Raw genomic sequence first — 226,970 nt, 5'->3', positions numbered from 1 at the left:
TGGCCGCAGTCTTAGCCCAGTCGGAGATGGGAGGAAGCCGCGGCAGCTTCTGGCTCGAGCACGAGCACCGTCATCGCCTCATTGATCCACCACCATTCGCGGCCGGGTGCAGCTTCGCCGCGCAAGGTCGCGAGCAACTGCTGGTAGCGCAGCGAGCGCTCATGATGGCGGCGATACTGGTCGAGATGCCAGGCGCGGAAGGCTTCGTCCGGCTCGCGCTGCATCGCCTTGGCCGAGGCGTCCAGCCAGTTGCCGGCGATGGTGCGGCCTCTGTCCGAGTCCGGAGCCTGGCCTGCGTCCATCGCCTCGCGAACGTCCGCAAAGATGCGCTCGGCGGCGGCGTGATAGGCGGCAGGGTCGAAATCGGGCGTCCACATCGCGGCGGCATCGGCCTTGGCCTGGGCAATGACCGCTTCGTCGCTCAACATCGCCCTGAGCTCGGCGAAGGCATCGATCTGTTCAGGCGTCGGATCATCGGGAAGTTCGGGCGCGCCGGCTGCGATCGCCTTCTGCCGCCATTCCGGGTTCATCCTGTCGCCGGTGACCTCATCATAGAAGCGTTCGGTCAAAGCGCGCATGTCGGCATTGGACAGGCTGGTCATGGTCCATAGTCTCCGGATGTCGTCGGCGGTGGGTTCGGGATTGCGCAGGGCGGCGCGCAGGGTCGCGGCGATCCGGCGCTTGCCGGCGATCTCGGCCTCGAGCGCCGAGAGGCGCAGCGCCAGCAATTCGGCGAGCGACCCCTTGCGGGCGAGGATGCCCCGGACCGCCGTGAGACTCGTACCCATGGCCCGGAGCGCCTGGATCAGGTCGAGCCGCGCCGCGTCGGCGTTCGAATAGACGCGGTAGTTCGCCATGGTGCGGGTCGCCGGCGGCAGCAATCCCTCGTCGGAATAGAAGCGGATGCGCCGGACGGGCACTGCGCAGAGACGAGCGAGCTCGCCGATGGTGTAGCGTTGGTCGTTCGCGGTCATGGGATCGTCGTAGCGTCTCCATCTGGTGGAGGGTCAAGCGGCAGCGAAATCAGTCGAATGCAGGCCATCGCGGCAAGGCTGGCGAAACCCTGCCGGGCGAAAGCTGTGTGCCCAGCACCCGCCGTCAAAGCGGCGTTAGCCAGTTGCCGCCATTGTCCTGCGCGTGCACGCCCCACGCCACGACCCGATCTCCAGGCATGCCGAGCCGGCGGGCGATCCGCCGAGCGGCGGGACGATGGCGCGTCGCCTCGACGGTCTCGGCTTCGAGCCGGTACTGGAACGCGAGTATCGGCAGCATATGCGCGCCGACCAGCACCGCAGCACCCTGGTCTGCCTGATCACGGCGCTCGGCATCTGGCTGACCTTCATCGGGCTCGACCTGACACGCCTCGACAATCTCGTCGCGATCGGCAGCCGCGACAGCTTCGTCGAACTCGCGATCGTGCTGAGGCTGGGGACGCTCGCCGTGATCCTGCGCCTGGTCTGGATCGTCCGCCGCAACCGCCAGGCCCATGCCTATCACCACCTCACCATGCTGGCGCTGGCGCTGATCGGCGTGACCTGCGCCTTCATCGCCAACATGTACAAGCTGCGCGGCCTGCCGCAGGCGGACATCGCGCAACTCGTGATCATCGCCGCCGTGTTCCTGCCGGTCGGGCTGACCTTCCTGCAGAGCCTCGGCATCGCCCTGCTGATCGCGGTGTTCACCACCGGGCTCGGCTTGCTGATGCTCGAACCGGCGCAACTGGCCGAGCATGGGCGGCTGTCGATCCTGCTGTTCTTCGCCGTTTTCGTCAGTGCCGTCGGTGCCTGGCTGCGCGAGAGGGCCGAGCGCGACCAGTTCCTGCTGCGCCGCATGCTGCACAGCCGGGCAATGTCCGATGCGCTCACCGGCATCGCCAACCGGCGCGGCTTCGAGGAGCATGTCGCGATGGCACTGCTGCAGGCGCGGCGCGAGCGGTCGCCGGTCGTCTTCGCTGTGCTCGATGTCGACCACTTCAAGCGCTATAACGACCGTTATGGCCACCAGGCCGGCGACATCGCGCTCGCCCTGATCGCCCGCGCCATCGACAGCAAACTGCGCCCGCCGATGGACATGGTCGGGCGGCTCGGCGGCGAGGAGTTCGGCCTGCTGCTCTACGACACCGCGCCGCAGAAGGCGCAGGAGCGGCTGGAGCGGGTCGCACAGGCGATCGCCGAGCTCCGGATCGAGCACGCGGCATCGCCGACGGCGCAATACATCACCGTCAGCATGGGGGCGGTCGGTTTCGACGGGCAGGAGACGGCGGTCGATCTCTACCGGCGCGCCGATGCGGCGCTCTATGCCGGCAAGGCCTCGGGCCGGAACCGAGTCGAGCTGGGCAAGGGCGGCGAACGCCTCGCAGGGTAGCCTGTTGCGCTGCCGAGCTGCTATGCGGCGTCCGTCCTGACGCGATGAGAGATTTGCCATGTCCGCACCCGTTTCCATCGGCCTGATCGGCGCCGGTATCATGGGCGAGCGCATGCTGCGCGCGATCCTGGCGCAATCACCCGAGCTGGTGCGTGCCGCCGGGATCTGGGACCCGTCCAGCGAGGCGACGGCGCGGATCGGTAGCGAGCTGCCGCAGGTCGCGCAGAAGCCCGATGCGGCGTCCGTCATCGCGGAGAGCGACTGCGTCTACATCGCCTCGCCGCCGGCCTCCCATCTCGGCCATGCCCGGGCCGCGCTCGCGGCCGGCAAGAGCGTGTTCTGCGAGAAGCCGCTCGCGATCGACGTTGCCGACTCCCGTGCCTTCGTCGCCGAGGCAGGCGGGCGCGGGGCGGTCAACTTCCCCTTCGCCTCCTCGCCCGCGGTCGCGCAATTGCAGGACTGGGTGGGCGGCGTCGGAAGCAATCGGCGGATCGCGATCGAGGTCGCCTTCGCGAGCTGGCCGCGCTCCTGGCAGGCCGATGCGGCCGGCTGGCTCGACCGGCGCGAGCAGGGCGGCTTCACCCGCGAGGTCGTCTCGCATTTCCTCTTCCTCAGCCGCCGACTGGGCGGGGTGCTTCACGGCCTGCAGGCGAGCGCCTCCTTTCCGGAGGCGGGCAAGTCTGAACGCCGGATCGAGGCGCGCCTGATGGCGGGCGACATCCCGGTGACGTTGACCGGCAGCGTCGGCACGACGCCAAAGGACGACCACAACATCTGGATGTTGGAAGGCGAGGGCGGCGCGATCCGGCTCTGCGACTGGTCGCTGGCCGAGCAGCGCCAGCCGGACGGCTCCTGGCAGCGGGCTCCGGACGCGCTGACGCAGCTCGAGGCGCGTCCGATCGCATTGAAGCGGCAGATCGAGGGTGTGGCGAAGCTGGCGCGCGGCGAGCCGCATCAGCTGGCGGCGCTGGAAGAAGCGCTGAATGTCCAGGAGATCGTCGAGGCGATCCTGGCAAGCTGACGCCTTCATTGAGGCGACATGGCCGGAGGTCTATGATCGGCGGGCTCAGGAGGCCTGCCGATGCGCCATGCCTTCCTCACCGACGCCCAGATCGACGCCCGCGCCCTGGCGCATCGGCGTGGGCTCGGCTTCCGCGACGACGAGGCCGTCGAGGTCGCGGTGCTGCTGGCCAGGCTCAAGGCGCGCTATCCGGAGTTCTCCCATGAGCGCGTACCCGACGGCTCTCTCGGCGAGGCCGAGGCACAATGGGATTCACAAGCCAGGCGGCTGCTGATTCCGGATGCGGTGTTCCAGGCCGCCGAACGCGGCGAGGGCAGGGCGCTGATGACGGTTGCGCACGAGGTCGGCCACGCCCTGCTCGGCCATGAGGGCAATCTGAACCGGGGGCCGGCCGGCGGTCGGGCCGAGCGGGTCTCAGCCAGGCTGCGCTCGATGGAGTATCAGGCGCGGCGTTATGCGGCCGCCTTCCTGATTCCGGACACGCCGGCGGTGCGCCGGCTCGACGCGACCGCGTTGAGCGAGCGCTACCGGGTCAGCATGAGCGCCGCGATCGTGCGCCATAGCGAGCTGAGATCCGGTGAGAGCGCACGGGCCCTGTCTTCGCGGCAAGGCTCACTCGACCTCTGAGCCGCTTGCGGTCGGCGCGCCCGCAGGGCATGGCTCGGGCAACGTGACTGCTATCGAGGACGCCATGACCATCGCCGCTACCGGCCTGCCGCCGGCGCCGAAGCCCGCTCAACGCGCGCAGGGCGTCTCGCCCTTCATCGTCATGGATGTGATGAATGCCGCCGAGGCGATCGAGCGGCGCGGCGGCTCGGTCGTGCACATGGAGGTCGGGCAGCCTTCGGCGGCGACGCCGGCCAGCATCCGGGCTGCCGCGGCAAGGGCGCTGGAGGATGGCCGGATCGGCTATACCCAGGCGCTCGGCATCGGCTCGCTCCGGGCCCGGATCGCGCGGCACTATCGCGATACCTACGGCGTCGAGGTGCCGGCCGAGCGCGTCGTGGTGACGACCGGTTCGTCCGGCGGCTTCATCCTTTCCTTCCTCGCCTGCTTCGAGCCGGGTGCGCGCATCGCGATCACCGCGCCGGGCTATCCGGCCTATCGCAACATCCTGATCGCGCTCGGGCTCGAGCCGGTCGCGATCCCGGTCGGGCCGGAGACGCGCTATGCGCTGACACCGGAGCTGATCGCCAAAGCACATGCCGAAAAGCCGCTCGCCGGCGTGCTGACGATGAGCCCGGCCAACCCGACCGGCGTGGTGATGACGCCCGAGGCGATCGCTGCGGTGGCCGCCGAGTGCCGGCGGCTCGGGCTCTGGTACATCTCCGACGAAATCTATCACGGCCTGACCTATGAGCGGCCGGCGACGACGGCGCTTGCCGCCGATCCCGACGCGATCATCGTCAACTCCTTCTCCAAATATTACTGCATGACCGGTTGGCGTGTCGGCTGGCTGGTGGTGCCGGAGCGGCTGGTACGGGTGATCGAGCGGCTGCAGCAGAATTTCTCGATCTCGGTGCCGATGCTGAGCCAGGTCGCCGGCGAGGCGGCCTTTGACGCCAGCGAGGAATGCGAGGCGATCAAGGCCGGCTATGCACAGAACCGCGCCTATCTGCTGAAGGCGTTGCCGGAGATCGGGCTGGGCGATTTCCTGCCGGTCGACGGCGCTTTCTACATCTATCTCGACATCGGCAGATATTCGAACGATTCCATGAGTTTCTGCCGCGACGCTCTCGAGAATGCCGGCGTCGCGATCACGCCGGGGCTCGATTTCGACGAGGGGCGGGGGGCGCGCACGGTCAGGCTCTCCTTCGCCGGTTCGCTGGCCGAATGCGAGGAGGCGGTGGCGCGGCTCGGGCGTTGGCTCAAGGCGCGCTGAAGCGAGCGCTTGCCAAAGGCGACGTGGCGGACTCAATCTCATCCGGCTGGGGGCAGGACATGGTCGCAATGCGGAACTGGCTGAAGGCCATGGCGTGGTGCGGGGCGGCGCTGCTGGCTGGCGTCGTCGCAGGCCCGGTCGCGGCGCAGCACGCCAAAACGGACGCCGCGCCCGTTCTGACGCTGCGTGGCGACGAGACGCCCGAGACGGTGCGCAAGCTTGTCGATGCCCTGTCGGCCGGTGGACGCAAGGTCGAGATCAGGATCGCCGGCAAGGATGAGATCAAATCCCCGGTCGCGCCGGCTGCTGCGGCAACGGGCCTCGGTGCTGCGCCGCCAGCCAGTGCTCCTGCGGCAGACGAGACTCCAGCCGAAGCATTCCTGGACCACTTCGTCGATGGAGTGTCGACCGGTCTTGGGGCGGTGCCGCGCCTTACTCAACTGCCGGAGGCCTGGCGTCTCGCCTGGGCGCAGAACCGCAATGGCGCGAGCGGAGTTCCTGCCGGTTGGCGGCTCGCCATGGGCCTTATGCTCGCGCTCGCCGTCGCCGGGCTGTTCCGGCTCGCGACGGCAGGCTGGTTCGCGCGCCGGCTGCGGCCGGAGGGACCAGAATTCACGCCGCGCCTGATCGCTTCCTCCTTCGGTTTCTTGCAGGACTTGATGACGCTAGGGCTTTGCCTTGGTGTGCTGCACGCGGTTCGCACGATGTGGCTGCCGGAGACCGACCTTGCTCATATGGTGCTGCGCACGATCGCCAACGGCATCGCGATCGGCGCAGGGCACCTGATCCTCGGGCGTTTCCTGCTCTCGCCAGGGGCGCCGGAGCGCCGGATCATGCCGCTGCCGCGGGCCGAGCGGGCTTTCAACTTCCTGGCCTTCTACGGCATCGTCATGCCGATCGTGCTCACTGCGACCGTCTCGATCCAGCATGCCGCCGGCCCCGGAGCTGTCGTCGGGCTGTTCGCGCTGGTCGGGGTCGCTACGACCTTGTTCAAGGCCTGGTGGTTCATCGATGCGCGGCACGACCTGGCGGCGCTCATCCTTGGTTCGGCCCACGCGCCTGGGCCAGCGCGCCGCGCGATCGCCCTGACGACGGGCTGGCTCTATGCTGCGCTCGCCGTTCTGATCTGGATGGTCGGGAATGCAGCCTCGATGATGGAGGGTGGGGAACGCTGGGCGGCCGCCGCTGCGTTGACGCAATTCATCATCGTGCTGGCGCCGATCCTGGCGGTCGGAATCACCAGCCTGATGGCCTGCCGGCAGGCGCATGCGGCGGCTATGGGCGAGACGGCGCCGCTCTCGCTCGCGGTCGGTCATGCGCTGCGGGCCGCAGCCGGCGGCGCGATCTGGGCCGGCGGCTTCTATCTGCTGGCGCGGCTCTGGGCCGGCTTCCTCTTCGGCGTCAGCTCGGACCAGTTCGCGGTGCTGATGCGTCAGGCCGGCGGCGTCGCGATCCTCGCCTTCGGCGGCTGGGTGATCGTTGTCTTCCTGCGCAGCTTCTTCGACGCCTATACGCCGAAGCCCTCGATCAGCCTGCCGGGCGACGAGGATGCGGTTCCGCACGACCACGTGCCCTCACGGCTCGCAACCGTGCTGCCGGTGCTGCGCGGCGTGGTTCTCACCGCGGCCATCGGCCTGACCGCGCTGGTGCTGCTGTCGCGCCTCGGCGTCGATATCGGGCCGCTGCTCGCCGGCTTCGGCATCCTCGGCCTCGCCGTGTCCTTCGGCTCGCAGGCCTTGGTGCGCGACATCGTCTCGGGCTTCTTCTTCATGCTCGAGGACGCCTTCCGCGTCGGCGAATATGTCGATACCGGCCGGCTCAAGGGCACGGTCGAGAAGATCTCGCTGCGCTCGATGCAATTGCGGCACCAGAGCGGGCAGGTCCACACCGTGCCCTTCGGCCAGGTACAGTCGCTGACCAATGCCAGCCGCGATTGGGCGACGGTGAAGTTCAACGTCCGCCTCGACCACTCCGCGGACATCGAGAAGGCGCGCAAGACGATCAAGAAGATCGGCCTCGCCCTACTGGAGGATCCCGAATACGGGCCGCATTTCATCTCCCAACTCAAGATGCAGGGCGTCGCCGACATCACCGATGCGGCCATCGTGATCAGGCTGAAGTTCACCGCCAAGCCGAACCAGGCCTCGATGCTGCAGCGCGAGGCGCTGAAGCGGGTCTATCGCGGCTTGATCGAGGCCGAGGTGCCGTTCGCCTCCAACGCGGTCACCGTGAAAGAAGGAGGCGGCAAGAGCGCTGCCGCGGCGATCGCGACCGTGCCGCCGCCGACGCCGTTCGCGCCGGCCGCCGAGTGAGGCGACGCATGCGCGGTGTCGCGCGATCGGGATATGTGGCGCTGTCCCTGGCGGCGATCATGGCCGCGGGCACCGCAATGGTGCAGGCGCAGTCGGGCGATGAGCTGATCGCAAGCTATCCCGCGCTCAACAGTACCTGTCGTGGCGGGTCTGGAGATGATCCTCGCACGCAAAAAGCCTGCGCTGAGCGGGATCGTGTCGTCGCCGGATTGCAGCAGGCCGGCTATTGCTATGGTCGCCGCGGACAGATCGGCGCGCAGATGAGCTGGCATCGCTGCGGGGCGGACTCGCTACGATAGGGCGCTGCTCGGCTACTGTCCGAATTCCAGAATAAGGAAGAAGCCGAAGCCGACCAGGGCCAGAAGTGCGCCCATGCCGGCGGCGAGGTGGGCGGCCGAGAGCTGACCCTGCCATTCATGGCGCCGATCGGCGCGCTCGGCGTCATGTTCGCGGCCATGCTTGCCGAACTGGCTGGCATAGAGGTCGGGCGTCATCTGCGGGCCGACAGGCAGATTGCCCTCGAGCTCGTAGCGCACCGCGACGAAAAGGGTGAACAGGCCGATGAGGCCGACGCCGAGCCAGCCGATTGCCTGCTGGGCGAGGACGGCCAAGCCGATCAGGCCGGCGCAGGCGAGGGCCGCGATCACGAAACGTTCGGGGCTTCGCGGTGGCCGCATATCCTCTCCGCCTAAGAAAAAGGCCGCCGCGATCGCTCGCGACGGCCCGGATGTTTACTTGCGTCCGGCCAGCTTGTTCCACCAGCCGCCGCGCTTCGGCCGATCCGGATCCGGCGGCGTCAGCACGACCGCGACCGGCTCCTCGACGACCCGTGGAGCAGGCGCCTCTTCAACCACCGGTTCGGGCGCCGGAGCGACAACGGCTTCAGGCGCTGCCGGCTCGGGAGCAGGCGCGACCTCAGCCGGGGTGGCGGCGACGCCGTCCTCGGTGATCGGCACGACCTTCTTGCGCGAGCGGCTGCGCTTGGGCTTTTCCGCCGGTTCGGCGACGCTCTCCGCCGCGCTCTCCACTGCCTTGGCAGCTTCCTTCGCAGCTTTCTTGGGGGCTTCGACGGTTTCAGACTCTACCTCTGCCTCTGCCTTCTTGGCACGGCCGCGGCGCGCCCGCTTCGGCTTGGCATCGGCCTCCGGTTCCGCAGCAGGCGCTTCGGTCACGGCCGGAGTTGCGTCCTCGGCGACAACCGCGACAGGAGCCGAAGCAGTGTTCTCGTCCTCGCCGGAGTCGTCTTCATCGCTTTCGGTCTGGTCGTCGCCCTCGGCAGCACCCTGCTGGTCCTGCCCGTCACGCTCGCCACCACGCCGGCGCCGCCGGCGCCGGCGCCGGCGCCGGCCGTCGCGACTCTCCTGGCTTTCGCCCTCGGCAGCGGCGCGCGGCTCAGCCGCGGTCTCACTTTCGGCCCCGCTTTCAATCTCGGCCTCGGCCTCAACCTCGACTTCGACGATGTCCTCGTCCTCGGGCTCGTCGATGATCGCTTCGGCGCGCATGCTGGAGACCGGCACGACGCGGTTCTCGTTGCCGACGAACTCGCCGCGCTCGACCTCGAAATAGCGAGTGCCGAGCAGGGCCGCATCAGCCGAGATGGTGATCGCGATGTTGAAGCGCTCTTCCAGGTCGCGCAGATGGGCGCGCTTCTGGTTGAGCACGTAGAGCGCGACCTCGGGCCGGGTGCGGACCTCGAGATTATGCGAGGCGCTCTTGATCAGCGCCTCTTCGAGGGCGCGCAGTATCTGCAGCGCGATCGACGGCGTCGAGCGGACGAGGCCGGCGCCGGCGCAGTGCGGGCACGGCACCGAGGAGCTCTCCAGCACGCCGGTGCGGATGCGCTGGCGCGACATCTCGAGCAAGCCGAAGGCGGAGATGCGGCCGACCTGGATGCGGGCCCGGTCGTTCTTCAGGCACTCCTTCAGCTTCTTCTCGACCGCGCGGTTGTTGCGGTTCTCCTCCATGTCGATGAAATCGATCACGATGAGGCCGGCAAGGTCGCGCAGGCGCAACTGGCGCGAGATTTCCTCGGCCGCTTCGAGATTGGTCTTGAGGGCGGTGTCCTCGATGTTGTGCTCGCGGGTCGAGCGCCCGGAGTTGATGTCGATCGCGACCAGCGCCTCGGTCTGGTTGATGACGATGTAGCCGCCCGACTTCAGGGTCACCGTGTTCGAGAACATCGCGTCGAGCTGGCTCTCGACGCCGAAGGCGGCGAAGAGCGGGGTCTGCTCGCGATAGGGCTTCACGCTCTTGGCATGGCTCGGCATGAGCATGCGCATGAAGTCCTTGGCCTCGCGATAGGCGCTCTCGCCGGCGACGTGAACCTCGTCGATGTCCTTGTTGTAGAGGTCGCGGATCGAGCGCTTGACGAGGTTGCCCTCCTCATAGACCAGAGCCGGAGCGACCGAGCCGAGCGTCAATTCGCGCACGCTCTCCCACATCCGCATCAGATATTCGTAGTCGCGCCTGATCTCCGGCTTGGTGCGGGACGCGCCGGCGGTGCGCAGGATAATGCCCATCCCCTCCGGCACCTCCAGTTCCTGGGCGATCTCCTTGAGGCGCTTGCGGTCCTCGGCATTGGTGATCTTGCGCGAGATGCCGCCGCCCTTGCCGGTGTTCGGCATCAGCACGGAATAGCGGCCGGCGAGCGAAAGGTAGGTGGTGAGGGCGGCGCCCTTGTTGCCGCGCTCTTCCTTGACGACCTGAACCAGGATGATCTGGCGGCGCTTGATCACCTCCTGGATCTTGTACTGGCGGCGCAGGTTGCGCGGGCGCTCAGGCATGTCGTCGAGGGCGTCGCCGCCGCCGAGATGCTCTGGCTCTTCCTGGGCTTCGTCGCCGCCGTTCTCCTCGGCGTCCTCGTCGTCCTGCGACGGGCGGCGTGCTTCAGCCGCGTCGTCGCCGTCCTCGGAGGCGGGCGCCTCGGCGGTGGTTTCGAAGGTCAGCGGCGCGGAATTCTCGGCCGCGTCCTCGTTGGCGGATTCGGCGATCTCGGGCGCGAAGCTCTCGCCGAAGGCGGGGGCGCCTTCGTTGACCATGGCCGCTTCCTTGCCGTTGGTCTCGACCAGGTCGCCGGGCTGGGCGGCGCCGGCCTCGACCTCGGCGCTGACGGTCTCGCCGCTTTCGGCAGAGCGCTTGGGCCGGTTGTCACGATCGCGGCGGCCGCGGCGGCCACGGCGCTCGCGCTTCTCCTCGTCGCGTTCTTCCTCGCGCTCGGCGCGCGCTTCCTCGGCGAGCAGGGCCTGCCGGTCGGCGACCGGGATCTGGTAGTAGTCGGGATGGATCTCGGAGAAGGCGAGGAAGCCATGGCGGTTGCCGCCATATTCGACGAACGCGGCCTGGAGCGAAGGCTCCACCCGCGTCACCTTCGCCAGATAGATATTGCCGCGGAGCGGCTTGCGGCTGGCTGATTCGAAATCAAACTCTTCGATACGCGAGCCACGGGACACCACGACCCGGGTCTCTTCCGGGTGGGTGGCGTCGATGAGCATCTTGTTGGCCATGGGACAATTCCATTGGCGCGGCGGCCTTGGCAATCCGCCGGGCTGCGGACGTCAATCCGCGGCCGCGGGCAGGGGCACCGCGCGTTTGCCGGCTGAAGCCGGCCTGTTGCAGGGAGAGGAGTTCGGTCTGGGACGGACGACGGAAGCGGGCGGCGGAGCGGGCAATCAGCCCGTCGCCACCTGAGAGGTTTCGACGAAACACCGAAAAGGAGAACGGCGTCGTTTGCTCCGACATCTTACCTTTGACCTGCAGCGCGCCTCGAACGGGGCGCACCGCGTTGACACGCTCGTGGACAAGAAGACCGGCGCCGATTGCTGCCTGGCGCAAGCCCGTCCGCGGACGATTCCGTTGCTGGCTGCCTTCGCGCCGGCACGGATCGGGATGATCCGGTCGTTCGGCCAGTTCGCAGGGCGTCAGCGGGCCAGGGACCCGGTTTGCGCGCTGCGGTAGCCTTCGCGATGCAACCGTCTCCATTACAGACAGGCGATGCATTTTTGCAAGCGCGTTAACGGTGGGTGATCGGGCCGGCGCGGTTTCCGCTGCCGGCCGGCCATGGTAACGGGTTGTCAACGATTGGCGGCGCTATGGTTAAGGCTTGTTAAGCGTCGAACCAGCGAATCGAGGAGCTTCCTCCTGCTTCACCGGCTTCGCCTCTCCGCAAAGGGCGTCCCGCACCGCATCGCCATGCCGGCCTTGCGGCTTTTCGCATATGCGGTACTGCTCCTGTCATCGCTCTCTCTTGCACCCGCGAATTCGCCGGCACGTTCAGCCAGCGATCTTCCTGTTGGCACCGATGCGCGGCTCGAGGTCCATGGCGAGAATGTCCGGCTGACCATGGCGCTGTCCCGGCCGGTGAGCGCGAGCGCCACGGTCATGGCAGGGCCCGATCGCGTCATCGTCGAACTGCCCTCGATCAATTTCCAGGTCGAGCCGAAACAGGGGCGCAAGTCCGCAGGCTTCGTCTCCGGCTTCCGCTACGGCCTGTTCATGGCCGACCGATCCCGCATCATCCTCGATCTCGCCCAGCCGGCTACGGTGGCGAGCGTATCGGTCAAGCCGGTGCGCGGCGGCTTCGGCGAGCTGGTCGTCGAGCTGAAGCGGACGAGCCGCGAGGAGTTTGCCGCGCTCGCCCGCGAGGCGACGGCGAAGACGCAGCTGCCGAGCATCCCGGTCGAGCGCAAGGCCGAGGGCGATTCGCGCCGGATCGTGGTGATCGATCCCGGCCATGGCGGTATCGACCCCGGCACCCAGGTTGCGGCGATCGCCGAGAAGGCGGTGGTCCTCGCCTTCGGGCTGAAGCTGAAGGAACAGCTCGAGGCGCAGGGACGCTACCGGGTGATCATGACCCGCTCGGACGACACCTTCATCTCGCTGAACGACCGTGTCCGTATCGCACGCGGCGTCGAGGCCAGCCTCTTCATCTCGATCCACGCCGATTCGCTGGCGCAGGCTCAGGATGTGCGCGGTGCCACCGTCTACACCGGCTCGGAGCGCGCCAGCGATGCCGAGGCGGCGCGGCTGGCGGCCAAGGAAAACCAGGCCGATGCCGTCGCGGGCCTCGATTCGAGCGAGGACGTGCATGATGTCGCGGGCATCCTGATGGATCTTGCCAAGCGCGAGACCCGCAGCTTCTCGACGATCTTCGCGCGAAACCTGGTCGAAAGGCTCGGCGGCTCGGTGAAGATGCACAAGGTGCCGTTGCGTTCGGCAGGTTTTCGCGTATTGACCGCGCCTGACGTGCCGTCGGTGCTGATCGAGCTCGGCTACATGTCGAGCCCGAAGGATGCCGAGCTCCTGAATTCCGAGGGCTGGCGCACGCAGGCTTCCGCGGCCGTTCAGCAGGCGGTCGACCAGTATTTCGAGCGCCTGCAGGTGTCGGGCAAGGCTGCGCAAAGCAAGCCTTGACTGTTCGACGGTCGAAGATGGCGATTTGTGGTCGCAAAGCCACGGTTCCGCCATTTCTGCCGTGATATAGAAATGAGTTGAAGATCAGCCGGGCAGGTCGCTACGCCAAAGGGGGAGGGCGCCGATACTGCCGCTAGCCAGGGTCAAAATTCTCGATGCGGTTCATACTGCGCCTTTTCGGATGGGCGTTCGCCGTCGGTACGATCCTGTTTGTGATCGGCGTCGCGGGCGCGGCCGGCGTGATCTGGCACTACTCCAAGGACCTGCCCGATTCGGCGCAGTTGCGGAATTACGAGCCGCCGGTGATGAGTCGCGTCCACGCCGGCGACGGCAGCCTGATCGCCGAATTCGCTAGGGAACGGCGGCTCTATCTGCCGATCCAGGCGGTGCCGAAGCTGATCATCGACGCCTTCCTCTCGGCCGAGGACAAGAATTTCTATAAGCATTTCGGCGTCGACCCCGAGGGCCTGGCCCGCGCCGCGGTCTCGAATTTCCGCAATCGCGGTTCCGGCCGCCGGCCGCAGGGCGCCTCGACCATCACCCAGCAGGTGGCGAAGAACTTCCTGGTCGGCTCCGAGCAGAGCCTCGAGCGCAAGATTCGCGAGGCGCTGATCGCGCTGCGAATCGAGTCGACCTATTCGAAGGACAAGATCCTCGAGCTCTACCTCAACGAGATCTATCTCGGCGCGCCGGCTCCGGGACAGGGCAGTTACGGCGTCGCCGCCGCGGCGCTGAACTATTTCGGCAAGTCGGTGCACGAGCTCAACGCGCAGGAGGCGGCCTATCTCGCCGCCCTGCCTAAGGCGCCGACCGACCTGCACCCGTTCCGCAACCGCGAGCGCGCGATCGAGCGCCGCAACTACGTGCTCGACCGCATGGCCGAGAACGGCTTCCTCAAGCGGCCCGATGCCGATGCTGCGAAGAAGCAGCCGCTCGGCGTCAACCCGCGCACGGTCTCGCCGAACCAGATCGCCGCCGGCTATTTCGCCGAGGAAATCCGGCGCGAGTTGCAGGACCGCTATGGCGAGAAGAAGCTGCTCGAAGGCGGCCTCTCGGTGCGCGCCACGGTCGATCCCAAGATGCAGCTGATGGCGCGCAAGGCGCTGGTCGACGGTCTCGTGCGCTTCGACGAGGCGCGCGGCTGGCGTGGCCCGATCCAGAAGATCGACGCTGCGAGCCGCGAATGGGGCCTCGCCATCGCCGAGCTGCCGGTGCTCGGCGACGTCAAGCCCTGGCGCCTGGCTGTCGTGCTCGACGCCAGCGGCGACAGTGCTCGCCTCGGCCTCCAGCCGGTCCGCGAAGCCTCCGGCCAGCTCCGTCCGGAGCGCGAGACGGTGACGCTCGGGCCGGACGGCATCCGCTGGACGCGGCGCACCCGCGTCTCGCAGGCGGTCTCGGCTGGCGACGTGGTCTATGTCGAGCCGATCGATGGCAAGCCGGGCCAGGTGCGCCTGCGCCAGATGCCCGAGGTCAACGGCGCGATCACCGTGATGGACCCGTTCTCGGGCCGCGTGCTCGCCATGGTCGGCGGCTTCTCGCATGACCAGTCCGAGTTCAACCGCGCGACGCAGGCGCTGCGCCAGCCGGGCTCGTCCTTCAAGCCCTTCGTCTACGCGACCGCGCTCGACAACGGTTACACCCCGTCCAGCATCGTGCTCGACGCGCCGATCGAGGTCGACCAGGGCGGTGGTCTCGGCATGTGGACGCCGAGCAATTACGACGGCAAGTTTACCGGCCCGCGCACGCTGCGCTACGGCATCCAGTTCTCGAAGAACCTGATGACGGTGCGTCTCGCCAAGGATGTCGGGATGCCGCTGATCGCGGAATATGCCCGCCGCTTCGGCATCTATGACGACATGCTGCCGGTGCTCTCGATGTCGCTCGGCGCCGGCGAGACGACGGTCATGCGCATGACTGCGGCCTATTCGATGCTGGCGAACGGCGGCAAGCGCATCCGGCCGACGCTGATCGACCGCATCCAGGACCGCTGGGGCGCGACGATCTTCAAGCACGACCAGCGCACCTGCGAAGGCTGCGAGGCCGAGAAGTGGAGCAACCAGCGTGAGCCGCGCCTGATCGACAATCGCGAGCAGGTCCTCGATCCGCTGACCGCCTACCAGATGGTCTCGATGCTCGAAGGCGTCGTCAATGCCGGCACCGCGACGGTGGTCAAGTCGGTCGGCAAGCCGCTCGCCGGCAAGACCGGCACGACCAACGACGCCAAGGACGTCTGGTTCGTCGGCTTCTCGCCGGACCTCGCCGTCGGCGTCTATATGGGCTTCGACAAGCCGAAGTCGCTTGGCAACTCGGCGACCGCCGGCCAGTACGCCGCACCGATCTTCCGCGACTTCATGACCGTCGCGCTGAAGGACAAGCCGGCGACGCCGTTCCGCGTGCCACCCGGCATCAAGCTGATCCGCGTCGATCCCCGTACCGGCATGCGTGCCGGCGGCGAAGGCGGCATCCTCGAAGCGTTCAAGCCGGGCACGGCGCCGCCGGACAGCTATTCGGTGATCGGCGCTTCCGACGGCACTGGCGGGGCGGTGAGCGTTGCGCCGGCTGGCGGTCGTTCGGTCGGCTCCGGTACGGGCGGTCTCTACTAGAGACCGCTTCTTCCAGTGTGGAGCGCGAGCGCCGAAGGCGATTCCCACGCTTGCGCTTCGGTTTTCGAGAACGGTTTCGGCGACAGGTGGAACCCCTTGTCGCCTGCGGGCTGTGACCAATGAAGGCGTATGTAGCGCTGCTGCGCGCGGTCAATGTCGGGGGCACCGGGAAGCTCCCGATGAACGAGCTGACGGCGATGTGCCAGGACGCGGGCCTGCAAAAGGTCCGAACCTATATTGCCAGCGGCAATGTCGTGTTTTCCAGCGACGCGGACGAAGCTCAGATCAAGGCGAGCCTCGAGGCCAGGCTGCAGGCCTATGCCGGAAAGCCCGTGGGCGTGCTGATCCGGTCCGCGGATGAGATCGCCGGGGTGCTCGCTCGCAATCCGTTCTCGGACAAGCCGGGCAATCGGACGGTCGCGTTGTTCGTCGATGGTCCGATTCCTGCCGACGCGTTGGCTGACGCGCGCGGCGTCCAGGACGAATTGATGCGGCTGGGGCAGCGCGAGATCTACGTCTTTTACGGCGATGGAATGGCTCACTCGCGCCTGCGCATACCGGCAGGCGATGCCGGCACGGCGCGCAACATGAACACCGTCGCCAAGCTCGCCGAGATGGCCAAGGCGCTCTGACCGCGACTGCCGGCGAGGCTATGGCCGCCGTTTACACCCGGTCCTTTCACCCCTATCTGAACAATTCCGTTCGGCGTGCCCGATCGAAACCCATCAGGAAAGCCTAGCCCGCACCATGCGACCCGAAATCCAGACGCAACTCGACAACGCCAAGCAGTCGATCGGACTGCTGAGGAGGCATCTTTGACTGGGATGTCGCACAACGACGCCTGGCGGAGCTGAACGCGCTTTCCGAAGGCCCCGATTTCTGGAACGACGCCGAAGCCGCGCAGAAGCTGATGCGCGAACGCACCCAGCTCGAGACGCAGATCGAGGGCATCACGCGGCTCGAGCGTGAGGTCGACGATGCGCTGACCCTGATCGAGCTCGGCGAGATGGAAGAAGATGCGGCCACCATCGCCGAGGGCGAAGCTGCGATCAAGACGGTCGAGGTTGAGGCCGGCCGGCTGCAGGTCGAATCGCTGCTCTCCGGCGAAGCCGATATGCTCGACACCTATGTCGAGATCCATCCCGGCGCCGGTGGTACCGAGAGCCAGGACTGGGCCGAGATGCTGCTGCGCATGTATCGGCGCTGGGGCGAGCGGCGGAAGTTCAAGGTCGACATGCTGGAATATCAGGATGGCGACCAGGCCGGCATCAAATCGGCGACACTGCAGTTCAAGGGCCACAATGCCTATGGCTGGCTGAAGACGGAATCGGGTGTGCATCGACTGGTGCGCATCTCGCCGTTTGATTCGAATGCTCGTCGACAGACGTCCTTTGCGTCGGTCTGGGTTTACCCAGTCGTCGACGATCGCATCGTCATCGACGTCAAGGAATCCGACTGCCGCATCGACACCTACCGGGCCCAGGGCGCCGGCGGCCAGCACATCAACACCACCGATTCGGCGGTGCGCATCACCCATATCCCGACCGGTATCGTGGCTGCCTGCCAGCAGGAGCGTTCGCAGCACAAGAACCGGGCCAAGGCCTGGGACATGCTGCGCGCCCGCCTCTACGAGGCCGAGCTGAAGAAGCGCGAGGAGAAGGCCAACGCGGAGCAGGCCTCCAAGACCGATATCGGCTGGGGCCACCAGATCCGCTCTTATGTGCTGCAGCCCTATCAGCTGGTGAAGGACCTGCGCACGGGCGTTACCTCGACGGCGCCCTCCGACGTGCTCGATGGCGAGCTCGACCCGTTCATGGAAGCGTCGCTGGCCCAGCGCGTCTACGGCACGACCGTCGAAGTCGAGGATATCGACTGAGAGCGGGCTCACTCCGACTGGCTTATCGAATCAAAACAACCAGTTGCAGCTGAATGCTGCAACTGGTTGTGAGGATTTGCGCTCGTTGGTCGCGGGTCGTTAGAGCTGCCCGGCCAGCTTGTCGCCGGCACGCAGGAAACGATTCGGATCGGCAGGCTCGCCGTCGATGCGGGTCTCGTAGTGCAGATGCGGGCCTGTCGAGCGGCCGGTGGAGCCGACGCGGCCGACCAACGTGCCGGCCGTCACGATCTGCCCCTCGCTCACCAGGATCGCCGACATGTGGGCATAGCGGGTGGTGATGCCGCTGGCATGCTCGATCTCGACCATATTGCCGTAGCCGCCGGAATACTCGGCCGTCACGACCTTGCCCGGGCCGGTCGCGCGCACCGGCGAGCCGTGCTCGGCACGCAGGTCCATGCCCGTGTGCAGGGCCGCGCCGCGCGTGAAGGGATCAGCGCGATAGCCGTAATTGGAGCTCAGCTCGAGTTCTCCCGCGAGCGGCCGGCGCAGCGGCAGCTGCTCGACGAGGCCGCGCAGGCGGAAGACGGTCGCGATACGCGGCTGCAGTGAACTTAGGGTCGCCTCGAAGGGCCCCGCCGAGGGATCGAGATTGACCGGGACCAGGGGGCCGCCGACGCCCTTCGGGACCTGGGCGGCCACGGTGAGCTTGTCGGTGTCGAGGCGGGTTTCGGCAAGAGCGCTGCGCAACGTCTTCTGGGTATCGCCGAGATTCCTGTCGAGTTCGCGCAGAGCCGCGAGTTGCGTGGCCGAGCTGCGCTCGATCGACTGGTCGAGCTGGGTCAGGGCCTCGGCGACGCGCTTGGCCGGCGCGACCGGTGCCTCGGCCTCGCCCGACTGCCAGGGCGCCGGGCGGTCGTCGGCACCGCGCAGAGGCAGGGTCTCCGGTGCCGGGGTCGGCTTGCCGGAGGCAAAGGGCGCGAAGCTGGTGACGCCGGAGGCGCGGACCGGTTCCTCGGGCTTGATCATGCGCTGGCGCAGCGGGTTCTTGGCGGCTTGCGACACGCCGATACCGGCCGATTGCAGGCTTTCGGCGACAGCGTTGACCAGGGATTGCCGCGATTCGAGCTCGGCCTGGCGCGTGGCGATCTCGCCGACGCGGGCCTCGACGCCGTCCTGGTCGAGCAAAGCGCGGCTGGCGAGCCGGTCGACATCGGCGCGCAGGGCGGCGATCCGATCCTCATAGGCGTATTGGCGGGAGGTCTCGCGGCTGATCAACCGCGCGGCGAGGTCGTCCTTGCGCAGGATGTACCAGCTCGTCGCGCCGCTCCAGGCAGTGGTCAGCGCCAGGAGGCTGAGACCGAGCAAGGCGGTCGAGCGGCGAACGGTGAAGCTGCGGCGGGCAAGAATGCCAGTCACGGCAAGCTCGTGGCCGGCGGCCTGAGCACGGGAATCCAAGGAGGTCATACGCAAAACCGGAAGTGACGCTGCGATAGGATGATTAGACCTCGTTAGGGTTAACCAATCGCAAATCTCAGCGGGTTTTGCGGGTATCCGAGCCCTGGCCTCAGATTTCGCGGGCGGCTGCGAGCACGGCCTCGGCATGACCCTTGACCCGGACCTTGGCCCAGACGCGGACGATCCTGCCGGCCTCGTCGATCAGGAAGGTGCTGCGTTCCACGCCCATATAGTGGCGGCCATACATCTGCTTCTCGACCCACAGGCCGTAAGCCTCGATCGCCTTGCGCTCCTCGTCCGAGACCAGCGTCAGCTGCAGGCCGTATTTCTGCTTGAACTTGTCATGGCGCTTCACCGAATCCGGCGAGATGCCGATGACCGACGTGCCGGCCGCGGCGAAATCGTCGCGCAAGGCATCGAAGGAGAGCGCCTCGTTGGTGCAGCTCGTCGTGTCGTCCTGCGGATAGGCATAGAGCACGACCTTGCGGCCGCGCAGGCCGGAGAGCGTGAGCGAGCCGCCGCCATCTGTCGGCAAGGTGAAGTCGGGGGCCGGTACGCCTTCGTTCAACGCCATCTTCGCCTTCCTTTGGTCGCGATCACATGCAAGGGCCGGGTAAGCCGCAGGCAATAAGCCGGCTCCGACCACAGACCAGAACCGACCGGGGACGAATCAGCTAGCTTGCCGCTGCTGTACCGCTCCCCGGATCAGGCGCATCATGCGGATGCTGCGGCGGCCCGGCTGCCGAAGCCACCGCATCGATCCGCATGATTCGAGCAGCAAGACAAGAAGCGATTCCGTTTGACCGAGACCAGCAAGATCGCCGCGGCTTCTGCAGCCGGCGCGGCTTCCGACACGGAGTGCCAGGAGGTGGTCGCCGTGGCCAAGCGCGCCTGGCGCGGCATCGTCACCATCGCGCTCACGGTCTGCGTCGCCGTCGTCATGCTGGGTTTCGCCGCGGCCGCCCTGCTGGTCAGCGGCTTCATTCCGCTCTCAGGGCTTGAGGGCCGCATCTCCACCGCCATTGAGGAACGGCTCGGGCCGAACTGGAAAGTCACGGCCGAGCATGCCCAGCTCGACCGCGTCGATGGCCGCTCGCGCCTTCGGGTTCGCGAAGTCTCGTTCAAGCATGCCGGTGGGGCTTCGTTCCGGGCGCCGGAGGCGGTGCTGGGCTATGACCCGATGGCGCTGCTGCGCGGCGATATCCGCCTGGTCTCGCTCGACTTGCGCGGCGTCAACATCCGGCTCGGCGTCAGGCAGGACGGCTTGTTGCTGCTGGAACAGGATGTTCAGCCGGAGCAGGCTCCGAAAACGCCGGTCGCGGGCGATCCCGTCGACTGGGACGCCTTTGCCGGGGCGATGAACGCGATCGGCGCGCTGGTCTCGAATGATGGCCTCCTCGGCTCGCTCGAGGTCGCCGGCATCGGCGGAGCACGGGTGACGCTGATCGACCCGGCCGGGCGGCAGCGCTCCGGCCTGGAGGATGTCGACATCCGGCTGGAGCGCTTCGGCGACGGGCAGGCGCGGCTGTCGATGAAAGGGCGCATCGGGCCGCGCTGGAAGGAGCTGGCGATCGATCTGGCTAGTGCGCCGGACGGTACGCGCAGCGCTACGATCGACATCCATCGCTTCGAGCCGGCAGAGGCGGTGGCGCTGGCCTTTGGCAACGCCATGGTTGCGCTCGATGGCCTGGCGCTCAGCGGCAAGATCTCGCTGACCCAGACCGGCGGCGGCGAACGCAGGATCGCCGCGGGGCTCTCCGTCGCGCCGGGGGTGGTCAAGCTTCACAATGCGGGGCTCGACCCGATCGAGGTCCAGGGCGCCAAGCTCGACTTCACCAGCGATGACGGTCTCAAGACGGTCAAGGTCACGACCGCCCAGCTCCAGGCCGGCGAGACTAGGCTCGCCGGAAGCGGAGAGGCGCGCAACGAGGGGGGCATCTGGCGGCTGGCGCTCGACGGTGCGGGGCAGGTGGCCGGTATCGGCAAGGATGCGGCGGTGGTCCTCTCGAGCTTGCGCACGCAGCTCGAGGTCGACCCCGGCGCGGGCGAGGTCAGGATGGGCCAGCTCTCGTTCAAGGGGCCGCTGATCAACGCCGAAGGCTCCGGCATGGCGCGCCGGCGCGACGACAAGAATTCGCATCGCTTCCAGATCAGGGCGGTCGATACCGACATGCGGGCGGCGCTCGCGGTCTGGCCGGCCGTGACCTCGCCCGGACTGCATGCAGCCCTGGTCGAGATGGTGAAGAGCGGGCGTGTCGAGGAGATCGACGTCAAGCTGGCGATGTCACCGGAGGCGAACGCCCGGCTGGCGGACGGCAAAGGCATGGATGACGACGCCGTCGCCGTGAGCCTGAAGGCCTCGCAGGTCAGTTTCCTGCCGAATCCCGGCTTGCCTCTCCTCACCGATGCCCGCGTCGTCGGCTCGACGACAGGCCGCACCGTCGACCTTGTCATTTCGCAGGCCACGGCCGAGGTCGGCGAGGGCCGCAAGCTCCAGCTCGGCGAAGGCACCTTCGCCATGTCCGACACCTGGGCGGACCGGCCGCAGGCGCGGATCGGCTTCAAGTCGACGGGCTCAGCCGACGCGCTGGTCGCGCTCCTCAATTTCCCGTCGCTGCGCGAATTCTCGCCGCTCAAGATCGAGCCCGGGGCGTTGCGCGGCGCGATCGATCTGACCAACCAGCTCTCACTGCCGCTGGTCAACGATCTGACGTTCAATGACGTCCTGATTCGCAGCACTGGCATGCTCTCGAACGTCGCCTCCGACAATCTGCTCGGTGGCGAAAAGCTGGAGGGCGCCAATCTGGCGCTGACCTACGACCGCGGCCAGCTCGCGATCAAGGGCGAAGGCAGGGTCGGCGGCGACAAGGCGCCGATCGAGCTCAGGCAGAATGCGAAGGGGCAGGGCGAGGCGACCGTCTCGCTCAATCTCGACAATGCTGCGCTGAAGCGGCGTGGCCTCGGCCCTGAGACCGGCGTCAGCGGGTCGATGCAGGTCAAGGTCGTGAAACCGCTCGGCAAGGTCCCGGAGGCGCCGCCGCGCGTCGAGGTCGACCTGACCAAGGCGACGATCGACACGGGCGTGCCCGGCGTCGGCAAGCCTGCCGGCCGGGCCGGCAAGGCAGTCTTCACCTATGTTGTCGACGATGACGGTCCGGATCTGGAGGATCTGACGATCGAGAGCGCGCCGCTGCTGGCGAAGGGGCGGATCTCGCTGACCAGGCAGAACGCGTTCGAGAGCGCGAGCTTCTCGCAATTGCGCCTGTCGCCGGGCGACAACCTGACCAAGGTCGAGATCGGCCGCGATGGCGGCGTGACCAAGCTCTCGGTGCGGGGGGCGGTGCTCGATGCCCGGCCTTTCATCCGCGATCTGTTCGATGCGCCTGCCGCCTCCGCCAGGAGCGGCGCTCGCGGCGGCCAGAACGCCGCGTCCGGAGCTGATTTCGACCTCGACCTCGACGTGCCGATCCTGACCGGCTTCAACAGCGAGGCGCTCGGCAATTCACAGCTCAAGCTCTCGCGCCGCAACGGCGCCGTTCGTTCGATCGCCTATCAGGGCCGGATCGGCAAGGCGGACCTTTCGATCAAGCAGGCCAGGCAAGGCGAGGGCCCGGGGTCGATCGTGGTGCAGTCGGAGAATGGCGGCGCCACCTTGCGCTTCCTCGACCTCTATCGCCGCGCCTATGGCGGCGATCTGGTGCTGCAGATCGGAGCCGGCGAGGGGCGCCAGCCGGGCGAACTGCTCCTGCGCAGTTTCACGGTGCGGGACGAGCCGGCCTTGCGCCGCGTCGTCGGCCCGCCGGGCTCCCAGGCGCCGGGCGCGCTCGACAGCACCGGCGCGCCAGCCCCGCGCGTCGATGCGAGCGATGTCGCCTTCACCAAATTGCGCGCCGAGTTCGTGCGCAGCGCCAGCCGGATCGACATCAATGATGCAGTGCTCTGGGGCCAACAGGTCGGCTTCACCATCCAGGGCAATGTCGACTATGGCCGCGACCGCGTCGATATCGGCGGCACCTTCGTGCCGGGCTATGCCTTCAACAACGCCTTCGCCCAGGTGCCGGTGGTCGGCATGATCCTCGGTGGTGGGCAATATGGTGGGCTGTTCGCGGTGAACTTCCGCGTCTCGGGCTCTGCCAGCCAGCCGACCATGACGGTGAACCCGCTCTCGGCGATCGCGCCCGGCATCCTGCGCCGCTTCGTCGACCCGCTTGGCGGCGGACCGGTGGGGCAAGGGCGGCCGGGTACCAATGTGCCGGCGCCCGGCACGGCGGAACGCTGAGCGCGCCAACAGGGCGCGGGTTCTTGGCGTGTTGACCTAAGGGAATGCTCGGCTAGAGTCTCGCTGCTCCACCCGGAACGAGCGAGGTCGATGTGCCCGGGCCACCACTTGAGATCAAATTCGCCGTCGGGGCCGGAAACTCGCCCAACAAGGAGGAGGATGTCGACAAGATCATCATCCTGTTGCGCGAGGTCAAGGACTGGTCCGGCGGCAGCCCTGACGCCGACCGGTCGAACTTCAAGGACAGGATCCGAACGTTCCAGCGCGTCGCACGCGTGGGCGGCGGCGACGGTATCGTAAGTCCCGGCCTGACGCGGCCTACGCTCAAGGCGCTCAATTCCTATGCGGGCCGCCTGACCGAGCCCGATCCTTCGCGGCCTTATCCCGTCAGTGCCGCGATCAGGGCCACCTTCACGGTGGCGCCGGCCTGCAACTACTCGCAAGGCGACAATCGCTGGGGCGACCAGACACTGAACGGGACGGCCGACGAGATCCGGGCCAAGGGGTGCGCGCTGACGGCTTGCGCCACGATGATCGCCTCGAAGAACATCAGGTTCACCCCACCGCATCTCGACACGGTCAAGACTGTCCTGGCGAGCAAGAATCCCGGTTACCCTCTCGACCCGGCGATCGTCACGCCGGCCACGCTCGAAGCCTGGATGTCGCACGAGGCGCAAGGCTACGCGCATCGCAGCAAGCAGCGCTCTGACCTAGACTTCGGGCTCCTGACCGGCGCATTCGGCAAGCGTGTCTGGCTCTACCGGCAGTACAAGGGCGCGGAAACCAGCTTTGGCGAGGTCAGCCGCTGGCTGAAGTCGGGCGCCGGCATCGTCGCCCACATCACCAATGAAGGGACCGTCAATCACTGGGTGGTTCTGACCGGCTACGACGATACCAATATCTTCAGCGTCGCCGACAGGAGCTGCGGGACGACGCTGGTGTATTACGACCAGCTCGACCGGTTCAATCGCTACCATTTCAGCTGAGGCGCGGCGGCAAGCGGGGCGCCGAGCCGCGCGCCTGCCTCAAACCGGCCGCAGCAGGACGTGCTTCTTCTTGCCGAAGGAGAGCTTGACCGCGCCGTCGACCAGATCGGCCGGCGTCAGCGTCGCGCGCTCGTCGGAGACTTGGGCGTCGTTGACGCGCAGGCCGCCGGCCTTGATCTGGCGGCGAGCCTCGCCGGTCGAGGGCACGAGGCCGGCGCTGACGAAGGCGCTGAGCACGCCGAGGCCGGCCTTGAGCTCGGCAACAGGCACTTCGATACTCGGCAGGTCCTGGGCGGCTCCGCCTTCCTCGAAGGTCTTGCGGGCGGTCTCGGCGGCGGCTTCCGCCGCCTCGCGGCCATGCAGCAGCGCGGTGGCCTCGGTCGCGAGCACCTTCTTGGCCTCGTTGATCTCCGAGCCGCCGAGTGCGGCGAGCTTCGCGATCTCCGCCAGCGACAGGCGGGTGAACACCTTGAGGAAGCGGCCGACATCGGCGTCCTCGGTGTTGCGGAAATACTGCCAGAACTCATAGGGGCTGAAGAGGTCGCCATTGAGCCAGACGGCGCCGCTGGCGGTCTTGCCCATCTTGGCGCCCGAAGCGGTGGTCAGCAGCGGCGTCGTCAGCGCGAAAAGCTGCTTGCCCTCCATGCGGTGCGAGAGGTCGACGCCGTTGATGATGTTGCCCCACTGGTCGGAGCCGCCCATCTGCAGGCGGCAATCATAGCGGCGGCTGAGCTCGACGAAGTCGTAGCCCTGCATGATCATGTAGTTGAATTCGAGGAAGGAGAGCGACTGCTCGCGATCGAGCCGCAGCTTCACCGAGTCGAAGGAGAGCATGCGGTTGACCGAGAAGTGCCGGCCGACATCGCGCAGGAACTCGACATAGTTGAGCTTGAGCAGCCAGTCGGCGTTGTTCACCATCAGCGCATCGTTCGGGCCGTCGCCATAGCGCAGGATGCGCGAGTAGACCTTCTTGATGCTCTCGATATTGGCGTTGATCTCCTCGATCGAGAGGAGCTTGCGCTGGTCGTCGCGGAAGGAGGGATCGCCGACCATTGAGGTGCCGCCACCCATCAGCGTGATCGGCCGATGCCCGGTCTCCTGGAACCAGTAGAGCATGGTGACCGAGATCAGGTTGCCGATATGCAGGCTGGTCGCGGTCGCGTCATAGCCGACATAGGCCGTCTGCGGCCCCTGCCGGCAGAGCTTGTCCAGCTCCTCCGGGTTGGAGATCTGGTGGATGAGGCCGCGCTCGTCGAGCACGCGCAGGAAATCGGACTTGAAGGCGGTCATGACAGGGCTCGATGGTTCGACGGTTTTCGCGTCATGGCCGGGCTTGTCCCGACCATCCACGTCTTCCTTCACCAAGCGTGGTGTTCAAGACGTGGACGCTCGCCACAAGGGCGAGCATGACGGCGTTGGCACTCAGGCCTTTTCCTGCTCGCTCTTGATGATCTCGGGCCCGACCTTGCGGTCGAGATAGGCGCTGACCTGCTCCATCAGCTGGTCGACGCGGCCGTCGAAGAAGTGGTTGGCGCCCTCGACCACCGCGTGCTCGATCTGGATGCCCTTCTGGGTCTTGACCTTCTCGATCACCGCCATGACCTCCTTGACCGGCGCGACGCGATCTTCCGAGCCGTGGACGAACAGGCCGGAGGATGGGCAGGGGGCGAGGAAGGAGAAATCGTAGCGGTTCGCCATCGCCGCGATCGACATGAAGCCTTCGATCTCGGGGCGGCGCATCAGGAGCTGCATGCCGATCCAGGCGCCGAAGGAGACGCCGGTGATCCAGCAGCTCTTGGCCTCGGGGTTCAGGGCCTGCATCCAGTCGAGCGCGGCTGCGGCATCCGAGAGCTCGCCGGCGCCGTGGTCGAACTGGCCCTGGCTGCGGCCGACCCCGCGGAAGTTGAAGCGCAGGGCCGAGAAGCCGCGATTCACGAAGGTGTAGAACAGGTTGTAGACGATCTGGTTGTTCATCGTCCCGCCGAATTGCGGGTGCGGATGCAGGATGATCGCCAGCGGCGCGCCGCGCTTCTTGGCGGGCTGGTAGCGGCCCTCGATCCGGCCGGCCGGTCCGTTGAAAATCACCTCTGGCATCACATCTCGCCTTTTGTCGGGCGAGGCACGCGGGCGGCCGGCTGAAAAGCGGCTTTGCTGCCACTGAAAAGCCTGCTCACCCTTGACGGCCCCGCCGCTCGCGCCCTACATGAAGCGCTTAGAATGGTTCTAACAGCCGTGAACAAAACTGGAACATGCGAGCGGGAGCCGCTTGCAGTTCCGGTCCATCGCGGCTCGGACGGGCGGCTATAGCACGGTGCAGGGGTGCGATTTCAAGCATTTCGTGCCGCGTCTTCGGGCAAGCCCTCCAAAGCGGAGCATTAGCGCAGGTGTTCGCGACGACCCGCAGCTATCTCGACCACAACGCCACGACGCCGGTTCGCCCGGCCGTGGCGGAGGCGATGCTGCGGGCTTTGCAGATGCCGGGCAACCCGTCCTCCGTCCATAACGAGGGCCGCGCGGCCCGCGGCGCGATCGAGCAGGCCCGCGAGCGGGTCGCGGCGCTTTGCGGCGCCAAGGCGAGCAATATCGTCTTCACCAGCGGCGGCACCGAGGCCAATGCGACGATCCTGTCGCCCGGCCTCAGCGATTGCAGCGGCGCGCGCGATTGCGTGCGGGCGCCGGTGACGCTGCTGCTGCACAGCGCCAGCGAGCATCCTTGCGTGCGCGATGGCCATCGTTTCCCGGCCGGTCAGGCCGAGGCGATCCCGGTCGATGGCGAAGGCCTCATCGATCTCGGCTGGCTGGGTGAGCGGCTGTCGCGCTTTGCGGCGGAGCGGCCGGATGAGCGCGCGCTGGTCTCGGCCCATCTCGCCAACAACGAGACGGGCGTTCTGCAGCCGATCGCCGAGATCGTCGCCATCGCCAGGCGTTATGGCGCGCTCGTACACTCCGACGCGGTCCAGGCCGCTGGCAAGACCGCGATCGATATCAATAGCTTGGGCGTCGATGCTCTGACGCTGTCCGCCCATAAGATCGGTGGCCCCAAGGGCGTCGGCGCGATCGTCTTCCGGACCGGAGCGCTTGAACTCATCGACAAGCCCCTGCGCGGCGGCGGCCAGGAGCGCGGCTGGCGTGCCGGCACCGAGAACCTGCCGGGCATCGTCGGCTTCGGCGTCGCAGCGAAAGAGGCGAGCAAGGCGCTTGCTGCGGAGGCGATCCGCTTGGCTGAGCTGCGTGATCAGCTGGAGGCCCGGCTTATCGCGCTCGCGCCCGATACCGCGGTCTTCGGCGCCAAGGCTCCGCGCCTGCCCAACACGTCCGCCTTCGCAACGCCCGGCATCAAGGCCGAAACGGCGCTGATCATGCTCGATCTTTCCGGCGTTGCCCTGTCCTCGGGATCGGCCTGTTCCTCCGGCAAGGTCAGGCGCTCGCACGTGCTGACAGCCATGGGTGTCGACCCTGTCATGAGCGAAGGGGCCTTGCGCGCCTCGCTGGGATGGACCACCTGCGAGGCGGACATCGACCAATTCATCGCGGCCTATGCCAAGGCGCTGGCCGCGAACCCGAACCGGAAGGTTCAGGCAGCCGCCTGAGGCCTTGCGCAAAACCAAGACCGAACCGGCGGGCCTTGAACCCGCGACAGGAGTTTAGAGATGGCAGCGGTCCAGGAGACCATCGATCAGGTCAAGTCGATCGACGTGACCGAGTACAAATACGGCTTCGTCACTGAGATCGAGGTCGACAAGCCGGCCAAGGGCCTGACCGAGGACACGGTCCGCTACATCTCGGCCCGCAAGGACGAGCCGGAATGGATGCTGGAATGGCGGCTCGACGCCTTCCGCCGCTGGAAGACCATGACCGAGCCGACCTGGTCGCGCGTCAACTACCCGCCGATCAACTACCAGGACATCTACTACTACGCCGCGCCGAAGAAGGGCGCCGACCCGAAGTCGCTCGACGAGGTCGATCCGGCGATCCTGGAGACCTACAAGAAGCTCGGCATCCCGCTGCGCGAGCAGGAAATCCTGGCCGGCGTCGCGCCGGAGAACCGCGTCGCGGTCGACGCCGTGTTCGACTCGGTCTCGGTCGTCACGACCTTCAAGAAGGAGCTGGCGCAGGCCGGCGTGATCTTCTGCTCGATCTCGGATGCGATCAAGGAGCATCCCGAGCTGGTGAAGAAGTACCTCGCCACCGTGGTGCCGGTGACCGACAACTACTTCGCCACGCTGAACTGCGCGGTCTTCACCGACGGCTCCTTCGTCTACATCCCCAAGGGCGTGCGCTGCCCGATGGAGCTGTCGACCTATTTCCGCATCAACGAGCAGAATACCGGCCAGTTCGAGCGCACGCTGATCATCGCCGATGAGGGCTCCTATGTCAGCTATCTCGAAGGCTGCACGGCGCCCAAGCGCGACGAGAACCAGCTGCATGCGGCGGTGGTCGAGCTGATCGCGCTCGACGATGCCGAGATCAAGTACTCGACCGTGCAGAACTGGTATCCGGGCGACGCCGAGGGCAAGGGCGGCATCTACAACTTCGTGACCAAGCGCGGCGACTGCCGTGGCAAGAACTCGAAGATCTCGTGGACGCAGGTCGAGACCGGTTCGGCGATCACCTGGAAGTACCCGTCCTGCATCCTGCGCGGCGACGGCTCGCGCGGCGAGTTCTACTCGATCGCGGTGTCGAACGGCGCCCAGCAGGTCGATAGCGGCACCAAGATGCTGCATCTCGGCAAGAACACGACCTCGAAGATCATCGCCAAGGGCATCGCAGCCGGAAAGTCCGACTCGACCTATCGCGGCATGGTCTCGGCCCACCGCAAGGCGACGGGCGCGCGCAACTTCACCAATTGCGACTCGCTGCTGATCGGCGACCAGTGCGGTGCCCACACGATCCCTTACATCGAGGCGAAGACCGCGACCGCGATTTTCGAGCACGAGGCAACCACGTCGAAGATCGGCGAGGACCAGATGTTCTACTGCCAGCAGCGCGGCCTCTCCGAGGAGGAGGCGGTGGCGCTGATCGTCAACGGCTTCGTCAAGGAGGTGCTGCAGCAGCTCCCGATGGAGTTCGCCGTCGAGGCGCAGAAGCTGATCACGATCTCGCTCGAGGGGAGCGTGGGGTGAGGCTTGGCCTTTCCGCCGGCTTTGCAACGGCTTTGGTCATCTGTGGGATGACCACGGGTTCGCGACCGGCGGCGGCCATCACTTCGCTGGCTTGCACTTTCACTTCGGGAGTTGGCTTAGACGTTGATGCCGTTCGCGTTCTTGCGACGCCTGCTAGGAAAGCGCCGGAAACACGACGGTTCCAGTTTTCTGGTCTGGCAGGATCGGAGTTGGGCGCTTTTCGTAATGTAGAGAATGGTTTTGAAGGAGATATCTCCATTTTCCGTGGCCCTTCGAAGATTGATATCGTCGAGCGGGCCGATGGATCGGACAATGGGTTCTTCGTGACCATTTTTCTAAAGGAAAAAGTCAAAGGCAAACTTGTTGCTGTGCTGTCACAACACAGCTTTGCCGAAGGAATCGATTTTTATCGTCCTGAACAACAGATTGGGACGTGTGAATAAGGAAGTTATGATGCTCGAAATTCGCAATCTGGTCGTCAAGATCGCCGACGAGGACAAGCAGATCCTCAACGGCCTCAACCTCACCGTGAACGCCGGCGAGGTCGCCGCGATCATGGGGCCGAACGGCTCCGGCAAGTCGACGCTGTCCTACGTCATCGCCGGCAAGGAGGACTATGAGGTTCTCGACGGCGAGATCCTGCTCAACGGCGAGAACCTCTTGGAGATGGAGGCCGATGCCCGCGCCGCCGCCGGCATCTTCCTCGCCTTCCAGTATCCGCTGGAAATCCCCGGCGTCGCCACCATGACCTTCCTCAAGGCGGCGATGAATGCGCAGCGCAAGGCCCGCGGCGAGGCCGAGCTGCTGACGCCCGACTTCATCAAGCAGGTCAACGGCGCCGCTGACAAGCTCGGCATCAACCGGGACATGCTGCGCCGGCCGCTCAATGTCGGCTTCTCCGGTGGCGAGAAGAAGCGCATGGAGATCCTGCAGATGGCGCTGCTGTCGCCGTCCATGTGCATTCTCGACGAGACCGATTCCGGCCTCGACATCGACGCGCTGCGTATCGTCGCCGATGGCGTCAACGCGCTCCGCGCCCAGAACCGCGGCTTCCTGGTCATCACCCACTATCAGCGCCTGCTCGACCATATCGTGCCCGACACCGTGCACGTGATGTCAAAGGGCAGGATCGTCAGGACCGGCGGCAAAGAGCTGGCGCTCGAGCTCGAGAAGAGCGGCTATGCCTCCTATGGCGAGGCTGCGTGATGGCGATCATCACCCCGCTCAAGACCGCGGCGGAGCAGCAGCTCGCCGAGCAGTTCGCCAATGTCAAGGCCGAGCTGCCGGGCGCCGGCGCGATGCGCAAGGTGCGTGAGGATGCCTTCGCCGGCTTCGAGGCCAAGGGCCTGCCGCATCGCCGGCTCGAATCCTGGCGCTATACCGATCTGCGCGCGCTCTGGCGCGAGGCGAAGCCGCTGGCGCGCCGCCCGACCCGGCCGCAGGCGATCGCCGACCGGCTGGCGCTGCAGACCATCGCCGGCCGGCGCTTCGTCACCATCGACGGCGTGTTCAGCGCTGCCGATTCCGATCTGCAGGGGCTGCCCGTCGGCATCACGGCGCGCAGCCTGGCCGAGGCGCTGACCGAGAGCCCGGACGAGATCGCCGCGGCCTTCGCTGTGCCGGAGGTGGCCCGCGACGACGGCGCGCTGATGCTCAACGCCGCCTTCGCCCAGGACGGCGTGGTGATCGAAATTGCTGACGGCACCGAGCTCGACCAGCCGATCGTTCTGCTGGCGCTCGGCACCGGTGCGAGCGAGGCCTCGATCGTCTCGCGCTCGCTGGTCAAGATCGGCGCCGGCGCCAAGGTCACCGTGGTCGAGCTGCAGGAGAGCGTCGGCGCGGCGCCGGTGCAGATCAACCACGCCACTTCCTTCGTCATCGGCGAGGGCGCGCAGGTCGAGCATGTGCGCATGGTCTCGCGCCAGCGCGCGGAGACCGTTCAGGTGCAGTCGCTGCTGGTCGAGCTCGGCGGCCATGCCACCTTCGATTCCGTCGCGGTCGCCGTGAACTGCGGCGTACTGCGCCAGCAGAGCTTCCTGCGCTATGGCGGCGAGCACAGCCGCGCGGCGCTGCGCGGCATCAACCTCTTGCGCAAGCAGGAGCACTCCGACGTCACGCTGGTGATGGACCATGCGGCGGCCCATGGCGAGAGCCGCGAGCTGTTCAAGAGCATCATCGAGGGCGAGGGCACAGGCGTTTTCCAGGGCAAGGTCATCGTCCACCAGCATTCGCAGAAGGTCGATGGCAGCATGAAGAGCCATGCGCTGCTGTTGAATGACGGCGCGACCATGTTCAACAAGCCGGAGCTCGAGATCTTCGCCGACGACGTGGTCTGCGGCCATGGCGCGACCGTGGCGCAGATCGACGCCGAGCAGCTCTTCTACCTGATGGCGCGCGGCCTGCCGCGGCCGCAGGCCGAGGCGCTGGTGCTCGCCGCCTTCGTCGGCGAAGTCTCCGACATGGTCGGCGACGAGGGCGTTCGCGAGATCATCGGCCGCGAGATCGATTGCTGGCTCGGCCAGCGCGAAGGTGCACCCAAGCCCGGAGTTGCCTGATGCCTTACGTCAACCTGCAGATCACCAAGGGCGCGACGCGCGAGCAGAAGGCCGAGATCGTCAAGGAGTTCACGCAGACGCTCGTCCGTGTGCTCGGCAAGAACCCGCAGAGCACCCATATCGTGATCCAGGAGATCGAGCGCGAGGATTGGGGACACGCCGGCACGCTCGTCGCCGACCGGCCCGCCCAGCCTTCCGGAAAGGCCTGAGATGAACGCGATCGCGAAGCCCTACGACGTCGAGACGATCCGCAAGGACTTCGCGATCCTCTCGCGCCAGGTTTACGGCAAGCCGCTGGTCTATCTCGACAACGCCGCCTCGGCCCAGAAGCCGGAAGCGGTGATCGGGGCGATGACGCGGCTGATGCGCGAGGACTACGCCAATGTCCATCGCGGCCTGCATTACCTCGCCAACGCCTCGACCGAGGCCTATGAGGCGGCGCGCGAGAGCGCCCGGCGCTTCCTCAATGCCGCGCATATCGAGGAGGTCCTGTTCACCCGCTCCTCGACCGGGGCGTTGAACACCGTCGCCTCCTCGCTCGGGCAGTACCTCAAGATCCAGGAAGGCGATGAGATCATTCTCTCGATCCTGGAGCACCATTCCAATATCGTGCCCTGGCACTACTGGCGCGAGCGCCACGGCGCCGTGATCAAATGGGCGCCGGTCGACGAGGACGGCAATTTCCTCATCGAGGAATTCGAGAAGCTGATCACGCCGCGCACCAAGGTGGTGTCGCTGACGCATATGTCGAACGCGATCGGTACCATCGTCCCGATCGCCGAGGTCGCCAGGATCTGCCAGGCCTATCGCATCCCGCTGGTCGTCGACGGTTCGCAGGGTGCGGTGCACCTGCCGGTCGACGTGCAGGCGCTCGGCTGCGACTTCTACGCCTTCACCGGCCACAAGACCTATGGGCCGACCGGTTCGGGTATCCTCTGGGGCAAGCGTGAATGGCTGCAGAAGCTGCCGCCCTATGAAGGCGGCGGCGAGATGATCGCGACCGTCAGCGAGGACGCGATCACCTATAACGATCCGCCGCACCGCTTCGAGGCCGGCACGCCGGCAATCGTCGAGGCGGTTGGCCTCGGCGCGGCGCTCGACTACATGATGGCGCTGGGACGCGAGAACATCGCGGCGCATGAGGCCAGGCTCAACGCCTATGCGATGGAGCGGCTCGGGCAGATGAACTCGATCCGCATCTTCGGCAAGGCGAAGGAGAAGGGCGCGATCATCGCCTTCGAGCTTGCCGGCGCGCATGCCCATGACGTCGCCACGGTGATCGACCGGGCCGGCGTCGCGGTCAGGGCCGGCACGCATTGCGCCATGCCGCTGCTCGCGCGCTATGGCGTGACCTCGACCTGCCGTGCGTCCTTCGGCCTCTACAATACGCTGGAGGAAGTCGATATATTGGTGGAAGCCCTGCGCAAGGCGGAAGAGCTGTTCTCATGATGCTCCGCCGGGCTGCCAAGCCAGCCTTGCGCCGAATGGAAGTTTTGCGATGAACGAGACCGTTGCCGAAGAGTTCAAGCCGAACGCACCGACCATGGGCGCGAGCTCCGGCCTGCCGCCGGAGGAGATCGACAGGCTGACCGACGACATCGTCGCGGCGCTGAAGACCGTCTACGACCCGGAGATCCCGTCCGACATCTACGAGCTCGGCCTGATCTACCGCGTCGACATCGCCGACGACCGGCAGGTGGCGATCGACATGACGCTGACCGCGCCGGGGTGCCCGGTGGCGGGCGAAATGCCGGGCTGGGTCGAGAATGCGGTCGGTGCCGTGCCGGGCGTCTCGGGCGTGACCGTCAACATGACCTTTGACCCGCCCTGGGATCAATCGCGCATGTCGGACGAGGCTCGGGTCGCGCTCGACATGTGGTGAGCGCGGGAGCCCCACCATCCTCGCAAGACAGAAAGGCCGCTGCGATGCAGCGGCCTTTTTCGTTGCCGTGATGTCCGTCAGAAGCCGAAGTTGAAGCCGGCCTTGACGATGTCGCCGGCGGTGCGGATCCGCATGGCCGCGTACTGATCGGGCGCCAGCCCGGTATAATCCTGCAGCAGCAGGCGCTTCTGGCCGAGCTCGTAATGGGTGTAGTCGAGCCGGATCGTCATGCCGGGAGCGATCGCGTATTCGACGCCGCCACCCACCGCCCAGCCGCCGATGAGGCCCGAGCGCGAGCCGCTGACGGCCGAGGTGGCCCGGGTGTTGTCGGGCGTGATCGAGCCCTTCTGCTCGACGAGGCCATAGGCATAGCCACCTGAGCCGTAGATCAGGAAATTGCCGAGAACGATGCCGGCGCGCACCCGTACCGTGCCGAGCATCGAGAGCTCGTTGCTGGCACGGGTGGTGAACTGGGTGCCGGGGTTGGCGGAGACGCTCTTGCTACCGCCAAGGCGGGTGGCGGAGAGGTCGGTCTCGGCGCCGATCACGACAGCGCCGATCTGGTAGTTGAAGCCGAACTGGGCGCCGCCGACGGCGTTGTTCCCCTCCGGCGCCAGGCTGCGCGGCACAGCGGATGGGTCGATCGCCCAGGAGGCGGTGGTTGGCGTGCCCGCGACCGCGGTGCTCGATGAGTTCGTCGACGTGTTGGTGGTCGTCGAGGTCGTGTTGGTCGTCGACGTCACGGTCGTCGTGACGGGATCCGAACCGACGATGGTCGTAGACGTGCTCGTCGTCGTGGTCGTGGTGTTCGCGACATTGGTCGTGGTGTTGGTCGCAGTGTTCGTGTTCGTGGTCGTCGGGGTGACCATGGGAGTGCCATAGGGCCCCTGGACGCTCGTGCTGCTGGCCTGCCGGCCTCCGCCGAGCGAGCCGCCGACATAGAAGCCGCTCCAGCGCGGCTGCGTCGGGAGAATGACGGGAAGGGGCGGTGCATAAACGTCCGATGCGGGCTGGACGGCGCGCGGCTGTCGCGGCGCGCCGGGCCGGCTGGGCGAAGGCGAGCGCGGCGTATAGTCGGCGCGGCGCACGCGTGGCTGCAGAGCCGGGCAGATCGGGCAGGTCTGGGCGACCTGGACGCGGTTGCGGCTCGGGGCGCTCGCGGCCAGGCGCAGCGCCTCGTTCTCATGCTGCGAGCCGGGATAGAGGCGGGCGAAGAGCTTGAGCGATTCGGCGTCGCCGGCGAGCACGGTCTCGGCCCAGGCAGTCTCCTCGGTCCGCTGCGCCAGGATGCGATGCAGCCTCAAGGCGCTCTGGTCGTCCGGGTTGATGGCGAGGGCGCTGCGGTAGATGTCGCGCCGATCCCAGGCGATGGCGGTGCGGTAGGCATCCGCAAGCGACATGGCGCGCAGCGCCGCTGCCGTCGGGCGAGCCGCGAGCGGAATGGCGCCGGCAACTGCGGGAGTGCCTGCCGGCTGTGCCGGGGCGGCGCTGGCCGGGCGCTGGAAGAAGGCGACATCGGTGATCAGCGAGGAGGTGTCCCAGGGGATTTGGGTGCCGCTGGTGGCGTCGTAGACGGCCAGGCGGATGCGGCGGAAGACCTGCTCGATCGGCAGCCCCGGCTCGCGCGCCTCGCGCAGGAAGGCGGTGGTGAACGGGCTGTTGGGGCCGGTGCCGTCGGCCGCGGTCGAGCCCGGCGAGGTCGCGAAGGCGACGAAGGTGCCGCTGCTGGAATCGATGCGGGCGAGGCCCGCTTCGCTGCGAATGCCTTCGTTGGCGCCGTCGACCATCTGCAGCGCCAGCCCGCGCGACAATTCACGCCCGGCGAAGGGGTTGTTGCGGCAGGCGTCGAGGATCGCGATCTTCGATCTGGCGCCGGCGGCGTCGAGCTTGCGCAGGATTTCGGTCAGCGAGAGCGACTGGTTCGGGATGTTCGCCGAGGTTTCGACGCGGACATCCGTCGGCAGGATGTAGTTGGCGCCGTCGAGCTGCACGGCGTGGCCGGCATAGTAGACGAGGGTGGTCGCGCCGGCGCCGCTCTGCTTCACCTTCTCGACGAAGACATCGAGTGCGCTGCGCAGGCCGGCAAGCGAGAGGTCGGTCGCGGCGGTGACGTCGAAGCCGGCCTCCTGCAGCATGGCGCGCGTCGCATTGGCGTCGCCGAGGGCATTCGGCAGCTTGGCGATGTTCTGGTAGGCGCCATTGCCCATGACGAAGGCGAAGCGCCGTTGCTGCGCGACGGCAGGCGATATGGCGAGAGCGAGGGCGCCTGCGATGGCGGCGAGCGCCAACAGGATGCAGATGGGTAGCCGCAGGCCGGTCCGCATGGCGCCTCCTCGGCGGCCTGGCCCGAAGCTTGGCCGCTGCTGATTCGTCTCTTACGCTTACCCTTAGCAAGGCAGAGATTAGCGGCGACGCGGCCATGAAGAGAACAACAAATTGCCGCCTGGCGGCCTTCGTTCCGCATCTGTGTGCAAATTGCCACCTGGCTCAACGCTCGGCCCGCTGCGCCGCGCGGGGTCAGGGCTCGCGGAGGACGCGGAAACCGTTGGTGTAGAAGCGCACATCGCTCTCGTATTTGAAGCGAGCCGCTGAGCGCAGATAGCGCGGATCGTTGTTGAAGGAGCCGCCGCGCAGCACGCGTTCGCGGCAGCCGGCGGGCGCGTAGGCGCTGCCGTCGCGGGGAGCGGCGCGATAATTCTCACTCCAGCAGTCGGCGACCCATTCGGCGGCGTTCCCGGCCATGTCGCGCAGGCCGAAGCGGTTCGGCGGGAATTGGCCGACCTCGCTCGCCTGGCGGCGTGGCTGCGCATTGCAGCCGAGGCAGTTGGCCATCTCCTTGTCGACCGAATTGCCCCAGGGATAGCTGGCCGTCGTGCCGGCCCGGGCGGCGTATTCCCATTCCGCCTCGGTCGGCAGCCGGTATTTGCGCCCGGTCTTGTAGGACAGCCAGACGAGATAGGCGTTGGCGTCGTTCCAGTGGATGTCGGTGACCGGGCGCTTGCCGCGGCCGAGATTGCGGTCGCTCGGACGATGGCTGCAGCCGCCCTCGGCGACGCAAGTATCCCACTGCGCGAAGGTGACCTCGTCGGTGCCGAGATAGAATGGCCGCGCGATGGTGACGGCGTGTATCGGCTTCTCGAACTCGAACATCTCGTTCGAGCCCATCTCGAAACTGCCGGCCGGGATCAGGGAGAGTTCGGGGCAGTCATCGCAATCGCGCATGGTCCGGGCTTGCGTAGAAGCTGCAGGAGCCGGCACCGGCGATGGCGCGGGCGGCTGCGTCGCTGCCGTCCGCTGGGCCCTGAGAGACTGCTCGCGGGTGCGGGCGAGCCCGGCGAAGCGGCCGTTCGGATAGGCTTCGAGATAGGCGCGGTACTCGTCCGGATTCCGGCTGTCCTTGATGGTCTCCCAGAAGGAGAGCTCGTAGGGGCCGAGCTGGTCGGATTGTGGTCCGGGAGGCGGCGGCGCGGTGGTAATGGCGCGGGTGGTGTTGAGGGCGGTCGCGACCGGCCGGCCGGTCGGTGTGACGACGAGCCCGGCCGGAGGCATCGAGGACAACCAGAGCTGCTGCGAGCGCCGTGTTGCGCGGCTGACAGCGTCGCGCGTGCGGGTCAGAGCCGCCGTCATGTCGAGCCCTGGCGTGCGGATCGCCTTCAGCCATTCGTCGATCGCCGGATCGGCGCGACCTTGCGTCTCGGGCACGGTCTTTCCCGGCGCCACCGGTGCCATGATCGCGATCGTCTCGATCTGCTCGATGGGGGCGAGCCCTTTGCCGCCGCCGAGCCCGGCCTGCCAGGGATTGTCGCGCGCCGCGTCGAGCACGACTACAGCGCTGGCCGGCCGGCTGACGATCAGCGCATCGAGAAGCTGGTCGAGGTCGATGGCGTCGCGCGCGACCTCGGCCGGGCCGCGCGGCGCGGCGTCGACCGGGACGAGGAAGTTGCGGCCGCGCGACTGCACGGCGTGCCCAGAATAGAAGACGACGATCTGGGCGCCGCGCGTGAGCTTGCCGCGGAAGGTCGCGATCGCGCTGTCCAGCGCGGGACGATCGGCATTCTCGATGCTGACGAGGTCGAACTCGCCCTGGCGCAGCACATCGGCGACGGCGCGGGCATCGACGGCGGCGTTGGCCAAGGGCGCCGCGCGATAGGCGGCATTGCCGACGACCAAGGCGATGCGCGACGGCTGGCCGTTGCCGCCCTGGGCGAGAGCCGGGGCGAACGGCGCGAGCAGGGCCAGCACGGCGACGGCGAGGCACCGATACCAGGACATGGCGTTCATCCTTCGCTGCGGCCTTTCGCTTGGCGATGCGGCCGCGCCGCATCGATCCCTCATCTGACGTAGACTGTGATCTTCTGAGACATAACCGGCGGCCGATGGGGCGTGTGCGTGTGATCGCCGAGCAGCAATTGCAGCGTATGCGTCCCCTTCGGGAGCGTAACCACCACCTCGGTCTGGCCGTTGCCGAGATGGATGTTGTTGTAGTCCGAAGGGATCGGCTGGTCCGGCGGGCCAGGATCGGTGTCGATCAGCAGGTGGTGGTGGCCGGTGCCGGGCTTGTCGATGCCGGCCGGGGCGACGCCCATCTCCTTCAGCCCGATCCGCACAGTGAAGCGCTCAGGTACGCGCAGGCCGTCGAGCGGATAATGGAAATAGACCATGGCGTTGCGCGGCGCCGGCTGACGCGGGGGCGCGGTTTGGGCGCAGAGCGGCGCGGACATCGGCGCCAGCGCTGCGAGCAGCAGGAGCAGTCTCGCGGTCTTGGCGCGATGGCGAGAGGCGAGAAGGCAGGTACCAGCCGTCATCGGCGCGCCCTCCGCCTGGCGGGAGCGCCGATATAGACGGTGATGCGCTCGGACATGATCGGCGGATCGTGGGGCACGTGCTGGTCGTCGCCGAGGATGAGCTGCAGCGTGTGCTCACCCGGCGGCAGCGTGATCTTGCGTTCGGTCTGGCCGTTGCCGAGATGGATATGGTTGAGATCGGCGGGGATCGCAGCGTCGAGCGGCGGCGTCGGCACGTCGATCAGGAGATGGTGGTGGCCGGTGTTGGGCCTGACGATCCCGGCCGGCGCGACGCCCATGTTGCGCAGGCCGAAACGGATGGTCGAGGTCGCGAAGATGCGTGTGCCGTCGCGCGGATAGATGAAATAGACTGCGGCGTCGTTGGGCGCCGGGGTCCGACCGGAGGCGGCGCGGGCAGGTGGGGGCGCAGCCGGGGCCGCTACGGACGCTTGTTGCACCCGCACCCTGATCTTCTGCGACATCACCGGCGGATCGTGCGGGACGTGCTCATGGTCGGCGAAGAGGAGCTGGAGCGTGTGCTCACCGGGCGGCAAGGTGAGCTCGGTTTCCGTCTGGCCGCGGCCGAAATGCAGGTGGTTGAAATCGCTGGGGATCTCGCGGTCGAGCGGCGGCAGGTCGGTGTCGATGAGGAGATGGTGATGGCCGGCATTGTCCTGCCTGGTGCCGGCAGGGACGAGTGCGATGTTCTCCTGGCCGAAGCGGACGAGCGAGCGCGGCGGGATCACGGCGCCGTCCTGCAAGCCGACGAAGAAGACCTTGGCGTTGGGCGCCGCGGCCGTTCGCGGCTTCTCCTCCGGTGCGGCCATGACCTCGACGGTGATTTTCTCCGACAGCACCGGCGGATCGTGCGGGACATGGTCGTGGTCGGCAAAGAGAAGCTGCAGCGTGTGGCGGCCGGGCGAGAGCAGGATCTCGGCCTCGCTCTGGCCGCCGCCGAAATGCAGATGGTTGAAATCGCTCGGGATCGGCTGCCCGAGCGGCGGCAATTCGGTGTCGATCAGCAGATGATGGTGGCCGGTATTGCGGCGTGCCGTGCCGGCGGGCGCGATCTCCATGCCTGATATGGCGAAGCGGATCGTCGCTTTGCCGGGAATGCGGGCATTGTTCTGCAGGTCGATGAAGGAGAGCTTCGCGCTGGCGGGGGCGGGGCTGCGCGCCCGGGCGCGCTCCTGTGTGACGCCCACGGAGATGGTCGCGGCGAAAACGGCCGTAACCCCGACAATGAGCTTAAGTCGAAGTCCCCGCATCGGCGCTCTTCCTCGCGGCGCGTGACCGCCGTAAAGTTAGCAGCGGGTTGGGTGGGGAGCAAGCAAACCGCCTGTCATGACAGGCGGATAAATCTGGATTTTCACGGTCACTTTCTTTAGGGTGACGCAGGGAATGGTGCCATGATCGTAGCCGTCAGATTTTGTGCACTGATCGCTCTTCTTGCGCAGCTCGTCGTCGTGCCGGCGCTGGCACAGACGCAGGAACGCCGCGTCGCCCTGGTGATCGGCAATTCCGCCTACAAGAACGCTCCCGCTTTGCCCAACACGCCGAACGATGCGCGCGACACCGCCGAGGCGCTGCGCAAGGTCGGTTTCGAGGTGGTCGATGGCATCGATCTCGACAAGCGGGGCATGGACGCAGCTGTCTCGCGCTTCGCCCGCCTCGCGCAGGATGCCGACGCGGTGATGTTCTACTATGCCGGCCACGGCTTCCAGTTCAACGGCGAGAACTTCCTGGTCCCGGTCGAAGCCAAGATCGATGACGAGGTCTCGGTCCAGTACGAGACTGTCAAGCTGAGCGAAGTCACCACGGCGCTGGGCTTCGCCAAGGGCGTCAAGATCATGGTGCTCGACGCTTGCCGCAACAATCCTTTCCTCGCCCAGCTCTCGAAGAAGTCGACGACGCGCAGCATGTCGGTCGGCTCCGGCCTCGCACCGATCGTGAAGGCGCAGGGCATGGTGACCGCCTATGCGACGCAGGCCAACGACGTCGCCGCCGACGGTGCCGGCCGCAACAGCCCGTTCACGGCGGCGCTGGTGCAGGAGATCCAGCAGCCCGGCCTCGAGATCGCCACTATGTTCCGCCGCGTCCAGAAGGCGGTCTACGATTCCACCGGTGGCAAGCAGACGCCGGAACTCTCGCTCTCGCTGCTCGGCGATTTCTACCTCAATCGCGAGGAGACCGACGCCGACATCTGGAAGCGCCTGCGCAGCAGCGACAACGTTGCCGAGATCAAGGCCTTCATCCAGCGCTTCCCGACCAGCTTCTTCGCCGTCGACGCCAAGACGAGGCTCGATCTGATCGAGCGCCGTGGCCTTGCGACGGGAGAGCGCGAGAAGCTCGAGCAGGAATTCGCCGCGAAGGAGAAGGCCTTGCTGGACCGCGTGCAGCAGGCCGAGAAGGACCGCGTCAAGGCGGCGACCGATCTTGCTGGCCGCGATGCCGGCAAGACCGCCGACACCGAGCGCGCCGTGCCGAAGCCGGGCGAGGTGACGTCGGCGAAGCCGACCGATGCGAATGAGCGCGAGCGCCTCGCCAAGGAACTGGCCAAGAAGGAGCAGGAGCTCGCCGCGCTCGAAGCCGAGAAGGCCAAGCTCTCGCAGGAGCGCGAGGAGCGCGAGAAGGCGGTGGCGACGCGGATGAATTCCGGCGGCGTGACCGAATTGCCGCCCCCGCAGAAGCCGCTGCTGCCGGCGGTTCCCACCACGCGTCCACAGCGGCAGGAGCCGCGTGAGGTCCAGCAGCCGCGCGTCGTGCTCGATCGCAAGTCGACCGGCATCCTGACCGGCGGCGTCGAGGCCGCCCCGGAGCCTCGCAGCAACAAGCGTCGGCCGGGCGTTGGCGGGACGGTGGACTGCACCGATGCGCTGATGCGGGCCCAGCTCGGCGATGGCGGCAGCGTCCCGAAGAACTGCCGCTGACACAGTTGCGAAGCGGCCTTCACCGCCGGCGAAGGCCAGACATCGCCTCGGACATGATGCAATTGGGGGCTTCGATGCGTCGTTCTCCGCTCGCCTGCATGGTCTTGCTGGGGCTGCTGGCTTCGCCAGCCCTGGCTCAGACGCAGCCGGCCCCGAGCCCGGCCCCGGCTGCAGCCCCGACGCCGATCCCGTTTCCACAGGCGCTGGAGCGGGCCGCCAACGACCTGTTCTCCAAGGCGCAGATCGAGGGAGAACGCATCACGCTGGTGATCGACCCGTTGATCGACGGCATCTCCGGGGCGCAATCGACCTCGACACGCTCGATGCAGCAGAGCCTGATCGAGCTGGTCGGCAAATCCTATCCGCGCTTCCAGGTGCAGCCGTTCTCGGCCGAGGCGCTGGCGCGCAATCCAGCGGTACTGGTCGGGACCTTCACTGCGGTCAACAATGCCGGGGACGCGAAGGGCGCGCGCGACGCCTATCGGATCTGCCTGACGCTGCTGGACATGAAGTCGAAACGGGTGGTGTCGAAGGGCGTTGCCCGGGCGAAGCCGGATGGCATCGACGCCACACCGACGACCTATTACCGGGACTCGCCGATGTGGTCGAAGGATCCGGCAACCGACGTTTACATCAAGACCTGCCAGGGCACGAAGCTCGGCGACGCGATCGATCCGCTCTATGCCGAACGCCTCAATGTCGCGGCGCTGATCAATGACGGCATCCTCGAATACGAGGCGCGGCATTATCGCGAGGCGCTCGCCTTCTACCGGACGGCGCGGGTGCTGCCGGGCGGCGACCAGCACCGTGTCCGCATCGGCGCCTATCTCGCCAGCAGCAAGCTCGGACGCAAGGACGATGCGGTCGAAGCCTTCGGCGACCTCGTCGACAGCGGCCTTTCCGACAACCAGCTGATGGTCAAGCTGCTGTTCCAGCCGGGCTCGACGCAGTTCATCGCCAATCCGCAGATCACCGAGCCCTATCCGATGTGGCTGAGCCAGATCGCGACCCGCGCCCAGCAGAAGGGCGCCTGCATCGAGATCGTCGGCCACACCTCACGCACCGGTCTGCCGCAGGTCAACGAGCGGCTCTCGGTGCTGCGGGCGCAATATGTGATGGACCTGCTCCAGGCCGGGGCGCCCGACAGCCGTGGCCGGATGATCGCGAGCGGGCGCGGCTACAACGAGAACCTGGTCGGCACCGGCAAGGACGATGCCAGCGACGCGCTCGACCGCCGGGTCGAGTTCAAGGTGATCGGCTGCTGAGCGCGCCTAAAAACCTGCAACGATACGAATGGGATAGACGGAATTCCTCGATGAACGACATGGCCACGAGAGACTTGGCGACGAACCCTTACGACGCAGTCGCCTATCCCGGGCACGCCTTCTCGCAGACCCATCCGGCGCATCTGGCGACGATCGCGCATATCCACGGCATGACCCCGGCGCCGACCGCGACGATGCGGGTGCTGGAACTCGGCTGCGGCAGTGGCGGCAACCTGATCCCGATGGCGCTGCAATGCCCGGGAGCGCAGCTCGTCGGCATTGATCTGAGCGGCCGGGCGATCGCGCGCGCCAAGGCGGAAGCGGCCGAGCTGGGGCTGAGCAATGTCAGCTTCGAGCAGCGCGACATCATGGCGGTGACCACGGGGCTCGGCCAGTTCGACTACATCATCGTCCATGGCGTCTATTCCTGGGTGCCGCAGCCGGTGCGCGAGCGGATCCTGGCGCTCTTCGGCGAGCTGCTGGCGCCCCAGGGCATCGCCTATGTCAGCTACAACGCCCTGCCGGGCTGCCGGCTGCGCGACCTTGCCCGCGATGTCATGCTGTTCGAGACGCGCGAGATCGACGATCCCCTCGAGAAGGTCAGGGTGGCGCGGGCGGCGATCAAGCGTTTCGCCGAGGCGACCGATGCCGAGACCTTCTACGGCGTCGCGCTGCGCGAGCGGGCCAAGCAGATCGAGGATATCCCGGACAATGTCCTCTACCATGACGATCTCAACCCCGGTGCGCGCGCCTTCGCGCTGCACGAGGTGCTGGCCGCAGCCGAGCCGCATGGGCTGCAGTTCCTCTCCGAGACCTCCTTCCCGAACAATTTCGGCGGCGCGCGGGGCCCGGCCCAGCAGGTGCTGAACGCGATCCCGATCTCCGAGCCGCTCCGGCAAGAGCAGGCGCTAGACCTGCTGATCGGCCGCTGCTTCCGCCAGACCTTGCTTTGCCGTGCCGATGTCGCGCTGCATCGCGGCCTCGCCGGCTTCAGCTTCGCGCCGTATCATCTTGCCGCCAATGTCCAGGAAGAGGAGGGCAAGGTCGACGAGAAGCGGCCGGGGGCGGCGAGCTTCCTGTTCGCGGACGGCGTTCGTCTCGCCGTCGACCTGCCGGCGGCCAAGGCGGCGTTGCGGGCGCTCGGGCGGACGTGGCCGGGTAATATCCGCTATGACGAGCTGGTCGCCCTGGCGCTGCAGGAGGCCGGGGGCGGTTCCGATCGCGAGCGCGAGATCGAGCGCCTGAACGAGGCGCTCACCGCGATCTACCGGGCCGGCCTGATCGAGATCGGCCTGGAGCCGCATCGGCTGGCGACGCGGATCAGCGAGCGGCCGGTCGCAAGCCTCCTGGCGCGGCGCCAGGCACTGGCGAGCCACGAAGTCACCGATCTGCGCCATCGGGCCGTTGCGCTCGACGGTGTGGTGGTGCGCAAATTCGTCAGCCTGCTCGACGGCACGCGCACCCCGGCGATGCTGCTCGACGCGCTCAACGCTTTCCTGAGCGAAGCGCATAAGTCGGGGCGCGGCGGCCCGGCCCTGCCGAAGGAGGCGACGGCGGCGGAGGTCGACATGCATTTGAGGGATGTCGCGCGGCTGGCTCTGCTGGCAGGTTGAGAGCAAGGCTTGTCGAGGCCGCGCCGGCTGCGTATGGCGGGGCACGGCAGCAGCGGTAGCGAAGGATGGGGCAGCGCTTCAAGCAGTTTCAGGCCGCATTCCAGGAGGATGCCTGCCTTGAAACCATCATGCGGGCGCGGCGGGGCGGCACCACGCTGGCCTGCTCGGCCTGCGGCAAGACCGCGGCCTTCGCGCCGCGGGTGAAGCTGCGCGCCTATGCCTGCCCGCATTGCAATTTCCTGGTCTCGCCCTGCCAGGGCACGCCGCTGGAGAGCCGGCGCATCTCGCTGCAGCTCTGGTTCTTCGCGCTCAAGGCGTTGACCGAGCAGGGCGCGCGCAGCGCGGCCACGACGCTGGAGCGCGATGCGGATGTCCCGGCTCAGCAGGCGCGGCGGATGATCGCCGAATTGCAGGAGACAGCCAGCAAGGATGGCAAGCCGCCGGACTGGCTGGTGCTGGCGCAAAAGGCGGTGGCCGGCGGCGCCAGCGCCACAAATGTCGCCGCCGGCGTGCCCTTCGCGGTTGCGGATGGCGGTTCGCGGCTGCGGCTCGTCTCCCTGATCGGCGGCGGCGCGCTTGTACTGGCGATCGCCGGCGGTGTCGCCGTTGCGACGCTGAAGCCCGGTTCCACCGAGGTGACCGGCGGCTTCGAGCCGATCGAGAGCGTCGAGGCGCCAGCGCTGAAGGCGCCGACCCGGCCATCGCTGATCCTGTCCTCGGTCGAGGGCGATCTCGAGGCTGCCAGGCAGGCGACGCAGTTCGCGCTGAACGCCGATCCCTCGCTCGCAGCGATCAAGGAGCAGGTTGGGACTGAGATGTCGAACCAGCCGGCGCTGCCGATTCCTGTGATGCCGCCCTCGAACATCATCCTGGTGCCGCCGACCTTGCCGGGCAAGCTGGGTGCTCCGGCCGCGGCGCCGCGCAGCCAGCTGCCACAGGCGCCGATCAACTATACCGGCGACCCCAACCAGATCCTGACCTTCGGGCCGATCAAGATTCGCCGGCATCTGGTCGAGATGATCGTCAGGGCAGGGCGCGTCGTCGGCGCCGACCCGACCCTGCTGATGGCGGTCGCCGACAAGGAATCCTCGTTCGCGACGGAGGTGAAGGCGAAGACCTCCTCGGCGACCGGGCTCTACCAATTCATCGAGCAGACCTGGTTCGGCGTGATCTTCGAATTCGGCCGCAAGCATGGGCTCGTCGCCGAGGCGGCGCTGATTTCTCGCAGTGGCCGGCAGTTCGTCATCGCCGACGCCAATGAGCGCCAGCGCATCCTCGACCTCAGGCGCGAGCCCTATCTCTCGGCCCTGCTGGCGGGCGAGATGCTGAAGCGCGATACGCTCAGGCTGGAAAAGGCGATGGGGCGCCATCTCACCGGCGGCGAGATCTACCTGATCCATTTCCTTGGGCCGGATGCGGCGCAGACCTTCATCGAGACGATGGAGGAGACGCCCGGTGCGAGCGCGGCAGCCCTGCTGCCGAAGCCGGCCGAAGCCAACCGGCCGATCTTCTACGCCCAGGCCGGTGGCGAGACCAAGACGCTCTCGGTCTCCGAGGTGCACAAGAAGTTCGACGAGATGATCAAGGTCAGGCTCGACCGCTACAAGGTGGTGCGCGGCGGGCCGGCTGCCGCTCCGGCGCGGCAGCAACAGAAGTAGAGTTCTGGAAGCGAATACCGGCCAGGTCCGGCCAAAGCGATCGCGGGCAGCGAATTTGCCGCGATGGCGGCGATGGCCCATGATCGACCTATCCTAGAGGCGAGGAGACGACGATGGCGAAGAACCGGTTCGAGCAGGTCGATGAGCCGCAACCCGACGCCATCACGCTGAGCCTTGGCCAGCGGGACGGCAAGACGTTCGCTCGCATCGCCTGCCCGGCAGAGCTGGCGGCAGGCCATCTCACCAATGATTTCGTCAGCGACGAGCTCGAACCGGTCGAGGGCTTTCGCTCGGCGGTGCGCCTGGCCAACGAGATCAAGGCACCGATCGTCGTCGAGGACACAGAAGGTCTCTGGCAGGACGACTGGGGCGAGCTCTACCGCGAGGATTGATGGCTCGCGTCATGCTCGGGTCTGCGCTTCGCTTCGCCCGAGAATGACGCCTCCGACAATCACTCGATCCGGAAATACTTGATGCCGACGCCGACCTTGCCGCCGGCGCGGGCGAGGTCCTGGTGCAGGCCGGGGAAGATGTCGCCGGCCGGGGCCGGGTTCGGGCCCGACAGTGCCGGCAGCGGCGCCTGGCTCACCAGCGCGAGCACGGTCTGCGGCCGCACGGGCGCGCCTGAAGCCGCCGTCGATTCAAGCTTGAGGTTGAAGCTCGCCTTGCCGCCTTCGCGACGGGTGTAGTTGGCGAGATTGTAGACCAGCCCGTCATCGCCGATCAGCAGGATATCGAGATTCTTGCCCGGGTCGCTTTCGACCGTGCCGGACAGCGTGTCGCCGCTCCTCATGGTGAAGGCGCCGATCTGCATGACCGGGCTGCGGTCAATGCCGCGGCCGAGCTGGCGCAGGAAGTCGACCATCGGGCACTGCGCTGTGGTGACGGTGCGCAGGCTGATCTGCGCCTCGTAGCCCTGCGCCTTCTTGAAAGCGGCATCGAAGCCGACGAAGGGCTCGGCCGTGCTGCCGAAGCCTTCGATCGTGGTGCGCTTGTCGGCGATCGCCGTCGGCCACAGGAAGAAGCAGGCGCCACCGTCATAGTCGGCGACATAGCGCGCCGTCCGCTCGGCGGCAGTGCGCGGCTCGGGCTCCGGAGCCGTTGAGGCTGGCGGCGGAGCGACCGGCGTCGATTTCGGGCCGGTCGTCGAGGTTGAGGTGGCCGGCGGCAGTGTCGGCGCCGGCTTCAATTCCGGTGTCGCGGGCGCAGGAGATTGCGAAGACGCAGATGGCTGCGGCGGCGCAACTGGCCCGGGAGGCGTAGGCGATTGCAGCGCGGGCGGCTCGCTCTGGCTTGCCGGCTGCGGGGAGGGCGCCGGGTTCGCCGGTGGAGGCGGAGTCGCGGGCGTGAGTTCCGGCACCGGGGTGCTCGACCCAGCGCTGGGCGAGGCTGGCGGGCGCTCGTCGCTCAAGGCGGGCGGCGGGCTGTTCATCGCCTGCTGGACCGGAGTGCTACCGCCCAGCATTTTCCAGGCGAAGAATCCGCCCCCGGCAAGCAGCGCGAGCGCGGCAACGCCGGCGACCCGCGGCCAGGGAAAGGCGCGTCCACCGCCACCGGCAGAGTTCGCACCGCCTTTCGCCTGCCAGGAGGCGACCTCGGCCATGTCGGCCGGGCGGTCCTTCGGATCGGGCGCCAGCATGCGCACCAGCAGCGGGCGGATGCGCTTGTCGATGGTGGCGAGATCGGGAACGCGGCGGCGCTTCTCCAGGATCTGCATCTGCGTGCCGCCCATATCGAGCGGGCGGCCGCCGAGCGCCTCGGCCAGCACCAGGCCGAGGCTGTAGATGTCCGACTTGCCGGTGACCTCGGCGCCGTAGAGGCCGAGCTGTTCGGGCGAGACATAATTGAATTTGCCGGCAAAGCCGGAGCCGATCACCGTCTTCTCGGCCAGCTTCGACTTGGCGATGCCGAAATCGATGATCTTGGCACGCGTGACCTGGCCGCCGGGCAGGATGATGTTGTCGGGCGAGACGTCGCGATGGGTGATCCCCAGCATATGGGCGGCATGCAGGCCGGACGCGATGCGCCGGCGCAGCAGGTCGACCTCCTCGAAGGGCAGCGGGCCCTGCTTCAACAGGTCGGAGAGCGACTTGCCGTCGACGAACTCCATGGCGAGATAGGTCGCCTGCGTCGCCGGGTCGACGGTGAAGACGTAATAGCGGACGATCGCCTCGTTGTAGAGGTTGTGCAGCGCCGACGCCTCGTTGCGGAACAGGGCGATGACGTTGGCGTCCTGCGCCATGTCGGAGCGCACGATCTTGATCGCGACGGCATCGCCGGTCTGGATGGCGCGGCCTTGATAGACCTCGCCCATGCCGCCGGTGGCGATCAGGCGCTCGATCTCGTAGATGCCGTTCAGCCGCACGCCAGGCGCCAGGCCCGTGCGCGGCATGAAGACGGTGCGGTCGGAATCGCTCATGGCGCATCGCTCCTGCGCTGGCGCATGTTCGGCACCCAGCGCGTCTTCTCGGTCCCGCCGTCGTGATGATAGCGCACCACGATCACGGTGACATTGTCGGTGGCGCCGCGCTCCAGCGTCAGCGCCAGCAGGGCATTGCAGGCGGCCTGGGCGCCGGTCGTCACCGTCGCGCGCAGGATCTCCTCGTCGCGGACATGGTCGGTGAGCCCGTCCGAACAGAGCACGAAGACGTCGCCACCTTCGAGCTCGCCATGGTCGATATCGAGCTCGGGCCGTTCATGCACGCCGATGGCGCGAGTGATGACATGGCGCCGCGGCCAGGTCCGTGCTTCCTCGATGGTGAGCAGGCCGCGCTCGATCATGTCCTGGGCTTCGGTATGGTCGCGGGTGACTTGGGTGATCTGCCCGCTGCGGACGAGATAGACCCGGCTGTCGCCACACCAGACGCAGGCGAAATGGCGGTCATGGGCGAGCAGCACGGCGAGCGTCGCGCCCATTGTGGCGCCGTCATGCTCACGGATTTTGCGGCGCAGCTCCGCATTGGCCTCGACCACGCCGCGTTCGAGCCGGTCGAGCAGCTCGGCGGCGGAGCCGGCCGCGCCGATGGCCGACAGGCTGGCCGCCACGGTGGCGCTCGCCATGGCGCCGTTCTGATGGCCGCCCATGCCGTCGGCGACGGCCCAGAGCCCGTGTTCGGGCCGGACTACCAGGTTGTCTTCGTTATGGCTGCGCACACGCCCGGCGTGGCTGACCGCGCCCGTCTCGAAACTGGAGCCGGTGCGGTGCTCGTTCATGCTGTCGATCCTGCGCCGAGGAAGGCGTCGAAGCGTCCGGTCAGGAGACCGGTATAGAGATAGGGGCTGGGCAGGCCATGGCCGACCAGAGCGAGCGGCTCGAAATCGTCGCCGCCGATGGTCCAGAGATAGCTGGCATGGGCATAGGCGCGGATATGGTCCTCAACGCGCAGCGCCGAAAGCCTGGACGGGAAGGTCGCGGAATCGAGCGCGCTGACGATGGTGCCGTCGGAGAGGCGCACCATGTCGGCGGGCGGGGCGGCCTTGAGATCGTCATTGGGCAAAGCGAGCCCACCCAGCGCATGCGCGACGGCCTCGAAGCTCGCCTCGGGTTCGAGCGCGCGCAGGAGGAAGTCCTCGGCCTGGGCGAACCAGGCGTCCTGCGGGTCGAGCTCGGGCGGCGGGATCGCGGCGCCGGGGCCGGCGAGGGCGAAGACGGTCAGCGGAAAATAGCGGCCGATACCGTCGACCGATGGCATGAAGGCGCCGGCGACAGTGGTGCCGCAGAAGGCGCTGCCGAACCAGAAGCGCCAGATCGGCGCGTTGAGGAAAGCATCCTGCCAGCCGCCGCCGAGCTCGACCCGGCTGGCGGTGAGCCCGCCCTGGAGCCAGCGCTCATAAGCCGAGAGAAAGGCCGTCGGCGCATTCAGCGCGATGAAATCCCGCTTGCCCGGAAGCTTCCCGAACAGCCCACACGCCATCTCAAATCCCCGCCGGACAACGGATTTCGCGCAGCGCAGGCAGCACCAGCGGGTTCTTCAGCGAGCCGACGCCGAACTGGTAGCCGATCTGACGGCCGCCGGCCGCGAGCGTGAAGACGACATTGTCGCCCTGGCGCAGGACCGAGCCGGCATCGAGCAGGCGGAAGAAGGACCAGACGCCGGCGCGGTCGAACATCTTCACCTCGGTCGGCGCCGCCGGCGTCGGGCTGTTGGAGAAGAAGCCGCCGCCGAAGATGCCGCCGGCATTGTTGTTGGCGGCGGCTGCGCCGATCGTCAGCGTGATCGAGGTCTTGGCGAGGCCACCGCCCGGCCACATCACTGGCGTCGGGGTGTTGACGCCCTGCTGACTCGCCACGGTGAAGCCGTTGATCTCGAGCTTGGCGCCGGAGGCGTCGGACGAAAGGGTGGTCGGCACTACCACCATCTGGAAGTTCGGCAGGTTGCCGCCGGTCGGGAAGAAGGCCTCGCGGATGTCGCTGGCGCGCTGGAACTCACGCAACGTCGTCGGCGAGAGCGCGCGGGCGACGCGGCTGTCCTGGCGCCAGCTCCAGTTCTGGCCGGACTTGTCGATATAGGGGTCGAGCCGCTCCTTCATGAACTTGTCCATCGCACCCGTGCCCGGCGCGAAGAGCTGGGCGAAATCGGCGAGGCCGATCTCGCTCGTGCTGCCCTTGGCGAAGGGATAGCGATTGGCCAGCAGGCTGGAACAGCGGCCGGTGACCTCGCTGGCCAGCGCCTGACGCAGCAGCGAGACGGTCGCGCCGGTGGCGTCGCCCTCGAAATCGTTCACGGCGGCGACGATCATCGCGTCGAATGGCGCCGGATAGCGCGAGGAGTTACCGCGCAGCGAGGCGATCAGCGGCACCAGCGCGGCATTGGCCGCGGCGGCCTGCGCCGGGGTGGTCGCGGCCATTGCGAGGTTCTGGTTGATTTCGGCGAAGATCTGCAGCGCCTGATCGACCGGCCGCTTGCCGCCATCGCCCTCGACCAGGACGTGGAAGGCCTTGAACTGCGCCTCGATATTGGCGCCGAGCGCCTCGCCGCCGCCACCGCCGGCAATGACGCGATCGACACCGGGTGCGCTGAGCGGCAGGCTGGTGCCGAGGCGGTTCAGCGAGTAATTGGCGCGCTCCTCCAGGGTCTTGGCTGCCTTGTCGGCGACTTGCCCTGCCATCTTCTCGGCGGCCTGCGCCGCTGCGGGGCGCTTTGCTGCCCGTTCCTTGGTCAGCTGCGTCTCGTCGCGGATCGATTCCAGCAATTGCTTGAAGGGCGAGGTCGGCGCAGAGATCGCCGAAAGCGCGATGTATTTCGGCTTGTCGGCGTTGAGCGGCCGCAGCTTCAGCCGGCGCAGTGCCTTCTGCCAAGACGCGGTGAAGTCACGGGCATAGAGCTTGAGCAGGTCCTGGAACAGGCTGGCATATTGCGAGGTGATCGCCGCCTGGTCGGCATTGTCGCCGAGGACCCAGCGCTCCTTCTCTATGCGCTCGCCGATATCGCCGAGCCGGTCGACGAAGGCACCCTGGAAGCCGTCATAGGTGTAGAAATACGGCACCCGGATTGAGTCGAGGTCCTCGCCTGAGACGCCTTCGAAGACCAGCCGTGCATCGGAGCCGCCGCGGGTCGCCGCGACCCAGTCGCGACTGGCGTTGCGCCCTTGCGTGCGCAGCAGTTCGTAGGCGCGCTCAGCGATGCTGAGCCGGCGCAGGGTGCGCTGGCTGCTCTCGATCAATGGCTGATTGAGCTTGACCACCGGCTCGCCGCCGTCGTCGAGGTCGAGCAGGGCGACGAGATGCTCCTCCAGCGCCTCGCGGCCCTTGGCGTTGGCGGCACCCGGGAAGAGGTTCTCGGCCCAGTCCTGCCGCATCCAGGCGAGCACGAGGTCGCGGTCGAGCGGGGCGCGGCCGCCGACCATCAGGTAGACCTTGAGCGCCTCGTAGATGAAGCCGGGATTGTTGACGTTGGCCTCGAGCTGCTCCTCGAGCCGGAAGATGATGCGCGAGCGCAGCAGCCGCTCCAGCGCCTGATGATAGCTCTCCTGCGTCGCCGATTGCAGGCGCTCGCGCTGGCTGAGGCCGAAGGTGGCGGCGACCGGGGTCGGCTCGTCCTTGTCGGCATAGCCGGCCGGCATGTGGCGCAGCTTGTGCAGCAGCGGCAGGATGCGGCTGAAATTGCGGTCGGAGAGGGTGGTCTCCTGCAGCACCGGGGCGGCGCTGGAGCGATAATCGGCGAGGCCGTAATTGGTCTGGTTGATCAGGTCGCTGTTGCGGGCATAGCTCGTCCACCACATGCCGCCGAGCGCCAGCGAGAGCAGCGCGATCGCGCTGAAGCCGGCGATGCGCAACAGGGTCGAGCGGCGCGCGGCACGCAAATCGGTCGAGACCCAGCCGGATTCGCCGATGATCACCTTCTGGATCAGGTCGGTCAGGAAGAAGCTCTTGCCGCGGCCGGAATAGGCGCCGGAATCGGCGTGGTCGCTGCCGAAATTGCGCGAGAGCGCGCCGATCAGCTGGTCGATCGGCGTGCCTTCCTGGGTGCCGGAGGTGAAGTAGAAGCCGCGCAAGGTCGCGCTCGACTGGTAGCGCGTCGGCTCGAAGACGCGGCCGAGGAAGTCGATGATAACAGGCTTCAGCGTCGCCATCTGGCTCGGCAGGCCGAAGAGCTTGGCGCGCGAGGTCGGGTTGTGCTCGTCCTGCAGCCGGTCGGAGAGCCGCTCGTTCAGGCGCTCGATCAGCGCGTCGAACTCCGGCGGCACGTCGCCGATCATGTTGCGGGTCTTGTCGACGGTCTGGAAGGTGTGGCCCCAGACCATGCGCCGCTGCGGCTCAGAGAGTGCGGCGAAGAACTCGTTGAAGCCGGCGATCAGATCGGCCTTGGTGAAGACTGCATAGACCGGAAAGTCGACCTTGAGCCGCTCGTTGAGCTCGAGCAGGCGGGCGCGGATCGCGTCGGCATGGGCGATGATCTCCTCTTGCGAGGAGGTCAGGAGGTCCTCGACGCTGATCGCGACGATGACGCCGTTGATCGGCTGGCGCGGCCGGTTGGTCTTGAGCAAATCGAGGAAGGCGAGCCAGCTCGTGCGCTCGGCCTTCGTATCGGTGTCCTGCGTGGTGTAGCGCCCGGCGGTGTCGATCAGCACCGCGTCCTCGGCGAACCACCAGTCGCAATAACGGGTGCCGCCGGTACCGGCCACCGCGGCCGGCGTCTGGCCGCCGCGGGCGAGCGGGAATTTCAGCCCGGAATTGACCAGCGCCGTGGTCTTGCCGGCGCCCGGCGGGCCGATGATGACATACCAGGGTAGGTCGTAGAGATAATCGCCGCCATCCTTGCCGCGGGTGCGCCTGAGCGTCGCCAGCGCATCGCGCATGGAGGCGGAGAGCGCGGCGCCGTCACCGGTCTGGACTTCCTCCTTGGCCATCGCGTCGGAGAGCGCGGCGACGGCCTTGCGCCGCTTGATCACGATCCACACGCTCCAGCCGAGCGCGCCGAGCATCAGGACGAGCGCGATCGGCAGCCTGACCCAGAACGATTCGAACGGGCGGACCTCGCCGAAGGCGACGAAGGGGCCGCCGAACCAGATCAGCAGCGCCAGCGCCAGTGCGCCGACGAAGATGGCTGCGATTCTGAGCCATGTTGCGAGATTCATCGTCTACCCGTCTCCTGCATCGTCACCCGGTCCTAGCTGTTGCGCTGGATCAGGATCTCGACGCGTCGGTTCTTCGCCTTGCCGGCCGCGGTCGCGTTGGTGTCGATCGGCACGTCGGGCCCCTTGCCGTCGGTGCTGATGCGGTCCGCCTGCTTCAATTTGGTCTTCAGGAGGTCGCCGACCGCCACGGCGCGCGCCTTCGACAATTCGAGGTTGTTGGGGAAGCGGGCGGTGCGGATCGGGTCGGAATCGGAGTGGCCGACGACCTTGATCGCACCGCCTTCGTCGTTGAGCACCGCGGAGATGCGCTCGATCAGCGGGCGGAATTCGTCGCGCACCACGGCCTGGCCGGGCTCGAACAAGGTGATGCCCATCAGGCGCACGATGATCAGGTTCGGCGTCACCTGGCAGGTTATCGGCGGCTGCACGGTCGCGCAGACCTTGGGCTGCTGCGCCGGCGGTGGTTGTGGCAGCGGCGGCGGCGGCCGGGCGGCGACCCTGCGGAGGATCTCGATGTCGCCCTTGGGGTGCACTGTGAGCAGGGCGCTGGCCGAAGCCTCGGCATTGCCGCCGAGCAAAGCACGGAAGATGAAATAGAGGCCGAGCACGGCGACCGCCGCGACGGCGGCGATCGACCAGACCGGGATCTTGAAGCCGGCAAGCCGAGCGGTCAGGGCCTGGCCCTGCCAGCGCGGCGACAATTCCGGATCGGGCTGCTTCACCCGCCGCAGCGTCTCGAACAGGCCACGCTGGATCATCTGCAGGTTGGCGGCGCCGCCGGCCGAGGTGCGGTGCACGCCTTCAAAGCCGAGCGACAGACAGACATGCATCAGTTCGAGCAGGTCGTAATTGACTGAGGGATCCTTCCTGGCGCGCTCCAGCTCCTCGAAGAAGCGCACGCCGCCGGTGCGCTCGCCGAAGAAGCGCGAGAGCATGCTGTACTGCGTCCAGACATGGCGGTCCTCGCCTGGGATATTCTGGACGATGTCGTCGGCGAAGGCGCAGATGATGTACTTGGCGGTGCGCGTCTGCTCAGCGGTGAAGCCGGCCGCCCTGACCTCATGGTCGAAGGCCTCGATCGTCTCGCCGACCTGGCCGATCATCTGCGTCGCCGGCGCTCTGGAGATATTGGCACGCAGGCGCCCGAGCAGGAGCAGGAGCGGGCCGGCTGCCTTCAGCAGCGGATTGGTATTCGGCGTGAGCATCTGCTCGCGCTTGGGCAGGGCCTGCGGCACATAACCCTGCGGTGGAGGCGGCGGCACGCTTGGTCGCTGCTGCGGCTGCGACAGCCATTCCTCGCCGCCGGGCACGCCCGGTGAGGGCGCCGACTGCGGGTATTGCGGCGCGCCGGACGGTGCATAGGGCGAGGGCTGCGGCGGATAGCCGGCGGGCGGAGGCGCATAGGGCGCGTTCGGGGGCGGGTAGGGCTGCCCCTGGGGCGGATAGCCTGGACCTGCATCCTGCGCCGGGCGTGAGGGCTGCGGCACGCGCCGTCCGGCCGGGTTCGGCCGGATGAAGGTCCGGTCCGAACGGCCGAACGGATCGGAGCCGTCGTTGCTCATCGCCTGCCCTCGAGCACGGCCCAGAGCTCCATTTCGAGATCGGGCCAGTCACCGGAGAAATGCATGCCGATCGAGCTCGCCGTGCTGAATTCCGGCCAGAGCGGCGAGGTGCGGTCGAGATAGAAATAGACGTGGTCGGTGAGCGCGCGAATCTGGGGCGGCGGTGTCGGCAGGTGGACGAGATTGATGCCCGGCAGATGGGCATGGACGATCTCGTTCATCTTGGTGTTGGGACCGATCTTGAACAGATGCGGGAACTGCGACTGGATCTCGGTGAGGGGTCGGCGCGCCGCCACCTCCAGGATCAGCGTCGCATTGCGCATCAAGGCGCGGTCGCGGATCGTCGACATGAAGGCATTCTGCGCCCGCTCGACGATCTCCAGCCGGATGGCGCGGCGGCCGAGCTGGGCCGAGAGGAAGTCCTGGATGTCGCGCACAACCGGGGTGAAGCAGCCCTCCAGGTCGTCATGGTCATAGGCCGGATAGTCTCGGGCGCGGCGCTCGGCGGTGGTGAAGGTGGCGAGCTCGCCGGCGATGGAGAGCAGCGTGATGAACAGGCGCTCGGGATGGACGAAACGCGAGCCGCGCAGGTGCTTCAGCACCGGGATGTGCCGGTTGAGCAATTGCAGGATGAAGTAGTCGGCGCTCTGCAGGCCGCCGCCGGCGGTCGGGTCTGCGGCGTAGCGGGCAAGCTCTTCAAGCTTGTTGTCGATCCAGCCGATGACGCGGTCCATCCAGCCGTCGACCACCGGATGGGCCGAGCAGAGCAGCACCGGCGGGGCGAACTTCTCGTCGAACAGGATGGCGCGGTCGCGCACTTCGAGGATGCGCCCGAGCGCGAGGCCGACATAGCCGGGCTTGCTCGTCTTGCGCAGCTCCAGGCCGAAGCGCGGATGGGCGATGTCGATCTCCTCGTCGACGCGCAGCGAGGCGGTCGAATCGATCAGCATCTCGGTCGCCGGATAGAAGCGGCTGGCCGAGCCGTTGAGGCTGTCCTCGACTTCGCGGGTGTTGGAGGCGGCGAGCGGCAGCGACAGCCAGGCGATCTGGCCGGCGGCGTTCTCCGGCACCTCGATGGCTGGCGGCAAAGGCGAGTTGTCAGGCATGGCGAAGGGCGTGCCGTCCGGCATCACGCCGACGGCGCGCCGGAGCCCGATGCGGCTCTGCTGTGCCAGGTCGCGGTCGATCTCGAGCACCGAGAATCCCCACGGATAAGGCGTGACGTGCCGGACGCGATTCTCCAGCAGATTTTCGAGATAACGATCGTTCTGCTGCAGGTGATGCGGCCGCAGGAACAAGCCTTCGGACCAGACGACCTTACTGTACCACGACATCCAGTTCTCGCTATCTCAAGGCCTATCCAGGACACTATACGGCTCGTTCCCGAGCGTCACCATTGCAATGTCATCGGTGCCTCGACCATTGCCGGATTCAGAGCGCATTTCGCCGGGGCGCTGCGAAACGATCGCAAGTGCGCGCAGATGGATGTAGCGTGAGGCGCAGCCGACCGGCCGTCGCCTATTGGGGCAGCAGGATGAACCAGAACCAGGCGCCAGACTACGATCGTAGCGGTCGGTTCCCGATCGACGAGGATGGCTGGCAGATCGTCGATCTCAACCGGATGCTCTATCCGGGCGGCCCGCATGCCCTGCGGGTTCATGCACCGGGGCTTCCGGCATTCCATTTCGGCTGGCGGTTTTCGACAAGCAGGCCGGCTCCGAACGACAACCGCATCGTCGCTTCGCATATCGGCGCCAAGCTCGGCGGATCGCCATTGCCGCCGGTGAACTTCACCCCGACCATGCTCGTGCGGATCCAGGAACGCTTGCGCATCTACGCCATGCTCCATCCGCTGCCGCTGTTTGGAGAAAGGATCAGCGGCGTCGATTTCGTCGCCGAGGATCCGATGGTCGAGATCTTCTGACATGGCCAAGCTCAGCCCAGCGGATGCGATTGCGCAGATCAAGCCGGGAGCGACCCTGGACGAGCTGCGCGCCTTGGCGCGTCAGGTCTCGGCCGCGCCCGCAGGCCCCGATGTCATCCTCTATTCCGCCGTCTCGGATGCGGCGAAGCGGGCCTGCCAGGCTGGCACAGGCTACGCGCTGATCGACGATACCGAGCGCGCCTCCTTCCTGTCGGATGGCGATTTCTTGCTCGCGGTCGCGCGTGCGGCTGGAATCACCGAACCCAATCCGAAGCGCGCGGTCGAGAATCTGATGCAGGGGGGGCGTCTGCCGGACGGGCATCCCGACAAGGCGGCGGCGATCGTCGGCAACGCGGCCATGTTCGGTGTCGAGAGCGATGCGGCGGCGTTGCAGAGCTCGTTCTGGGGCGAGGCTTCGCGCGAATTCGCCGAAGGCGCGTCCGGGCATGTCGTCCTGCTGCTGGGGCGTCCTGTCCAGAAGGTGTTCTGGGCCGTTGAGCTCCCGGCGCTCCAGGCTGCCTGTGCGGCCGGCAAGCTGCCCGGTTCGACGATCAACGGGATCCCGATCGCATCTTTGCCACCCAATCCGAACGTGGCGCTCAGCACGCTTTGGCCCTCCGCCGAGGCGCGTGCAAAAGTCTTCACGCCGCCGGCGCCTCCCTCCGCATCCACGCCGGGCGGAGGTGGTGGAGGAGGTGGGGGAGGCGGAGCCGGCCGCCCTGCTGCCCGCGTCCTCGACCCCGTCATCCACCCGCTGCCCGGCGTGCTGCAGCCAGGCCCGGGGAGCTTCAACGTGATCATCGGCAACAAGCTCGCCTGGCGCGGCGTTCCGGCTGGTGCCGCTGCGGCGATCCAGTCGGCCAAAGCAACCTCCGACGCGGCAATCCAAGTGGCCGAAGCGGCGACGCTGGCCGCCGCAGGCACACCCGGCGCACCGGCGGCGAAGGTGGCCGAGGAGACCGCGAAGGCGACGGCCGCGGCCAGCATGGGCTCGACGATCACGAGCGCCGCCGGCGGAGCCGACATCCATATCTGCGCGACACCACTGCCGATCCCGCCGCATGGGCCGGGCGTGGTGATCGACGGCTCGCAGACCGTGCTGGTCAACGGCCTGCCGCTTTGCCGCATGGGCGACACGATCATCGAGGCGGTCGGGCCGCCGAACAAGATCGCCATGGGCGAGCCGACCGTGCTGATCGGCGGCTGAGATGGGGCGTCGCCGTTCTCCCGACCGGGCCGTGGCAGCCGAGGAGCGCTTCCGCCTGCTGCGGGTCCAGCGCTTCTCCTCCGACACTGAGAAGGCGCTCTGGCACGGGCGCTCACGCAACACCCGCGTCGCCAAGGTACTCGTCTACATGGCGGCGATCCGGATGCCGGACCGGCCGGGACTGCCGCTGACGGCCAATCCGAACGTGACCTGCAAGGGCGCGGAGCAGCAGTTCTTCAGCGCGTCCGGCGAGAACCAGGCGGCGCATCTGCTGCCGGGGCAGATCCTGATCGACAACACCTATCCCTGGCTCTTCCTGCAGGGTGAGCCGGCACGGCTGCTGCAGAACGAGTTCGCCTATGTCGATCCGATCCACGCCAACTACAACGCGGCCGATCGGCTAGCCGAGCGCAACGGCATGGTCGACGCCTTCGCCTCCGCCTGCCGCGCCGTGCTGACCGGCACGGGCGAGCCTGAGCGCGATGTCTCCAACGCCTATCATCGTGCCTGGGTGCCGGGCGCGCTCGCAGCGATCGCTGCTGCCGAGAACGAATTGCGCACCGAGCCGCTGCCGCCGCCACTGGTCTACGGCACAGGCCCCGAGGACTACGGCATGATCCTCAACCTCGAAGAGCGCAGCCAGGCGATGAACGACGAGGAGATCTGGGACAGTTTCGAGCAGCTCAGCATGCTCGACTACTATCGCGCCGCCTTCGACGAGACGCCGCGCGAGATCGAGCCGCGCTCCGTCATCGCGGCACTGAATGCGCTGGTGAATTGAGGGCGGCGCTGCGTTGCCTCATGGCGCCATGCGGCGCTTTGCCGGCGGTGCAGTGGCGACGATCAGCCCGGCTGCGACGATCACCGCGATCCCGGCCCAGGTCATCGGCGAGGGGAGGTCGCCGAACAAGGCAAAGCCGAGCGCGGTCGCGCCGATCAGTTCGAGATAGACCAAGGGCGAGAGCGTCGCGACCGGCGCCAGGCGGAAGGCGCTGATCGTCATCAGGTGGCCGAGCGTCGAGACCAGGCCCATCAGCAAGATCAGTAGCAGCCCGTTGCGTGTCGGCGTCGTCCATTGCAGCAGCGCGAAGGGCGTCAGCATCGCGACGCCGAGGACGAGCTGGATCGTCAGCGTCGCGACCGGCGGCCGGTCCTGTGCCGTGAGGCGGGTCAGCACCAGGTAGCCGGCCATGCAGCCGCCGGAGGCGAGCGCGATCAGCGTATCGGCGCTGGTCTGCGCGCCGGGGCGCACGACGAGGATGGCCCCGACGAAGCCGAGGAGGACGGCGATCAGCTTTCGCCGGTCGAGCCGCTCGCGCAGGAGGATCGCGGCCAGCAGCGTCGCTGCGATCGGGGCGATGAAATAGGCGCCGAGGGCATCGGCCAGCGGAATGCGCGCGATCGCCGCGAAATAGAGCGCCATCGCCGCGACGAGGAAACCGGCCCGCAGGATCTGCGACAGCCAGTGCCGGCTCGACCATGCCGGCGTGGGCGACGGACGCTGCCCGCGCTGGACCATGGCGACCGGGAGGATGAAGCCGAGCGCAGCGACATAGCGTGCCCAGGTGAGGAAGACCGGCGCGTGGACGCCGCTGAGATATTTCGCGATCGCGTCGGCGATCGGAACGATCAGCATCGCCGCGGCCATGAGCACGACGCCGAGCGTCTCGCTGCGCAGTTTGTGGTGCGCCTGATCGGGGGAAGAGGGCATGGCGCCGACCCTATCTGATTCCGCCCGAGACAGCGTTGGCGTTAACGTTTCCACAGCCTCGGTAAATCCGGGTTAACTGTCCGGCGCGTCTCCCAGCGTCAGCTGACCTTGCGATATTGACGTGAACAAAGAGGGAATTAAACTGAACATATAGAGAACATAGGAGATCGAGCATGGTTGTTGCCCGCAAGCTGATGGCCGGGGCCGTGGAGTTCCTGGCACTCGCTCTCTTCGTCGGAATGATCTGGGTCTGGGCTGCGCTCGCCTCGGGACCGCATGTCTGAGCGGCCCTTTGGGACCGACACCGAAAGCCGTGCCCGGAGGTGTCCACAGCCTCGCAAACGGATCGGCTCGACCGGGGAGGGGTGGCGCGCAATAACCGATTCCGAGCATGCTCTTGGGATCAAGAATCGGCGCAGCTCCTCTCACTCGGTCCATCGGCTGAGCGGGTGACGCGCCGGAGGGCGCGATGACCGACCGTAAAGACGATACACAGGTTCAGGGCGAGGTCGGCTTCGTCCACCTCCATGTCCACTCGAGCTATTCGCTGCTCGAAGGCGCGATCCAGGTCGGTGCGCTCGCCAAGCTCGCCGCCGGCGACGGCCAGCCGGCCATGGCGCTGACCGACACGAACAACCTGTTCGGCGCGCTCGAATTCTCGGAAAAGCTGGCGAGCTCCGGCATCCAGCCGATTGCAGGCGTGCAGCTCTCGGTCGATTTCGCCGATGAGGATACCGGCGGGCGCAAGCCGGTGCAGAGCGTGACGCCGCATGTCGTCCTGCTCGCGACCAGCGAAGCCGGCTATGGCAATCTGATGAAGCTGGTGACGGAAGCCTGTCTCGCCGCCGCCGGTGGCAGCCCGGTCGCGAGCGTCGAGCATCTGTCCGCCTATCATGCCGATATCATCGCCCTGACGGGCGGGGCGGGCGGGCCGCTCGATCTCGCCTTGCGCGCCGGCCAGCCGGCTCAAGCGCAGGCACGGCTGCAGCGCCTCACGGCGATCTTCGGCGACCGGCTCTATNGGGCGGGCGGGCCGCTCGATCTCGCCTTGCGCGCCGGCCAGCCGGCTCAAGCGCAGGCACGGCTGCAGCGCCTCACGGCGATCTTCGGCGACCGGCTCTATGTCGAGATCCAGCGACATGAGCGCGAGGACGGGCCGGCGGTCGAGGCCGGTTTGCTCCGGCTCGCCTATGACAACGACCTGCCGATCGTCGCGACCAACGAGCCCTTCTTCGGCAAGCCGGCCGATTTCGAGGCGCATGACGCGCTGCTCGCAGTGGCGGCGGGCCGGCTGCTCTCCGATGGCGAGCGCCGGCGTGTGTCGCCGGCGCATTTCTTCGCCAGCCGGGCGGAGATGAAACGCCGCTTCGCCGATCTGCCGGAGGCACTGGCCTCGACGGTCGAGATCGCCCGGCGTTGCTCCTGGCGCGTTGGCACGCGCAAGCCGATCCTGCCGCGCTTCGGCGAGGAGGGGCGCGATGAAGCGGATGAGCTGGAGAGCCAGGCGAAGGCGGGGCTAGAGGCGCGGCTGGCCAAGCATGGACCAGCGGCGGGCTTCACGGTCGACGATTACGAAAAGCGGCTTGCCTTCGAGCTCTCGATCATCACCCGGATGAAATTTCCGGGCTATTTTCTCATCGTTGCCGACTTCATCAAATGGGCCAAGGATCATGATATCCCGGTCGGCCCGGGCCGCGGCTCGGGCGCGGGTTCGCTCGTCGCCTATGCCCTGACCATCACCGACGTCGACCCGCTGCGCTTCGGCCTGCTGTTCGAGCGCTTCCTCAATCCCGACCGCGTCTCGATGCCGGACTTCGACATCGACTTCTGCCAGTACCGGCGTGAAGAGGTGATCGAATACGTCAAGCATCGCTATGGCGAGGAGCGCGTCGCTCAGATCATCACCTTCGGCACCTTGCAGGCGCGCGGCGTGCTGCGCGACGTCGGCCGCGTGCTGGAGATGCCCTATGGCCAGGTCGACAAGCTGACCAAGCTGGTGCCGCAGAATCCGGCCAAGCCCATCACGCTGCCGGAAGCGATTGCAGGCGAGCCGAAGCTGCAGGAGGCGGCGGCAGAGGAGCCGGTCGTCGGGCGCCTGCTCGAAATCGCCCAGAAGCTCGAAGGCCTGCACCGCCACGCCTCGACCCACGCCGCCGGCGTCGTCATCGGCGACAGGCCGCTGGAGCAGCTCGTCGCGCTCTCGGTCGATCCGCGCACCGGCATGCGCGTCACCCAGTTCAACATGAAATGGGTCGAGCAGGCCGGGCTGGTGAAGTTCGACTTCCTCGGCCTGAAGACGCTGACGACGCTGACCATCGCGGTGCAGCTCATCGCCCAGCGCGGCATCGCGGTCGACCTGGCGCAATTGCCCTTCGACGACCCGAAGACCTACGAGATGCTGGCCCGCGGCGAGACGGTCGGCGTGTTCCAGGTGGAATCGGTCGGCATGCGCAAGGCGCTGGTCGAAATGAAGGCCGACCGGATCGAGGATCTGATCGCTCTGGTGGCGCTCTATCGCCCCGGGCCGATGGACAACATCCCGACCTATTGCCGCCGCAAGCTCGGGCTGGAGGAGCCGACCTATCTCCATCCCGGCATGGAGCCATTCCTGTCCGAGACGCATGGCATCATCGTCTACCAGGAACAGGTGATGCAGGTGGCGCAGGCGCTGTCGGGCTATTCGCTCGGCGAAGCCGACCTTTTGCGCCGCGCCATGGGCAAGAAGATCAAGGCCGAGATGGACGCCCAGCGCGACCGTTTCGTGAAGGGCGCGATCGACGCCGGCCTGAAGAAGGACCTGGCCTCCGAGATCTTCGACCTGCTGGCGAAGTTCGCCGACTACGGCTTCAACAAGAGCCACGCGGCGGCCTATGCCGTCGTCGCCTTCCAGACCGCCTATCTGAAGGCGAACTTTCCCGTAGAGTTCCTCGCTGCGTCGATGACGCTCGACATCGGCAATACCGACAAGCTCTCGGAATTCCGGCGCGACGCGGAGCGTCTCGGCATCAAGGTCGAGCGGCCCTCGATCAACCGCTCCGGCGTCGATTTCGACGTTGCCGACGGGGCGATCCGCTATGCGCTCGGCGCCATCAAGGGCGTCGGCCGCGCCGCGGTCGAATCGATCGTTGCGGCGCGAGCCAAGGAAGGCCCGTTCCGCGACCTTGCCGATCTCGCCCGCCGAATCGATACGCGCCTGGTCAACCGCCGCACGATCGAGGCGCTGATCTCGGCCGGCACGCTCGACGAGATCGAGCCCGAACGGGCCAAAGCGATGGTTGCGGTCGACGGCATGCTGGCGCTGTCGAACCGCATTCGCGACGAGGCAGCGGCCGGGCAGCTCGACATGCTCGGCAGCGGCGGGAGCGCCGAAGCCTTCCGGATCCCGCCCTTCGAGCCCTGGGCTCCGGCGGAGCGGCTGAAGCGCGAGCACGAGGCGGTCGGCTTCTTCCTCTCCGGCCACCCGCTCGACGAATACGAGCATGTGCTCAAGCGCCTGCGGGTGCAGAGCTATGCCGATTTCGCCCGCGCTGTCCGCGCCAGCGGCACCTCGATCGCCAAGGTCGCCGCCTCCGTCATCGACCGGTCGGAGCGGAGGACCAAGTCCGGCAACAAGATGGGCATCGTCCAGCTCTCCGATCCGACCGGGCAGTTCGAGGCGATCCTGTTCTCGGAAGGGCTGCAGCGTTACCGCGACTTACTGGAGCCGGGTGCTGCACTGGTGATCAGGCTCTCGGCCGTGCTCGACGGCGAAGAGGTCAGGCCGCGCATCGAGGATGTCGAGCGGCTCGACGATCTCGCCGGCCGGCAGAAGCAGGACCTCTGCATCTTCCTGCGCGACGACAAGGCTCTGTCCTCGATCGCCGAGCGGGTGAAGCCGCGCGACGGCGTGCGCTCCGACGGCAAGATCTCGCTGGTGATGATCCTCGACGACGGCGCCCAGGAGATCGAGATCGAATTGCCGGGGCGCTATCCGGTCAACCAGCAGCTCGCCAATGCCGTGCGCGCCGCGCCGGGGGTGGTGAACGTCGAACTGCGCTGACGGGCCTCGCCAGCGCAGAGCCTTGCGCGGACGGCGGCCAAGGCATCAGAGTGCCCCGCAGATAACGACAGTCTCCGGGGGGACGATGAAGCAATACGTCGCGCGCATTCCGATGAGCCTTGCCGTGCCCGAGGCGATGCACTGGGCGATCAAGGACGTGCTCGAAGGCGAGTACGAATGCGGCTTCGACGGTGTCGGCCTCGACATCCTCGACATCGGTGCGAATGTCGGCTCCTTCGCGCTCTGGGCGAGCGCGCGCTGGCCGGGCAGCACCGTGACCTCCTATGAGCCGCATCCCGGCACCTACGAGCTCCTGAGGCGCAACACCGATCGGCGCCGCGACATCGTCACGGTCAATGCGGCGCTCTTCCCCGGCGGCCAGAAGACCGCGACTTTCCTCAGCCGTTTCGCCGGCGACGGCGAGTCCGGCCTCGCCTCCTATGCCGGCGATACCTTCGTCGCCGGGGCCATGGTCGAGCGCTATGAGGTTGCGGTCGTCGATCCGGCGAGCCTGCCCTCGGCCGACATCGTCAAGATCGATATCGAGGGCGGCGAGGGCGACGTGCTCGACCATCTCGATCTGTCGAAGACCTCGCTGGTGCTGCTCGAATACCAGAATCGCAAGAATCGCCTGCAATTGGAGGCGCGTCTTGAAGCCGATTTCGAGCTGATCGATACGGTCGAGCACATCTGGGATCCGTTGCTCGAGCAGCGCTGCTACCGCCCCGATCTCGCCGGCGACGTCTATGGCCGCATGTTCGCCGCCCGCAAGGGCATCACCCGGATGACGCGGACCGCCGTCTAGAGCATTTCCGCGTTTCTCCGAATCGCGAAAAAATACTCTAGCTCTTTGTTTTATCGCATTTTCTTCACGCGAACCGGTGCCCACTTCGCTCGAAAATACTCTAGTAAGGGCAAGCCCGTGATCGATACCAGGACCGCGCTGATCGTCGTCGACGTCCAGAACGATTTCTGTCCCGGCGGCAGTCTGGCGGTCGCCGGTGGCGACGAGATCGTTCCGCTCGTCAACGAGCTCGGCAAGCGCTTCGCTACGATCGTGCTGACACAGGACTGGCACCCGGCGGGGCATTCCTCGTTCGCGTCGAGCCATCCCGGCAAGGCGCCTTTCGAGACGATCGCCATGCCCTATGGCACGCAGGTGCTTTGGCCGGATCATTGCGTGCAGGGCAGCGCGGGCGCGGCCTTTCATCCGGGGCTCGACCTTGCCATGGCGCAGGCGGTCATCCGCAAGGGCCATCGCCGCGAGGTCGACAGCTATTCCGGCTTCGTCGAGGCCGACCGCACCACGCCGACCGGGCTCGGCGGCTATCTCAGGGAGCGCGGCATCGCCCGTGTCGCGGTGGTCGGCCTCGCCACCGATTTCTGCGTCAACTGGACGGCGCAGGATGCCGCGCGCCAGGGCTTCGAGACGTTCGTTGTCGAGGAGGCCTGCCGCGCCATCGATCTCAACGGCTCGCTCGATCGCGCCTGGGCGGAGATGACGGCGCTCGGCGTGAGGCGGGCGCGGCTTGCCGAGCTGAACGGCTGAGCCATGTCGCGTTCCGAGCGCCTGCTCGACCTCGTCCAGGTGCTGCGCCGGCATCGCCGGCCGGTCAGCGGCCGCAAGCTCGCCGAGGAGACCGGTGTCAGCATCCGCACGCTCTATCGCGACATCGCGACCTTGCAGGGGCAGGGCGCGCCGATCGAGGGCGAGCCCGGGCTCGGCTATGTGCTGAAGCCCGGCTTCATGCTGCCGCCCCTGATGTTCGACGAGGACGAGATCGAGGCGCTGGTGCTCGGCTCGCGCTGGGTCGCGGGGCGGGCCGATGACCGTCTCGCCGGCGCGGCACGCAACGCCATGGCCAAGATCGTCGCGGTGCTGCCGGCCGATCTGCGAGACAAGGCCGATGCCTCGGCGCTGCTCGTCGGTCCCGGCGCCAGGATCGCTGCCGCATCCGGGGTCGATCTTGGCCTGGTCCGCAAGGCGATCCGCTCGGAACGCAAGCTGGAGTTGACCTATCAGGACGGCAAGGCGGCGGCGACGCAACGCCTGATCTGGCCGTTCGCGCTCGGCTTCTTCGACCATGTCCGCGTCGTCGTCGCCTGGTGCGAGCTGCGCAACGACTTCCGGCATTTCCGCGCCGACCGCATCGCGCAGGCCGAATTGGTCGACATCCGCTATCCGCGCCGGCGCCAGGCGCTGCTCAAGCAATGGCGCGAGCGCGAGGGAATTCCCTCACCGGCTTGAGATACACTGCCGGAAACTGGCAGCATCTGCAGCGATCATGCGCGGGTTCCCAAAACCGGAGACGACCCCGATGCTCGATGCCAATTTCATCATCCTCTATGTCGACAGCCCTGAGGCCAGCGCCCGCTTCTATGCCGACCTGATCGGCTCGGAGGCGCTGGAGGCCTCTCCGACCTTCGCCATGTTCGCGCTGCCGTCAGGGGCGAAGCTCGGCCTGTGGTCGCGCCATACCGTCGAGCCGGGCGCGCAAGCCGCCGGAGGCGGCGGCGAGATCGCCATGGTGGTCGGCAGCGGCGAGGCTGTCGATGCGACCCATGCCGACTGGCAGCGGCGCGGCCTTGCGATCCTGCAGGCGCCGACCGATCTCGATTTCGGCCGAACCTTCGTCGCGAGCGATCCGGACGGCCATCGGCTGCGCGTCTTCCACCCGTTCGGGAGGTAGGACGCTCACCGCGCCAGGGCGCGAATCTGCACCTGGACCCGGTCGCGGCCGAGGCGCTTCGAGCGGTAGAGCGCTTCGTCCGCTTGCTCCAGCAACGCTTCCAGCTCGTCGCTCGCTGCATCTCCCTCGGCGACGCCGATGCTGAGCGTCGGCTGGAGGGTGACGCTGTCCCAGTCGGTGAGGGCGCGTCCGAAGGCGGCCCGGATCCGGTTGGCGACGCGCACCGCGTCCTTGGCGCTCATATGCGGGAGGAGGGCGACAAACTCGTCGCCGCCGTGGCGCGCCAGGATGTCGCTGGCGCGCAGCTCGCTGCGGGCCGCCCCGGCGAAGAGCTGCAGGATGCGGTCGCCGGCGGCATGGCCATGCGTGTCGTTCAGGCTCTTGAAGTGATCGATGTCGATCAGGAGCAGGGTCAGCCGGCCGGGGCGCTTGCCGGCATCCGCCGCGATCTGGGCCATGGCGCGCTCCAGGCCGCTGCGGTTCATCGCGCCGGTGAGGGGATCGTGCTGAGCGATCGTGACCAGCCTGTTGCGGCTGCGCTCGGCGGCGAGCAGCAGCAGCGCACCGCTCCTGAGGAGCACGAAGGCGGTGCCGGTCGCCGCGAACCACGGATCAGCGTTGTCGGCAGGAAACAATTCGGCGCCGAGCTGTCCGGTCATTGCGAGCCAGGCGCGCAATGCGAACAACAGCACTGTTGGTGCGAACAGAGCCGCGAGGATGGCTCCTGAGACCAGCCGCTCACGTCGCCACAAGAGGAGACCTTCCCGGACGAGAAGCGTATCGCAGGCCATGACCAGGACGGAGACGAGGACAACCCGCCTGACGAAGCCGTCAGGCTCGTTCCACAGGGCGAGCGGGATGGCCGCAGCCGCGATCGCCAAGGCGTAGAGAGGCAGGCGCGCGGGCCGTCCGCCAAAACTCCTCACTCCGTACAGGACGAGCAGATAGCCAATCCAGCTGACGGTATTGGCGAGCGGGATCGAGATGAGGTCGGGGATGATGTCCCGCAACCCGACACCGATCAAGCCGAGGCCGATGAGCAGATTGCTCAACCCCCACCAGAGCGGCCAACGCTCGAAGCGGCCGGTTGCGTAGGCGGCAAGCTGTACGAAGCCGAGAATCAAGGCGGTGATGGCTCCCGCCAGGTAGATTGTCCTCAGATCGAGCAACACATCCCGCCAGTTCAAGTCGACTCGCCAATCCTCCTAGCCGATCGGCGTGAACGTTTTGCCAATGCGATGCCGGGCATTCGCGCGAGGCGGCGTCCCGGCGGGCCCCTGGTCAGGCCGCGGCGATCACCTCGATCTCGACGAGCCAGTCTTCCCTTAGCGTCTGCGCTACGATTGCAGTGGTCGGGATCGCGCGGCCACCGAGCGCGGCGAGGCGGGCGTTCTGATTGGCCTCGACGAAGCCGGGGTCGCGCAGATAGCTGGTCAGGCGCACGATGTTGTCGACGCTCATATCCGCCGAAGCGAGGATCGCGCGCAGATTGTTCCAGATCAGCGCGAGCTGCTCGTCGAGGGTCGCGCCGGGCTCACCGGCTTCGTCGAGCCCCATCGTGCCGCTGACGAAGAGCAGGCGCTGTGGTGCGACAACCTCCATGGCGTGGGCGTAGTCCGAAGTGGCCGGGTAAACGCCGCGGCTCGGATTATGGGCGATCATCTGCATGGTTTCCTCCTCGCAGACGTTCGGCAGCACATCGTCTGGCGCGAGAAGTTATGGCTGGATGGAGGGCGGGCCGAAGCGGAAAACCGAAGGCCGGGCGAAATACAGATGGCATTCCGCCAGTGTCGACAGGGCGGCGGGCAGGTGGGGCTTTGGGCGAAACGTCATCAGGCTTTCACAAGGGAGGCGCGCTTTCGCAGCGCGTCCGGGTCGGCTTGCCGTATCCCGCGGAAGGCCACTCCGGCGCTGTGAAAGTTGAGCGTGCATCTGCGGGTGCTTTCAACTTGAGAGAGATTATCATGCTGTTTTCCTTCAAACGTTTCAGTGCTTTTGCCGTGCTCGCCGCACTGTCCAGTGGCCAGGCTTTCGCCCAGAACCCCGCGGATCAGCTCGCCGCCGCCTATCAGGCCGGCCGCAACCAGCTCGGCGTCATCAGCTACTGCGCCGAGAAGGGGCATGTCGGAGCGGACGTCGTCGAGATCCAGACCAAGGTGCTGGCCCTGATCCCGTTGCCGGCCGACAAGAGCGCAGGCGATGCCGCCGAGGCGCTCGGCAAGAAGGGCACGCTCTCGGTGATGGGCGTGGCCCAGGATATCGAGGCGGTTTCGAAGGCGCAGGGCAGCACGGCCGCAGCCTTCTGCAAGCAGCTCGGCGACGCCGTGAAACTGGCAGCCTCCTCGCTGCCGAAGTAAGTGCCGTTGAGGCCGCTCCTGCCAGAATTTGGCAGGGCGCGGCTTGACCTCAACCGTACTCGAGGTCGCATAGACCCGGCTCCTGCATCTGCATCGAAGGAGCCGGGCATGTCCCAAACGCCAGTCGTCAACATCAGCGTCATCACGCCGAAGCCCGAGTGCTTCGCTGAGTTCATGGAGCTGCAACTCGCCCAGCACCATGCCGTCCGCGGCAAGGTCGAGGGCTTGATCGGCGGGCGATTGTTCCGCTCGCGCGAGGATCGCGATGTCGTCCTGGTGACGATGTTCGAATCCGAGGAGGCGGCGCTGCGCTTTGCCCGTGACGAGCGTTTCACCAGCCATATGGCACGCGTTCGTCCCTTGCTGGAACGCGCCGTGCCGGGAGCCTATGGCGTCGCCTACGAGGTCGGCTCGCTCTGACGAGCCGACTGCAAGCCTTGCATTCCGGCGCCATGGCGTGTAAGGCGCGCCTTATCCCACATGGGGAGCATCACCTCGACACCGAGGCGTTCCGGTGACTGGTCAGCTTATGGCCGGCTCATTCGCTCCCCAGAGGCTCAACCGGAAGGACAAGAATACCATGGCTCTGCCCGATTTCTCCATGCGTCAGCTGCTCGAGGCCGGCGCCCATTTCGGCCACCAGTCGCACCGCTGGAACCCGAAGATGTCGCCGTTCATCTACGGGACCCGCAACAACATTCACATCCTCGACCTGTCGCAGTCGGTGCCGATGCTCTCGCGCGCCCTGCAGGCGGTCAGCGACACCGTCGCTCGCGGCGGCCGCGTTCTCTTCGTCGGCACCAAGCGCCAGGCGCAGGACGCCATCGCCGATGCCGCCAAGCGCTCGGCCCAGTACTATGTCAACTCCCGCTGGCTCGGCGGCATGCTGACCAACTGGAAGACCATCTCGGCCTCGATCCAGCGCCTGCGCAAGGTCGACGAGCTGCTCTCCGGCGGCGGCTCTGGCCTGACCAAGAAGGAGCGCCTGATGCTGGCGCGCGAGCGCGACAAGCTCGAGAAGGCGCTCGGCGGCATCAAGGACATGGGCGGCACGCCCGACATGATCTTCGTGATCGACACCAACAAGGAAGCGCTCGCGATCAAGGAGGCCCAGCGCCTCGGCATCCCGGTTGCGGCCATCATCGACTCCAACAGCGATCCGGACGGCATCACCTTCCCGGTCCCGGCCAATGACGACGCCGGCCGCGCCATCCAGCTCTATTGCGACCTCGTCGCCCGCTCGGCCATCGACGGCATCTCGCGCGCTTCGGGCGACCATGGCATCGACCTCGGCGCCGCCGAGGCCCCGATCGTCGAGCCGGCGATTGACGAGCCGGTGGCTGTCGAAGGCCAGGCTCAGGCCTTCGAGCTGCTGACCGGGCCGCGCGGCGCGCCGGACGACTTCATGAAGCTCTCGGGCATGGGCCCGGAGATCGTGCAGAAGCTCAACGATGGCGGTATCTTCCACTTCTGGCAGCTCGCTGCCATGAGCCCGGCGGATGTCACCAAGGTCGATCACGACCTCAAGCTCGCCGGCCGCATCGAGAGCCAGGGCTGGGTCGCCCAGGCGCGCGATCTCGCCGACGCCTGATTGTTCGAGACTGCGGCGCGTCATCGGCGCGTCGCACTTCGATACCTGATTGAAGCTCAAGCAGCGCCGACGCCGGAAACGGAGCGTCGGCGTTTGCCGATCGAGGCTTCGCTTTTTCGACGATGCGGCGCGCCACCGGGCGAAGGCCGCAAGACAGCAAGGACGACGCAAATGGCTGCGATCACCGCCGGCATGGTGAAGGAACTCCGCGACAAGACCGGCGCGGGCATGATGGACTGCAAGACCGCGCTCTCGGCCACCGACGGCAACATGGAAGCCGCCATCGACTGGCTGCGCGCCAAGGGCTTGTCCAAGGCCGCCAAGAAGGCCGGCCGCGTCGCCGCCGAGGGCCTCGTCGCCGTCGCCGTGCGCGGCCATAGCGGTGTCGTGGTCGAGGTCAACTCCGAGACCGACTTCGTCGCCCGCAACCTCGAATTCCAGGCTCTGGCCCGCACCATCGCTGATGTCTCGCTCGAGCGCGGCGGCGACGTCGAGGCGCTGGCCGCCCATCACTATCCGGGCGGCGGCACCGTCGCCGACGCGATCGCCAATGCGATCGCCACGATCGGCGAGAACATGACGCTGCGCCGCGTCGCGCAGGTCTCGGTCTCGGCTGGCGTGATCGGCTCCTATGTCCACGGCGCGGTCGCCGACGGGCTCGGCAAGATCGGCGTCATCGTCGGCCTGGAGACCAGCGGCAAGGGTGACGAGCTCGCCGCGATGGGCCGCCAGATCGCCATGCACATCGCCGCGACCAACCCGGTCGCGCTCGACCTTGCTTCGGTCGACCCGGCCGTGCTGGAGCGCGAGAAGGCGATCCTGGCCGAGAAGAACGCCGGCAAGCCCGAGCACGTGCTCGCCAAGATCGTCGAGAGCGGCCTGAAGAGCTACGCCAAGGAGTACTGCCTGCTCGAGCAGGCCTATATCCACGACGGCTCGAAGTCGGTCGCCCAGGTGCTGAAGGAGGCCGAAGGCAAGGTCGGCGGTCCGCTCAAGCTCACCGGCTTCGCCCGCTTCGCGCTCGGCGAGGGCATCGAGAAGGAAGAGACCGATTTTGCGGCCGAGGTTGCGGCTGCCGGCGGTACCACGGGCTGACAAGCTCGTTGATAGCGTTGAGAAAGGCCGCGCCTCGCGCGGCCTTTTTTGTAAGAAGAAGCTGTGGTCGATTCGGCCTGTTTCAGTTGCGAACCAAGGAGAGCCCCGATGAGACCTAAACGCGTTCTCGTGAAGCTCTCCGGCGAAGCCCTTGCCGGACCTCAAGGAAACGGCCTCGACGGCGCAACGCTCACTGCGCTCGCCGCCGACATCGCCCATGCCTCGCGCGAGGGTGTCGAGATCGGCATCGTGGTCGGCGGCGGCAATTTCTTCCGCGGCGTCCAGGGGCTCACCAAGGGGCTCGACCGCACCAGCGCAGACTCGATCGGCATGCTGGGCACGGTGATGAACGCGCTCGCGCTCGAACATGCGATCGAGAGCGCCGGCGCTCCGGCGCGCGCCATGTCGGCGGTACCGATGCCCTCGCTCTGCGAGAGCTATGCCCGCAAGCGGGCGCTCGACCATCTCACCAATGGCAAGGTCGTCATTCTCGGCGGCGGCACCGGCAACCCCTATTTCACGACCGACACCGGCGCGGCCTTGCGCGCGGCCGAGCTCGATTGCAGCCATCTCCTCAAGGCGACGCAGGTCGACGGCGTCTATTCGGCCGATCCGAAGAAGGATCCGAGCGCGACCCGCTACGACACGCTGACCCATGAGGACGCGATCAAGCGCGACCTCAAGGTGATGGACACCGCCGCCTTCGCATTGGCGCGCGACGCGGCGCTCACCATCGTCGTCTTCTCGATTGCCGAGCCCGGCATGCTCGCGGCCGTGTTGCGCGGCGAGGGCAGGGCGACCTACGTCACCCCCTGACAATCAATAGTTCGGCCAGTTACCGGGCGTCATGATCTCGAGCAGATGGCCGTCTGGATCGCGGAAATAGAGGCTTGTCCCGCCGCGATTCCAGCGCATGCGGCCCTCGATCTCGACGCCGTGCTGCCCGAGCCGCTCCTCCCATAAGGCGAGATCGTCGGCGTCGACGGCAAAGCAGATGTGCAGCGGTCCATGGCCGTCATGCGGCGGGATGCTGCCGCGTTCCGACATTTGCGTCTCGACCGAGGCGCCGCGCAGGAAAAGCAACAGGACGTTCTGGCCGCCGATGTCGTAGGCGAAGAGCGTTCGGGTCCTGAGCATGGACGAGAGCCCCAGCGTTCCCTCATAGAACGCGGCGGCGCGGTCGAGATCGTCGACATAGAGCGCGGTTTCGACGATGCGGTTCAGCCGGGGCATGGGATTCCTCCTCGCGGGGCCGGGGCCGTTCGTGCGGCCCTGAGCTTGAGCTAGGATGTGCTCCTGGCCTTGGCCAGAACTCAGGCGATCCTGCCGGCCATGCAAAAAGCCGGGGAGTTCCGATTCTGCTTGCGGACCAGTCGAGGAAAATGCTGTTGACGCATAAATCCTTGACCCTGCGGCGGCTGCTCGCCATGGTCGCGCGCATTTCCGGTGTTGCGTTTGCCGGGTTTCGACAAGGTTTTGAAGACGATGGCCCAAACCACTTTCGATCTCGCCGATCTCAATCGCCGCATGGACGGCGGCGTGCAGAAGTTCAAGAGCGACCTGGCTTCGCTTCGCACCGGCCGCGCCTCGGCCAATGTGCTCGATCCGATCACGGTCGAGGCCTATGGCGCGCGCACGCCGCTGAGCCAGCTCGCCACCGTCAGCGTGCCGGAGCCGCGCCTGCTCTCGGTCCAGGTCTGGGATCGCAGCATGGTCCAGGCGGTGGAGAAGGCGATCCGCGAATCCGACCTCGGCCTCAATCCCCAGACCGAGGGGCAGGTGCTGCGCATCCGCATCCCCGAGCTCAACGAGCAGCGCCGCAAGGAGATGGTCAAGGTCGCGCACAAATATGCCGAGGACGCCAAGGTGGCGGTCCGGCATGTGCGCCGCGACGGCATGGACCTGATCAAGAAGCTGGAGAAGGACGGGCACATGCCCAAGGACGACGTCACCAAGCAGACCGACCTCGTCCAGAAGGCGACCGACAAGCATATCGGCGAGATCGACCAGGCGCTCGCTGCCAAGGAAAAGGAAATCCTGCACGTCTAAAGTGCGTGGCAGGGCGCCGTCTTGTATCATCGGTGCATGAACGTTCGGCCCAGAAGAGGCATTCGATGTCAGACGGCGCGCGCCCGGCAGTTCCCGCCCATGTCGCCATCATCATGGACGGCAATGGCCGCTGGGCGCAGATGCGCAGCCTGCCGCGGCAGGAAGGGCATCGGCGCGGGCTCGAAGCGTTGCGTCGCACCGTGCGCAATGCCGCCGATCTCGGCATCCGCGTCCTGACGCTCTATTCGTTCTCGACCGAGAACTGGCGCCGGCCGATCACAGAGGTCTCCTTCCTGATGGGGCTGCTGCGCCGCTTCGTCGAGAACGACCTCACCGAGCTGAAGCAGGCCGGCGTGTGCGTGCGGATCATCGGCAACCGCGAGAATCTCCCGCCCGACCTGCGCGCGCTCGTTGAGCGGGCCGAGACGATGACGGCGGGCAATACCGGTCTCACCCTGGTCGTCGCCTTCAACTACGGCTCGCGCGACGAGATCACACGCGTGGCGCGGCGCCTGGCGCAGGAGGCGGTGGCCGGCCGACTCGCGCCCGAAGCGATCGACGAGGCGTTGCTCTCGTCGCATTTCGACACTGGCGCGCTCCCGGATCCGGATCTGGTGATCCGGACCTCGGGCGAGACCCGTATCTCGAACTTCCTGCTCTGGCAGGCGGCCTATGCCGAGTTCATCTTCACGCCGGTGCTCTGGCCGGATTTCGACCGCAAGGCGCTCGAGGATGCGCTGGCCGAGTTCCATCGCCGCGAGCGCCGCTATGGTGGCATCGGCCAACCGGCCGAAGCCAAGATGGGGGTCGCGTGAATGCGGCCGGCGCCGGCGCGGGCGCATCCGAACTTCGCCTGCGGGTCATATCGGCGCTCGTGCTCGCCGTGGTCATCCTTGGTGTCACCTTGTTCGGTGGCTGGCCCTTCCGCCTGATCTGGACCGCCGTTGCCGGCGTCGTTGCCTATGAATGGCTGACCATGGTCAGCCGCAGGAATGCGGTTGCGGCTGGAATTGGCGTCGGATTGGCCGGGCTCGCGTTCGGCTTTCTGCCCTTGAGCGGCGCGGCGCTCGCGGGCGTGTCGGCCCTTGCGGGATTGGTCGCCGCGATCGCGACGACACAGACCGGCAACCAGCGCCTGCTCGAAGTCTGCGGCGTCGCCTATGCGCTCTGCTTCGCGCTGGTGACGCCGGCGCTGCGCGAGACGCCCGAGCTCGGGCTCGCTTTGATCATCTGGACCTTCGCGGTGGTCTGGCTCACCGATATCGCCGCCTATTTCACCGGGCGCGCCCTGGGCGGGCCGAAGCTGCTGCCGCGCGTCAGCCCGAAGAAGACTTGGTCGGGCGCGCTCGGCGGCGCCCTGGCCGGGACCCTGTGCGCTACGGCGGTCTGGGCCTGGTTCTTCCCGGGGCTGCCATCGGGCCTCTGGCCGGTGCTCGTCGTCTCGCTCGCCGCCTCCGCCGCGAGCCAGGCCGGCGATCTGTTCGAATCGTCGATCAAGCGGCGCTTCGGCACCAAGGATTCGAGCCGCCTCATTCCCGGCCATGGCGGCTTCCTCGACCGGCTCGACGGCTACTGGGCCGTGCTGGTCTTCGCCGGCCTGCTGCTTTATCTGGCGCGCCTGGGACACTGAGCACCAGATGCCTCGCACAGTCACCATATTGGGGGCCACCGGCTCCATCGGCCGCTCGACGCGCGCCGTAATCGCCGAGAATCCGGAGCGGCTGCGGATCGCTGCGCTGGTCGCCGGCCGGGATGCCGCCGGGCTGGCGCGGATCGCCCGCGAGACCGGTGCGAGCTTCGCCGCGATCGCGGATGAAGGGCAGGGCGCCGAGCTCGCCGCAGCGCTGGCCGGCAGCGGCATCCGCCATGGCGCTGGCCGGGAGGCGGTGCTCGAGGCGGTTTCGCTCGATAGCGATATCGTGGTCAGCGCCATCTCGGGGGCGGCCGGGCTGGAGGCGACCTTTGCGGCGCTGACGCCAGGCCGGGTCGTCGCGCTCGCCAACAAGGAGAGCCTGGTCTGCGCCGGTGCCGCGGTGATGGCGCGGGCAAGCGCCGTCGGCGCCCGCATGCTGCCACTCGATTCCGAGCACAACGCCCTGTTCCAGGTGCTGGGGGCCGAGCCGATCTCGGCGGTCCGCACGATGACACTGACGGCCTCGGGCGGGCCGTTCCGGACCTGGCCGGCCGACAGGATCGCCGCCGCCACGCCGGAACAGGCGCTCGCCCATCCGAACTATGCGATGGGCGCCAAGATCACGATCGATTCGGCCAGCATGATGAACAAGGGGCTGGAGCTGATCGAGGCCTCCTTCCTGTTCGGACTCGGCGCCGACCAGCTCGACGTGCTGGTCCATCCGCAGCAGATCGTGCACGGGCTCGTCACCTTCCGCGACGGCTCGGTCAGCGCCGGCATGGCCGTGCCGGACATGCGCGTCGCGGCCGCCCATTGCCTCGGGGTCGATGGCAGGCTCGATGCGCCGCAAAGCCGTTTCCTCGATCTGGTCGCGGCCGGCCCGCTCGCTTTCGAGCGTCCCGATCTCGTCCGCTTCCCGGCATTGCGCCTCGCCATTGCGGCCCTTGCCGAAGGGGGCGCCATGCCGGCCGTGCTGAACGCCGCCAACGAGATCGCCGTCGAGGCCTTCCTCGATCGACGCATCGCTTTTCCTGCGATTCCGGCCCTGGTCGAGGCCGTCTGCGAGCAGATGGCGGGTGCCTTCCTGTCGCCGCCTTCCGATGTCACGGAGGCGCTCGCCGTTGACCACGATGCGAGAAACCGGACCCGCTCGCTCTTGTCCGGGGGCCGCTTCACTGTCACTTAGTGGCGGAAACCCGGAGAGTTTTATGGATATCGTCGGATCGGTCTGGCACGCGGCGAGCTTTCTGCTGGGCTATCTGCTGCCGTTCCTGTTCGTCCTCACCCTCGTCGTGTTCGTGCACGAGCTCGGCCATTTCCTGGTCGGGCGCTGGTGCGGCGTCGATGTGAAGACCTTCTCGATCGGATTCGGCCGCGAACTGTTCGGTTTCAACGACCGGCACGGCACGCGCTGGCGCTTCGCGATGATCCCGCTCGGCGGCTACGTCAAATTCTCGGGCGATGCCGACGCTGCCAGCTCGGCCGATGGCGCTGCGCTCGCCGGCATGAGCCGCGAGGAGCGCGAGCGTACCTTCCCGGCCCAGTCGATCGGGGAGCGGGCGGCAATCGTCGCCGCGGGGCCGATCGCCAATTTCCTGCTCGCCATCCTGATCTTCGGCGGGACGGCCTACTTCGTCGGCAAGCCGGTGCTGGCGCCGCGCGTCGATGCGGTTACGGTCGGCGGAGCCGCGGCGCGCGCCGGCCTTCAGTCGGGCGATCTGATCCAGCTGGTCGATGGCCGCGAGGTGAAGAGCTTCGCCGACCTGCAGCGGGCGATCTCGATTCGCCCGGGCGAGACCTTTCCGGTGACGGTCGAGCGGGGCGGCGCCCCGGTCGTCCTCTCGGTGACGCCCGATCTGGTCGAGACCTCCTCGCCGCTGGGCAAGCAGCGGCTCGGGATCATCGGGGTCCAGGCCTCGGCAAAGCCCGAGGATTGGACGACGCAGCATTTCAGCCTCGGCCAATCCGTGCTGCTCGGCATGAGCGAGACCTGGTTCGTGGTCGAGCGGACCTATGACTACATCGCCAAGCTGATCAAGGGGAAGGAATCGACCGACCAATTGTCGGGGCCGATCCGTATCGCCCAGGTCTCGGGCATGGTCGCCTCCAGCGGCGGGCTCCTGGCGCTGATCAACCTGGCGGCGCTGCTTTCGGTCTCGATCGGGCTGATGAACCTGTTCCCGGTGCCGATGCTCGATGGCGGGCACCTGCTGTTCTATGCGATCGAGGCGCTGCGGGGGAAACCCCTGAGCGAGCGCGCGCAGGAGCTCGGATTCCGGCTCGGTCTCGGGCTCGTGCTGATGCTCATGCTGTTCGTGACCTGGAACGATCTCGTCCACGTCCGCTCATTGCTGTGAACCCCTGTCAGCCTCGTGCAAACCAGCTTGCACGGGGCTGACGCGATCGGCGGCCAAGGCCGCCTGCACCGATGGATTGTGGCTTTTTATGGCCTGTTTTCGCGTACCGGGCCGGTTTTTCGGCTGGCGCGCGTGACCTACCAGCAACGACCCCCGCAAAAATCTTTTGTTAACGACAATGGCGGTTTGCACCCTGCGGGAAACTTTGTAGAAGCGTTTGGTCTTCAATGTCACCGAGCCTCGCCCGTAGCGGGGTTCCCCGTTCGCGGGGGGGTGACCCAAAGAATGGAATAGGCGACCCGATGACGTCGACGCTTCAGAGCCGGTCCTTGCGCATGCGGCTCTCTCGATCAGTCGGACTTGCGGCCGTCATGGTGGCCGTCAGCGGCGGCGTGGTGTTCGCGCAGTCCGTGATTGTCCAAGGCAACCGTCGTGTCGATGCGGAGACGATCCGCTCCTATGCGACAGGTCAGGGATCGAACAACCCGCAGGAGATTCGCCAGAGTCTCATGGCGACGGGCCTGTTCTCCAACGTTCAGGTCAGCCGCCGCGGGGCGCAGACCGTCGTCTCCGTGCAGGAGAACGACACGATCAATCGCGTCGCCTTCGAGGGTAACCGTCGCCTGAAGGGCGAGGTACTGCTCGGTCAGGTCCAGTCCAAGGCGCGTGGTCCGCTGAGCCAGCAGCTCATCGATGCGGACGTCGAGCGCCTCAAGGAAGTCTATCGCCGCGCCGGGTATGGCCTCGCCACGATCAGCGGCCGCATCCAGCCGCTGCCGAACGGCCGCTCGGACGTGGTCTTCACCATCTCGGAAAGCGGCAAGACCGGCATCAAGTCGATCAACTTCAGCGGCAACGGCGTCTACTCGTCGTCGCGCCTGCGTGGCTTGATGACCTCGACCGAGTCGAACTTCCTGAGCTGGATCAAGACCTCCGACGTCTATGATCCCGACCGGATCAATTCCGATCTCGAGTTGATTCGCCGCTATTACCTGAAGAACGGCTATGCCGACTTCCGCATCGTTTCGAGCGATGCGCGCTTCGACGATGCGGCTGGCGGCTGGGTCGTCGATGTCGCCCTCGATGAAGGCCCGCAATACAAGATCGGCAATGTCGCGGTCGATTCCCGTCTGCGCGACGTCGATCCGGCTGCGCTGCAGTCGCTGGTCAACACCTCTGCCGGCGACACCTACAATGCCGAGGCCGTCGAGCGCTCGCTGGTCACCTTGACCACCGAGGTGGCCAAGCGCGGCTATGCCTTCGCGCAGGTCCGCCCGCGCGGCGAGCGTGACGCGGCCGGCCAGCAGATCGGCATCACCTATGTCGTCGAGGAAGGCCCGCGGGTCTATGTCGAGCGCATCAACGTGCGCGGCAACACCCGGACCCGTGACTATGTCGTTCGCCGCGAGCTCGATCTCGGTGAAGGCGACGCCTACAACAAGGTCTTCGTTGACCGCGCCGAGCGTCGCCTGAACAATCTCGGCTTCTTCAACAAGGTCCGCATCACCAACGAGCCGGGCAGCGCGCCCGACCGCGTGGTCGTCAACATCGACGTCGAGGACAAGGCGACCGGCTCGTTCTCGATCGCCGGCGGCTACTCGACCTCGGACGGCATCATCGGCGAAGTCTCGCTCTCGGAGTCGAACTTCCTCGGTCGCGGCCAGTTCGTCCGTATCGCCGGCACGATGGGCCAGCGCACCCAAGGCATCGACTTCTCGTTCACCGAGCCGTATTTCCTCGGCCATCGGATCGCGGCGGGCTTCGATCTCTTCTCGAAGTTCAATGACAATACCAATATCGGCTATTTCGAGAGCCGCGTGACCGGCGGCCAGGTCCGCTTCTCCTTCCCGATCACGGAGGAGTTCTCGATCACGCCGCGCTATTCGATCTACACGACCGAGATCAAGATCCCGAACACTGCTGCGAAGCCGTATAACGACTGCTCCCGGCCGCTCGACGGGATCACTCCGGGGTTTGGCTCTTCCTCGGCTGCCTCGCAGACCTTCAACTGCTTGACGAACGGCGAAGCGACGGTCGCGGTCAAGGAGGCTCAGGGCACGACCCTGACCTCGCTGGTCGGCCTGAACTTCAACTACAACTCGCTCGACAATTACCAGAACCCGCGCAACGGCTTCGTCGCCGAGATCAAGCCGGAGTTCGCGGGCGTCGGTGGCGACTCGAAGTTCCTGCGCGTCAGCGCGGATGCCCGTTACTACAAGGAGTTCCTCGAGGACTTCGTTGGTATCGCTCGCATTCAGGGCGGCCACGTCCAGGCGACCAGCGGCGATCTGCGCATGATCGACCACTACTTCCTCGGACCGACGCTGGTGCGTGGCTTCGCGCCGTCCGGTATTGGCCCGCGCGACGTCTCGAACGACCCGACCGCGAACGCACTCGGCGGCACCACCTATTTCGGTGGCTCGCTCGAAGTGCAGTTCCCGATCTTCGGTCTGCCGCGCGATCTCGGCCTGAAGGGCGCAATCTTTGCCGATGCCGGTACGCTGTTCAACTATGACGGTGGCTCGAAGAGCATTACCAACGGAAGCTTCTTGGGCTGCCCGGCTGGTTCGGAGGGGCGTCAGTTCAACGTCAACGTGGGCTCCTCCACCTACCAGAACAACGTTGCTTGCGTGCGTGACAAGAACGTCATCCGCTCCTCGATCGGCGTGAGCTTGCTCTGGCAGTCACCGCTCGGCCCGATCCGCTTCGACTATGCCTATGCCCTGTCGAAGGATGATGGTCAGATCGGAACCGATCCGCGCACTGGCATCACTGCCAAGTACGGCGGCGACCGTACGCAGGCCTTCCGTTTCTCGGGCGGCGCCCGCTTCTGACCGGCGGGGCGCTCCCGCGCCCTGCAACGGATAATTTATGGCAGATCCCAATTTCTTTCCGATCGCGACCTCGCTGTCCTTCAGCGAGGTCGCTTCCTTGTCGGGTGTCGCCTTGCCCGAAGGCGTCGATCCCGAGCGCCGGATCGAGGGCATCGCGCCACTCGAAACAGCGGGTGGCAGCGATGCCGCCTATATGGACAACCCGAAATATGTCGTGGCGCTGACCGGGACGGCGGCCGGACTTTGCTTCGTCTCCCAGCGTTTCGCCGAGCGCGTGCCGGCTGGTACCGTCGCCCTGGTCACGCCGACGCCCTACCATGTCTTCGCCAAGCTGCTGTCGACCTTCCATCCGCAGGCGCTGCGGCCGGGCTCGATGTTCGGCTCGGCCGGTGTTGCTCCCGGCGCCTTCGTGCATGCGACGGCACGGCTTGAGGCCGATGTCACGGTCGATCCCGGCGCGGTGATCGGCCCGGGCGCGGAGATCGGCGCCGGCACGGTGATCGGCCCGAGCGCCGTCATCGGCCCACAGGTCCGGATCGGGCGGCAATGCTCGGTCGGCGCAGGCTCGACGCTGCAGGCGGCCTTGATCGGCAACCGCGTCATCATCCATCCGGGCGCACGGATCGGCCAGGACGGCTTCGGCTTCGCCATGAGCCCGAAAGGGCACGTGAAGGTGCCGCAGGTCGGCCGCGTCATCATTCAGGACGATGTCGAGATCGGCGCCAACACGACGATCGACCGCGGCGCCAGCCGCGACACGGTGATCGGCGAGGGCAGCAAGATCGATAACCTCGTGCAGATCGGCCATAACTGCGTGGTCGGGCGCCATTGCGTGATCTGCGCCCAGGTCGGCATGGCCGGGTCCAGCACGCTCGAGGATTTCGCCGTGCTCGGCGGGCAGGTCGGGCTGGCTGGCCACCTGACCATCGGCATGGGCGCGCAGATCGCGGCGCAGAGCGGTGTTGCCGGGGACGTTCCGCGCGGGGCGCGTTATGGCGGCTATCCGGCGCAGCCGGCATTGAGCTGGGCGCGCGAGGCTGCCTTGCTCAAGCAACTCGTGGCCAAGCGCGGCAAAGGGCCGAGCGGCGGCGAAAACGCTTGATCTCACGCCGACTTCCGGCAAAAGCAGCTTTGTATGACAGGTGACGTGCTTCGGCGCGGGGCGCAGGGCGTTCGAGGAGAAACGACACGATGACGGATGCGACCAAAGCGCTCGGCGTGGCCGATATCCAGAAGATCATGGCCTGCATCCCGCATCGCTATCCGTTCCTGCTGGTCGACAAGGTCGTCGAGATCGACGGGGACGCGTCCGGCGTCGGCATCAAGAACGTCACTTTCAACGAGCCGCAGTTCACCGGGCATTTCCCCGGCCGCCCGGTCTTCCCCGGCGTGCTGATGATCGAGGCGATGGCGCAGACGGCGGGCGTGCTTGTGGTCAGCGCGCGTGGCAGTGACGATCTTGCGGTCACCACCGTGCTGTTCACGACGATCGACAAGGCGAAGTTCCGCAAGCCCGTCATTCCGGGCGACACGCTGCGCTTCCACCTGACCAAGCTGGCGCACAAGCGCAACATCTGGTTCTACCGTGGCGAAGCCAGGGTCGACGGCGTACTCGTCGCCGAGGCCGAGTTGTCGGCCATGGTCGTGTGAGCCGGGGGACCGCGATGCACGCTCCCGCTTCCGACCAGCCGCAGGAATCCGCCATGAGCACCTCGATCCATCCGATGGCGATCGTCGACCCGTCCGCCAAGCTCGGCGCGGGCGTCAAGATCGGCCCGTTCTGCACGGTCGGTCCCGATGTCGCCCTTGGTGACGGCGTCGAGCTGATCAGCCATGTCGTCGTTACCGGGCGCACGACGATCGGACCGCGCACGAAGATCTATCCCTTTGCCTCGATCGGCCACCCGCCGCAGGATCTGAAGTACAAGGGCGAGCAGTCGACGCTGACGATCGGCGCCGATTGCGTGATCCGCGAAGGCGTGACCATGAATCCGGGCACCGAGGGCGGCGGCATGAAGACCGTCGTCGGCGATCGCGGCCTGTTCCTGGCCAACTCGCATGTCGGTCATGACAGCGTGATCGGCAACAACGTCATCTTCTCGAACAACGTCATGTGCGCCGGGCACGTCACGGTCGGCGATTTCGTCATCGTCAGCGGTGGCACCGGGCTGCAGCAGTTCGTTCGGATCGGCGATCATGCCTTCATCGGCGGCGGCTCGGGTGTCCTGCTCGACGTCATCCCGTTCGGGATGGTGCGCGACAATCCGGCCCATCTCGCCGGGCTCAATCTTGTCGGCCTCAAGCGCCGTGGCTTCTCGCGCGAGCAGATCCACGAGCTTCGCCGGGCGTATCGCCTGCTCTTCGCCGACGAAGGCACGCTCTCGGAGCGGGTCGAAGACGTCGCTGCCGAGTTCGCCGAGCATCCGCTGATCCACGAGATCCTCGACTTCATCCGCGCCGGTGGCGATCGGGGCATTTCCGTGCCGCGCGACGTGAACGCGCCCGAGCGGTGAGCACAAAGGCGGCCGATGCGGCAGGGCGGCCGCAGGGGCGGCGTATCGCTGTCCTGGCCGGCCGTGGTGACTATCCGGTGCGGGTTGCGGGCGCGGCCGTGGCGCAGGGCGCCAGCGTCTATGTCGCCGTGCTCACCGGCGCGGGCGATCCGGCCGACTATGCCGCCTACGATGCCAGGGAATACCGCCTGGGTCAGCTCGGGCGCTTTCTCGACGAGATCAAGCGTCGCCAGATTGACGAGATTGTCATGGTCGGCGCCCTGCCGCGGCCGAGCTTCGGCTCGCTGGCCCCGGAATTGTCGACCCTGAAATACCTGCCGCATTTCGCCCGCGCCTTCCAGGGCGGCGATGACCATCTGCTGCGCGGCGTCGTCTCCTTCTTCGAGGGCCAGGGGCTGCGTGTCGTCGGGCCGGCCGATCTCGCGCCCGATCTCGTTGCGCCGGTTGGAGCGCTCGGGCGCCACAAGCCATCTGCCGTCGCGCGCGAGGCGATTGCGACCGGCTTCAACTTGCTCGCTATGCTCTCGCCCTTCGACATCGGGCAGGCAGCGATCGTCGCCGACCACCGCGTCGTCGCGGTCGAAGCGGCGGAAGGCACTGACGCGATGATCGAGCGCGTCGCCGGCCTGGTCCAGGCTGGGCGCCTCAAGCCCAGCAAGGGCGACGGCGTGCTGATCAAGGCGCCCAAGCTCGGCCAAGACCTCAGGGTCGATATGCCGGCGATCGGCCCGGACACCGTGGCGCGTGTCGCCGCCGCAGGCCTTGCCGGCATCGCGGTCAAGGCTGGTAGCGTTCTGATCGGCGATCGTGAGCGCTTGGCGACGCTGGCGGATGCCTCGGGCCTGTTCATCGAGGGCGTGGCGTGACGCGCCCGTTCAGGCTGTTCATCGTGGCCGGCGAAGCCTCAGGCGACGCGCTCGGGGCCCGCTTCGTCGCGCGGCTGCGCGACGTGCTGGGCGAACGCTCGCTCGAGCTTTCGGGCGTCGGCGGCGAGGCCCTGATCGCGGAGGGGCTGCATAGCGCCTTTCCGCAGGAAGACATCGCCGTGATGGGCTTTGGCCCGGTGGTGGCACGCCTGCCGCTGCTGTTGCGCCGGATGTCGGACGCGGCGCGAGCAGCTGCCGCCTTCAAGCCCGATCTCCTGCTCACCATCGATGCGCCCGATTTCAGCCTGCGCGTCGCGAGGAAGGTCAGGCGGCTCGCCCCGGCCGTGCCGATCGCGCACTGGGTCTGCCCGAGCGTCTGGGCCTGGCGGCAGGGCCGGGCCAAGCGGATGAAGCCGCATGTCGACCGGATCCTGGCGCTCTTGCCGTTCGAGCCGGCCGCGCTCAAGCGGCTAGGTGGACCGGAAACCGTTTATGTCGGCCATCCCTTGATCGAGCGGTTGCAAGAGTATCGCCCGGGACCGGACGAGGCCACGCGCCGCGACGACCTGGAGGCTCCGACCATCCTGGTCCTGCCAGGCAGCCGGCGTTCGGAGATCAGGCATTTGCTGCCGCCCTTCGGCGAAGCGGTCGCTTTGGTCGCCGAGCAGTTGCCGCGGGCCCGCTTCGTGCTGCCCGCCGTACCGCGTCTGGTCGAGGCGATCACGCAGATCACCGCCGATTGGCACATCAAGCCGGAGATCGTGACGGGCGAGGCGGCCAAGCTCGCGGTCTTTCGTGAGGCGAGAGCCGCCTTGGCCGCCTCCGGCACGGTGACGCTCGAACTGGCATTGGCGCAGGTACCGACGGTCGCGGCCTATCGCGGTGCAGCCTGGGAGGCCGTGCTGGCGCGGCGACTGATCAAGCTGCCGAGCGTGATCCTGCCGAATCTGATCATCGGCGAGAGCGTGGTGCCGGAATTCATCCAGGATGAGGCTTCGCCGCAGGCCCTGGCCGGAGCGCTTCTCGCCGCAACAGCCGATGGCCCGGCCCGGCAGCGCCAGCTCGCTGGTTTCGCGACGGTCGAGCAGACCATGCGCAGCGCGGGCCCAAGCCCGGCGGCGAACGCCGTCAGTGCGGCGCTCGCCCTTGTTCGTGAGCCGACAGGCGGCTAACTGCCGATTACTCGACCACCGCGCCAGACGCCTTGGCGATCGGCGCCCATTTCGCTAGCTCGGCCTTCACGTGCTCGCCGAGCGCCTCCGGCGTCGAGCCGACGATCACCGCACTGACGTCCTCCAGGCGCTGCTTCACATTGGCGTCCTTGAGCGAGTCGTTGGCGGCGGCGTTGAGCTTGTCGACCACCGGGCGCGGCATGTTGGCCGGGCCGAACAGCGCGTTCCAGGTATAGGTCTCGTAGCCGGCGAGCCCGCTCTCGGCGATGGTCGGCAGGTCGGGGAAGGACGAGACGCGCTCCTTGGTGGTGACGCCGATGGCGCGCAATTGGCCGCTGCGGATGAATTGCGCCGAGGAGGGCAGGTTGTCGAACATGATCGGCACAGCGCCGGAGACGACGTCGTTCAGCGCCGGGCCGGCACCGCGATAGGGCACATGGTTCATGCTGACGGCGCCGAGCGACTTGAACAGCTCGCCGGAGAGGTGCAGCGGCGTGCCGACGCCCGAGGAGGCGTAGGAGTACTTACCCGGATTGTCCTTCAGCAGCTTCAGCACCTCCGGCACGGTCTTGGCCGGGAAGCTCGGATGCACGACCATGACGTTGGGCACCACCGCGAGCAGCGAGATCGGCGTGAAATCCTTGACCGCGTCGAAGGTGACGGTCTTCAAGATCGCCGGGTTCAACGCATGGGTCGAGATCGTCCCGAGCAGCAGGGTATAGCCGTCGGGTGTGGCACGAGCCACCGCGGTCGAGCCGATATTGCCGCCGGCGCCGGCGCGGTTGTCGATCACAATCGACTGGCCGAGCAGTTCGCCCATCTTCTGGCCGACAAGGCGCGCGACGATGTCGGTCGAGCCGCCGGCGGCGAAGGGCACGATCAGCGAGATCGGCCGCGTCGGGAACGGGGCTTGGGCGAAGGCGGCGCCGGCGAGAGGCAGGGCCGATGCGCCGGCCATGAAGCCGCGGCGGCTGAGACCTTCGGTTTTCGACATGGGCGAGGACACTCCTTTGTGGGTCGGCGACTGTAGCGCGCTGCGCGCAACCATCATCTGCATTGGATGCATCAATCACTGGAAACAATGAAGGCCGCGACGGGGTTCCGTCGCGGCCCTTGTTATTCCAGCGCGGCGCTTTTCAGCGACGGCCGATCGGCGTGTAATCGCGCTTGGGCGAACCGGTGTAGAGCTGGCGCGGGCGGCCGATGCGCTGGGACGGATCCTCGATCATCTCCTTCCACTGCGCGATCCAGCCGACGGTGCGCGCGAGCGCGAACAGCACGGTGAACATCGAGGTCGGGAAGCCCATCGCCTTGAGGGTGATGCCCGAATAGAAATCGATGTTCGGATAGAGCTTCTTCTCGACGAAGTACTCGTCGTGCAGGGCGATACGCTCGAGCTCCATGGCGACGTCGAGCAGCGGGTCGTCCTTGACGCCGAGCTCGGCCAGGACCTCATGCGTCGTCTTCTGCATGATCTTGGCGCGCGGGTCGTAGTTCTTGTAGACCCGGTGACCGAAGCCCATCAGGCGGAACGGATCGTTCTTGTCCTTGGCCTTGGCGATGTATTTCGGGATGTTGTCGACGCTGCCGATCTCCTCGAGCATCTTCAGCGCCGCCTCGTTGGCGCCGCCATGCGCCGGGCCCCACAGGCAAGCGACGCCGGCGGCGATGCAAGCGAAGGGATTCGCGCCGGAAGAGCCGGCGAGCCGGACCGTCGAGGTCGAAGCGTTCTGCTCATGGTCAGCGTGCAAGGTGAAGATGCGGTCCATCGCGCGCGAGAGAACCGGATTGACCTTGTAGTCCTCGGCCGGCACGGCGAAGCACATGCGCAGGAAGTTCGAGGTGTAGTCCAGCGAGTTGAGCGGGTACACAAAGGGCTGGCCGATCGTGTACTTGTAGGCCATCGCCGCCAGCGTCGGCATCTTCGCGATCATCCGCATCGAAGCGATCATACGCTGCTGCGGATCGGAGATGTCGGTCGAGTCGTGATAGAAAGCCGACATGGCGCCGACCGAGGCGACCATCACGGCCATCGGGTGCGCATCGCGGCGGAAGCCCTGGAAGAAGCGGGCCATCTGCTCGTGCACCATGGTGTGGCGCGTGACGCGATAGTCGAAGTCGGCCTTCTGCGCCGCCGTCGGCAGCTCGCCGTAAAGCAGGAGATAGCAGGTCTCGAGGAAGTCGCCGTGCTCGGCAAGCTGCTCGATCGGGTATCCGCGATGGAGCAGGACGCCCTCGTCGCCATCGATATAGGTGATCTGCGACTCGCAACTGGCGGTCGACGTGAAGCCGGGGTCGTAGGTGAACATCCCGGTCTGGCCGTAGAGCTTGCTGATATCGATGACCGACGGCCCGATCGAACCCGCTTTGACCGGCATGTCGACGGTCTTGCCTTCGACAGCCAACTGGCTGGTATTTCCGCTCATGGGTCCGATCCTTTCAGGCTCGTTCTTCAGTCATGTGCCCGGTCGAACGGGGGGCACCGGCTGCGTGTCGCGTTCCGGCGTCATCCGAACGGCCCACGATGACGGCTCCATGACGGGAATGTCGGGACGTCCGGGCGGGCAGGGTTCATCGAACTGATTTTGAAGCATTTTTTATGCCGGACCGGCAGCGGGAGCAGCCGATCCGCAGCGCGTTGCTAGACCAATTCCGCGAGGGGTTCAACCGAGCGGTCATTAGCCTTTCTGACGCGTCAGGCCGCGTCGGCGAGGCGCGCCAGCACCTCGTCGCGGCCGAGCACCGCCATCACGTCGAACAGGCCGGGCGAAGTGGTCTTGCCGGTCAGCGCCGCGCGCAGGGGCTGCGCCACCTGGCCGAGCTTGACGCCGCTCTCCTCGGCGAAATCGCGGATCGCGCTCTCCAGCGGCGGCGGCGCCCAATCCGATACCGCCGAGAGCTTTTCTGCCAGTTTCGGCATACGCTGGCGCGCAGCCTCGTCGAGCAAGGCGGCCGCCTTGGGCTCGAGCGCCAGCGGGCGCTGGGCGTAGAGATAGGAAGCGCTGTCGATCAGCTCGATCAGCGTCTTGGCGCGTTCCTTCAGGCCGGGCATGGCCGCCATCAGCTTGGCCTCCAGCTCGGGAGACGGCTCTGTGCCGATGCCGCGCGGCGGGCCGATTTCCGACCAGATCGCCTTCAGCGCCGTCATCAATTCGTGATCAGCGGACTCGCGCATATAGAGGCCGTTGAGGTTCTCGAGCTTGGCGTAGTCGAAGCGGGCCGGCGAGCGGCCGATCGAGGACAGGTTGAACAGCGAGATCATCTCTTCGGGAGAGAAGATCTCCTGGTCACCATGGCTCCAGCCGAGGCGCAGCAGGTAGTTGCGCAATGCGATCGGCAGATAACCCATCGAGCGATAGGCCTCGATGCCGAGCGCGCCATGCCGCTTCGACAGCTTGGCGCCGTCCGCCCCGTGGATCAGCGGGATATGCGACATGCTCGGCACGGTCCAGCCGAGCGCCTGGTAGATCTGCGTCTGGCGGGCGGCATTGGTCAGGTGGTCCGAACCGCGAATGATGTGGGTGACACCCATGTCGTGATCATCGACGACCACGGCGAGCATATAGGTCGGGTTGCCGTCCGAGCGCAGCAGCACGAGATCGTCGAGATTCTCGTTCTGCCAGGTGACGCGGCCCTGGACCTCGTCCTCGACCACGGTCTCACCGGTCTGCTCGGCCTTGAGGCGGATCACCGGCTTGACGCCTTCGGGCGCGGTCGCCGGGTCGCGGTCGCGCCAGCGTCCGTCATAACGCCACTGCTTGCCCTCGGCGCGCGCCGCTTCGCGCTCCGCGTCGAGTTCCTGCGGCGTCGCATAGCAGTAATAGGCCTTGCCGGCGGCGAGCATCTGCTCGGCGACCTCGCGATGGCGGGCGGCGCGCTGGAACTGGTAGACCGTCTGCCCGTCCCAATCGAGGCCGAGCCAGGCGAGGCCGTCGAGGATCGCGGCGATGGCGCCCTCTGTCGAGCGTTCGCGGTCGGTATCCTCGATGCGCAGCAGCATCTTGCCGCCATGACGGCGGGCATAGAGCCAGTTGAACAGCGCAGTTCGGGCGCCGCCAATGTGCAGGAATCCGGTAGGCGACGGCGCGAAGCGCGTGACGACCGTGTCACTCATGAAGGGAGGCTCCGGCGGAACGGGTAAGCGTGAGGCGAGGGCGATTGGGATACGGGCCTCGGCCGGGGCTGACATCCGGCGCCGCCGCTGTAACATGGCTTGCCGGCTGCCGTTAAGAGCCTCCTGCGGGGAGGGGGCACGATCATCGCGCGGCCGCGACGGGGGACTGATGCTCTCCTACGGGCCAGAACAGCGCCGTAGCAGGGTGGACGTGCTGGCTCTGCCTGCGCGCTTGCGACGCGTCGCCCATTTTTCCCAGCCACTATCTGCTGTCCTGCCCGATTGGGGCGGCCGCTTCCGTAGAGCACTCGAAACCGAGGTGGAGCGCCGCCGCCTGTTCAACTGGCTGCCGGTCTGCATGGGCGCCGGTGTGCTGTTCTACTTCCTGGCCGATCGCGAGCCGGGGCTGGCCGCGCCCCTGGCCGGGCTGGTGCTGTCTGCGTTCGCCGCGTTGCTGATGCGCCGGCGCCGCGCCGTCATGGCGGTCTGTATCGCGATCGCGGCAGCCTTTGCCGGCTTTGCGGCCGCGACCTGGCGGACGGCAAACATCGCGGCGCCGGCGCTCGCCCGCAATCATGTCGGCAAGCTCACCGGATTCGTCGAGGCACTGGAACAGCGCGAGAAGGGCGTGCGCATCGTCATCCAGGTCACGGACCTGCCGGGCGTCGATCCCGGGCAGCGGCCTCGGCGGGTGCGCGTCACCACGCCGGTGACGACGCTGAAGCCCGGCGACCATATCAGCGCGACCGCTCGCCTGTTGCCGCCGCCAGGCCCGGCGCGCCCCGGCGGCTACGACTTTGCCCGCGATGCCTTCTTCCAGGGTGTCGGCGCCGTCGGCAACATCGCCGGCAAGATCGCGCTCACACCGGCCCCGATCCCGATGCCGCGCCGGCTCGCCCTGGCGGTCGCGATCGACCAGGCCCGCAACGCGCTGACCGAGCGCATCGCGACCAGCGGCGGCGGGCAGGCGGGAGCGATGGCGGCGGCCCTCGTCACCGGCAAGCGCGGGCTGATCAGCGAGGCGACCAACAACGACCTGCGCGCCGCCGGCATCTACCACATCGTCTCGATCTCCGGCCTGCATATGGTGCTCGCTGCCGGCACGATCTTCTGGCTGGTGCGGGCCTTGCTCGCGCTGTCGCAGACGGCGGCGCTGCACTGGCCGGTGAAGAAGCTCGCGGCGCTCGCCGCCATGCTCGGCGCCACCGCCTATTGCATTTTCTCCGGCGCCGATGTCGCGACCGAGCGCTCGCTGATCATGACGCTGGTCATGCTGGGGGCGATCCTGGTCGACAGGCCGGCACTCTCCATGCGCAACCTCGCTCTGTCCGCGATCATCGTGCTGCTGCGCGAGCCGGAGGCGCTACTCGGGCCGAGCTTCCAGATGTCTTTCGGTGCGGTCGCGGCGCTGATCGCTTTTGCCGAGCGCTGGCAGGAGCGGGTGCCCGATGCCGCGGCCGCCGCATGGCCCTGGCCCCTGCGGCCGCTCTGGCTCTCGGCCGTCGGCATTCTGACGACCACCATGGTCGCGACCGCGGCGACGGCGCCTTATGGCGTCTACCATTTCCAGACCTTCAACCCGTTCGGCCTGCTCGGCAATGCGCTGGCGCTGCCCTTCGTCTCGCTGATCGTGATGCCCGCCGCGGTCTTCGGCGTGCTCGCCTATCCGTTCGGGCTCGACTGGCCGGCCTGGGCGCTGATGGGCTGGGCCTCCGGCTATGTGCTCCAGCTTGCCCATTGGGTCGCCGGCATCGACCGCTCGACCGTAGTGCTGCCTGCTTTCGGCTCGACCGCCCTGATCCTGTTCTCGCTGTCGCTGCTCTGGCTGACCTTGTGGACGACGGCGCTGCGCTTCCTTGCCGCGCTGCCCTTGGTCGGCGGGCTGGCGCTGGCCTCGGCTCCGTCACGGCCCGACATCCTGATCGAGCGTGACGGCTCGGGCGTGCTGGTGCGGGGGCAGGAGGGGAAGATGGTGCTGGCCGGCAAGCCGAGCCGCTTCGTGCTGACGCAATGGCTGCATGCCGACGGCGATTCGCGCGCGCCTGACGATGCGGCGCTGCGCAATGGCGCCGCTTGCGATGCGCGCGGCTGCATCATCCGCCTGCCGGACGGGCGCAGCGTCGCCTATACGCGCGACCGCATTGCCTTGGTCGAAGACTGCCAGCGCGCCGACCTCGTGGTGACGTCACTTTATTGGACAGCCCCTTGCGCTGCCCGCCTGATCGACCGCAGCGCGCTCATCCGCGACGGCGCCACCGCCTATCACGCGGCTGGTGGCGGCTGGCGCGCCTATACGGCCGACGAGGTCACGCGCCTGCGTCCATGGACCCGGGCGCGACCGGAACCGAGGCCAGCGCCCGAATCAACACCTGCTCCGGCAACTGCCGCAGCAGCTGCGGAGTCGGCACAGGATGCCGAGGCGCTTCAGTAGCGCCGCATCAGGTTGACGAGCCGGCCCTGGATCTTGACCCGGTCGGGCCCGAGCACGCGCGTCTCGTAGGCGGGGTTGGCGGCCTCGAGCGCGATCGAGGAGCCGCGCTTGCGCAGCCGCTTCAGCGTCGCTTCCTCGTCGTCGATCAGGGCGACGATGATGTCGCCAGTATTGGCGGTGTCCTGCTTGCGGATCACGACGGTGTCGCCGTCGAGGATGCCGGCTTCGATCATCGAATCGCCGCGGACTTCGAGGGCGTAATGCTCGCCGCCGCCGAGCATGTCGGCCGGCATCGTAACGCTATGGCTGCGATCCTGTATCGCCGAGATCGGCGTGCCGGCAGCGATGCGGCCCATGACGGGAATGGAAACCGTCGAACGCCCGTTCTCTTCAGCAGCCGGGCGCGGCTTTGCCAGAGTGGCTGCCGGGGCGGGGGCAGGCGGGGTCTGGCCAAGGCCGCCCTGGACAATGGAGGGGCTGAAGCGGCCGCGCTGCGCCTGCGGTCCGCCGATGCCGTCCGGCATCTTGATGACTTCGAGGGCGCGGGCCCGGTTCGGAAGCCGGCGAATGAAGCCGCGCTCCTCCAGCGCCATGATCAGGCGATGAATGCCCGACTTGGAGCGCAGGTCGAGCGCATCCTTCATCTCGTCGAAGGAGGGCGGCACGCCGGATTCGCGCAGGCGCTCATGGATGAAGCGAAGCAGTTCGAACTGTTTGCGTGTCAGCATGGTCGCGCCGCTCGCCTCTCGGGCTAGAATCGAAACAAAGCACGAACACCATAGCTGTTCGCTTTGTGTTCCGCAAGGGATTGCCCGAGCAGAACGCATGCTTCCAGAGCGTTGTCATCCCGGGCGACCGAATGGGAGACCCGGGATCCATTCCGGAGCCTTTCCGAATGAGGTTCCGGAATGGATCCCGGATCGGCGCCGCTGACGCGGCTTGTCCGGAATGACAAGGTGTGAGGATTGGAACTCTGGCTAGCGCAACCGGATGATCCGGCAGGGATCGCCCGCTTTGGCCGCTTCGGCAAAGGCCGGGCGGATCACCAGGGCTTCGGCGCGCGACAGGTTCGCCAGCATCGAGGAATCCTGCTTGGCGAAGGGCCTGACCCGCCGCTCGCCATCGATGGTCTCGACAGTGGCGCGCAGATAGTCCTGGCGCTCGTCATTGGCCGGCAGATCGACGGCGAGGATGGCGGCTTCGCTGCGATCGCGCTCGGGCTCGGCGATGCCGAGCAGGGCTTCGACCAGCGGCATCGCGAAGAGATGGCCGCAGACGATCGAGGAGACCGGGTTTCCGGGCAGGCCGAGCGCGACCATCGGTCCGAGCCGGCCCATCATCATCGGCTTGCCCGGGCGCATCGCGATCTTCCAGAAGCCGAGTTCCATGCCCTGAGCCTTCAGCGCCGCCTGGACGAGATCGTGCTCGCCAACCGAGGCGCCGCCCAGCGTGATCAGCACGTCGGCGGACGCCTTGCGTGCCGCGTCGATCTTGTTGGCGAGGTCGGGATGGTTGTCGCGGGCGATGCCGAGGTCGAGCGCCGTGCCGCCGGCCTGCTCGATCAGCGCGGCGAGCGCGAAGCTGTTGGAGGCGACGATCTGGTCGGGACCGACCGGCTCGCCGGGCAGGACGAGCTCGTCGCCGGTAGCGAGGATCGCGACCAGCGGCTTGCGGCGGACGGACAGGGTTGGATGCCCCGCAGCGGCGGCGAGGCCGAGCGCAGCGCTGTCGAGCCGGCGGCCGGCCTTCAGCAGGATCTCGCCGGTCTCGAAATCGAGCCCGGCCGGGCGGATGAACTGGCCTTTGTTCGCCGGACTGGTGACGCGGATGACCGGGCTGCCGACGCCTTCGGCATGCTCCTGGATCAGGATCGCGTCAGCGCCATCGGGGATGGGCGCGCCGGTGAATATGCGCACCGTCTCGCCCGGGCCGACCGGGCTGGGAAAGCCACGGCCGGCGGCGGATTCACCGATGACCTTGAGCTCCTTGCCCGGCTCGAGATCGGCGGCGCGGGCGGCATAGCCGTCCATGGCCGAATTGGCGAAGGGCGGTTGGGTTCTGAGCGCGGCGACATCCCCGGCCAGCACGCGGCCGGCGCAGTGTGCCAGCGGCAGCGTCTCGGCCTTAGTCGGACCGGGCACGCTGTCGAGCAGCGCCTTGAGCGCGACCGGGACGGGGGTGAGGCTCATGCCTATGGTCCTGCGATCTCGTAGGTTCCGGACTTGCCACCGGATTTATGCACGAGTCGGATACCTTCGATATGCATGGCGCGATCGACCGCCTTCACCATGTCGTAGACAGTGAGGCAGGCGACGCTGACGGCGGTCAGCGCTTCCATCTCGACACCGGTCTTGCCGGTGAGCTTGACCTCGGCGCGCACGCGTACGCCCGGCAGGCCCTCGTCGATCGTGAGGTCAACGGAAATCTTGCTCAAGAGCAGCGGATGGCAGAGCGGAATCAGCTCATGGGCGCGTTTGGCGGCCATGATGCCGGCGAGGCGGGCAGTGCCGAGCACATCGCCTTTCTTGGCCTCGCCATCGCGGACGATGGCGAGTGTTTCCTGCTGCATCACCACATGGCCTTCGGCGACGGCGACCCGGACAGTCTCGGCCTTGTCGCCGACATCGACCATATGGGCTTCGCCCTTCTGGTCGAGATGGGTCAGGCGGCTCACGCTGCCGCCTCGGTGGCCTTGCCTGTCAGAAGCTCGCGCGTTGCAGCCGCCACGTCCGCCTGCCGCATCAGGCTCTCGCCGACGAGGAAGGTGTCGACGCCGCAAGCCTGCAGGCGGGCGATGTCAGCATGCGTGAAGATGCCACTTTCGCCGACCAGCAGGCGGTCCTTCGGCACGCGCGGCGCCAGGCGCTCGGTGACGGCGAGGTTGAGCTCGAAGCTGCGCAGGTCGCGGTTGTTGATGCCGACCAGCCTGGTGTCGAGCTTGAGCGCGCGCTCAAGTTCGGCTTCGTCATGGACCTCGGCGAGCGCGGCCATGCCGAGCGCCTTGGCGGTAGCGTTGAGCTCGCGCGCGGCCGTGTCATCGAGCGAGGCCATGATGATCAGGATACAGTCGGCGCCCCAGCTCCTGGCTTCGAAGACCTGATAGGGCTCGAACATGAAGTCCTTGCGCAGGCCGGGCAGGCCGGAAGCGGCGCGCGCCTCGCCGAGATATTCCGGCCGGCCCTGGAAGGAGGGCGTGTCGGTCAGCACCGAGAGGCAGGCGGCGCCGCCTTCGGCATAGGCCCTGGCCAGTGCGGGCGGGTCGAAATCGGCGCGGATCAGGCCCTTGGACGGCGAGGCCTTCTTGATTTCGGCGATCAAAGCCGGGCCGCCGGCGCGGTGCTTGGCTTCGAGCGCACCGATGAAGTCACGCGGCGCGGGCATAGCCGCGGCGCGCTTCTCGATCTCGGCCTGGGGCACCGCGGCGCGGGCAGCCGCGATCTCCTCGCGCTTATAGGCCTCGATCCGCCTGAGGATATCGGACATGGGCAGCCTCACGCATTGGAGCTAGCGACCAGGGTCGCGAGCGCCGCCTTGGCCTTGCCATTGTCCAGCACCGCATAGGCTTGCGCCAGCCCCTCGCCGAGCGTGGCGGCCTTGCCGGCGACGGCGAGCGCCGCGGCGGCATTGAAGGCGGCGATGTCACGGAAAGCGCTTTTCGCCCCACCGAGCACGTCCTGCAGCGCCTGCGCATTCTGCGCCGGCTCGCCGCCGCGCAGGTCCTCAGGCTTGGCGCGGGCGATGCCGACATCTTCGGGCGCGATGTTGAAGCTCTTGATCCTGCCATCCTTCAGCGCGACGACGCGGGTCGGGCCGGTTGTGGTGATCTCGTCGAGCCCGTCGGAGCCGTGCACGGCCCAGACCGTCGTCGAGCCCAACGATTGCAGCACCTTGACCATCGGCTCCAGCCAGGTCTCGGAGAAGGCGCCGATCAATTGCCGCTTGACGCCGGCCGGGTTCGAGAGCGGGCCGACGAGGTTGAAGATGGTGCGGGTGCCGAGCTCGGTGCGCACCGGCGCGACATGGCGCATCGAGGCGTGGTGGGTCGGCGCGAACATGAAGCCGACGCCGGCTTCGGCGATGCAGCGCTCGGTGCCGGCCGGTTCCAGCCCGACCTTGACGCCGAGCGCGGTCAGCACGTCGGCGGCGCCGGAGCGCGAGGACGCCGCGCGGTTGCCGTGCTTGGCCACCGGCACGCCGCAGGCCGCGACGATGATCGAAGCCAGCGTCGAGACATTGTAGGAACCGGAGGCATCGCCGCCCGTGCCGACAATGTCGATCGCGTCGGCCGGGGCCTCGACGGTGAGCATGCGGGCGCGCATGGCGGTGACGGCGCCGGCGATCTCCTCGGTGGTCTCGCCGCGCACGCGCAGCGCCATCAGGAAGGCGGCGGCCTGCGCGTTCGTCACCTCGCCGGAGAGCATCGATTCGAAGGCGTCTCTAGCCTCCTCGCGTGACAGCGAGGCGCCGGTCGCGACCTTGGCGATGAAGGGTTTGAAGTCGTCCATGGGAACTCGATCGATCAGGCTGTCGCGGAAAGGGCGGCTTTGGCGTTCTGGCGCGACCATCGCTCGGCGAGATCGAGGAAATTGCGCAGGATCGTCGCGCCATGCTCCGAGGCGATGCTCTCGGGATGGAACTGCACGCCGTGGACCGGCAGGTCGCGATGCGACAGCGCCATGATCATGCCGTCGCCGGATTCGGCTTCGATCGAGAGCTCAGTCGGGCAAGTCTCGCGCCGGACGACCAGCGAATGATAGCGCGTCGCTTCGAGCGGGCCGTTGATGCCGTGGAACAGGCCGCGGGCCCGGTGCGTGATGGTCGAGACCTTGCCGTGCATCGGTAAAGGCGCGCGCACGACCTCGCCGCCGAAGACCTGGCCGATCGCCTGCAGGCCGAGGCAGACGCCGAAGATCGGCTTCCGGTCGGCGCCCCGGCGGACGAGGTCGAGGCAGATGCCAGCTTCGTTCGGGGTGCAGGGGCCGGGCGAGAGCACGATCGCATCGTGGTCGCCGGCGAGGGCGTCATCGACGGAGAGCGTATCGTTGCGGCGCACGTCGACCTGCGCACCGAGCCCGCCGATCAGGTGGACCAGGTTCCAGGTGAAGCTGTCGTAATTGTCGATCAGCAGGATGCGCATCGTCTTGGGGCCGTCCCAACCCAGTTTCTTAGGGCTTGCACATGCCCCCGAACCCGCGTGCCGGTCAAGCATGAGGGCGCGGAGCTGGTCGCTCCGCACCCTCGAAAGATTGTCGTCGGTATCGACGAACGGGGTTACTTCACCCGGCGGTAATGCGCCGTCATGAACTGGACCCATTCGCCATTCTCGCCCTTTGTCTGCGAAGACAGGATGTGATGGTCCGGGCTCTTGATCTCGAGGATGTCCTGGTAGGCCGTGATCTTGCCGGGCTTGGTGAAGTCGGGGCCTTCCGTGTCGAGCGTCAGCACTTTGCCGGCAGCGTCGCGCGTGCCGGTATAGACCCAGAGATTGCCCATCATCGAGCCGATGAAGGAGCCGACATAGCGCTCCTTCTGCGGATCGTAGCCCAGAGTCATCCGGGTTACGGCAGGGCTGCCGTCCGGCATCTGGCCGGTGCCGTCGCCGACGAGCCAGAGCCCGCCGAAAGACGAGAAGGATTGCGTGCCCGAAGACTTCATCGGCGGCTGGTCCGGGCCCATCAGGCACTCGGCCTCATAAGTCCATTCGCCGACGAACTGGTGGAGCCATTCATGCTCCGCCTGGGGCTTGGCCGGCATGCAGCCGCTCATGTCGTTGGCCTGGGTCTTGTCGCGTTCTGCGGCGTTGGTCATGGCAGTTCCTCCTTTGCGTGCTTCTTTGCGATCGACTGTCGAATGCGCTGCGGTCAGGCCGCGGCAGCAACCAGCTGCGGGCGTTCCGTGGCCTGCTTGAGCGCAGAGAGGCCCTTCTCGAAATCACCGCCGACCATGCGGTCCATGTTGAAGATCGTGCCCATGACCTTGCCCATGAACGGGCAGGCGCCCTGCATGTGCCAGGTCACCAGCGTGCCGCCCTCTGCCGGGGTGAGGCTGAAGGTGATCAGGTTGTGGCAGGCCATGGGCTTGGTCATGTCGAGCGTGACGGCGAGCTTGGTCGGTGCCTGGACCTCGACGATCGTAAGTTCGCCGGTGCCGGCCTGCTTGTTGCCGTCGAAGGCGTAGATGGCGCCGACGCCGGAGGTCGCGCCCCTGAAGCTGCGCGTCATCGCCGGATCCTTCTTCTCATAGGGCGACCAGGCGCCCCATTCCTGGAAGTCCGCGAGCAGAGCGAAGATGCGCTCGGGCGTCGCCCGGATCGTCGCGGAACGGCTGACCTGGAAAACATCGGGCTTGCGGGCGGCGACAATGAGGACGCCGGCGACGAGGGCGAGCACGGCGATGGCGATGTATGTGAGCATGGCACTCTCCTGTGTTGCGTGGGTGTGGGTCAGGCGTCGAGACGGACGGGGAACAGGCGGCGCAGCCGCGGATCGCGCAGATAAAGGCCGCCCCAGGCCAGGAGGCCGAGATAAAGGCCGAAGAGGAGATGGCTGAAGAGCGGGCTGCCGACGCGCAGATGCGTCGCCATCGCGCCGCCGAGCAGGCCGGTCAGCAGGATCGCGCCGAGCACCGACGTGCGCGGCAGCGCGTAGAGCAAGGCGATGACCAGCGTCATCACGCCGAGTCCGCGGGCCAGCTCCGGCGAGCCGGAATAGCCGAGCTGCTGCATGGTCTCGGTCACGATGGCGAGCGGCGCGAGCTTGATGCCGCCGTCGAAGATCAGGAACGCGACGACGAGGCCGCTCATGATGCGCCCGGCCCAGAGCTGTCCGGTCGGCGTGGCGGTGTTGATGGAGACGGACTGCATGGGATGCTCCGCTGGATACAAGGCTCCGCCTGCCCGGCTGCGAGGACAGCCGGTTGGGGACGCATGACGATGTGAATGGCGCCGGCTGCCCGGCGCCGCTGCTTACTTGGGCGCTGAGACCAAGGCCCAGAGCACGCCGAACGGGTCGCGATACTGGCCGTAGCAGTCGCCCCAGAACATCAGGTCGACCGGGGTGACGACCTCCATCCCGGCCTCGACGCCGCGCTTCCACCAGAAGTCGATGTCGTCGACGCGCAGGGTGAGGGTGAAGCCCTGCGGCTTCTCCCAGGCGTAGCCGTGCTCGGGATAGGGATCGCTCAGCATCAGCGAGCCGTCGTTGACGTAGAGGTGGATATGCATGGTCCGCCCCTTTTCGTCGACTGGCATGCGGGCCACTTCCTGCGCGCCAAAGGCCTTCTGGTAGAATTCCGAGGCCTTCACCGCGCCGTCAACGGCGAGATAGGCGACGACGCCGCCGCGGGTCTCGGGCTGGGCCTGCGGCTGGATGGCTTCTGCAGCTTGGGACATTGTCGAACTCCGATGGCGGGTTGGTAGGCGCTTCGATTGGATTCAGACCGGTTAAGTCCGGTCGGCTGCTGCAAGGACGTTGGCGGTCCGGGCGTTCCGACAGGGCGAGTGAAAATTTCTTCGCAACGCCATTTTTGCAATCTATCTTGATGGCAAGATAAATCCGATATTGTCTCGATGTCAAGATATTTGCATCATGCCCCCTATCGGATCAGCGGAGGCGGGGATGAACGACAGGACGGAGCAAGGCGGCGATCATATCGACCGGCTGCGCGGGCAATGGCAGCAGGAACTGCCGGAGCTCGATACCTCGCCCATGGCGGTGATCGGCCGGGCGCGCCGGATCACATTGCGGCTGCGGCCGGGAATCGAGGCTGTTTTTGCCCGCCATGGGCTCGATGCCGGCGAATTCGACGTGATCTCGACGTTGCGACGGGCCGGAGCGCCATGGCGGCTGACGCCGACCGAACTCTACCGCACGCTGATGATCTCCTCGGGCGGGCTCACAGCTCGCCTCAACCGTCTGGAGGCGGCCGGGTTGATCCGGCGGCGCGAGGCGGAGGAGGACAAGCGCAGCCTCCTGGTCGAATTGACCGAGGCCGGCCGCGCCAAGGCCGAGGCGACGTTCCGCGAGGACATGGCGCTGGAGAAGCACCTGCTCGCAGGGCTGAGTGCGCACGAGCAGGAGGAACTGGCGGCGCTGCTGCGCAAGCTCGCGCTCAGTCTGGAGAGCGCCGACATCGGCTAGAGCGAGAGCGTGTTCGCCCTCAGCCCGCCGCCGGAGTGTGGCAGCAGGACGCCGACGGCTCCTCGTGCCAGCGGCCGGTCATGTCGGTCTTGCCGGGCGTATCGTAGCGGTCGTGCGGGCGGACCCAGTCGGTCAGGTTGCCGGCCGGGCCGGTCTCGTTGCGACCCTTCGGCGTCAGGTCGAGATACATATAGGTGCCGAGCACCTCCTCGGCGCCGCGGCCGAAGGTCGAGTAGGTCTGGTAGATCGTCCCATCCGCGTCCTTCTCGAAGACGGTGTGGCCGGACAGGTCCTCCAGCGGCGAGGCGATCGTCTCGAAATTGTAGGAGGCGTTGGCGAGCTGCTCCGACGCGTAGGAGACGTCGAAATCGTAGTTGAAGTCGCTGCCATGGGACGAGACCCAGTGGAAGCGCCAGCCCATGCGGGTCTTGTAGGCCTCGATCTCGGCGAGCGGCGCCCGCGCGACCGCGACATAGGCGACGTCATGGCGCTCGAGATGCTGCAGCACGCCGTCGACATGGTCTGCCTCGAAGGAGCAGCCGACGCAGCCCTCGAACTGGCCGGGCGCCAGCATGAAATGCTTGACGATGAGCTGGCTGCGGCCGCGGAAGAGGTCGGCGAGCGTCTGCTTCCCGGTCGGCGTATCGAAGACATAAGTCTTCTCGATCCGGATGCGCGGCAAAGCGCGGCGCTCGGCGGCGATGGCATCGCGCTGGCGCGTCAGCTCCTTTTCCTTGACGAGCAGGGCCCTGCGGGCGGCGATCCAGTCTTCCTTGCTGACGGTGGTCTGCGTCATGGTCGGTCTCCTCGCTGCGCTGGCCGCCTCGGATCCTGAAGCTCAGGAGTCCGAGGCAAGCGGTTGTCATCGACGAGTTTTTGGCTTCGACCGTTTGTAGCCGGCACCATTCGCTCGTCGCCCCTTTGAGGCAAGGACGAACGGGCGGGCGTTGTGCCGACACGGCACCTCAGAAATTTCAAGCAGCGATTGCTCGCCGGTCTCAGCCGGCCGCGACCTGTCCGCTCTCGCGCATCAGACGGTCGATATGCTGGCGGATATGGGCGGCCTCGCTGGCCGAGCCGGCCAGCGCAATGGCGCGATTGAAGGTCGTGCGCGCCTCGCGGTCGCGGCCGAGCTGCATCAGCAGCCAGCCCTTGAAGCCGAAGAAGTAGAAATAGCCAGAGAGCTGCTGTTCGAGCGGCTCGACCATCGCCAGCGCCGCCTCCGGCCCGCGCAGCTTGGCGATGGCGACGGCGCGGTTGAGCGTGATCACCGGCGATGGCTGGATATGCTCCAGCGTGGCGTAAAGGATGTCGATCTGGGCCCAGTCGGTCTCGTCCGCCCGCGCCGCGCGGCTATGAACGCCGGCGATCGCTGCCTGGATCTGGTAAGGACCGGGCCGGCGATGGCGCATTGCCTTGTCGACCAGCGCCAGGCCTTCGGCGATCATCTCGCGGTTCCAGAGCAAGCGGTCCTGATCCTCCAGCAGGACGATCTGGCCGTCGGCGTCGAGACGCGCCGCGGCGCGGGCGTGCTGAAGCAGCATCAGGGCGAGCAGCCCTATGATCTCCGGCTCGGTCTGGAACAGCCGCAGCAACAGCCGCGTCAGGCGGATCGCCTCCTCGCTGAAGGGGCGGCGGCGGTCGCTTTCGGCGCCGCTGGCGGAGTAGCCCTCGTTGAAGACGAGGTAGAGCATCGCCGCTACCGCCGCGAGGCGCTCGGCGCGTTCGACCGGACCGGGCGTCTCGAACGGGACGTGGGCAGTAGCAACGCGCGCCTTGGCGCGGGTGATGCGCTGTTCCATCGCGCTCTCGCCGACCAGGAACGCACGGGCGATCTGCTTGACGCTGAGCCCCGAGACGATGCGCAAGGCGAGCGCCACCTGCTGCGTCGACGGGAGATCGGGGTGGCAGCAGATGAACAGCAGGCGCAGGATGTCGTCGCGGTAATGGCCGCCGTCGAGCCTCTCGGCGACCTCGCTCTCGGCGTCACCGAGATCGGAGAGCCGGTCCTCCTCCGGCAGGGCTTCCTGCTTCTTCTGCCGCCTGACCTGGTCGAGCGCGACATTGCGGCCGACGAAGATCAGCCAGGCGGCGGGGTCGCGCGGCGGGCCGTTCTGCGGCCAGGTCCGGAGTGCCCGGAGGCAGGCCTCCTGATAGGCCTCCTCGGCGATGTCGAGATCGCGGAAATAGCGGAGCAGGGCGCTGATCGCCTGAGGGCGCGCCGAGGTCAGCGCCGCATGGATCCAGGCGATCTCCGCCATGATCAGACTCCGGCCGGATAGTAGACGGCGAGCGGGCGGACCTCGAAAGCGCCGCCCGGATTGGCTTCGCCGAGCTCGCGCGCGATGCCGAGTGCTTCGTCGAGATCGGCGACGTCGACGATGTAGAAGCCGAGGAACTGCTCCTTGGTCTCGGCGAAGGGGCCGTCGAGGATGAGCGGCGGGTCGCGGTCCTTGCGCAGGGTTGTCGCCGCGGTGGTCGGCAGCAGGCGCGCCACGGGACCGAGCTTGCCCTCCTTGGCGATGCGCTGGCGGACCTTTTCAAGGCGGCCCATGACCTCCTCGTTCTGCTCCTTCGTCCAGGCCGTGACGACCTCTTCGGAATGATAGCAAAGGATGGCGTAGTGCATGCGCGGCGCTCCGGTTCAGGCCAAGGACGATTGGCCGGGCCGGCAGCCGACAAGGAGGCGCGAAAAAAATCAAGCTGCGTTCAAACCGAGTCGTCCCGGAGCAGGCGTAGCCCGACCCGGGACGACCAAGAAAGGTTTGGAGTATCAAACGACGGGCGGGTTGAGCCGGGCAAAGCCCTCCTGGCGATGATAGGGGAAGGCCGGGTAGGGCGGCACCGTTGCGCTCGCCTTGTCGAGTCTCGCGATCTGCTCTGGCGTCAGAGTCCAGCCCACGGCGCCGAGATTGTCGCGCAGTTGCTGCTCGTTGCGGGCGCCGATGATCACCGAGGCGACGGTCGGGCGCTGCAGCAGCCAGTTGATCGCGATCTGCGGCACGGTCTTGCCGGTTTCCTTGGCGAGCGCATCGAGCACGTCGACGATGGCATAGAGCTTCTCGTCGTCGACCGGGGGGCCGAAATCGGCGGTCTGGTGCAGACGGCTGCCTTCGGGCAGGGCTTGGCCGCGGCGGATCTTGCCGGTGAGGCGACCCCAGCCGAGCGGGCTCCAGACCAGCGCGCCGACGCCCTGGTCGAGGCCGAGCGGCATCAGGTCGAACTCGTAGTCGCGGCCGACCAGCGAATAATAGACCTGATGGGCGACATAGCGTGGGAAGCCGTGCTTCTCTGCCAGCGCGAGCGACTTCATCAATTGCCAGCCGGCGAAGTTGGAGACGCCGATCTGGCGGATCTTGCCGGCGCGGACAAGCGCGTCGAGCGTCGACAGCACCTCCTCGATCGGCGTGAAGGCGTCGAAGGCGTGGAGCTGGAGCAGGTCGATATGATCGCTGCCGAGCCGGCGCAGCGCCGCTTCGGTGCCGTCGATCAGGCGGCTGCGCGAGGAGCCAGCGTCATTGGGGCCATCGCCCATCGGTAGCGTCAGCTTGGTCGAGATCAGGACCTTGTCGCGCCGGCCCTTGATCGCGGCGCCCAAGACCTCCTCGGAGGCGCCATTGGAATAGACGTCGGCGGTGTCGAACAGGTTGACCCCGGCTTCGAGGCAGATGTCGACGAGGCGGGTCGCTTCTTTGGCGTCGCTGGTGCCCCAGGCGCTGAACAGCGGGCCCTGGCCGCCGAAGGTGCCGGCGCCGAAGCTGAGGGCGGGAACCTTGAGGCCGGAGCGGCCGAGATATCTGTAGTCCATGGTGGAATTCCTTCTGCGAAGTCTTTGATATTTATGCCTGCGGGCAGGAGGCGGTCTGCAGCGCCGTCTGCGGGCGCTTGTCGAGGCGCAGGCTGATCACTGCCAGAACCAGGCTCGCCAGGGGCACCAGGGCGGCGACCCAGGTCACGGCGGCCAGCCCCGGCCCGTGTTCGATGGTGACGCCGCCGAGCCAGGCGCCGAAGGCATTGCCGAGGTTGAAGGCGGCGATGTTGAGGCTGGAAGCGAGATTACGCCCGGCTGGGCCAGCCTTGTCGAGCACGCGCATCTGCAGGGGCGCGACAGTAGCGAAGGCGGCGGCGCCGATCAGGCCGACGAAGATCGTCACAGCGACCGGCGAGCGCAGCGTCGCTGTCATGGCGAAGAGCACGATGGCGAGCGTTGCGGTGGTCGCGAGCAGCGCGACCGGCAGGTTGCGGTCGGCGAGCTTGCCGCCCAGCATGTTGCCGACGATCAGGCCGAGGCCGAACAGCAGCAGGATCGGCGAGACGGCCTCCTGCGAGAAGCCGGTGATCTCGACCAGGATCGGCTGGATATAGGTGAAGACCGCAAAGACGCCGCCGAAGCCGAGCACGGTCATGGTGAGGCCGAGCAGCACCTGCGGGTCGGCCAGCGTCGCGATCTCCTGACGCAGCGGCGCGACCTCGACCTTGCCCTTGTCGGCCGGAACCAGGCGGGCGAGCACCAGCATGGCGATGACGCCGATCACGGCGATGGTCCAGAAGGTGGCGCGCCAGCCGAAATGCAGGCCGAGCCAGGCGCCAGCGGGCACGCCGAGCAGGGTCGCGATGGTGAGGCCGGTGAACATCACGGCGATGGCCGAGGCCTTCTTGTCCTCGGGCACGAGGCTGGTCGCGACGACCGAGCCGACGCCGAAGAAGGTGCCATGCGCCAGCGAGGTGACGATGCGGGCCGCCATCAGGAGGCCGTAGCTCGGAGCGAGCGCACAGGCGATGTTGCCGAGGGTGAAGATCGCCATCAGCAGGATCAGCACCTGCTTGCGCGGCAGCTTGCGGGTGGCCAGCGTCAGAACCGGCGCGCCGACGAAGACGCCGAGCGCATAGCCGGAGATCAGCAGGCCGGTCATCGCGACCGAGACTTGCAGGTCACTGGCGACCTGAAGCAGCAGGCCCATGATGACGAATTCGGTGGTGCCGATGCCGAAGGCGCCGGCGGTGAGGGCATAGACGGCAATGGGCATTGGACGCTCCGCGTCAGGCGAAAGGGAATGATGCCCAGCCAGATGGTGCAATGCAGCGCTTTGAACTAGGATGCCGCCCGTAACATCACTTGTGACTTGAGTTCACCATGGCAGCCCTGCTCAGCAATCGCTCCGGCGAGATGGAAGTGTTCGCGGCCGTCGTCGAGCGCGGCGGCTTCTCCGCCGCGGCCAAGATATTCAGCATGACGCCGTCTGCCGTCAGCAAGCTGGTGACGCGGCTGGAAGGCCGGCTCGGCGCCCGATTGGTCAATCGCTCGACGCGCAAGTTGCAACTGACGGCGGAAGGACAGGCTTTCCACCAGCGCTGCGTCACCATCCTCTCCGACATCGCCGAGGCGGAGTGCGAGGCGGCGGCCGGGCGGGCGCCGCGCGGGCGGGTGCGGGTCAACGCCAATGTCGCCTTCGGCAATCAGGTTTTGCTGCCGCTGGTGCCGGCCTTCCTCGCCGAGCATCCCGAGCTCTCGGTCGATCTCGTTTTCACCGACCAGGTCGTCGACCTGATTGAGGAGCGGGCGGACATCGCGATCCGGGTCGCGCCCGGCCCTCTGCGCGGCAACCAGCTGATGGCGCGCAAGATCGGCGAGAGCACCGTCGCCGTGGTCGCCTCGTCGGATTATCTCATCCGCCATGGCGAGCCTAAGACGCCGGCCGATCTGGCGAAGCACAACCTGATCGGCTTCAACTTCGCCCGCTCGGTCGAGGGCTGGCCCTTCCGTGTCGATGGCGCGCTGATCTCGATCGCCGCGGTCGGCAACACCCAGGTCGGCGATGGCGAGATCGCGCGTCAGCTCGCCGTCGCCGGCATTGGACTCGCCCGGCTCGGGCGCTTCCATGTCGAGGCCGAGATCGCCGCGGGCCGGTTGGTCACAGTGCTCGACGACTTCAACCCCGGCGATATCGAGGTCATCCACGCCGTCTATCTCGGGCAGGGCGGCTTCGTGCCGGCACGGATGCGGGCGTTCATCGATTTTCTGGCGCGGAATGTGAAGATCCGAGCCTGAGCATATCCGCTTTCATTCCGGGGGCAGGCCGGAGGCCTGAGCCCGGAATCCATGAACACCGCCCTTTCCGTCATGGTCGGGCTTGTCCCGACCATCCACGCCTTCGCACCACTGATCACATACGGCGTTCAAGACGTGGATGCTCGCCACAAGGGCGAGCATGACGAACTGGAGCGACGTCGCGGTTATGGATTCCGGGCTCGCCGCTGCGCGCCGTCCCGGAATGACAGGAAGGACTCAACTCAGCAGCAGGCTATCGTCGGAGAGCTCTTCACCGCGGACCTGCTTGAACAGGCGCAGCAGGTCCGGCACGTCCATCGCCTTGCGGCGTTCGCCGGCGATGTCGAAGACGACCTTGCCCTCGTGCAGCATCACGGTGCGGCTGCCGTGATCGAGCGCGTCGCGCATCGAATGGGTGACCATCAGTGCGGTCAGCTTCTGCTCCTCGACGATGCGCCGGGTCAGGTCGAGCACGAAGGCGGCGGTGCGTGGATCGAGCGCGGCGGTGTGCTCGTCGAGCAGCAGGGTCTTGGTTCCCGCCAGCGTCGACATCAGCAGGCTGACCGCCTGGCGTTGCCCGCCGGAGAGCAGGCCCATCGAGTCGCCAAGGCGATTTTCCAGGCCGAGGCCGAGCACCGCCAGCTTGTCGCGGAACAGAGCGCGGCGCGGGCGATCGAGCGCTGCGCCGAGGCCGCGGGCGCGGCCGCGCGCCTGGGCGAGTGCCATGTTCTCTTCGATCGTCAGGCGTTCGCAGGTGCCGGCCATTGGGTCCTGGAAGACGCGGGCGATCAGGCCGGCGCGCTTTGGTGTCGGCCAGCGCGTCACATCGATGCCATCGACCTCGACGGTGCCGCGCTCGGCTCGGGCATCGCCGCTGAGGACGTTGAGCAACGTCGACTTGCCGGCGCCGTTCGAGCCGATGACGGTGATGAACTCGCCATCGGGCACGGTGAGATCGAGACCGCGCAGCGCCCGGTTCTCCAGCGGCGTGCCGCGCCCGAAGGTGACGTGGACGTCCTTGACGCTGATCATGGCGCACTCCGCTTGAACAGGCTGCGCAGCGGATTGGCGACACCAGGCAGCATCAGGGCGATGCCGACCAGCACCGCCGTGACCAGGTTGAGGTCGGAGGCGCGCAGGCCTAGCCAGCCGGCGTTCAGGGCGAGCGCGATGGCGAGGCGATAGGCGATCGCGCCGATCAGGCAGGAGAACACCGCGATGACGATCGACTTCGTGCGGAAGATCGTCTCGCCGAGGATGACGGCGGCAAGGCCGGCGATGATGGTGCCGGTGCCGATGCTGACATCGGCGAAGCCGGCCGTTTGCGCGAACAGGGCGCCGGCCAGGGCGACGAGGCCGTTGGAGAGGGCGACGCCGACATAGATGTACATATCGGTGCGGATGCCCTGCGCCCGCGCCATGCGCGGATTGGCGCCGGTCGCACGCATGGCGAGCCCGAACTCGGTCTTGAGGAAGCGGGCGAGCAACGCGGCGATCACAGTGACGATGATCAGCAGCGCGAGCACGCGCAGGGTCGGGCGGGCTGGCAGCCCCATGGCAGCGATGAAAGGGTTGAGCCAGGTGAAGAAGTCGATCACCGTCGGCCGGTTCATCAAGGGTATGTTGGGCACGCCCATCACCCGCAGATTGATCGAGAACAGCGCCGTCATCGTCAGGATGCCGGCGAGCAGATGCAGGATCGAAAAGCGGATATTGAGCCAGGCGGTGACCGTGCCGGCGAGGCAACCGGCGACGATCGCCGCCAGCGTGGCGAAGACCGGATTGACGCCGCCGGCGATCATCGCCGCCGCGACGGCGGCGCCGAGCGGCAAGGTGCCGTCGACGGTCAGGTCGGGGAAGTCGAGGACGCGAAAGGTGATGTAGACGCCGAGCGCCACGAGAGCGAACACCAGTCCGATCTCGATGGCGCCCAGGGTGGCGATGAGACTCATCGGTCGCCCTGCTTGTTCTGTTCTGGAATGGGTAGGCGGCCGGAAGCGGCGGCGTGGGAACGCCGCCGCTCGTCAGATCAGTTGATCACCTGCTTGGCGCGGGCCTGCACGGCCGCCGGGATCGTCACGCCCATGGCGGCGGCCGCCTTGGCGTTGATGACGAGGTTGCTGCCGCTGGCGTTCTTGACGGGGATGGCGCCGGGCTTCTCGCCCTTGAGGACGCGCACGACCACGGCGCCGGTTTCCAGGCCGACCTGGAAATAGTCGAAGCCGATCGAGGCGACCGAGCCTTTCTGGACCGACTCGGTGTCGCCGGTGAAGACCGGCAGCTTGTTGTCGGCGCCAACGTTCAGAACCGTGCCGAGCGCCGAGATGATCGTGTTGTCGGTCGGCAGGTAGATCGCGTCGACCTTGCCGACGAGATTCTGCGCTGCGCCGGAGACATCGGCCGTGCGGCCGGCCGAGGCCTCGACGATCTGGAGGTTGCGGGCGGGCGCCAGTGCCTTGACGGCGTTGAGCAGCGCGACGCTGTTGGCCTCGCCGGGGTTGTAGACGACGCCGATCTTCTTGGCAGACGGCACCAGCTCCTTGATCAGGTCGAACTGGGCTTCCAGCGGCGAGAAGTCGGAGATGCCGGTGACGTTGCCGCCCGGCGCCTGCCTGTCCTTGACGATCTGAGCGGCGACCGGGTCGGTCACGGCGGTGAAGACCACTGGGATCGTCTGCGTCGCCGTCACCATGGCCTGGGCCGAGGGGGTCGCGATCGCGACGATCACGTTCGGGTTCTCGCCGGCGAATTTCTGGGCGATCTGTGCCGCCGTCGCCGGCGAACCTTGCGCCGATTCATAGCGGAAGGTCAGGTTGGTGCCGTCCTTGTAGCCGGCCTCCTCCAGCGCCTTCTTGACGCCGTCGCGGGCGGCATCGAGCGCCGGGTGCTCGACGATGGCGGTGACGGCGACCGTCACCTTCTGGGCTTGCTGGGCGACGGCGGCCGTGCCGGCCAGAAGCGCCAGAGCGATACCGCTGCTGATCATGGTTGCGCGCAAACGCATGGTTTCCTCTCCGTCTGTTGCCGGGCTCTGTCAGTCCGCTTCAGGCGTCCGCGCCAGCGGGCAAGGCCGGTTGTGATTGCTGAGTGGGCCGCCCGAAGCAACCTTGGTGCTAGGAAACGGTACTCTCGACTGGCGGCACTATGCGCGGGCCAAAACACCCCGCGCAAGTGAGCGGACATGCGTCTTCGGGAGGGGCGCATGCGAACGAGAGCAGCCGGATCACTGTCCCCGCCGGCTGCGCGCGGCGAAGCGCACCGCTTCCTCGGCCGCCTTGAACAGGGCCTTGGCCTTGTTGATGCATTCGAGCTGTTCGGAGGCGGGGTTCGAATCGTAGACGATGCCCGCGCCGGCCTGGACCTGCATGCGGCCATCCTGGACGACGGCTGTGCGCAGGACGATGCAGGTGTCCATCTCGCCATTGGCGCCGAAATAGCCGATGCAGCCGCCATAGGCGCCGCGCCCGTCCTTCTCAAGCTCGTCGATGATCTCCATGGCGCGCACCTTCGGTGCGCCGGAGACGGTGCCGGCCGGGAAGCCGGCGGCGAGCGCCGAGAGTGCGTCATGCTCGCCGGAGATGCGTCCCTCGACGTTCGAGACGATGTGCATCACCTGACTGTAGCGCTCGATGAAGAAGGAATCGGTGACGTTGACGCTGCCGATCTCCGCGACCCGGCCGACATCGTTGCGGCCGAGATCGAGCAGCATCAGGTGCTCGGCCCGCTCCTTGGGGTCGGCCAGCAATTCGTCGGCGAGGGCTTCGTCGGCGGCAGGCGTCGCCCCGCGCGGGCGCGTGCCGGCGATCGGCCGGATCGTGACCTTGCCATCGCGCAGCCGGACCAGGATCTCCGGGCTGGAGCAGACGATCTGGAAGGCCTCGAAGTCGAGATAGCAGAGGAAGGGCGCCGGATTGACCCGCCGCAGCGCCCGGTAGAGCGCGAAGGGCGGCAATTCGAACGGCGCCTCGAAGCGCTGCGAGAGCACGACCTGGAAGATGTCGCCGGCGCGGACATATTCCTGCGCCCGCGCCACCATGGCGTGGAATTCGGCCTCGCTGGTGTTCGAGGTCGATTCCGGGTGGGGGATCGCCGAGATGTCGATGCCGGCTTCGTCGGGCAGGGGGCCTTCCAGCGCCCGTACCACCGCATCGAGCCGCTCCTGCGCCCGTTCATGGGCGGCGCGAGCCGGGACGTTCGCCAGCGGGCGCACCGGCGTCACCACCGTGATCTCGTCGCGGATCGAATCGAACACCACCATCAGCGTCGGCCGCGTCAGGATGGCGTCGGGCACGCCGGGGCCGGTGGCTTTCGCGTCCGGCAGGCGCTCCATCAAGCGCACCATGTCGTAGCCGAGATAGCCGAAGACGCCGGCGGCCATCGGCGGCAGGCCGTCGCGATCGGGGATGGCGCTCTCGGCCAGCAAGGCGCGTAGGGACTCGAAGGCGGGGCGCGGATCGGAGACGAAATCCTCATCTTGCGCGAGGCGGCGCAGCGAGGCTTGCCCGCGATGGCAGCGCCAGACCAGGTCGGGGGCGAGCCCGATCATCGAATAGCGGCCACGCACGGCGCCGCCCTCGACGGATTCGAGCAGGAAGGCCGGGCCTCCATAAGCGTGGCGCAATTTCAGGAAGGCGGCGACCGGCGTCTCGCAATCGCCGACCAGCGACAGCGTCAGCAATTGCGGCTCGCCGGCCTGATAGGCGGCGGCGAAGCGTGCGAAATCGGCGGCCGGATCCATGCGTCCTGCTTCAGTTCTGGCCGCCGGTGGCGTTGCGCAACGCCGCCTGGTTGAGCTGGACGCCAAGATCGTTCTGCAGCTTGCCGACATATTGGGCGAGGAGATCCTCGCTGATGCTCGACGTCAACAGCCTTACGAAGTTCTCGGCATCCTCGGTAGTGCGGGCATAGGGGCTGACCGTCGCAGCCTTGACCTGGAAGACGACGCGGCCGGTGTTCTCGACCGCAGCCGAGCCGGCCTTGCCGGCCGGCGTGCCGAAGACCAGCGAGACGACATTGCGCGGCAGGGCGTCGCTCTGGTCCTGGCGGCCGAGCGTCGCGTCCTCGAAAGCAAGCCCCTGCGCGAATGCGAGCGCGTCGAGCTTTTCGCCGGCGTCGAGCTTCTGCACGATCTCGTGGGCCTGGGCCGAGAGGCGTGAGGCGACCTCGTCGGACCGCCATTGCTTCTCGACCTCGGCCTTGACCTCGTCGAAGCCGCGCTCGCGCGGCGGATCGATCTTGGTCACGTCGAACCAGACATAGCCGCCATTATTGGGCAGGCGCACGGCCTCGTTGTCGACGCCGATATCGGAGCGGAACAGCGCCTGCAGGGTCGTGTCGCCGCCGGGGAGGGAGGTCTCCTGCGTGCCGTCGGCCTTGCCGAGGCTGGAATCGGCCGGGCCGAAATTGCGCAGAGCGAGGTTGAACTCCTTCGCGATCTCCGGCAGCGGCCGGGCCGAGGCGCGCTGGTCCTCGACCTTGTCGTGCAGATCGGTCAGCTGCTCGGTGGCGCGGCTCGTCGCGACATCGCGGCGGACCTCGTCGGCGACCTCCTCGAAGCTCTTCAGCCGGGCCGCCTCGATCGCCGGGACGCGCAGCAGCACGACGCCGAAGCCGCCCTGCACGGGCTCGCTGACCGCGCCCTGCGCCAAAGCGAAGGCGGCATCGCGCACCGCCGGATCGAACAGCCCCTCGCGGGTGAAGGTGCCGAGCGTCAGATCGGCCTCGGCGACGTTGCGGCTGGCACCGATCGCCTCGAACGTCTCGCCGGCATCGATCTTCGCCTTGGCGGCCTTCGCCTCCTCCATCGAGGGGAAGCCGATCTGCTGGACGGTGCGGCGCTCGGCCGAGCCGAAGCGCTGGGCCTTCACCTGCTCGTAGCGGGCGCGGGCGTCGGCATCGCTGACCTTGCTCGGGTCGGCGAGGCTGGCCGCTGTCAGGACCAGCACATTGGCAGTACGGTACTCGGGCGCGCGGAAGGCGGCCTTGCGCTCATCGAAATACTTGCGCAGCACCTCGGCGCTCGGCGCCGGGATCTCGCCGGCGGCGCTCTCGGGCAGGGTGATATAGGCGATCTCGCGCTGCTCATGGCGCAGGCGATGGCCGAGCTCCTGCAGCGCGACCGGGGCCGTGACCGCGCCGACGACCATCTCGGCGATTTCCTGGCGCATCGTCACGGCGCGCTGCTCGCGCACGAACTGCTGCTCGTTCATGCCGATTGCGCGCAGCAGCTCGTTGAAGCGGGCCGGATCGAACTGGCCGGCGGCGTTCTTCATGTTCGGGTCGGTGAAGAGGATGTTGCGCACGGTCTCGTCGGAGACCGCGAGACCCATCTTCGCGGCCGTCTGGTCCAGCGTCGCGTCGGTGACGAGGCGCGAGAGCACGCGCTGGTCGAGGCCGAGCGCCCGGGCTAGATCGGGGCTGATCTGGCGGCGCTGCTGGCGCTGCAACTGCTGGATCTCGTTCTGATAGGCCGTGCGGACCTGCTCAAGGCCGATTTCGGTCTTGCCGACGACGGCGACGGCGTTGCGACCATAGCCGCGGAAGATGTCGCCGATGCCCCAGACCGCGAAGGAGATGATCAGGAAGCCGAACATGATCGCGACGACGATCCTGCCGATCAGGCTCTGTCCCGCCTTGCGCAGGCCCTGCATCATCATGGTCCGGTCTTCCCAATTCTCTCGCGGCCGTGCCGCAGCGCGCCGCTTATAGGAACAGCGGCGCCTTCCGGCAATCGCTGCGACTGGCCTCGATTGCGATCATGTGACGGCGTTGCTAGAGCGCAAGGGACAAGATTTGGAGAGCAGCCGTGACGCGAACGATCAAGCCGCTGGTGGCGGGCAACTGGAAGATGAACGGGCTGAAGGCAGACCTTACCATCGCAGCCGAGGTCGCCAAGGGCCATGACGCCACGCTGCGGCGGGCCGTTGACCTTGCCATCTGCCCGCCTGCGACGCTGCTGTTCACGCTGACGGCTTCGCTGATCGGCTCGCGCATCGCGACCGGCGGGCAGGATTGCAGCGCTCATGCCAGCGGCGCCTATACCGGCGAGGTCTCGGCGCCGATGCTGGTCGATGCCGGCGCGAGTTATGCGATCGTCGGGCATTCCGAGCGCCGGACCCTGCATGGCGAAAGCAATGCGCAGGTGAAGGCCAAGGCCGAGGCGGCGCTGGCGGCGGGGCTGACGCCGATCGTCTGCGTCGGCGAAACCAGGGACGAGCGCGAGGCCGGTAAGGCGCTGGCGATCGTGAAGAAGCAGCTGCGCGGTTCCGTGCCCGAGGGTGTGGCGGCCGCATCGCTCGTGATCGCCTATGAGCCGGTCTGGGCGATCGGCACCGGCCTGACGCCGACGGTGGCGGATGTTGCCGAGATGCACGAGGCAATCCGGGCCGAGCTCGGGCGCATCCTCGGCAAGGCCACCGCAGCCGGCGTCAGGCTGCTCTATGGCGGCTCGGTCAAGCCTAGCAATGCAGTCGAACTCATGAACGTCGCCAATGTCGACGGCGCGCTCGTCGGCGGCGCCAGCCTCAAGGCCGAGGACTTCCTTTCGATCGCGCGCGCCTGCGCCTGATCCCGGGGGAGATTGAAATCGTAGGTGGCATGGGCGGAAAGCTCATGCTATGGCCAGCGCCGTTCCGCGGGATGCCGCCATCTTGGCAGGCGCCCGCGCCATACCCATTTCGAGAGCCATGCAGAACGTCCTCATCGTCATCCACTTGTTGATCGTGATCGCGCTCGTCGGCGTCGTGCTGCTCCAGCGTTCGGAGGGCGGCGGCCTCGGCATGGGCTCGGGCGGCGGAGGCGGCGTCGGCGGCTTCATGACCGGCCGCGGCCAGGCCAATGCGCTGACCCGCGCCACGGCGATTCTGGCCGGCCTGTTCTTCATTACCTCGATCGCGCTCGCGGTGATGGCGACGCATGGCCGTACGCAGCGCTCGATCATCGACGGCGCCCCGGCGCCAGCCGGCACGACCGCTCCGGCGGCCCCGAGCGGGCCTTCCGCGCCGAATGCCGGCGGGGTGCTCGACCAGCTCCGGCAGATGCAGAACCAAGGCGGGTCGCAACCGCCGCAGCCGGGAACCCCGACGCGGTGACCGGGATGGAACTAGGGCAGGGGCCGGGAAACCGGCCCTTCTCTTTTGTGGACAAGCGCGAGGCGCAGGACCGGCCTGCACCGACCCGCTTAGCGAATCGAACTCTAGGCGTTAAAGGTGACCTCCCATGACGCGGTATGTTTTCATCACCGGCGGCGTGGTGTCCTCGCTTGGCAAAGGCCTGGCGGCGGCGGCTCTGGCTGCTCTCCTGCAGGCGCGTGGCTATAAGGTCCGCCTGCGCAAGCTCGACCCCTATCTCAATGTCGATCCGGGCACGATGAGCCCGTATCAGCATGGCGAGGTCTTCGTCACCGACGACGGCGCCGAGACCGATCTCGACCTCGGCCATTACGAGCGCTTCACCGGCCGGCCCTGCAACAAGGGCGACAACATCACCACCGGCCGCATCTACATGGACATCCTGACGCGCGAGCGGCGGGGCGACTATCTCGGCGCCACCATCCAGGTGATCCCGCACGTCACCAACGCCATCAAGGAATTCGTCCTCTCCGGCAATGACGGCTACGACTTCGTGCTGGTCGAGATCGGCGGCACCGTCGGTGACATCGAGAGCCTGCCCTTCCTCGAGGCCATCCGCCAGACCGGCCAGCAATTGCCGCGTGGCCAGTGCATCTTCGTGCACCTGACGCTGCTGCCCTATATTCCGACCGCGGGCGAGCTGAAGACCAAGCCGACGCAGCACTCGGTCGCCGAGCTGCGCTCGATCGGCATCCAGCCCGACATCCTGCTCTGCCGCACCGATCGCGAGATCCCGGTCGAGGAGCGGCGCAAGCTCGCGCTGTTCTGCAATGTCCGCGAGACAGCGGTGATCGAGGCCCGCGACGTCGCCTCGATCTACGACGTGCCGCTGTCCTATCACGCCGAGGGGCTCGACACCGAGGTGCTGGCCGCGTTCGGCCTAGACGGCAAGACCGCCCCCGACATCAGCAACTGGCGGCGCATCTCCGAGCGGATCAAGAACCCGGAGGGCGAGGTCACCATCGCCATCGTCGGCAAGTACACCGGGATGAAGGATGCCTATAAGTCGCTGATCGAGGCGTTGACCCATGGCGGTATCGCCAACCGGGTCAAGGTCAATCTCGACTGGATCGAGTCCGAGGTCTTCGAGAAGGAGGACCCGGCGCCCTTCCTCGAGCATGTCCATGGCATTCTGGTGCCCGGCGGCTTCGGCCATCGCGGCGCCGAGGGCAAGATCAAGGCGGCGAGCTTCGCCAGGCAGCGCAAGGTGCCGTATTTCGGCATCTGCTTCGGCATGCAGATGGCGGTGATCGAAGCGGCGCGCTCGCTCGCCGGTGTCAAGAACGCCAATTCGACCGAGTTCGGCCCGACCGAGCAGCCCGTCGTCGGCCTGATGACGGAATGGATGCGCGGCAACGAGCTGGAGCAGCGTTTCTCTGGCGGCGATCTCGGCGGCACGATGCGGCTCGGCGCCTATCAGTCGAATCTTTCGGCTGACACCAAAATCGCCAGGATCTACGGCTCGACCGAGATCTCCGAGCGGCATCGCCACCGCTACGAGGTCAATATGGGCTATCGCGAGATGCTCGAGGCCAAGGGCCTGCGCTTCAGCGGCGTCTCGCCCGACGGGCTGCTGCCGGAGACGGTCGAATATCCCGACCACCCCTGGTTCATCGGCGTGCAATACCATCCCGAGCTGAAGTCGCGGCCGTTCGAGCCGCATCCGCTCTTCGCCAGCTTCATCGAGGCGGCGGTGGTGCAGAGCCGCCTGGTCTGATCCCGCCACTCAATCAACCGGCACCGCGACCCAAGGGTGGCGGTGCTGGGTGTAGACCTGCTTGCCCGGCGCCGGAAAATCTGGATCGGCGAAGGCGCCGACGGCGACCGCAATCATCTCCGGCTTGCGCAATGGCTCCCAATAGACCGTGCTGCCGCAGCGCGGGCAAAAGTGCTGCGTGACTTCGAAGCCGCTGTCCGCTTGCCGGCGATAGGCCGTCGCCTGCCCGCTGATCTCGACCTCTGAACGCGGAAAGAAGGCGGCGATGCCATAGGTGCTGCCGGTGCGGCGCTGGCATTCACGGCAATGGCAAAGCGAGACGAGCGCCGGTTCGCCCTGGCAGATCAGGCTCAGAGCCCCGCAAGAGCATCGGGCATGTCTTTCCTTCATGGAGTTTCTCCGTGACCTCGTCCGCGTGTTCACAGCCCAAGCCGCGACAGTCTGGCGCGCCGTCGCCGCTGACGTATAGTGACCTCCTTGACCATCATGGCATGCAAGGGGCGGCGGCATGACGATCTCGATGGCCGGGTTGCCGGCGTTCATCCTCTATTTCTGCGTCGGCTTCGCGCTGATCGCCGGCTTCGCTGCGGTCTATATGCGGCTGACCGCCCATGACGAGATCGCGCTGATCCGCGGCGGCAATCTATCCGCTGCGATTGCCTTCGGCGGCAATCTGGTCGGCTTCTCGGTGCCGCTGGAGACGGCGATCGAGCAAGCGGCGAGCATTCCCGACCTGGTTATCTGGGCCGTGATCGCCATGGTGGTCCAGCTTGGCGCCTATGGCTTTGCCCGCATCGTCATCCCCGACCTCTCGCGCAAGATCGAGGAGGACCGGATTCCCTCGGCGGCGATGCTGGCAGTGATCGCCGTGATCAGCGGCACGCTCGCTGCTGCCAGCATGAGCTTGTAGGAGGACGCAATGAAGCGCTCGACCCAGATCGGGCTCGCCGCGGCAGGCGTGGTGCTTGTCGCGACCTACTGGTCGCTCTCCGGCGGCGAGACCGACGATTCGCTGGTCTACAGCAATCTTTCCGAGTGCCGGGCTGCCAACCTGCTCGGCTCCAGCCAGTGCGAGCAGCGCTTCAACGAGGCCTCTGCCAACCATCTGCGCGACGCCAAGAAGTTCACCAGCAGCGCCTCCTGCGAGCAGGAGTACGGCTCAAGCGGTTGCCAGAGCGCTATCTGGAACAATGCCCAGGTCTTCATCCCGGCCTTGGCGGGGATCATGCTGGCGCGGCAGTTCATGTCCGGCGGCGGCGCGGCCCAACCGCTTTTGCCGCCGACCAGTGCGGCCTGCCCGCCCGGCACGCGCCAGCCCGGCTCCGGGCGCCCCGAATGCGAGCAGCCCGCCCGGACTTCGTCCTCGTCATCCTCATCGTCCAGTGGCGGCTATTATGGCGGCAGCAGCAGCCGCTCGCGTGCCTATACGACGACCTCCGGCCAGGCGATGGTCGCCCGCAACATCTCCTCGACCGGCATGGCGAGCACGCCGAGCGTCGCCTCCCGTGGTGGCTTCGGCTCGACCTCGCGTTCCTTCTCCTCCTCGTCGTCGTCCTGACCATGCAGCGGCTTCGCCCATCACCACGCAAGAACTGGCAGGCGGAGGCCGAGCGCCTCGGCTTCGCCTATCACACGCTCGACGGCGAGACCTATTGGGACGAGAGCGTCGCCTATGCCTTCTCGCTGAAGGAGATCGAGGAGGACATCGAGGCGCCGACCGGCGAGATCGAAGGCCTCTGCTTCGCCTTCGTCGAGCGTGCCCTCAAGGACGAGGACATCCTGCGCCGGCTCGCGATCCCGGAGGGGCAGTGGAGCCTCATCCGCGACAGCTGGCAGCGCGGCGATCGCAATCTCTATGGCCGGCTCGACCTCGCCTATGACGGCAAGGGGCCCGCCAAGCTGCTCGAATACAATGCCGATACGCCGACCTCGCTGTTCGAGGCGGCCGTGGTGCAGTGGGACTGGCTCGAACAGGCGATGGCGCAGGGCCTGGTCTCGCGCGGCTGCGACCAGTTCAACTCGCTGCATGAGCGCCTGATCGCGGCCTTCGGCCAGCTGCGCAGTCCGACGCCGGAACGCATGCACTTCACCTGCGTGCAGGGCAGCGTCGAGGACAAGGGCACGGTCGACTATCTGATCGACTGCGCCGGCCAGGCCGGGATCGACGCCCGTTTCACCTTTATCGAGGAAATCGGCCTGCTCGCCGACGGGCGCTTCTGCGACGGCGCCAGCCTGCCGATCGAGATGCTGTTCAAGCTCTATCCCTGGGAGTGGCTGTTCCGGGAGCAGTACGCCTCGGCGCTCGCCGGCTCGCGCTGCCAGTTCGTCGAGCCGCCCTGGAAGGCGCTGGTCTCCAGCAAGGGCCTCTTGCCCTATCTCTGGGAGATGGCGCCCGGCCATCCCAATCTCCTGCCGGCCTATTTCGAGGACGATCCGCACTGCGCCGAGTTGGGCGCGAACCATGTCCGCAAGCCGCTCTATTCGCGCGAGGGCGCCAATGTGACGCTGATCGAGGGCGGTGCGGTGCGCGACAGCGATGACGGGCCCTATGGCGCCGAGGGCTTCATCCTGCAGGCGACCGCGATGCTGCCGAACTTCGACGGCAATTATCCGGTGCTCGGCTCCTGGCTGGTGGCTTCGCAGCCTTGCGGGCTCGGCATCCGTGAAGATACGACTCCGATTACCAAGAACACCTCGCGCTTCGTGCCGCACGTCATCGAGCCGTAGCGCCCAACGCCTACGGTCTGCCCATGCCTGAAACGACCAATGCCCGCGGCCTCGACCATCTCGTCATCGGCGTCGCTGACCTCGACGCGGCCGGTGCCTTCTACGCCGATCTCGGATTCCGCGTCGGCGCGCGCAACCGCCATCCCTGGGGCACCGAGAACCGGATCGTCCAGTTCCCTGGCGCCTTTCTCGAATTGATCACCGTCGGCGACGCCACGCTGATTCCGCCGCATGCGCCGCGGCATTTCTCCTTTGGCGCCTTCGTGCGCGACGCGCTGGCGCGGGGCGAGGGGATGTCGATGCTGGTGCTGGAGAGCCGCGATTCGACTGATGATGCCGAGAGCTTCCGCAGCGCGGGCATCGGCGACTTCGAGCCCTTCTTCTTCGAACGCCAAGCGCGCCGGCCGGATGGCAGCGAGGTCCGCGTCGCCTTTTCGCTCGCCTTTGCCGAGAATCAGACGGCAACCGAGTGTGGCTTCTTCGTCTGCCAGCAGCACGAGCCGCAGAACTTCTGGAACCCGGCTTTCCAGCAGCACGAGAACGGCGCGAGCGGGCTGTCCGCCGTGTTCCTGGTGGCGCAGGAGCCGGCCGCGCAGACGGCTTTCCTCAGCGCCTTCTCTGGCGCCGGGAGCTTCGCGACACCGGAAGCGAGCCTGCAGCTACCGCTGCCGCGTGGACGCCTGGAGGTGCTGACGCCGCAGGCGGCTACGGCCAGGCTCGACGGCGAGAGCCGGCAGGAGCAAGCTCGCTTTGCCGGCTTTGCGGTCGCAGTGCCCGATCTAGAGCCGGTTCGGACACGACTCGCCCAGCGCGACATTGCGCATCGCGGAGATGGCGCGCGCATCGTCGTGCCGGCGGAGGCTGCTTTCGGCTGCGCCATCGTGTTCGAGATGGGTTGAGCGCCGGGGCGCCTGCCGCAATCAGCGCCGGCCCGGCCGCCCCCTGCGACCCCAGGCCCGCGCCCGGGCGACGCGCATGCGCCACCAGCCGCCCGCTCGCCGGCGATGCGTCAGCCGCCCGACCAGCAGCGTGTAGTCGGTCTCGACGTCGGGGACGTGTGCCAAAGCACGGTCGAGATCAAGCGGGCTGGCTGCAGTTGCTGCAGAGGGCAAGGTGGCGAGCGATGCCCCGCCGGCGACGGCACCGATGAGACCCAGAAGAAATTGGCGGCGCTGCATGACAGTCTCCTTGCTGGAATGGCAAGGAGCATGCGTGAGCCCGCCGGGCTCGTAGTCCTTCGAACCAACGACAGCTTTCTGGAGCTAGCAGGAAGCCGGTCGCGATTTCGCGGGAGGCCGCGTTTCCTAGTGGCCGGACGCCTCGGCGCCGGCATGAGCCGGCCCTTCGGGCAGATTGGCCAGCAGGCCGAGCAAAGCGCGGTCGTGCAGCACGACCATGCGTTCCTTCGGCTTCAGCCAGATCACTGCGTCGGCAATCGTCTCGGCATCGACAAGCTTCGCTTGAGCTACGGCGCGGTCGGGCTCGATCTCGCCACGCCGGCGCGGCTGGACCTGGGGCAGCATGGCTTCATGGGTCGCGCGCAGCATCGGATCTGCGTGCAGGGTTGAAAGTCCGTCGGCATCGTCGAAGCCGGCTTGCGAGAACTCGGCCTGGAGCGCGTTGGCCCGCAGGGCGATCGCCGGCGGATCGCCTTCCTCCGGCGTCATCAGGAGCCCGCGCCGCTTCAGCCAAAGGCCGAGCGCGAGGTTGCCCGAGGCCCAGGATAGCGGGATCGCCAGCAGCAAGCCGACGATCGTCGGTGACATCCAGGCGAAGAGCGAGGTCGCGATCATGAAGGCCGACAGGCCGGCGACGAGGCCGAGCAGCGTATGGGCGCGGTGTCGGCGGGTGATGTCCTTGAGCGGGATCGAGCCGTCGTCGCGGCGCTGCGGATTCCAGCCGGTGTCGCGACCGACCAGGATCTGGAAGACCGAGCCGGACTGGATCACCATCATGATCGGCGCGAAGAAGGCCGAGAACAGAATCTCCAGCAGTGCCGAAAGGACGAGTCGGATGCCGCCGCCGCAGGCGCGCCGGAGCTTGCCGTCGAACAGCGTCAGCAGCAGGCCGAACAGCTTCGGCGCCAGAAGGATCGCCATGGTCAGCCCGAAGAGGTTGAGCGCGCGCTCGGGGTCGAAGCGCGGCCAGACCGGGAAGAGCCTGAACTCCTCGGTGAAGTATTCCGGCCGGGCGTAATTGACCTGCAGCACGATCAGGATGCCGACCACCAGTTGCATCAGCCAGAAGGGCGAGGCGAGATAGGCCATCATGCCGGTGGCGAAGTGCTGGCGAGTCGAGAGCTTCAGGCCCTTGGCGCCGATGATGCGCGAATGCTGGAGATTGCCCTGGCACCAGCGCCGGTCGCGGGTCGCGATGTCGATCAGCGAGGGCGGGCTCTCCTCATAGGAGCCCGTCAGGTCGGGCAACATGTAGACTGACCAGCCGGCGCGCCGGATCAGCGCCGCCTCGACGAAGTCGTGGCTGAGGACGTGGCCGCCGAAGGGCGGCTTGCCCTTGAGGTCGGGCAGGCCGCAGTGATCGGCGAAGGCCTTTGTCCTGATGATCGCGTTGTGGCCCCAGTAATTGCCGTCGCGGCCGGACCAGATCGCCAGGCCGGTCGCGATCACCGGGCCGTAGACCCGCGCCGCGAACTGCTGCAGGCGCGCGAAGAAGGTGTTGCGGTTGATGATCAGCGGCAGCGACTGGATGATGCCGGCGTCGGGATCGGCCTCCATCGCCGCGGCGAGGCGCACGATGCAGGTGCCGGTCATCAGGCTGTCGGCGTCGAGCACGACCATATGGGGGTAGTGGCCGCCCCAGCGCGTGACGAAGTCGGCGATGTTGCCGGCCTTGCGGTGATGGTTCTTCGGCCGGTGGCGATAGTAGATGCGCGCATCCGGTCCGAGCCGCTGGCGCAGGGCGAGGAAAGCGCGTTCCTCCGCCACCCAGATGTCGGGATTGGTGGTGTCGGAGACGATGAAATAGTCGAAATGGTCGCCCAGGCCCGTCGCCTCGATCGACTCGCGGATCGCCGCCACGGCCGCAAAGGTCCGCGCCGTCGATTCGTTGTAGATCGGCATGACCACGACGGTCTTCTGCGCCAGCGTCTCGGCGCGCGGGCTCTTCACCAGCCGGAAGAGCAGTGCGGAGAAGCCGAGGATCGCGCTGGTGAAGGCGAGCGCGATCCAGGAGAAGTTCACCGTGAAGAGAACGAGCAGCACGTACTGCAGGAAGGTCGTGCGGCTGACCGACACGACATGGTACATCTCCCAGGCGCCGTAGGCGGTCAGCGCCCAGGCGCCGCCAAAGACGAAGATCCGGGCGAGCCAGGGCGTACGCCAGGCTTGCGGCACAGCCCGCTGGCGCCCTTCCGAGGCGTTCCAGCTGCGGAAGGATTGTACCGGCATCTCCAGCCGGTTCTCGGGCGGCGTCGCCTCGACCGGGGCAGGATAGCCGGTCGCGACCTCGACCTCGGTCGGGCGGGCAAGCACTTCCACAGTCACCAGGTCCACCGATTGAGCAGGGTTTCCGAAACCGGCTGGCCGCCGGCGTCGAGCACGAGGCGAAGTTCCGAGAGCGTCTCGCTGCCGGGGTCGACCTCGAAGGCGACGCGCATGGTGCGTCGCTCCGGATAGGGCCAGAGCCGCAGGTTCTGGATCGAGCCCGGCGTCGCCGTCACATTGGCGCGGATGGCGGCGACCAGGGCAGCGTCGCCGAGCCTGTCGCCGGTAAAGTCGACGAGGAAGCGGCGCCGGCGCGCCTGCGAGCCGCGGCCTTGCCGGATGCGCGTCGCGGTGGCGAGCGGCGGGCGCTCGGGCGGCTGCCAGCACCAGGCCTGCCGATAGGCAACCGTCGTCTCGCTGCCGGCGGCGATCGGCTGGCGCGGGCGCCAATAGCTGATGATGTTGTCGTTGAGCTCGGATTCGCTGGGGATCTCGATCAGCTGGACCGAGCCTGGCCCCCACTCGCCGAGCGGCTCCATCCAGACACTTGGCCTGAGCTCGAAGCGCTGGTCGTCGTCGACGAAGGCGTTGGGATCGCGCTCGCGCTGGACCAGGCCGAAGCCGCGCGGATTGGAATCCTGGAAGGACGAGACCTGCAGATTGGCCGGGTTGCTGACCGGCCGGTAGATCCATTCGCCATTGCCAGTGAGCATCTGCACGCCGGAGACCTCGTGGACCGCCGGGCGCAGATCGTCGAAGCCGCGCCGGCTCTGCGGTCCGGAGAGATAGGTGCCCATCACGCAGCCGAAGCCGACATGGTCGAGATTGGCACGGGCGAACAGGGTCATCTCGACATCGATGAAGGTGACGTCGCCGGGGCGCAGCGTCATGCGGACCGCGCCGGTGACGCTCTCGGAATCAAGCAGTGCGTGGATGATCAGCACGCCGGCGGCGGGGCTGGGCCGCTCGATCCAGTAGGCGCGGAAGAACGGAATCTCCTCGCCGCGCTGCTCGCCCGGCCGCAGGATCAAGGCGCGGGCCAGCGCCCCGAAATTCTGGCCGCGAGCCAGCGAACGGAAGAAGGTCGCGCCCTGGAACAGCGCGAGCTCATAGGGACGCTCCAGACCGGCCGAGACGCGGAAACCCGAGAACTGCAGATCGGCCCCTGACGGCGGCGGCGTCACGCGGCCATAGTTGAACTTGCCGGGGTCGAAGGCGACCCGCCTGACCACTTCGTCCTCGACCGTGAACAGGCTGACTGGCGACGAGAAGACATAGCCGCGGTGCAGCGGCTCGACGGTGAAACCGCGATTTTCGCCGGCCCAGATCATGCCCGAGGGCTGCGCCCTGATGCCGACATACTGGTCGTAGGGCAGGGTGGCGTAGCCTTCCGGCAGGTCGGTCGCGACCAATGGCACCATCGGCCGGCGCGAGAGCACGCGCGCGGCTTCGACGACGAGTGCGGGATCGAAGCGTTGTCCTTCGGCGATGACCGATTGCACCAGCCCGGCCCATGTCGTCGGGGCCTGCGCCGCCGCAGTGCCGACGGCAAACCGCTGCGCGATGGCGCCGGTCGCTGCGAGGCTCAAAAATCGACGGCGATTCAAGGATTTCGACATGATATCCAACTTGGGCCGGCAAAGCTCTGCCGACTTGCGCTTCTAGAGCATTTCGCGCGGGGCTGAAAAGCGCAGTGCAAGGCCAAAGGCGAAAAAAGGAGCGCCTTGCATGCAGGAATGCCATGCTGAAAACGAAGCCGTGCCAGATGGCGGGTCTGAGGCCGGCGTCTGGGCGTATCGTCCGCTGGGCTTTGCCAAATCCGCTCGCAATCGGCTATCCACCGCCGGTGCGGCATTCGCCTGCGCCCGCGACGACGGCCGGTCGTGGCCGCGCTTCCTCGTTAAAGAGCATGTGACAGGACGATCATGACGGAAATGCAGCCCGCTCGGACCTGTCTCGCCATCGTGCTGGCCGCGGGCGAGGGAACCCGGATGAAATCGGCAAGGCCGAAGGTGCTGCACGAGGTGGCCGGCCGCTCGCTGCTCGGCCATGTCCTGGCGGCCGTGACGGCTGCCGGCGCCGATGCGCTCGCCGTGGTGATCGGGCCCGATCGTCCCGATGTGGCGGCCGAGGTCAAGAAGCACGCTCCGCACGCCGCGATCTTCGTCCAGAGCGAGCGCAAGGGCACCGCGCATGCGGTGCTGGCGGCCCGCGAGAGCCTGGCGGGCAAGCACGATGATGTGCTGGTCGCCTTTGCGGATACGCCGCTGGTGCGCCCGGAGACCTTCGCCGACCTCCGCAAGGCATTGCATGGCGGTGTCGGCGTTGCCGCGCTCGGCTTCGAGGCGCGCGACCCGACCGGCTATGGCCGCTTCGTCACTCAGGATGGCGCGTTGCAGGCGATCGTCGAGCACAAGGACGCCGACGAGGCGACGCGCAAGATCACCCTGTGCAATGCCGGGCTGATGGCGCTTGACGGCAGCAAGGCGCTCGCCATCCTCGACGCGATCGGCTGCGCCAATGCGCAGAACGAATACTACCTGACCGATGCCGTCGCGGTGGCGCGAGCGCAAGGCCTGAAGGCGGTCGCCCAGGTCGCGCCCGAGGCCGAGGTGCAGGGGGTCAACGATCGGGCCCAACTCGCGGCCGTCGAGGCCGATTTCCAGCGCCGCAGGCGGCTCGAGGCGATGCTGGCCGGCGCCACGCTGATCGCGCCCGAAACCGTGTTCTTCAGCCATGATACTGTGATCGGCCGCGACGTTCTGATCGAGCCCAATGTCGTCTTCGGCCCTGGCGTCAAGGTCGCGGACAATGCCGTCATCCACGCCTTCTCGCATCTCGAGGGGGCGAGCGTGGGCCCAAGCGCCTCGATCGGCCCCTATGCACGGCTGAGGCCCGGTGCCGAGCTGGCGAAGGGCGCCAGGGTCGGCAACTTCGTCGAGATCAAGGCGGCGGCGATCGGCGAGGGTGCCAAGGTCAACCACCTGACCTATATCGGCGATGCCGAGATCGGCGCGAACGCCAATATCGGCGCCGGCACGATCACCTGCAACTATGACGGCTTCTTCAAGGCGAAAACGATCATCGGCGAGGGTGCCTTCGTCGGCTCCAATTCGGCGCTGGTCGCGCCGGTGACGATCGGGGCGGGGGCCTATGTCGGCTCGGGCTCGGTCATCACCCGCGACGTCAAGCCGGATGCGCTCGCCGTCGCACGGGGCCGGCAGATGGAGCGCGAAGGCTGGGCTTCGGCCTTCAGGGCTGCCGCCCAGGCCCGAAAAGCCCGGCAATAGGCGATTTGCAAGGCATTTCGTTCATAGTTCGACATTCAACGTGATTTCGCATTTGCCGGCTTGCGGCTTATTGCGATGCGCATCGATATCAACGGATGAGGCACATCCATGTGCGGAATCGTGGGCATTCTCGGCAAGCAGGCCGTCGCCGGCCAGGTCGTCGAAGCGCTGCGGCGGCTCGAATATCGCGGCTATGATTCAGCCGGCGTCGCGACGCTCGAAGGTGGCCGGCTCAGCCGCCGCCGCGCCGAGGGCAAGCTCAAGAATCTCGAAGTGCGCCTCTCCAACGAGCCGCTCGAGGGCCTGATCGGCATCGGCCATACCCGCTGGGCGACGCATGGCAAGCCGACCGAGAGCAATGCCCATCCGCACGCCACCGAGAAGCTGGCGGTCGTCCACAACGGCATCATCGAGAACTTCCGCGAGCTCAAGGCCGAGCTCGAGGCCGACGGCCACGTCTTCGCCAGCGAGACCGATACCGAGGTCATCGCCCATCTCGTCACCCGCGAGCTCGACCGCGGCAAGGATCCGGTCGCGGCGGTCGGAGCGTCGCTGCCGCATCTGCGCGGCGCCTTCGCGCTCGCCTTCCTGTTCGAGGGACAGGAAGACCTGCTGATCGGCGCCCGCAAGGGCTCGCCGCTCGCGGTCGGCATCGGCGATGGCGAGATGTATCTCGGCTCGGACGCGCTGGCATTGGCGCCTTTCACCAATCTGATCGCCTATCTCGACGAGGGCGACTGGGTGGTGTTGAACCGCAAGGGCGCGACCTTCTACGACTCCGACGGGAGCCAGGTCGAGCGCCGTGCCCAGCGCGTCGCGGCTGGCGCCTTCCTGGTGGAAAAGGGCAATCACCACCACTTCATGGCCAAGGAGATCTACGAGCAGCCGGAAGTGGTCGGCCATACGCTGACGCATTATATCGACATGGCGAATGGCGTGACGCGGCTGCCTTTCGAGACGCCGTTCGACTGGAAGAGCCTGTCGCGCCTGTCCGTCTCGGCCTGCGGCACGGCCTATTATGCCGGTCTGACCGCCAAGTACTGGTTCGAGAAGCTGGCCCGCCTGCCGGTCGAGATCGATGTCGCCTCGGAGTTCCGCTATCGCGAGGCGCCACTGCCTGCGAATGGGCTCGCGCTCTTCGTCTCGCAATCGGGAGAGACCGCCGACACCCTCGCCTGCCTGCGCTATGCCCGCCAGGAAGGCCAGCACATCATGTCGGTCGTCAACGTGCCGACCTCGACGATCGCGCGCGAGAGCGACGTCGTCGCCCCTACGCTGGCCGGCCCCGAGATCGGTGTCGCCTCGACCAAGGCCTTCACCTGCCAATTGACCGCGCTCGCCGGCCTCGCCATCGCCGCTGCCCGCGCCCGCGGCACGCTCTCGGCAGAGCAGGAAGCGCGTTATGTCCAGGAGTTGATCGCGCTACCCGGCCTGATGGCGCAGGCGCTGACGCTGGAGCCCGAGATCGAGAAGCTCGCCCGCAAGCTCTCCAGGGCGCGCGACGTGCTCTATCTCGGCCGTGGCACCGCCTTCCCGCTGGCGCTGGAAGGCGCGCTGAAGCTCAAGGAAATCAGCTATATCCACGCCGAGGGCTATCCGGCGGGCGAGCTCAAGCATGGCCCGATCGCACTGATCGACGAGGACATGCCGGTCATCGTCATCGCCCCGCACGATGCGCTCTTCGAGAAGACCGCCTCGAACATGCAGGAGGTCGCGGCGCGCGGCGGCCGGATCATCCTGATCACCGATGCCAAGGGCGCGGCGGAAGCCGGGATCGTGCCTGAAGCGACGATCATCATGCCGGAGATGGATCCACTGTTCGCGCCGATCGTCTATGCGGTGCCGATCCAGATGATCGCTTATCAGACGGCCGTCTTCATGGGCAAGGACGTCGACCAGCCGCGCAATCTGGCAAAGTCTGTCACGGTGGAGTGAGCCGTCATTCCGGGGCGCTGCGCAGCGGCGAGCCCGGAACCCAGAACCGATGTCGGTTGTGGTGAGGGCGCGGGAGCCGGTAGGATTTCTCCGGACATGGCATCGGTTCTGGGTTCCGGGCTCAGGCCTGCGGCCTGCCCCGGAAAGACGCAAAAAGTCCAGCCGTCGTTTTATTCAGCCTCCGGCTCTGGCCGGCTTGCGACATAAGTGCCGGCTGCGATCAGGCCGGCGCCGCTCAGCCAGAGCGCGATCGGCGGCGCATCGGTCGCCGCCACGATGACGAAGCTCAGCAGCATCGAGCCGCAGGCGACATATTTCGTCCTGCGGGCGATTGCGCCCGTTTCCCGCCAGTGCACGACCTGCGGGCCGAGCCGGGGATGGTTGACCAGCCAGCTTTCGAAGCGCGGCGAGGAGCGCGAGAAGCACCAGGCCGCTGCGATCAGGAAGACGGTGCCGGGCATCACCGGCAGGATCAGCCCGATGATGCCAAGCAGCACGCAGAGCCAGCCGACCGCAAGATAGAGCGGCCGATGCCAGCGGCGTTGCGGTCTGGAAGGTTCGGACACGAAACTCGTCGATCCCGGCGAATCGGGGGTGGCCAGCGGCTTGCGCTCGGCTATCGTTCGATAGTGCGGCGCAATATGGTTAGGCCGCAAGAGCGACGGAGACCCGGATCGCCTATGACTGCCCGCACGCCCGATCCGCGCCTCGTCGTCCAGCCCGACCTGTTGCGGCCAACCTTCGGGACCAGGCTCAGGCGCTATTTCCTGACCGGTCTCGTGCTGGCAGCGCCGCTCGCCATCACCGCCTCGGTGACCTGGTGGTTCATCAATCTGGTCGATGGCCTGGTGAAACCGCTGGTGCCGGCGCAGTTCTGGCCCGAGAATCATTTACCGTTCCCACTGCCCGGCTTCGGCCTGATCATCGCCCTGATCGGCCTGACGGTGATCGGCTTCTTCGCCGCGAACCTCGTTGGACGCACCCTCATCGGCGCCGGCGAATCGATCCTCAACCGGATGCCGGTGGTGCGCGGCCTCTACAAGGGCGTGAAACAGATCTTCGAGACGATCTTCTCGCAATCCGGCACCTCGTTCCGCAAGGTCGGCATGGTGCAGTTCCCGCAGCCGGGAATGTGGTCGATCGTTTTCATCGCCCAGGAGGCGGCACCCGAGATCGCCGGCAAGCTGCCCGATGGTGACGAGCAGATCGGTGTCTTCCTGCCCTGCACGCCGAACCCGACGACCGGATTCTTCTTCTACCTGCCGCGGCGCGAGGTGGTGGAACTGTCGATCTCGGTCGAGGACGGCGCCAAGCTGATCATGTCGGCCGGGCTGATCCAGCCCGGCGAGCCGCTATCCGAGGGGGCGAAATAGCTCACCGCTTCAGAGGCACCCAGATCTCGACGATGCCGTTGCCGGTCGCTCCGTCGAAGCGCTCGTCCATGCGCTCCAGCGTCACGCCCATCGCCGGCTCCCGGCCCGATTTCGGCAGCCAGTCGCGCCAGATCGCCTCATAGGTCTGCTTGATGCCGGTGATGTGGCCGCTGTGCTCGAACACGGCACAGAGCTGCTCCGGTACGCTCAGCCGCGCGAACTCGTCCGGGAGGTCGCTGAACGAAGCGACTTCCGCGCCGGCGATATAGTCGAAGGCGCCGACATCGTCGCAATTGTAGCTCGCGCCATAGGCGACATAGCCCTTCTGGCCAGGGATATGGCCGAAATGCGGGACGATCCGCTGCCAGAGCAGCGGGATGCCTTGCGTGTTGTCGACCGAGAAATGGCCGTTGAAGCCGGCGATCAGCAGGGGTCTGCCGGTGACGATACGCGGCTCGGCGAGGGGAGTGCGGTTTGCAGCATGCATGGACAGGGGCTCCACGAGAGCAAGGGATGACAGGTCGCGCCGCGAGCGCAGCTCTTCCGGCGTGATGCCGAACTGCTCGCGAAAGGCGCGGGTGAAGGCCTCGTGAGAGCCATAGCCCCAGTCGAGCGCGACCTGGAGGATGTCGGGCGCGCCATCGGCGAGTTGGCGCGCCGCTTCCGAGAGCCGGCGCTCGCGCACATAGCGCATCACCGAGCGGCCGGTCGCCACGCCGAAGGCGCGGCTGAGATGGAAGCGCGAGACACCGCTGACCTCCGCGATCTCGTCGAGCGAGAGCTCGGAGGCGAAGCGGCTTTCGATGCACCAGAGGGCTTTCTTGATCGGATCCATGGGCTCACTCACGAAACGCCGGCACCATGGCGGAGGCGAAGCGGGTCTGCTTGATCGGGATTGCTCTCGCTTCTAGCGCGCAGCCTTGGCGACATCGAGGAAGGCTCGCAGCGCCGGCGGCACAGCGCGGTGGCCGGGATAATAGATCGCGATCCGCTCGGGAGCGGGCGCCCAGGCAGTCAGGACCTGGCGAAGACGTCCATCCGCCAGGGCCATGTCTGCCGCCGGGCTGGCGACATAGGCGATGCCAAGGCCCCCTGTCGCGGCTTCGACCATGAGTTCCTCATCGTCGAGAATGACGGAGCTGCTGGCTTCGATCGTCAGCTCCTGTCCCGCGCGCTCGAACTCCCAGCGATAGAATTTGCCGCTCGGCATGCGGTGGCCGATGCAGTGGTGATGCTGCAGGGCATCGGGTGTGTCCGGTATGCCGAAGCGCTCGAGATAGGCCGGCGACGCGACGCAGATGAAGCTGACGGGGCCGCCGAGCGGTACGGCGACCATGTCCCGCGGGATCGAGCCGACGAGGCGCACGCCGGCATCGAAGCCGGCAGCCACGATGTCGATCAGCTTGCCTTCGACGACGAGATCGATGGCGACGTCCGGAAAGCGTTCCGCCATTACGGGAAGAACCTCGCGGACGAGCAGCGCGGCAGCCAGGCGTGGCGCGTTGATGCGGACGCTGCCGGCGACATTGCCGCGAAACGTGGCCATGCTGTCCAGCGCCGCGTCCAGCGTTGCGAGCGCTGGCTGCAGGCGGCCGAGCAGTTCGAAGCCGGCTTCAGTCGGCGCGACGCTGCGGGTGGTGCGATTGAGCAGGCGCACACCCATACGCTCCTCGAGCGCCCGCATCGCATGGCTCAGCGTGGAAGGTGCGGTGCCGAGCTCGTCCGCCGCGCGCCGAAAGCTGCGGCGGGTCGCGACGGTGACGAAAGCAGTGAGGTCATTGAGCGACGGGCGAGCCATTGCTGGCGATTTTGCATCAACTCATGCAGGTTTCAACGGCTAATCCGAACAATGCTTCTCCCCTATCTCGTGCCGGTAACAAACCGAGAGGCATGGGACATGGACATGATTTGGCTCATTACCGGCGTATCGTCCGGCCTTGGCCGGCTATTGGCGCAGAAGGCCCTGGCGCGCGGCGATCGGGTCGTCGGAACCAGCCGCAAAGCGGATGCGCTGCCAGAGTTGCGGGAACGCTATCCGGAACGGCTGCGCGTCATTGCTCTCGACCTCAGGGATCAGCGCTCGGTGCGCGCCGCAGTCGATCAAGCGTTCGGAGCGTTCGGTCGGATCGACATCATCGTCAGCAATGCCGGCTATGGCCTTGTCGGCGCGGCCGAAGAGGTGAGCGATCAGCAGGTCCGCGACATCATCGCGACCAATCTCGTCGGCTCAATCACCCTGATCCAGGCGGCACTGCCGCATCTGCGCAAGCAGGGCGGTGGACGCATCCAGCAGGTGTCGAGCGAGGGCGGCCAGATCGCCTATCCGGGCCTCAGCATCTACCACGCGAGCAAATGGGGCATCGAAGGCTTCGTCGAGACGGTGGCGCTGGAGGTTGCGCCGTTCGGCATCGAATTCACCCTGGTCGAGCCGGGGCCGACCCGAACCGAGTTCGGCGGCAATCTCGCTCACGCGGATCCGATCGCAGCCTATGAAAGCACGCCCGTCGGCCAGACCCGCGCGGCGGTTCGGGGCTCCTGGATCGTCAAAGGCGATCCCGAACGGGTGACCGACGCGATGATGGTGCTCGCCGACCAGAAGGGCCCGCTGCCGAAACGACTGGCGCTCGGTGCCGACGCTTACGCGAACATCCGCAAGGCGCTCGGCGATCGCATCATCGAGCTCGATCGCCAGCAGGACATCTCGCTCGCTGCCGACTTCACCGAGGCCGAACTCGCGCGGCTCTAAACGCCTGCGCAGCACCGGGCCGCATCAAGCCCAGCCATCGAACATTCAAGATCGGAACCGACATGCCCAAACGCGACGCGATTTTCCCGGCCAACCGCCACGCCCTCTACGACGTCCATCAGTATTCGGCCGCAATCCGCCATGGCGATCTGCTCTTCATCTCCGGGCAGGTCGGCAGCCGCGAGGACGGTACGCCCGAGCCGGTGTTCGAGGATCAGGTCCGGCGTGCCTTTGCCAATCTGCGCGCGGTTCTGGCAGCAGCCGGCGCGAGTTTCGACGACGTCATCGACGTGATCTCCTTCCACACCGACCCGCCGACGCAATTCGAGAAGATGATGGCGATCCGCGCCGAAGAGATCGGCGAGCCGCCCTATCCGACCTGGACCGCCGTCGGCGTGACTTGGCTTGCCGGCTTCGACTTCGAGCTCAAGGTGGTGGCGCGCATTCCCTCGAAGACGACCGAAAACGCTTAGTTCGCGCAAGGCTGAGCTTGCCTCAGCCCGCGCGCAGCAGGCGGATCGCGACGTCGCGCTCGAACAGATAGAGCAGCGTCCGGACCGCCTTGCCGCGCTCTGACTCCAGATGCGGATCGCGCTCGATCAGCAGGCGGGCATCGTCGCGCGCTGCAGCCAGCAGGTCGCCGTCGACCTCGGGGCGGGCGATGCGCCAGTCGGGCGAGCCGGATTGGCGCGTGCCCAAGACCTCGCCTTCGCCGCGCAGACGCAAATCCTCCTCGGCGATGCGGAAGCCGTCCTCGCTCTCGCGCATGATGGTGAGGCGTGCTTCCGCCACCTGGCCGAGCGGGCCCTTGTAGAGCAGCAGGCAGGTCGAGGCGGCGCTGCCGCGCCCGATCCGCCCGCGCAACTGGTGGAGCTGGGCGAGACCGAAACGCTCGGCATGCTCGATCACCATCACCGAGGCATTGGGCACGTCGACGCCGACCTCGATCACGGTGGTCGAGACCAGCACCCGCGTCTGGCCGCCGGAGAAGGCGGCCATGGCCGCATCCTTGTCGCGACCCGGCATCTGGCCGTGCAGCAGCCCGACCTTGTCGCCGAAGAGGGCCTGCAGCGCCTCGAAGCGCTCCTGTGCTGCCGCGACATCGAGCGTATCGGATTCCTGCACCAGCGGGCAGACCCAATAGACCTGCGCGCCGCTTTCCAAGGCGCGCCCGACTGCGCCGACGACTTCGTCATAGCGCTCCAGCGAGATCGCCCGCGTGGTGATCGGCTTCCGGCCAGCCGGCTTCTCTGAGAGGATCGAGACGTCCATATCGCCGAACCAGGTCAGCGCCAGCGTGCGCGGGATCGGCGTCGCGGTCATGACGAGGATGTCGACTGCCTCGCCCTTGGCCCCGAGCAAGAGACGCTGGTGCACGCCGAAGCGGTGTTGCTCGTCGACGACGGCGAGCGCGAGGTCATGGAAGGCGACGCCCTCCTGGAACAGCGCATGGGTGCCGACGACGATGTCGATCTCGCCATTGGCGAGGCCTTCCAGCACCTGCCGGCGGCCGGCGCCCTTTTCGCGGCCGGTCAGCAGAGCGAGCTTGAGCCCGGCCTTGTCGGCGAGCGGCGCCAGGCGCTCGGCATGCTGGCGGGCCAGGATCTCGGTAGGTGCCATCAGCACCGATTGCCGCCGCGCTTCCGCCGCAGCCGCCATCGCCATCAGCGCGACCACGGTCTTGCCCGAGCCGACATCGCCCTGGAGCAGGCGCAGCATTCGCTCGGGCTTTTCCATATCGTCGTGGATGTCGGCGATCGCCTTGCGCTGGCCGTCGGTGAGCGTGAAGGGCAGGGCGGTCTCGATGGCGTGGCGAAGGACGCCGTCGCCCGCCGTGGCGCGGCCGGCCGCCTTCTTCTGCTGGCGGCGCACGAGGGCGAGCGCGATCTGGCTGGCGAGCAACTCATCATAGGCGATGCGTCGGCGCGCGACCGTTTCGCCCGTCGCCGCCTTGAGATCGACAGGGTGATGCAAAGCGTGGATGGCATCGCGGAAGGGTACGAAGTCGTTGCGGGCAGCGAAGGCCTCGTCCTGCCATTCCGGCAATTCCGGGCAGCGCTCGGCCGCGCCGGCGGCGATGCGGGCCATGACGCGCCCGCCAATGCCTTCGGTCAGCCCGTAGACCGGCTCGACCGAAGGCAGAGTGGCCGCGAGCTTCGGGTCGAGGATGCGGTCGGGATGCACCATCTGGCGCATGCCGTCCCAGAGCTCGAGCTTGCCGGAGATGATGCGATAGGCGCCGATCGGCAGGCTCTGCAGGAGATGGCGGACATCGGCATGGAAGAAGACCAGCGTCACATCGCCGGTCTCGTCCTCGACGATGACGCGATAGGGCGCCTTCGCCTTGGTCGGCGGGGCAGGGCGGTGCTCGGTCACTTGCGCCGAGAAGGTCGCGACCTCGCCGACCGGGGCCTCGATGATGCTTTCGCTCGGCCGCCGGTCGATCGCACCGGTCGGCAGATGGAAGAGCAGGTCGATGACGCGGGCGGCATGGGTCTCGTCGCCCAGCAGCTTATCGAGCGCCTTGGCGAGCTTGGGGCCGACGCCCGCGAGTGTCGTGGCCGGGGCGAAGAGCGGATCGAGGAGAGATGGACGCAATGGCTTCACGGCATGTCAGGAGTGCGAGTCCGACGGCATTCGTACCGCTGACTTCGCGAGATGGCATCGCTATATAGCTCGCGACGGCAGGCTCCGCGATGGGGCCGGCCCTATTCCTATTGTCCGCGAGGCGATGATGAGTGGCTCGACCCGTAGCAGCGCCGATCTCGACCCGCGCCGGCGCAAGATCCTGTTCCGTGCCTGGCATCGCGGCATGCGCGAGATGGACCTGATCATGGGCCGCTTCGCGGATGCGCAGATCGGCAATCTGAGCGAGGCGGAGCTCGACGAGTTCGAGCGGCTGATCGAAGTGCTCGACCGCGACCTGCTGAGCTGGGTGACAGGAGAGGCGCAGGTGCCGGAGAACTATGACAGCGACGTCTTCCGGCGGCTGAAGGCGTTTCACCAGCACGACAAGCCGATTCATGTCTGAACTGCCGTCGTGGTCGGGCCAGGCCCGACCATTTCGGAAACCAGCGGGCTCGGGTCCTGAGATTCTCGGGACAAGCCCGAGAATGACGCCTTGAGATCGATGTCCCGATGAGCATTCCGCCTCCCGCGCAGATCGCCAAGCCGCAGCTCGACCGCGTCCTCGACGCGCTGAACCGCGGCGACAAGCCGACGCTTTCCGGCGTGCCCGACGGCTTCGATGCCGTCGTGCTCGCCGACCTGACGCGTGCCCGCGCCAAGAAGTCGGAAGGGCCGGCGCTGATCGTTTTCGTCGCCCGCGACGGCCAGCGCCTGCAGGTGCTGGAGAATGCGCTGCAGTTCGTCGCGCCCGATCTCGAGGTGATGACCTTCCCGGCCTGGGACTGCCAGCCCTATGACCGTGTCTCGCCAGCGCCCTCGATCGTGGCGCACCGGATGACGACGCTGTCGCGCCTCGCCCGGACCAAATCGGGCGATCGGCCGCGCCTGCTGCTGACCACCGTCAATGCCGCGCTCCAGCGCGTGCCGTCCTTCGGCAAGGTGGCGTCGGAGAGCTTCTCGGCCGCGCCAGGCAACATGGTCGACACCGAGGAATTGGCGCGCTGGCTCGACGTCAACGGCTACCTCCGGACTTCGACCGTGCGCGAGACCGGCGAGTTCGCCGTGCGCGGCGGCATCGTCGACCTCTTCCCGCCGGGCATGCCGGCGCCGATCCGGCTCGACTTCTTCGGCGACACCCTGGAATCGATCCGCACCTTCGATCCGGAGACGCAGCGCACCACCGGGCAGTTGCGCGGACTCGACCTCGTGCCGATGTCGGAAGCGCAGATGACGAGCGACTCGATCCGTCGCTTCCGCCAGTCTTACATCGCGACCTTCGGCACGCCGGGCCGCGACGACACGCTCTACGAGGCGGTGAGCGAGGGCCGGCGCCCCGCAGGGTTGGAGCATTGGCTGCCGCTGCTGGCAGAGAAGCTCGACACGCTCTTCACCTATCTGCCCGATGTGCCTGTGGTGCTCGACCATCACGCCGACGACGCGGTCGGTGAGCGCATCAGCCTGATCAAGGACTATTACGACGCCCGCAAGAACGCGCTCGACCAGCCTTCGCCGGGTTCGGTGCCCTACAAGCCGCTGCCGCCGGAAGCGCTCTACCTGACACCGGCCGACTGGCGCGGCATCATTGGCGAGGCTGGTGTCGCCTCGCTGACGCCGTTCCAGCTGCCCGAGAGCGAGGGCAAGCTCGTCGTCGATCTCGCCGGCAAGCAGGGCCGCAGCTTCGCCGCCGAACGCGCCGACAATTCCGGCAGCGTCTTCGACGCGACCGTCGCGCATGTGAAGGCACTGGAAGCCGAGGGGCGGCGCGTCATCCTCGCCGCCTGGTCGGAGGGCTCGCGCGAGCGCCTCGCGCATGTGCTGGCGGATCATGGTCTCAAGACCGTGCAGATGACCGGTAGCTTACGGGCCGCTTTCGACCTCAAGCCCGGCACCACCGCGCTTGCGGTCTGGGGCTTCGAGACCGGCTTCGAGGCTGGGAAGCTCGCGGTCATCGGTGAGCAGGACATTCTCGGCGACCGGCTGGTGCGCCCGCGCAAGAAGACGCGCCGCCCGCAGGATTTCATCAACGAGCTTTCCTCGCTGACCCCCGGTGACATCGTCGTCCATGTCGACCACGGCATCGGCCGCTTCGTCGGCCTGCAGACGATCACCGCGGCCGGCGCGCCGCATGACTGCCTCGAAATCCACTATGCCGGCGACGCCAAGCTGTTCCTGCCGGCGGAGAATATCGAGCTGCTCTCGCGCTACGGCTCGGAGGACACCGAGGTCGTGCTCGACCGGCTCGGTGGCGGCGGCTGGCAGGCGCGCAAGGCCAAGCTGAAGCAGCGCATCCGCGAGATGGCGGGCAAGCTGATCCAGATCGCCGCCGCCCGCGCCCTCAAGGAGGCGCCACGCCTGATCCCGCAGGACGGGCTCTACGACGAATTCTGCGCCCGCTTCCCCTATGAGGAGACCGAGGACCAGCAGAACACCATCGACGCCGTGCTGGAGGACCTCGCCGCCGGGCGGCCGATGGACCGGCTGGTCTGCGGCGATGTCGGCTTCGGCAAGACCGAGGTCGCGTTGCGCGCCGCCTTCACCGCGGCGCTCGCCGGCAAGCAGGTCGCGGTCGTGGTGCCGACGACGCTGCTGGCGCGTCAGCACTATCGCAATTTCGCCGAGCGCTTCGCCGGGCTCCCTGTGAAGGTCGGCCAGGCCTCGCGCTTCGTCTCGGCGCCCGATCTCAAGGCGGTGAAGCAGGGCATTTCCGACGGCACGATGGACATCACTGTCGGCACCCATGCGCTGCTCGGCAAGGGCATCGACTTCAAGGATCTCGGCCTCGTCATCGTCGACGAGGAGCAGCATTTCGGCGTCGCCCATAAGGAGCGGCTGAAGGAGATGCGCGCCGAGGTGCACATGCTGACGCTGACCGCGACGCCGATCCCGCGCACGCTCCAGCTCGCCATGACCGGGGTGCGCGAACTCTCGATCATCGCGACACCGCCGGTCGACCGCCTGGCGGTGCGCACCTTCGTCACGCCGTTCGATCCGCTGATCGTGCGCGAGGCGCTGCTGCGCGAACGCTACCGCGGTGGGCGCTCGTTCTATGTCGTCCCACGCATCGAGGACATCGCCGACGTCAAGGACTTCCTCGACAAGCAGGTGCCGGAGTGCAAGGTCGGCATCGCCCATGGCCAGATGGCTGCGGGCACGCTTGAAGACGTGATGACGGCCTTCTATGAGGGCCAGTACGATATCCTGCTCTCGACCACGATCGTCGAATCCGGGCTCGACATCCCGACCGCGAATACGCTGATCATCCACCGTGCGGACATGTTCGGCCTGGCGCAGCTCTACCAGCTGCGCGGGCGCGTCGGCCGCTCGAAGGTGCGCGCCTATGCGCTCTTCACCGTGCCGGCCAACCGCAAGCTGACCGAGCAGGCCGATCGGCGTCTGAAGGTGCTGCAATCGCTCGACACGCTCGGCGCCGGCTTCCAGCTTGCCAGCCACGACCTCGACATCAGAGGCGCCGGCAACCTGCTCGGCGACGAGCAGTCCGGCCACATCAAGGAGGTCGGCTACGAGCTTTACCAGCAGATGCTGGAGGAGGCTGTGGCAGCGCTGAAGGCCGGCATCGAGATCGAGAGCGATGCGCACTGGTCGCCGAGCATCCAGATCGGCGCGCCGGTGATGATCCCCGAGCACTATGTCGGCGATCTGACGCTGAGGCTCACGCTCTACAAGCGCCTCTCCACCATGGACGACGACGCCGAGCTGCAATCCTTCGGCGCCGAACTGATCGACCGCTTCGGCCCGCTGCCGGAGGAGGTCAAGCAGCTCCTGGAGATCGTCGCGATCAAGGCTTTGTGCAAGCGCGCCAATGTCGAGAAGGTCGAGGCCGGGCCGAAGGGCATCATCGTCGCCTTCCGCGACAACGAGTTCGCCAATCCGGAAGGGCTGGTCTCTTATGTCGCGAAGATCGGGACGCTGGCCAAGGTCCGCCCCGACATGCGCGTCGTCTTCATCGACGATTTCGAGACAGCCGAGCAGCGCCTGACCGGCACGCGCCGGCTGCTCACCGATCTCGCGCGTATCGCCGAGCGGAAGAAGGCGGCGTAGCGGAGAAAGCCGTCATTCTCGGGCGAAGCGAAGCGCAGACCCGAGAATCTCTGGATGAGAAGGTGCTATTAGAGTCTCAGCCGGCCTGAGATGCTCGGGTCAAGCCCGAGCATGACGGCGCCCCTCGACTTGTTCAGCCCGGATTGCGCCGCCTGATCTCGACGCGCTCGGGTGCGTGCGTGATCACGTCGACGATGGCGAGATCGGGCCGGTCGAGGCGCGGCAGTCCATCATCCTCGCCGGCGCGGCGGGTGACGACGAGGCTGCTCAGTGCCTTGTGGCCGCCGAGTCGCGAGCGCGCCAGCGCCGGCTCCAGCGCCGCGGGGATGACGAGATGGACCATGCGCCCGCCTTCCAGGCAGGCGCGCAGATCGTCGAGCATGAACAGGCCGAGCGGCAGCAATTCGACGCCGGTCAGCAATGCGATGCCGGGGCCGGTCGCGAGCGCTGCGAGATCGCCGCCGACCAGCGTGGTGACGATGCGCGATGAGGTGAGCGGCTTCAGCACGCGCGAGATCTCGAGCGCCTTGGCAAGCACCTCCTTCTCGCTGACTGGGAAGGGGCCGGCGAGGCTGTGGCCGTCGACGACGCGGATCGGCGCCCGGACCGCAGCCGGCGGCAGAGCCGACGGCGTGGCACCGTGGCCGAGCAGCGGCTCCAGCGCCGCGACGCCGTCCGGTACGCGCGCCCCGAAGCCGCCGATGAAGCGCATGCCGAAGGAACGGGCGGCGACGTCCCGGAGCAGGTGCAAAGGCTGCAATTCGCCGATCCGCGGCACGCCCAGCGCCATGACGGCGCCGGAGCGCTCGATAATGGGCAAGAGTTCCGTTTCCTTGGCATGCGTCGGCAGGAGCATCGGCGACAGGCCGGCCCGCAGGCTGGCAAGGATCGAGATCAGCGCCTCAGGGCCGAGCGGCGCCAGGATCGCGACGCAGGCGCCGGGCTGGGGCTTGGCGAGGAGGAGAAGGTTGGCGAGCCGGTCGACGCGGCCGTCGAGCTCGGCGAAGCCGAAGGCATTGGGGGAAAAATCGCTCCAGTCGCGCCGGCCCGGCGGGTCGCGGAAGGCCGGCTCATAGCCGCGACGGGCGGCGAGCGCCTTGAGCAGGCTGTCGAAATCGAGCCCTTCGACCAGCGCGCCGATGGAGATTTCGTCGGAGCCCATCCGCATTGCCGGACCTAGTTGGCGGGCGCGGGCGGGGAGGGCGACCGCGCCAGCGTCTCATTGGAGAAGAAGAATTTCGGTCGCCGCTTGGGCAGGGAGATCTCGCGCGCACGCGCCAGCCACGTCTCCGGCAGATAGTAGAGCGGCACGACGTAGAAGCCGGACAGCAGCAAACGGTCGAGCGTGCGCACCGTGGCGACGAAATCCTCGCGCGTTCGTGCCGCCAGCAGTGCCTGCAGCGTCGCGTCGATGGCTGGCGAGCGCACGCCGGCATAGTTGAGCGCGCCCTTGCGCTCGGCATTGGCCGAGCCCCAGCGTCCGATCTGCTCGTTGCCGGGCGAGGCCGAGGCCGGCCAGGTCCACTGGATCATGTCGAAGTCGAAGGTCGAGAGCCGGCGCCAGTACTGGACGTCGTCGATCAACCGCACCGAGACGGTGATGCCCAGGCGGGCGAGCGAGGTCGCATAGTTCAGCGCCAGCCGTTCCTGCGGGCGGTTGGTGACGGTGATCTCGAAGCCGAAAGCCTCGCTCTGGCCATCCTTGCGCAACTGCCCGTCGTCCAGCCGGTAGCCGGCGGCTTCCAGCAGATCGAGCGCGCGACGCGCCTGGTCGCGGTCGCGGCCGGAACCGTCGGTCGCGGCCGGTGCCCAGGTTCCGGCGAGGATGTCGTCCCGCACGGCGCCTGGAAAAGCCGCGAGCAGCGCCTTCTCGCGCTCATCGGCGGCTACACCCAGTGCCGAGAGCTCGCTGTCGGCGAAGAAGCTGCCGGCACGGCGATAGACGCCGTGGAACAGGTTGCGATTAGCCCATTCGAAGTCGAACAGCATCGCCAGCGCCTCGCGGACGCGGATATCGGCGAATTGCGGGCGGCGTGTGTTGAAGACCAGCCCGGTCATGCCCTTGGGCGTCTGGAAGCGGAACGTATCGCGGACGATCCGGCCATCGCGCACGGCGGGCACGTCATAGCCGGTCATCCAGCGCGTCGGGTCGCTTTCAAGGCGGACGTCATAAAGCCCAGCCTTGAAAGCTTCGAACAAGGCATTGGAATCGCGGTAGAAATCGTAGCGGATCTCGTCGGCGTTGAAGAGGCCACGTGTGAGCGCATGATCCTCAGCCCAGAAATCCTTGCGGCGCTTCAGCCTGAGCATCTCACCGGGCTTGACCTCCTCAACGAGGTAGGGACCGGAGCCGAGCGCCGGTTTGAAGCTGGTATCGCCGAACTTCTCGGCGTTGGTCGCGTGCTTGGCGAAGATCGGCATGGCGCCGATCACCAGCGGCAATTCACGGTTGGAACCGTCGCCGAGCTCGAAAACGACGCGATCGGGCGAGGGTGCCTCGACCTTGGTCACTCGCGCCAGGCTCGAGCGATGGAACGGCTTGCCCTTGGTCTTCAGCATCTCGAAGGTGAAGATCACGTCCTCAGCCGTCACCGGCTTGCCATCGGAGAAGCGGGCGCGCGGATCGATCTCAAAGGCGAGGCGGGTCCGCTCCGTGTTGAGCTCGACCTTGCTCGCCAGCAAGCCATAGGCGGTGAAAGGCTCGTCGGCGGAGCGGAAGAGCAGGCTCTGCTGGACATAGCGCGGCACTGCGTCGGGGGCGACACCCAGCACCACCAGCGGATTGAGGCTGTCGAAGGTGCCCTGCTGGCCGTAGATGATTCGCCCGCCCTTCGGCGCCTGCGGATCGGCATAGGGCAGGTGAGCGAAACCCTTGGGCAGCTCCGGCTCGCCATGCATGGCGATGGCGGCATCGTTCTCGGCCGCTGCAGCGCGCAGGTTCCCGATCGGCCCGAAAACCGCCAGGCCCGCCAGGGCGAGCCCGAGACACCAAGCGGAACGCGCCGCTGCGCTGAAAGGTCGATGCATGCTCGAAACTGATTCCCTGCCGCAGGATAACATGCGATCAAACTTGTCGCGCCGGGCTCTTCGGGGCTGGAAACCTGCGACGGAACTCGCTAAACGCAGGCCGGGCGTCATCCAAACGCCGCAATCTCGCTTGATGTGCTCACGCCGCCACCGGCTCCGGCACCTTGCTGGTTGAGCCTTGGGTGATGCATGCCGCCGGATACGGCGGCCGAACCAGTTTCATGGTCAAGGAAACGCAGATGTCAGCTTCGACCCGCCTGTCCCGGAGCCAGGGCGCCACCGCGAAGAGCACGGTCCGCGGCCTCGTGCTCATCCTGGGCGCCGCCGTCGCTCTAGCTCCGATCGCCGCGAGCGCGCAGCAGGCGCAGCCGCAGCGCCCGGCGAGCCGCCCGGCCGCGCCGGCGCAGCAGCCCGCTCCGGCTCAGCAGCCGGCCCAGGGCCAGGCTGCGCAGACCGGCCCGACCGTCGTCCAGGTGAAGCCCGAGCCGTCGCAGACGAGCTGGACCAAGGTCTGCGGCAAGGACCCGGCCGCCAACAAGGAAATCTGCTACACCACCCGCGACTTCGTCTCGGACCAGGGCCAGCCGGTGCTTGCCGCCGCGGTTTACGACGTCAAGGGCGACGCCAACAAGATCGTGCGCTTCCTGATGCCGCTCGGCCTGCTGCTGCAGCCGGGCATCCGCTTCGGCGTCGACAACGCGCAGCCGACGCCCGGCCGTTACGCGATCTGCTTCCCGAACGGCTGCTTCGCCGAGGCGCAGGTCAAGGACGACTTCATCAACGCGATGAAGAAGGGCACCACCCTCAACATCAGCGTGCAGAACCAGGGTGCGCGCGAGGTCACCTTCGCCATCCCGATGGCTGACTTCGCCAAGGCCTTCGACGGCGCGCCGATCGATCCGAAGGTTCTGGAAGAGCAGCAGAAGGCGCTGCAGGACGAGCTCGCCAAGCGCCAGGAAGAGCTGCGCAAGCGCCTCGGCGGCGCCGAGGCCACGCCTGGCGCGGCGCCGGCCCCCGGTACGCCGGCCGCCCCGGCTCCGGGCGCGACGCCCGCGCCGGCTCCGAAGCCCTGATCGATCGACCAGGTAAAATCGCTATCGACGCCGGGCCTCGTGCCCGGCGTTTTCATTTGTTCAAGGGGTCGCGCGCTCGGTGCGCTTGACCTGCTGCCAGAGCTCTTCGAGCTCCTCCAGGGTGGCCTGCCGCGGCTCGCGCCCCTGGCGCTCCAGCGCGGCCTCTATGCCCGCGAAGCGCCGTTCGAACTTGGCGTTGGCGGCAGTCAGGCAGGCCTCGGGGTCGGCATCGACATGGCGAGCGAGGTTGGCCACCACGAAGAGCAGGTCGCCGATCTCCTCCTGGATCGCAGCCTTGTCGCCGCCGGCGAGCGCCTCCTCGATCTCGGCGGTCTCTTCACGGACCTTGTCCAGCACGAGGCGAGCATTGTTCCAGTCGAAGCCGACCGTCGAGGCCTTGGCCTGCAGCTTCCAGGCACGGGTCAGCGCGGGCAGGGTGGTCGGCACGCCGGCGAGCACGCCCTTGGCCTCCGGAGGCTCCGGCAATCCGGCCTCGGCTCTGGCGCGTGCCTTGTCGGCCTTCTCCTGCGCCTTGATCTGCCCCCAGAGCGCCTTGACCTCAGCGGGTGACAGATCGCGCACATCGCCGAAGACATGCGGATGCCGGCGGATCAGCTTGGTGGTGATCGCCTCGACGACGTCGGGAAAGGCGAAGCTGCCCTGCTCCTGCGCCATCTGGGCGTGGAACACGACCTGCAGCAAGAGGTCGCCAAGCTCGTCCTTGAGATCGACGAGATCGCCGCGGGCGATGGCATCGGCGACCTCATGGGCCTCCTCGATCGTGTAGGGCGCGATCGAGGCGAAGTCCTGCTCGAGATCCCAGGGGCAGCCGGTACCCGGGGTGCGCAGCGCGGCCATGATCTCGATCAGGCGCTCGATGTCGCGAGCTGGCTTCATCGCTGCAATCCTTCTCAGGTTGGGGTAGCGTCCTCCCATGATTCAAGTGACCCCGTCCATCGCGATCGACGACAGCGAGATCGAGGAGAGCTTCGTGCGCGCCTCTGGTCCGGGCGGGCAGAACGTCAACAAGGTCTCGACCGCGGTCGAGCTTCGGTTCGACGCACGCCGCTCGGCCTCGCTGCCCAATGACGTCGCGCTCCGCCTGATGAAGCTCGCCGGCAGCCGGCTGACGCAGGATGGCGTGATCGTCATCATGGCGCAGGAGCATCGCAGCCAGAGCCGCAACCGCGAGGAGGCGCTGGCGCGGCTGGTCGAGCTGATCAGGCAGGCGGAAGTGCGGCCGAAGGTCCGGCGGGTGACCAAGCCGACCAAAGCCTCGAAAGAGCGGCGCCTGGCCTCGAAGGAGAAGCGCTCCTCGGTCAAGTCGACCCGCGGCAAGCCGAGGTTCGACTAGCTTGGCGTCAGGGCGGGGCGGAGAGGCGGCGCCGGGAGAGCGGCCGGCGCCGAGACTGGTCGATGCGGCCTATCTGCGGCGAGCCGCGCTCTATTATCTCGAACGCTATTCGGTCCCGGCGGCGCAATTGCAGCGTGTCCTGATGCGCAAGGTCGAGCGCAGCTGCCGGCATCACGGGCAGGACCCCCAGGCCTTTCGCACGGCGGTCGAGGAGATCGTCAGGTCCTGCGTCGCCTCGGGCCTCGTCGATGACCGCCGTTTCGCCGAGGCGCGGGCGCAGAGCCTGCGCCGCAAGGGGCGCTCGGCGCGGGCCGTGGCGGCCGGGCTTGCGACCAGGGGCGTCGAGCGCGGCCTTGTCGCCGAAGTGGTGGTGGCCGACGAGGAGGCCGAGCTGGATGCCGCGCGCATCGCCGCTCGCCGCAAGCGCCTCGGACCATGGAGCCGCGGTGATCGCGCCGCTCAACGCCAGAAGGATATCGCCGCGCTGGCGCGGGCCGGCTTCAGCCTGGCGATCGCCCGCGCCGTGATCGACGACGCGGGCGAGGGCGGGTGACCGCCGGACAGATCAATCAGGCTTGACGTTGGCCTCGGCCACGACCTTGCCCCAGCGCGCGACCTCGACCTTGACGAAGTCGCCGAAGGCGGGGCCGTAGAGGTTCGGGATTTCCGAGCCGTTCTTCTTCCAGGCCTCGGTCACCATGGGCGTAGCCAGCGCTTTCTGCAGCTCGGCCGTCATCTTCGCGACGATCTCGGGCGGCGTGTTCTTCGGCGCCCACATCGCATACCAGGTCGAGACCTCGTAGCCCGGCACGCCGGCTTCGGCCGTGGTCGGGACATCGGGGAAGGCGCTGGCGCGCTTGGGCGCGGCGACGGCGAGCGCTCGCAGCGTGCCGCTGGAGATCTGCGCGGCGGAAGAGCCGAGCCCGTCGAAAGCGAGGTCGACCTGGCCGGCGACGAGATCCTGCATCAGCGGACCGGCGCCGCGATAGGGGACATGGGTCAGATTGATCTTGGTGGTGAGCTTGAACAATTCGCCGGCGAGGTGGTGCGTGGTGCCGTTTCCGGCCGAGCCATAGTTCAGCTTGTCGGGGTTCTTCTTGGCGAAGTCGATCAGTTCCGCCAGCGTCTTGGCCTGGACCTTGCCGGGATGGACGACCACGACCTGCGGCGGCTGGGCGATCACCCCGATCGGGATGAAATCGGTCTGGATGTTGTAGTCGAGCTTCGGGTAGAGCGCCGGCGCGATGGCGTGGTGCGCGGCACCGATGAAGAAGGTGTAGCCGTCGGACGCGGCCTTGGAGGCGGCCGAGGCGCCGACCGTGCCGCCGGCACCGCCGCGATTGTCGATCAGGATGCGCTGGCCGAGCTGCTGTTCGAGCTGGGCGGCGAGGGGACGGGCGAAGGCGTCGGTGCCGCCGCCGGCCGGGAACGGCACGATGAAGCTGACGGGCCGCTGCGGCCAGGCCTGAGCCGTTGCCGGCGTCGCCGGGACGAGCTGGGTGAGGGTGGCGAGCGCCAGCGCGCCGAGCCAGCCGGACTTCGACATCGATTTGATCTCCCTTGGACTGTCCGGACTCTTCAAGGTCCTTGCGATCGCTTCAGGCGAAATGCCGAGCGTTGCGGCAGATTAGGGCATCGCGACGCCTGAATGGCAACCCGACCAAAGCAGGGTCTGCCGGCTCGTCAGCTGCCAGCTGTCGCGCGTGTCGGTACGATCAGGGTCCAGACCTGGGTGAGAACAGTCTCGTCGCGCTGGTTTGTCGTGGTGACCTCAAGGTCCATGAACCCGCGATCCGGGCGGCTGCGTGACGGGCGGGTCCGGAGCACCTCGGCGGTCGCCTTGAGGCCGTCGCCCGGGCGCACCGGGCGGTGGAAACGCAGGTTCGCGAATTCGGCGCCGACGATGGGATTGCCGCCGAGCAGCCTGGCATCGACGAGAAGCCGCATGGTGATCGCCAGCGTCTGCCAGCCGCTGCCGACCAACTCGCCGAAGATCGTCTGGCGGGCTGCAGCCTCATCGATATGCATGGGCTGCGGGTCGTAGAACTCGGCAAAGGATCGGATCAGTTCCGCCGTCATCTCGAAACTGCCGGAGGCGATGCGGTCGCCAGCGTCGAAGTCCTCAAGATATCGCGGCTCGGTTCGGGCAGGCGCACCGTCCTTCATGTGCATGGGCCTTCCTCTTGTCTGGGCAAGCCGATGCAGGCAAAGTCACTTCAATTTTTGAAGGGAGTCAATATGGGCTGGTCCGAGGTCGGAGGCACTCTCTGCCCCATCGCGCGTGCGCTCGCGGTCGTCGGCGATCGCTGGACGATGCTCATCCTGCGCGAGCTCTTCCTGGCGACGCGGCGTTTCGAGGAATTCCAGGCCCAGACCGGCATGTCGTCCCATCTGCTCTCCAGCCGTCTCAAGCGTCTGGAGAGCGACGGCGTAATCTGCCGGCGCCGCTACAGCGACCGTCCGGCTAGGCATGAATACCGCCTGACGGAGAAGGGGCTCGCCCTCTACCCGATCCTGCTCGGCCTCAAGTCATGGGGCGAAAGCTGGGGCGGCTTCGAGGCCGGCGATCCGCCTGCGCTTGAGGTGGTTCATTGCGGCTGCGGGCAGGCGACAAGCCTCACCTTGACCTGCTCGGCTTGCGGCGAGCCATTTGGCGCTCATGACGCGCGAGCGCGGATCGGAGAAGCGTTCGCGCAGGAACGCGAGGAGCGCCACAGCGCGTTTCGCCAGCGCTGAGACACGGAGCAGGGCAGCCGAGCGTGTGCGGCTGTCAGGATCGCCGTGACCGGAATCGGCCGGGAAATCCGGGCGTTTTGCATCACGTCGAAGCCAATGGGTTGGCAGGAGTGTTGACCGCGGAGATTGACATTCGTCGGTCATTTACGTTGATACCAACGTACATAAAACGCCGAGCTTGTTGTGCATGGCAGCTGGCTTGAACCTTCTTCGCCAGGATGCGTTTGGCGATGAGCTGGAGCCGCATGGGCAATCGCTGGTTGGCGAAGACCTGCTGCGATGCCCTCGGACAATGATGGCTTCGCCAAAAGCGCGGGCTGGGGCTCGACTATCCTGGGCGCGTTCCGGTCGGTCGATGCCGTCCGCTTTGCGCCGATCGCAAACGAAAAATGGGAGACGACCATGAAGATCGTGACCAGCCTGAGCTTCCAGGGTCAGTGCCGCGAGGCGTTCGAGTTCTACGCCAAGATCCTGGGCGGCAAGATAACCGCCGCCATGCCCTATGGCGACGGTCCTCCGGGCATGCCGATCACCGACGAGAAGTACAAGAGCTGGCTGATGCATTGCTGGCTCGAGGTCGGCGATCAGGCGCTGATGGGCGCCGACATGGACACCGCCTGGGCCCATAACATCGACAAGCCCAAGAACGGCTTCGACGTGACACTGCACACCGACGACAAGGCCCAGGGCCAGCGCTGGTTCGAGCAGTTGGCTGACGGGGGCAGGGCAGTGATGCCGTTCAGCGAAACCTTCTGGTCGCCCGGCTTCGGCTCTCTCGTCGACAAGTTCGGGATCCCGTGGATGGTCAACACTATCCCGTCGGCCGACTGGAAGCCGCCGCAGGGCTGAGCCGGCCGGATCCGCAAAAAAAAGCGACGGGATGTCGGCAGGGCGAAGGCCGATGCGTCCTTGCGATACCGAGCGCACCTGCGAGGCCCAGGACGGCTGACCGGGGCGCTCATCGAACATCCCGGAGAAGACCATGAACCAATCCTATCGCTGGGTGATCGTCGCCGCAGGCGGCCTGCTCGGCTGCGTCGCGATCGGCGCCATGTTCTCGTTGCCGGTCTTCCTGCGGCCGATGTCGCAGGATACCGGCTGGTCGGTCACCGGCATTTCCACGGCGATGACGATCGGCTTCCTCGCCATGGCGGCGGCCAGCATGGTCTGGGGCAATCTCTCCGACCGCTATGGGCCGCGCCCGGTGGTGCTGACCGGATCGATCGTCCTGGCTGCGAGCCTGGCGCTCGCGAGCAGGGCGGGTTCGCTGGTCGAATTCCAGCTGCTCTTCGGCCTTTTCGTCGGTGCGGCGACTGCGGCCGTCTTTGCGCCGATGATGGCCTGCGTCACCGGCTGGTTCGACACGCAGCGTGGCCTTGCAGTCTCGCTCGTTTCCGCTGGCATGGGCATGGCGCCGATGACCATGGCGCCGCTCGCAGCCTGGCTGGTCACCATCCATGACTGGCGTGCCTCGATGCAGATCATCGCCGGCATCGCGGCGGCACTGATGATCCCCGCGGCGCTCCTCGTACGGCGCCCGCCCGCCTTGGAGGCAGGCGGTATGCAGGCCGAGACGGCAGTCGAACCCCAATCGGAGATGAGCGTCGGCCAGGCGGTGCGCTCGCCGCAGTTCGTCACGCTCATGCTGGCGAACTTCTTCTGCTGCGCCACCCATTCCGGGCCGATCTTCCACACGGTGAGCTATGCCGTGACCTGTGGCATCCCGATGCTCGCGGCCGTGTCGATCTATAGCGTCGAGGGGCTGGCCGGCATGTTCGGCAGGCTCGGCTTCGGTCTGGCGGGAGACCGGTTCGGCGCGCAGCGAGTCCTGATCCTCGGACTACTGGCCCAAGCCTTCGGCGTGCTGGCCTATGCCTTCGTCGGCGAGCTCGGCGGCTTCTATGCCGTGGCGGTGATCGTCGGCTTCATCTACGCCGGCACCATGCCGCTCTATGCGGTGATCATCCGCGAGAATTTCCCGCTGAAGATGATGGGCACGATCATCGGCGGCACGGCGATGGCCGGCAGCCTCGGCATGTCGACCGGCCCGCTGCTCGGCGGCGTGATCTATGACCGGTTCGGCACCTACGCGCCGATGTATGTCGGCTCCTGGATCCTGGGTCTGGCGGCGATGCTGATCCTGTGGACCTTCCGGCCGTTTCCCGAGAAGCGGGAAGAGATGGTCATGGCGTGAAGCGCGCGCGCCTCGTGATGGCGCGTGCGTTCAACGTGGTCAGCTCATCGCTTCGACGCCTGGTGCAGTTGCGCCAGGCGTTGGATGACAGAGTGGAGGGACTGGAGAGCGAGGCGCTCCACCAGCCTAAATTCGATTCGCATAAGACATATTATGGAACTTAAATTGACACCCGGAAATGCCGCTTCGATGCCAGCCTATCTCTCGACCGTCAGCTTCATGCCATCGAACGCTGCTTCAATGTTGTCCGGCAAGCGCTTGGACAGGTTGGCATAATCGAGATCGACATGGAGGTTGGTCAGGATCGCGCGGCGCGGCTTCATCTGTGCGATCGCTTCCAGCGACTGTTCGAGATTGAAGTGGCTGGGATGCGGCGATTCACGCAGGCAGTCGAGGACGAGCGTGTCGAGCCCGCTCATCGCCGCCATCGCTTCTGGCGGGATCGCGCTGACATCAGGCGCATAGGCAAAATCGCCGAAGCGGAAGCCGAGCGCGTCATAGTTCGGGCCGTGCTCGAGGCGGAACGGCAATGTCTCGATCGGTCCGCCAGCGCCGTCGATCACGAGCGGTTCGCCGGCTGCGAGCGGCTTCAGATCGAGGATCGGCGGATACAAGCTGCCGGGCGGCGTCTCGAACAGATAGCCGAAGCGCTGGCGCAGCGTCGCGGCCGTTACGGCATCGGCGTGGACCGGGATGCGCTTGCGCATATGCAGCACGAGCGCGCGCAGATCGTCGATGCCATGGGTGTGGTCGGCATGGTCGTGGCTGAACAGCGTCGCGTCGAGCCGGTTGATCTCGGCTGACAGGAGCTGCTCGCGCAGGTCCGGCGTGGTGTCGATCAGCACGCTCGTCGCGCCGTCCGCGCCGCGGCGCTCGACCAGTAGCGAGCAGCGCCGGCGCCGGTTCTTCGGATTGTTCGGATCGCAGGCGCCCCAACCGGAACCCGGTCGCGGCACGCCGCCGGATGAGCCGCAGCCGAGGATGGTGACGGTCAGGCTCATGCGGCGGCGCAAGCCTCAGGCGACCCGCGCCACGGGCGCGGCGTGGTCCATCTTCCAGTAGCAGCGCCTGGCGTTCTCGGTCGTGATCCTGGCGATCTCATCGAAGGAGACGCCCTTGACCTCAGCCAGAACCTTCGCGGTCTCGACGACATAGGACGGTTCGTTACGCTTGCCGCGATAGGGCGTCGGAGCGAGGTAGGGCGCGTCGGTCTCGACCAGCAGATGCTCCATCGGGATATCGCGCGCGATATCGCGTAGCGCCTGCGAGGTCTTGAAGGTCAGGATGCCGGAGAAGGAGACGTAGAGCCCGAGTTCGACGCCGGTGCGGGCCAGCATCTCGCCAGCGGTGAAGCAGTGCAGGATGGCGGGGAAGGCGCCCTTCCCCATTTCCTCGCGCAGGATCGCCGCCATGTCCTCATCGGCCTCGCGCGAATGGATCACCAGCGGCAACTGGGTCTCGCGGGCCGCGGCGATATGGGTGCGCAGGCCTTGTTCCTGCGCCTCGCGCGGGCTCTTGTCGTAGTGATAGTCGAGCCCGGCCTCGCCGATGGCGACACAGCGCGGATGGCGTGACAGCGCAACCAGTTGCCCGGCGGCGACGTCGAGCTCCTCATGGGCGCCATGCGGATGCGTGCCGACCGTGCACCAGACCGACGGGAAACGCTCGGCCAGCGCCGCATAGGCCGCAAAGCGCGCGACGCGGGTCGAGATCGTCACCATCCGGCCGACGCCGGCCGCTTCGGCGCGGCCGACATAAGTCGCGACCTCCTCGGCAAAATCCGGGAAATCGAGATGGCAATGCGTATCGATCAGCATCAGGCCGCCTCGCCGCCTTCCGGCTCGACATAGCGCGGGAAGACCGCGCTCGGCGCCGGTAGCGCCGTGCCTGAGCTCAGGCGGCCGGCCTCGCCGAGCGACGCGAAATTGCGCGCCTCCGCGGGAACCGCCAACAGGTCGAGCAGCCTGGCCATGGCCTGCGGCATCACCGGCTGGGTCAGGATCGCGATCTGCCGGATCGTCTCGATCGTGACGTAGAGCACCGTATCGCGCCGGGCCGGGTCGCTCTTGGAGAGCTTCCACGGCTCGTTGTTGGCGAAATAGCGATTGGCCTCGGCGACCACGGCCCAGATGTCCGCCAGCACGACATGCAGGGCGAAATCCTGCATGGCGGCGCGCGTCTTCGCCAGCAGCCCGTCGGCCTGCGCCAGCATGGCGCGGTCGCCTTCCGTCAGCGTACCGGCCGACGGCACCCTGCCCTCGCAGTTCTTGGCGATCATCGACAGCGAGCGCTGCGCCAGATTGCCGAGATCGTTGGCTAGGTCGGCGTTGATGCGCCCGACGATGGCCTCGTGGCTGTAGTTGCCGTCCTGGCCGAACGAGACCTCGCGCAGGAAGAAATAGCGGAGCTGGTCGACGCCATAGGCATCTGCCAGCCCGAACGGGTCGACGACGTTGCCGACCGATTTCGACATCTTGGCGCCCTTGTTCAGCAGGAAGCCGTGGCCGAAGACGCGCTTCGGCAGCGGCAATCCCGCCGACATCAGGAAGGCCGGCCAGTAGACCGTGTGGAAGCGCACAATGTCCTTGCCGATGATATGGACATCGGCCGGCCAGTAGTGCCAGCGCGGATCGCTCTCGTCCGGGAAGCCGCAGCCGGTGACGTAGTTGTTGAGCGCGTCGACCCAGACATACATCACATGCTTCGGATCGCCCGGGACGGCCAAGCCCCAGTCGAAGGTGGTGCGGCTGATCGAGAGATCCTCGAGCCCACCCTGGACGAAGGAGACGATCTCGTTGCGGCGCGTCTCCGGCGAGACGAAGTCCGGCACGTCGCGATAGAGGGCGAGCAGCTTGTCTTGATAGGACTTCAGACGGAAGAAATAGCTCTCCTCCTCGACCCATTCGACTGGCGTGCCCTGCCCGCCCAGGCGCGTGCCGTCAGGCTGGAGGGTCGTCTCCTCCTCGCCATAGAAGGCCTCGTCCCGGACCGAGTACCAGCCGGAATATTTGGCGAGGTAGATATCGCCATTGGCCTCCATCCGGCGCCAGAGCTCCTGCGTCGAGGGCAGGTGGTCGGCGTCGGTGGTGCGGATGAAGCGGTCGAACGAGCAGCCGAGCCGCCGCTCCATCTCCTCGAAGCGCACGGCGATGCCGTCGACGAAATCCTTCGGCGAGAGCCCGTTTTGCGCAGCGGTGCGCTGCACCTTCTGGCCGTGCTCGTCGGTGCCGGTCATGGCGAAGACGTCATAGCCGTCGAGGCGCTTGAAGCGGGCGATCGCGTCCGCCGACACCATCTCATAGGCGTGGCCGATATGCGGCGGGCCGTTGGTGTAGTGGATCGCGGTCGTCAGATAGAACTTCGGGGCCGAGGCCATGGTCTGTCCGGTCGTTTCAACTGGTTTCAGGCCGCGCGCGAACGGGAAACCGCCTCCGACAGATCGTGAAACAGCGACATGACGAGGGGGCGGCGATCGAGATTGTAGGTTTCGACCTCGTTCGCGGCGCGTGCAAGTCTCTCCCACACCTCCGCGAGGGGCGCAAGCCGGGCCGGGCCGGCAGCGGCATGCGCATGGAGGTGCGCGCCGAGCCAGCCCTGCACGGTCTCGATCATGACCGCGAAATCGGCTTCGCCCGCCCTGCCCGCGACATCCTCGCCGAGCGCCAGCAGCGCGGTCAGGTCGACCGCGGGCAATGCGTCGAGCCGCGCCCTTACCGCTTCGACCAGCGCCAGCGTTTCCGGGTCGACATAGGTCAGCGTCCGCTTGACCGAGCCTTCGGACAGAGTGGCGGCGCGGCCGAGCGCCGAGGCGTCATAGGGCAGGCGCATGCGCTCCAGCGCGATCGCGCCGGCCTGGGCGACGTCGTCCTCGCTGAGCGGCTCGAAGGACAGCAGCCGGCAGCGCGAACGGATCGTCGGCAGGACGCGGCCGGGCGCATGGGCGACGATCAGGAAGAGGCAGCGCGGCGGCGGCTCCTCGAGCAATTTCAGCAGGGCGTTAGCGCCTGGCCGGTCGAGGTCCTCGGCTGAATCGACGATCGCGACGCGCCAGCCGCCCTCGCCCGCGCTGGAGCCGAAGCGGTCGATGATCCGGCGCACGAGATCGACCGGGATATTGCTGGTGAAGCTCTTGCCGTCCGGCTTGGCGATGCGCCGCAGCAGATGCAGGTCGGGATGTGACTGCGCCGCGATCTTGCGGGTGGCCCCGTCCGTTTCCGGCACGGCGAGGTCGCGGGCGGCTTCGGCGCGACGCAGCGGATCGCCATCGGCAAGCATGAAGCGGGCGGCGCGATAGGCGAAGCTCGCCTTGCCGACGCCCTCGGGCCCGCCGAGCAGCCAGCCATGGTGCATGCGGCCGGAGCGCAGCGCCGTCAGGAAAGCCTCCTCCTGGCGCTGATGGCCAATGAGCGCCAGCGTCTCGCGCGGATGCGGCGCGTTGGGCAGGCGGTCGGGTTCGTTGCTCGATTCGATCATGCCGGCGCAATCTGCGGCAAGGGCAGCCGGCTGGAAAGCGCCTGCCAGGCGGTTTCCGCCAGCGTCTCCGGCGGAAGGCTGGCGTCGAGCACGACGCAGCGCTGCGTTTCGGCGGCGGCGATGTCGAGGAAGCCCTGGCGCAAGCGGCGGTGGAAGGAAATCGTTTCGCTCTCGAAACGGTCTGTTGCCTCGCCGGGTTTCCGGCGGCGGGCCGCGCGCGCCAGCCCAGTCTCGGGCGCGAGATCCAGCATGAAGGTCAGCTCAGGCATCAGGCCGGCGATTGCGACCGCTTCCAGCGCTGCGAGCTTGTCGGCGGCGATCTCGCCCAGAGTGCCTTGATAGACGCGGGTCGAATCGATGAAGCGATCGCAGATCACCCAGGCTCCTCGCTGGAGCGCCGGCCTGATGCGGCTGTCGACATGGTCGATGCGGGCAGCCTGGAACATCAGTGCCTCGGCGAAGGCGCCATAGGGCTTGATCCGCCCAGCGAGCAGCGCCTCGCGGATGCGTTCTGCCTTGGGCGAGCCGCCAGGTTCGCGTGTCAGCTCGACGATAAGCCCATGCGCCTCCAGCCGCGCCGCGAGCGCCTTGGCGAGGGTCGACTTGCCGGCCCCCTCCCCGCCTTCGAGCGTGATGAAATGCCCGGTCGCAGGCTGCACCTTTGTTTTGGCCACGCTCAGCTCCGCTTCCAGGCCTTGCGGACCCAGCCGGTCGCGGCCTCCATCAGCGCATCGAGCGCCCGCTGCTGCAGGCTGCCGGCTGCGACCGACTCGGCAGCATAGAGCGGGATCTCCAGCGTCTTGATCTCCCCGCGCGTGACCAGCAGGCGGCCAATCTCCGTTCCCTTTGCCACCGGCGCCTGCAACGGGCCGCGATAGACGATGCGGGCTGCGAGGCGTTCGCTGCTGCCGCGCGGCACCAGCAAATTGACGGGCCCTTTGGCCTTCAGCGCGATGCGCCCTTTCTCGCCACCGAAGACGCTGGCCTCGCCGATCGTCTCGCCCTCGGCGAAGACCTGGCGCTGCTCGAATGAGCGGAAGCCCCATTCGAGCAGCTTGCGGGCCTCGCTGGCACGATCGCGCGCATTCTTCAGCCCGTTGACGACGACGATCAGCCGTTGGCCCTTCTGCGCGGCCGAGCCGACGAGGCCGTAGCCGGTCTCGTCGATATTGCCGGTCTTGAGCCCGTCGGCGCCGATATCCATGGCAAGCAGCGGATTGCGATTGCTCTGCTTGATCTTGTTCCAGGTGAAGTCGCGCTGGCCGAAGATCCTGTAGAGCTCCGGATAGGTCTTGATGATGTGGTCGGCCAGGAAGGCGAGCTCGCGCGCCGTCACCTTCTGCTGCGGATCGGCCATGCCGGTGGCGTTTCGGAACTGCGACTTGGTCAGCCCAAGCGCGTGGACGCGCTCGGTCATGATCCTCGCAAAGCTGGCCTCATCGCCCGCCACCGCCTCGGCCAGCGCGATCGCGGCATCGTTGCCGGAGTGAACGATCAGGCCCTGCAGGATGTCGCCGAGCTTTACCCGGCTATTGACGATGGCGAACATGGTCGAGCCGCCGGAGACGCCGCCACCCTTGCGCCAGGCGTTCTCCGAGATCGAGATCTCGGTCTCCAGCGTCATCTTGCCGGCTGCGATCTCCTGGAAGGCGACGAGCGCGGTTGCGAGCTTGGCGAGGCTCGCCGGCACCATCAGCTCGTCGGCAGCCTTCTCATAGAGCACGGCGCCGCTGGCGGAATCGAGCAGGATCGCGTAGGGCGCGGCCGACTGGAACGCCTGCGCGCGGGCAAGCCCCGGAGCCAGCGCAAGCAGCAGGGCGAGCACCGCGAGAATTCCGCCGGAGACTGGCGAATAGCGGGCGTGCGCCATCCCTGATCGACCTTGCGTCATATCGAGATCAGATGATGCGCCAGTCCGGGCGGTCAAGCCCGGGACAGGATCAATTCCGCGCCAGCGGCTGCTGCTTAGCTCCGGTGGACAGCGGCGAGCCCTTGGCAAGACGCAGGGCCGATGCCTTCTCGGTGGCGGCAGGGAGGCTGGCGGTGCGCGGCACCGGCAGCGGCGTCGTCACATTCGGACGTAAGCCCAGGACCGGCTTGCCGGCATGGCCGGCGGCACCGAGATCGAAGGGCCGGGACGGCGGCAGGCGGACGCCGCTGATCGGGACACCTGCCGCGGAGGACGAGGTCGCGACGCTGGCGACAATCGGGCTCTGCACAGCGATGGTGCGCGGCTGCTCGGGAGCATAGGCCTGGATGACGGGCTGCGCGTCGACCGGCGCAGGCTCAGTGCGGACCGGCGTCGGAGCGGGAGCGGGCCTGGCGGCCTCGTCGTCGAGATCCGGCCCGGCAGAGCGGCCGAGATCGACCTGAGATGCGGCGCTCGCGATCATGGTGCGGCTGCTCTGGCCCGGGATCGAGGCCGCCGAGCCGTCCGTGCGCAGCGAGGCGAGCAGCATCTGGTCGTCGGAGCCGGCGAGCGAGGCCTGGCCGAGATACTCGATCTTGACGCGCGCCGTGCCGAGATGCCGGAAAGCGAGCGCATCGGCCGTCTTCTGCGAGACGTCCATGACACGGCCGCCATGGAACGGGCCACGATCGTTGACGCGCACGATGATCGAGCGGCTGTTGGTGACGTTGGTGACGCGGGCATAGGCCGGCAGCGGCATCGTCGGATGCGCGGCGCTGATGCTCATGCGATCATAGACTTCGCCATTGGCGGTGCGGCGGCCATGGAAGGCCTCGCCGTACCAGGAGGCGGTGCCGACAGCAGTGTAGCCGACCGGCTTCTCGTAAGGGGTGTAGCGCTTGCCGGCGACGGTATAGCTGCGGCCGATCAGCTCGCGGCCGCCGCCCTTGGGCACCGGCTGGCCATCCTCGACGACGCGGGCGCTGGCGGGGCCATATTTCGAGGACGGGAAGGCGCCGATCTCTTTCGACTTGCCGCGGCGGGCGACCTGGTTGTTGGCGCAATTGGCGAGAAACAGGCCGGCCAGTACGACGCAGCCGAGGCGGGTCGCCGTGGACAGGGAGGACGAAGAGCTACGAGGGGCGTCGCCGGACTCTGCCACAGAGGAGGTCTCCGCCGCTGCGCTCGTGCCTCGCATCATGCCGCATTCCTGTTCGTCGCGCCGAAAACGCTGCGCCGCCCAAGCCACGATCGTGGCAAGGTCGCAGTTTTCGACCAATTCCATTAAGGGATCGTTAAGCGGCGGCAGCGCGAACGCATGACCGTCAACGGAAACCCAGCGCTGCCCTTGGGCGGGCATAAAGGTGTCGGAAATGCGGCATCTGTCAATCTGCCACCTTTCCGTCGCCATTTTTCGGTGGAGCGTGACCCAGCCGCAACGCCCGAGCGGGCTTCATGGCGCGGCTTGACGAGATGGGCGGAGCTTCACCGCAACCTCTTGAAAATGCGCGTATTCTCCGGAGTCGGGGCAAAGATTGCCATGATCGCTCCGCATGCGGCTTGCAAAAATCGGCTAGGAACGGCAATGACGGGGCGCCGGAAGGGTGGCCGAGTGGTTTAAGGCAGCGGTCTTGAAAACCGCCGTGGGTGCAAGCCCACCGTGGGTTCGAATCCCACCCCTTCCGCCAGCTTTTGCATTGCGCGATGCCGCCGGCCAATCGATCGCGCGGGCCGAGTTCGGACTCACGTCCTCGCTCTCCGCCATTTGTTCTTGGAGCACGACGCGCCCGCCTCTTTTGTTGCCGCAGGGCCGGAAACGCGAAGCACGAGTCTGAAGCCTTCGGAGATCGCGGTCTGGCTGTCGAAGAGCAGTCCTGTCCGCACAATGTAAAGGCGGCGCTCTGGCGCCGCCTTCTTTGTCTTGTCGAGTGGTTTGATGCTGGGCGATCGAGGTTCGCCGCTCAGCAGGCCCGGCATTCGAAGGGCTGAACCTGCGCCCGGCCCTGCAGGATGACGATCCGCTCGGCTGCGCCGCCAGGCCTGACCCGGATCACCCCTTCATCCTCGCATTCGTCGAGGAAATAGGCCGGGAGTCCGGCACGCAGGGCCTTTTCGATCGATTGCTTGCGGAATTGCTTCAGCTTCTCTTGGTTCATGGCGAGATCCGCTTCACAGGAGGCGATGGCACCCTTTCATCGGCATTTGGGGTCTGGCTCGCTTTCTTCAAGCATTCGCATGGCGCCCACCCGCCCAGAACAAGCGCCGGCACCATCTCACGACGGAAGCACAAAGTTCGCTCGGCTCTTCGATGTCCGCCTGAGGCTGGCGCGTACCGGCCCCTCTGCCTAACAATCGTCGCCGGCCGATCACCGGGCCGATTTCACGACGGAGGGCAGCGCCATGCTGGACTGGACCACTTATCGCACCGAGCTGAAGGGCCGCGTCGGCGATTTCGGCAAGGCTGCGCCGGAGGCGCTTCGCGGCTATGTCGCGCTGGCCGGCGGGGCGGCCAAGACCACGCATCTGGACGCCCGCACGCGCGAATTGATCTCGCTCGCCGTTGCCGTCACCACGCGCTGCGACGGCTGCATCACGAGCCATGTCGATGCGGCGATCAAGGCCGGGGTCAGCCGCGAGGAGATCGCCGAGGCGCTCGGCGTCGCGATTGCGATGAATGCAGGTGCGGCGCTGGTCTATTCCGCGCGCACTCTCGACTGCTTCGAGCAGATGACGGCCCCTGCTCCGGCGGCGGCCGCCGAATAAAGCCGGCCTCTCACGAAGGAGCCGTGACCTGCCTCCGAAGGGGCTCATGCGAGCGCCATATTGCCGTGGCAAAGTGGCGCTGGAAGCGCGGAACGCCCCATGGCGTTCCGTCGTTTCCTTGTCGACCGCAAGGAAACCAGGAGGACGAGATGAGTCATACTGGCAAGGCCGAGCGCGAGATCCGCAAGATCGCCTATGCGCTCTGGATGGAAGAAGGACAGCCGGAAGGCCGCGACCACGAGCACTGGGAGGCGGCAAAGGCGATCTGGACCTTCCGCAATCGCAGCGAGGAGACCGTCGATCACGGCGCGGAGGACGAGCTCAAGGGCGAACGAGCCCGCCGCCGCGAGCAGGAATGGCTGTCCTGACTTAGGCCCTGCGGGGGCTGTGGTTCGCCCGCAGCCCTGCCATTCGCCCTCCGCATGATCGCAACCGAAGACAAGCGGTCGCGACGCGCCCACATTGTGGTCGAAGGTGTCAGCGGAGGCGAGGCATGACGCAGCATGTGGAAGCTGACCGGGCCGAGGTCGTCGAACGGCCCGATGTCGGGCGTTTCGAGCTCGATTTCCCGGGCGGCCAGGCCTTCGCTGTCTATCGCAGCGATGGCGACCAGATTGTCGTGACCCATACCGAGGTTCCGCCCGCGTTCAACGGGCGCGGTATCGGCTCGCAGCTGGCCGAGGGTATTTTCAAGATCGCCCGTGCCAGCGGGCGGCGCGTGGTGCCGCGCTGCTCCTTCGTCGCCGCCTGGGCGCATCGCCATCCCGACTACCGCGACGTGCTGGCCTGAGGGCCCTCGCCCGTCTCGACTTGCTTCGCGCCGGCCGATCGCGTTTGAAAGCTCCGTCACAGAACGGGGCCTGCCATGCCGGACGAACTCGCCATCACCGATTTCCCGCTGCGGGCGCAGGACAAGCTGCGCTATGGCGACACCGACCGCCAGGGCCACATCAACAACGCGGTGTTCTCGACCTTCCTGGAGACCGGGCGCGTCGAGCTGATCTATGATCGCACCCGCCGGCTGGTCGAGCCGGAGACGGCCTTCGTCATCGCCCGGCTGGAGATGGATTTCCGGGCGGAGCTGCTCTGGCCAGGCGAGGTCGAGATCGGCACACGCGTCGCCTCCGTCGGCCGCAGTTCCGTCCGGCTTGAGCAGGCGATTTTCCAGGGCGAACGTTGCGTCGCCAGCGGCATCACGGTGATGGTCCAGATGGACGAGGCGACGCGCAAGGCAAAGCCGTTCTCGGATGCGGTACGGCAGCAACTGCTCGCACTGACGCCACCGAGTGCGGGGTAACGCGGCTTTGGCTCCAGAGCCAGCGACGTTCAGATTGCGGCTGGATGTAACTCATGGTTGCATGCCCCAACGTCGTCAGCGAAGGTGATGCGGGGGGCAGTTCGTCGAGCGGCCCGATTCTGTCGCCGGAGCTGTGACGGACGATGCATCAAGTCGTTGCCAACCCGGCTTCGCCGGCCGACCAGGTCACGTTCTCGGGCGAACGCCCGGTTTTCCGCAAGCTCGTGACGCGTGGCGCCCTGCTGGAGCTCGTCACCTTCGGCTTCTACCGGTTCTGGCTGGCGACCGATATCCGTCGCCATCTCTGGTCTCATACGTCAGTCGGTGGCGACCCGGCCGAGTATACAGGGCGGGCAAAGGAGCTGCTGATCGGTTTCCTGATTGCCTTGGCGATCCTTGTGCCGGTTTATCTCGCCTATTTCCTGATCGCCCTTGAAGCCGAGAGGTTGCAGGCCTTCGCCAGCCTCCCGCTCATCGTCTTCTTCTACCTGTTCACCGAATTCGCCCGCTACCGGGCGCGTCGCTATCGCGTGACCCGCACGCTCTGGCGCGGCCTGCGCTTCTCGATGGGCGGCTCGGGCTGGAGCTATAGCTGGCGCTCGGGTCTCTGGTGGCTGCTGGTCATCCTCTCGCTCGGGCTGGCCCTGCCCTGGCGGCTGGCCGCGCTCGAACGCTTCAAGATGCGCCATACCGCCTATGGCAGCCTGCAGGGGCGCTTCGACGGCACCGGCGGCGGCTTCTTCAAGCGCGCCTGGGGGCTCTGGCTCTCGGCATTGCTCGCCGTGGTGATCGTCTTCGCCACCCCGATCCTTGCGCAGACGGCCAGCCGGTCGGATGCCTTGCTGCCGTTGATCCTGATTGTGCTCTTCACCGTTCTGTCGCCTTTTGTGTACGCCGCCTTCAAAGCGATCGAATGGCGCTGGTGGGTGTCAGGATTGCGTTTCGGCGAGGTCCGCTTCGAGTCGAGCCTTGCAGCCGACGGGTTGAATGGCTGCTACTGGAAAGTGATCGGCTGGGCGTCACTTTTTCTGCTTCTATTCGCGCTCTGGTGCACAGGGGCGTTCCTATTTGTCTCCCCGTTCATCGCGACAGGTGACAATAGTCAGGAGCGCTTCCTCACGGCATCGCAGCATCCGGCGATGCTGATGATCTTTGTGATCGGCTATCTACTCGCCGCCCTCGCCGTCGGCACAGTCATTCGACTCTATCTCAACCGAGATGTCTGGAGGCTCGTCGCGCAGAGCACGGTCGTTCACAACCTGTCAGCGGCCGGCGATGTCACTGGCCAGGGCGAGGCTGTCGGCGCGGTCGGCGAAGGCCTTGCCGATGGGCTGGACGTCGCCGGCTTCTGAGTGCGGAGTCCCGCCTTGTGATGAGTGCGATCAGCGATGGCGATCACCCGGCCGTCTATCCGGCCATCTATTATGACGGGGTTTCCAGCCGCAAACGGCAGGTCGAGCTGCGCCTCGACGCGCAACTCGACATCACCGAGCACGATATCGTGCTGGCGACCTGGCGCTATGACGACATCAGGCGCGTTGATGGCAGCCGCAGCCTGAGGCTGACATCGGTCGCGGCGGCGACGCAAGCCCGGCTGGAGATCGAGGACGAGGCGGTCCAGCGCCTGCTGATGGCACGCTGCACCGCGCTCGATCAGGGTCGTGGCGGCGGTCAAGCCTGGCGGATCGTCGCCTGGTCGCTTGCCGCTGCCGCATCCATCGTACTGATGACGCTCTACGGCATTCCGCTGATCGCCGACCGGCTCGCTCCAATCGTTCCGGTCTCGGTCGAACAGCGCCTTGGTGATGCCGTCGACAAGCAAATTCGGGCGCTGATGGGTGGCAAGCACTGCACCGGCGCAGAAGGTCAGCGCGCCTTCACCAAGATGGTGGATGCGCTGAAAGCCGCCGGTGGCAGCGCCATCCCGCTCGAAGCGCAGGTATTGTCCTCACCCATCCCGAACGCAGTCGCCTTGCCGGGCGGGCGGATCTATCTGTTCGAGGGATTGCTGCAGCGGGCGCGCGATCCGGACGAGATCGCCGGGGTGATCGCGCACGAGATCGGCCATGCCGAGCATCGCGACGGACTGCGCAGCGTCATCCGGACTGGTGGCACCTCCTTCCTGTTCGGACTGCTCTTCGGCGACATCACCGGCAGCGGCGCCGTGATCTTCGCATCGCACACATTGCTCGACGCCTCGCATTCGCGTGAGGCCGAGACGGCTGCCGACGACTTCGCGATCAGGGCGATGACGCGGCTCGGCCGCTCGCCGGCACCGCTCGGGGAGTTTCTGGTCCGCATCACCGGAAGCGGCGGCAAGACGACGATTATCGACAGCCATCCCGTCAGCAGCGAAAGGCTGGAGCGGATGAAGCGGGCGGCACCGGAGACGGCTGGGCCGCCTATCCTCACCGATGCGGAATGGCAGGCGCTCAAGCGCGTCTGCGCGACCGGGTGACCTACCCGCTCCCGTCCGGCCAGCCGACCAGCTCGGTCGGCGTCCAGCGCGCTTTGCGGCGTTCGCGCCGCCCCTTCAGCGCCTCACCGCTGAAATCGCGTGGCTCGGCAGGCCTGGTAAAGCGAGTGCGCTCCTCGAGCGCATCGACATTGATCGTGGTCCAGGCCTTTCCGTCCTCGGCCATCAGCATGGCGATGTAGACGCCGCAGCGGCGGCAGAGGACGACCTGCGAGGCTTCGAGCCCAAAACGATAGCGCTGGAGCTCTGCCGGCTCGCGCACGACCAGTCGGGCCTGCGCCTTGGGATCGGAAACCGTCCGGGCATTGTGCTTGCGGCAGAAGGAGCACTGGCAGGCGCCGACGATCTCCTCCTCGGGCGGGCGCGGCAGCGCCAATTCGAGAGCAATTGCGCCGCAATGACAGCCGCCGTTCAAGCGATATGTCATGCCGGTTGGTTCCCTTCGTGCGCTGTCACATCACGGCAATCATAGGCGTGCGATTGAACCTATCAAAACAACTGATTTGATACCGCATCGAATCGGGGGAACCGAATCGCTCCCACCGTGTTCGAAGCCAAAATGCGGGAGGACATCATGAACAGCCTTGTTGCTGCGTCGGCGCTGTTCCTGGCCGGCGGCCTGTCTGCGGTGACCATGGGGGCCGCGCCCCTGCAGGGCGTTCTCAACGACTTCTTCTGGGCGGGCCTGGCGCTATCGGGCTTCCTCGCCATTGTGGGGCTGGAAGCGGCGAGCTGACGCTTCTTCTTCCAATATCCAAGTCTCCTTCTGACTTCGTCGCGCAGTCGATGCTGTGTCGCGCGCGCCGAGGTTCTCGCGTGGCCCGCTCCGGGCATCTTTACGCCGCCCTTATGCTCCCGCCTGCCCTTCCGGCTCGACCGCTTAGCGGGGGCGGTACCACATCTCCGGCCTGAAACCAGGCTGGAGATCCGTCATGGCCGATATCGTCTTTCTCGCGCTCGGAGCCGGGGCCTTCGCGCTCTTCGGCTGGTACGCAGCGCTGCTGCGCAAGGTCTGACGCCATGGGGCTGACCTTGCTCTATGCCGCTGCTGCCCTCGGGCTCGCGGTCTACATGGTCGCCGCGCTGCTGCGCCCCGACCGCTTCTGAACCAACGACAAAAAGGAGACCTCGCATGGACTGGCGGGGCTGGGCTGAGATCGTCTTCACGATCGCGCTGACGGTAGCCGTGGGCTGGCCGCTCGGCATCTACATGGCGCGCGTCTGGGCGCGCGAGACAACGCCGCTCGACCTGGTGCTGAAACCGGTCGAAGCCGGGTTCTATGCCGCGCTCGGCATCGACCGGAACAAGGGGCAGAACTGGCTCGGCTATGCCGGCGCCGTCCTCGCCTTCAGCGCGGCCGGCTTCGTGCTGCTCTATGCGATGCTGCGGCTGCAGGGGTTCCTGCCGCTGAACCCGCAGGGCTTCGACGGCGTCTCGCCGCATCTCGCCTTCAACACCGCCGTCAGCTTCGTCACCAACACGAACTGGCAGTCTTATGGTGGCGAGACGACGCTGAGCAGCCTCAGCCAGATGGCGGGCCTGACCGTGCAGAACTTCGTCTCGGCCGGCGCCGGCCTGGCTATCGCTGCCGCCGTTGCGCGTGCCTTCGCCGCCGATCGCGGCGAGACGCTCGGCAATTTCTGGGTCGATCTGACCCGTTCCGTCCTTTACGTGCTGCTGCCGGTCTCGATCGTCACCGCGCTTGCGCTCGTCGCTGCCGGCGTGCCGCAGAGCCTGCTCGCCAACATCACCGCCAAGACGCTCGAAGGCGCCGACCAGATCATCGCGCTCTTCCCGGTCGCCAGCCAGGAGGCGATCAAGCAGTGGGGCACCAATGGCGGTGGTCTGTTCAACGTCAATTCGGCGCACCCGCTCGAGAACCCGACGCCGCTGACCAACCTGATCGAGGTCGTCTCGCTGAACGCGCTCGCCTTCGGCACCGTCATCGCCTTCGGGCGAGTCGCCGGCGCCCGCAAGGAGGCGCGTGCGTTGCTCGCCGCGATGGTGATCCTCGTCGGTCTCGGCGCCGCCGCGATTTACTCCTCCGAGACGCTGACGCCGCAGCCAGCCATGGTCGCCGCGGGCATTACCGACGCGCCTGCCAACATGGAAGGCAAGGAGGTGCGTTTCGGCGCGGCCGCCTCGTCGATCTGGGCTGCCCAGACCACCGGTGCGTCGAACGGCTCGGTCAATTCGATGCACGGCTCGTTCATGCCGCTCGGCGGCGGCGTCGCGATGTTCCTGATGCAGCTTGGCGAGATCCTGCCGGGCGGCGTCGGCTCCGGCCTCTACGGCATGGTGGTGATGGCGCTGCTTGCGGTCTTCGTCGCCGGCTTGATGGTCGGGCGCACCCCGGAATATCTCGGCAAGAAGGTCGAGAGCCGAGAGATCAAGTTCGCCATGCTGGCGGTGCTGATCCTGCCGCTCGCTATTCTCGGCTTCTCGGCGGTGTCCGCCGTGCTGCCGGTCGCGCTCGAAGGTTTGCTCAACAAGGGTCCACGCGGTCTCTCCGAGATCCTCTACGCCTATTCCTCGGCGGCGGGAAACAACGGTTCGGCCTTCGCCGGTCTCACCGCCAACGCCCCCTGGTGGAACACGACGCTTGGCATTGCCATGCTGCTCGGGCGCTTCGCCTACATGGTCCCGGTGATCGCCATGGCCGGCGCCATCGCCGCCAAGCCGAAGCTCGCCCCCACCGCCGGCACCTTGCCGAGCGATAGCCCGCTCTTCGTCGGCCTGCTCATCGGCATCATCCTGATCCTGGGTGGCCTGCAATTCTTCCCCGCGCTCGCGCTCGGGCCGATCGTCGAGCACTTCCAGGTGCTTGCGGCTATTCGCTGAGCCGACAAAGGAACTCGTTAGATGAGTGTCTCGCTCGCCAAATCCAGCGCCTTCAGCCAGGCCGTCGTGCTGACGGCCCTGAAGAGCGCTTTCAACAAGCTGGACCCGCGTGAGCTGGCCGGCAACCCGGTCATCCTCGCGACCGAGGTGGTGGCTGCGCTCGCCACCGTCTCGGCTGTCGTCGCCATAGCCAACGGCCAGCCGGCTGCCTTCCCGATCCAGATTGCGATCTGGCTCTGGCTGACCGTGGTCTTCGCCAATTTCGCCGAGGCGATCGCCGAGGGGCGCGGCAAGGCGGCGGCGGATTCGCTGCGCGCCACCCGCGTCACCACCAAGGCCAAGCTGATCATCGATGCCGAGCGCAATGCGATGATCCCGACGCCGGCTCACGAACTCGCCCCTGATGACATCGTCCTGGTCGAGGCCGGCGACGTCATCCCTGCCGATGGCGAGATCATCGAGGGCGTCGCCTCGGTCAACGAGGCTGCGATCACCGGTGAATCCGCGCCGGTGATCCGCGAAAGCGGCGGTGATCGCTCGGCCGTCACCGGCGGCACCACGGTCGTCTCCGACTGGATTAAGGTCCGCGTGACCTCACGGCCGGGCTCTTCCTTCCTCGATCGCATGATCGCAATGGTCGAGGGCGCCGACCGCCGCAAGACCCCGAACGAGCTGGCGCTCGCCGTGCTGCTCGCCGGCCTCACCCTGGTCTTCCTGATCGCGGTCGTCACCCTGACCGGGTTAGGGACCTTCTCCGGCGTCTCGCTCGACCCGATGGTTTTGGGCGCGCTCTTCGTCACGCTGATCCCGACCACGATCGGCGGCCTGCTCAGCGCCGTTGGTATCGCCGGAATGGACCGCTTGCTCAAGGTCAATGTGCTCGCGACCTCGGGCCGTGCGGTCGAGGCCGCCGGCGACGTCGATACGCTGCTGCTCGACAAGACCGGCACGATCACCTTCGGCAACCGCATGGCGGTCGAGGTGATCCCGGTCCCGGGCGTGCGCCCAGACGCGGCGCTGCGCGCGGCACTGATGGCCTCGCTTGCCGACGAGACGCCGGAAGGCCGCTCGATCGTCGAGCTCGCCCGCAATCAGGGCGTCACGGCCGAGGTTCCGGCGGGAGCGACCACGATCCCGTTCAGCGCCACCACCCGCCAGTCGGGTCTGGATCTCGATGGCAAGGACTCCAGCAAGATGTCTTGGCGCAAGGGCGCGGTCGACGCGGTGATCAAGACGCTCGATCTCGCCGAGAGCCAGGTGCCGGCGGAACTGCGCCAGGCGGTCGACGGCATTGCCCGCTCGGGTGGCACGCCGCTCGCCGTCAGCGAAAACGGCGCGCTGGTCGGCGTGATCCATCTCAAGGACGTCGTGAAGCCGGGCGTCAAGGAGCGCTTTGCCGATCTCCGCCGTATGGGCGTGCGCACGGTGATGATCACCGGCGACAACCCCGTCACCGCGGCGGCGATCGCCTCGGAGGCCGGTGTCGACGACTTCCTCGCCGAGGCGACGCCGGAGGACAAGCTGCGGATCATCCGCACCGAGCAGGCCAAGGGCCGCCTCGTCGCCATGTGCGGCGACGGCGCCAACGACGCCCCTGCTTTGGCGCAGGCCGATGTCGGCGTCGCCATGCAGACCGGTGCGCAGGCGGCGCGCGAGGCCGGCAACATGGTCGATCTCGACAGCGACCCGACCAAGGTCCTGGAGATCGTTGAGGTCGGCAAGCAATTGCTGATCACCCGCGGTGCGCTCACCACCTTCTCGATCGCCAACGACGTTGCGAAGTATTTCGCCATCATCCCGGCGCTCTTTGTCGTCTCGCTGCCGGCTCTGGGTGCGCTCAACATCATGGGTCTGTCGAGCCCGCAGAGCGCCATCCTCTCGGCGGTGATCTTCAATGCGCTGGTCATCGTCGCGCTGATCCCGCTCGCCCTGAAGGGCGTGCGCTATCGGGCAATTGGCGCGGCCAAGCTGCTCTCGCGCAACCTCACCCTCTACGGCATCGGCGGGATCATCGCGCCCTTCATCGGCATCAAGCTGATCGATCTCGCCATCGCCGCCCTCAAGCTCGTCTGACGGCCTGACAGGAGAGCCGTATCATGATTGCCAATCTTCGCCCCGCCATCGTCTCGATGGCCCTCTTCACCGCCCTGCTCGGCCTCGCCTACCCGTTGGGCGTCACCGGGCTGGCGCAGGCGCTGTTCCCGGTGCAGGCCGGCGGCTCGCTGATCCGCAATGCCTCCGGCGAGATCGTCGGCTCGCGCTGGATCGGGCAGAACTTCAAGGACGAGGCCCATCTGCGGCCCCGCCCCTCGGCTGCCGGCAAGGACGGCTATGATGCCTCGGGCTCGTCGGGTTCCAATCTCGGGCCGCTGAACGAGGATCTTGCCGCCCGCCTCAAGACCGATGCCGAGGCTCTGCGCACCGAGAGCAAGGCGCCGATCCCGGTCGATGCCGTCACCACCTCGGCCTCGGGTCTCGACCCGCATGTCTCGCCGGCCAATGCGGCGCGGCAGGTTCCCCGGATCGCCGCGGCCCGCAAGGTTCCGGCGGCCGAGGTCCAGGCGGTGATAGCCGCCAACACCGAGGGCTCGACCTTCGGCCTGCTCGGCGAGCCGCGCGTCAATGTGCTCGCCGTCAATTTGGCACTCGACGCGCGCTGGCCGCGCGCTCAACGTTAGGTTCGATGGCAACAGACGAATCCCAGTTCCGTGAGGCAGGGCGGCCCGACCCCGACGCCCTGCTGGCTTCAGCCGGCCGCGGCAAGCGTGGCCGGCTGAAGATCTTTCTCGGCATGGCGCCGGGCGTCGGCAAGACCTACGAGATGCTGACGCAAGGTCGGCGCGCCCAGAAGGAGCATGGCGAGGTGCTCGTCGGCGTGGTCGAGACGCATGGTCGGCGCGAGACGGAAGACCTGCTCGACGGGCTCGAGGTGATGGCGCGCCGGCCGCTCGAGCACCGCGGCCGGCTGATGATGGAGTTCGATCTCGACGCGGCCCTCGCGCTGAAGCCGAGGCTGCTGCTGGTCGACGAGTACGCTCACTCCAACGCCCCCGGCAGCCGCCATCCCAAGCGCTGGCAGGACGTCGAGGAATTGCTGCAGGCCGGCATCGACGTCTGGACGACCCTCAACGTCCAGCATCTCGAAAGCCTGGTCGACGTGGTCTGGAAGATCACTGGCGTGCGCCAGCGCGAGACGGTGCCGGACAGCGCGCTCAGCGGCGCCGACGAGATCGAGCTGATCGACATCACGCCGACCGAACTCCGCCAGCGCATGGAGGAAGGCAAGGTCTACGTTCCCGAGACGGCGCGGCTCGCGGCGGGCAATTTCTTCAAGCCGGAGAACCTGACGGCGCTGCGCGAATTGGCGCTGCGGCGCGCGGCCCAGACGGTCGACGACCAGCTTAGCCAAGCGATGAAACGCGCTGGCGTTGAGGGGCCCTGGGCGGCGGGCGAGCGCATCCTGGTGCTGATCGGCCCGGACGCCATGGCGGGGTCGCTGGTCCGGGCCGGGCGGCGCCTCTCCGACATGATGATGGATGCGCCGTGGACGGTCGCCTATGTCGAGCGGCCCAGTGGCTCGGAACCGGATGCCGGTCGGGGCGCCCACCTCGCGGAAGCGCTGAAGCTGGCCGAACAGCTCGGCGGCGCCGGCGTGGTGCTGAACGGGGACGATCTGGTCGGCACAGTGCTCGACTATGCCAGGCGCAACAACGTCACCCAGATTGTCGTCGGTAAATCGCATCGCAAGGGCTGGCGCGGCTGGTTCCATCGCTCGCTCGCGCCGGAATTGCTGAAGGCGCAGAATGGTGCGGCGCTGCACATCATCACCGAGGTGACGAGCGGTCCGGTTCAGCCTGCGAGCCCGAACATGTCGCCCGCCGGCTTCAGCTGGCTCGCCCATCTCGGCGCGATCGCCATGGTCGGGGTGGTGATCGGTCTCGCCGAGCTGATCGACAAGCGGGTCGAGAACGTCAATCTCGCCATGCTGTTCATGGTCAGCGTGCTCGGCGCCGGCCTTGCCTTCGGGCTCTGGCCGGCTGTGACGGCGGCGGCGCTCGCGGCCTTTGCCTACAACTTCTTCTTTCTGGAGCCGCGCCTGTCCTTCTGGATCGGCCACCCGGCGGATGTCCTGACCTTCCTCGTCTTCTTCGCAGTGGCGCTGACCACCGGTGGCCTGACCGGGCGCATCCGCGACCAGGCCAAGGCAACGGCGCGGCGTGCTTCGGCGATCACCGCTCTGCTCGCCGCCAGCCGCCGGCTGTCGGCGGCGGCGCGGCGGGAGGACGTCGCCTCGATCCTGGCCGAACAGGTCTCGGCCGCGACCTCCGGCAAGGTCGTGGTGCTGCTGCCGGTCAATGGCGAGATCGCCCCGGCGGCCGGTGCGCCCGAGCTCGAAGCGCTCTCGACCGCCGATATGACCGCCGCACGCTGGACCTGGAACCGCGGCGAACCGGCCGGGGCGGGCACCGGCACCTTGCCGAATGCGGCCTGGACCTTCCGGCCGTTGCAGGGCGTGCGGGCCCGCTCCGGCGTGGTCGGCTTCGAGCCAAAAGCGCTCGCGACGGCGGAGAGCGAGCGTTTCGCCCTGGCGCTGCTCGACCAGGGCGCGATCGCGATCGAGCGGGCTGAGCTTGCCGCCGCCGCCGTCGACGCCGAGGCGCTGCGTCGTAGCGATCGCCTGCGCTCGGCGCTGCTCAACTCGGTCAGCCATGATCTGCGCACACCGCTCGCCACCGTGCTCGGCTCGGCGACGACGCTGATCGATTTTGGCGAGGGCATGCGGCCCGCCGTGCGCGACGATCTCCTGCTCTCGATCCGCGAGGAGGCCGAGCGCCTGAACCGCTATGTCGGCGACCTGCTCGACATGACCAGGCTCGAAGGCGGGGCGCTGGTGGCGCGGCGCGACTGGATCGATGTCCGCGACGTGATCGCATCGGCGCTTTCGCGCATTTCGCGCCGGCTCGGCCAACGCCGGGTCCAGCGCGACTTCCCGGCCGAGCTCTCGCTCGTCAGGGCCGATTCCGGCCTGCTCGAACAGGTGCTGGTCAATATCCTCGAAAACGCCATCGCCTACAGCGAAGACGGCGCCCTGATCGAGGCGGCCGCCTATGAGGATCGGGGCAATGTCGTGATCTCGATCGAGGACGAGGGCCGCGGCATCCCGACTGCCGAACTGGAGCGCGTCTTCGAGAAGTTCCGGCGGCTGGAGGAATCGATCGATCGCGGCGGCGAGCGCGGCAAGGGGGCAGGCCTCGGCCTCGCCATCGCCAAAGGCTTCGTCGAGGCTATGGGAGGCCGCATCGCCGCCGCCAGCCCGATCCATGACCGTCCCGACGGCAGCAAGGGCGGCACCCGTATCCTGATCAGCCTGCGCAAGGACGTCGCGGGCGGAGAGCCCAAATCATGACCGCCTTTCGCCCGCGCATCCTCGTCATCGACGACGAGCCGCAGATCCATCGCTTCCTCGGTCCGGCGCTCGACGCTGCCGGCTATGAGCCGATCCGCGCCGACGATGCCGCCACCGGCCTGCGCGAGATCGCCCGCAAGCCGCCGGATGCCGTCGTGCTCGATCTTGGCCTGCCCGACATGGACGGCAAGGAGGCGCTCGCCAAGGCACGCGCCTTCTATGACGGACCGGTGATCATCCTCTCGGCCCGCGACCGCGAGACCGAGAAGATCGACGCGCTCGACGCCGGCGCCGACGACTATGTCGAAAAACCCTTCGGCGTCGGCGAGTTGCTGGCGCGCCTGCGCGTCGCGCTGCGCCATCGCCTCGAACGCCAGGGCTCGGAGCCGGCCTTGCAGGTCGGCGATGTCGAGATCGATCTGGTCAATCGCCGGATCAACAAGGGCGGCACGGCGGTGAAGCTCTCGCCCAAGGAATACGACCTGTTCGCCTGCCTGGCCCAGGGCAATGGCCGGGTGCTGACCCACAAGCAGATCCTCACTGCGGTCTGGGGCCCGGCGCATGAGCACGATGTGCAGTATCTGCGCGTCTTCGTCGGCCAGCTCCGGCAGAAGCTCGAGGACGATCCGGCAGAGCCGAAGCTGATCGAGACGGAGCCGGGCGTGGGCTATCGGCTGGGGGGATTGGTCTGAGGCCGGCCATTCCACTGTCGTCTTGTCGCGACAGGATCAGGGCTCTACCGTTCAGGCCGCGATTTCAGGCGAGGCGACGATGCGGGTTGCGATCCTGGGCATGCTGCTTGGTGTTGCCGCGATGGGCGAAGCTGCGGCCGAATGGAAGCCGAGCATCTTCGACGGCGAGAGCAAGCGGGCGATCCAGGGCTGCTCCGCGACAATGACCGACGATGCTTGGTCCTGCGCCTTCATCCGCTGCGAGGCGAACAAGAGCCTAGGCCTCTATCTCGATATCCCCGGCGTGCTCTCGGAGGGACCAATCACGCTCGCGATCGATGGCCGTGATTTCCAGCTCGCGCTGCAGTCGACAGGAGGACCGTTCGGCGATGCCTATCGAGTCGCCGGCGCTGACGCCGAGATGTTCGCAGCCTTCCCCACCGGCCGTTCGCTGCGTATCCGCCAGGAGGGCATCAAGAAGGGCTATGACTCCATCCCGCTCGCTGGCATCGGCCCGGCATTGCGCAGACTGAGCCAATCCTGCGGGCAGCGGTGACGGTTCCGCAGGAGAAAATGCTTCCCCGGATTTCGACAGCCGAGCAGCCGTGAAGACAGATTTCCTCTTTTGGAACGGGAATAAGAAAAATCACACTACCTGACGTGAATTGATGCTCGAAGGCCTGTGCCTTATGTAAAACGTTCGGAATAGCGAACGTAGCGAGCATCATTCATGGCTGCCGCCAAGCGCCCTGCCCTGCCGGTGATCCTGCTGGCCAACGACCTGCTCGACGGCGATGTCGTCTTCGCGGCGGGCGATGCTAATGGCCTGCACTGGTCGCGCGATCCCGGCGCGGCGCTGGTCGGCGATGACGATGCGACCGCCGACCGGCTCGACGCCTTCGCCGCCGCCGAGCTCGGCAATCAGCATGTCGTCGACGCCTATCTCGTCGACGTCGCGATCGAGGACGGCGTGCCCGTGCCGCGCCATTACCGCGAGCGCATGAAGACGACCGGCCCCAGCATCCGGCGCGACCTCGGCAAGCAGGCCGAATTGCCGCTCGCCCAAGCATTCCTGAGAGCCTGACGCATGTATCGTTACGACGAATTCGACGAACGCTTTGTCCGCGAACGGGTCGCCCAGTTCCGCGACCAGGTCGGGCGCCGGCTCAGCGGTTCGCTGACCGAGGACGAGTTCAAGCCGCTGCGCCTGAAGAACGGTGTCTACCTGCAGCTCCACGCCTATATGCTGCGGATCGCAGTGCCCTATGGCACGCTGTCGTCGAAGCAGATGCGCCAGCTCGCGCTGATCGGCGAGCGCTATGACCGCGGCTACGGCCATTTCACCACGCGCACCAATCTCCAGTTCAACTGGCCGAAGCTGCGCGACATCCCGGATATTCTGGGTCTGCTCGCCGATGTCGAGATGCATGCGATCCAGACCTCGGGCAATTGCATCCGCAACGTCACCGCCGACCATTTCGCCGGTGTCGCCCAGGACGAGGTCGAGGATCCGCGCCCGACCGCCGAGCTGATCCGGCAGTGGTCGAGCCTGCATCCCGAGTTCGACTATCTGCCGCGCAAGTTCAAGATCGCGGTGACCGGCGCCGAGCACGACCGCGCCGTGATCAAGGCACACGATATCGGCCTGCGCATCCTGCGCCATCCCGACACGCACGCGATCGGCTACGAGGTCATCGTCGGCGGCGGCCTCGGCCGCAGCCCGATGATCGGCAAGGTCGTGCGCGAGTTCCTGCCCAAGGCCGATCTGCTCGCCTATCTCGAGGCGATCATGCGGGTCTACAATCTCGAGGGCCGGCGCGACAACAAGTACAAGGCCAGGGTCAAGATCCTCGTCCACGAGATCGGCACCGAGGAATTCTCGCGCCGCGTCGAGGAGGAGTTCGCCCGGCTCGACGGTCCCTCGGTCAATGCCGACCCGGCTGAGGTGGCGCGAATCGCCGCCTACTTCGCGCCGCCGGCCTATGAGACGCTGCCGGCGACCAGCGGCGCCTTCGAGGCGGCCAGGGCCGGCAATCCCGATTTCGCCCGCTGGGTCGAGACCAATCTCACGCCGCATCGCCAGCCGGGCTATGCCGCGCTGACGATCTCGCTGAAGCCGATCGGCGCGCCTCCGGGCGATGCCACCAGCGAGCAGATGCGCGTCGTCGCCGATCTCGCCGACGAATTCTCCCTGTCGGAGATCCGGGTCACTCACGCACAGAACCTCGTCCTGCCGCATGTGAAGCTGTCGGATCTGTTCGCGGTCTGGCAGCGCCTCGGCGAAGCCGAGCTGGCGACCGCCAATGCCGGGCTGATCACCGATATCATCGCCTGCCCCGGCCTCGATTATTGCGCCCTGGCGACGGCCCGCTCGATCCCGATTGCGCAGGCGCTGGCGCAGCGTTTCGCCGATCCCGTCCGGCAGAAGGAGATCGGTGTGCTCAACATCAAGATCTCCGGCTGCATCAATGCCTGCGGCCACCACCATGTTGGCCATATCGGCATTCTCGGCCTCGAGAAGCGCGGCATCGAATCCTACCAGATCACGCTCGGCGGCGACGCCACCGAGAACGCCGCGATCGGCGAGATCCTCGGCCCCGGCCTCGCGGCCGAGGACGTGCCCGACGCGATCGAGCGCATCGTCTCGGTCTACCTGGCGCAGCGCCAGGCCGGCGAGAGCTTCATCGACAATGTCCGCCGCATCGGCCTTGCGCCGTTCAAGGCGGCTTTCCAGGACAACAACCGAGAGGTCAGCCATGCCGTTGCTTGATCGTCACGGCGCCAAGGCCGAGATCTGGACGCGCAGTGAAGGTGCGGCGATCGACAATATCTCGCATGCGCTCGTTGACTGGGCGGCGCTGCCGGAGGCGTTGGCGCAGAAGACGCGCGATCAGCGCATCGGTGTCGTCATCCCCAACACGGTCCGCATTCCCGAGCTGAAGCTGCTGATGCGCCAGCTCTCGCTGATCGCGATCAGCTTCCCCTCCTTCGGCGACGGGCGCGGCTTCAGCCTGGCGCGGCTCATCCGCAATCACGGCTTCACCGGCACGCTGCGCGCCAGCGGGCCGTTGATCGTCGACCAGTTCGCCTATGCCCTCGCCTGCGGCTTCGACGAGGTCGAGCTGCCTGAGGCGAGCGCCGCGCGCCAGCCGGTCGAGCAATGGGTCAACGCCCTCGGCCAGATCAGCCATGGCTACCAGCGCGGCTATGGCGACAGCGGCAACATTCTCGACCGGCGCCGTTCGGCCCGGCTGAAACATGCCGCGGCGGGCTGAGACGATGCACGGTTCGGCCCAATCCAGCCTGCGGCGGCCGGCCGATCGCCATAGCGACGATGAATGGGAGGAAGCCATGCTGACCGACATCGACCGTGCCATCAGCCAGTCCGCTCCCGCTCCGCGCGAGCGCTGGTTCGATCTTTGCTTCCGGCTTATCATCCTGGTGCTTGCCGGTCTGTGGCTGTTCATGCCACCTGCGGGCGACAGCCAGACGCAACCCGATGTGAAGGCCGCAGCGACGCAACGATGAGCGCAAGACGCCCGGAGACAATTGCCCCGCGCCGGATCGACCGGCTCGCCACCTTGCCGCTCTTCCACAAGCTGGAAGGACGCAAGATCGTGCTCGCGGGCGCGAGCGAGGGGGCGCTCTGGAAGGCTGAACTGCTCGCCGCCGCTGGCAGTGAGCTGCTGATTCTCGCCAGTGACAATCCGGAGCTCTTTGCCGGGCTCGCGAACGATCCGCCAGCCGGTTCGGTGACGGTGCTGCCGCGCACCTGGCAGGCTGATGATCTTGATGGCGCGGCGCTCGCCATTGCCGACATCGAGTCCCTCGACGAAGCCAAGGCCTTTGCCGCTGCCGCCCGGCAGAGTGGCGTGCCGGTGAATGTCGTCGACAAGCCCGAATTTTGCGATTTCGCTTTCGGCTCGCTGGTCAACCGCTCGCCGCTCGTGATCGCGATCTCAACCGATGGCGCTGCTCCCGTCTTCGGCCAGGCGATTCGTGCCAAGATCGAGGCGCTTCTTCCTGCGGGCCTCAAGGCCTGGGCCCAGGCGGCGCATGACTGGCGCCCGATGGTCAAGGCGCGCGAGCTTGCCTTTCCGCTGCGCCGCGACTTCTGGGAGCGTTTCACCAGCCGCGCCCTGGCCGAGCCGCAGCGCCGGCCTGACGAGAGCGATCGGGAAAGCCTGTCAACTGCGCTCGACGAGATCGAGCGCGCCGGCACGCCGAACGGCCGCGTCACCCTGGTCGGCGCCGGCCCCGGCGATCCGGAATTGCTGACGCTGAAGGCGATCAGGGCGCTGCAGAGCGCCGACATCATCCTCTATGACGATCTCGTCTCGGCCGGCGTGCTCGAACTCGCCCGCCGCGAGGCCAAGCGCATGCTGGTCGGCAAGCAGGGCTATGGTCCGGCGGTGAAGCAGGACGACATCAATGCGATGCTCGTTTCGCTCGCCGGTCAGGGCAAGCATGTGGTCCGGCTGAAGGGCGGCGATCCCGGCATCTTCGGCCGCGCCGGCGAGGAGATCGAAGCCTGCCAGCGTGCCGGCATCCTGGTCGCGATCGTGCCCGGCATCTCGGCGGCGCAGGGCGCGGCCGCTTCGCTCGGCCTCTCGCTCACCCATCGCGACCATGCCCGACGGCTGCAATTCGTCACGGGCCATGCCCGTGACGGCAAGCTGCCGCAGGATCTCGACTGGAAGGCGCTCGCCGACCCCGCCGCGACCACGGCGCTTTATATGGCGCGCGCCACCCTGCCCCTGTTCCGTGAGAAGGCGCTCGCCGCCGGGCTCGATCCGGCGACCCCGGCGATCGCCGTGCTCGGCGCCACGACCCCGGCGGAAACGCGGATCGCCAGCACGATCACACTGCTACCCGAGCAGCTCGGCGAGTTGCCGAGCAAGGGTCCTGTCCTCGTCTTGATCGGCCATGCGATGGGGGCTGCGCTTCCGGCCGCAGCCGGTGTAAAATCGGCTCAGGGCTGAAATGAACCAAACCGCCGGAGACGCGTTTTCTCTCTGGCGCGAAAAGTTTGGAAGGGCTCTACTGCCCCCGCTAGTTGAGCGATGACCGCCAATTCAGTACGTTCTGTTTGTTTTTCAGAACAGTTTTTTGAGCCGTTTACGCGGTTTTCTGAACTGTCCGACACGGAGCACTGAGATGACGCGACAGAGACTTCACCGCTTGCTGCAAGCCGGTTTGGCGCTCGGAGCCTTCGCCGTCTGCTTCGGCGTGATCAGCGGTGCACGCGCGCAGACCGAGCTGCTCAACGTCTCCTATGATCCGACCCGTGAGCTCTATCGCGAGATCAACGCGGCCTTCATCGCCGACTGGAACGGCAAGAACGCCAAGAAGATCAGCACGATCCGGCAGTCGCATGGCGGCTCGGGTGCGCAGGCCCGCACCGTGATCGACGGCCTCAATGCCGACGTACTCACGCTGGCGCTCGCCGGCGACATCGACGCCGTCGCCGAGCGCTCGAAGAAGCTGCCGCTCGACTGGCAGAAGCGCCTGCCGCAGAACTCCTCGCCCTACACCTCGACCATCGTCTTCTTGGTCCGCAAGGGCAATCCGAAGGCGATCAAGGACTGGGGCGACCTGGTGAAGCCCGGCGTGCAGATCATCACGCCGAACCCGAAGACCTCGGGCGGCGCGCGCTGGAACTACCTCGCCGCCTGGGCCTATGCCGAGAAAGCCTTCAACAAGGACGAGGTCAAGGTCCGCGACTATATCGGCAAGCTGCTGGCCAATGTCCCGGTGCTCGACACCGGCGCGCGCGGCGCGACCACGACCTTCACCCAGCGCGGCATCGGCGACGTCTTCCTGTCCTGGGAGAACGAGGCCTTCCTGGCGCTGAAGGAATTCGGCGAGGACAAGTTCGACGTCGTCGTGCCCTCGCTCTCGATCCTGGCCGAGCCGCCGGTCGCGATCGTCGACGGCAATGTCGACACCAAGGGCACCCGCGCCGAGGCGCAGGCCTATCTCGAATTCCTCTACACGCCGAAGGGCCAGGCGATCATCGCCAAGAACTACTACCGCCCGCGCAATCCGGAAGCTGCCGATCCCAAGGACATCGCCCGCTTCCCGAAGGTCGAACTCGTCACCATCGACGAGAGCTTCGGCGGCTGGGCCAAGGCGCAGCCCACCCATTTCGGTGACGGCGGCACTTTCGACCAGCTCTACAAGCCGGCGCGCTGAGCCATGACGGCGACAGTTTCCCGCTGGCGCGAGCCCAGCATCCTGCCAGGCTTCGGCCTGGCGCTGGGCATCACCGTGACGGCGCTGTCGCTGATCGTGCTCATCCCCCTCGCCGCGCTCTTCATCAAGGCGGCGAGCGCTGGTCCGGCCGACATCTGGGCGGTGGCGACCTCGCCGCGCACGCTGGCGGCGCTGAAGCTGTCTTTCTTCGGGGCCTTCTTCGCCGCGACGGTGAATGCCGTCTTCGGGCTGATCCTGGCCTGGGTGCTCGTCCGATATGATTTTCCGGGCAGGCGCCTGATTGATGCGGCGGTCGACCTGCCCTTCGCTTTGCCGACGGCCGTTGCCGGTATCGCGCTCGCCGCGATCTATGCGCCCAATGGCTGGGTCGGCAGCCTGCTGGCGCCCTACAACATCAAGGTTGCCTATACGCCGCTCGGCGTGATGGTGGCGCTGATCTTCATCGGCCTGCCCTTCGTCGTGCGCACGATCCAGCCGGTGCTGGAGGAACTGCCGGCCGATATTGAGGAGGCCGCGGCGCTGCTGGGCGCCAGCCGCTGGCGCACCGTCTTCACCGTGCTGCTGCCGCCGGTGCTGCCGGCCCTGCTGACCGGCTTCGTCCTCGCCTTCGCGCGGGCCGTCGGCGAATACGGCTCGGTGATCTTCATCGCTGGCAATGTGCCGATGGTCTCCGAGATCGCCCCGCTCCTGATCGTGATCCGGCTGGAGCAGTTCGACTATGCCGGGGCGGCCGTCGTCGCGACCATCATGCTCCTGCTCTCCTTCTCGCTGATCTTGCTGGTCAACCTGATCCAGGCGCGCGCGCGCCGGAGGTTCGGCGATGTCTGACGCCAGCCTGCCCTATCAGATCGAGGACCTCGCGCCCGCCCGCGCCGCGCGGCGCGTCAAGGGCGAATCCCGCATCGTCCAGGTCGTGCTGGTCGCGGTTTCACTCATCTTCCTTTGCCTCTTCCTGTTCCTGCCGCTGATCTCGGTCTTCGTCGAGGCCGGGGCGCGTGGCTGGCACGCCTATCGCGAGGCGATCCTCGAGCCCGACGCGTTGGCGGCAATCCGGCTGACTCTGCTCGTCGCCGCGATCGCGGTGCCGTTCAACGTGATCATCGGCCTGGCGGCCGCCTGGGCGATCGCCAAGTTCGAGTTCCGCGGAAAGAGCCTGCTGATCAGCTTCATCGACCTGCCCTTCTCGGTCTCGCCGGTGATCTCGGGCCTGGTCTTCGTCCTGCTCTTCGGCGCGCAGGGCTATTTCGGTCCCTGGCTCGCGGCGCATGACCTCAAGATCATCTTCGCCGTGCCGGGCATCCTGCTGGCGACGATCTTCGTCACCTTCCCCTTCGTCGCGCGCGAGCTGATCCCGCATATGCAGTCGCTCGGCTCGGCCGACGAGGAGACGGCGCTGACGCTCGGCGCCTCGCCCTGGCGCACCTTCTTCACGGTGACGTTGCCGAACGTGAAATGGAGCCTGTTCTATGGCGTGCTGCTCTGCAATGCCCGCGCCATGGGCGAGTTCGGCGCCGTCGCCGTCGTCTCCGGCAAGATCCGCGGCGTGACCACGACCATGCCGCTGCATGTCGAGATCCTCTACAACGAGTACATGGGCGCCGCCGCCTTTGCCGTCGCCTCGCTGCTGGCAGGCCTCGCCCTCGTCACGCTCGTCCTGAAAACCGTCCTGGAATGGCATTTCGCCGACGCGATCGCCGCCAGCCGTCGTCACTGAGTGGAAGAGCCCATGTCGGTCGCAGTCACCATCGAAAGCGTCGAGAAACGCTTCCAGAACTTCCCCGCTCTGCGCGGCGTCTCGCTCGACATCCAGCCGGGCGAGCTCGTCGCGCTGCTTGGCCCCTCCGGGTCGGGCAAGACGACGCTGCTGCGCGTCATCGCCGGGCTGGAGCAGGCCGAGCGCGGCCGCGTGCTCTTCGGCGAGACCGATACGCGCGAACTGTCGTTGCGCGAGCGCCGGATCGGCTTCGTCTTCCAGCACTATGCTCTGTTCAAGACGATGAGCGTCGGCGAGAACATCGCTTTCGGCCTGAAGTCACGTCCGCGCGCCGAGCGGCCGACTCCTGCCGAGATCAAGAAGCGCGTCTCCGATCTCCTGGAGCTCATCCAGCTGCCCGGCCTCGAGCAGCGCTATCCGAGCCAGCTCTCCGGCGGCCAGCGCCAGCGCATCGCGCTCGCCCGCGCGCTGGCGATCGAGCCGCGCGTGCTCCTGCTCGACGAGCCCTTCGGTGCGCTCGACGCCAAGGTCCGCAAGGACCTGCGCGCCTGGCTGCGCCAGCTTCACCAGCGCACCGGCCATACCACCGTCTTCGTCACGCACGACCAGGAAGAAGCGCTGGAGCTCGCCGACCGGGTCGCGATCCTGCATGACGGCCGGCTCGAGCAGGTCGGCTCGCCCGACGACGTCTATGACCATCCGGCGACGCCCTTCGTCTGCCAGTTCCTCGGCGACGCCAACCATCTGCCGGTCAAGGTCGTCGGCAGCCAGGCCTTCTTCCAGGACCGGCCGGTGCTCGGAGGCCTGCGCCAGAACCAGGGCGGGCCGGCCTCGCTCTTCGTCCGGCCGCAGCATCTGCGCATCGTCGATGATGCGCCGCTCGCCCTGCCGGGCGTGGTCGAACATCTGCGCCGCAACGGGCCGTTGCGCCGGGCCGAGGTCGCCGTCGAAGGGCTGCCGAAACGGCTCGACGTCGATCTCGCCAGCCAGGTCGCGCCGGCGATCGGCGAGCGCATTCGCTTACGCATCACGCATGGCAACTTGTTCGCTGCGGCCTAAGGCCACCCTCGCCTCATCGTCTCGGGCACGTTATCCCTCAGGCAAAGCGAACCGGAGGAGAGTGCGATGAAGGCGCGGGCGAAATGGGTCGAAGGCATGGCCTTCATGGGCGAGGCCGGCAGCGGCCATGCCGTGATCATGGACGGTGCACCTGAATATGGCGGCCGCAATATCGGCATCCGGCCGATGGAGATGCTGCTGATCGGGCTCGCCGGCTGCACCGGCTTCGACGTCGTCCAGATTCTCAAGAAGGGCCGCGAGGCGGTGACGGGCTGCGAGGTCGAGGTCGAGGCCGAGCGCGCGACCGAGGACCCCAAGGTCTTCACCAAGATCCACATCGCCTATCGCGTCAGCGGTCGTGGCCTGTCGCAAGCCAAGGCCGAGCGCGCCGTCACATTGTCGAAGGAAAAGTACTGTTCCGCTTCGATCATGCTGGGGGCGACCGCCGAGATGACCACTTCGCTGGTGGTCATCGACGAACTGCAACAGGAGGCCGCTGAATGACGGATATCCCGACCTCGGGGCTGGTATCCCCCGAAGTCCTGGCCGGAGCGCTGGGCTCGACCGATCTCGTCATCATCGACATTCGCGCCGCTGCCGAGGGCGGGCGCCAGGCCTTCGAGGCTGGCCATATCCCCGGTGCCGTGCATAGCGACTACGCCGCCGACGGCTGGCGCGCCAAGGTCGGCAATGCGCCCGGCATGCTGCCGCCGCTCGACCATCTCGCCGAGCTGGCGGGCCGGCTCGGCGTGACGCCGCCGAGCAAGGTCGTGATCGTGCCGGCCGGGCTCACCGCCAGCGATCTTGCCGCCGCGACGCGTGTCTACTGGACGTTGAAGCTGATCGGCCACGGCCAGCAGGCGATCCTGGATGGCGGTTTCAAGGGCTGGCAGACCTCGCTCGGCCTGCCAGTCGAGACCGGGTCGTCCAAGCCGGCCTCCGCCTCGCCCTACCCGGTCGTGGTGCAACAGAAGCTGCGCAGTACCGCCGACGCCACCCTCGTCGCCTCGCGCAGCAAGCTGGCGACGCTCGTCGACGCTCGCTCGGACAGCTATTTCGAGGGCAAGGAAAAGGCGGCCGAGGCCACCCGCCCCGGGCACATTCCCGGCGCCGTCTCGCGCGATTATGCGGGGGCTTTCGACCCTTCGACCGGGCGGTTCAAGCCGGCTGGCGATCTCGCAGCCCTCTTTGGGCCGGTGCCGAAAGGGCCGGTGATCTCCTACTGCAACACCGGCCACACCGCTTCGCTCAACTGGTTCGTGATGTCGGAGCTGCTCGAGCGCGAGGAGGTCTCGCTCTACGATGGCTCGATGACCGACTGGACGCAGGACCCGGAACGGCCGGTAGAGACGGCCGGCTGATCACGCCCCCGAGCCAAACGGCAGGGCGCATGCCCTGCGCGGCCCTTCAGGCCAGCCGCAATGGCGGCCGCCGCGAAATCCGATAGACCGCTGCCGGTGGCAGGTTGCGCAAGGTCGAGCCGATCCGCGTCGCCTTCAGGCCGAGGCGCGAGAGGATCGCCTCGGGTATCGGGCAGCGCGTGGTGTAGGTGAACTGGTAGAACGAGCCGCCCGGCCGCATATAGCCGAAGGCGCCCCTCAGGATGGCGATGACCTTGCGCGGTGGCATCGACAGCACCGGCATGCCGCTGATCACCGCGCCGACAACCGGGCCGGCGAACAGCTTGGCCTCGCGCAGGCAGGCAGCATCCATCCAGCGCACCCTTGCCGCCGGGAAGCGCATCTCCAGCAATCGTGCGAAATCCGAGCCGAACTCGACCAAGGTGAGGTCGCTCTCGGCGATGCCGCGGGCGATCAGGGCGCGCGTGAAGGAGCCGGTGCCGGCCCCGAGCTCGAGTACCGGCCCTGTCGCCGGCGTGATCTCCTGCGTGATCAGCTCTGCGAGGGCAGTGCTCGACGGGGTGATGGCCGCGACGCGTAGCGGCGCCTCCAGCCAGGCGCGAAAGAAGGACCAGGCGTCGGAGCGCATCCGGCTTGTGGCCTCGCTCGGTGTCGGATCGGCGGCATTGGACAGGGATCTGGGTGGCATTGCAGGCGATCTCGCAATCGGATGACAGGCCTGCCGATATCCCGCGGCTGCATTGAGCCTGCCTGTCATGATCGGCGGCGCCGACAGGAGCCGTGCGATCGGACGGACTTCCGCATTTTGCAATGCAGACGCAATCAACCTGTTTCAAGCCGCTTGCGAACGATGGGAGGAAGCGGCTTGCGCATCTTGTTGGTGGAGGACGAGCCGGCGATGGCGCAGGCCTTGCGCGACGCCCTCACTCGCCAGGACATGGTGGTCGACCACCTGCCGACCCGGGCCGAGGCGGAGGCGGCGCTGCGTGAAGGCCAGGGCGCCTATGATGCCGTGCTGCTCGATCGCCAATTGCCGGATGGAGACGGCCTCGCTTTGGTCAGCACGCTGCGGGCTGCCGGCGACACCGTGCCCGTGCTGGTACTGACGGCGCGCGGCGATCTCGGCGACCGGATTCTCGGTCTCGATGGCGGCGCCGACGATTATCTCGGCAAGCCCTTTGCGTTCGAGGAATTGTTGGCGCGGCTGCGCGCCATCCTGCGGCGTCCGCCGCAATTGCGGCCCGACATTGTTCGGATCGGGCGCCTCTCCTTCGACTTCACGCATCGGGAGGCTCGCATCGGCGGAGCGATGCTGGTGATGCCGCGGCGCGAGCTGCTCGTCCTCGAAGCGCTCGCCCGCCGGACTGGGCGCATGGTGGTGCGCGGCTTTCTGATGGAGGCGGTATTCGGCCTGGACGACGACATCCAGTCGAACGCGCTCGACACGCATGTCTCGCGCCTGCGCCGAAAGCTGGCCGAAGCCTCGTCCGGCGCGGTGATCGACGGTATCCGCGGCGTCGGCTACCTGCTGCGCGAAGCCGCCTGACGATGGCCGGTTCGCATTCGCTCGAACGCCGGCTGGTCCAGCGCCTGATGGGGTTCCAGGCGATCGTCGTCGTCCTGATCGTCGCAGGGCTGTTCGCCAGCGGCGTGCTGATGAGCTTCAGGTCGGAAGAGAATACGATCGAGACGTTGCGTGGGGCCGTGACCCGCGGTCCCGGCGACCAGCTGGCGCTGCGCCCGACGCGCGAGCTCTTGCGGATGCGGACGCAGGCGCCCGATCTCTGGTTCGTCATCAGGGACCGTGCCGGGCAGCAGCTGTCGGAGGGGACGGTTCCGGCCGAATATGGCGCCCTCGGCAGCGCGCTCGATCAGGTCGGCCAGGCCCGGCTGGGTTGGAACATCGGTGACCCGCCCCGGCCGACGGCGCGCGTCAGATGGGTTCAGAGCGCGGTCGGCGAGATCCAGATCGTCACCGGTACCGAAACTCCGATCTCGACCTATCTGATGGCCCTGGGCATCGCCCTGGTGCTGCTGAAGGAGGTCCTGCCGGTCCTTGCCGTCATGGCCGCCGCAGCGCTGCTGGTGACGCCCTGGGTGGTGAGAAGCGCCCTCGCCGGCCTCGGCCAGGCCGTTGCGCAAGCGCAGCGCATCGAGGTCGAACAGCGCGGAGTTCGCCTGCCGCTGAACAATGTGCCGGTCGAGGTCGTGCCGTTGGTCTCGGCGGTGAACGCGGCGCTGGCACGGCTCGACAAGGGGCATGAGCGCCACAAGCGCTTCCTGGCGGCCGCCGCCCATGAGCTGCGCACGCCCGTCGCGATCCTGCAGACCCGGCTGGCATCGCTTCCTCCCGGCCCCGACAAGACGCGTCTGCTGCAGGACGTCACCCGGCTGGCGACGGTGACGGAGCAATTGCTCGATCTAGAAAGGCTCGATCAGCAGGCTGCCTCATTTGCGCGGCTCGATCTGTCCGAGCTCGCGCAGCGTGTGGTGGTCGACCTTGCTCCGCTTGCCTTCCTGGCGGGCTATCAGATGGAATTCGCAGCGGAGAGCGAAAGGGTCACGGTGTGGGGCGACGCCCCGGCGATCGAGCGCGCCCTGACTAATCTCGTCCAGAATGCGATCGAGCATGGCGGCCGCGCGGGAACCATCGCAATCCGGGTCGATATCGCGATGATCGAGGTCAGCGACGAGGGCGGCGGCATTCCATCGGAGCAGCGCGAGCATATCTTCGAGCCGTTCAGCCGCCTGCGCTCACAGAGCCGCGGGCTTGGCCTCGGTCTCAACCTTGTCCGCGAGATCATGCATCGTCACGGCGGCGATGTGGTCGCCCTCGATGCAGCATCGGGCGGCGCCTGTCTGCGGATGACCTTCCCCAGGCAGGCTCCAGCCGGCTGAGGACGAGGCTATTTCCAGGAGCGCTCGTGCCGATCGCGCCAATGCCAGGCGCGGAGCTCGGCATAGCAATCGCGCGGCCTGCCATAGCTGTAGCGCCCGTCGGTGCAGGGATCATAGGCCGGGAGGCCCTGGCGCAAGCGGCGCAGCTCCGCCTCGCAATCCATTGGCCTACCGGTGCTGAAGCGCCCGTCGCGGCAAGGCGAATACGGTCTATCCCAGCCCTGCGCGGAAGCAAGCGAACTCCAGAGGGCGAATATGGTCACACTCATGCCCGAAACGGTGCCAGTCCAGCGCATTGTGGTCTCCAGTCACAGAGGCCTCGCCTCTTAGGGCTATGACTGTTCCCGCCGAGGATTGAGGGAGCCTTGCGCCGTCGGGTGGGTGGCTCCGGAAGCAAGGCGAGTTGCAAAATCGACTAAAAAGGATCAAAGGAAGCGCCAACGCGCCGGCCTCGCCGCGCCCTTCCCTTACTCCGTTTCAGAGTTCCGCCGCCGATGAACGCCGTCGCGCCGAAAATCTCGTTCGTCTCCCTCGGGTGCCCGAAGGCGCTCGTCGATTCCGAACGCATCATCACCTCGCTGCGCTCCGAGGGCTATGAGCTCAGCAAGAGCCATGCGGGTGCCGACGTCGTCATCGTCAACACCTGCGGCTTCCTCGACAGCGCCAAGCAGGAATCGCTCGAGGCGATCGGCTCGGCCATGGCCGAGAACGGCAAGGTCATCGTCACCGGCTGCATGGGCGCCGAGCCCGAGCAGATCCGCGACGCCTTCCCGAACCTGCTCGCGATCACCGGCCCGCAGGCCTATGAGAGCGTCGTCTCGGCGGTGCACCAGGCCGTGCCGCCCAAGCACGACCCCTTCCTCGACCTGGTCCCGGACCAGGGCATCAAGCTGACGCCGCGGCACTACGCGTACCTAAAGATTTCAGAAGGTTGCAACAACCGCTGCAGCTTCTGCATCATCCCGAAATTGCGCGGCGACCTGGTGTCGCGGCCGATCGGCGATGTGCTCCGCGAAGCCGAGAAGCTGGTCAAGGCCGGCGTCAAGGAACTGCTGGTGATCTCGCAGGACACCAGCGCCTATGGGCTCGACATCAAGTATGCGCCGTCGCTGTGGAAGGATCGCGAGGTCCGCACCCGGTTCTTCGAACTGGCACGCGAGCTCGGCCAGATGGGCGTCTGGGTGCGGATGCACTATGTCTACCCCTATCCGCATGTCGACGAGGTCATCCCGCTGATGGCGGAGGGCAATGTGCTGCCCTATCTCGACATCCCGTTCCAGCATGCCTCGCCCTCCGTGCTGAAGGCGATGCGCCGTCCGGCCCATCACGAGAAGACACTGGAGCGGATCCGGAAGTGGCGCGAGATCTGCCCCGACCTCGCCATCCGCTCGACCTTCATCGTCGGCTTCCCCGGCGAGACCGAGGAGGATGTCGACTTCCTGCTCGACTGGCTGAAGGAAGCGAAGCTGGAGCGCGTCGGCTGCTTCAAATACGAGCCGGTCAAAGGCGCGACCGCCAATGATCTCGGCCTGCCGCTGGTCGATGAAGACGAGAAGGAGGCGCGCTGGCATCGCTTCATGAAGACGCAGGCCGAGGTTTCGGCCCGCATCGTCAAGGGCCGTGTCGGCAAGCGCATTCCGGTGATCATCGACGAGGCCGGCCCGACCGTCGCCAAGGGCCGCTCGAAATGGGATGCGCCGGAGATTGACGGCAATGTCTATGTCTCGAGCCGCCGGCCGCTTCGGCCTGGCGACATCGTCACCGTGAAGATCGAGCGTGCCGACGCTTACGATCTGCACGGCATGGCGGTCTGATCAGGCAAGCGCGGCCGGCACAGGCCGCGGCATGCGGCGCAACTGGGTGACCCGGCCGGTGCGGGGCTTGGACGACTTCTCGAAGACGACCTGGGCATCGCTGACCTGGGTGGCGAGCTGGAGCGTCGGACGGGCGGAGAGCTGCGCCTGGAGCGCCATCGCGATGATGGCGAAGGAGAGGATGAAACCGACGCGGCGAAGAAACGGGGACATGACGTAAGGACCGAAGTTCTTGTTCTTGGCCCTGCTTTGCCGGCTCCAGGTGCGCTTTCGCTTTCGGGTTTCGAGGCTTTCAGTTTTTTCTTCTGAAACGGAAACGGCCGCCCTGGAAGGCGGCCGTCTGCTGTTCGTCAGGATCGGTGAGAATTACGGGATGATCACGGTCGAGCCGGTGGTGCCGCGCCCTTCCAGCGCGCGATGCGCCTCGGCGGCGTCCTTCAGCGCGAAGCGGGCGTTGATCGCGACGGCGACCTTGCCGGAGCCGACCGCCTCGAACAGGTTCTTCGCCATCGCGACCAGGGTCTCGCGGTTGGCCGTGTGCGTGTTCATCGTCGGGCGGGTGACGTAGAGGGAGCCCTTTGCCGAGAGGATGCCGAGATTGAAGGCCTCGACCGCACCCGAGGCGTTGCCGAAGCTCGCCAGCAGGCCGAACGGCCTCAGCGAGTCGAGCGAGCCCATGAAAGTGTCCTTGCCGACGCCGTCATAGACGACGTTGCAGAGCTTGCCGCCGGTGATCTCCTTGACCCGCGCCGGAACGTCCTCGTCGCGGTAGAGGATGACATGGTCGGCCTTGTTCGCCTTGGCGAGCTCCGCCTTCTCCTTGCTGCCGACGGTGCCGATCACGGTGGCACCCAGCGCCTTGCCCCATTGGCAGAGGATAGAGCCGGTGCCGCCCGCCGCGGCATGGACCAGGATCATGTCGCCCGCCTTCACCGGATAGGTACGGTGGAGCAGGTATTCGGCGGTCAGCCCCTTCAGCAACATGCTCGCCGCGGCCTCATAGGAGACGTTGTCGGGCAGCGCGACCACCGCTGAAGCGGGAACGATGCGCTCCTCGGCATAGGCGCCATGCGCGGCGACGACGGCGATGCGGTCGCCCGGTTTGAACTCCGTGACGCCGGGGCCGACCGCGAGCACGTCGCCGGCCGATTCGTTGCCGAGCGTGAACGGCAGCGGCGCGGGGTAGAGGCCGGTGCGGAAATAGGTGTCGATGAAGTTGAGGCCGATGGCGCGGTTGCGGATCAGGATCTCGCCCGCTCCCGGCGCCGACAGGCTGACCTCCTCCAGCTGCAGAACCTCGGGGCCACCGGTCTTGTGTACGCGGATTGCTTTCGCCATGGCGATCTCCTGATGTCGATGGCCGCAACGATAGGGACTTGCCTTCCTCCGGCGCAACGGCTGCACTGCACGGCAGACCCGCGCAAACGCCGAGTCGGTCTGGCATCACTGCATGATCGGTCTCTGACATGAACAGGCAAGGCGCTCATCTCGGTGGCCCTGCGGTCCTGCGCGAGGCCTTCACGCCCAAGCTGATCTCTGCCCTGCGCGAAGGCTACGGCCTCGCCCGCATGCGGGCCGATGCGCTTTCGGGGCTGACGGTCGCGATCGTCGCGCTGCCACTTTCCATGGCGATCGCCATTGCCAGCGGCGCGACGCCGGCCGCCGGGCTGTTCACCGCGATCATCGGCGGCTTCCTGGTCTCGGCGTTGAGCGGGAGCCGCCACCAGATCGGCGGGCCGGCCGGCGCCTTCATCGTCCTCGTCGCCGCGACGATCGACCAGCACGGCTTCGACGGGCTGCTGCTCGCCACCATGCTGGCCGGCGCCATGCTGATCGCGGTCGGGCTGCTGCGGCTTGGCACCTACATCAAGTACATCCCGCATCCGGTACTGGTCGGCTTCACCACCGGCATTGCCATCATCATCTTCGCCAGCCAGGTCCGCGACCTCCTGGGGTTGACGCTGCCCGGCAAGGAGCCGGCGGCGCTGATCCCGAAGCTGCAAGCGCTCATGGCTGCGCTCGGCACGCTGAACCCGGCGGCGCTTGGCCTTTCGGCCCTGACCATCGCGATGATCCTGGCAGTGAGGCGCTGGCGACCGAGCTGGCCGGGGCTACTGATTGCGGTCGCGTTCGCGGCCGCCACGACCTTCCTGCTCAACCTGCCGGTCGAGACGATCGGCAGCCGTTTCGGTGGTATTCCGCGCGCCCTGCCCGCTCCGCATCTGCCGGCCTTCAGCCTCGACAAATTGATCGCGGTGCTGCCGGCCGCGCTCTCGATCGCGGTGCTGGGCGGCATCGAATCGCTGCTCTCGGCCGTGGTCGCCGACGGGATGAGCGGGCGCCGGCACCGCTCGAACATGGAGCTGGTTGCACAGGGCGTCGCCAATATCGGCTCGCCTTTGTTCGGCGGCATCTGCGTCACCGGCACGATCGCCCGCACCGCGACGAATATCCGTGCCGGCGGCGTCACGCCGGTCGCAGGGATGTTTCATGCGGCCTTCGTGCTGCTGTTCGTGCTGATCGCGGCGCCGCTCGCCTCGTACATCCCGCTGGCGGCGCTTGCCGGCGTGCTCGCCGTCGTCGCCTGGAACATGGCCGAGAAGGCCGCCTTCGCTGCGATCCTCAGGCATTCGCGCGCCGACTCGCTCGTGCTGCTCTCGACCTTCCTGCTGGTGGTCTTCGAGGACCTGATGGTCGGGATCGGCGTCGGCGTCGTGCTGGGGTCGCTGATCTTCATGCACCGCATGGCCAATATCGTCACGGTCGAGGCCGGCATGGACGCAGGCCTCGTCGACTATGACGAAGCCGGCCATGACGAGCCGCAGGCGAATGGCAACGGCAAACGCGATGGCGAGACCTTCCACTACAAGATCACCGGCCCGCTCTTCTTCGGCGCCAGCAGCCATGTCGCGACCGTGCTCGACCGGGTCGGCCCCTTCCCCGAGCGGATCGTGCTCGATCTCTCCGGCGTGCCCTTCGCCGATTCAAGCGCGGCGGTCTCGCTCAAGGCGATGATCGACAAGGCGCTGGGCCATGGCTCGGCCGTCGAGATCCGCGGCGCCGGGCGGCAGGTTCGCGCCGTGCTCGGTCACGAGGGCATCGACGAGCGGATCGTCTCGTTCCGGGAGATCGCCCAGAAGCCCGGCAAGGGCGTGGTCTGGGGATAGCTGCGGCAAGGGCGCGCTCGCCAGCGGCGCCGGCATCGGCTACCGAAAGGCCATGACGGACCAGCAGCATTGCGACATCGCCATCGTCGGGGCCGGTGCGGTCGGGCTCGCAGCAGCGCTCGCGCTCGCCGCGGCCGGGCGGGAGGTGGTGCTGTTCGGGCAGGCAGCTGCGCCGCGCGACGGACGCACCGTCGCCTTGCTCGACGGCTCCTGGCGATTGCTGGAGGCGCTTGGCCTTACGGAGGCGCTGGATGAGATTGCGGCCCCGCTCGCGCTGATGCGGCTGGTCGACGACACCGGCAGCCTGTTCCGGCAGCCGCCGGTCGAATTCAAGGCGGCCGAGCTCGGCCTGCCGGCCTTCGGCTGGAATATCGAGAATGCCGTGCTGGTCGAGGCGATGGCGGCAAAGGCGGCGGCCGAGCCGCGCATTCGCATGATCCCGCGGGCGGTGACGGAGATCGCGGCAGGCGCTGACAGTGTCACTCTGGTCGGCGACGGCTTCGCGCCGGTCGCGGCACGGCTGGTCGTCGGTGCCGATGGTCGCAAGTCGCGGGTTCGTGAGGCTGCCGGCATCACCACGCGCGACTGGAGCTATCCCCAGGTGGCGCTGACGGCGATCCTGAGCCATCGCCGCGAGCATCAGGACGCCTCGACCGAATTCCACACCCGCTCCGGCCCGTGCACGCTGGTGCCGATGTCCGGCCGCCGCTCCTCGCTGGTCTGGCTGCTCGAACCCGGCGAGGCCGAGCGTATCGCCGGGCTCGATGATGCCGCTTTCGCCCGCGCGGTCGAGCGCCAGACCCATTCGATCCTCGGCGCGTTGACGCTCGCGGGCCTACGTGGGCGGGTGCCGATGGGGGGCCTGTCGGTCGATCGGTTCGCGGATGGGCGCATGGCGCTTATCGGCGAGGCCGCGCATGTCTTTCCGCCGATCGGGGCGCAGGGGCTCAATCTCGGTCTGCGCGATGTCGCGGCCCTGCGCGATGCGGTCGCTGGAGCCGAGGATCCGGGCGAAGACGCAGCACTCGCTGCTTACGATCGCTCGCGCCAGGCGGATGTGCGCCTGCGCACCGGGGCGGTCGATGCGCTCAACCGGACCTTGCTGACCGACCTTTTGCCAGCCGATCTGATGCGCGGCGCCGGGCTGCTGGCGCTGTCGCGGCTCGCGCCCTTACGCCGTCTGGTGATGCGGCAGGGGCTGGCCGGCGGCACTGCGGCAGGCTGAGTTTCAGATCTCGTAATCGCCGACCGGCGGGCTTGCCCGCAGTGCCGGTGCGGCATCGCGGAAGACCGGTGCGAGCGGCAGCGGCGTCGACACCATGCGCCGCCCGCCCGGCTCCTCGACTTGCCGGTCGAGCAGCCCGCGCGCGGTCAGGTGCGGATCGGCCAGAGCTTCGTCGAGCGTCCGGACCACCGTGCAGCAGCAATCGAGCGGCTCGATCGTGTCCCGCCAATACTTCGCAGGTCGCGAGGCTATGATCGCGGTGATCGCCGCCTGTGTCGCTGCCGGATCGCGCCGGTCGTCGCGCAGTTCGGCGTCCAGACCGATGCCCTCGCAGAAGCTCCTCCAGAATTTCTCCTCGATCGCGCCGACCGCGAGGAACCAGCCATCCGCGGTCGCATAGAGGCCGTAGCGCGGGCTGCCGCCCGTGAGCATCCCCTCCCCGCCGGCCGAATAGTGGCCCGACGCCTGGCCCTGCGCCAGCGCATACCAGGAGAAGGCGAGCATCGCGTCGGTCATGGCGATGTCGAGATGGCAGCCCTGGCCGGAGCGGTCGCGCTCGCGCAAGGCGAGCAGGATGTTGATCACGGCCGGCATGGCGCCGCCGGCGATGTCGGCGACCAGGGTCGGCGGCAGCGGCGCCGGCCTGCCTCGTACGAGCGACTGGCTGAGCAACCCGCCGATCGCCTGGTAGTTGATGTCGTGGCCCGCCTCGGAGGCGCGCGGGCCGCCCTGGCCGTAGCCGCTGATCGAGCAGTAGACCAGTCGCGGGTTGAGCGCCTTGAGCGCCTCGTAGCCGAAGCCGAGGCGGGCCATCACGCCGGGCCGGAACTGTTCGATCACGATGTCGGCCTGTGCGATCAGCGGTGTCAGGCGCGCCAGGGCGTCCGGCGCCTTGAGATCGATAGCGAGGCTCTGCTTGCCGCGGTTGAGCGCAGCGAAGGGAGCGGAGGTCTCGCCGAAGCGCGGCGGAAAGCGGCGCATGTCCTCGCCGTCCGGCCGCTCGATCCGGATTACGCGTGCGCCGGCCTCGGCGAGGAAGAGGCTCGCCAACGGTCCGGGCAGCAAAGTCGAGAAATCGAGGACGAGGAGGTCGGAGAGTGGCTGCATCGATCGGCCCGGGAAGGCAGGCCCTTGCAGGCCCTCAGTGGAACAGGTCTGCCGGCATCCTGCCTGTCTTCACCAGCCACAGGAAGCCCGTCAGCGTCACCGTCGAGACGATGGTGCCGACGAGGATGCAGGCCGAGGCACGCTCGATGCCGACGCGGTACTGAGTCGAAATCACGAAGATGTTCAGGGCCGGCGGCAGCGCCGCCATGATCACGGCGGCATAGACCCAGGGCGCCGAGAAGTCGCCGAGGCCGGAGAGCAGCAGCCAGACCAGGAGCGGATGCAGCAGCAGCTTGATCGCGACGAGCCAGGGCAGCTCGCTGGGCATTTGCCGGATCGGCTGCAGCGCGACCGTGACCCCGAGCAGGAAAAGCGCGCAGGGAGCAGCCGCCTGCGAGAGCCAGAGCGTCATCTTGTCGATCGCTGTTGGCAATTCGAGCTTGAGGAAAGCCGCGAGCACGCCGGCGACAGTCGCGACGTTGAAGGGATGGGTCACGACCCGGCGGATCACCTCGGTCGCCGTCGCGGCGAAACTGCGCTTCTCGACGCCGGCCAGGGCCATCAGGAACGGGATCAGCGAGAACAGCAGCAGGTTGTCGAAGACGAAGATCAGAACGACCGGGGCGCTGGCCGCCGGCCCCAGGGCCGCCAGGATCAGTGGCGGGCCCATATAGCCGATGTTCGAGTAGGAGCCGGCGACGCCTTGCATCACCGCCTGCGGCATGTCGCCCTGGGTATGGCGCCAGCCGAGCGCGAAGGAGAGCACGAAGGCGCAAAAGGTCGCGAGCGTCGTCACCGCGACGAAGCGCCAGTTGGTCAATTCGCTCAGCGGCTTGTCGGCGATCAGCCGGTAGAACAGGCAAGGCAGCGCGACATAGATCAGGAAGAACTGCATCCAGGCCAGCCCCTCGCCCGGCAGGCGCTTGTAGCGGCCGATCAGGAAGCCGAGCAGGATCAGCCCGAAGAAGGGGGCGACCAGATTGAACAGGCTGGCGATGTCGGCCATGCGGCATTCTCGCTCGACCGACGATGGCGACGGCGCTGCCTTATAAGATGGGCGTCGGCGCCTGAGAACCCGGCAGGGACGCACATCCCTGCGCCGCCTGCAGAACGCCGCTCCGGCGAGCCCGCTGCCCGAACTCCGCCCCCTCACTCCATGCAACTAAAAATTGCAGCTTTCGACAAAGCTGGAAGCGATCGGGTAACATATTTCTGCCATGTTCCCTGAGTGGCTCACGGAACAAGCAATGATGAGCGGCTCTCAAGCGGCGACAGGTAGTCCGGTGTCCGGGGCAGTCTGGCGATATTCGATCACGTCTCCGACCTTCTGGATCGTGGCGTTCCTGGTGATGGTGATCCTGGGGCTCGCGCTCCCGATCCGCCTGCCGCTCGGGCCGAACTACTGGGATACGGACATCTATCTCGATGCTGCCCAGCGCATCAGGCAGGGCCAGATTCCCAATATCGACTTCTTCACCTCGATCGGTCCGCTCGGCTTCTATCTCACCGCCGGGATCAAGGCGCTGTTCCCGCAGGCGCAGCCGGCCCTGCTCGCCAACTGGGCGATCGTGCCGATCTCGCTGCCGATCGCTGCGCTGATCGCGTGGGACATCGGCGCGCGCTCGCGCAAGCTGGCGCTGGCGATCATCATACCGTTCCTGTTCCTGACCTCGCTGCCGATCAATCTTCATAGTCTCTACCCGTCGCCCGGCTTCGACGGCTTCGGCTACTACAACCGCCATGTCGCCCTGCTGCTCTATCTGCTGCTCGCGGCGCTCCTCTTCGTCGAGAGCCGGATTCTGCTGACGACGCTCGTCGCGGCGCTGATGGTCTCGCTATTCCTGGTCAAGGTCACGGGCCCTGTATCGGGCGCCGCCCTTGTCGGCTATGCGGTGCTTGCCGGGCGCATGCGCTTTCGCGATGCGGCTATCGCCGCCGGCGCGGTCATAGCTTGCCTGGGCCTGGTCGAACTCGCGACCGGCGTGGTCTATGCCTATGTCGAGGACATCATCGACCTCGCCATGCTCAACTCCGCCTCGTTCCTGCGGCGCTTCCTGACGCTGGGCTCGATCAAGTTCAATGTGATCGCGCCCTGCCTGGCGCTGATCGGCGTCCTTGCCTACACAGCGCGGAGAGACAGGCTGTCGCCGGCAAGCCTGCTGACCTCGCCGCTGGGCTGGCTGAGCGCAAGCCTCTTCGCCCTGGTCCTCGGCGAGACACAGAACAGCGGATCGCTTGAGTTCATCGGGCTTTGGCCGGTCTTGATCCTGATCCTCAAGGACCATCACCACAGGTCCGGCGACCAGCTGCGTCCGTGGGTGCTGATGCTCGTTATGGCCGTCTCGCTGCCCAGCGCCGTGATCTTCCTGGAGCGGGGCGCGCGGGCGCTGATCGCCGCGCCGCGCTACCAGGCGCTGGAGGTGCCGGATGTCGGACCGCTCGGCCGCGTCAGCCTCAAGCCTGAACTGGCACAGCGGGCGATAGCCCAGATCGACCACTATCCGAAATACAAGGAGGCCTACGAGGACCTTGCTCGCCAGGGCCTGCTGCCGTCGGCGACCTTGTTCTCCGAGATCGATCACCAGGCGACCTGGCTGCTCGAAGTGCAGCAGGGGCTCGATGCGATCAAGCGCTGGGAGGTGGCGAATCGTCGCCAGCTGAACGGCTTCTTCGCTCTCGATTTCGTCAGTCCGTTCAACCATCTGCTCGGCCGCGCCGCCCCGCAGCACGTCGCGCTCGGCATCGATACCGAGCGCACCAATCCGAAGGTCACGCGCGAGATGCTGGAGGCCCTGCGCGACATCGACGCGATCATGCGGCCCAAATGCCCCTACGAGGTCAAACGGGCGGCGATCTGGGCGCAGTTCGCCCAGGCGCTGGAAGGCCGCCAGCTCGTCGCGCTGTCGCCCTGCTGGGACATGTATCTGAGGAAGTAGCCGATCTCGGAAAGCCGAGGCGACGATTGCCAGGCCGCGTTACAATGCTTGTAGCGCTGGCGAGAATGGCGCGGTCTACGGGAGTCGAACCCGTCTCCCCAGCGTGAAAGGCTGGTGTCCTAACCGATAGACGAAGACCGCGGGCCTGAGCGCGAAGCGCTCTTGCGAGGCGGGGCGAGCTATAGTGTCCCGGCGAAGCTTGGGCAACCCCGTTGTCAGGGTTTTTCGCATCGGCTCACAGCGGTCGGGCCAAATCCACCACGCGCAGCTCGGCCCGCTCGCTGCCGCCCCAGCGATTCAGCGTCAATGTGCCAGCCAGATGCACGCTCTCGCCGCGTGCCGCCAGCAACGCCTGGCCAAGCGGCTCGCGCGCAGCGCGGAAGGCGATTCCCCCGATCGTGGCGCCATCGCCAGCCCGCAGCTTGATGCGCAGATGCCCGCCTGCGCCAACCTCGATCACCTCCGTCAGGCGGTGCGCCGGCAGCACGAAGACCGGCTCCGGGCAGCCGGCGCCGAACGGACCGGCCCGATCGATCTCGGCGAGCAGGCGCGGATTGGCGCCGCCGGCGCTGATTGCCGCGTCGATCAGCAGCGCCTCGGCCTCGCGCGAGCCGGCGACGCCGCCGGCCAGCCGTTCGCTGATGAAATTGGCGAAGGCGCCCTCCTGCCCTGGCGCCAGCGTCACGCCCGCCGCCATAGCATGGCCGCCGCCCTTGACCGCAAGGCCGGCCTCGACCGCATGGCGCACGGCCGAACCGAGATCGACGCCGGCGATCGAGCGGCCCGAGCCGGTCGCACCACCATTGGCGTTGCGTGCCAGCGCGAAGGCCGGCCGGTTGAACCGTTCCTTCAAGCGGCCCGCGATCAGCCCGACGATGCCCGGATGCCAATCGGCCGAGCCGACGACCAGCACCGGATGCGAGGCGGCATCCTCGAAGCGATGTTCGACCTCGGCCACCGCCTCCTCGACCGCGGCACGCTCGATCTCCTGGCGTTCCTGGTTGAGCCGGTTGAGCTCGGCGGCGATCGTGCGGGCCTCGACCTCGTCCCGGGTCAGGAGCAAGCGGGCGCCGAGAGCCGCGTCGCCGATGCGCCCGCCAGCATTGATTCGCGGCCCGAGCAGGAATCCGAGATGCCAGGCCTGCACGGGCCCATCGAGACCGGCGACATCGAGCAAGGCCGCGAGGCCGGGCCGCTGGCGCAGCCGCATCATGACGATGCCCTGGCGCACGAAGGCGCGGTTGAGGCCGATCAGCGGCACGACATCGGCGACCGTCGCCAGCCCGACGAGGTCGAGCGCCGCGAGCAGATCGGGCTCACCGCCCCTCGCCTGCCAGGCGCCGCGCCGGCGCAGTTCGCGATTGGTCGCGACCAGTGTCAGGAAGACGACGCCGGCGGCACAGAGATGGCCCAAGCCGGCGAGATCGTCCTGCCGGTTCGGATTGACCAGCGCCTGGACTTCGGGGAGCAATTCGGGCGCCTGGTGATGGTCGAGCACGACGGTGTCGAGGCCGAGCCGCGTCGCCTGCTGCAGGGGCTCGTGGCTGGTCGTGCCGCAGTCGACGGTGACGAGCAGCGTCGCGCCCTCGCCGGCCAGCATCGTGATCGCCTCGGCATTCGGGCCGTAACCCTCGATCAATCGATCGGGGATATGGATGCGCGGCTTCGCTCCGGCCTCGGCGAGAAAACCGGCGAGCAGCGCCGCCGAGCAGGCGCCGTCGACGTCGTAGTCGCCGAAGATCGCGACCTTCTCGCCGGATATCGCCGCTTGCGCGAGCCGCTGCGCGGCGCGGTCCATATCGCGCAGCACGGACGGGTCCGGCAGCAGGTCGCGCAGCTTCGGTTCGAGATGGCGCAGCGCCTCGCTGGAGGCGACGCCGCGGCCGGCCAGGACGCGCGCCAGCGTGTCGGGCACGCCTTCGACCTGCGCCAGCGCCTCGGCTTGCGCGAGGCCGGCGGGATCAAGCCGGTCGCGCCAGGGTCGGCCGAGGGCCGAGTGCCCGACGCCGAGGAACAGGCGATTCTGGCCGAGGGTCATGCGTCACCGCTGGCGCAGTGGCGCCGCTTCGTCAATCCAGGGCGCATCACTCGAGCGGCTTCTGGTCCTCGATCGCCTGTGCGGTCACCTTGCGGGCGCTCACTGGCGCATGGCCGGAGACCTCGGCGCCGGCATCGGGCTTCAGCCTGATCATCCATAGCGCCGACGAGGCCGAGATCAGGCCGACCAGGACGAAGGCCGGCCAGAAATCGCCGGCGCTCAGGGTCTTGCCGCCATTGTAGAGATTGGCGGCTTCGAGGGCGAAGGCGCCGACGGTGATGCCGAGGCTGAGGGACAATTGCTGGGCGACGCTGGAGAAGCTGGTCGCGCTCGACATGTCGCGGTTCGAGACGTCGGCATAGCTCAGCGCATTGATGCCGGTGAACTGCAGCGAGCGGAAGCAGCCGCCGACGAAGAGTACGCCGAGCATGATCCAGTGCGGCGTCGTCGGCGTGAACAGGCCCGAAGCTGCCAGGAAGGCCGAGCCGATCAGCGCGTTGAACGTCAACACGCCGCGGAAGCCGAAGCGGGCGAGGATCGTCTTCGCCAGCGTCTTCATCACGAGGGCACCGGCGGCCGAAGCGAAGGTGATCAGGCCAGATTGCAGCGCATCGAGCCCGAAACCGAGCTGCAGCATCAGGGGTAGCAGGAAGGGGATCGCACCGATGCCGACGCGAAAGATCGAGCCGCCGAGGACGCCGATCCGGTAGGTCGGGATGCGCAGCAGCGAGAGATTGAGCACCGGGTAGGCCAGCCGACGGGCATGGAACCAGTAGACGACCAGCGCCGCGATACCGAAGGCGACGCAGCCATAGGAGACTGCCAGCGGAACGAGATGGCGCCCACCGGTGGCGAGGCCGAGCATCAGCGCGGCAAAGCCGGTCGAGGACAACAGGAAGCCCCTGATGTCGAGCGGAGCGACGTCCTCCTCGCGGATATCCTCGAAGAACATCGTCGCGAGCGCGATGCCGAGCAGGCCGATCGGCAGGTTGATGAAGAAGATCCAGCGCCAGTCGAAATAGGTGGTGATGAAACCGCCGACCACGGGGCCGACGACCGGGCCGACCAGCGCCGGCACCGTCAGATAGGCCAGCGCACTGACCAGTTCCGACTTCTCGACGCTGCGCAGGATGACGAGCCGGCCGACCGGCACCATCATTGCCCCGCCCATGCCCTGAATGAAGCGCGCCCCGACGAAGGCGCCAAGCGAGTTCGAGAAGGCGCAGAGCACCGAGCCGAACATGAAGATGCCGAGCGCCGTCCTGAAGATGGTGCGTGCGCCGAACCTGTCGGCCATCCAGCCGGAGATCGGGATGAAGACGGCGAGGCTGACGAGATAGGAGGTCAGCGCCAGCTTCAGCGCGATCGGGTCCTCGCCGAGCGACTTGGCGATCACCGGCAGCGAGGTCGCGATCACCGTCGAGTCGGTGTTCTCCATGAACAACGCGCAGGCGACGATGAGAGGCAGGAGCTTGGCGCGCTGCAAGGAATCGGACTTTCGGATTTTGGCCGCCCGCTGCCCTTTAATGCGCGCGTTTCAGGCTGGCGAGAGCAGATCGAGGTTCGATGACGAGGGTTGCGCTCCCTGCATGACGAAACCGGAGACATGGCCGGAGAAGGGTCGGCTCCAGCGTTGTGCACAGCTCATCACAAGGACGTGACTGCGGCTCTGCCATGCATCTGCCGCAGGTCATTCGGGCGGGATCGTGCCTATCTCATGGCCGAAGGGGCGATGAACTCGCATACGCCGGCGCGGCCAGTCCGCGGGCAAGAGGTGTCCTATGACCAACTCCACCCACCACCACGTCCGCTCGTTCACTTCGGCCGCCTTCCGGCATGGAGCAGCGGTCGCCTTGCTCGCCGGAGCCGCCTTCTTCGGCGCCGGGCAGGCGCCGGCCCTGGCTCAGTCGATGAGCTGGGAGGAAGGCTGCGCGATGCGCGTCGTCACGCCGGGCTCGGGCGATGCGCTTCGGAACTACAATTGCACCCGCCAGAAGGAGTGCCAGCAGATGGCGAACGCCCGAGGCGGCATGATGATGGGCATGGGCTGTTTCGGCGTCGAGCCCGGCGCGGCCGCTCCTGCTGCTGCGGCCGGTCAGGCGCGTCCCGTCCGCAAGCAGTGATGATCTGCTGACCACGATTGCATCGGGCGTGACGCCGTGTTGCGCCCGGTGCCGACAACTTTTGTTATCGCGCCCCTAGCGGGCGCCTCGCACGCGTGATATCGGGCCTCGTCAACTCGGCTTAGGGCACACCCGCCCTGCCCCTTTTCAGTGCCGGCCGCACCGGCCCCGGAGTTGACGATGGCGACGATCACTGACGGCCTCATTCGCGACGGTTTCACCTTCGACGACGTGCTGCTCGAGCCCGGCCCGTCCGAGGTGATGCCTGGCGATGTCGACATCTCGACCAAGCTCACCAAGACGATCTCCCTCAACCTGCCGATCATTGCCTCGGCGATGGACACGGTGACCGAGGCGAAGATGGCGATCGCAATGGCGCAGGCCGGCGGCCTCGGCGTCGTGCATCGCAATCTCGATCCCGACCAGCAGGCCGCCCAGGTCCGCCTGGTCAAGAAGTTCGAATCCGGGATGATCGCCAACCCGATCACGATCCATCCCGACGAGACACTGGCAGACGCGTTCACGCTGATGCGCAACAACGGCATATCCGGCATCCCGGTCGTTGAGCGCGGGCCACAGGGGCACAACGGCAAGCTGGTCGGCATCCTGACCAATCGCGACGTGCGCTTTGCCGCCAATCCGGAACAGCCGGTCTCGGAGCTGATGACCAAGGACCGCCTGATCACGGTCCGCGAGGGCGTCGCACAGGATGAAGCCCGCCGCCTGCTGCATCAGTTCCGCATCGAGAAACTGCTGGTGGTCGACGATCACTACCGCTGCATCGGCCTGATCACCGTCAAGGACATGGAGAAGCAGGTCACGCATCCCAATGCCGCCAAGGACAGCCGGGGCAGGCTCCTGGTCGCGGCAGCGACGACGACCGGCGACCTCGGCTTCGAGCGCTCCGAGATGCTGATCGACGCCGGCGTCGACCTCATCGTCGTCGACACCGCCCATGGCCACTCGGCCAAGGTGCTGGAGGCGGTGACGCGGGTGAAGAAGCTCTCCAATGCCGTCCAGGTCATCGCCGGCAACGTCGCCACTGCCGGCGGCGCGCAAGCCCTGATCGATGCCGGCGCCGACGCGATCAAGGTCGGCATCGGCCCGGGCTCGATCTGCACCACCCGCATCGTCGCCGGCGTCGGCGTGCCGCAGCTCACCGCGGTGATGGATGCGGCCTCGGCGGGGCAGAAGGCCGGCATCCCGATCATCGCCGACGGCGGCATCAAGTATTCCGGCGACCTTGCCAAGGCGCTCGCGGCTGGCGCTGCCTGCGCCATGGTCGGCTCGCTGCTCGCCGGCACCGACGAGACGCCGGGCGAGACCTTCCTCTACCAGGGGCGCTCCTACAAGGCGTATCGCGGCATGGGTTCGGTCGGTGCGATGGCGCGCGGCTCGGCCGACCGCTATTTCCAGCAGGACATCAAGGATGCACTGAAGCTGGTGCCGGAGGGCATCGAGGGCCAGGTCGCCTATAAGGGCCCGGTCTCGGGCGTGCTGCACCAGCTCGCCGGCGGCCTGCGCGCCGCGATGGGTTATGTCGGCGGCCGCAACCTCGAGGACTATCGCAACAAGGCCCGCTTCATCCGCATCACCAGCGCTGGCCTGCGCGAGAGCCATGTCCACGACGTGACGATCGTCCGCGAAAGCCCGAACTACCCGACGCGCTCCTGATCTCGGATCGCCTCAGGGCGATCTGTCCTTTTTCGATCGGGCATCAGATACTTCCGGAGGGTGGACCCAGTTGTCGGTCCGCCGCTCCGCGAAGAGGACGACATGACCCTGAAGCTGATCTATCCGGCGCTGGCCCAGATCCTCTGGAGCTTCGTCGTCCTCGTCATCATGTTCCGGCGCCGCAAGCGGGCCTTCGCCAATCGCGAGGTCGGGCTCGCCGATATCGCCGTCTCGACCGAACGTTATCCTGACACGGCGCGGCTGGCTGCGGCCAATTTCAGTAATCAGTTCGAGACGCCGGTTCTGTTCTTCGCATTGATCCTGATCGCGATTCATGTCGGCGCGACCGGCTATGTCATGGCGGCGCTGGCCTGGGCTTATGTTGCGACACGTGTCGTCCATACATTGGTTCATACTGGAACCAACAGCCTGAAGCAGCGGGCGATCGTCTTTGCAGCCGGCATTGCCTGCCTGTTCTTCATGTGGATCGGCATCGTGATTGCTGTCCTCTAGGCAGCCTTTGCTTGCCGCACGCAAGACGTGTGGTGCCGATTTCGACCGACCGAATTGTCGTCCTGTCACCTCGTCGCTACAGCGGTCAATAAACCGTGTTGGACACTTGCGTCGAAACCGGGCCGTCTTCATGCTAAATTCTTGCGGTGAGGACGATGAGGGGAGCGACCGTCCGGATTAGCCGGATACGGCGTTCCCGTGGCGCAAGGCTTTCTATGGCAGTGCTGACTTTCGGGCGTGTGGCTCTGTTCTCGGCCGCGGGCGTGCTCGCCGCGGGCGCGTTTCTTCATTACACGGGCCGTCCCGTTCCCTGGCCGCTCGATCAGGTCCCTTACGGCAAGGTGATCCCTAGCCCGGCCAAGCCGGCCGCGACGGCATCAGCCCCCGCAGCGGGCGGCAACAACCGCTCCGGCCAGGCCAACCGGCCGCCTGTGACGATCGTCACCGCCAAGGTCGAGCGCCGGGCGATGCCGGTGCGGATCGATGCGATCGGCACCGTCCAGGCGATCTCCACCGTCAACATCCGCTCGCGCGTCGACAGCCAGATCATGGCGGTCGAATTCCGCGACGGCGCCATGGTCAACAAGGGCGACGTGCTGTTCCGGCTGGATTCGCGCCAGCTCGAGGCGCAGCTGCGTCAGGCCGAGGCGAATGTCGCGCGCGACAAGGCCTCACTGATTGCGGCTGAATCCGATCTGCGCCGGGCCGAGGAGCTCTCCCGGCGTGAGATCGCCACCGACCAGCGGCTCGACACCGCCCGCACGGCGGTGAGCACCCTGCGCGCCGCGATCCGGGGCGGCGAAGCCGCGGTCGACAGCCTGCGTGTCCAGCTCAGCTATTATACGATCAGCGCGCCGGTTTCGGGCCGCGTCGGCGTCGCTGCCCTCAAGGAAGGCAACATCGCCAAGAGCGGCGACAGCTCGGCGATGCTGGCGACGATCAACCAGATCGATCCGATCTATGTCAGCTTCGCCGTGGCGCAGCGCTATCTGCCCGAAATCCGCGAGGCGATGCAGGCGAAGACTGCGGTCGTCCAGGCGACCCAGCAGGGCGCCGGCAAAAGCGTCGAAGGCACGATCGCGGTGATCGACAACGCGGTCGATGCGACGACCGGTACGATCCAGATCCGCGCCAGTTTCGACAACCCCGCCGAGACGCTCTGGCCTGGCGCGCTCGGCCAGGTCAGGCTGACACTGCGGACAGAGCCCGATGCCGTCACCGTGCCGCGCGAGGCGGTCCAGACCGGCCAGAACGGCTCCTATGTCTTCGTGATCGAGAACAATGTCGCCCGCGCCCGGCCGATCGTCGTCGCCCGCAATGTCGACGAACGCGCCGTCATCGCCTCCGGCCTGACCGGTGACGAGACCGTGGCGATCGACGGGCAACTGCTGCTGACAGAGGGCGCGCGCACGATCGAGCGCGGCCGCGGCGGCCAGAGCCCACCGGCGCCCAATCTCACCTCCCAGCGGGGGAGCGCCGGCTGATGAACCTGCCCGAGCTCTGCATCCGTCGCCCGGTCATGACGACCCTCTTGATGGCGACGTTCCTGATCTTCGGGCTGTTCGCCTTCAAGCAGCTGCCGGTCGCGGCGCTGCCCCGGGTCGATTTCCCGACCATCAATGTCAGCGCCCGCCTGCCGGGCGCGAGCCCCGAGACGATGGCCTCCTCGGTCGCGGCGCCGCTGGAGCGCGAGTTCGCCTCGATCTCCGGCATCACCTCGATGTCGTCGGTCTCGCAGCAGGGCTCGACCTCGATCACGCTGCAGTTCGACCTCAACCGTAATATCGACGGCGCTGCGCTCGACGTGCAGGCGGCGCTCAGCGCGACCGTGCGGCGCCTGCCGCCGGAGCTCCCTGCCCCGCCGAGCTTCAGGAAGGTCAACCCGGCCGACCAGCCGGTGCTGTTCATGGTGCTGACCTCGGCGACCAAGCCGCTCTACGAGGTCCATGAATTCGGCGAGAACATCCTGCAGCAGCAGATCTCGCAACTGCCCGGCGTCGCCCAGGTCAACATCTTCGGTGCGCAGAAATACGCGGTGCGGGTGCGGGTGAACCCCGACGCCGTCTCGGCTCGCGGCCTCTCCCTCGCCGAAGTCCGCACCGCCATCGCCGCCGCCAATTCGAACTCCCCTGTCGGCACGCTGAACGGCTCCAACCAGCGGCTGACGCTCGGCGCTACCGGCCAGATGGAACGCGCCGGCGAATACGGCAACCTGATCATCTCGCAGAAGAACGGTGTGCCGATCCGGCTCAACGACGTCGCGCAGATCTACGATTCCGTCGAGAACGACCAGACCGGCAGCTGGTACAACGGACAGCGCTCGATCATGCTGGCGGTCTACCGTCAGTCGGACGCCAACACCGTCCAGGTCGTCGACAGCATCAAGGGCAAGCTCGACGCCTATCGCGCGCAATTGCCCGCAGCGATCGAATTGCACGTCCTCAACGACCGCTCGATCCCGATCCGCGAGGCGGTCGAGGATGTCGAGGTCTCGCTGATGATCGCGATCGCCCTCGTCATCATGGTGATCTTCCTGTTCCTGAAGAGCTTCGCCGCGACGGTGATCCCGACGCTGGCGCTGCCGATCTCCCTGGTGGGCACCTTCGCGATCATGTTTGCGCTGGGCTATTCGCTCGACAACATCTCGCTGCTGGCGCTGACGCTTGCGGTCGGCTTTGTCGTCGACGACGCCATCGTCATGCTGGAGAACATCATCCGGCATATCGAAATGGGCAAGAAGCCGTTCCAGGCAGCGCTCGATGGCTCGCGCGAGATCGGCTTCACCATCCTGTCGATCACCATCTCGCTGGTCGCCGTCTTCATCCCGGTCTTCTTCATGGGCGGCGTGGTCGGCAAGGTCTTCGCCGAATTCGCCGGCACGATCGCTGCGGCGATCATCGTCTCCGGCTTCGTCTCGCTGACGCTGACGCCGATGCTCTGCGCCCGCTTCCTCAAGGCGCACGACCATCACAAGCAGCCGAACATCGTCGAACGCGTGTTCGAAGCCGGCTTCCAGGGTATGCTCTCCGCCTATCGCTGGACGCTGGACCTCGTGCTCAAAGCGCGCGTCCTGATGCTGCTGGTGACGCTCGGCACCGTCTACGTCTCGGTCCAGCTCTATATGGACGTGCCCAAGGGCTTCTTCCCGACCGAGGATACCGGCCTGCTGCGCGGCTCGACCGAAGGCCCGCCCGACACCTCGTTCGAGGCGATGGCGGCGCGCCAGATCCGTCTCGCCGAGATTGTTCGGGCCGATCCGGCGATCGACTACCTGACCTCGAATATCGGCGGCTTCAACGCCACCAATAACGGCTTCATGTTCATCGCGCTGAAGCCGAAGGAGCAGCGCGACAAGGCCGAGGTCGTGATCGCGCGCCTGCGCCGCGCCGTCTCGGAGGTGCCGGGCATCACCGCGGTGTTCCAGCAGGTCCAGAACATCAACCTGAACGCCGGCCGCTCTTCGCGGGCGCAGTATCTCTATTCGTTGCAGGGGCCGGATCTTGGCGCCCTCTTCAACTACGCGCCGCTGATGCAGCAGCGCTTGGCGCAGCTGCCGCAACTGCGCGACGCCAATATCGACCTGCAGCTTCGCAATCCCCAGCTTTCGATCGACATCGACCGCGAGCGTGCCGCCAGCCTCGGCATCTCCAGCGACCAGATCCGCCAGGCGCTCGGCAACGCCTTCGGCTCGCGCCAGATTGCGACGATCTTCACGCCGGCGACCGACTACCAGGTGATCATGGAGGCCGACCGCGCCTACCAGCAGGACCCGGCGGTGCTGTCGCGCCTGATGCTCAAGGCTGCCAACGGCTTGAACGTGCCGCTCGAGACGGTCGCGACGATCAAGCCGAGCGTCGGGCCGCTCGCGGTCAACCGGATCTCGCAGCAGCCGGCGGTGACGATCTCGTTCAACACGGCGCCGGGCGTTTCCCTTGGCGACGCTGTCAACGCGATCCGCGCTGCCGAGCGCGAGATCAACCTGCCCGCCTCGATCGTCACCAGCTTCGCCGGCTCGGCCCAGCTCTTCCAGGATGCGCTGAAGGGCCAGGGCCTGCTGATCTTCGCAGCGATCCTGGTGATCTACATCATCCTCGGTATCCTCTACGAGAGCTTCATCCACCCGATCACGATCCTGTCCGGCCTGCCCTCTGCGGGCCTGGGTGCCCTCCTAGCCCTGCAGTACTTCCACATGGACCTGTCGGTGATCGCGATCATCGGCATCCTGATGCTGGTCGGCATCGTCAAGAAGAACGCGATCATGATGGTCGACTTCGCGATCGAGCGCCGCAAGATGGGCGACGATGCGCTGACGGCGATCCGCGATGCGGCGCTGGTACGCTTTCGGCCGATCATGATGACGAGCTTCGCCGCGATCTTCGGCGTGCTGCCGATCGCGCTCGGTGCCGGTGCCGGCGCGGAACTGCGCCAGCCGCTCGGCATCGCCGTGGTCGGCGGCCTCGTCGTCTCGCAATTGCTGACGCTCTACATCACCCCGGTCGTCTACTTCTATCTCGACAAGGTCGACAGCTTCATCTCCGGCCGCGGTCGCGGCGAGCGGGAAGAAGCGGCGTCGGTGCCGGGTGCAATCCCGGTCGCGATCCCGCAGGCGGCCCATCGCCAGCCGGATTGAAAGGGCGTTCAACTTCATCCTCGGTCATCCCGGACAAGCGGCGCAGCCGCGTCGATCCGGGATCCATTCCGGAGCCTTTCCGAATAAGGTTCCGGAATGGATTCCGAGTCTCCCTTCGGTCGCCCGGGACGAGCTGCGCCTTTTCGGCATTAACGATGACGCCGGCTTTGCGGTGACGTCTGCTGCGCAGCCGTTGAGTCTTAACGAAAAGTAAACTAAGCCAATTCTGCGGCGGACAATGAACTAGCGAGCGATGGAGATATCGCGGTGCTTCGTGTCCGTAATGTCGATTGCCTGCGTTCCGATCCTGTCCCGCCGACCGGTTCCAGCTCCTCGACAAAGGTGAATTCGGCTTTGCGCGGTCGCAGCAGCGGCCTGCGTCTGGTTGCCATGGCCGGTGTCGGGCTTGCGCTCGGTGCGAGTGGCACGATCCTGACCGTCTCGCTGGTCCAGGCCGAAGACGATGCCGGCATCCGCGCCTTCTACCGCGAGGAGGCGACCCGCCGGGCCGAACGCGTGCCGGCGCGGGCCGCATACGCCTCGGTTCCCGTGTCGGCCTATGCCCCGGCCCGCCACACCTGGTCCGTGCCCTTCTTCCAGCAGGCGCGCCCGGATGGGCGTCTCGCGCCGCCGCCGCTCGAGCTCAATCCGTTCAAGCCGGTCCGTACTGCATCCAAGCAGGTGCAGCAGAAGCCGAAGCTGCCGGCGATCCGCTACGACACGGTGTCCGGCGCGGCCGACGTGACGCGCACCATCTGCGTGCGCCTCTGCGACGGCTTCCAGGCGCCCATCGGCCATCTGCGCAGCCAGTCCGACTTCAAGGCGCATGAGGCGCTCTGTCAGGCTGCCAATCCCGGCGTGCCGGTCAAAGTCTTCAAGGTCGCTGCCGGTGCCGCGACGATCGACGACGCCGTGGCGAACGATGGCAAGACCTATCGCCAGCTGCCGATGGCCTATGCCTATGAGCGCGGCGCCGATCCGGCCTGCCGGCCCGCCATCGCGACGGCGAGAGATCGCCGCGTCTCGCTGCTGCGCGATTTCACCTTGCGGCCGGGCGACAGCATCGTGCTCGACGGGCGGGTGCGGACCTTTACCGGTGGCAAATGGCCCTACAACACCGCCGATTTTCGCGATTTCCGTGGCGCGCCCGATCTCACCGCCAGCGACCGCCGCAAGATCGACGAGAAGGTCGGCATCTCGCACAGGGAAGCGCAGGTCCGCGCCTTGCGCCGGCAGATGCGGGTCCGCGAGGCCAGCCTGCACGATGACAGCTTCGCCAGCGACGCCGATACGCTCGGCCTGCGTGGCGTGCTCACCCCGCGCGATCCGATCGCCAATCCGGCGCGCGTCGTGCTGCAGACGCCGTTCTCGCGGAATTGAACGGTTTTGAGATAATTATCCTAGGCTTTCTGCCCTAGGATAATTCACCCAACTCCCGCCGAAAGAGCGATGGACGGCGCGGCGGCCTTCCGGCACATTCGCTGCATTGCAGCATGGAGCCGAGCATGACGACCAAGACGCCGCGCCAGTTCTTCCGCCCGCTGGCGATCGGTGCGCCGGAGCCTTATCGCGAGCTGCCGCTGCGACTGGAGCGGATGATCCATTTCGTGCCGCCGCATCTCGAGAAGGTGCGCGCCAAAGTTCCCGAACTCGCCGGCCAGGTCGACATCGTGCTCGGCAATCTCGAGGATGCGATCCCGGTCGAGGCCAAGCAGGCGGCGCGCGACGGTTTCATCGAGCTCGCCAAGGCGACCGATTTCGGCGCGACCGGCCTTTGGAGCCGCGTCAATGCGCTGAACTCGCCCTGGTTCCTCGACGACATCGCCGCGATCATGGGCGAGATCGGCGGCAAGCTCGATGTCGTCATGGTGCCGAAGGTCGAAGGGCCCTGGGACATCCATTATGTCGACCAGCTGCTGGCGCAGTACGAGGCGCGTCATGCCCTGCCCAAACCGATCCTGATCCACGCTATCCTGGAGACGGCTGAGGGCGTGAAGAACGTCGACGCCATCGCAACCGCCTCCCCGCGCATGCACGGCATGAGCCTCGGGCCGGCGGATCTTGCCGCCTCGCGAGCGATGAAGACGACCCGTGTCGGCGGCGGTCACCCCGAATACAAGGTCATCGCGGACCCCGCGCCGGATGGCGGCCAGCGCGCGATCGCGCAGCAGGATCTTTGGCATTACACCCTCGCGAAGATGGTCGATGCCTGCGCCTCGGCCGGCCTCAAGCCCTTCTACGGCCCGTTCGGTGACTTCTCTGACGCGGCCGCCTGCGAGGCGCAGTTCCGCAACGCCTTCCTGCTCGGCTGTGCTGGTGCCTGGACGCTGCATCCCTCGCAGATCGAGATTGCCAAGCGCGTCTTCAGCCCCGATCCGGACGAGGTTTCCTTCGCCAAACGCATCCTGGAGGCGATGCCGGACGGCTCGGGCGCGGTGATGATCGACGGCAAGATGCAGGACGACGCGACCTGGAAACAGGCCAAGGTCATCGTCGACCTGGCGCGTCAGGTTGCGGCCCGCGATCCTGCGCTGGCGGCGCGCTACGGCTTCTGAAAAAGCCTTGGCCGCGACATCCACGGATATTGACGCATTTGCGACGTAATCCTACGTCAAGCGCAGGGTCGCGGCGACATCGGCTGTGACGAGCCGGGTTTGGGCTGAACGAGGATCATGGAATCACGCACGGCGAAATTCCGCATCGGCGACGTTGTGCGCCATCGCGTTTACCCGTTTCGGGGCGTGATCTTCGATGTCGATCCGGTGTTCTCGAATTCGGACGAGTGGTGGCTGGCGATCCCGGAGCACCTGCGCCCGTCGAAGGACCAGCCCTTCTATCACCTCTTCGCCGAGAACGAGGAAACCGAGTACGTCGCCTATGTCTCGGAACAAAATCTCGTGATCGACGAGTCCGGCCAGCCGATCCGTCATCCGCAGGCGCGCGAATATTTCCGGCGCGACCGCAAGGGCAAGTACCGGCTCGACAAGGCCGAGCTGAACTGATCCGTCAGCCTTCCAATCGACATGCAGCGTGCTGACGAAGGAGTAGTTTCGTGAGCACCAGCCATGCCGACATCGTCATTCTCGGCGGCGGCCATAACGGCCTCGTCTGCGCCTTCTATCTCGCCAGGGCCGGGCTGAAGGTCACCGTGCTGGAGCGGCGCGCTATCGTCGGCGGCGCGGCAGTCACCGAGGAGTTCCATCCCGGTTTTCGCAATTCCACCGCGAGCTACACCGTCAGCCTGCTCAATCCGCGCATCATCGCGGAGATGGGGCTGGCACGGCACGGACTGCGCATCGTCGAGCGGCGCATGGCGAACTTCCTGCCGCTGCCGGATGGGCGCTATCTCGCCGCCGGCGAGGGGCGCACGGAAGCGGAGGTCGCGAAGTTCTCCGCCCGCGACGCAGAGCGGCTATCGGCCTATGGCGAGCGGCTGGAGCGGATCGCCGCCATGCTGCGTGATCTCGTGCTGCAGGCGCCGCCCAATCTCGGTGACGGCGGCTGGCTGGCCGCACTGCCACAGATGCTGGACGCGGCCGCGCTCGGGCGGCGCATTGCCGGCTTCGACCAGTCCGCCCGGCGCGATCTCCTCGACCTCTTCACCAAATCGGCCGGCGACTGGCTCGACGGCTGGTTCGAGAGCGATCCTGTCAAGGCGCTGTTCGGCTTCGACAGCGTGGTCGACAACTATGCCAGCCCCTATACGCCCGGCTCGGCCTATGTGCTGCTGCATCACGTCTTCGGCGAGGTCAACGGCAAGCGCGGCACCTGGGGCCATGCGCTCGGCGGCATGGGCGCGATCACGCAGGCGATGGCGCGGGCCTGTGCGGAACAGGGTGTCGAGATCAGGCTGGAGGCGCCTGTCGCGCAGGTGCTGACGGAGAAAGGGCGCGCCATCGGCGCCGTGACCGAGCGGGGCGATGTGGTGCGGGCGCGCGCCGTGGTGTCCAACCTGCATCCGCGCCTGCTGTTCGAGCGGTTCGTCGATCCGGCGACAGTGCCCTGTGATTTCAGCGAGCGTATCCGCCGATATGTCTCGGGTTCCGGCACCTTCCGGATGAATCTGGCGCTATCGGAGCTGCCTCGCTTCGCCTGCCTGCCGGAGCCGGGCGACCACCTCACCGCCGGCATCATCATCGCGCCGTCGCTTTCCTATATGGACCGCGCCCACGCGCAGGCACGGCTGTCGGGCTGGTCGAGCGAGCCGATCGTCGAGATGCTGATCCCGTCGACGCTGGATGACAGCCTCGCCCCGCCCGGCCGGCATGTCGCGAGCCTGTTCTGCCAGCATGTCGCGCCACAGCTGCCGGACGGCGAGAGCTGGGACAAGCACCGCGACACGGTGGCCGATCTGATGATCGACACCGTGGATCGCTACGCTCCGGGCTTCCGCGCGTCCGTGATTGGCCGGCTGGCTCTGGCGCCGAGCGATCTGGAGGCGCGTTTCGGCCTCGTCGGCGGCGACATCTTCCACGGCCGGCTGACGCTCGACCAGCTCTTCAGCGCCCGCCCGGTGCTCGGCCATGCCGATTATCGCATGCCGGTGCCGGGCCTCTATCTCTGTGGCTCCGGAGCCCATCCGGGCGGCGGCGTTACCGGCGCGCCGGGGCACAATGCGGCCCGCTCCGTGCTCGCCGACCTGAAGCCCCAGCGCTTCAGGCTGCCGTCACTGCGAGCGTGACCGAAGCCGCCCTCAGGGATTGCCGCTGACGCGTTCAGCCTGCGGGAAGCGTGCGCCGAAGGCCCCTTCCCGCTCGGGCGGCAGTCGCACCAGCAGATCGAGCGTGCCGTCCTCCGCATCCTCGCGTTCGAGGATCTCGCCATTGGCGTGCAGCCAGGCCAGGGACTTGCCGTCACCCGGTTCCAGCGTGAGCCGATAGACCGGCCGAGTGCGCGCGATGCGCCGCTCGATGGCGTCGGTCAGCCGCTCCATGCCCTCGCCGGTCAGGGCGGAGACCAGAACCGGCCGCGACGCGCCGGGCCTGAGCTCGGTCAGCGCCGCCTGGCGCTCGCGCTCGTCGCCCGAGAGCAGGTCGGCCTTGTTCCAGACCTCGATGACACGGTCGCCATCCTCCGGGTCGATACCGAGATCGCGCAGGATGCCCTGGACGTCGGCGGCCTGGGCCTGTGTGTCCTCATGCGAGACGTCGCGGACATGCAGCAGCACATCGGCCTCGATCGCATCCTCCAGCGTGGCGCGGAAGGCGGCGACGAGCTGCGTCGGCAGGTCGGAGATGAAGCCGACCGTGTCGGAGAGCATGATCCTGGCGCCATGCGGCAGCTTCAGTGCCCGCGCCGTCGGGTCGAGCGTGGCGAAGAGCATGTCCTGCGCCAGCACCTGCGCCGAAGTCAGCCGGTTGAACAGGGTCGACTTGCCGGCATTGGTGTAGCCGACCAGCGCGACGACCGGATAAGGCACGCGCTTGCGGCTGGCGCGATGCAGCGAGCGGGTGCGCTTCACGCTGTCGAGATCGCGCTCGATCTTGGTCATCCGCTCCTGGATGATGCGCCGGTCGGCCTCGATCTGGGTCTCACCGGGGCCGCCGAGGAAGCCGAAGCCGCCGCGCTGGCGCTCCAGGTGGGTCCAGGACCTGACCAGGCGGCTCTTCTGATAGTTGAGATGGGCGAGCTCGACCTGCAGTGCGCCTTCGCGCGTGCGGGCGCGTCGGCCGAAGATCTCGAGGATCAGGCCGGTGCGATCGATGACCTTGCAGCCGAATGCCTTTTCGAGATTGCGCTGCTGCACCGGCGACAGGGCGCAGTCCATCACGACGAGGCCGATTTCCTCGATCTTGACGCGCTCGGCGAGCTCCTCGACCTTGCCCTTGCCGAGATAGGTCGCAGGCCGCAGCGCCGTCAGCACCACGGGGATCGCCTCGACGATCTGGAGATCGATGGCGCCGGCGAGGCCGAAGGCCTCGTCCAGCCGCGCCGCGTGGCTGCGCTGGTTCTCGTCGCCTGCGGCGGCCCGGCTGGCGGCATGGCGCGCCAGATAGGGACCGATCACAAATGCGCGAGTATCCGCGGCCAAGGCATGCTCGGCCGCGTCGATCGAGATCCCGATTGCGTTTCCGCCGCCCGTCGTCGACGAACTGCCGGCCTTGCCGCCCACGGTCAGGCCTTGTCCGTCTCCTCGGGCTCGAACAGCTGCACCGGATGGCCCGGCATGATCGTCGAGATCGCGTGCTTGTAGACGAGCTGCGAATGCCCGTCGCGGCGCAGCAGCACGCAGAAATTATCGAACCAGGTGACGACGCCCTGCAGTTTGACGCCGTTCACGAGAAAGATGGTGAGGGGAATCTTCTGCTTGCGGACGTGGTTGAGAAAGGTGTCCTGGAGATTTTGAGCCCGTTCGGCGGCCATGGGTAATCCCTGTTGTTGGGATCGCAATCGGTTTGCCCTTGCGATCCAGATCGTTCCGTTCGGCTTCGGCGCCAATCGCCGGGCCGTCGGAACACCGACACTCCATTAGATCGCGACCCGGCGAGAACGCGCAAGGGTTGCGGAACGCCAATTTCGGCCAACCGCCTTGCGTGCAGTGCAACACGGCGGCCGGATTTCAGCCAACTCCAAGCGATTTCAGCTTACGGTGCAGGGCTGAACGCTCCATGCCGATGAACTCCGCCGTGCGCGAGATGTTTCCGGAGAAGCGGGCGATCTGCGCCATCAGATATTCGCGCTCGAAGATCTCGCGGGCATCGCGCAGCGGCAGGCTCATCAGCTTCTCGCCGCCCGAGCCGGAAGGCGTCGTCGGCACCATGGCGCCGACCTCGGCCGGCAGCATGTCGACCGTGATCTCCGCCGTCGGCTCGCCCTTGGTCAGGATCATCAGCCGTTCGACATTGTTGCGCAGCTCGCGGACATTGCCCGGCCATTCATGCGATTGCAGGATCGCCATGGCGTCGCCACCGATCCGACGCTTGGGCAGGCCGGACGCGACCGAGATCTGGTCCATGAAGAACTCGATCAGCTCGGGCACGTCCTCGCGCCGTTCCGACAGGGCCGGCACGCGGATCGGCACCACGCCGAGCCGGTGATAGAGGTCCTCGCGCAATTGGCCGTCGGCGATCAGCTTGGCGAGATCGCGGCTGCTGGAGGAGATGATCCGGACGTCGACATGGACGCGGGTCGCCCCGCCGACGCGCTGGAAGTTCTGGTCGACCAGCACGCGCAGGATGCGGTTCTGCGTCTCGCGCGGCATGTCGCCGATCTCATCGATGTAGAGCGTGCCGCCATGGGCCTCTTCGAGCGCCCCGACGCGGCGCGAGCGTCCGTCGCCGCCCTCGATGCCGAACAGCTCCTCTTCCATGGTCTCGGGCGTGATCGTCGCCGCGTTGATCACGACGAAGGGGCCGGCCGAGCGGGTCGAGGCATCGTGCAGGGTGCGCGCGGTCAGCTCCTTGCCGCAGCCCGGCTCGCCGGTGATCAGCACGCGGGCATTGGTCGGCGCGACGCGCTCCAGCGTCTGGCGCAGCTGGTTGACCGCCGTCGAGCGACCGACAATGCGGCTGGCCTGGACCGAGCGGGTCTTGAGCTCGCGCACCTCGCGCCGCAGGCGTGAGGCTTCCAGAGCCCGCTCGGCGACGAGCACGAGCCGGTCGGCCTTGAACGGCTTCTCGATGAAGTCGTAGGCGCCGCTCTTGATCGCCGAGACGGCGGTCTCGATGTTGCCGTGCCCGGAGATCATCACCACCGCGAGGTCGGGATGGCCCTCCTTGATCAGCTCCAGCACCTGCAAGCCGTCGAGCCGGCTGCCCTGCAGCCAGATGTCGAGGAAGACGAGATTGGGCCGCCGTGCCGCGATCGCGGCCAGCGCCTCGTCTGCGGAGCCCGCCTTGCGCGTCCGATAGCCCTCGTCCTCCAGGAGGCCGGCCACCAGTTCGCGAATATCGACCTCGTCGTCGACGACGAGAATGTCAGCACTCATGCCTTCGTCCCGTTTACTTGTCGTGCGGCGGAATTCGCCGTGTGATTGCCTGTTTCCGGTCTGTCTTCGGCGGCGGGCGGCGGTCCGGTCTCGATGAACCAGAGCCTGATCCGGGCGCCGCGGGCGCCGTCGGGGCGGTCGAGCAATTCGATGCCGCCGCCATGATCCTCGAGGATCTTGCCGACGATGGCGAGGCCCAGCCCGGTGCCGCCGTCACGAGTGGTCATGTAGGGCTCGAGCAGCTTCTGGCGCTGGTCCGCCGGCAGGCCCTTGCCGTTGTCGAGGATGTCGATGACGATCCGGCCGTCCTGTGTCCGTTCGAAACCGATCTCGATGCGGCCCTTGCCGCGCTCCTCGGCGGGTACGGCCTGGATCGCCTCGGTCGCGTTCTTGATGACGTTGGTCAGGGCCTGCGAGATCAGGCGCCGGTCGAAATGCGCCAGAACCGGCACCTCCGGCAGGTTGTCGGTGATGTCGATCTCGGGATTGCCGACCCGCATCAGGAAGGTGACCTGCCTTGCCGTCTCGATGATGTCGTCCCGTGCCGGCGAGGGCTTGGGCATGCGGGCGAAGGAGGAGAACTCGTCGACCATGCGGCGGATGTCCTCGACCTGGCGCACGATCGTCGCCGTGCACTGGTCGAAGATTTCCTTGTCGTCGACGATGACGCGGCCGAACTTGCGCCGGATGCGCTCGGCCGAGAGCTGGATCGGCGTCAGCGGGTTCTTGATCTCATGGGCAATGCGGCGGGCGACGTCGGCCCAGGCGGCGGTGCGCTGCGCCGAGACGAGATCGGTGATGTCATCGAGCGTCACGACCAGCCCCGCACCGGCCCCCTCGCCTTCGCGCGTCGCCCGGATGTTGAGCATGCGCTCGCGGCCACCGCGCGTGATCGCCGCCTGGCTGGAGCTCAGGCGTTGGCGATTGCTGAGCGCCTCGGAGACGAAGCCCGCGATCTCGGGAACCACGCGTGCGATCGGTTCGCCGAGCAGCCGGCCGCCGGAGCCGAGCAGGGCTTCGGCCGAGCGGTTGCTGAGGGTGATATGCCCGTCCTCGTCGATGCCGAGCACGCCCGAGGAGACGCCGGAGAGCACCGTCTCGGTGAAGCGCCTGCGCCGGTCGATCACTTCGCTTGCCGTGACCAGCCCATCGCGCTGGCGGCGCAGTTCGGCGGTCATCTTGTTGAAGGTCTCGCCGAGATGGGCGAGATCCCCCTCCGCTCGTCGTATTGGCACCTGGACGTAGAAATTGCCGCTGGAGACTTGGTCGGTCGCGTGGATCATCCGCCGGATCGGGGCGACGAGGCCATTGGCGAAGTTGAGGCCGAGCCAGATCGCCGAGAGCAGCAGGATCACCGAGATCAGTGCATACATCGAGGCGAAGGCGATCTGCACGCCCTTCCGGCGCGCGTCGATGCCGAGATATTCGACCACGGCGCCGCGGGCGACGGCCGGGAACTCGACGGCGAGCGGATCGACCTCGCGGGCGACATAGAGGAAGGCGCCGTCATAGCTCGGCAGCTTCACCAGCGCGCCGAAGACCCGCCCCGCCGACGGCAATACGCAGATCGGCTCCGGTGAGCTTTGTGCGTCTTCGAACGCATCGGCATTCGGCTTGTGGGCGTCGCGCAGCACGTCGATATTGGCGCGGACGACGACGGTGTCCGGCGGCTTCATGATCCAGACCACCGGCAGGCCGAGCGCCGTGGCGCGCGCCGTCAGAAAGGTCTCGAACCAGCGCCGATCGGCGTCGTAGGCGGTCTTCGCCCGCCCGAGATCGTCGGCGAGCAGCCTGATCTCGCGGCCGAGCGAGCGGCATTGCCCGGTCGTGTAGGCGTCGGCGACCTCGACGGATTTGAAGATCACGTCGCGCATCCGGTCGGAGAACCAGGGCTCGAGACCACGCTCCAGCGTCGCGGTCGCGATGATCGCGACGAGCACCGCCGGCAACGCAGCAACGATGCTGAACAGGCTGACGATCCGCACATGCAGACCGGCTGCTGCGACACCCTTGCGCCTGGCACGGATCAACACCGCAGCTTCGAAGGCGACGATGATCAGCAGGAGCAGGATCAGCAGGCCGTTGATGATGAAGACGCCGACCACGACCTCGTGGACGGGTGCGACCGGCGTCGCGCCCGAAAGTACGAGGAAGGTGGTGAGCGCCGAGACCAGCGCGAAGCCGACGACGAGCGCGCCGAGCCAGCCCGAGACCCGGCGTGGCGGGTCGTCGCTCCGGGGCGTCATGCGCATGTCGCCGGTCGAGGTGGTCAAGACGGGATCTGAGCTCCATTGCCGCTGCGCTCCGTCACCGGAAGCGCTGCACAGCGCACTGATGCGCCGCCGCAACGGTGTTGTCAAAATATGACAGATGCAAGGCAGCCACAGTGGTGGCCAGAGCCGGATGCGATCAGGTTGATTCAACCTGATCGGTATATCCGTCTCTTACCTTGAGTAGAGACCGTTTTATCGATCAGCTTGCGGTGCAAGCTGATCGGAACGGGCTCTAGCGCGGCGAGCGCACCACCTGCATGTCGAGCTCGCGGATCTTCTTGCGCAGAGTGTTGCGATTAAGCCCCAGCAGCTCCGCGGCGCGAATCTGGTTGCCGCGCGTTGCCGCCAGGGCGGCGGCGATCAGGGGCGGCTCGATCTCGCGCAGGATGCGGTGATAGAGGCCGGGCGGCGGGATCTGGTCGCCGAAACCGCCGAAATACTGGCCGAGATGGCGCTCGACCGAGCCCGACAGGGTTTCCGCCCGCTCCGGCGCGCTGCTGCTGCTCCCCGCTTGTATCGGAGCGCCGGTCGCCGGCTGCAACTCGGCTTCGACGATCGGCGCCGTGATCGTCTCCTGCGGATAGAGCGCGGCCAGACGCCGCACCAGATTCTCCAGCTCACGGACATTGCCGGGCCAGCGATAGCGCCGCAGCACGTCCATCGCTTCCGAATCGATCTGCTTGTGCGGCAGTCCCTCCTTCTCGACCATCGCGAAGAAATGGCGGACGAGATCCGGAATGTCCTCGACGCGCTCGCGCAGCGGCGGCAGGCGGATCGGCACGACATTGAGGCGGAAGAACAGGTCTTCGCGGAACAGCCCGTGCGCGATCGAGATGCGCAGGTCCTTGTTGGTCGCGGCGACGATGCGGACATTGGTCTTGATCGGGGTGCGGCCGCCGACGGTGGTGTATTCGCCCTGCTGCAGCACGCGCAGCAGGCGCGTCTGCGCCTCCATCGGCATGTCGCCGATCTCGTCGAGGAAGAGCGTGCCGCCCTCGGCCTGCTCGAAGCGGCCGGAGGAGCGGGTCAGCGCTCCGGTGAAGGCGCCCTTCTCGTGGCCGAACAGCTCCGATTCGATCAGGTCCTTCGGGATCGCCGCCATGTTGATCGCGACGAAGGGGCCATTGCGGCGCTTGCCGTAGTCGTGCAGGGCGCGGGCGACCAGCTCCTTGCCGGTGCCGGATTCGCCGTTGATCATTACGGTGAGGTCGATGGGCATCAGCCGCGCCAAAGCGCGGTAGACATCCTGCATCGCCGGCGAGCGGCCGACCAGCGGGATGTCCTCGGGCTCGGCGGCATGGTTGCGCGGCGCATCGCCGCGCGGCCGCGACAGCGCCCGCCCGACGATGGCGACGAGTTCCTTCAGGTCGAAGGGCTTGGGCAGGTATTCATAGGCGCCGCGCTCGGAAGCCTTGATCGCGGTCATGAAGGTGTTCTGCGCGCTCATCACGATGATCGGCAGCTCGGGCCGGACCCGCTTGATGCGCGGCAGGAGATCGAAGGCGTTGCCGTCCGGCATCACGACGTCGGTGATGATGAGGTCGCCGAGGCCTTGCGCCGCCCAGGTCCAGAGCGTCGCCGCCTGGCCGGTGGTGCGGACCTCGTAGCCGGCGCGGGCGAGCGCCTGATTGAGGACGGTGCGGATCGCGGCGTCGTCGTCGGCGATGAGGATGTTACCCGTCGGCATGCGCTTTTTCCGTGTCCTACTCGTCTTTTCACCCGGCCTGAGACGGCTTCGCCTCGTGCAGGGGCAATCGAATGCGGAATGTCGTGCGTCGCGGCGCGGACTCGCATTCGACGATTCCACCGTGATCGCCGATCACCTTGGCGACGAGTGCAAGTCCAAGGCCACTTCCCTGCGCCTTGGTGGTGACGAAGGGATCGAACAGGAGTTGGTGCAGGTCGGGCGGCACGCCAGGCCCGTTGTCGCGGACGCCGATCTCGAGCGGCAGAGCGAGCCGGGTACCGGAGCCAGGCGCCTGCATGCGGATGCCCGGACGATAGGCTGTGGTCAGCGTGATCTCGCCGTCCATGGCATCCTGACCGATCGCCTCGGCCGCGTTCTTGACCAGGTTGAGCAGCACCTGGACGAGTTGGTCGCGATTGCCGGCGACCGGAGGCAGCGACGGATCGTAGGCTTCGCTGAAGCGGATGTGTCGGGCAAAGCCCGACTGCGCCAGCCGCTTCACATGGTCGAGCACGTCATGGACGTTGACCGGCCCGCGCTCGCTCGGACGCTCGTCGCCGAACAATTCGACGCGCTCGACCAGCTTCACGATCCGATCGGCCTCGTCGCAGATCAACTGCGTCAGCAGGCGGTCCTCGTCGCCGACCGAAGCCTCGAGCAATTGCGCCGCCCCGCGGATGCCGGAGAGCGGGTTCTTGATCTCATGCGCCAGCATGGCGCCGAGCGCCGTGATTGAGCGGGCTGCCCCTCTATGCGTCAATTGCCTGTCCATTTTTTCGGCAATTGTTCGTTCTTGCAGCAGAAGCACCACGGCATCGGGTTGGCTGGGCAGCAATGAGGCAAAGACGTCGACGATCCGGTCGAGGCCGAGCCGAGGCGAGGCGAGCTCGAGCCGATACTCGCTGACGCTGGCGCCGCGGCGCTGCACCTCTTCGACCAGTCCCAGGACCGGGGAGCCGAAGGCGACGAGGTCATCGAGGCGCTGGCGCTTCAGGACAAGCGCGCTGGCCTGGAAAAAATCTTCGGCAGCGGTGTTGGCGTAGAGGATGCCATGCCGCTCCCCGATCACCAGCACGGGCATGGGCAGGACGTTCAGTGCCTGGATTTCGAGCAGGTCGGACAAGGGATCGTGCCGCCCCTCCACACCGTCGTTGAATATCGCCATCGTCATATGCGGACTTTCGTGATCAGGCGGCGGCGCCGAGGCGGTCGCTTGAGAACAATTGCCTGAGCGCAGCGATCGCGCGCGCGGGTTCAGTGGTGGTGAGCAGTTCGCGGCGGGCGCTCTCGTCGGGCTCCAGCCCGCTGGCGAGCGCCTCGTCGGCATAGGCGGCAAGGTGCTTGCGGGCATGACGGACGCCGGATTCGCGCCCCATCAGCGACAGCAGGCCCTCATAATGCTCGCGGGCGATGTCGTGCTTGGCGGCGAGCGAAATCTCCACCGGCTCGCGGCCGGAGAGCTCGGCGCCGATCGCGCCGGGCAGCCAGGGCCGGCCCATCGCGGCGCGACCGACCATGACATAGTCGGCGCCCGACCGTTCCAGGCAGGATCGCGCCTGTGCCGATGTCGCGATGTCGCCATTGGCGACCAGCGGGAACGTGCCGGCCACGCGCACCGGGCGGATCGCGGCCCAGTCGGCCTGCCCCTTGTAGAATTGCTGCCGCGTGCGGCCATGAACGGTGATCGCAGCTACGCCGGCAACGACAGCCCGGCGCGCCAGCTCCGGCGCGTTGCGGCTGGCATCGTCCCAGCCGAGCCGCATCTTGACCGTGACCGGCACCTTCACCGCTGCAACGACGGCCTCGACCAGGCCGACGGCATGGTCGAGATCGCGCATCAGCGCCGAGCCGGCCCAACCGCCGACGACGCGCTTGGCCGGGCAGCCCATATTGATGTCGACGATATCCGCGCCCGACGCCTCGGCGACCTGCGCGGCTTCGGCGAGCCAGCGCGCCTCGCAGCCGGCGAGCTGGACGACATGCGGCGTGACGCCGGCGCCCTCGGCCCGCAGCCGTGCCTCCTCGCTGCCGCGGACGAGCTCGTCCGACGCGACCATCTCGGACACCACGAGCCCGGCGCCGAAGCGCGCGGCGATCCGGCGCATGGCGAGATCGGTCACGCCCGACATCGGCGCGAGGAAAGCGCGCGAGACCGGCAGCAGCCCGCCGATCGACGCTTTACGCTCGCCCGAATTTGAGGCAGTTTCCATTCTGCCGATTTATTGGACAAATGGTGCGCCGCGCAAGAGAATTTCACACCATGTTGCAATGCAATATCGACATGCGCGGAGATGGATTCTCATGTCGCTTCCTGCTTCGACGTGCTGATGACTTGGCGGCAGGCCTTTGCCGTCCTATCAGCGAGGCCCCGTAATCCGGACCCAAGAGGATCGATGACACCGGCCGTCGCAGCCCTGATCGTTGCCGCCGGGCGCGGCCTGCGCGCCGGAGCTGAGGCTCCGAAGCAATACCAACGGCTCGGCGGCCTGCCTGTGCTGTGCCGTACGCTCGAGCCCTTCCTGGCGGATGGCCGGATCGGCACCGCGCTGGTGGTGATCGGAGCGGGCGATGCCGCACGCTACGACGATGCGATCAACCATCTTTCGGAGGCGGCCCGTGCCCGGCTGACAGCACCGATCGAAGGCGGCGAGACCCGGCAGGATTCGGTTCGCGCAGGACTGGAGGCGCTCGCTGCCGCCGGGTTCGCGGGCAGCGTGCTCGTGCATGACGCAGCCCGCCCCTTCGTCTCATCGACTCTGATCGAGCGGGCGCTGGCGGCGAGCGCAGAGCACACCGCCGCGATCCCGGCTCTCGCGGTCACCGATACCGTCAAGCGCGTCGACACGTCAGGACTGATCGAAGAGACCCTGCCGCGCGAGCAGCTCGTTTCGGTACAGACGCCGCAAGCCTTCGCCTTCCAGCCGCTGCTGGCCGCGCATCGGGCCGCCCATGCCGCCGGAGCCGGCGGCTTCACCGACGATTCCGCCATCATGGAATGGGCCGGCCACCGGGTCGCGACCTTCGCCGGAGATCCGATGAACCTGAAGCTGACTTATCCCGGCGATTTCGAGTTGGCCGAGCAGCGCCTCGCCCGCCCACTCGTCACCCGCACCGGCACCGGCTATGACGTCCACGCCTTCACCGAGGGTGACCATGTCTGGCTCGGCGGCATCCGCATCCCGCACAGCCGAGGGGTCACGGCCCATTCCGACGGCGACGTCGCCCTGCATGTGCTCACCGATGCCGTGCTGGGCGCCCTGGCCGATGGGGATATCGGCAGCCATTTCCCGCCGAGCGATCCGCAATGGTGCGGCGCCTCCTCGGACCGTTTCCTCGCCTTCGCCGCCCAACGTGTCCAGCAGCGCGGCGGGCGGATCGATCATCTCGACCTGACCATCGTCTGCGAGGGCCCGAAGGTCGGCCCGCATCGCGATGCCATCCGCGCCCGCATCGCCGAGATCGCGGGCCTGCGCCTAGACCAGGTTGGCGTGAAGGCAACGACCTCGGAGCGTCTCGGCTTCACCGGGCGTGGCGAGGGCCTCGCTGCACTCGCCACCGCGACGATCCGCCTGCCGGAACCGGAGTGAGGCCATGTTCGATCTCGACATCCGTTCGCTGGCCGCCGAATTGCTGACCATCTCGCGCGAGCGCGGCATTACCGTCGCGACGGTCGAATCCTGCACGGGCGGGCTGGTTGCGGGCGCCCTGACGGCGATCTCCGGCTCGTCCAGCATGGTGCTCGGCGGGCTCGTGACCTACTCCAACGAGGCGAAGACGGTGCTGGCCGGTGTCCCGGCCGAGCTGATCTGCCAGCATGGCGCGGTCAGCGAGCCGGTCGCGCGCGCCATGGCGGAAGGCGGCCGCGAGCGGCTGTCGTCGCGGCTTGCCGTCTCGATCACCGGCATCGCCGGCCCGGATGGCGGCAGCGAGGCGAAGCCGGTCGGGCTGGTGCATTTCGCCTGCGCCGACGGGACGCGGACGCTGCATCGCGAAAAGCGCTTCGGCGCGCAGGGCCGTGACGAGATCAGGCGCCTCAGCGTGCTGGAGGCGCTCGACCTGCTACGCGAAGCCGCGCTGACGGTAGAGTAGGCCGCGGCCTTTATTTCAGCGAAAACTGCCGCCAGATGGCTCCGACGATGTCGGCATAATCGTCGCTCCAGGGACGGGTCGTCCCGGGACCGGTCGGCTGATTCCACCTTCTCACGACCGGACCGGGATCGACTCCCGGACGCAGGACAAGGGCGACCTCCGGTGCAGTCTTCATCGCCCGCAGATCCTCGGCCGTGCGGACGGGCTTGTTGAGCCAGGTCGCGAGCCCTTGTGCGGCGGCGGTCGCCGTCACAACGGAAGCGAGCTCCATGTTCCGGTTCGAAATGTGCAGGAGCACGGCACCATCCGGCTTGAGCTTGCGCATATAGAGCGCCAGGGCCTCGCCGGTGAGCAGATGGACAGGGATCGCATCGGAGGAGAAGGCATCGACGACGATCAGATCGAGCGATCCGTCACGCGCATCGCCGAGCGTCAGCCGCGCATCGCCGATCACGAAGGTCGGTGCGGGCGCGCAGGCGCTGAAGAAGCCAAAGCGTGCCGGATCGGTCGCGATCCTGATCACGGCCGGATCGATCTCGTAGAAGCGCCAGTCCTCGCCGGCGCGGACCTGGCAGGCGAGCGAGCCGGTGCCGACACCGACGGCCGCGACCGCGGCAAGCGTGCCTCCCCTCGCCTGGCGAACGGAGTCGATCCCGTCAGCGATGCCGCCGCCGGTGAAATAATAGGTCAGCGGCTCGGGGCGCCCGGACACCGGCGTGCCGTCGTCCTGGCGCAGGCGCTGCGCACCGTGGACCGTGCTGCCGTGACTGAGCACACGGAAGCGGCCATCCGTGGTCTCGGTGATGCGATGGATGCCGAAGAACGAGCGAACCGAGTCCGTTCGCACCATTTCGCGCGCGATCAGGCTCGCGCTCGCGAGAGCTGCGACGGAGGCGAGCGCGACGCTCTGCCAGCGCCGCAACCGGATCGAGGTGAAGCCCGGACGGCAGAGCATGCCCGCCACCACCAGAAGCGGATATTCGGCGACCGAGTTGAACAGCAAGGGCGCCAGCAATGCGGCGAACACCCCGCCCAGCACGCCGCCGAGCGACATCCAGAGATAGAATCCCGTCAGCCCGGCCGCGGAAGGCCGTAGCCGCGCCAGCTCGCCATGCGCGACCATCGCCGTGACGAACAGGACGGCGAGGTGGAGGACGAGCTCACCGCCCGAGCCCAGGCGCAGATGAAGCATCGTCGCGGCCATGTAGCAGAGGACGAGCAGCAGCTGCGCATTCAACATCCAGCCATGGCGGAGCAGCGGCTTGCGCTGGAAGACGATGACGAAGGTAAGCAGGAAGAGCGCCAGCGGAGCGACCCAGAGCAGCGGGCCTGACGCGACGTCGGTCGAGATGTGAGCGGTCACTGCGACCAGCAGGCCCGATGGCACGAAGGCCAGGAAAAGCCAATGCAGCTTGCGGCTGGTCGGGATGGTCTCTGCGACGAGCGGTGTGGTGTCGAGCCTGCTCGCCGAGCGCCCGATGCATAATCCGGCGCAGGCCGTGATACCGGCGAGCAGCAGGCCAAAGCCCCACGCCCAGGCCGAGGCCTGTGTCGCCAGTCTCAGCGTCGGCTCGACCGCGAATGGATAGGCGAGCAACGCCAGGAAGCTGCCGATATTGGAGGCGGCATAGAGAAAATAGGGATCGCGGGCATGGGCATGCCCGGTGCGCGCGAACCAGGCCTGAAGCAACGGCCCGTTCGCGGAGACGGCGAAGAAGGGCAAGCCGACCGACGCGGTGAAGAGCAGCAGAAGCCAGGCGAATTCGCCTTGTTGCGGCGGGCGTTCGAAGCCTGCGGCGATGCCGATCGGCAGCGAGGTCGCTACGACCACGATCATCAGGGCTATGTGGATCAGGGCGGCGCGCCGCACGCTGAAGCGGCTGACCAGCCAGTGCGCATAGGCATAGCCGGCGAGCAGCATGGCCTGGAAGAAGACCATGGCCGTCGACCAGACTGCGGGCGAGCCGCCAAGCCTCGGCAGCACCATCTTGGCGAACATCGGCTGGATGCCGAAGAGCAGGAAGGCGGACAGAAAGATCGTGCCGGCGAAGACCGGTAACACCGCGCTCATCCGACGCGTCCCGACACCGGCACGCGTCTGCATCACTGGAGCTTCCATGCCTTCCCCCTGCCGGAACAAGGGAACAATGGCGTAGGCCGCTTAAAACTAGGTGAGCGCCGCCGGGCTGTTGCCATAGATCGCGTCGGCGCGCTTCTCGAAGGCCTCGGCGAACTTGCGGAAGGCCTTGTCGAACATCGCGCCCATCAGCAGGCCGAGCATGCGGCTGGCGAATTCGTAGGAGATGAAGAAGCCGATCTCGCTGCCCGTATCGAGCGGCTTGAAGCTCCAGCGGTTCTCCAGATAGCGGAACGGCCCGTCGACATATTCGACCAGGATCTTGAGGTTCGCCGGGTCGAGCGTGACGCGGCTGGTGAAGGTCTCGCGGATCGCCTTGTAGCCGACGGTCATGTCGGCGAGCAGCACCTCCCCGCCGCCCTCGCGCGGCGTGCGCCGGCGGACCGTCAGCCCCTCGCAGAGCGGCAGGAACTGCGGGTATTTCTCGACATCCGCCACGAGCGTATACATCTCTGCGGGCGAATGCTTCACCCGGCGGGTGCTGTTGAACATCGGCATGGATATGGGCCGATCAATTACCGAGCTTGGCCGCGCGTGCTGCCCGCAGCTTGGCGAAGTCCTCGCCGGCATGGTGCGAGGAGCGCGTCAACGGCGTCGAGGAGACCATCAGGAAGCCCTTCACATAGGCGATGGTCTCGAAGCTCTTGAACTCGTCCGGCGTGACGAAGCGGATGACCGCATGGTGCTTGCGCGAGGGGGCCAGGTACTGGCCGATGGTGATGAAATCGACCTCGGCCGAGCGCAGGTCGTCCATCAGCTGCAGGACCTCGTTCCGCTCCTCGCCGAGGCCGACCATGATGCCGGACTTGGTGAAGATGGTCGGGTCGAGTTCCTTGACCTGCTGCAACAGCCGCAGCGAGTGGAAATAGCGGGCGCCGGGACGCACCTTCAGGTACTTGCCGGGGACCGTCTCGAGATTGTGGTTGAAGACGTCGGGCTTGGCCGCGACGACGACTTCGAGCGCGCCGGGCTTGCGCAGGAAGTCCGGCGTCAGGATCTCGATCGTCGTGCCGGGCGAAGCCTCGCGGATGGCGCGGATGACGCGGGCGAAATGCTCGGCGCCGCCATCCTTGAGATCGTCGCGGTCGACCGAGGTGATCACGACATGCTCGAGGCCGAGCTTGGCGACGGCATCGGCGACCTTGCGCGGCTCGTCATGATCGAGTGCCTCGGGCACGCCGGTCTTGACGTTGCAGAAGGCACAGGCGCGCGTGCAGGTGTCGCCCATGATCATGAAGGTGGCGTGCTTCTTCTCCCAGCACTCGCCGATATTGGGGCAGCCCGCCTCCTCACAGACGGTGACGAGCTTCTCGGCCTTCACGATCTTCTGGGTCTCGGCCCATTTCGGCGAGCCCGGGGCCTTCACGCGAATCCAGTCCGGCTTGCGCAGGATCGGGTTCTCCGGCCGTTTCTGCTTTTCCGGGTGGCGCAGCTCCGGCTTCACCTCGGATTTCGGGTTGCCGGCATTGGGGCGCGGATCGCGGTTGAGAAGGTCGAGCACGACGGCCATGGACGGGTCCGCTTCCTGCTGCCGCCACGACGGGCAGCCACTCCCGTCTAGCTAATGCCGAAGCGCCGCTCGGGCAACCCGCGCGAGATGGGACTCAGTTGCGCACCGCGCGCCAGACCACGATCAGCAGGCAGGCACCGGCGATCGCCGCGACGAGCGTGCGCCAGAAGCCGAAGACCGGGATCTCCAGCAGTTCGGCCAGCCGGCTGCCGACGAAGGAGCCGGCGACGCCGACGATCATGTTGGTGAAGAGGCCATGATCCGACGAGGTGACGCGCTCGGCGATCCAGCCGGCGATGATGCCGATCAGCAGCGTCATGAAGAAGCCATAGCCCGGCGTGCCGAGCGCAGCGTAGATCTGGTCGTTCATGGCAATCCCCCTGCCCTCGAAAACCGGCCCTCCGGCCGCCAACCACAACGCGCTGAACGCGGCCTGGTTCCGTCACGCAATGAAGCGCGCCAGCAGCACCACCAGAATTGCGCCGATCACCGCCATCGCCATCGAGTCGAGGAAGCGGTAGCCGGTGCTCGCCCGCCAGCCGGTGACGTGGACAATGCCCTGGCCGACCAGCATGCCGAGCAGGCCGACCACGGCATGGCGCAGGAAGCCGCCACCTCCGACGACCAGGCTGGCGATGAAGCCCGCGGCCGTGCCGAAGGCGACAGGCGGCAGGAGGCGATGCCAGTCGAGCGTCGGACCTCGCCGCGGCGGCAGGATCTCGACCTTCTCATCGGGCACGATCTTGTCGGGCTTGGCGGATTTGCGGGCGCGGCTCATCGGGCCGATATGGCTTGCACCATCGACAAATGCCAGCGCCCGCCGATCAGGCGACCAGCCGGGCGAGAAAGACCACGACGATCGCGCCGATCGTCGCGGTGACGATCTGCGAGATCAACGGATTGCCGATGCCGAGGCTGATGCCAAGGAACTGCAGCAGGAAGCTGCCGACGAAGGCACCGATCAGGCCGGTGATGATGTAGCGGATCAGCCCGCCGCCGCCCATGACGATGCTGGCGAGCCAGCCGGCAACCGCGCCGATGGCAATGGCAACGAGAACGGCACGAAGGTCCATGGCGATCCTCCCGAAACAATGACGTGAGGATCGCCGAGCTTATGTGAAGCGGATGTGAACGATGCGGCGCTTTCCCGTCATTGCGAGGAGCGCTGCGACGAAGCAATCCAGGGGCGGCAGAGCTCTACGCTCTGGATTGCTTCGCTGCGCTCGCAATGACGGAAGGACTCAGGCGTTCAGTACCTTGCCGTAAGCGTCGAGCACGGCCTCCTTCATCGTCTCCGACAGGGTCGGATGCGGGAAGATGGTGTGCATCAGCTCTTCCTCGGTGGTCTCGAGGTTCATCGCGACCACGAAGCCCTGGATCAGCTCGGTGACCTCGGCGCCGACCATGTGCGCGCCGAGCAGCTTGCCGGTCTTGGCGTCGAAGATCGTCTTGACCATGCCGCTGTCCTCACCGAGCGCCACGGCCTTGCCATTGGCGACGAAGTTGAAGCGGCCAACCTTGAGCTGGTGGCCGGCTTCCTTGGCCTTGGCCTCGGTCAGGCCGACGCTGGCGATCTGCGGGTGGCAATAGGTGCAGCCGGGGATCATCGCCTTGTCCATCGGATGCGGGTGCAGGCCCTTGATCGCCTCGACGCAAATCACCGCCTCGTGCTCGGCCTTGTGCGCCAGCATCGGCGGGCCGGCGACGTCGCCGATCGCGTAGATGCCCTTCACATTGGTGCGGCAGAGCCCGTCGATCGCGATCACGCCGCGATCGAGCTTCACACCGAGCGCCTCCAGACCGAGATTCTCGACATTGGCGACAACGCCGACGGCCGAGATCATCCGCTCGGCGGTGATCGTCTGCTTGTTGCCCTTGTCGTCCTCGATATGGGCCGTGACGGAGTTTGCACCTTTCTCGACCTTGGTGACCTTGGTCGAGGTCAGAATCTTCATGCCCTGCTTCTCGAAGGCCTTTCGCGCAAAGGCACCGATCTCGGCATCCTCGACGGGAACGACCTGCGGCATCACCTCGACCACTGTCACCTCGGCGCCGAGCGTGCGGTAGAAGGACGCGAACTCGATGCCGATCGCGCCCGAGCCCATCACCACCAGCGATTTCGGCATGGTCGGCGGCACCAGCGCCTCGAAATAGGTCCAGATCAGCTTACCGTCCGGCTCCAGCCCGGGCAGGACGCGCGGACGGGCGCCGGTCGCAACGATGATGTGGTCGGCGGTGTAGGTGCCCTCGCCCTTGGCGCCCTTCGGCACCGGCCCCTGCGGCTGCATCGCCGGCTTCTTGGTCGGCGCGACGATGATCGTGTTGGCCTTGCTGAGCTTGGCCTCGCCCCAGATCACGTCGACCTTGTTCTTCTTCATCAGGAACTGGACGCCGTTGTTCATCCTGACCGCGATGCCGCGCGAGCGCTTCACCACCGCCTCAAGATCGGCCTTGAATGAGCCTTCCAGCGTCAGCCCGTAGTCCTTGGCGTGCTGGCCGTAGTGCAGGATCTCGGCCGAGCGCAGCAGCGCCTTGGTCGGGATGCAGCCCCAGTTCGAACAGATGCCGGCGAGGTGCTCGCGCTCGACGATCGCCGTCTTGAAGCCGAGCTGCGCTGCGCGGATCGCCGCGACATAGCCGCCGGGGCCGGAGCCGATGATGATGATGTCGTAGTCAGCCATGGGAAATGCCTCGGCTCTTTCCGCCCACCGTGGGCAGTGTTGCTGTTGCGGGGC

At 67.1% G+C, this 226,970-nt stretch carries 201 protein-coding genes, 2 tRNA genes and 1 pseudogene; 115 read left to right on the top strand and 89 right to left on the bottom strand.

The genetic code is table 11. From position 1 onward, the window contains the following. Positions 1-11: 11 nt before the first annotated feature. Positions 12-974, bottom strand: a complete 963-nt coding sequence (locus GV161_RS26565) for a MerR family transcriptional regulator (protein WP_152014867.1) — start codon at positions 972-974, stop codon at positions 12-14. Positions 975-1,209: 235 nt separating this feature from the next. On the opposite strand from GV161_RS26565, the gene GV161_RS26560 reads away from it, so the two are divergent. The 6 genes from GV161_RS26560 to GV161_RS26535 all read left to right on the top strand — a co-directional run bounded on the left by GV161_RS26560 (position 1,210) and on the right by GV161_RS26535 (position 7,878). Then, on the top strand, positions 1,210-2,364 hold the full coding sequence (locus GV161_RS26560; protein WP_152014866.1) for a diguanylate cyclase: 1,155 nt from the start codon (positions 1,210-1,212) through the stop codon (positions 2,362-2,364). A 58-nt stretch (positions 2,365-2,422) separates the two neighbouring features. Further along, a complete protein-coding gene (locus GV161_RS26555; protein ID WP_152014865.1) occupies positions 2,423-3,385 on the top strand; it encodes a Gfo/Idh/MocA family oxidoreductase in 963 nt (320 codons plus the stop codon). A gap of 60 nt (positions 3,386-3,445) precedes the next feature. Then, positions 3,446-4,012 carry an ImmA/IrrE family metallo-endopeptidase gene (locus GV161_RS26550; RefSeq protein ID WP_152014864.1) on the top strand — a complete coding sequence of 189 codons (567 nt, stop codon included), beginning with the start codon at positions 3,446-3,448 and terminating at the stop codon, positions 4,010-4,012. A gap of 64 nt (positions 4,013-4,076) precedes the next feature. Next, positions 4,077-5,267 (top strand): aminotransferase class I/II-fold pyridoxal phosphate-dependent enzyme, encoded by a 1,191-nt coding sequence (locus tag GV161_RS26545; RefSeq protein WP_152014863.1) that lies wholly within the window; start codon positions 4,077-4,079, stop codon positions 5,265-5,267. A gap of 59 nt (positions 5,268-5,326) precedes the next feature. After that, complete coding sequence (locus tag GV161_RS26540) at positions 5,327-7,579, top strand: mechanosensitive ion channel family protein (protein ID WP_159650432.1); 2,253 nt, start codon at positions 5,327-5,329, stop codon at positions 7,577-7,579. Between the two features lie 8 nt (positions 7,580-7,587). Further along, the gene (locus tag GV161_RS26535; RefSeq protein WP_152014861.1) at positions 7,588-7,878 is read left to right on the top strand and encodes a hypothetical protein; all 291 of its coding nucleotides are present in this window, start codon (positions 7,588-7,590) and stop codon (positions 7,876-7,878) included. A 12-nt stretch (positions 7,879-7,890) separates the two neighbouring features. Here the strand turns inward: GV161_RS26535 and GV161_RS26530 are convergent, their stop codons facing one another. Both GV161_RS26530 and GV161_RS26525 read right to left on the bottom strand, forming a co-directional pair. Then, the gene (locus GV161_RS26530) at positions 7,891-8,256 is read right to left on the bottom strand and encodes a hypothetical protein (protein ID WP_152014860.1); all 366 of its coding nucleotides are present in this window, start codon (positions 8,254-8,256) and stop codon (positions 7,891-7,893) included. Between the two features lie 54 nt (positions 8,257-8,310). Continuing rightward, the gene (locus GV161_RS26525; RefSeq protein WP_152014859.1) at positions 8,311-11,082 is read right to left on the bottom strand and encodes a ribonuclease E/G; all 2,772 of its coding nucleotides are present in this window, start codon (positions 11,080-11,082) and stop codon (positions 8,311-8,313) included. A 694-nt stretch (positions 11,083-11,776) separates the two neighbouring features. On the opposite strand from GV161_RS26525, the gene GV161_RS26520 reads away from it, so the two are divergent. The 4 genes from GV161_RS26520 to prfB all read left to right on the top strand — a co-directional run bounded on the left by GV161_RS26520 (position 11,777) and on the right by prfB (position 17,467). Beyond that, positions 11,777-12,988 (top strand): N-acetylmuramoyl-L-alanine amidase, encoded by a 1,212-nt coding sequence (locus GV161_RS26520; RefSeq protein ID WP_159650429.1) that lies wholly within the window; start codon positions 11,777-11,779, stop codon positions 12,986-12,988. A gap of 155 nt (positions 12,989-13,143) precedes the next feature. Then, entirely contained in the window at positions 13,144-15,591 is a 2,448-nt protein-coding gene (locus GV161_RS26515; RefSeq protein WP_152014857.1) for a penicillin-binding protein 1A, read from the top strand. A 119-nt stretch (positions 15,592-15,710) separates the two neighbouring features. After that, positions 15,711-16,223 (top strand): DUF1697 domain-containing protein, encoded by a 513-nt coding sequence (locus GV161_RS26510; protein ID WP_152014856.1) that lies wholly within the window; start codon positions 15,711-15,713, stop codon positions 16,221-16,223. A gap of 115 nt (positions 16,224-16,338) precedes the next feature. Next, positions 16,339-17,467 (top strand): peptide chain release factor 2 gene (prfB, locus tag GV161_RS26505; RefSeq protein WP_152014855.1). Its coding sequence is split into 2 segments (ribosomal slippage): positions 16,339-16,407 and positions 16,409-17,467, totalling 1,128 coding nucleotides; the frame shifts between segments, so codons are not numbered across the junction. A 99-nt stretch (positions 17,468-17,566) separates the two neighbouring features. Here the strand turns inward: prfB and GV161_RS26500 are convergent. Beyond that, positions 17,567-18,844, bottom strand: coding sequence for a M23 family metallopeptidase (locus tag GV161_RS26500; RefSeq protein WP_244624090.1), 1,278 nt, complete (start codon positions 18,842-18,844; stop codon positions 17,567-17,569). 148 nt (positions 18,845-18,992) lie between these two features. Further along, entirely contained in the window at positions 18,993-19,457 is a 465-nt protein-coding gene (locus GV161_RS26495) for a peroxiredoxin (RefSeq protein WP_152014853.1), read from the bottom strand. Between the two features lie 225 nt (positions 19,458-19,682). Between GV161_RS26495 and GV161_RS26490 the strand changes: the two genes are divergently transcribed. Together GV161_RS26490 and GV161_RS26485 are read left to right on the top strand one after the other, a co-directional pair. After that, positions 19,683-23,162 carry a hypothetical protein gene (locus GV161_RS26490; RefSeq protein ID WP_152014852.1) on the top strand — a complete coding sequence of 1,160 codons (3,480 nt, stop codon included), beginning with the start codon at positions 19,683-19,685 and terminating at the stop codon, positions 23,160-23,162. 92 nt (positions 23,163-23,254) lie between these two features. Beyond that, the gene (locus tag GV161_RS26485; protein WP_152014851.1) at positions 23,255-24,148 is read left to right on the top strand and encodes a C39 family peptidase; all 894 of its coding nucleotides are present in this window, start codon (positions 23,255-23,257) and stop codon (positions 24,146-24,148) included. A gap of 39 nt (positions 24,149-24,187) precedes the next feature. Here GV161_RS26485 and tyrS read toward each other — a convergent pair whose 3' ends face one another. Both tyrS and GV161_RS26475 read right to left on the bottom strand, forming a co-directional pair. Continuing rightward, positions 24,188-25,438: a tyrosine--tRNA ligase gene (gene tyrS / locus GV161_RS26480; protein ID WP_152014850.1), complete on the bottom strand. Its 1,251-nt coding sequence runs from the start codon at positions 25,436-25,438 to the stop codon at positions 24,188-24,190. Positions 25,439-25,570: 132 nt separating this feature from the next. Further along, a complete protein-coding gene (locus GV161_RS26475) occupies positions 25,571-26,242 on the bottom strand; it encodes an alpha/beta hydrolase (protein ID WP_152014849.1) in 672 nt (223 codons plus the stop codon). A gap of 290 nt (positions 26,243-26,532) precedes the next feature. Between GV161_RS26475 and GV161_RS26470 the strand changes: the two genes are divergently transcribed. From GV161_RS26470 to GV161_RS26435, 8 genes are all read left to right on the top strand, one after another. After that, positions 26,533-27,738 carry a cysteine desulfurase family protein gene (locus tag GV161_RS26470; protein WP_152014848.1) on the top strand — a complete coding sequence of 402 codons (1,206 nt, stop codon included), beginning with the start codon at positions 26,533-26,535 and terminating at the stop codon, positions 27,736-27,738. A gap of 60 nt (positions 27,739-27,798) precedes the next feature. Further along, positions 27,799-29,271 (top strand): Fe-S cluster assembly protein SufB, encoded by a 1,473-nt coding sequence (sufB, locus tag GV161_RS26465; protein ID WP_152014847.1) that lies wholly within the window; start codon positions 27,799-27,801, stop codon positions 29,269-29,271. Continuing rightward, the gene (locus tag GV161_RS26460) at positions 29,268-29,714 is read left to right on the top strand and encodes a hypothetical protein (protein WP_152014846.1); all 447 of its coding nucleotides are present in this window, start codon (positions 29,268-29,270) and stop codon (positions 29,712-29,714) included. Before sufB ends, GV161_RS26460 begins: the two co-directional genes overlap by 4 nt. A 10-nt stretch (positions 29,715-29,724) precedes the next feature. After that, positions 29,725-30,477: a Fe-S cluster assembly ATPase SufC gene (gene sufC, locus GV161_RS26455; protein ID WP_152014845.1), complete on the top strand. Its 753-nt coding sequence runs from the start codon at positions 29,725-29,727 to the stop codon at positions 30,475-30,477. Continuing rightward, complete coding sequence (gene sufD, locus GV161_RS26450; RefSeq protein ID WP_152014844.1) at positions 30,477-31,826, top strand: Fe-S cluster assembly protein SufD; 1,350 nt, start codon at positions 30,477-30,479, stop codon at positions 31,824-31,826. Before sufC ends, sufD begins: the two co-directional genes overlap by 1 nt. Beyond that, positions 31,826-32,035 carry a 4-oxalocrotonate tautomerase family protein gene (locus tag GV161_RS26445; RefSeq protein ID WP_126111144.1) on the top strand — a complete coding sequence of 70 codons (210 nt, stop codon included), beginning with the start codon at positions 31,826-31,828 and terminating at the stop codon, positions 32,033-32,035. The genes sufD and GV161_RS26445 overlap by 1 nt, the downstream gene beginning before the upstream one ends. Position 32,036: 1 nt before the next feature. Beyond that, the gene (locus GV161_RS26440; protein WP_152014843.1) at positions 32,037-33,275 is read left to right on the top strand and encodes a cysteine desulfurase; all 1,239 of its coding nucleotides are present in this window, start codon (positions 32,037-32,039) and stop codon (positions 33,273-33,275) included. Positions 33,276-33,369: 94 nt separating this feature from the next. Then, a complete protein-coding gene (locus tag GV161_RS26435) occupies positions 33,370-33,708 on the top strand; it encodes an SUF system Fe-S cluster assembly protein (protein ID WP_236846693.1) in 339 nt (112 codons plus the stop codon). Between the two features lie 77 nt (positions 33,709-33,785). On the opposite strand, the gene GV161_RS26430 is transcribed toward GV161_RS26435, so the two are convergent. The 4 genes from GV161_RS26430 to GV161_RS31255 form a co-directional block, all read right to left on the bottom strand. Further along, positions 33,786-36,032 (bottom strand): caspase family protein, encoded by a 2,247-nt coding sequence (locus tag GV161_RS26430; RefSeq protein ID WP_152014841.1) that lies wholly within the window; start codon positions 36,030-36,032, stop codon positions 33,786-33,788. A 193-nt stretch (positions 36,033-36,225) separates the two neighbouring features. After that, positions 36,226-37,980 carry an SUMF1/EgtB/PvdO family nonheme iron enzyme gene (locus GV161_RS26425; protein ID WP_152014840.1) on the bottom strand — a complete coding sequence of 585 codons (1,755 nt, stop codon included), beginning with the start codon at positions 37,978-37,980 and terminating at the stop codon, positions 36,226-36,228. Between the two features lie 59 nt (positions 37,981-38,039). Then, positions 38,040-38,513 carry a DUF4399 domain-containing protein gene (locus GV161_RS26420; protein ID WP_152014839.1) on the bottom strand — a complete coding sequence of 158 codons (474 nt, stop codon included), beginning with the start codon at positions 38,511-38,513 and terminating at the stop codon, positions 38,040-38,042. Further along, positions 38,510-39,697, bottom strand: a complete 1,188-nt coding sequence (locus GV161_RS31255) for a DUF4399 domain-containing protein (RefSeq protein WP_244624089.1) — start codon at positions 39,695-39,697, stop codon at positions 38,510-38,512. The genes GV161_RS26420 and GV161_RS31255 overlap by 4 nt, the downstream gene beginning before the upstream one ends. Positions 39,698-39,901: 204 nt before the next feature. Here GV161_RS31255 and GV161_RS26410 point away from each other — a divergent pair, with 204 nt between their 5' ends. The 5 genes from GV161_RS26410 to GV161_RS26390 all read left to right on the top strand — a co-directional run bounded on the left by GV161_RS26410 (position 39,902) and on the right by GV161_RS26390 (position 46,350). Beyond that, entirely contained in the window at positions 39,902-41,422 is a 1,521-nt protein-coding gene (locus tag GV161_RS26410) for a caspase family protein (RefSeq protein ID WP_152014838.1), read from the top strand. Between the two features lie 74 nt (positions 41,423-41,496). Continuing rightward, a complete protein-coding gene (locus GV161_RS26405) occupies positions 41,497-42,687 on the top strand; it encodes an OmpA family protein (protein ID WP_244624088.1) in 1,191 nt (396 codons plus the stop codon). A gap of 59 nt (positions 42,688-42,746) precedes the next feature. Then, on the top strand, positions 42,747-44,300 hold the full coding sequence (locus GV161_RS26400) for a methyltransferase domain-containing protein (RefSeq protein ID WP_210253496.1): 1,554 nt from the start codon (positions 42,747-42,749) through the stop codon (positions 44,298-44,300). Positions 44,301-44,428: 128 nt separating this feature from the next. After that, entirely contained in the window at positions 44,429-45,958 is a 1,530-nt protein-coding gene (locus GV161_RS31430; RefSeq protein WP_152014836.1) for a transglycosylase SLT domain-containing protein, read from the top strand. A gap of 113 nt (positions 45,959-46,071) precedes the next feature. Then, positions 46,072-46,350, top strand: a complete 279-nt coding sequence (locus GV161_RS26390; RefSeq protein WP_152014835.1) for a hypothetical protein — start codon at positions 46,072-46,074, stop codon at positions 46,348-46,350. Positions 46,351-46,409: 59 nt separating this feature from the next. Here GV161_RS26390 and GV161_RS26385 read toward each other — a convergent pair whose 3' ends face one another. From GV161_RS26385 to tssK, 6 genes are read right to left on the bottom strand one after another with little or no spacing between them, the layout of a single operon-like run. Beyond that, complete coding sequence (locus GV161_RS26385) at positions 46,410-48,377, bottom strand: serine/threonine-protein kinase (protein WP_244624087.1); 1,968 nt, start codon at positions 48,375-48,377, stop codon at positions 46,410-46,412. Further along, positions 48,374-49,171, bottom strand: coding sequence for a protein phosphatase 2C domain-containing protein (locus GV161_RS26380; protein WP_152014834.1), 798 nt, complete (start codon positions 49,169-49,171; stop codon positions 48,374-48,376). The genes GV161_RS26385 and GV161_RS26380 overlap by 4 nt, the downstream gene beginning before the upstream one ends. Next, the gene (gene tagF / locus GV161_RS26375; protein WP_152014833.1) at positions 49,168-49,872 is read right to left on the bottom strand and encodes a type VI secretion system-associated protein TagF; all 705 of its coding nucleotides are present in this window, start codon (positions 49,870-49,872) and stop codon (positions 49,168-49,170) included. The genes GV161_RS26380 and tagF overlap by 4 nt, the downstream gene beginning before the upstream one ends. Position 49,873: 1 nt before the next feature. Next, on the bottom strand, positions 49,874-53,536 hold the full coding sequence (gene tssM, locus GV161_RS26370) for a type VI secretion system membrane subunit TssM (RefSeq protein ID WP_152014832.1): 3,663 nt from the start codon (positions 53,534-53,536) through the stop codon (positions 49,874-49,876). 32 nt (positions 53,537-53,568) lie between these two features. Next, a complete protein-coding gene (gene icmH / locus GV161_RS26365; protein ID WP_152014831.1) occupies positions 53,569-55,098 on the bottom strand; it encodes a type IVB secretion system protein IcmH/DotU in 1,530 nt (509 codons plus the stop codon). Continuing rightward, a complete protein-coding gene (tssK, locus tag GV161_RS26360; protein WP_152014830.1) occupies positions 55,095-56,432 on the bottom strand; it encodes a type VI secretion system baseplate subunit TssK in 1,338 nt (445 codons plus the stop codon). Before tssK ends, icmH begins: the two co-directional genes overlap by 4 nt. A 158-nt stretch (positions 56,433-56,590) precedes the next feature. On the opposite strand from tssK, the gene GV161_RS26355 reads away from it, so the two are divergent. Genes GV161_RS26355 through GV161_RS26345 form a run of 3 tightly spaced genes read left to right on the top strand, consistent with a single transcriptional unit; the run spans position 56,591 to position 59,010 of the window. Next, a complete protein-coding gene (locus tag GV161_RS26355) occupies positions 56,591-57,022 on the top strand; it encodes a hypothetical protein (protein WP_152014829.1) in 432 nt (143 codons plus the stop codon). A 1-nt stretch (position 57,023) separates the two neighbouring features. Then, the gene (locus tag GV161_RS26350) at positions 57,024-58,229 is read left to right on the top strand and encodes a PAAR domain-containing protein (RefSeq protein ID WP_244624086.1); all 1,206 of its coding nucleotides are present in this window, start codon (positions 57,024-57,026) and stop codon (positions 58,227-58,229) included. Position 58,230: 1 nt separating this feature from the next. Further along, the gene (locus GV161_RS26345; protein WP_152014828.1) at positions 58,231-59,010 is read left to right on the top strand and encodes a hypothetical protein; all 780 of its coding nucleotides are present in this window, start codon (positions 58,231-58,233) and stop codon (positions 59,008-59,010) included. 18 nt (positions 59,011-59,028) lie between these two features. Here the strand turns inward: GV161_RS26345 and GV161_RS26340 are convergent, their stop codons facing one another. Continuing rightward, positions 59,029-59,940, bottom strand: coding sequence for an EamA family transporter (locus GV161_RS26340; protein WP_152014827.1), 912 nt, complete (start codon positions 59,938-59,940; stop codon positions 59,029-59,031). A 469-nt stretch (positions 59,941-60,409) separates the two neighbouring features. Between GV161_RS26340 and GV161_RS31245 the strand changes: the two are divergent. The 6 genes and pseudogenes from GV161_RS31245 to GV161_RS26315 form a co-directional block, all read left to right on the top strand. Next, positions 60,410-60,961, top strand: a pseudogene (locus GV161_RS31245) (PHP domain-containing protein); the annotation flags it as partial. Between the two features lies 1 nt (position 60,962). Then, a partial coding sequence (dnaE, locus tag GV161_RS26335) for a DNA polymerase III subunit alpha (RefSeq protein ID WP_248312381.1) occupies positions 60,963-63,979 on the top strand: 3,017 nt, incomplete at its 5' end. Between the two features lie 85 nt (positions 63,980-64,064). Then, entirely contained in the window at positions 64,065-64,784 is a 720-nt protein-coding gene (locus GV161_RS26330) for an FkbM family methyltransferase (protein WP_152014825.1), read from the top strand. A gap of 117 nt (positions 64,785-64,901) precedes the next feature. Continuing rightward, entirely contained in the window at positions 64,902-65,528 is a 627-nt protein-coding gene (gene pncA / locus GV161_RS26325; RefSeq protein WP_201303054.1) for a bifunctional nicotinamidase/pyrazinamidase, read from the top strand. Between the two features lie 3 nt (positions 65,529-65,531). Further along, a complete protein-coding gene (locus GV161_RS26320; protein ID WP_152014824.1) occupies positions 65,532-66,227 on the top strand; it encodes a YafY family protein in 696 nt (231 codons plus the stop codon). Positions 66,228-66,297: 70 nt separating this feature from the next. Next, the gene (locus tag GV161_RS26315; RefSeq protein WP_152014823.1) at positions 66,298-66,669 is read left to right on the top strand and encodes a VOC family protein; all 372 of its coding nucleotides are present in this window, start codon (positions 66,298-66,300) and stop codon (positions 66,667-66,669) included. A gap of 5 nt (positions 66,670-66,674) precedes the next feature. Here GV161_RS26315 and GV161_RS26310 read toward each other — a convergent pair whose 3' ends face one another. After that, a complete protein-coding gene (locus GV161_RS26310; RefSeq protein ID WP_244624085.1) occupies positions 66,675-67,856 on the bottom strand; it encodes a GGDEF domain-containing protein in 1,182 nt (393 codons plus the stop codon). Positions 67,857-67,950: 94 nt separating this feature from the next. Further along, complete coding sequence (locus tag GV161_RS26305) at positions 67,951-68,337, bottom strand: RidA family protein (protein ID WP_152014822.1); 387 nt, start codon at positions 68,335-68,337, stop codon at positions 67,951-67,953. Between the two features lie 296 nt (positions 68,338-68,633). On the opposite strand from GV161_RS26305, the gene GV161_RS26300 reads away from it, so the two are divergent. From GV161_RS26300 to pyrH, 5 genes are all read left to right on the top strand, one after another. Then, the gene (locus tag GV161_RS26300; protein WP_193219541.1) at positions 68,634-69,026 is read left to right on the top strand and encodes a pore-forming ESAT-6 family protein; all 393 of its coding nucleotides are present in this window, start codon (positions 68,634-68,636) and stop codon (positions 69,024-69,026) included. A gap of 108 nt (positions 69,027-69,134) precedes the next feature. Beyond that, positions 69,135-69,446: an antibiotic biosynthesis monooxygenase gene (locus tag GV161_RS26295; protein WP_152014821.1), complete on the top strand. Its 312-nt coding sequence runs from the start codon at positions 69,135-69,137 to the stop codon at positions 69,444-69,446. Positions 69,447-69,606: 160 nt separating this feature from the next. Continuing rightward, positions 69,607-70,617, top strand: coding sequence for a 30S ribosomal protein S2 (locus GV161_RS26290; protein ID WP_152014820.1), 1,011 nt, complete (start codon positions 69,607-69,609; stop codon positions 70,615-70,617). Between the two features lie 171 nt (positions 70,618-70,788). Then, entirely contained in the window at positions 70,789-71,712 is a 924-nt protein-coding gene (tsf, locus tag GV161_RS26285; protein ID WP_152014819.1) for a translation elongation factor Ts, read from the top strand. A gap of 108 nt (positions 71,713-71,820) precedes the next feature. Continuing rightward, on the top strand, positions 71,821-72,528 hold the full coding sequence (gene pyrH / locus GV161_RS26280; RefSeq protein ID WP_152014818.1) for a UMP kinase: 708 nt from the start codon (positions 71,821-71,823) through the stop codon (positions 72,526-72,528). A gap of 3 nt (positions 72,529-72,531) precedes the next feature. Here pyrH and GV161_RS26275 read toward each other — a convergent pair whose 3' ends face one another. Continuing rightward, positions 72,532-72,945, bottom strand: a complete 414-nt coding sequence (locus GV161_RS26275; RefSeq protein ID WP_152014817.1) for a VOC family protein — start codon at positions 72,943-72,945, stop codon at positions 72,532-72,534. Positions 72,946-73,197: 252 nt separating this feature from the next. On the opposite strand from GV161_RS26275, the gene frr reads away from it, so the two are divergent. From frr to lpxB, 11 genes are all read left to right on the top strand, one after another. Then, positions 73,198-73,761 (top strand): ribosome recycling factor, encoded by a 564-nt coding sequence (gene frr, locus GV161_RS26270; protein ID WP_092154115.1) that lies wholly within the window; start codon positions 73,198-73,200, stop codon positions 73,759-73,761. Between the two features lie 32 nt (positions 73,762-73,793). Further along, a complete protein-coding gene (locus GV161_RS26265; protein ID WP_280179049.1) occupies positions 73,794-74,576 on the top strand; it encodes an isoprenyl transferase in 783 nt (260 codons plus the stop codon). After that, positions 74,573-75,391, top strand: coding sequence for a phosphatidate cytidylyltransferase (locus GV161_RS26260; protein WP_152014815.1), 819 nt, complete (start codon positions 74,573-74,575; stop codon positions 75,389-75,391). The genes GV161_RS26265 and GV161_RS26260 overlap by 4 nt, the downstream gene beginning before the upstream one ends. Positions 75,392-75,398: 7 nt before the next feature. Continuing rightward, on the top strand, positions 75,399-76,580 hold the full coding sequence (gene dxr, locus GV161_RS26255; RefSeq protein ID WP_152014814.1) for a 1-deoxy-D-xylulose-5-phosphate reductoisomerase: 1,182 nt from the start codon (positions 75,399-75,401) through the stop codon (positions 76,578-76,580). A gap of 22 nt (positions 76,581-76,602) precedes the next feature. Next, positions 76,603-77,751: an RIP metalloprotease RseP gene (rseP, locus tag GV161_RS26250; protein ID WP_152014813.1), complete on the top strand. Its 1,149-nt coding sequence runs from the start codon at positions 76,603-76,605 to the stop codon at positions 77,749-77,751. 371 nt (positions 77,752-78,122) lie between these two features. Further along, positions 78,123-80,585, top strand: a complete 2,463-nt coding sequence (gene bamA, locus GV161_RS26245; protein WP_244624084.1) for an outer membrane protein assembly factor BamA — start codon at positions 78,123-78,125, stop codon at positions 80,583-80,585. Between the two features lie 37 nt (positions 80,586-80,622). Continuing rightward, positions 80,623-81,687, top strand: coding sequence for a UDP-3-O-(3-hydroxymyristoyl)glucosamine N-acyltransferase (lpxD, locus tag GV161_RS26240; RefSeq protein WP_152014811.1), 1,065 nt, complete (start codon positions 80,623-80,625; stop codon positions 81,685-81,687). Positions 81,688-81,776: 89 nt separating this feature from the next. Next, positions 81,777-82,235, top strand: coding sequence for a 3-hydroxyacyl-ACP dehydratase FabZ (fabZ, locus tag GV161_RS26235; RefSeq protein ID WP_091828735.1), 459 nt, complete (start codon positions 81,777-81,779; stop codon positions 82,233-82,235). Between the two features lie 53 nt (positions 82,236-82,288). Then, complete coding sequence (gene lpxA / locus GV161_RS26230; protein WP_152014810.1) at positions 82,289-83,098, top strand: acyl-ACP--UDP-N-acetylglucosamine O-acyltransferase; 810 nt, start codon at positions 82,289-82,291, stop codon at positions 83,096-83,098. After that, positions 83,095-83,964, top strand: coding sequence for a UDP-2,3-diacylglucosamine diphosphatase LpxI (gene lpxI / locus GV161_RS26225; protein ID WP_152014809.1), 870 nt, complete (start codon positions 83,095-83,097; stop codon positions 83,962-83,964). Before lpxA ends, lpxI begins: the two co-directional genes overlap by 4 nt. Beyond that, a complete protein-coding gene (gene lpxB / locus GV161_RS26220) occupies positions 83,961-85,136 on the top strand; it encodes a lipid-A-disaccharide synthase (RefSeq protein ID WP_152014808.1) in 1,176 nt (391 codons plus the stop codon). Before lpxI ends, lpxB begins: the two co-directional genes overlap by 4 nt. A gap of 7 nt (positions 85,137-85,143) precedes the next feature. Here lpxB and GV161_RS26215 read toward each other — a convergent pair whose 3' ends face one another. From GV161_RS26215 to gltX, 3 genes are all read right to left on the bottom strand, one after another. Next, complete coding sequence (locus GV161_RS26215) at positions 85,144-86,094, bottom strand: tripartite tricarboxylate transporter substrate binding protein (RefSeq protein ID WP_244624114.1); 951 nt, start codon at positions 86,092-86,094, stop codon at positions 85,144-85,146. A 178-nt stretch (positions 86,095-86,272) separates the two neighbouring features. Then, on the bottom strand, positions 86,273-87,562 hold the full coding sequence (gene gltA, locus GV161_RS26210; protein WP_091828742.1) for a citrate synthase: 1,290 nt from the start codon (positions 87,560-87,562) through the stop codon (positions 86,273-86,275). A 269-nt stretch (positions 87,563-87,831) separates the two neighbouring features. Next, complete coding sequence (gene gltX, locus GV161_RS26205; RefSeq protein WP_152014806.1) at positions 87,832-89,250, bottom strand: glutamate--tRNA ligase; 1,419 nt, start codon at positions 89,248-89,250, stop codon at positions 87,832-87,834. 319 nt (positions 89,251-89,569) lie between these two features. Between gltX and GV161_RS26200 the strand changes: the two genes are divergently transcribed. Beyond that, positions 89,570-91,681 (top strand): ComEC/Rec2 family competence protein, encoded by a 2,112-nt coding sequence (locus tag GV161_RS26200; protein WP_159650425.1) that lies wholly within the window; start codon positions 89,570-89,572, stop codon positions 91,679-91,681. Here GV161_RS26200 and lexA read toward each other — a convergent pair. The 10 genes from lexA to GV161_RS26150 form a co-directional block, all read right to left on the bottom strand. Next, entirely contained in the window at positions 91,675-92,409 is a 735-nt protein-coding gene (gene lexA, locus GV161_RS26195; RefSeq protein WP_152014804.1) for a transcriptional repressor LexA, read from the bottom strand. The genes GV161_RS26200 and lexA overlap by 7 nt on opposite strands. A 249-nt stretch (positions 92,410-92,658) precedes the next feature. After that, positions 92,659-93,870: a gephyrin-like molybdotransferase Glp gene (gene glp / locus GV161_RS26190; protein WP_152014803.1), complete on the bottom strand. Its 1,212-nt coding sequence runs from the start codon at positions 93,868-93,870 to the stop codon at positions 92,659-92,661. A gap of 2 nt (positions 93,871-93,872) precedes the next feature. Next, positions 93,873-94,355 (bottom strand): cyclic pyranopterin monophosphate synthase MoaC, encoded by a 483-nt coding sequence (moaC, locus tag GV161_RS26185; protein ID WP_152014802.1) that lies wholly within the window; start codon positions 94,353-94,355, stop codon positions 93,873-93,875. Next, entirely contained in the window at positions 94,352-95,164 is an 813-nt protein-coding gene (gene trpC, locus GV161_RS26180; RefSeq protein ID WP_152014801.1) for an indole-3-glycerol phosphate synthase TrpC, read from the bottom strand. Before trpC ends, moaC begins: the two co-directional genes overlap by 4 nt. Positions 95,165-95,172: 8 nt before the next feature. Next, positions 95,173-96,186 (bottom strand): anthranilate phosphoribosyltransferase, encoded by a 1,014-nt coding sequence (gene trpD / locus GV161_RS26175; protein WP_152014800.1) that lies wholly within the window; start codon positions 96,184-96,186, stop codon positions 95,173-95,175. Positions 96,187-96,200: 14 nt separating this feature from the next. Then, on the bottom strand, positions 96,201-96,818 hold the full coding sequence (locus GV161_RS26170) for an aminodeoxychorismate/anthranilate synthase component II (RefSeq protein WP_152014799.1): 618 nt from the start codon (positions 96,816-96,818) through the stop codon (positions 96,201-96,203). 134 nt (positions 96,819-96,952) lie between these two features. After that, positions 96,953-97,489, bottom strand: a complete 537-nt coding sequence (locus tag GV161_RS26165) for a DUF1579 domain-containing protein (RefSeq protein WP_201303053.1) — start codon at positions 97,487-97,489, stop codon at positions 96,953-96,955. A gap of 53 nt (positions 97,490-97,542) precedes the next feature. After that, complete coding sequence (locus tag GV161_RS26160) at positions 97,543-98,094, bottom strand: SRPBCC family protein (protein WP_152014798.1); 552 nt, start codon at positions 98,092-98,094, stop codon at positions 97,543-97,545. Between the two features lie 29 nt (positions 98,095-98,123). Beyond that, entirely contained in the window at positions 98,124-98,543 is a 420-nt protein-coding gene (locus GV161_RS26155; RefSeq protein ID WP_152014797.1) for a DoxX family protein, read from the bottom strand. A gap of 102 nt (positions 98,544-98,645) precedes the next feature. After that, complete coding sequence (locus GV161_RS26150; protein WP_152014796.1) at positions 98,646-99,071, bottom strand: VOC family protein; 426 nt, start codon at positions 99,069-99,071, stop codon at positions 98,646-98,648. A gap of 226 nt (positions 99,072-99,297) precedes the next feature. Between GV161_RS26150 and GV161_RS26145 the strand changes: the two genes are divergently transcribed. Then, a complete protein-coding gene (locus GV161_RS26145; protein ID WP_152014795.1) occupies positions 99,298-99,819 on the top strand; it encodes a MarR family transcriptional regulator in 522 nt (173 codons plus the stop codon). 19 nt (positions 99,820-99,838) lie between these two features. On the opposite strand, the gene GV161_RS26140 is transcribed toward GV161_RS26145, so the two are convergent. The 5 genes from GV161_RS26140 to GV161_RS26120 form a co-directional block, all read right to left on the bottom strand. Next, positions 99,839-100,615 (bottom strand): thioredoxin family protein, encoded by a 777-nt coding sequence (locus GV161_RS26140; RefSeq protein ID WP_152014794.1) that lies wholly within the window; start codon positions 100,613-100,615, stop codon positions 99,839-99,841. Positions 100,616-100,817: 202 nt separating this feature from the next. After that, entirely contained in the window at positions 100,818-102,080 is a 1,263-nt protein-coding gene (locus GV161_RS26135) for an RNA polymerase sigma factor (RefSeq protein WP_152014793.1), read from the bottom strand. Positions 102,081-102,082: 2 nt separating this feature from the next. Beyond that, positions 102,083-102,448 (bottom strand): YciI family protein, encoded by a 366-nt coding sequence (locus GV161_RS26130; RefSeq protein ID WP_152014792.1) that lies wholly within the window; start codon positions 102,446-102,448, stop codon positions 102,083-102,085. A 144-nt stretch (positions 102,449-102,592) separates the two neighbouring features. Next, positions 102,593-103,627 carry an aldo/keto reductase gene (locus tag GV161_RS26125; protein WP_152014791.1) on the bottom strand — a complete coding sequence of 345 codons (1,035 nt, stop codon included), beginning with the start codon at positions 103,625-103,627 and terminating at the stop codon, positions 102,593-102,595. A 31-nt stretch (positions 103,628-103,658) separates the two neighbouring features. After that, the gene (locus GV161_RS26120) at positions 103,659-104,846 is read right to left on the bottom strand and encodes an MFS transporter (RefSeq protein ID WP_152014790.1); all 1,188 of its coding nucleotides are present in this window, start codon (positions 104,844-104,846) and stop codon (positions 103,659-103,661) included. Between the two features lie 107 nt (positions 104,847-104,953). Between GV161_RS26120 and GV161_RS26115 the strand changes: the two genes are divergently transcribed. Continuing rightward, on the top strand, positions 104,954-105,868 hold the full coding sequence (locus GV161_RS26115) for a LysR family transcriptional regulator (RefSeq protein ID WP_152014789.1): 915 nt from the start codon (positions 104,954-104,956) through the stop codon (positions 105,866-105,868). Between the two features lie 237 nt (positions 105,869-106,105). Here the strand turns inward: GV161_RS26115 and GV161_RS26110 are convergent, their stop codons facing one another. From GV161_RS26110 to GV161_RS26090, 5 genes are all read right to left on the bottom strand, one after another. After that, positions 106,106-106,900, bottom strand: a complete 795-nt coding sequence (locus GV161_RS26110) for an ABC transporter ATP-binding protein (protein ID WP_152014788.1) — start codon at positions 106,898-106,900, stop codon at positions 106,106-106,108. Then, complete coding sequence (locus tag GV161_RS26105; protein WP_152014787.1) at positions 106,897-107,820, bottom strand: ABC transporter permease; 924 nt, start codon at positions 107,818-107,820, stop codon at positions 106,897-106,899. The genes GV161_RS26110 and GV161_RS26105 overlap by 4 nt, the downstream gene beginning before the upstream one ends. Positions 107,821-107,897: 77 nt before the next feature. Continuing rightward, on the bottom strand, positions 107,898-108,872 hold the full coding sequence (locus GV161_RS26100) for an ABC transporter substrate-binding protein (protein WP_152014786.1): 975 nt from the start codon (positions 108,870-108,872) through the stop codon (positions 107,898-107,900). A gap of 219 nt (positions 108,873-109,091) precedes the next feature. Beyond that, positions 109,092-110,606, bottom strand: coding sequence for an anthranilate synthase component I (gene trpE / locus GV161_RS26095; RefSeq protein WP_152014785.1), 1,515 nt, complete (start codon positions 110,604-110,606; stop codon positions 109,092-109,094). Between the two features lie 10 nt (positions 110,607-110,616). Continuing rightward, positions 110,617-112,524, bottom strand: a complete 1,908-nt coding sequence (locus tag GV161_RS26090; protein WP_244624083.1) for a peptidylprolyl isomerase — start codon at positions 112,522-112,524, stop codon at positions 110,617-110,619. Positions 112,525-112,673: 149 nt separating this feature from the next. On the opposite strand from GV161_RS26090, the gene tpiA reads away from it, so the two are divergent. The 3 genes from tpiA to GV161_RS26075 all read left to right on the top strand — a co-directional run bounded on the left by tpiA (position 112,674) and on the right by GV161_RS26075 (position 115,714). After that, complete coding sequence (gene tpiA / locus GV161_RS26085) at positions 112,674-113,435, top strand: triose-phosphate isomerase (RefSeq protein WP_152014784.1); 762 nt, start codon at positions 112,674-112,676, stop codon at positions 113,433-113,435. A gap of 118 nt (positions 113,436-113,553) precedes the next feature. Beyond that, positions 113,554-113,958, top strand: coding sequence for a preprotein translocase subunit SecG (secG, locus tag GV161_RS26080; RefSeq protein WP_091828792.1), 405 nt, complete (start codon positions 113,554-113,556; stop codon positions 113,956-113,958). 127 nt (positions 113,959-114,085) lie between these two features. After that, complete coding sequence (locus GV161_RS26075) at positions 114,086-115,714, top strand: CTP synthase (protein ID WP_152014783.1); 1,629 nt, start codon at positions 114,086-114,088, stop codon at positions 115,712-115,714. A gap of 9 nt (positions 115,715-115,723) precedes the next feature. On the opposite strand, the gene GV161_RS26070 is transcribed toward GV161_RS26075, so the two are convergent. Then, the gene (locus tag GV161_RS26070; RefSeq protein ID WP_152014782.1) at positions 115,724-116,104 is read right to left on the bottom strand and encodes a GFA family protein; all 381 of its coding nucleotides are present in this window, start codon (positions 116,102-116,104) and stop codon (positions 115,724-115,726) included. A 118-nt stretch (positions 116,105-116,222) separates the two neighbouring features. Here GV161_RS26070 and GV161_RS26065 point away from each other — a divergent pair, with 118 nt between their 5' ends. Genes GV161_RS26065 through GV161_RS26050 form a run of 4 tightly spaced genes read left to right on the top strand, consistent with a single transcriptional unit; the run spans position 116,223 to position 119,340 of the window. Then, positions 116,223-116,624 (top strand): DUF350 domain-containing protein, encoded by a 402-nt coding sequence (locus tag GV161_RS26065; RefSeq protein ID WP_152014781.1) that lies wholly within the window; start codon positions 116,223-116,225, stop codon positions 116,622-116,624. A gap of 9 nt (positions 116,625-116,633) precedes the next feature. Continuing rightward, entirely contained in the window at positions 116,634-117,272 is a 639-nt protein-coding gene (locus GV161_RS26060) for a DUF1190 domain-containing protein (RefSeq protein ID WP_152014780.1), read from the top strand. A 2-nt stretch (positions 117,273-117,274) separates the two neighbouring features. Continuing rightward, positions 117,275-118,441, top strand: coding sequence for a glutathionylspermidine synthase family protein (locus tag GV161_RS26055; RefSeq protein WP_152014779.1), 1,167 nt, complete (start codon positions 117,275-117,277; stop codon positions 118,439-118,441). A gap of 23 nt (positions 118,442-118,464) precedes the next feature. Continuing rightward, on the top strand, positions 118,465-119,340 hold the full coding sequence (locus tag GV161_RS26050; protein WP_152014778.1) for a VOC family protein: 876 nt from the start codon (positions 118,465-118,467) through the stop codon (positions 119,338-119,340). 21 nt (positions 119,341-119,361) lie between these two features. Here GV161_RS26050 and GV161_RS26045 read toward each other — a convergent pair whose 3' ends face one another. The 3 genes from GV161_RS26045 to GV161_RS26035 form a co-directional block, all read right to left on the bottom strand. Beyond that, a complete protein-coding gene (locus tag GV161_RS26045) occupies positions 119,362-119,619 on the bottom strand; it encodes a hypothetical protein (protein WP_152014777.1) in 258 nt (85 codons plus the stop codon). A gap of 126 nt (positions 119,620-119,745) precedes the next feature. Next, positions 119,746-121,848, bottom strand: coding sequence for a glucans biosynthesis glucosyltransferase MdoH (mdoH, locus tag GV161_RS26040; RefSeq protein WP_152014974.1), 2,103 nt, complete (start codon positions 121,846-121,848; stop codon positions 119,746-119,748). 92 nt (positions 121,849-121,940) lie between these two features. Next, the gene (locus GV161_RS26035; RefSeq protein WP_244624082.1) at positions 121,941-123,473 is read right to left on the bottom strand and encodes a glucan biosynthesis protein; all 1,533 of its coding nucleotides are present in this window, start codon (positions 123,471-123,473) and stop codon (positions 121,941-121,943) included. A gap of 345 nt (positions 123,474-123,818) precedes the next feature. Here GV161_RS26035 and glmU point away from each other — a divergent pair, with 345 nt between their 5' ends. Then, positions 123,819-125,174 carry a bifunctional UDP-N-acetylglucosamine diphosphorylase/glucosamine-1-phosphate N-acetyltransferase GlmU gene (gene glmU, locus GV161_RS26030; RefSeq protein WP_152014972.1) on the top strand — a complete coding sequence of 452 codons (1,356 nt, stop codon included), beginning with the start codon at positions 123,819-123,821 and terminating at the stop codon, positions 125,172-125,174. 108 nt (positions 125,175-125,282) lie between these two features. Then, a complete protein-coding gene (glmS, locus tag GV161_RS26025) occupies positions 125,283-127,109 on the top strand; it encodes a glutamine--fructose-6-phosphate transaminase (isomerizing) (RefSeq protein WP_152014776.1) in 1,827 nt (608 codons plus the stop codon). Positions 127,110-127,279: 170 nt separating this feature from the next. Here glmS and GV161_RS26020 read toward each other — a convergent pair whose 3' ends face one another. Next, a complete protein-coding gene (locus tag GV161_RS26020; RefSeq protein ID WP_152014775.1) occupies positions 127,280-127,675 on the bottom strand; it encodes a YbaN family protein in 396 nt (131 codons plus the stop codon). A 114-nt stretch (positions 127,676-127,789) separates the two neighbouring features. Between GV161_RS26020 and GV161_RS26015 the strand changes: the two genes are divergently transcribed. After that, positions 127,790-128,482, top strand: a complete 693-nt coding sequence (locus GV161_RS26015; protein WP_152014774.1) for a DUF502 domain-containing protein — start codon at positions 127,790-127,792, stop codon at positions 128,480-128,482. 1 nt (position 128,483) lies between these two features. Here GV161_RS26015 and GV161_RS26010 read toward each other — a convergent pair whose 3' ends face one another. After that, positions 128,484-129,317, bottom strand: coding sequence for an AraC family transcriptional regulator (locus GV161_RS26010; protein ID WP_152014773.1), 834 nt, complete (start codon positions 129,315-129,317; stop codon positions 128,484-128,486). Positions 129,318-129,389: 72 nt separating this feature from the next. After that, positions 129,390-130,280: a LysR family transcriptional regulator gene (locus GV161_RS26005; protein WP_152014772.1), complete on the bottom strand. Its 891-nt coding sequence runs from the start codon at positions 130,278-130,280 to the stop codon at positions 129,390-129,392. A 99-nt stretch (positions 130,281-130,379) separates the two neighbouring features. On the opposite strand from GV161_RS26005, the gene GV161_RS26000 reads away from it, so the two are divergent. Further along, positions 130,380-131,228 (top strand): SDR family oxidoreductase, encoded by an 849-nt coding sequence (locus tag GV161_RS26000; protein WP_152014771.1) that lies wholly within the window; start codon positions 130,380-130,382, stop codon positions 131,226-131,228. Positions 131,229-131,290: 62 nt separating this feature from the next. Further along, positions 131,291-131,701: a RidA family protein gene (locus GV161_RS25995; RefSeq protein ID WP_152014770.1), complete on the top strand. Its 411-nt coding sequence runs from the start codon at positions 131,291-131,293 to the stop codon at positions 131,699-131,701. 22 nt (positions 131,702-131,723) lie between these two features. Here GV161_RS25995 and recG read toward each other — a convergent pair whose 3' ends face one another. Beyond that, complete coding sequence (gene recG, locus GV161_RS25990) at positions 131,724-133,826, bottom strand: ATP-dependent DNA helicase RecG (protein ID WP_152014769.1); 2,103 nt, start codon at positions 133,824-133,826, stop codon at positions 131,724-131,726. A 136-nt stretch (positions 133,827-133,962) separates the two neighbouring features. Here recG and GV161_RS25985 point away from each other — a divergent pair, with 136 nt between their 5' ends. Next, positions 133,963-134,259, top strand: a complete 297-nt coding sequence (locus GV161_RS25985; RefSeq protein WP_152014768.1) for a succinate dehydrogenase assembly factor 2 — start codon at positions 133,963-133,965, stop codon at positions 134,257-134,259. A 107-nt stretch (positions 134,260-134,366) separates the two neighbouring features. Next, positions 134,367-137,915 carry a transcription-repair coupling factor gene (gene mfd, locus GV161_RS25980; protein ID WP_152014767.1) on the top strand — a complete coding sequence of 1,183 codons (3,549 nt, stop codon included), beginning with the start codon at positions 134,367-134,369 and terminating at the stop codon, positions 137,913-137,915. Positions 137,916-138,048: 133 nt separating this feature from the next. Here mfd and GV161_RS25975 read toward each other — a convergent pair whose 3' ends face one another. Both GV161_RS25975 and GV161_RS25970 read right to left on the bottom strand, forming a co-directional pair. Then, positions 138,049-139,077: an AMP-binding protein gene (locus tag GV161_RS25975; RefSeq protein ID WP_159650423.1), complete on the bottom strand. Its 1,029-nt coding sequence runs from the start codon at positions 139,075-139,077 to the stop codon at positions 138,049-138,051. Positions 139,078-139,091: 14 nt separating this feature from the next. Further along, complete coding sequence (locus tag GV161_RS25970) at positions 139,092-140,942, bottom strand: extracellular solute-binding protein (protein WP_152014765.1); 1,851 nt, start codon at positions 140,940-140,942, stop codon at positions 139,092-139,094. 239 nt (positions 140,943-141,181) lie between these two features. Here GV161_RS25970 and GV161_RS25965 point away from each other — a divergent pair, with 239 nt between their 5' ends. Then, a complete protein-coding gene (locus tag GV161_RS25965; RefSeq protein ID WP_152014764.1) occupies positions 141,182-142,015 on the top strand; it encodes an invasion associated locus B family protein in 834 nt (277 codons plus the stop codon). A gap of 60 nt (positions 142,016-142,075) precedes the next feature. On the opposite strand, the gene mazG is transcribed toward GV161_RS25965, so the two are convergent. Further along, positions 142,076-142,912: a nucleoside triphosphate pyrophosphohydrolase gene (mazG, locus tag GV161_RS25960; RefSeq protein ID WP_152014763.1), complete on the bottom strand. Its 837-nt coding sequence runs from the start codon at positions 142,910-142,912 to the stop codon at positions 142,076-142,078. A 37-nt stretch (positions 142,913-142,949) separates the two neighbouring features. On the opposite strand from mazG, the gene arfB reads away from it, so the two are divergent. Beyond that, on the top strand, positions 142,950-143,369 hold the full coding sequence (gene arfB / locus GV161_RS25955) for an alternative ribosome rescue aminoacyl-tRNA hydrolase ArfB (RefSeq protein ID WP_152014762.1): 420 nt from the start codon (positions 142,950-142,952) through the stop codon (positions 143,367-143,369). Between the two features lies 1 nt (position 143,370). Continuing rightward, positions 143,371-143,922, top strand: coding sequence for a RecX family transcriptional regulator (locus GV161_RS25950; RefSeq protein ID WP_152014761.1), 552 nt, complete (start codon positions 143,371-143,373; stop codon positions 143,920-143,922). Positions 143,923-143,934: 12 nt separating this feature from the next. On the opposite strand, the gene GV161_RS25945 is transcribed toward GV161_RS25950, so the two are convergent. Together GV161_RS25945 and GV161_RS25940 are read right to left on the bottom strand one after the other, a co-directional pair. Further along, positions 143,935-144,915, bottom strand: a complete 981-nt coding sequence (locus GV161_RS25945) for a tripartite tricarboxylate transporter substrate binding protein (protein WP_152014760.1) — start codon at positions 144,913-144,915, stop codon at positions 143,935-143,937. Between the two features lie 137 nt (positions 144,916-145,052). Then, positions 145,053-145,469, bottom strand: a complete 417-nt coding sequence (locus tag GV161_RS25940) for a MaoC family dehydratase (protein ID WP_349236845.1) — start codon at positions 145,467-145,469, stop codon at positions 145,053-145,055. Here GV161_RS25940 and GV161_RS25935 point away from each other — a divergent pair. The 3 genes from GV161_RS25935 (at position 145,392) to GV161_RS25925 (ending at position 148,299) form a co-directional block, all read left to right on the top strand. After that, entirely contained in the window at positions 145,392-146,105 is a 714-nt protein-coding gene (locus GV161_RS25935; protein WP_349236844.1) for a helix-turn-helix domain-containing protein, read from the top strand. The genes GV161_RS25940 and GV161_RS25935 overlap by 78 nt on opposite strands. Before the next feature lie 402 nt (positions 146,106-146,507). Continuing rightward, entirely contained in the window at positions 146,508-146,954 is a 447-nt protein-coding gene (locus GV161_RS25930) for a VOC family protein (protein ID WP_152014757.1), read from the top strand. 133 nt (positions 146,955-147,087) lie between these two features. Next, the gene (locus tag GV161_RS25925; RefSeq protein WP_152014756.1) at positions 147,088-148,299 is read left to right on the top strand and encodes an MFS transporter; all 1,212 of its coding nucleotides are present in this window, start codon (positions 147,088-147,090) and stop codon (positions 148,297-148,299) included. A 197-nt stretch (positions 148,300-148,496) separates the two neighbouring features. Here the strand turns inward: GV161_RS25925 and GV161_RS25920 are convergent, their stop codons facing one another. The 7 genes from GV161_RS25920 to GV161_RS31395 all read right to left on the bottom strand — a co-directional run bounded on the left by GV161_RS25920 (position 148,497) and on the right by GV161_RS31395 (position 155,966). After that, positions 148,497-149,300: an MBL fold metallo-hydrolase gene (locus GV161_RS25920; RefSeq protein WP_152014755.1), complete on the bottom strand. Its 804-nt coding sequence runs from the start codon at positions 149,298-149,300 to the stop codon at positions 148,497-148,499. Between the two features lie 15 nt (positions 149,301-149,315). Beyond that, positions 149,316-150,116, bottom strand: coding sequence for a TatD family hydrolase (locus GV161_RS25915; protein ID WP_152014754.1), 801 nt, complete (start codon positions 150,114-150,116; stop codon positions 149,316-149,318). After that, positions 150,116-151,675, bottom strand: a complete 1,560-nt coding sequence (gene metG / locus GV161_RS25910; RefSeq protein WP_152014753.1) for a methionine--tRNA ligase — start codon at positions 151,673-151,675, stop codon at positions 150,116-150,118. The genes GV161_RS25915 and metG overlap by 1 nt, the downstream gene beginning before the upstream one ends. 26 nt (positions 151,676-151,701) lie before the next feature. Beyond that, the gene (locus GV161_RS25905) at positions 151,702-152,772 is read right to left on the bottom strand and encodes a DNA polymerase III subunit delta' (RefSeq protein ID WP_152014752.1); all 1,071 of its coding nucleotides are present in this window, start codon (positions 152,770-152,772) and stop codon (positions 151,702-151,704) included. Continuing rightward, positions 152,769-153,446 (bottom strand): dTMP kinase, encoded by a 678-nt coding sequence (gene tmk, locus GV161_RS25900; protein WP_152014751.1) that lies wholly within the window; start codon positions 153,444-153,446, stop codon positions 152,769-152,771. Before tmk ends, GV161_RS25905 begins: the two co-directional genes overlap by 4 nt. Positions 153,447-153,448: 2 nt before the next feature. Further along, entirely contained in the window at positions 153,449-154,642 is a 1,194-nt protein-coding gene (locus GV161_RS25895) for a D-alanyl-D-alanine carboxypeptidase family protein (RefSeq protein WP_244624080.1), read from the bottom strand. A gap of 70 nt (positions 154,643-154,712) precedes the next feature. Beyond that, complete coding sequence (locus GV161_RS31395) at positions 154,713-155,966, bottom strand: septal ring lytic transglycosylase RlpA family protein (protein ID WP_280179048.1); 1,254 nt, start codon at positions 155,964-155,966, stop codon at positions 154,713-154,715. Between the two features lie 313 nt (positions 155,967-156,279). Here GV161_RS31395 and GV161_RS25885 point away from each other — a divergent pair. Next, a tRNA-Ser gene (locus GV161_RS25885) sits at positions 156,280-156,369 on the top strand. Positions 156,370-156,642: 273 nt separating this feature from the next. Here GV161_RS25885 and GV161_RS25880 read toward each other — a convergent pair. Then, entirely contained in the window at positions 156,643-156,837 is a 195-nt protein-coding gene (locus tag GV161_RS25880; protein ID WP_152014749.1) for a hypothetical protein, read from the bottom strand. Between the two features lie 244 nt (positions 156,838-157,081). On the opposite strand from GV161_RS25880, the gene GV161_RS25875 reads away from it, so the two are divergent. From GV161_RS25875 to GV161_RS25850, 6 genes are all read left to right on the top strand, one after another. Then, the gene (locus GV161_RS25875; protein WP_152014748.1) at positions 157,082-157,444 is read left to right on the top strand and encodes a carboxymuconolactone decarboxylase family protein; all 363 of its coding nucleotides are present in this window, start codon (positions 157,082-157,084) and stop codon (positions 157,442-157,444) included. Positions 157,445-157,593: 149 nt separating this feature from the next. Further along, entirely contained in the window at positions 157,594-157,812 is a 219-nt protein-coding gene (locus GV161_RS25870; protein WP_152014747.1) for a DUF2934 domain-containing protein, read from the top strand. Between the two features lie 125 nt (positions 157,813-157,937). Beyond that, positions 157,938-158,234 (top strand): GNAT family N-acetyltransferase, encoded by a 297-nt coding sequence (locus tag GV161_RS25865; RefSeq protein ID WP_152014746.1) that lies wholly within the window; start codon positions 157,938-157,940, stop codon positions 158,232-158,234. A gap of 75 nt (positions 158,235-158,309) precedes the next feature. Continuing rightward, positions 158,310-158,741 carry a thioesterase family protein gene (locus GV161_RS25860; RefSeq protein WP_152014745.1) on the top strand — a complete coding sequence of 144 codons (432 nt, stop codon included), beginning with the start codon at positions 158,310-158,312 and terminating at the stop codon, positions 158,739-158,741. A gap of 143 nt (positions 158,742-158,884) precedes the next feature. Continuing rightward, positions 158,885-160,093: a DUF898 family protein gene (locus GV161_RS25855; protein WP_152014744.1), complete on the top strand. Its 1,209-nt coding sequence runs from the start codon at positions 158,885-158,887 to the stop codon at positions 160,091-160,093. Positions 160,094-160,113: 20 nt separating this feature from the next. Next, entirely contained in the window at positions 160,114-161,199 is a 1,086-nt protein-coding gene (locus tag GV161_RS25850; protein ID WP_152014743.1) for a M48 family metallopeptidase, read from the top strand. Position 161,200: 1 nt separating this feature from the next. Here GV161_RS25850 and GV161_RS25845 read toward each other — a convergent pair whose 3' ends face one another. Further along, the gene (locus GV161_RS25845; RefSeq protein ID WP_152014742.1) at positions 161,201-161,644 is read right to left on the bottom strand and encodes an aldehyde-activating protein; all 444 of its coding nucleotides are present in this window, start codon (positions 161,642-161,644) and stop codon (positions 161,201-161,203) included. 147 nt (positions 161,645-161,791) lie between these two features. On the opposite strand from GV161_RS25845, the gene GV161_RS25840 reads away from it, so the two are divergent. The 18 genes from GV161_RS25840 (at position 161,792) to GV161_RS25750 (ending at position 180,487) form a co-directional block, all read left to right on the top strand. Beyond that, on the top strand, positions 161,792-161,953 hold the full coding sequence (locus tag GV161_RS25840; protein WP_159650421.1) for a hypothetical protein: 162 nt from the start codon (positions 161,792-161,794) through the stop codon (positions 161,951-161,953). A gap of 396 nt (positions 161,954-162,349) precedes the next feature. After that, positions 162,350-164,059 carry a potassium-transporting ATPase subunit KdpA gene (gene kdpA / locus GV161_RS25830; protein ID WP_152014741.1) on the top strand — a complete coding sequence of 570 codons (1,710 nt, stop codon included), beginning with the start codon at positions 162,350-162,352 and terminating at the stop codon, positions 164,057-164,059. 21 nt (positions 164,060-164,080) lie between these two features. Beyond that, on the top strand, positions 164,081-166,132 hold the full coding sequence (gene kdpB, locus GV161_RS25825; RefSeq protein WP_152014740.1) for a potassium-transporting ATPase subunit KdpB: 2,052 nt from the start codon (positions 164,081-164,083) through the stop codon (positions 166,130-166,132). Between the two features lie 23 nt (positions 166,133-166,155). Then, positions 166,156-166,737 (top strand): potassium-transporting ATPase subunit KdpC, encoded by a 582-nt coding sequence (gene kdpC, locus GV161_RS25820; protein WP_152014739.1) that lies wholly within the window; start codon positions 166,156-166,158, stop codon positions 166,735-166,737. Between the two features lie 5 nt (positions 166,738-166,742). Beyond that, the gene (locus GV161_RS25815; protein WP_152014738.1) at positions 166,743-169,466 is read left to right on the top strand and encodes a sensor histidine kinase KdpD; all 2,724 of its coding nucleotides are present in this window, start codon (positions 166,743-166,745) and stop codon (positions 169,464-169,466) included. Next, positions 169,463-170,158 carry a winged helix-turn-helix domain-containing protein gene (locus GV161_RS25810; protein ID WP_152014737.1) on the top strand — a complete coding sequence of 232 codons (696 nt, stop codon included), beginning with the start codon at positions 169,463-169,465 and terminating at the stop codon, positions 170,156-170,158. Before GV161_RS25815 ends, GV161_RS25810 begins: the two co-directional genes overlap by 4 nt. A 79-nt stretch (positions 170,159-170,237) precedes the next feature. After that, complete coding sequence (locus GV161_RS25805) at positions 170,238-170,693, top strand: hypothetical protein (RefSeq protein WP_152014736.1); 456 nt, start codon at positions 170,238-170,240, stop codon at positions 170,691-170,693. Positions 170,694-170,867: 174 nt separating this feature from the next. Further along, positions 170,868-171,221 (top strand): DUF2849 domain-containing protein, encoded by a 354-nt coding sequence (locus tag GV161_RS25800; RefSeq protein ID WP_129155456.1) that lies wholly within the window; start codon positions 170,868-170,870, stop codon positions 171,219-171,221. A gap of 3 nt (positions 171,222-171,224) precedes the next feature. After that, entirely contained in the window at positions 171,225-172,907 is a 1,683-nt protein-coding gene (locus GV161_RS25795) for a nitrite/sulfite reductase (protein WP_152014735.1), read from the top strand. Next, a complete protein-coding gene (locus tag GV161_RS25790; protein ID WP_152014734.1) occupies positions 172,894-173,412 on the top strand; it encodes a DUF934 domain-containing protein in 519 nt (172 codons plus the stop codon). Before GV161_RS25795 ends, GV161_RS25790 begins: the two co-directional genes overlap by 14 nt. Before the next feature lie 76 nt (positions 173,413-173,488). Further along, the gene (locus GV161_RS25785; protein WP_159650419.1) at positions 173,489-173,665 is read left to right on the top strand and encodes a hypothetical protein; all 177 of its coding nucleotides are present in this window, start codon (positions 173,489-173,491) and stop codon (positions 173,663-173,665) included. Continuing rightward, a complete protein-coding gene (gene cysG, locus GV161_RS25780; protein WP_152014733.1) occupies positions 173,662-175,119 on the top strand; it encodes a siroheme synthase CysG in 1,458 nt (485 codons plus the stop codon). The genes GV161_RS25785 and cysG overlap by 4 nt, the downstream gene beginning before the upstream one ends. Positions 175,120-175,294: 175 nt before the next feature. Continuing rightward, complete coding sequence (locus tag GV161_RS25775; protein ID WP_152014732.1) at positions 175,295-176,332, top strand: sulfate ABC transporter substrate-binding protein; 1,038 nt, start codon at positions 175,295-175,297, stop codon at positions 176,330-176,332. Between the two features lie 3 nt (positions 176,333-176,335). After that, positions 176,336-177,181, top strand: a complete 846-nt coding sequence (gene cysT / locus GV161_RS25770; protein ID WP_152014731.1) for a sulfate ABC transporter permease subunit CysT — start codon at positions 176,336-176,338, stop codon at positions 177,179-177,181. Then, complete coding sequence (gene cysW, locus GV161_RS25765; protein ID WP_152014730.1) at positions 177,174-178,067, top strand: sulfate ABC transporter permease subunit CysW; 894 nt, start codon at positions 177,174-177,176, stop codon at positions 178,065-178,067. Before cysT ends, cysW begins: the two co-directional genes overlap by 8 nt. A 12-nt stretch (positions 178,068-178,079) precedes the next feature. Beyond that, a complete protein-coding gene (locus GV161_RS25760; protein ID WP_152014729.1) occupies positions 178,080-179,126 on the top strand; it encodes a sulfate/molybdate ABC transporter ATP-binding protein in 1,047 nt (348 codons plus the stop codon). Between the two features lie 66 nt (positions 179,127-179,192). Next, complete coding sequence (locus GV161_RS25755; RefSeq protein WP_152014728.1) at positions 179,193-179,630, top strand: OsmC family protein; 438 nt, start codon at positions 179,193-179,195, stop codon at positions 179,628-179,630. Further along, a complete protein-coding gene (locus GV161_RS25750) occupies positions 179,627-180,487 on the top strand; it encodes a sulfurtransferase (RefSeq protein WP_152014727.1) in 861 nt (286 codons plus the stop codon). Before GV161_RS25755 ends, GV161_RS25750 begins: the two co-directional genes overlap by 4 nt. A 46-nt stretch (positions 180,488-180,533) precedes the next feature. Here GV161_RS25750 and GV161_RS25745 read toward each other — a convergent pair whose 3' ends face one another. Beyond that, the gene (locus GV161_RS25745; protein ID WP_152014970.1) at positions 180,534-181,115 is read right to left on the bottom strand and encodes a methyltransferase domain-containing protein; all 582 of its coding nucleotides are present in this window, start codon (positions 181,113-181,115) and stop codon (positions 180,534-180,536) included. A gap of 237 nt (positions 181,116-181,352) precedes the next feature. On the opposite strand from GV161_RS25745, the gene GV161_RS25740 reads away from it, so the two are divergent. Both GV161_RS25740 and GV161_RS25735 read left to right on the top strand, forming a co-directional pair. Then, positions 181,353-182,033, top strand: coding sequence for a response regulator transcription factor (locus GV161_RS25740; RefSeq protein WP_152014726.1), 681 nt, complete (start codon positions 181,353-181,355; stop codon positions 182,031-182,033). Between the two features lie 2 nt (positions 182,034-182,035). Continuing rightward, positions 182,036-183,385: a HAMP domain-containing sensor histidine kinase gene (locus tag GV161_RS25735; protein WP_152014725.1), complete on the top strand. Its 1,350-nt coding sequence runs from the start codon at positions 182,036-182,038 to the stop codon at positions 183,383-183,385. 8 nt (positions 183,386-183,393) lie between these two features. Here GV161_RS25735 and GV161_RS31390 read toward each other — a convergent pair whose 3' ends face one another. After that, the gene (locus GV161_RS31390; protein ID WP_280179047.1) at positions 183,394-183,522 is read right to left on the bottom strand and encodes a hypothetical protein; all 129 of its coding nucleotides are present in this window, start codon (positions 183,520-183,522) and stop codon (positions 183,394-183,396) included. A gap of 357 nt (positions 183,523-183,879) precedes the next feature. Between GV161_RS31390 and rimO the strand changes: the two genes are divergently transcribed. Then, on the top strand, positions 183,880-185,199 hold the full coding sequence (gene rimO, locus GV161_RS25730; protein ID WP_152014724.1) for a 30S ribosomal protein S12 methylthiotransferase RimO: 1,320 nt from the start codon (positions 183,880-183,882) through the stop codon (positions 185,197-185,199). On the opposite strand, the gene GV161_RS25725 is transcribed toward rimO, so the two are convergent. After that, positions 185,200-185,412 (bottom strand): hypothetical protein, encoded by a 213-nt coding sequence (locus GV161_RS25725; protein WP_152014723.1) that lies wholly within the window; start codon positions 185,410-185,412, stop codon positions 185,200-185,202. 153 nt (positions 185,413-185,565) lie between these two features. Beyond that, positions 185,566-186,537, bottom strand: coding sequence for a quinone oxidoreductase (locus GV161_RS25720; protein WP_152014722.1), 972 nt, complete (start codon positions 186,535-186,537; stop codon positions 185,566-185,568). Between the two features lie 128 nt (positions 186,538-186,665). Here GV161_RS25720 and GV161_RS25715 point away from each other — a divergent pair, with 128 nt between their 5' ends. Both GV161_RS25715 and GV161_RS25710 read left to right on the top strand, forming a co-directional pair. Further along, on the top strand, positions 186,666-188,366 hold the full coding sequence (locus tag GV161_RS25715) for a SulP family inorganic anion transporter (protein WP_152014721.1): 1,701 nt from the start codon (positions 186,666-186,668) through the stop codon (positions 188,364-188,366). Positions 188,367-188,418: 52 nt separating this feature from the next. Then, complete coding sequence (locus GV161_RS25710; protein WP_152014720.1) at positions 188,419-189,591, top strand: UbiH/UbiF family hydroxylase; 1,173 nt, start codon at positions 188,419-188,421, stop codon at positions 189,589-189,591. Between the two features lie 3 nt (positions 189,592-189,594). Here GV161_RS25710 and GV161_RS25705 read toward each other — a convergent pair whose 3' ends face one another. After that, the gene (locus tag GV161_RS25705) at positions 189,595-190,698 is read right to left on the bottom strand and encodes a CaiB/BaiF CoA-transferase family protein (protein ID WP_152014719.1); all 1,104 of its coding nucleotides are present in this window, start codon (positions 190,696-190,698) and stop codon (positions 189,595-189,597) included. Positions 190,699-190,732: 34 nt separating this feature from the next. Then, positions 190,733-191,704 carry an AEC family transporter gene (locus GV161_RS25700; RefSeq protein ID WP_152014718.1) on the bottom strand — a complete coding sequence of 324 codons (972 nt, stop codon included), beginning with the start codon at positions 191,702-191,704 and terminating at the stop codon, positions 190,733-190,735. A gap of 244 nt (positions 191,705-191,948) precedes the next feature. Here GV161_RS25700 and GV161_RS25695 point away from each other — a divergent pair, with 244 nt between their 5' ends. Next, positions 191,949-193,634: a hypothetical protein gene (locus GV161_RS25695; RefSeq protein ID WP_152014717.1), complete on the top strand. Its 1,686-nt coding sequence runs from the start codon at positions 191,949-191,951 to the stop codon at positions 193,632-193,634. 66 nt (positions 193,635-193,700) lie between these two features. Here GV161_RS25695 and GV161_RS25690 read toward each other — a convergent pair. The 3 genes from GV161_RS25690 to GV161_RS25680 form a co-directional block, all read right to left on the bottom strand. After that, positions 193,701-193,775, bottom strand: a tRNA-Glu gene (locus GV161_RS25690). A 94-nt stretch (positions 193,776-193,869) separates the two neighbouring features. Beyond that, positions 193,870-195,672: a single-stranded-DNA-specific exonuclease RecJ gene (recJ, locus tag GV161_RS25685; protein WP_152014716.1), complete on the bottom strand. Its 1,803-nt coding sequence runs from the start codon at positions 195,670-195,672 to the stop codon at positions 193,870-193,872. Positions 195,673-195,718: 46 nt separating this feature from the next. After that, positions 195,719-197,158 carry an MFS transporter gene (locus tag GV161_RS25680; RefSeq protein WP_152014715.1) on the bottom strand — a complete coding sequence of 480 codons (1,440 nt, stop codon included), beginning with the start codon at positions 197,156-197,158 and terminating at the stop codon, positions 195,719-195,721. Positions 197,159-197,453: 295 nt separating this feature from the next. Here GV161_RS25680 and GV161_RS25675 point away from each other — a divergent pair, with 295 nt between their 5' ends. From GV161_RS25675 to GV161_RS25635, 9 genes are all read left to right on the top strand, one after another. Continuing rightward, complete coding sequence (locus GV161_RS25675; protein WP_152014714.1) at positions 197,454-197,795, top strand: hypothetical protein; 342 nt, start codon at positions 197,454-197,456, stop codon at positions 197,793-197,795. 180 nt (positions 197,796-197,975) lie between these two features. Beyond that, on the top strand, positions 197,976-199,469 hold the full coding sequence (guaB, locus tag GV161_RS25670) for an IMP dehydrogenase (RefSeq protein WP_152014713.1): 1,494 nt from the start codon (positions 197,976-197,978) through the stop codon (positions 199,467-199,469). Positions 199,470-199,571: 102 nt separating this feature from the next. After that, the gene (locus GV161_RS25665; RefSeq protein ID WP_152014712.1) at positions 199,572-199,982 is read left to right on the top strand and encodes an MAPEG family protein; all 411 of its coding nucleotides are present in this window, start codon (positions 199,572-199,574) and stop codon (positions 199,980-199,982) included. A gap of 215 nt (positions 199,983-200,197) precedes the next feature. Then, the gene (locus tag GV161_RS25660; protein ID WP_159650416.1) at positions 200,198-201,466 is read left to right on the top strand and encodes an efflux RND transporter periplasmic adaptor subunit; all 1,269 of its coding nucleotides are present in this window, start codon (positions 200,198-200,200) and stop codon (positions 201,464-201,466) included. After that, positions 201,466-204,612, top strand: a complete 3,147-nt coding sequence (locus GV161_RS25655; RefSeq protein ID WP_152014710.1) for an efflux RND transporter permease subunit — start codon at positions 201,466-201,468, stop codon at positions 204,610-204,612. Before GV161_RS25660 ends, GV161_RS25655 begins: the two co-directional genes overlap by 1 nt. A 267-nt stretch (positions 204,613-204,879) precedes the next feature. Beyond that, entirely contained in the window at positions 204,880-205,992 is a 1,113-nt protein-coding gene (locus GV161_RS25650; RefSeq protein ID WP_152014709.1) for a DUF2865 domain-containing protein, read from the top strand. A 125-nt stretch (positions 205,993-206,117) separates the two neighbouring features. Further along, on the top strand, positions 206,118-207,167 hold the full coding sequence (locus tag GV161_RS25645; protein WP_152014708.1) for a CoA ester lyase: 1,050 nt from the start codon (positions 206,118-206,120) through the stop codon (positions 207,165-207,167). A gap of 117 nt (positions 207,168-207,284) precedes the next feature. Beyond that, positions 207,285-207,614 (top strand): heat shock protein HspQ, encoded by a 330-nt coding sequence (hspQ, locus tag GV161_RS25640; protein ID WP_091829030.1) that lies wholly within the window; start codon positions 207,285-207,287, stop codon positions 207,612-207,614. Positions 207,615-207,664: 50 nt separating this feature from the next. Next, on the top strand, positions 207,665-209,293 hold the full coding sequence (locus tag GV161_RS25635; protein ID WP_152014707.1) for an NAD(P)/FAD-dependent oxidoreductase: 1,629 nt from the start codon (positions 207,665-207,667) through the stop codon (positions 209,291-209,293). 12 nt (positions 209,294-209,305) lie between these two features. On the opposite strand, the gene hflX is transcribed toward GV161_RS25635, so the two are convergent. The 7 genes from hflX to dusB all read right to left on the bottom strand — a co-directional run bounded on the left by hflX (position 209,306) and on the right by dusB (position 218,709). Continuing rightward, positions 209,306-210,676, bottom strand: a complete 1,371-nt coding sequence (gene hflX / locus GV161_RS25630; protein ID WP_152014969.1) for a GTPase HflX — start codon at positions 210,674-210,676, stop codon at positions 209,306-209,308. A gap of 50 nt (positions 210,677-210,726) precedes the next feature. Next, complete coding sequence (gene hfq / locus GV161_RS25625) at positions 210,727-210,975, bottom strand: RNA chaperone Hfq (RefSeq protein WP_069880868.1); 249 nt, start codon at positions 210,973-210,975, stop codon at positions 210,727-210,729. Positions 210,976-211,171: 196 nt separating this feature from the next. Beyond that, positions 211,172-212,539: a sigma-54 dependent transcriptional regulator gene (locus GV161_RS25620; protein ID WP_152014706.1), complete on the bottom strand. Its 1,368-nt coding sequence runs from the start codon at positions 212,537-212,539 to the stop codon at positions 211,172-211,174. Further along, the gene (locus tag GV161_RS25615) at positions 212,536-214,812 is read right to left on the bottom strand and encodes a PAS domain-containing sensor histidine kinase (RefSeq protein WP_244624079.1); all 2,277 of its coding nucleotides are present in this window, start codon (positions 214,810-214,812) and stop codon (positions 212,536-212,538) included. Before GV161_RS25615 ends, GV161_RS25620 begins: the two co-directional genes overlap by 4 nt. 232 nt (positions 214,813-215,044) lie before the next feature. Continuing rightward, positions 215,045-216,499, bottom strand: coding sequence for a nitrogen regulation protein NR(I) (ntrC, locus tag GV161_RS25610; RefSeq protein WP_152014705.1), 1,455 nt, complete (start codon positions 216,497-216,499; stop codon positions 215,045-215,047). Positions 216,500-216,527: 28 nt separating this feature from the next. Further along, on the bottom strand, positions 216,528-217,580 hold the full coding sequence (locus GV161_RS25605; protein WP_244624112.1) for an ATP-binding protein: 1,053 nt from the start codon (positions 217,578-217,580) through the stop codon (positions 216,528-216,530). A 106-nt stretch (positions 217,581-217,686) separates the two neighbouring features. Beyond that, on the bottom strand, positions 217,687-218,709 hold the full coding sequence (gene dusB / locus GV161_RS25600) for a tRNA dihydrouridine synthase DusB (RefSeq protein ID WP_152014704.1): 1,023 nt from the start codon (positions 218,707-218,709) through the stop codon (positions 217,687-217,689). 183 nt (positions 218,710-218,892) lie between these two features. Here dusB and GV161_RS25595 point away from each other — a divergent pair, with 183 nt between their 5' ends. Further along, complete coding sequence (locus GV161_RS25595) at positions 218,893-220,086, top strand: bifunctional 2-C-methyl-D-erythritol 4-phosphate cytidylyltransferase/2-C-methyl-D-erythritol 2,4-cyclodiphosphate synthase (protein WP_152014703.1); 1,194 nt, start codon at positions 218,893-218,895, stop codon at positions 220,084-220,086. Between the two features lie 4 nt (positions 220,087-220,090). Continuing rightward, on the top strand, positions 220,091-220,588 hold the full coding sequence (locus GV161_RS25590; protein ID WP_152014702.1) for a CinA family protein: 498 nt from the start codon (positions 220,091-220,093) through the stop codon (positions 220,586-220,588). Positions 220,589-220,598: 10 nt separating this feature from the next. Here the strand turns inward: GV161_RS25590 and GV161_RS25585 are convergent, their stop codons facing one another. The 7 genes from GV161_RS25585 to lpdA all read right to left on the bottom strand — a co-directional run bounded on the left by GV161_RS25585 (position 220,599) and on the right by lpdA (position 226,916). Further along, complete coding sequence (locus GV161_RS25585; protein WP_244624078.1) at positions 220,599-222,659, bottom strand: fused MFS/spermidine synthase; 2,061 nt, start codon at positions 222,657-222,659, stop codon at positions 220,599-220,601. 96 nt (positions 222,660-222,755) lie between these two features. Next, the gene (locus tag GV161_RS25580; protein ID WP_152014701.1) at positions 222,756-223,223 is read right to left on the bottom strand and encodes a type II toxin-antitoxin system RatA family toxin; all 468 of its coding nucleotides are present in this window, start codon (positions 223,221-223,223) and stop codon (positions 222,756-222,758) included. Positions 223,224-223,236: 13 nt separating this feature from the next. After that, positions 223,237-224,235, bottom strand: a complete 999-nt coding sequence (lipA, locus tag GV161_RS25575) for a lipoyl synthase (protein WP_152014700.1) — start codon at positions 224,233-224,235, stop codon at positions 223,237-223,239. A 94-nt stretch (positions 224,236-224,329) separates the two neighbouring features. Further along, positions 224,330-224,605 (bottom strand): GlsB/YeaQ/YmgE family stress response membrane protein, encoded by a 276-nt coding sequence (locus GV161_RS25570; protein WP_152014699.1) that lies wholly within the window; start codon positions 224,603-224,605, stop codon positions 224,330-224,332. A gap of 72 nt (positions 224,606-224,677) precedes the next feature. Continuing rightward, the gene (locus GV161_RS25565) at positions 224,678-225,013 is read right to left on the bottom strand and encodes a GlsB/YeaQ/YmgE family stress response membrane protein (RefSeq protein WP_152014698.1); all 336 of its coding nucleotides are present in this window, start codon (positions 225,011-225,013) and stop codon (positions 224,678-224,680) included. Between the two features lie 46 nt (positions 225,014-225,059). Then, a complete protein-coding gene (locus tag GV161_RS25560) occupies positions 225,060-225,314 on the bottom strand; it encodes a GlsB/YeaQ/YmgE family stress response membrane protein (protein ID WP_201303111.1) in 255 nt (84 codons plus the stop codon). 162 nt (positions 225,315-225,476) lie between these two features. Continuing rightward, complete coding sequence (lpdA, locus tag GV161_RS25555) at positions 225,477-226,916, bottom strand: dihydrolipoyl dehydrogenase (RefSeq protein WP_152014696.1); 1,440 nt, start codon at positions 226,914-226,916, stop codon at positions 225,477-225,479. Positions 226,917-226,970 lie beyond the last annotated feature (54 nt).

Origin of the sequence: Bosea sp. 29B (assembly GCF_902506165.1) — a bacterium.
GTDB lineage: Bacteria > Pseudomonadota > Alphaproteobacteria > Rhizobiales > Beijerinckiaceae > Allobosea.
The sequence above is the reverse complement of the archived record's forward strand: the minus strand, read 5'-3'. Positions and strand labels throughout refer to the sequence as shown.

What these genes read in the sequence shown, in the direction of transcription:
- GV161_RS26565 (WP_152014867.1), bottom strand. Translation starts at nt 974, where the DNA reads ATGACCGCGAACGACCAACGCTACACCATCGGCGAGCTCGCTCGTCTC.
- GV161_RS26560 (WP_152014866.1), top strand. Translation starts at nt 1,210, where the DNA reads ATGGCGCGTCGCCTCGACGGTCTCGGCTTCGAGCCGGTACTGGAACGC.
- GV161_RS26555 (WP_152014865.1), top strand. Translation starts at nt 2,423, where the DNA reads ATGTCCGCACCCGTTTCCATCGGCCTGATCGGCGCCGGTATCATGGGC.
- GV161_RS26550 (WP_152014864.1), top strand. Translation starts at nt 3,446, where the DNA reads ATGCGCCATGCCTTCCTCACCGACGCCCAGATCGACGCCCGCGCCCTG.
- GV161_RS26545 (WP_152014863.1), top strand. Translation starts at nt 4,077, where the DNA reads ATGACCATCGCCGCTACCGGCCTGCCGCCGGCGCCGAAGCCCGCTCAA.
- GV161_RS26540 (WP_159650432.1), top strand. Translation starts at nt 5,327, where the DNA reads ATGGTCGCAATGCGGAACTGGCTGAAGGCCATGGCGTGGTGCGGGGCG.
- GV161_RS26535 (WP_152014861.1), top strand. Translation starts at nt 7,588, where the DNA reads ATGCGCGGTGTCGCGCGATCGGGATATGTGGCGCTGTCCCTGGCGGCG.
- GV161_RS26530 (WP_152014860.1), bottom strand. Translation starts at nt 8,256, where the DNA reads ATGCGGCCACCGCGAAGCCCCGAACGTTTCGTGATCGCGGCCCTCGCC.
- GV161_RS26525 (WP_152014859.1), bottom strand. Translation starts at nt 11,082, where the DNA reads ATGGCCAACAAGATGCTCATCGACGCCACCCACCCGGAAGAGACCCGG.
- GV161_RS26515 (WP_152014857.1), top strand. Translation starts at nt 13,144, where the DNA reads ATGCGGTTCATACTGCGCCTTTTCGGATGGGCGTTCGCCGTCGGTACG.
- GV161_RS26510 (WP_152014856.1), top strand. Translation starts at nt 15,711, where the DNA reads ATGAAGGCGTATGTAGCGCTGCTGCGCGCGGTCAATGTCGGGGGCACC.
- GV161_RS26495 (WP_152014853.1), bottom strand. Translation starts at nt 19,457, where the DNA reads ATGGCGTTGAACGAAGGCGTACCGGCCCCCGACTTCACCTTGCCGACA.
- tyrS (WP_152014850.1), bottom strand. Translation starts at nt 25,438, where the DNA reads ATGACCGCCTTCAAGTCCGATTTCCTGCGCGTGCTCGACGAGCGCGGC.
- GV161_RS26475 (WP_152014849.1), bottom strand. Translation starts at nt 26,242, where the DNA reads ATGCCAGAGGTGATTTTCAACGGACCGGCCGGCCGGATCGAGGGCCGC.
- sufB (WP_152014847.1), top strand. Translation starts at nt 27,799, where the DNA reads ATGGCAGCGGTCCAGGAGACCATCGATCAGGTCAAGTCGATCGACGTG.
- sufC (WP_152014845.1), top strand. Translation starts at nt 29,725, where the DNA reads ATGCTCGAAATTCGCAATCTGGTCGTCAAGATCGCCGACGAGGACAAG.
- sufD (WP_152014844.1), top strand. Translation starts at nt 30,477, where the DNA reads ATGGCGATCATCACCCCGCTCAAGACCGCGGCGGAGCAGCAGCTCGCC.
- GV161_RS26445 (WP_126111144.1), top strand. Translation starts at nt 31,826, where the DNA reads ATGCCTTACGTCAACCTGCAGATCACCAAGGGCGCGACGCGCGAGCAG.
- GV161_RS26440 (WP_152014843.1), top strand. Translation starts at nt 32,037, where the DNA reads ATGAACGCGATCGCGAAGCCCTACGACGTCGAGACGATCCGCAAGGAC.
- GV161_RS26435 (WP_236846693.1), top strand. Translation starts at nt 33,370, where the DNA reads ATGGGCGCGAGCTCCGGCCTGCCGCCGGAGGAGATCGACAGGCTGACC.
- GV161_RS26430 (WP_152014841.1), bottom strand. Translation starts at nt 36,032, where the DNA reads ATGCGGACCGGCCTGCGGCTACCCATCTGCATCCTGTTGGCGCTCGCC.
- GV161_RS26425 (WP_152014840.1), bottom strand. Translation starts at nt 37,980, where the DNA reads ATGTCCTGGTATCGGTGCCTCGCCGTCGCCGTGCTGGCCCTGCTCGCG.
- GV161_RS26420 (WP_152014839.1), bottom strand. Translation starts at nt 38,513, where the DNA reads ATGACGGCTGGTACCTGCCTTCTCGCCTCTCGCCATCGCGCCAAGACC.
- GV161_RS26410 (WP_152014838.1), top strand. Translation starts at nt 39,902, where the DNA reads ATGATCGTAGCCGTCAGATTTTGTGCACTGATCGCTCTTCTTGCGCAG.
- GV161_RS26405 (WP_244624088.1), top strand. Translation starts at nt 41,497, where the DNA reads ATGCGTCGTTCTCCGCTCGCCTGCATGGTCTTGCTGGGGCTGCTGGCT.
- GV161_RS26400 (WP_210253496.1), top strand. Translation starts at nt 42,747, where the DNA reads ATGGCCACGAGAGACTTGGCGACGAACCCTTACGACGCAGTCGCCTAT.
- GV161_RS31430 (WP_152014836.1), top strand. Translation starts at nt 44,429, where the DNA reads ATGCGGGCGCGGCGGGGCGGCACCACGCTGGCCTGCTCGGCCTGCGGC.
- GV161_RS26390 (WP_152014835.1), top strand. Translation starts at nt 46,072, where the DNA reads ATGGCGAAGAACCGGTTCGAGCAGGTCGATGAGCCGCAACCCGACGCC.
- GV161_RS26385 (WP_244624087.1), bottom strand. Translation starts at nt 48,377, where the DNA reads ATGAGCGATTCCGACCGCACCGTCTTCATGCCGCGCACGGGCCTGGCG.
- GV161_RS26380 (WP_152014834.1), bottom strand. Translation starts at nt 49,171, where the DNA reads ATGAACGAGCACCGCACCGGCTCCAGTTTCGAGACGGGCGCGGTCAGC.
- tagF (WP_152014833.1), bottom strand. Translation starts at nt 49,872, where the DNA reads ATGGCGTGTGGGCTGTTCGGGAAGCTTCCGGGCAAGCGGGATTTCATC.
- tssM (WP_152014832.1), bottom strand. Translation starts at nt 53,536, where the DNA reads ATGAATCTCGCAACATGGCTCAGAATCGCAGCCATCTTCGTCGGCGCA.
- icmH (WP_152014831.1), bottom strand. Translation starts at nt 55,098, where the DNA reads ATGAGCAACGACGGCTCCGATCCGTTCGGCCGTTCGGACCGGACCTTC.
- tssK (WP_152014830.1), bottom strand. Translation starts at nt 56,432, where the DNA reads ATGTCGTGGTACAGTAAGGTCGTCTGGTCCGAAGGCTTGTTCCTGCGG.
- GV161_RS26350 (WP_244624086.1), top strand. Translation starts at nt 57,024, where the DNA reads ATGGCCAAGCTCAGCCCAGCGGATGCGATTGCGCAGATCAAGCCGGGA.
- GV161_RS26345 (WP_152014828.1), top strand. Translation starts at nt 58,231, where the DNA reads ATGGGGCGTCGCCGTTCTCCCGACCGGGCCGTGGCAGCCGAGGAGCGC.
- GV161_RS26340 (WP_152014827.1), bottom strand. Translation starts at nt 59,940, where the DNA reads ATGCCCTCTTCCCCCGATCAGGCGCACCACAAACTGCGCAGCGAGACG.
- GV161_RS26330 (WP_152014825.1), top strand. Translation starts at nt 64,065, where the DNA reads ATGAAGCAATACGTCGCGCGCATTCCGATGAGCCTTGCCGTGCCCGAG.
- GV161_RS26320 (WP_152014824.1), top strand. Translation starts at nt 65,532, where the DNA reads ATGTCGCGTTCCGAGCGCCTGCTCGACCTCGTCCAGGTGCTGCGCCGG.
- GV161_RS26315 (WP_152014823.1), top strand. Translation starts at nt 66,298, where the DNA reads ATGCTCGATGCCAATTTCATCATCCTCTATGTCGACAGCCCTGAGGCC.
- GV161_RS26305 (WP_152014822.1), bottom strand. Translation starts at nt 68,337, where the DNA reads ATGCAGATGATCGCCCATAATCCGAGCCGCGGCGTTTACCCGGCCACT.
- GV161_RS26300 (WP_193219541.1), top strand. Translation starts at nt 68,634, where the DNA reads ATGCTGTTTTCCTTCAAACGTTTCAGTGCTTTTGCCGTGCTCGCCGCA.
- GV161_RS26295 (WP_152014821.1), top strand. Translation starts at nt 69,135, where the DNA reads ATGTCCCAAACGCCAGTCGTCAACATCAGCGTCATCACGCCGAAGCCC.
- GV161_RS26290 (WP_152014820.1), top strand. Translation starts at nt 69,607, where the DNA reads ATGGCTCTGCCCGATTTCTCCATGCGTCAGCTGCTCGAGGCCGGCGCC.
- tsf (WP_152014819.1), top strand. Translation starts at nt 70,789, where the DNA reads ATGGCTGCGATCACCGCCGGCATGGTGAAGGAACTCCGCGACAAGACC.
- pyrH (WP_152014818.1), top strand. Translation starts at nt 71,821, where the DNA reads ATGAGACCTAAACGCGTTCTCGTGAAGCTCTCCGGCGAAGCCCTTGCC.
- GV161_RS26275 (WP_152014817.1), bottom strand. Translation starts at nt 72,945, where the DNA reads ATGCCCCGGCTGAACCGCATCGTCGAAACCGCGCTCTATGTCGACGAT.
- frr (WP_092154115.1), top strand. Translation starts at nt 73,198, where the DNA reads ATGGCCCAAACCACTTTCGATCTCGCCGATCTCAATCGCCGCATGGAC.
- dxr (WP_152014814.1), top strand. Translation starts at nt 75,399, where the DNA reads ATGCCTCGCACAGTCACCATATTGGGGGCCACCGGCTCCATCGGCCGC.
- rseP (WP_152014813.1), top strand. Translation starts at nt 76,603, where the DNA reads ATGGATATCGTCGGATCGGTCTGGCACGCGGCGAGCTTTCTGCTGGGC.
- bamA (WP_244624084.1), top strand. Translation starts at nt 78,123, where the DNA reads ATGGTGGCCGTCAGCGGCGGCGTGGTGTTCGCGCAGTCCGTGATTGTC.
- lpxD (WP_152014811.1), top strand. Translation starts at nt 80,623, where the DNA reads ATGGCAGATCCCAATTTCTTTCCGATCGCGACCTCGCTGTCCTTCAGC.
- fabZ (WP_091828735.1), top strand. Translation starts at nt 81,777, where the DNA reads ATGACGGATGCGACCAAAGCGCTCGGCGTGGCCGATATCCAGAAGATC.
- lpxA (WP_152014810.1), top strand. Translation starts at nt 82,289, where the DNA reads ATGAGCACCTCGATCCATCCGATGGCGATCGTCGACCCGTCCGCCAAG.
- GV161_RS26215 (WP_244624114.1), bottom strand. Translation starts at nt 86,094, where the DNA reads ATGGCCGGCGCATCGGCCCTGCCTCTCGCCGGCGCCGCCTTCGCCCAA.
- gltA (WP_091828742.1), bottom strand. Translation starts at nt 87,562, where the DNA reads ATGAGCGGAAATACCAGCCAGTTGGCTGTCGAAGGCAAGACCGTCGAC.
- gltX (WP_152014806.1), bottom strand. Translation starts at nt 89,250, where the DNA reads ATGAGTGACACGGTCGTCACGCGCTTCGCGCCGTCGCCTACCGGATTC.
- lexA (WP_152014804.1), bottom strand. Translation starts at nt 92,409, where the DNA reads ATGCTGACACGCAAACAGTTCGAACTGCTTCGCTTCATCCATGAGCGC.
- glp (WP_152014803.1), bottom strand. Translation starts at nt 93,870, where the DNA reads ATGAGCCTCACCCCCGTCCCGGTCGCGCTCAAGGCGCTGCTCGACAGC.
- trpC (WP_152014801.1), bottom strand. Translation starts at nt 95,164, where the DNA reads ATGTCCGATATCCTCAGGCGGATCGAGGCCTATAAGCGCGAGGAGATC.
- trpD (WP_152014800.1), bottom strand. Translation starts at nt 96,186, where the DNA reads ATGGACGACTTCAAACCCTTCATCGCCAAGGTCGCGACCGGCGCCTCG.
- GV161_RS26170 (WP_152014799.1), bottom strand. Translation starts at nt 96,818, where the DNA reads ATGCGCATCCTGCTGATCGACAATTACGACAGCTTCACCTGGAACCTG.
- GV161_RS26165 (WP_201303053.1), bottom strand. Translation starts at nt 97,489, where the DNA reads ATGACCAACGCCGCAGAACGCGACAAGACCCAGGCCAACGACATGAGC.
- GV161_RS26160 (WP_152014798.1), bottom strand. Translation starts at nt 98,094, where the DNA reads ATGCTCACATACATCGCCATCGCCGTGCTCGCCCTCGTCGCCGGCGTC.
- GV161_RS26155 (WP_152014797.1), bottom strand. Translation starts at nt 98,543, where the DNA reads ATGCAGTCCGTCTCCATCAACACCGCCACGCCGACCGGACAGCTCTGG.
- GV161_RS26150 (WP_152014796.1), bottom strand. Translation starts at nt 99,071, where the DNA reads ATGTCCCAAGCTGCAGAAGCCATCCAGCCGCAGGCCCAGCCCGAGACC.
- GV161_RS26145 (WP_152014795.1), top strand. Translation starts at nt 99,298, where the DNA reads ATGAACGACAGGACGGAGCAAGGCGGCGATCATATCGACCGGCTGCGC.
- GV161_RS26140 (WP_152014794.1), bottom strand. Translation starts at nt 100,615, where the DNA reads ATGACGCAGACCACCGTCAGCAAGGAAGACTGGATCGCCGCCCGCAGG.
- GV161_RS26135 (WP_152014793.1), bottom strand. Translation starts at nt 102,080, where the DNA reads ATGGCGGAGATCGCCTGGATCCATGCGGCGCTGACCTCGGCGCGCCCT.
- GV161_RS26130 (WP_152014792.1), bottom strand. Translation starts at nt 102,448, where the DNA reads ATGCACTACGCCATCCTTTGCTATCATTCCGAAGAGGTCGTCACGGCC.
- GV161_RS26125 (WP_152014791.1), bottom strand. Translation starts at nt 103,627, where the DNA reads ATGGACTACAGATATCTCGGCCGCTCCGGCCTCAAGGTTCCCGCCCTC.
- GV161_RS26120 (WP_152014790.1), bottom strand. Translation starts at nt 104,846, where the DNA reads ATGCCCATTGCCGTCTATGCCCTCACCGCCGGCGCCTTCGGCATCGGC.
- GV161_RS26115 (WP_152014789.1), top strand. Translation starts at nt 104,954, where the DNA reads ATGGCAGCCCTGCTCAGCAATCGCTCCGGCGAGATGGAAGTGTTCGCG.
- GV161_RS26110 (WP_152014788.1), bottom strand. Translation starts at nt 106,900, where the DNA reads ATGATCAGCGTCAAGGACGTCCACGTCACCTTCGGGCGCGGCACGCCG.
- GV161_RS26105 (WP_152014787.1), bottom strand. Translation starts at nt 107,820, where the DNA reads ATGAGTCTCATCGCCACCCTGGGCGCCATCGAGATCGGACTGGTGTTC.
- GV161_RS26100 (WP_152014786.1), bottom strand. Translation starts at nt 108,872, where the DNA reads ATGCGTTTGCGCGCAACCATGATCAGCAGCGGTATCGCTCTGGCGCTT.
- trpE (WP_152014785.1), bottom strand. Translation starts at nt 110,606, where the DNA reads ATGGATCCGGCCGCCGATTTCGCACGCTTCGCCGCCGCCTATCAGGCC.
- GV161_RS26090 (WP_244624083.1), bottom strand. Translation starts at nt 112,524, where the DNA reads ATGATGATGCAGGGCCTGCGCAAGGCGGGACAGAGCCTGATCGGCAGG.
- secG (WP_091828792.1), top strand. Translation starts at nt 113,554, where the DNA reads ATGCAGAACGTCCTCATCGTCATCCACTTGTTGATCGTGATCGCGCTC.
- GV161_RS26075 (WP_152014783.1), top strand. Translation starts at nt 114,086, where the DNA reads ATGACGCGGTATGTTTTCATCACCGGCGGCGTGGTGTCCTCGCTTGGC.
- GV161_RS26070 (WP_152014782.1), bottom strand. Translation starts at nt 116,104, where the DNA reads ATGAAGGAAAGACATGCCCGATGCTCTTGCGGGGCTCTGAGCCTGATC.
- GV161_RS26065 (WP_152014781.1), top strand. Translation starts at nt 116,223, where the DNA reads ATGACGATCTCGATGGCCGGGTTGCCGGCGTTCATCCTCTATTTCTGC.
- GV161_RS26060 (WP_152014780.1), top strand. Translation starts at nt 116,634, where the DNA reads ATGAAGCGCTCGACCCAGATCGGGCTCGCCGCGGCAGGCGTGGTGCTT.
- GV161_RS26055 (WP_152014779.1), top strand. Translation starts at nt 117,275, where the DNA reads ATGCAGCGGCTTCGCCCATCACCACGCAAGAACTGGCAGGCGGAGGCC.
- GV161_RS26050 (WP_152014778.1), top strand. Translation starts at nt 118,465, where the DNA reads ATGCCTGAAACGACCAATGCCCGCGGCCTCGACCATCTCGTCATCGGC.
- GV161_RS26045 (WP_152014777.1), bottom strand. Translation starts at nt 119,619, where the DNA reads ATGCAGCGCCGCCAATTTCTTCTGGGTCTCATCGGTGCCGTCGCCGGC.
- mdoH (WP_152014974.1), bottom strand. Translation starts at nt 121,848, where the DNA reads ATGCCGGTACAATCCTTCCGCAGCTGGAACGCCTCGGAAGGGCGCCAG.
- glmU (WP_152014972.1), top strand. Translation starts at nt 123,819, where the DNA reads ATGCAGCCCGCTCGGACCTGTCTCGCCATCGTGCTGGCCGCGGGCGAG.
- glmS (WP_152014776.1), top strand. Translation starts at nt 125,283, where the DNA reads ATGTGCGGAATCGTGGGCATTCTCGGCAAGCAGGCCGTCGCCGGCCAG.
- GV161_RS26015 (WP_152014774.1), top strand. Translation starts at nt 127,790, where the DNA reads ATGACTGCCCGCACGCCCGATCCGCGCCTCGTCGTCCAGCCCGACCTG.
- GV161_RS26010 (WP_152014773.1), bottom strand. Translation starts at nt 129,317, where the DNA reads ATGGATCCGATCAAGAAAGCCCTCTGGTGCATCGAAAGCCGCTTCGCC.
- GV161_RS26005 (WP_152014772.1), bottom strand. Translation starts at nt 130,280, where the DNA reads ATGGCTCGCCCGTCGCTCAATGACCTCACTGCTTTCGTCACCGTCGCG.
- GV161_RS26000 (WP_152014771.1), top strand. Translation starts at nt 130,380, where the DNA reads ATGGACATGATTTGGCTCATTACCGGCGTATCGTCCGGCCTTGGCCGG.
- GV161_RS25995 (WP_152014770.1), top strand. Translation starts at nt 131,291, where the DNA reads ATGCCCAAACGCGACGCGATTTTCCCGGCCAACCGCCACGCCCTCTAC.
- GV161_RS25985 (WP_152014768.1), top strand. Translation starts at nt 133,963, where the DNA reads ATGAGTGGCTCGACCCGTAGCAGCGCCGATCTCGACCCGCGCCGGCGC.
- mfd (WP_152014767.1), top strand. Translation starts at nt 134,367, where the DNA reads ATGAGCATTCCGCCTCCCGCGCAGATCGCCAAGCCGCAGCTCGACCGC.
- GV161_RS25975 (WP_159650423.1), bottom strand. Translation starts at nt 139,077, where the DNA reads ATGGGCTCCGACGAAATCTCCATCGGCGCGCTGGTCGAAGGGCTCGAT.
- GV161_RS25970 (WP_152014765.1), bottom strand. Translation starts at nt 140,942, where the DNA reads ATGCATCGACCTTTCAGCGCAGCGGCGCGTTCCGCTTGGTGTCTCGGG.
- GV161_RS25965 (WP_152014764.1), top strand. Translation starts at nt 141,182, where the DNA reads ATGTCAGCTTCGACCCGCCTGTCCCGGAGCCAGGGCGCCACCGCGAAG.
- mazG (WP_152014763.1), bottom strand. Translation starts at nt 142,912, where the DNA reads ATGAAGCCAGCTCGCGACATCGAGCGCCTGATCGAGATCATGGCCGCG.
- arfB (WP_152014762.1), top strand. Translation starts at nt 142,950, where the DNA reads ATGATTCAAGTGACCCCGTCCATCGCGATCGACGACAGCGAGATCGAG.
- GV161_RS25945 (WP_152014760.1), bottom strand. Translation starts at nt 144,915, where the DNA reads ATGTCGAAGTCCGGCTGGCTCGGCGCGCTGGCGCTCGCCACCCTCACC.
- GV161_RS25935 (WP_349236844.1), top strand. Translation starts at nt 145,392, where the DNA reads ATGCATGGGCTGCGGGTCGTAGAACTCGGCAAAGGATCGGATCAGTTC.
- GV161_RS25930 (WP_152014757.1), top strand. Translation starts at nt 146,508, where the DNA reads ATGAAGATCGTGACCAGCCTGAGCTTCCAGGGTCAGTGCCGCGAGGCG.
- GV161_RS25925 (WP_152014756.1), top strand. Translation starts at nt 147,088, where the DNA reads ATGAACCAATCCTATCGCTGGGTGATCGTCGCCGCAGGCGGCCTGCTC.
- GV161_RS25920 (WP_152014755.1), bottom strand. Translation starts at nt 149,300, where the DNA reads ATGAGCCTGACCGTCACCATCCTCGGCTGCGGCTCATCCGGCGGCGTG.
- GV161_RS25915 (WP_152014754.1), bottom strand. Translation starts at nt 150,116, where the DNA reads ATGCTGATCGATACGCATTGCCATCTCGATTTCCCGGATTTTGCCGAG.
- metG (WP_152014753.1), bottom strand. Translation starts at nt 151,675, where the DNA reads ATGGCCTCGGCCCCGAAGTTCTATCTGACGACCGCGATCCACTACACC.
- GV161_RS25905 (WP_152014752.1), bottom strand. Translation starts at nt 152,772, where the DNA reads ATGATCGAATCGAGCAACGAACCCGACCGCCTGCCCAACGCGCCGCAT.
- GV161_RS25895 (WP_244624080.1), bottom strand. Translation starts at nt 154,642, where the DNA reads ATGGCGCACGCCCGCTATTCGCCAGTCTCCGGCGGAATTCTCGCGGTG.
- GV161_RS31395 (WP_280179048.1), bottom strand. Translation starts at nt 155,966, where the DNA reads ATGGAATTGGTCGAAAACTGCGACCTTGCCACGATCGTGGCTTGGGCG.
- GV161_RS25880 (WP_152014749.1), bottom strand. Translation starts at nt 156,837, where the DNA reads ATGAACCAAGAGAAGCTGAAGCAATTCCGCAAGCAATCGATCGAAAAG.
- GV161_RS25875 (WP_152014748.1), top strand. Translation starts at nt 157,082, where the DNA reads ATGCTGGACTGGACCACTTATCGCACCGAGCTGAAGGGCCGCGTCGGC.
- GV161_RS25870 (WP_152014747.1), top strand. Translation starts at nt 157,594, where the DNA reads ATGAGTCATACTGGCAAGGCCGAGCGCGAGATCCGCAAGATCGCCTAT.
- GV161_RS25865 (WP_152014746.1), top strand. Translation starts at nt 157,938, where the DNA reads ATGACGCAGCATGTGGAAGCTGACCGGGCCGAGGTCGTCGAACGGCCC.
- GV161_RS25860 (WP_152014745.1), top strand. Translation starts at nt 158,310, where the DNA reads ATGCCGGACGAACTCGCCATCACCGATTTCCCGCTGCGGGCGCAGGAC.
- GV161_RS25855 (WP_152014744.1), top strand. Translation starts at nt 158,885, where the DNA reads ATGCATCAAGTCGTTGCCAACCCGGCTTCGCCGGCCGACCAGGTCACG.
- GV161_RS25850 (WP_152014743.1), top strand. Translation starts at nt 160,114, where the DNA reads ATGAGTGCGATCAGCGATGGCGATCACCCGGCCGTCTATCCGGCCATC.
- GV161_RS25845 (WP_152014742.1), bottom strand. Translation starts at nt 161,644, where the DNA reads ATGACATATCGCTTGAACGGCGGCTGTCATTGCGGCGCAATTGCTCTC.
- GV161_RS25840 (WP_159650421.1), top strand. Translation starts at nt 161,792, where the DNA reads ATGAACAGCCTTGTTGCTGCGTCGGCGCTGTTCCTGGCCGGCGGCCTG.
- kdpA (WP_152014741.1), top strand. Translation starts at nt 162,350, where the DNA reads ATGGACTGGCGGGGCTGGGCTGAGATCGTCTTCACGATCGCGCTGACG.
- kdpB (WP_152014740.1), top strand. Translation starts at nt 164,081, where the DNA reads ATGAGTGTCTCGCTCGCCAAATCCAGCGCCTTCAGCCAGGCCGTCGTG.
- kdpC (WP_152014739.1), top strand. Translation starts at nt 166,156, where the DNA reads ATGATTGCCAATCTTCGCCCCGCCATCGTCTCGATGGCCCTCTTCACC.
- GV161_RS25815 (WP_152014738.1), top strand. Translation starts at nt 166,743, where the DNA reads ATGGCAACAGACGAATCCCAGTTCCGTGAGGCAGGGCGGCCCGACCCC.
- GV161_RS25810 (WP_152014737.1), top strand. Translation starts at nt 169,463, where the DNA reads ATGACCGCCTTTCGCCCGCGCATCCTCGTCATCGACGACGAGCCGCAG.
- GV161_RS25805 (WP_152014736.1), top strand. Translation starts at nt 170,238, where the DNA reads ATGCGGGTTGCGATCCTGGGCATGCTGCTTGGTGTTGCCGCGATGGGC.
- GV161_RS25800 (WP_129155456.1), top strand. Translation starts at nt 170,868, where the DNA reads ATGGCTGCCGCCAAGCGCCCTGCCCTGCCGGTGATCCTGCTGGCCAAC.
- GV161_RS25795 (WP_152014735.1), top strand. Translation starts at nt 171,225, where the DNA reads ATGTATCGTTACGACGAATTCGACGAACGCTTTGTCCGCGAACGGGTC.
- GV161_RS25790 (WP_152014734.1), top strand. Translation starts at nt 172,894, where the DNA reads ATGCCGTTGCTTGATCGTCACGGCGCCAAGGCCGAGATCTGGACGCGC.
- GV161_RS25785 (WP_159650419.1), top strand. Translation starts at nt 173,489, where the DNA reads ATGCTGACCGACATCGACCGTGCCATCAGCCAGTCCGCTCCCGCTCCG.
- cysG (WP_152014733.1), top strand. Translation starts at nt 173,662, where the DNA reads ATGAGCGCAAGACGCCCGGAGACAATTGCCCCGCGCCGGATCGACCGG.
- GV161_RS25775 (WP_152014732.1), top strand. Translation starts at nt 175,295, where the DNA reads ATGACGCGACAGAGACTTCACCGCTTGCTGCAAGCCGGTTTGGCGCTC.
- cysT (WP_152014731.1), top strand. Translation starts at nt 176,336, where the DNA reads ATGACGGCGACAGTTTCCCGCTGGCGCGAGCCCAGCATCCTGCCAGGC.
- cysW (WP_152014730.1), top strand. Translation starts at nt 177,174, where the DNA reads ATGTCTGACGCCAGCCTGCCCTATCAGATCGAGGACCTCGCGCCCGCC.
- GV161_RS25760 (WP_152014729.1), top strand. Translation starts at nt 178,080, where the DNA reads ATGTCGGTCGCAGTCACCATCGAAAGCGTCGAGAAACGCTTCCAGAAC.
- GV161_RS25755 (WP_152014728.1), top strand. Translation starts at nt 179,193, where the DNA reads ATGAAGGCGCGGGCGAAATGGGTCGAAGGCATGGCCTTCATGGGCGAG.
- GV161_RS25750 (WP_152014727.1), top strand. Translation starts at nt 179,627, where the DNA reads ATGACGGATATCCCGACCTCGGGGCTGGTATCCCCCGAAGTCCTGGCC.
- GV161_RS25745 (WP_152014970.1), bottom strand. Translation starts at nt 181,115, where the DNA reads ATGCGCTCCGACGCCTGGTCCTTCTTTCGCGCCTGGCTGGAGGCGCCG.
- GV161_RS25735 (WP_152014725.1), top strand. Translation starts at nt 182,036, where the DNA reads ATGGCCGGTTCGCATTCGCTCGAACGCCGGCTGGTCCAGCGCCTGATG.
- rimO (WP_152014724.1), top strand. Translation starts at nt 183,880, where the DNA reads ATGAACGCCGTCGCGCCGAAAATCTCGTTCGTCTCCCTCGGGTGCCCG.
- GV161_RS25725 (WP_152014723.1), bottom strand. Translation starts at nt 185,412, where the DNA reads ATGTCCCCGTTTCTTCGCCGCGTCGGTTTCATCCTCTCCTTCGCCATC.
- GV161_RS25720 (WP_152014722.1), bottom strand. Translation starts at nt 186,537, where the DNA reads ATGGCGAAAGCAATCCGCGTACACAAGACCGGTGGCCCCGAGGTTCTG.
- GV161_RS25715 (WP_152014721.1), top strand. Translation starts at nt 186,666, where the DNA reads ATGAACAGGCAAGGCGCTCATCTCGGTGGCCCTGCGGTCCTGCGCGAG.
- GV161_RS25710 (WP_152014720.1), top strand. Translation starts at nt 188,419, where the DNA reads ATGACGGACCAGCAGCATTGCGACATCGCCATCGTCGGGGCCGGTGCG.
- GV161_RS25705 (WP_152014719.1), bottom strand. Translation starts at nt 190,698, where the DNA reads ATGCAGCCACTCTCCGACCTCCTCGTCCTCGATTTCTCGACTTTGCTG.
- GV161_RS25700 (WP_152014718.1), bottom strand. Translation starts at nt 191,704, where the DNA reads ATGGCCGACATCGCCAGCCTGTTCAATCTGGTCGCCCCCTTCTTCGGG.
- GV161_RS25695 (WP_152014717.1), top strand. Translation starts at nt 191,949, where the DNA reads ATGAGCGGCTCTCAAGCGGCGACAGGTAGTCCGGTGTCCGGGGCAGTC.
- recJ (WP_152014716.1), bottom strand. Translation starts at nt 195,672, where the DNA reads ATGACCCTCGGCCAGAATCGCCTGTTCCTCGGCGTCGGGCACTCGGCC.
- GV161_RS25675 (WP_152014714.1), top strand. Translation starts at nt 197,454, where the DNA reads ATGACCAACTCCACCCACCACCACGTCCGCTCGTTCACTTCGGCCGCC.
- guaB (WP_152014713.1), top strand. Translation starts at nt 197,976, where the DNA reads ATGGCGACGATCACTGACGGCCTCATTCGCGACGGTTTCACCTTCGAC.
- GV161_RS25665 (WP_152014712.1), top strand. Translation starts at nt 199,572, where the DNA reads ATGACCCTGAAGCTGATCTATCCGGCGCTGGCCCAGATCCTCTGGAGC.
- GV161_RS25660 (WP_159650416.1), top strand. Translation starts at nt 200,198, where the DNA reads ATGGCAGTGCTGACTTTCGGGCGTGTGGCTCTGTTCTCGGCCGCGGGC.
- GV161_RS25655 (WP_152014710.1), top strand. Translation starts at nt 201,466, where the DNA reads ATGAACCTGCCCGAGCTCTGCATCCGTCGCCCGGTCATGACGACCCTC.
- GV161_RS25645 (WP_152014708.1), top strand. Translation starts at nt 206,118, where the DNA reads ATGACGACCAAGACGCCGCGCCAGTTCTTCCGCCCGCTGGCGATCGGT.
- hspQ (WP_091829030.1), top strand. Translation starts at nt 207,285, where the DNA reads ATGGAATCACGCACGGCGAAATTCCGCATCGGCGACGTTGTGCGCCAT.
- hfq (WP_069880868.1), bottom strand. Translation starts at nt 210,975, where the DNA reads ATGGCCGCCGAACGGGCTCAAAATCTCCAGGACACCTTTCTCAACCAC.
- GV161_RS25620 (WP_152014706.1), bottom strand. Translation starts at nt 212,539, where the DNA reads ATGAGTGCTGACATTCTCGTCGTCGACGACGAGGTCGATATTCGCGAA.
- ntrC (WP_152014705.1), bottom strand. Translation starts at nt 216,499, where the DNA reads ATGCCGACGGGTAACATCCTCATCGCCGACGACGACGCCGCGATCCGC.
- GV161_RS25605 (WP_244624112.1), bottom strand. Translation starts at nt 217,580, where the DNA reads ATGCCCGTGCTGGTGATCGGGGAGCGGCATGGCATCCTCTACGCCAAC.
- dusB (WP_152014704.1), bottom strand. Translation starts at nt 218,709, where the DNA reads ATGGAAACTGCCTCAAATTCGGGCGAGCGTAAAGCGTCGATCGGCGGG.
- GV161_RS25595 (WP_152014703.1), top strand. Translation starts at nt 218,893, where the DNA reads ATGACACCGGCCGTCGCAGCCCTGATCGTTGCCGCCGGGCGCGGCCTG.
- GV161_RS25590 (WP_152014702.1), top strand. Translation starts at nt 220,091, where the DNA reads ATGTTCGATCTCGACATCCGTTCGCTGGCCGCCGAATTGCTGACCATC.
- GV161_RS25585 (WP_244624078.1), bottom strand. Translation starts at nt 222,659, where the DNA reads ATGAGCGCGGTGTTACCGGTCTTCGCCGGCACGATCTTTCTGTCCGCC.
- GV161_RS25580 (WP_152014701.1), bottom strand. Translation starts at nt 223,223, where the DNA reads ATGCCGATGTTCAACAGCACCCGCCGGGTGAAGCATTCGCCCGCAGAG.
- lipA (WP_152014700.1), bottom strand. Translation starts at nt 224,235, where the DNA reads ATGGCCGTCGTGCTCGACCTTCTCAACCGCGATCCGCGCCCCAATGCC.
- GV161_RS25570 (WP_152014699.1), bottom strand. Translation starts at nt 224,605, where the DNA reads ATGAACGACCAGATCTACGCTGCGCTCGGCACGCCGGGCTATGGCTTC.
- GV161_RS25565 (WP_152014698.1), bottom strand. Translation starts at nt 225,013, where the DNA reads ATGAGCCGCGCCCGCAAATCCGCCAAGCCCGACAAGATCGTGCCCGAT.
- lpdA (WP_152014696.1), bottom strand. Translation starts at nt 226,916, where the DNA reads ATGGCTGACTACGACATCATCATCATCGGCTCCGGCCCCGGCGGCTAT.